The organism is Vibrio sp. 1-2 (7-a) (assembly GCF_013048515.1).
Classification (GTDB): domain Bacteria; phylum Pseudomonadota; class Gammaproteobacteria; order Enterobacterales; family Vibrionaceae; genus Vibrio; species Vibrio diabolicus.
Map to the genome: position 1 here is coordinate 230,687 of NZ_VHSQ01000002.1, position 230,686 is coordinate 461,372.

Genomic DNA, 230,686 nt, shown 5'->3' on the forward strand with positions numbered 1-230,686 from the left:
GTTGAGCAGGGAACGTACGCAATGACATCATTAGTGGCAGGATTAGTCACCTCAACCCAATCCGAAGTTTGAGATTCACGAAACTCTCCACCAATAAACAAGGGAACTAAACGAGTCATCATTTACTCCTTTCTGATTTCAATTAAAGCGGTATTTCAATGCCTATCGCCGTTGCCTCTCCACCACCGATACAAAGTGACGCAACGCCTCGCATCACTTTTTTGGCGTCTAGATCACCGTCGGTACCTAAAGCTTGTAGCTGACGCAAACTATGAATCAATGTCACCAGAATTCGTGCGCCACTTGCGCCTATCGGATGCCCGAGTGCACACGCTCCGCCTTTAATATTAACTTTGCTCATATCAAGCCCAAGTTCTGCTACCGCGATTTGTGTCACGACAGCAAAGGCTTCATTGATTTCCCACAGATCCACTTCGTCAATTGACCAATCCAACTGGGACAACAACTGTTCAATCGCATAAACGGGAGCCAAAGTATATTCAGCAGGTTTTCTGGCGTGTGTGGCGTGAGACTTGATAACGGCGAGTGGCTCAAGACCTTGGTGGATCGCAGTCTCTTCATCCATTAGAACAAGCGCTGCAGCGCCATCGGAAATCGCACTCGAATTCGCAGCGGTCACCGTGCCTTTTTTATCAAATGCAGGTTTGAGTTGAGGGATTTTATCCAGATCAATCGAGCGCGGGTGCTCATCGTAATCCAGCGTTCCTTGTTCAGACTTGGTGTTGAGTTCAATCGGTGAGAGCTCGTCGGCAAATAAGCCTCGCTCTTGAGCTTCCAACGCACGTTTTGCCGACATCACTGCCCATTCGTCCATTTGCTCTCTGGTGAACTTAAGCCTGTCTGCGACGTGCTGAGCATAAACACCCATTAAGTGCCCTTCGTACGCATCTTGCAATCCATCGAGAAACATGTGGTCATACGTCGACTGGTGGCCCATGCGCATTCCATTTCTCGCCTCTTTCAATAAATACGGCGCATTGGTCATACTCTCCATACCACCAGCAATGGCAGTTCGAATCGTTCCAGCTTTGATAAGATCGTGCGCCAACATGACGCTCTTCATGCCGGAACCACACACTTTATTGATAGTCGTGCAACCTACATTCATGGGTAAATCCGCACCAATTGCCGCTTGTCTCGCCGGGGCTTGCCCACAACCCGCAGGGAGCACACATCCCATGAAAACTTCATCTACAGATGTCACATTCACTTCATGCATCGCAGCCTTTATCGCTTGTGCACCTAATTGGGGAGCGGAGTAAGTTTGCAACTTCCCTTGAAAGCGCCCGATCGGCGTTCTCTTCGCGCTGACAATCCAGATGTCTTTTTCCATGATTCGCATTCCCTTGAGGTATATGTGAACACTAGACTGACTGATGACGCCCCTGCATGACATTGCTCACCAAGTGCTACGCCAGTCTTTGTCGCCCTTTCTCACTGACAAACTTTCATACTGCGATTTCTTGACGTTTACGTAAGCATAGCACTAGCCTTTACAATGAGATGAAAAAACACACCAAGTAGGCGTTTATCTTTCAAAATTTGCGTTCGGCCTTTCCGTTGAAGGTTCGATTTCCAGAAACTGGATTTTTATTCGAGGTAAGTATGTTATGGAAAAATACAAAATCAGTGACCTCGCCAAGGAGTTTGATATTACCACTCGCAGTATCCGGTTTTATGAGGACGTAGGTCTGATTGAACCAGAGCGAAAAGGCAACATGCGCGTTTATCAACGCAGAGATAAAATTCGTCTCAAACTGATTTTAAGAGGGAAACGGCTCGGTTTTTCACTGGCAGAAATTCGTGAACTTTTCGAGCTCTATGACATGCAACAAACCGAAGGACAGTTATTGAAAATGCTCAATATCATTGAAGAGAAACAAGCCGTCCTACAACAGCAACTCAATGACATCAGCGTCGTAATGGCAGAGTTGAATGCCGCTAAAGAACGCTGTATTCAAACACTCAAAAGCAAAGAGACATAACCGCTATACTCAAATAGCGACACTGCAATCGGCTTTTCCACCTTACCTCTGATATCGGGAGACGTTATGAAAAGCACCTACGCCCCACTGAATTTCGGACTTGGTGATACCATCGATATGCTCCGGGACCACGTTAATGCCTTTGCTACGGAGCATATTGCTCCCATCGCCGCAGATATAGACCGCGATAACCAGTTTCCGAAGCATTTGTGGCCTTTGTTTGGAGATATGGGGTTGCTCGGTGTCACCGTCGATGAAGAACTTGGTGGTGCAGGCATGGGATACCTTGCTCACGTTGTAGCGATGGAAGAGATCAGCCGAGCCTCTGCCTCCGTCGCTTTAAGCTACGGCGCTCATTCTAATCTGTGCGTCAATCAGATCTTTCGCAATGGCACGCCTTCTCAACGCAAGAAATACCTTCCCAGACTCATCGATGGTACGCACGTTGGCGCCCTAGCTATGAGTGAGCCCAATGCCGGTTCAGACGTGATAAGCATGCAACTGAAAGCGGAGAACAAGGGCGACCATTTTGTACTGAATGGCAACAAAATGTGGATCACCAACGGTCCCGACGCTGACATAGTAGTGCTTTACGCTAAAACGGATGTCAGCGCAGGTTCACGAGGTATTACCGCATTCATTGTTGAACGCAACGTAGAAGGTTTCAGCCATGCTCAAAAGCTGGACAAACTAGGTATGAGAGGCTCGAACACTTGCGAACTTGTATTTAACAATTGCGTAGTGCCGAAAGAGAATATTCTTGGCGAGCTGAATCAAGGCGTCGAGGTGTTAATGAGTGGGCTGGATTACGAGCGCGTCGTCCTCGCTGCCGGACCACTCGGGATAATGCAAGCTTGCATGGACATTGTGGTCCCGTACGTACATGAACGAGAGCAGTTTGGAAAATCCATTGGCGAGTTTCAGTTAGTTCAGGGCAAGATCGCCGATATGTACTCTCGAATGAGTGCAGCAAAAGCGTATGTATATACCGTCGCAGCGGCTTGTGATCGAGGTAACGCAACACGCAAAGATGCCGCAGGAGCGATTCTGTACAGTGCAGAACTCGCCACACAAATGGCACTTGATGCAATACAGTTGCTCGGTGGGAATGGCTACATCAATGAATACCCTGCTGGTCGTTTGCTACGTGATGCAAAGCTTTATGAAATCGGCGCGGGTACCTCAGAGATTCGCCGCATGTTAATAGGCCGAGAACTGTTCGAAGAATCTCGCTAAGGGAACATACGACAAGGAAGTCATTATGGCCATTATCAAAAGTAAAACTAAGCCAACTGACGAGTTATTTCTTTCCAATAAAGCTGCGATGGAAACGTTGGTCACTCAACTGAATCAACACATCGAGACCATCAAACAGGGAGGCGGTGAAAAAGCCATTCAGCACCAGAGGCAAAAAGGAAAACTCCCCGCCCGAGAACGCATCGCGCGCTTGCTTGATGACAACACTGACTTTCTTGAAATCAGCCAGTTTGCCGCCTGGCAAGTGTATGACGAATCCATCCCCTGCGCTGGCGTTATCGCCGGCATTGGTTTCATAGCGGGGATTCAATGTATGGTCATCGCCAACGATGCTTCGGTAAAAGGCGGAACCTACTACCCACTCACGGTAAAAAAACACCTTAGAGCGCAAGAGATAGCCCAACGTTGCCAACTCCCCTGCGTATACTTGGTGGACTCCGGTGGCGCAAATCTCCCTCATCAGTCCGACGTCTTCCCCGACAAAGAACACTTTGGTCGCATTTTCTTTAACCAAGCGAGGATGTCAGCAAAAGGCATCCCTCAGGTTGCTGTTGTGATGGGGCTTTGCACTGCTGGGGGCGCATATGTTCCTGCCATGGCGGATGTGTCCATTATGGTCAAAGAGCAAGGCACCATATTTTTGGCGGGACCGCCTCTAGTTAAAGCGGCCACTGGCGAAGTCGTGACGGGTGAAGAGCTCGGCGGTGCAGACGTGCATTGTCGTAAATCTGGTGTTGCTGATTATTACGCTGAAAATGATGAGCATGCCCTAATGCTTGCCCGAGAAGCCATTGCCAATGCCAATAGAGCAAAACCGATTAAGCCGGAAAACACCGTGCTACCTCCCCGCTACGATGCTGAAGAAATCTACGGAATCGTGAATGCCAACTTACGACTATCATTCGACGTCCGAGAAATCATCGCCCGTATCGTCGATGATTCTGATTTCGACGAATTCAAAGTCTTGTACGGCAGAACGTTAGTGTGTGGCTTTGCTCGCGTTCACGGACACTTGATCGGCATTGTGGCAAACAACGGCATCTTGTTTTCTGAATCGGCACAAAAAGGCGCGCACTTTATTGAACTTTGCGCCAAACGGAAAACACCGCTTCTCTTTCTCCAAAATATTACCGGATTTATGGTTGGGAAAAAGGTGGAAGAAGAAGGCATCGCAAAACATGGCGCCAAGCTGGTGATGGCCGTCGCTTGTGCTGACGTACCGAAGTTTACCGTAATCATCGGTGGGTCGTACGGCGCTGGCAATTATGGCATGTGCGGCCGAGCTTATGATCCAACCATGATGTGGATGTGGCCGAACGCTCGTATTTCTGTGATGGGCGGAGAACAAGCGGCAGGCGTCTTAACACAAGTTCGAAAAGACGCGAAGGAACGCCAGGGGGAAGCGTGGTCAGAGCAAGAAGAACACACTTTTAGAGAATCAATCATAGACTTGTATGAAACACAAGGACATCCCTATTTTGCGAGCGCTCGGCTATGGGATGACGGAATTATTGACCCCAAACAAACGCGTCAGGTGTTGAGTCAAGCGCTAACGGCAGCATTAAATGCCCCCATTCCTGATAGCGAGTTTGGCGTCTTCAGAATGTAAATATCCAGAGATAAATTAAGGAAGTAAGTATGCAGGAAATGCAACCAAGCATTATTCCCAACGCCCAAAGACAAGATGATGTTCTTTGGCATGTCGATGACAATGGCGTAGCGACCATCACTCTAAACAGAACAGCCAAGCACAATGCTTTTGATGCTTGTACGATCGACTTGCTGATCCACCGCCTAGATTATCTCGCTTTACGAACGGATGTGCGATGCTTGGTATTAAAAAGTAACGGCAAGCACTTTTCATCCGGGGCCGACCTGAATTGGATGCAGTCGATGGCCGACAGCACGAGGCAAGATAATTTCGTTGATGCCCAAAACTTGGCAAGACTCATGGAAACACTAGATTCGTTCCCTCAACCCACCATCGCGGTTGTACAAGGCTCCGCTTATGGCGGCGCGCTGGGATTGATTTGTTGCAGTGATATCGCCATCGCGAGCCAATGTGCCAACTTTTGCTTAAGTGAAGTTAAGCTTGGTTTAGTTCCGGCAACCATTGCACCCTACGTCATGCGCGCGATGGGGAATCGACAAGCTAGACGTTATATTTTAAGTGGTGAAGTCATTTCAGCCGAGGATGCCGAACGGTTTGGTATTGTGCACGAAGTGAAAGAAGCCAAACAACTTGAAAATGCGGTCGATAGCGTGATCAAGACGTTACTACTTAATAGCCCAGATGCGATGCGTAAAGCGAAAACGCTCTGTCACCAATGTCATCAAAACCCCATCGATCAACAACTGATTCGCTATACTAGCAAGCTCATTGCGGACATTAGGGTATCGCCACAAGGCCAAGATGGCTTGCAAGCGTTTCTTGAAAAACGAAGCCCAAGTTGGGTAACCAAATCACAGGACAAGTAATGCTGCCTTCCAAAGTAAATATTGTCGAAGTAGGTCCACGAGATGGATTGCAAAATGAATCTCCTGTTGCGACCCAGACTAAAATCCGGTTGATCAACTTACTCTCTGATACTGGGCTAACGCATATTGAGGCGGGCTCTTTTGTTTCGCCCAAATGGGTGCCACAAATGGCGGACTCAACAGAGGTCATGAAAGCAATAACAAGGCGAAATCATGTTACTTATTCTGCCCTGACACCAAACCTAAAAGGCTTCGAACAAGCCTTGGAGGCTGGTGCCAATCAGGTCGCACTTTTCACTTCATCATCAGAAGGATTCTGCCAACACAATATCAATTGCTCGATTGCAGAAAGTTTAACTCGCTTCGAGCCTGTAATGCGATTAGCCACCAAACACGGCATCCCTGTTCGAGGTTATCTATCCTGCGTTGCCGATTGCCCTTACGACGGTCCGACAGACCCTAAACAGGTAGCGAGCGTGGTCAAGTCACTCATCGATTTAGGGTGCTATGAAGTATCCCTAGGCGATACCATCGGCACAGGCACGCCAAATCGAATTGCTGCTATGCTGGAAGCCGTCATGTTGGTTGCACCTCTTCCCCAGCTTGCTGTCCATTTCCACGATACATGGGGACAAGCGCTCGCCAATATTCATCAAGCATTGAGTATGGGCATCAATACCATCGACAGCAGTGTAGCTGGGCTGGGAGGATGTCCATACGCTCATGGTGCCTCGGGGAATGTCGCGACGGAGGATGTACTGTATTTATGCCAAGGATTAGGGATCGAAACGGGGATCGACTTGGAGCTGTTAGCAAAAGCTGGCTGGATGATCAGCGAAGAGCTTAATCGAGAACCCACGTCAAAAGTATCGCTAGCTTTGCGTAACCGTATGACATCTCTAACGTAAGACGTTTATTAAACCTCGTAGTTTGCTTTGATACCGATATCAAAATGAAGTGGCATCCGCCACTTTGATATAGACAGGAAGCCCATAATTAAGCCAGACAACCCTGTCGCAATAGTCGCTACCGTCAGTATTTCGAAACAAAACGCAAAGGTTGCGATGGCAAGTAGCACTGGCATCGCTTTCAAGCCTGGAACTTTAAAACAAAAGGACTCTTTCAGCGCCACACCGGAAAAAGTGACAAAGACAAAACCAAGAGAAAGCCATACGCGGGATAAGTCTGGATCGCTCACCATGAAGAGCAGTCCCACCCAAGTTGACCAGCTGATGACAGTACGCACAGTTTTACTGTAGACATGGATATTGGCTGCAGTTAATACACCTGCAATGGCGATGAGCAGCAACACATTTCGATCATAAAATGCCGAACCTTCAATAAGGTGCAAACCCGATATCGTCATCGCGATAAGTCCAAAGGCAAATACGCTAATTCCTAAACGGTATAAACAGACACTTAAAATATCTAAAAAGTCTAGTGATTCCTGATGCTCAGTATTGGCCATGCTTCACTCCTAAATTGTTCCCTACCCACATTTCTTGAAGCTACCTAGGGATAGACAAACGAAATCGCCCGCCAGTACGATAAATAATAAGAGAGAATAAGATAAGCACACAGCCTACTAGCTTATTTGCCGTTAGCACTTCGCCATACCACAGCACGCTCAGAATGACGGTCCAAACTGGCTCTAATATCATGATCAAGGCAGCATTACCTGCCTGAACAAATTTTTGCCCCATGGTTTGCATTACGTAACGCAAGCTCGTCGCTAATAAGGTACTCAACGCAAACCACCACCAAATAGAGGAGTCCACCTCAGCCGGGAAAGATTCCATAAAAAATGAAACCAACAAACCTAAACAACCTGCTGAAAAAAGTTGCACGCAAGTAAGCAGCAGCACAGGTAGTTTTTGAGAGTATTTGCTGTTCACATTAAAATGAAGCGCCAAAACCAGTGCTGCACCAAGAAACCACAATTGACTGGCCGATTGTTTCCAGCCACCAACTAAAGAAAGACAAGCAAGACCTAATACAGCGATAGGCAAAGAAAGCCAGAAAATTCGTTGTGGTCGTTGACGAAACATAACCCATGCAACAATCGGCACAAACAGCATGGAAAGGCTCATGATAAATGCGCCTTCCCCGAGAGTATTACTGATAGAAATGGCGTAAATCCATGTCATAACGGCACTGCCTAACAGGAGTCCGACACCACTAGCAGATAACACATCTTTTAAGTTTGCTTTCAGCAAAGGTCGGTAACATAGAGGCAGCAAGCAGAGCGAAGCGATAGTAAATCGCGCCCCGATAAAGCCGAAAGGTGGTAAACCCTGTATTGTTTCCTTAGAAAAGATCCAACCAAGTGCCGCGATCATCGTTGTCGCAACCAGAATAACCGTCGCTTTGCGTTCTGAGTTAAACATAAGTACTCACAAAATATGGAACACAGTATCGCAGCAAGGGAAGTTTGCTGCGCTGTTGTATCAATTTGAAAGGAGTTTCTGTCGAGCGGAAGTGAAAGCCCAATTCTCTCCTGTGTTGTTAAGCAGATTGAAGTTCTGCGGTCGGATACATTAAAGGCAGGTAAAGTCTTAAGGCAAGCGTTTTCGTATACTAAATTGCCTAAGCATCTTATGCACTAAACAAACTGGCTAAAACTTGGACCGGATGTCGAACGACCTCCCCTTCAAAACGCTTAACTTGACTGCGGCAGGAATATCCCGTGGCTAACACACGCTCGGTGGGCAGGTTCTTTATATTCGGTTTCCAACTCAGCTGATAAATAGCTTCAGACGTACTTTTCTTATCCACTTCATGGCCGAATGTCCCTGCCATGCCACAACATCCCGCAGGTATCACTTGCAGCTTTAAACCAAAGTGATGAAAAATAGACTGCCAAGACTTCTCAGTCTCCGGTACTTTGGTCTTTTCTGTGCAATGCGCCATCAAATACCAAGGCTCTTCGTCTGATAAACTTACTGGCGGCCATTCATTGAGTGTATCCACCAGCCATTCATGAGCCGTATAAACTGTAAACTCGCCCCGCTTTTCTTTTAGAACCTGATGGTATTCATCACGATAACAAAGCACTAAGGCAGCATCGATACCGATCATAGGAATTTCAAGCTCAGCAACTTGGTTGAGAAAATCCGAAGTGTTTTGTGCATTTCTGGCGAATGCCTTAAGGAAACCTTTTACATGTTGAGCTTTCCCATTAGGTTTGAAAGGCAGAACAACAGGGTGTTTCCCTAACCGCTGCAATAACTGAATAAAGTCCGCAACCAACTCGGCTTCATAAAAGCTGGTAAATGGATCTTGAACAATCAAGACGTAATTTTGCTTCACTTCTGGGGAAAGCGATTCTAGATACGCAAAGTCAAACGGGCTCACGCCAAGTGCCTGACATCGACTTTGCAACGTAGGGATAGATAGCACTGGCGAATCAATAAAACCGATGGATGTCTCTAATACTTGCGTAACGGGCCTACTAGATGCAATTTGATTAACCAGCTTGGGAGCTTTTGCCATAATCGGCAGCAGTTGCTCAATATTCGACACCAGATAGTCGCGCAGAGGTCTGCGATAACGCGAGTGATAAACGTGTAAAAAACGTGCTCTAAAATCAGGCACATCAACTTTAACAGGACACTGACTCGCACACGCTTTGCACGCTAGACAGCCATTCATCACCTCATAAACTTCATGCGATAGGTCATCAGATGTGGGTCGAGATATCAGTTGACTCAGCTTCTGAGCCAAAAGCTTAACCGATAACGTTTGATTGAGAAGCTGTTGTTCGTTAGCGAGCAAGTCGAAACCACTGTCATTCAGGCGACGCAGCCATTCACGCATTATCCCAGCCCTCCCTTTCGGAGAGTGGCGACGATCGGCTGTTACTTTAAATGATGGACACATTGGGCTATCAGCATCGTAATTAAAACACAGCCCATTGCCATTGCAAGACAGCACGGGCTTAAGCGACTCTCGGACTGCTACGGGGATCTGACGATCATAGTAGCCACGCTTGGTCGCTGTGACTTTTACCATTTCAGCGTCGCTATTCAGTGGTGTGCAAATCTTCCCCGGATTCATTTTATTGTCTGGGTCAAACGCCGCTTTAATGCGCCTTAATTCAGTAAAGAGCTCATCACCAAAGAAGGCAGGTCCATATTCTGAGCGATATCCTTTACCGTGCTCTCCCCACATTAAGCCATTGTATTTTGCCACCAGCGCGACCACATCATCGGACAGTTGATGCATCAACGCTTCCTGCTCAGGGTCACACATATCGAGCGCCGGACGCACGTGAAGGACGCCAGCATCCACATGACCAAACATGCCATAATGCAGGTTATTGCGGTCTAGCAACGTACGAAATTCCTCGATAAAGTCCGCCAAATTTTCAGGCGGCACACAGGTATCTTCCGCGAATGCAATCGGCTTTGCCTGACCTTTGGTCGCGCCAAGCAGCCCGACCGCTTTCTTGCGCATGCCATAAATGGCCAGGATGTCTTGGGGTTCACGACAGACTTGATAACCGATGATACCACTGCGTCGGTGAGCCATTTCGTTATCGAGAATTGAAAGTAAGCGTTCAACTTTATCTTCAATATCATCGCTATGACTGCCTGCGAACTCGACAAAGTTAATCCCTTGCATCTCTTTGCCCTGCACATCTGAGATCGCGTGTTTTACCGAGTGCCAGACTATGTCTTCTCTTGCAAGATTAAGCACCTTTGCATCAACCGTCTCTACCGATAGCGCCTCTGCTTCGACCATCAAGGGAGCATTTCGCAATGCAGAATCAAAGCTATCGTATTTAACGTTCACTAACCGTCGCGTGGTAGGTATTCGCGTAAGATTGAGCTTGGCTTCAGTGATAAAAGCTAACGTGCCTTCAGAGCCACATAATATTCTCGTGACGTCAAACTCTTCACTCTTGTCGTTGATGGCGTTTTTTAGGTCATAACCAGTAAGAAAGCGATTCAGAGGAGGAAACTTATCCAAAATCTGTTGACGCTTGTCTCGACAAACTTTCTCTGTAATTTTTAACGCTCGCGATACTACATCACTGTTTAACCATTTGTTTTGTTGAATAGCTTCGGTATCGAGCACCGAACCATCCGCCAATACCGCTTTGAGCGCCAACACATGATCCGAGGTTTTACCATATTGCAAAGAGCCTTGGCCTGATGCATCGGTATTAATCATCCCACCTAATGTTGCGCGGTTGCTGGTCGACAGATCTGGCGAGAAGAAATAACCATAAGGGCGAACGATGTCATTGAGTTGGTCTTTGACTATCCCAGTTTCCACTCTCACCCAGCCTTCCTGCTCGTTAATCTCTAACACTCGATTCATGTAGCGAGACAGGTCAACCACGACCCCCGAGTTCAATGATTGTCCGTTGGTGCCCGTTCCGCCTCCTCTGGGCGAAAAGGTCAGGTGCTTAAATTCATCACGTGCACTGACCTTGCCAAGTATTACCACATCATGATGGTTGGCAGGAAAGACGACCGACAAAGGAAGTTGCTGGTAGACGCTGTTGTCAGTCGCCATACTCAATCGAGTGGTATAACGAGCATCAGTATCCCCCTTGAAACCAAGTTGTTTAAGGGTGTTAAAGAACTTGATAACCACAGGATCAGAGGAAACCTGTAGCGGAAGTGCAGGAAGCATAATTTGAATCGGTGCCTTACGGTTGTCTTTTTAGGTTCATAACATGAATGTGGAGTTAAAAGCGGTAGAGGCGCTTGGGGTTATCGACCAGAATCTTGCTAAACAGTGTCGTATCTTGCGTCCAGTGCCACAAGGTATCTAACAACTGGCCATCATTTGGCATCTCAGCAGCAAAACATGGGTGAGGCCAATCCGAACCCCAGACACATTGCTCTTCATTCGCTTCTAACAAAGCTTGAGCAAATGGAGAAACGTCATCATAAGGCGGCGATTGAGGCGACAAACGATACGGAGCCGACAGTTTTGTCCACACTTTCCCTTCGGCCTTAAGCTTCAATAAGGTTTGAAAACCAGGATGAGAAATAAGCTTGTTTGTTGGCATATGTCCAAGATGATCAATCACTACGGGCACGGGTAAAGCCCTTAATCGCTGATATAAGTCATCAAACTGCGAAACATCAATTAAGCATTGAAGGTGCCAGTGTCGCTCTGCAAGGCGAGCCGCTAAACGTTCAACATCACGCCACTCAATACCACCTTTAAACAGTAGATTCATCCGCACCCCACAAAATCCCGCTTCTTGTAGCTCATCCAGCGTTTGCTCGGACACATCCGCATCCACGACCGCGACGCCTTTGTAGTCGTAACCTTGCTGGCGTAAATACCGTAATGTATCAAGATGCAACTGGTTGTCATTGCCATACACACTCGGCTGAACCAGCACGCCATGACGAATGCCTAATTGCTGATGCAAATGCAGGTACGCGCCGACGCTGGCATCGGGTGGCGTGTAGGTTCGCGTTTCACAGTACGGATAACGTGAAGAAAAAACGTGGGCGTGACAATCAACCGCGCCTGCAGGAATCGCGATTGTTGGTTTATTTACAAATGGGTCAGCCGCTTCACAAAATGGAATTATGCTCATCGAAAATCATCCTGTCAGAAAGGTAGAGGTGCCATCAACGAAAGCACCTCTTGAAGACTTAACTGAAGTTCTCACTCAACCAGTTTGCGATCACGCCAGAGAACTGAATAAACTTAGGATCGTCGTCCAACATCCACTCGGTGTGACCACCTTCCGGCAGTAAGAATAGAGATTTCGGCCCAGGGTATTTCGCGTACAGCGACTTTGCTTCGGTCACTGGGTGAAGGTCGTTTTCTGCACCGTGCGCAATCAAGATTGGCGCGTCTGCAAATCGCTCGTCCAGTAGAGCTTCCGGTTTGAAATTGATGAGAGAATCCGCAAAATCCAGATCAGATGTCACGCCATAGCCCGGCGCTTTGACCAGTTCAGTGAATACATATTCGCGGCTTACTGGATCAAGCGGGTAGATTTCAAATGGATCAATCCCCTGCTTTTCTCCACCAAGAGCAAGACGTGTACGCTCTTCTAACATAAATTGACGGAACGCTTTCCAACCGTGTTCACCACGTTGAGCAACCTGAACACGTACCGCATCATAAAAGCCGTTCATGGAGATAAGGCCATCAATCGCATCTTGGCAAACTCGGTAAGCATCAAGAATTAATCCCCCTGCCATGCCCCAGCCAGCCAGTACGACTTTGCGGCATTCCTCGTTAGCGCGCTTTTTCACAACCGCAACCGCATTAGCGATGTCGCGTACTTGTTCATCCAGAATAACTCGCTCACGAATGCCTTCAGATTCACCAAAGCCACGGTAGTCAAATCCGAATACCGTAAAGCCCTTCGCAGTTAAGGCTCTCGCGTAACGCTCTGGGTGAATATTTTTTTGCCCAGTAAAGCCTGAGCAGACAATGACGATCGGTAAGTCTGGGTTGTTAACGTTCTCGTCAGTAAAGAAAGCGCCATCAAGGCGTAGACCATCACTAATTACTGGGGCTTTTTGTTCAATCATAATTATCTCGTCCAAATGAATGTGTATGCTCGACAAAGAAGTCCTTGTCTTAAGTCACATCATGTTCGAATTTTGATAGCAATAATTTAACAATTGCGACATTCTTATCCAGAAATACGACATAGATGAACTGCCCACTTGGTGACCACAGAGAATGAAAACGACACACACGTATCGCATTGGTTTTTTCCTTATTCCTGATTTTTCGATGCTCTCTTTTTCGGCGGTTATCGAACCTCTTCGAATGGCCAACCGCCTCGCTGGTTGCGATTTGTATCAGTGGGATATTTATGGATTCGAAAATAAAGAAGTGTCGGCCAGTAATGGCGTTTCATTCTCGCCAACACAGTCAGTCAACAACATTGCTCATTTAGACTTGCTTCTAGTTGTGGCAGGTATTGGCGCCCATGTTGCTGCTGCGAGTGGCTCGGTGAATCAGTGGTTAAAGCAAGCGCTTCGTCAAGGCATCGCCGTGGGCTCGACTTCGACAGGCAGCGTATTGTTAGCAAAAGCTGGCCTATTAAAAAATAAAACGTGCACCGTGCATTGGGAGTCCGCCAATAGCCTGGCAGAGGAGTTTCCAAACATTAACGTGACCAGTGAGTTGTACGAATTCGACCCACGCACACCAACTTGTTCGGGCGGCTTAGCCGGTTTGGATATGATGCTTCATTTAATTACAAACCAACATGGGAGTGACTTGGCGAATCAAGTGGCAGAGCAATGCATTCACCCTGCGATTCGACCAGCGCATGATAAACAGCGGATGTCGTTAATCCGTAAGCACAACATCCGCCACCCGCGCCTGCTCGACGCTGTAGAGATCATGGAAGCCAACATGGAAGAGCCGCTAAAGTGCTATGAAATTGGCGAACAAGTAGGGTTATCGGTCAGGCAGATGGAAAGGTTATTTTTGCAATACTTGCAAGACAAACCAGGTAATTACTACCTTCAATTGCGCTTAGAACGTGCTCAACATTTGTTGTTGCAAACCATGCTGTCCATCACCCAAATCAGCACCGCTTGTGGGTTCAGTTCTACATCGTATTTTGCGCGCTGCTACAAAAAACGCTATGAAAAAACGCCGCGTGAAGAGCGACGTTTAGCTTAAGATTAAGTAAGAGAAAAGAAGTTCGATCTCATCGTGATGTGTCAGGCGACGTGTCAGACGGCTTATCAGACAACGTGCCTTGGTAAAGCAATGATAGCCAAGCAAGTACCCGCTCTTTACTGGCTTTATCAAGTTGCAAACAGCCCTCTTCTATCGCTGAAACGCGTGAAGCGGGCAGTTCTTTCTCTGCCAAAGTACGAAACTTACCTCGCATCTCGTCTCGACTGAGAGGATTTTCAGGATTACCTCGCGCAATACAGGGAGGCGAAGTCAGTTTGTCGCCATTTTTCAACGTCACCACGACATGCGCCCAGCGTTCGGCTGGAAACTCATCATTGTATGCAGGCTCTTCAATTAACTTCATCCGTTCCGTAAGTGCCAAGCGAGCAGGATCTTTCAGTCCTTTGGTGACGGCTTCTACCGTGACCGTATTATCTATAACCACACTCGCTACTGAAAATGGCAAACTGTACTGAGCCTGCTCGGTTGTCTCAGGGCGCTTGGTATGCAGGCACACCGCCTGGTGAAAGCTGTGAACTTCGATAAGTTCAATCTCATCAGGTTCTAGTTTATTTTCTTGTTGCAGCGCTCTCACCGCTTCAACCGCAGGTTGAGCCCAACGACAAACCGGATACGGTTTAAAGTATTGCTCCAGGATATACCAGCGCTGCCCTAAATCTGCCCACAAAGCGTGAGTTTGTTGGTCCAGCAAAGTCACGGCTGGCGCGCCAGTAAAGCCCTCTTCTGCCAGTTCTGCACTGGCAAAGCCCGCCATCGCTCCCCAGCCAGAGCCGTCTTTGAGCATGGTCGGATGTTCAATACAACGCATCATTTGGCTGCGTGGACCATAAAACTCAGCAATGCCGAGCGCATGCTCTGTTTGTGCATCCGTCAAGCCTTTTCTTCTTGCAGAAACCGCGGCGACGCCCAACGCATTCCAAGCACCAGAAGTATGGTAATCACAAGCGGTTTGATGCAGCGCGATTCCGGCGCGAGTTGCTATTTCGTAGCCAATGACGAGGGACGTTAATAACTCTTCTCCCGTAACTGCTGACCCATGCATACTGGCGAGCAGCCCCGGCAAAACAGCGACGCCAACATGGCCTTTCGTCAGGACTTGGCCGTCGTGCGCGTCCATACTGTCAATCAACATTCCGCCATATAGAGTTGCCCCACAACCACTAGCCGTGTGATCAGAAAACAGCATCGGCGTATCACCGGCAAACTGCTTCTGCGCGAGTTTGGCTACCATGTTTTGCAGCTGCGTCGCTTTACCAGCTGCGGCGACACCTAACAAATCCAAGACGCAATATTTCGCTTGTTCAATAACGTCAGCGGGAAGCTGTTCAAAGGTTAATTCGTGAATAAATCGATGAATAGATTGCATCATCTACTGCTCCAGTTTTAGCGTTTTGCCTTCGACAATAGCGTTGTGATCAATGGTGTATTGCTGTCTCGCATGGTAGGCAGCTCGAATCTGGCTTTATCAATATCGTCCAATAACAAAGTCGCAGTTATCAAGGTTTCACCGTCTTCTGCCTGCGCCAATAGCTCACCCGTTGCAGACAAAATACAGCTTCCTCCCCAAAACCACGCTTCGCCCTCTGGCCCGTAACGGTTGGCCATCAAAACTGGAGTTCCGTAGAGCACCGCATAAAATTTAACGTTAACTAACCAGTTGTCTTCATTGGAAAAATCTTTACTGACAATACTGCTGGCCGAATTGATCGGCGCGAGCAAGATTTCAGGCTTATCGAGTAGCGCGCAATGAACCAAAGGTGGATTCCATAAATCGGCACAAATTAAAACCGAGCCTCGCCAATTATCATCAAGAGAAACGCTGGTGGTTGCGTCTCCCGAATGAAACCACTTGCCCTCTTCAAGCCCACCATAGGTTGGTAAATTGATTTTGCGATGCACAGCAACCACCGTACCACCGAGCAACCAAGCCATCGCGTTGTAGTATTCTCCCGGAGCGGCCTGTTCCACAAAGCCGACAATCACGGACATGTGCGGTGCAAGTTGCGCAAGCTCTTTAAGCCGAGCATCATCACGCTTCATGGCAACTTCACGCACAGAAGATTGGAGCTGGTATCCGGTCAAGGAGAGTTCAGGAAACAGCAATAGCTGCGACCCCAAGGCCGCAGCTTGCTTTATGTAATCCTGATGAGTATTCAGATTGGCATTCACATCGCCTAACTGGGCGTTGATTTGGGCCACACTGACTTGCAGGATAGTCATGGTATTACCCCAAGTTATGCTCAGATAGGAACTGGCTTGCGACTTCTGAGATCGAACGTCGCTCCACATCAACTTGTTGATTCAAAGTCGACATCGTATCGCCATCGATCGCCGCAGAAAGCGCGTTCATTTGCTCGGCAAGCTCTGGGTTCGCATCTAGCGTTTCTTGGCGAACCACAGGAGTGATCGCGTAATCAGGGAAGAACTGTTTGTCATCCGTTAAAACGGTAAAACCAAATGCTTTGATACGACCATCTGTTGCAAATACGAGCGCAGCATCGACTTCTTTCCCTTTCAGCGCATCATAAGTTAACCCCGTATCCATGCGTTTCACTTGGTCTCGTGAAGCTTTGAATTTGTAGGTTTTCTGTAAAGGTCGGAAGCCATCTTTTCGTGCATAGAATTCCGCATTCAAAGCAATGGTCATTGGCGGGTCTTTACGCATTTGCTCGGCGAAGTCGGATAAGGTTGAGATGCCACGTTGTTTCGCATCGTCACTGCGCATAGCGAGCGCGTAGGTGTTGTTCGCTTTTGAAGGGTTAAGCCAAACTAGGCCTTTCTTCGCATCGAGTTCCTTAACGCGTTGATACACTTGATCTGCTGGGAGCTTGTCTTTGACTTTGTTGTAAATGATCAGTGATGTGCCCGTGTATTCCCAATAAAGATCGATCTGGCCGTTTTCTTGCGCTTTTCGCAAAACCGCGCTGCCCATGCCCGAACGTTTATCAACGTCGTAGCCTTTTTTGGTTAAATATTGAGACGTAATTTCCGTTAAAAGCTGTTGTTCTGTAAAGTTTTTACCACCTACGACGATTTCCGCAGATGCGTGAAAACTTGAAAGCAGTACACCAACGGCCAGCAAGCGGCGAGTAATTTGCTTCAACATGTTTGACTCCTGTCTGTGTTCAATTTTTAGGATTGTTATTGTCTAGCTCTAATAGGGTTACAGCCTTTAGGTACAGTGACATAGGAAACGGCTCCTACCACACTGTCGATAGCGATAGCCAACATCGCTGTAGGAATAGCACCTGCCAGCATCATGATGGGTTCATCCAGATCAATACCGGTAAAAATGAGCTCCCCTAACCCACCGCCACCAATTAAGAAGGCCAGTGGAGCGGTGCCCACGTTGACAGCTAACGCCGTGCGGATACCAGCAAAAATGACGAACAGCGCATTAGGAATTTCAACCTGAAACAACATTTGTAACTCGGTCATACCAATGCCTGACGCCGCTTCTTTTAAATGAGCGGGTACTTCTTTCAGTCCAATGTAGGTGTTTCTGACAATCGGCAACAACGAGGCAATCGTCAGCCCAAATACCGCAGGCACGGTGCCAATGCCAAGAAAGCTCATTGCCAGCGCGAGAATGGCTAAAGTAGGAATCGTGGTCCCCACATTCAAAACCTGCATCGCCGATTCTGCGACTTTCTGAAAACGGGGACGGCTGAGCAATACGCCGACGGGAATCGCGATTAGGATCGCCAATCCACCAGACAGCAGCACCAGTTCAATGTGCTGAAACGTCAGATAAACAATGTCTTCTTGATAGTAGAGGAAATCATCGATCGTACCCGCGCCTTGTAAATAAATACCCAACGCAAAGACACACGCCAATAAAACGAAATAGTAGGTTTGTTTAAGCTGATTGGTCACGATGCCTCCTTAGCCTGATGCAATGGCTGCGGCTGACTAGGAGAGGTATCGCGCTGATAAGTTGCGCCTAGATAATGGGTAATGCCGCGCTGTGTGACTTCGCCCACTAAGCGGCCATTCTCGTCAACACACGGCATCCAAACAATGTCGTGCGTGAACATCTTCGATGCGACTTTACGCAGATCATCCGTGGTTCGGGCGATTGTTTTCAGGCCGACATAATGTTCGCCGCAGTACCCCTTCATATTGATTGCGGTAGCTTTTGGCACATAACCGATAGGTTGGTGTTGGTCATTCACTAATATCACGGCGTCGCGATACCCATACGCGTCAATTTTGGTTAGAGCGTCGGCAAGCGTATCATTAGGTTTCACGTACGCAAAAGTGGTCTGCATGACGGACTCAGCCGTAACTAAGCGTAGACGTTTAAGTGCGCGATCATCTCCGACAAAGTTTTTCACGAAATCATCTTTCGGGTGTGCGAGCAAATCGTCAGGCGTATCGTACTGAACCAGATGACCATCACGGAAAATCGCGATTCTATCGGCCATTTTGACCGCTTCATCAATGTCATGACTGACAAACATGATGGTCTTGTTGAGCTCTTGCTGCATTTTAAGGAACTCATCCTGGATTACTTCACGGTTGATCGGGTCAATCGCACCAAAAGGTTCATCCATCAGCATAACGGGAGGATCCGCAGCTAGAGCTCGAGCAACTCCAATTCGTTGCTGCTGTCCGCCAGACAACTCATTTGGATAACGATTAAGGAAGACACTAGGATCAAGAGCCACCATCTCCAATAGCTCTTTTGCACGCGTCATGTACCTTGCCTTATCCCACCCTAATAACTTGGGAACCACCGCGATGTTTTCGCCGATCGTCATGTTGGGAAATAAGCCAATTTGCTGAATAACATAGCCAATGTTGCGGCGCAGAGTGACCGTATCCATCCCAGAAGTATCTTCACCACCAAGATAGATCTTGCCCGATGTCGCGGGAATAATTCGGTTGACCATTTTCAGCGTGGTGGTTTTGCCACAACCGGACGGGCCAAGTAACACACATATTTCACCACTGGGAACTTCCATCTCAATGTGATCTGCGGCAGTCACCGGGCCATTAGGCGTTTCAAAAATTTTGGTTAGCTTGTCAATTTTGATCATTTGAATGTCCCTATTATTTGTCCTTTATCGAGCTGCAGTCAGGCCCGGTGGCGTTAATCTTTTTTGTAGTCGAATCAATCCATAATCCGCGATGATAGCCAGAAGGCTGACGGCGATGGCACCAACGATCAGTTGTCGAGGATCACTTTGCGAGATGCCGCGGCTGATAAACACGCCTAGCCCTCCTGCTCCGATATACGCGGCGATCGCCATAACGCCAATATTCATTACTACTGCCGTTCTCACACCCGCCATAATCACCGGAATCGCCAATGGAATTTCCACCATTTTCAAACGCTGAAAAGGCGTCATCCCGATGCCGCGAGCTGCCTCTCGGAGTGACGGTTCTACGTTGTGAATGGCGGTATAAGTGTTGCGAATAATAGGCAGCTGAGAATAAAGCAGTACGGTAATCACGGCGGGCACGTAGCCAATCCCATGACCAATGGTCGATAAGAGAGGAATCATCAAACCAAACAGTGCGATTGAAGGAATGGTGATAATGATGGACGCTACGTAAAGCACCACTTTCGCAACGCGCTCATTTTGTGTGATAAGAATGCCGATAGGTACGCCAGTTAGGATGGCAAGCCCAACAGCCAGAGCGACCAAAGAGATGTGCTCCATGGTAAGCGTACCTAGCAGCGCTAAGTTATCTATGGTGAAATTTAGTAAGTCCAAGTAGGTCTCCCCCAACTGTGATTCGCAACCAAGTTAACAGGAGATTAAATTACGCTACTTTTTATTAACAGTGTTGTAAAATAGCGACACGTTAAGATAGAAATACGAAATATTAAGGAGGGAAATAATTAGCTTTCTCATCACCAAAAAAAGCGCTTTATTGGCGATGAGCAGCAGTAGTAAACAAGTTGATTATATCGGAACTGAAAAAAGCCATTGATAGCATGAAGAACCCACTACAATGAGCGGTTAAATTGCTCCACAGCCTCTACGACACGGCTAGCGCCATCTTGTATTTCGTTCATCACATTCCCCGCTTTTTCTGAAAGTTCTAGCGTATCTAGTGCTTCTTTTTGACATTTGGCGATCAGTTGGACAGCATTATCGGTTCGCTCTAAGTTTTCAGTTACCATTGTGACAATTTCATCAGTGGTCGCATTGGTTCTTGTGGCAAGCTGTCTGACCTCGTCAGCAACAACGGCAAAGCCTCTACCATGCTCACCCGCGCGAGCTGCTTCTATCGCCGCATTTAACGCCAGTAAGTTAGTTTGGTCTGCAATACCACTGATGCTATTAACCAGTTCACTAATGCGTGATGAGTGCGCTTTGAGCTCGTCAATGGCCGTATTCGCTTGCTGCATCTGGTCAGACAGTGTTTGCACCTTTTCTAGCGTCGAACCTATCACTTGCTGACCTTGCAGTGTTTGTGTTCCGGTCTCTTGAGAAACTTCATTAGCCAATTGCGCAGCCTGAGCCATTTGCTGCTCTTGCATCACCTGCTGGGTGATGTCGGTCGCGAACTTGACGACCTTGTAGAGCTCTCCTCTATCGTTATGGATAGGGTTATAGGAGGCTTCTAACCATACCTCTTCACCGTAACGGTTAACTCGCTTATACCGGTCTGAAGCAAACTGTCCTTTTGCCAAACGTTGCCAGAACTCGCGATAAGCTTCAGAACCAGCCTCTTCCTGATCGCAGAACATACGATGATGCTTCCCTTTAATTTGATCCAGTGTATAACCCATCGTACTAAGGAAATTACCATTGGCTTTTAATACATTACCATCTAACGTGAACTCAATAACCGCCATAGAACGGCTCAACGCATTAAGCATGTCCTCTTGCTCACGCGATGTTTTGATCGTTCGCGTAAGCTCAGAAGCAAACACAAAAAAGCTTTCGACTTCTTGATGTTCGTTTAAAACAGGCTGGATAACCGTTCGTAACCACGCTTCTTCGCCGTTGCCTTTAAGTACTTGCATCGCGCCATTCCAAAATACTTTGTCTTGAACGGCTCTCTTCATTCGATGAAAGTGCTCTGTATTGCGCGAATTTGATGGCACCAACTCGGTAATCGGTTTCGCTAAAATATCCGCATCAGTGAAAAAGAGTTGTTGCTGAAGTTTTGTATTTACAGAGGTAATGCAGCCTTTCTTATCCAGCGTTAAGCGAAGCATTTCTTCATCTAAACTGTGTTGGATTTGCTGCAAGCGTTGCAGATCCTGCTTTAATCGTTGGTTTTCTTGCTGAAGCGACTTATTAAAAAACATGACTTTCTCTCATTTGACTAATCTTCGAACTAGTCAACGGTTTATTATTTATATGCCCAATAGCCTGCAAAGATACGATTTCGTTTGATCGTTCTTCAAACGCAATTCCTGTCTCCGAGCTGAGATACCTACATGACATAAGGCTATTTTTCTTTGGTATGACTTAAGCGCAGTATACTGAAATTTCTTCACCGCCCAAGTTGTTTATATATTTATCAATATTAAGGCAATTTGCAGCGATTAGAGATCCGTATTAATGCGGATAGTTGTATGGAGAAAGGATGTATTTGGATCAAAAAAAGCCCTTTCCATAAAGGAAAGGGCTTTGACTTAGTTCCCAAAATTTTTGCCGTTTTACAGCAGTTCCACCGACTGTTGAGCAATTACCCACTCTTCATTGGTAGGAATAACTAGTGCTTTCGCACCGAGCAACTCAGATGTTGCAATAACACCTGCGTTGCCAAATCTTGCATCTTCGTTGCCTTTCTCATCTTCAACAAAACCTAGCAGTTTCAGGTTTTTCAAGATTTCACGACGAATTGGTAGTGAGTTTTCACCAATACCACCAGTGAAGATGATGCCGTCTAATGAATCCAGAGCAGCTAAGTAAGAAGTAATGTATTTCGCAACACGGTAAGTGAAAATTTCAAATGCCAACTTCGCACGTGTGTTACCCGCTTCCATGGCTTCTAGTACACCACGTGCGTCACTTGTTACACCGGATACACCTAAGAAGCCTGACTTCTTGTTCATCATCTCGAACACTTCGTCTTTTTCCCAACCTTTACGGAAAAGGAACTCGATAACACTTGGGTCGAGGTCACCACAACGAGTGCCCATCATTAGGCCTGCTAGCGGCGTCAAACCCATACTTGTATCAACACATTCGCCATTTTTAACCGCACTCACTGATGCACCGTTACCTAAGTGCACGGTGATAAAGCTGCTTTCTTCAACCGGTTTATCTAGCATTTTCGCTGCTTCACGGCTTACGTAGTAGTGGCTTGTGCCGTGAGCACCGTAACGACGCACTTTATGCTCTTCGTAAAGCTCGTAAGGAAGCGCGTACATAAACGCTTTTGCAGGCATTGTTTGGTGGAAAGCAGTATCAAACACAGCGAATTGAGGCAGTGAAGGGAATGCTGCCATTGCTGCTCGCATGCCTTCTGCATTCGCTTTGTTATGAAGTGGCGCTAGCTCAGCAAGACGCTCAACTTCTTGAATAACTTTTTCATCGACTTTTACTGTGCCTTTAAAGGTTTCGCCACCAGCAACAATGCGGTGACCTACAGCTACAAATTTTGAGCTCAAACCCAAAGTCTCGAGTAGTTTTACCACTCGCTCAACAGCGTACTGATGATGGTTACCGCCAGCAGGAATTGCTTCAACGGTTTTTTCTCCCTGATATTTCCAACTGATTTCAGCTTCAGGTAGGCCAAAACACTCACCAATACCTGATACCAAAGCTTCACCGGTTTCAGAATCAATAACAGCAAATTTTAATGAAGAGCTACCAGAGTTGATCACCAGTACAAACGAATTAGACATGAAATAGTTATCCTGTTGTAGAGCAGAGGTTGTAATAGCGCTTGTGCGCTGCGTACTTCTTGTTTGCCCCTCTATTATTCAATAATTTTTTAATCTTTCAACAATCTTTTAGTAAAAGCGATTTGATTGAACAAATTTTGTTGATCTGTAGCAAGTTTTGATTTTATTTGAAGACTAAAAAATATGACTTGTTAAACATAATTTATGAATAGGTCAATTTGTACAAATTCAGAGATATGAGCTACGTTGTTTATTGGGTGAACAAAAATAATAAACCAATCAATAAATCGGGGTAATAATGTGCCCACTATTGCATTTCTATTAGTGATCTTAGGTTTGATTTTGCTCTGCTGGGGATGGCAGATGACAAAAAACATCTGCTCGAGAACTGATGTACCCGGGTGGACTTTCCTATTGTTGTTAATCAGCTGTTTCATTTTTGCGTATGCCGCTTTTTTACACGCTATAATGCAAAAACCTATCGCTTCCCTCTTGGAAACCGGAGTTTCTCTCATTTTATTCGGTGGCAGCATTTTTGTGGTGCTGGTTATCAAATGGAGCAACGACTCCATACTAGAACTTCATACCGTTGCTGAAAAAGAGAAGCGTAATGCCGTTCACGACGCACTTACTGGACTCCCTAACCGTAAATACTGCTTTGAGTTAATCGAAGATAGAATACAGTCTGGAGACCCTTTCTCTGTGATCCTTTTCGATGTCGTTAACTTTAAACAAGTCAACGATGCTATGGGACACTTTTGTGGAGACCAACTACTGATTCAAATTGGGCAACGTCTCCAAGAGAAACTTAAAGGCAGTGACAAAATTTTCCGCGTTGGTGGCGATGAATTTGTCATCCTCACCTCGTCAGCGTGCGAGGAAACAGGCAAAAGTCTCATCAAAGAGTTAGATTCAGCACTGTCTAATCGCTTCCATTTAGATGAGTTTCAAGTCTCTTCCCGCGTTGTTTTCGGTGTCAGTACCTACCCTTATGACGCTCTGTCCAATGATCTATTGATAAAGCACGCGGACATTGCCATGTATCACGCCAAACGAAATGGCAACCTCTTTGCATTTTATAATGAGGACATGAACGTCGGGGCCAAGTACCAGCTCGAAATCTCTTCTCGTATTCAATGTGCGCTGGAAAAAGAGGAGTTCCAGCTGTACTACCAACCGTTGATTGACGCACATACTAACTTAGCTGTCGGCTTTGAAGCCGTGATCCGTTGGCATGACGAAAATGGTAAAACGATTTCGCCTAACGACTTCATCCCCATCGCGGAGCGAAGTAATCAAGTGCACAACATCACCATGTGGGTCCTCAACCAAGTTGAAAAAGACCTCCAGACCTTTATAGAAAAAGACATCAAGCTTCCTGTCCACGTTAACTTATCTGCAAAAGATCTCTCGTCTAATTTATTGTTCAACCGCTTGGAAACACTGCTCAAAGTAAACCCTCAATTTGCTGACCTTATAAGCTTAGAGATTACTGAAACGATGGCGATTGATAGAGTTGTTGAGCTCAACCCCCTAATTCACCAAATCAAAGGATTGGGTATTAAGATCAGCTTGGACGACTTTGGCACCGGGTATTCATCTCTGTCGCTTTTGAGAGATCTCCCAGTTGATCAAATTAAAATCGACCGATCATTTCTTTGTACCGCAAGCCGGACAGAGGGCACCCGCTCTATCGTTGAGAACACAATAGCGTTAGCGCATGGTCTAGGGTATTCAGTCGTCGCAGAAGGCGTTCAAGACATGGATACACTGCATTTTTTACGCAGTCGTGGCTGCGACATCATTCAGGGCTACTTGTTCTGCCCAGCCCTACCCTTAAACGAAGTAATAACCTGGGTAAATGAGCACGATGAAAAACAAAGCCGTATTCGACGCGCATAAAAAAGCCGAGCATTTCGCTCGGCTTTCAATTCTTACGGCAATTTAATCAATTGCTCTAATCACTGATTCGTGATTATGCTTCTTGAGTGCGACGACCACGGCCGTGACCACGCTCACCACGGTGGTTACCACGGTGATCACCACCACGGTTACGATCGAAGCGACGTTCGCCACCCTCACGGTTACCATCGCGGTTGCCGTCACGGTTACCACGGAAGCCACCTTCGCGACGACCGCCTTCACGACGATCACCACCACGGTTGCCGCCTTCGCGGTTGCCACGGTAACCGCCGCCATCACGACGACCGCCATCGCGACGACCACCGTCACGGCGACCACCACGAGACTCTCGGAAGTCATCGAAGTCACATACTACAGCACCAACATCTTGTTGACGGATGCGTAGTTTGCTTAGCTTGCCCGCAGCTTCAGAAGTCATTGCTTTTGGTAGCTGAACGAATGTGTGGCCTTGTGCTAGCTTGATCGCACCGATAGAGCCTTTACCTAGACCTAGTTCGTTCGCTAGAGCACCAACGATGTCTTTAACTTGAACACCTTGCTCGCGACCAACTTGAAGCTGGTAAGTATCCCAATCTTGGTTGTTGAAGTTACGACCGCCGTCACGACCACCTTCACGGCGCTCTTTGCGACGTTGCTTATCGCGCTCAATCGCTTCAACCATTGGGTCTTCGCCAATGTAGAACAGAGGACGTTTACCTTGCTGACGCTTAAGAAGCATAGCAGCAAGCGTTGCTGGGTCGATTTCTAGAGAAGTTTGTAGTTTCTCTACTAGCTCAGCAAATTTGTCTAGAGCTTTGTGCTCTTTCTCTGCTTCAAGCTCAGCGCCTAGCTTAGCTAGACGAGCTTCAGCAACTTGGTCACGTAGAGGAAGTTGAATCTCTTCCATAGATGACTTAGTTACGCGCTCGATAGTGCGAAGCATACGGATTTGGTTAGTGCGAACAAGAAGGATCGCTTTACCTTTACGTCCAGCACGGCCAGTACGACCGATACGGTGGATGTAAGACTCAACATCGAATGGAATGTCGTAGTTGAATACGTGCGTAATACGTGGAACATCAAGACCACGTGCAACAACGTCAGTTGCAACTAGGATGTCGATAACACCTTGTTTGATGTGATCAACAGTACGCTCACGTAGAGACTGAGGAATGTCACCGTGCAGAGCTGCCGCTTTAAAGCCACGTGCAGATAGCCAATCAGCTAGACGCTCAGTGTCTTGACGAGTACGTACGAAGACGATTGACGCATCAGTTTCTTCCGTTTCAAGAAGACGAGACATCGCTTCATCTTTCTCTACACCCTTCACTACCCAGAACTGCTGTTGAACTTTGTCTACAGTGTGGTTCTTACCAGCAACGTCAACCATTACAGGCTCACGTAGGAAACGCTCAACGATTTTCTTAAGCATCGGAGGCATTGTTGCAGAGAATAGAACGCGTTGAGCAGACTCTGGTGCATGTTCCATGATCGCAGTAACGTCATCAACGAAACCCATGTTTAGCATTTCGTCAGCTTCGTCTAGTACAAACGTGTTTACTTCATCTAGGTGTAGACGTTCACGGTTGATAAGGTCTTGTACACGACCTGGAGTACCAACAATAACTTGTGCACCACTCTTAAGAGCACGCATCTGATCTACGATAGAAGCACCACCGTAAATCTCTAAAACTTTAAGACCCTTGATGTTCTTACCAAGGTTTTTCATTTCAGCCGCAACCTGAATCGCTAACTCACGCGTTGGCGCAAGAACGATAGCTTGTGGTTTACGTTGGTTGAGATCGATCTTATTTAGAAGAGGCAGAGAGAACGCTGCCGTTTTACCTGTACCTGTTTGAGCTTTACCCAGCGCGTCAGCACCTTCCAACAGGTGTGGGATTGCCGCAGCCTGAATTGGAGTTGGTGACACGAAACCCATTCCGTCTAGAGCAGAAAGGATAGAATCATTCAGAGATAAATCGCTGAATTGAATAACAGAATCTTGCATTGGGATCCTACTTAATTAAACAAAAAAACAGTCCCATATGCTCTTCCAATTCGATACTGATTCATCCAGTTACTGATTCCATTCAGACAGGAACACAGCACAGTACACAACCGCGATAAGCCATTAGGGACGACTAAGGGAGGCGGATTATTCCTTAAAAGCATAAAAAAATCCAGAAAAAATTGAATTACATCACAATTTATTCTCAATAATGGCATTTTTAGCATATTTTTCCACCAGCCCCACCATTCCCCGTAGATTTGCGCAGCTCGCAGATGAGTTTTTCATCAATATTTAAGCCGATTTCCTGCAATTCGATCAGCAAAATTCACGGCGAAATTGCGCTCCACAGGTAGTAATAATAGCTCGCAATGATTATAGTGTGCCCAACTCCATAGGTAATTTAAGAAAAGATGTTTCAAGATAACCCACTACTCGCTCAGCTTAAGCAGCAAATCCAAGAAAACCTGCCGAAAAAAGAAGGCTCAATAAAAGCCACAGATAAAGGCTTTGGCTTTTTGGAAGTGGACAGCAAGACTAGCTTCTTCATCCCACCTGCGTACATGAAAAAGTGCATGCACGGTGACAAAGTCGTCGCCATTATCCGCACAGAAAATGAACGCGAAGTTGCAGAGCCACAAGAGCTGTTAGAACAATCCGTGACTCGCTTTATTGGTCGAGTCAAAATGTTCAAAGGCAAGCTAAACGTAGCACCTGATCACCCACAGCTTAAAAAGCTTTCTCTTAAAGCGAAACTAAAGAAAGGTCTAAAACCTGACGAGTTCGCTGAGGGAGATTGGGTTGTCGCACATCTTATTCGCCACCCTCTAAAAGGCGATAACTCTTTCTTCGTAGAAATTTCTGAAAAAATCACAGATGCGAACGACAAAATTGCACCTTGGTGGGTAACGCTTGCTCAAAACGATCTACCAAACTCTGAGCCAGCAGGCATCGAGAACTGGGAACTAAAAGACGACGCCGATCTAGAACGCGTAGACATGACACACGTTCCTTTCGTGACTATCGATGGTGAATCAACCAAAGATATGGACGATGCGCTGTACGCGAAGAAAACCGAATCTGGCGATTTCGAACTGACTATCGCTATCGCAGATCCAACCGCCTACATCACACCAGAAGATGAAATGGATAAAGTAGCACGTGAGCGTGGCTATACTATTTATCTTCCGGGCCGCAATATTCCAATGCTGCCTCGCGATCTAGCAGACAACCTATGCTCTCTGATTGAAGGCGAAATCCGCCCTGCTATTTGCTGTACCGTAACCGTAAATAAAGACGGCGTAATTGGCGACGATATCAAGTTCTTTGCAGCAAACATCAAGTCACACGCACGCCTAGCATACGATCATGTGTCTGATTGGCTAGAAAACGGCAGCTCAGAAGCATGGCAACCATCTGAAGAGATCGCGACGATCGTTCGTGACCTTTACGACTTTTCCCTTGCTCGCGCAGAATGGCGTGAGAAAAACGCAGTGGTCTTCCCAGACCGCCCTGACTACCGTTTTGAGCTGAGTGAAGACAACGATGTGGTTGCTATCCATGCAGATATGCGCCGCAGTGCAAATCGCTTGGTTGAAGAGTCAATGATTACCGCAAACATCTGTGCTGGTCGTACACTGCGCGATAAATTTGAAACAGGTGTTTTCAATACTCACGCTGGCATTAAGACTGAGAAGATTGAAGAAGTGGTTCAACTTGTCAATCCAGAAGGTGAACTGGAATTCACAGCAGAGTCAATTACCACTCTAGAAGGCTTTGCTGCATTGCGTCGTTGGTTGGCTGCGCAAGAAACCTCTTACCTTGATAATCGTATTCGTAAGTTCCAAGCCTACAGTGAAGTAGGTAATCAGCCTCTTCCTCATTACGCTATGGGGCTGGATATCTATGCGACTTGGACATCACCAATTCGTAAGTACGGCGATATGATCAACCATCGCATGTTGAAGGCCGTCATCCTAGGCAAAGAGCCAGTGCAAAAACCTGATGATCAAGTCGGTGAAGAACTAGCTCTGCACCGTAAACATCATAAAATTGCTGAGCGAAATGTCTCAGATTGGTTATATGCACGTACGCTTGCTGATGAGCCGAACAAGAAAACTTGTTTCACAGGTGAGATTTTCGATATTAATCGTGCTGGTGCACGTGTCCGACTTCTCGAAAATGGCGCAGCAGCCTTTATTCCTGGTGCACTAATTCTTGATAATAAAGAAAGAATTGAGTGCAATGGCGACAACGGTACCATCTCTATCGATAAAGAGGTCGTATACAAACTTGGTGATACATTGGAAATTGTCCTTGCGGACGTAAACCAAGAGAACCGAAGTTTAGTTGCAAAGCCAACCCAGGTATTTGCTGAACAACCAGCAGCACAAGCAGAACAGACTGTAAGTGAATAATACCGAATGAAGTTAAAAGGCGCTCTATTGAGCGCCTTTTTTATTTGTTATGTAAAAATGATAAGAACGAATATGCCGAACATTGAGATCATTCGCTTTAATCACTTCACTGCGCGCAAAAGTGAGCGTTACACCGCAACACATAATGGCTTATATGTTGTTGAAGAAGGTGCCCTATTAGTTCATCAACCAAATGGTGAACAGTTTGAACTTAAAGCAGGAGATTTTACTCTCTACAACTCTGCTGATTTGAGCAGCGCAGAAGCCATCCCTAGTGAAAATGGCTTTAAAGCACTGGCTCTAGTCTTCAACCCAAATCTATTCTGTGACTTTAAAAAAGCCCACCCAATGCTACGCTCCAAGACGGAAGAAAGGCGCTTCTATCCTTTTTCAGCGCAAGCCAGCAGCGAAGTAGCACAACTAAAAGACACATTGGTCAACTTAGCGAGTCGCAATGCTCCAGACTACACACAAGGTCATATCGCAATGGCACTGCTGTCGTTAATGGTGGAGGTAGAGCCAAACATCCTATCAATCATAGATGATGCAAGCAGCCTAAGCGACTCTCAAAAGGCCATCAAGTATATTGAGAACAATATCGAGAAAGATATCACTCTGGAAGGCTTAGCGGCTCATATGAGCATGTCTATCGCGACCTTAAAACGCCGCCTCGCCGCAGAGGAGCTTTCATTTTCACAGATATTAAAAGTGAAGCGGATCAACTTCGCCGCAACCCAGCTGCGCATGTCAGAAAAATCTATAACAGAAATAGCGTTTGAATCCGGATTTAAAAGTGCTGCGCATTTCAGTACCGCATTTAAATCGGTTTACAACATGACACCGAAAGACTTTAGAAACCAAGTCGTTAAATCCAAAGCATAAATTATGGCGACATTGGCAGCTGTTAGAATTGGAGCGTTCCCTATTCCCAAAAACACGCTTGAGGATCGCTTTCCAATTCGGTGAGTAGTTCTTCAAGCGTTTGGCTGTATGGAAGTGGCTTATAAGGTATCCACCTTAATAATTCGTTGCGATACGTTGGGACGTAGAAATACCAAAGCTGATTGCCCTCATCAAACACGATCTTCGCGACGGGAGAGGTATATTCGCTGTGCTGTGAATCAAGAAGAAAATGCGCTCTATGAAGCTCGACACCATTCTCCACTGGCTCATATAGGCACTTACCCTGCTCGACAGGCAGGTTAGCATTACGCGCAGAGCAGAGCGATTGAACTGATTTGTATAAACGACTTGTCGCCATTTGGGACACTGACATCAACGTTCTCCCGATGGATGATAGTTAGAGCTGTCGATCCTAGTATATAACCTTTACACCACCATCGATGGTGATTATCTGCCTACCTCAAACAAAAGGTGGCTATATTCTCATTTACTCAGATTACCATCTCACTTTGCTTGGAAACGCTACCTACATCACCTCTTCGTTAGAAAGAATTCCCTTGTTTAGACCTGACAGTTCACAAAAGTGTAACCTGTACGCAATATCATAAACGCTGCTTTATACCGTATATGGAGTTTAATATGTTACGTTTTACTGTGGCGACGTTATTGGCCATAGCAGTCTCCCTCCCCGCCATTGCAAAAGAAATTAATATCTCTGGGTCAACCTCGGTTGCTCGCGTAATGGATGTACTTGCAGAGGAATACAACAAAACACACCCGGACGATTACATTGCAGTTCAAGGTATTGGTTCTAGTGCGGGTATTACAATGGTTAATAAAGGCGTAGCCGAGATTGGGATGAGCTCTCGCTATCTGACAGAAAGCGAAAAAGGTGAAGATCTCAACGTATATCCTATCGCTTATGATGGCCTAGCTGTTGTTGTAAACCGTACAAACTCTGTAAAAAACCTTTCTCAACAACAACTGTTTGATATCTACAAAGGTAAAATCAAGAATTGGAAAGAGGTTGGTGGTGCAGATCAACCTATCGCTGTTGTCACTAGAGAGGCGTCTTCAGGCTCACGCTACAGTTTTGAAAGTCTGCTAGGACTAACCAAAATCGTAAATGATCGCCTCGTCTCAGATATCAGCCCGAACAACTTGGTTGTAAATAGCAACAGCATGGTAAAAACCATCGTGAACCATAATACTCGTGCAATTGGGTTTATTTCTGTGGGATCAGTAGATCGCTCAATAAAAGCGATTCAATTAGATGGTATTGACCCAACTTCGGCAAACATTAGCAATCACAAGTATAAATTGGCGCGGCCATTCCTAGTACTCTACAAAGTCAATAAGATTAGCGAACCAGGTAAAGGGTTCGTCACCTTCCTTCGCTCAGAACAAGGACAAAAAGCGATTGCTGATTACGGTTACACTCCAGTAAAAAGCTTTAATCAATAAAACCAAAAAGAGAGCATATTAATGCTCTCTTTTTATATGTTTTCTATCTGGCTCTGGAATTAGAAATGCAGTTGAATAACAGAAACGACAACAGCACCAGGTCGACGAATACCTTCGATTTCCACTTTAATTTCACGCTCAATCTCCAAACCTTTTTTGATCGGCGTTACTTTTGTTAACTTGCTGACAGCACGAACGTTGTTTCCTGCTTTAACAGGGTAAGGGAAACGAACTTGGTTTAAGCCTAAGTTAACGACCATTTTGGCTGTTGGGAACATTGGCTTATCAGGGTCCACTGAGTCAGTCAATTTAGGCAACAATGCTAATGTTAAAAAGCCATGAGCGATGGTTGTCTTAAATGGAGATTCAACTGACGCACGTTCTGGATCTGTGTGAATCCACTGCATGTCTTCCGTTACCGCACCAAATTGATTGATACGTTCTTGAGATACATGCACCCAGTCACCAGTGTGAATCACTTCACCAATTTTTTCACTTAACTCGTCATACAGCTTTTGAGCCTCAGGTGCCATTACGATTGGTGCAGGTTGAGGCGCAACCTCTTCGTTAACAGCTGGCTGTTGGTGATCACGAACTTTCGAGAAAAGAAAGCTATTCTGAGCTTTTCCCAAAAAGTCACTCCAATAATCGCGTAACGTTGGAGACATCCAATTCATAAACTCGGATTGATGAGCAGAAATCGCATCAACTTTGTCTTTAAATAGATTTGTGACCTTCATAAACACCCTTAAAAAATTTAAGCACAACTGGCTATACCAGTTAATTTTGAATTAGTTCACAAAGTCTTGCAAATACTTTCGGGCGAACACCTGTACCCTAAAAGAAAGTTATTTCTTAAATATCATAAAGATAACAATAAAACACCATTTTATTGACTTGCGCCAAGATAAAGTAAAAACTCTATAAATTGCTACTATTTGTCTCTTTTTCACCCCATTTTCAAACTGTTTAACATCACATCAGCGACTATAAAACGAGCAAACAGTACTTCTATTATAATTCAGCACTTTACAAGTCGGACTATGCTCCCTATTATACGTTCCGCAACGGAGAGATGGCTGAGTGGTTGAAAGCACCGGTCTTGAAAACCGGCATACGTTAATAGCGTATCTAGGGTTCAAATCCCTATCTCTCCGCCATATAGTGTCGATTACGGGAACCGAGAAATCGGTTCCCGTTTTTGCGTGCGATGCAAGAAACACTAATGTCATATTAAACCCTAGTATTGAGATTTTTTTTTGAGGTGTAATTTCAACCTCCTTTAGTAAAATCAAAAGGATCTGTTTAACTCGCGCTTCATCACCCGTTAAAACAATCTCTTTCAAGTTTTTTACCAGTTGAGCTACCTGCGTTTGCCCAAACTGCTTTATCGGTAATTTTGTGCCTTTAAGAGCTGTTACTAACTCTCTATCAAGGCTTTCAAGTTCATTGCGCTTATCTGTTATGTATTGATTGATTTGAGTGTTAGGCTCTAACTGTCTACTAGCAATTTTCTCGATGATATTATTAACTTTAAAGTTATTATTATTTATTCTTCTATTAATAGAAGCGACATTTCTGGCTGATTTTTCAACTAAAGTACGAATCCTAGATTTTAAATCCTTATAAATATAATTTATGTTTTCCTCAGTGATCACACGATCAGACAATAACCTCCTGACAGCATTATCTATTAGCGGTTTAGGCAGCATTTTTGAAGAGCAGCTTTTTACATCCTGCCTGATTTTTCTACTACATTCATAATATTTATATTTTCCACCTTTACCTGTTACCACTAGCATATTTGAATTGCAAATACTACATTTAAGTATTCCCACCAATAATGATTCAGATCGGTAACATTTATTTTTGTTATTTTTAAGTCCTCGATATTCTAACCCGTCCTGAACGTTAAAAAATTGCTCTTTGCTAATAATGGCAGGAACATTTACAATTATTGGTTCAAGCCCTTTTCTGGGGTCTCGATTTTTTCCATGAATATGCTCACCGAAATAGTCTCTCCTTGTTAAAACTCTGTCAATGGAATTACGATTCCATTGTTTCCCTCTATTGAGAGCCCCTTTATTATTCATATAGATAGATATTGCTTTAACTCCCATAGGTTTTCCATCTATCCCTTTTTCGGCCAGAGAAAATATTTCTTTTACTATAGGAGCTTCATCATCATTCACTGCTAAAACTTTTCTTTTCTTCGACGTATCTCCTTCAATTTCAACAGATATATACCCAAGAGGAATGGGGCCACCGCAAAAGTAGCCTTTCCTAGCAGTATCTTGAAGTCTATCAGTGACTACAGCCGAATTTTGACGGCTATAGTGTTCATTCAAGATGCCTAAAAAAGATGTGTGTAATCTAGCGGTGTTGTGATCATCAGGGATTCCCTCACTGGCTGAGATTAATCTGACATTATATGTTTCTAACAAGTTCTGAGCAGTAAGCTGATTTACTAGATTTCGAGAAAATCTTGAAAGACTATATACAACAATTGCTTCTATTTCAGAGTTTGGGTTTTTAATATCTTGTAGCATTAAATTAAAATTATATCGCCTCAAATCTCTGAAAGCGCTCGCACTTTCATCAATATACCATTTGATTATTTCGTTCCCTGTCAAATTGGCCCAGTTTTTTATGTACTCTTTTTGACCACTAATAGAATCACCAGTTTGTTTTTGATTGTAAGAAGAGACTCTTACATACGCAGCAACCTTCATAATAACCTCCAAAAATAATTGGAATACGGGAATAGATAGAAAACTATTTAAATAATTTTCTCTAATTCATTGTCGGGTATTGACTCGATTAACTTTTTTAAACATTTATTGATATTTGACGTCAAGTAGACTTGTATTTTTAGTTGTTCATTTTCATATTCAATTAAATTCATTATCACACCTATATAATGATGATTGTAGGAACCTATTACCATTGATAAATTCAAATAACACAAACAATTTATATTTTCTTTATCGTATATATGTTAATTAATATTAAATCTAATAATCAACATGGATATAATCAAGTTTTAAATTTAGAAGAGTAGCATTATAACTCCATGATTTAATTTAAATAATGTGGCATTATGACAAAAGCCAATAGTTACAATTTGTTAGCTTTATGTTTTATTCCCAAATAAAACCAATAAAAAATATTATATGACAAAATATTATAACTATTCTTGACTTTAGTTATTTAACTTGAGATTTATTATGGGAATGTTATTAATAATCAATCCTATAGATATATAATGCTACGTAACTTAAATATATTTAAATTAAAATTTAACCATTAAAATCAAAGGCTAAGGGCAGGTAACATCTGGCCTATTTATTTCATAAGGCGGACCAGAAAGTTGTCAAAAAAGGGCGTATATAGTAATAGATGAGCTTAGCTCAGTAAGCTGCTTTTTTCATTTTGAGGTAGACATCTTTGGCAAGATATATTCGATTTGCTTTTATCTTATTCAAGTATGTGCGTACGACACGTTAGAAGTCAAAGACATTTGGGGACTTGGAGATAGCTGACACTCATATGAGTTCAAGTACCATCAACTGAATGTCGGTACCGTTGCTCTAAATCGGCCTTTTTCGGAGTAACAGTCGTATTACGGCAAGTGCAACGGAAGTTACATTTGCCGTGTAAAACCTCTAATCTAGTGGCTAAATTTACTCATCCACCATAATCAGATTTCTTTCCCTCAAATAGACTGAACAAGGGTTCTCAAGTTGTCATAGAGTCGAGCCTTTGTCGTTGCAGTATCCTTTTCCCAAAGTTTTGCTAATTGATCTTCAACTACCTCAACATCCCAAGGCATTAAAGCACTTCGGTGTAGACGAGCAAAAGGGCCATCGGTTTCAGTTAGAATACGATTCTTTGGAATCATCGTAACTAGTTCAACAGATCGCTTTGACATGAGCATTGCAGGACCTATGCTGAACCAACATCCTAAATCGATGGCTGTTTGGAGCTGGCTTTTCGTCCCAGTAAACCAATGCAAGACGGGTATACCAGCATCCGCGTAGTACCGTAGTTTAGATAAGACCTCAGAAGCAGCTCCTCGGCTGTGAACAGAGAGTATTTTTCCTCCAGAGCGAGTACAGCTCTCTAGTATTTTATCCAATACTATATGTTGCGGTTCGAAATAAGAACGAAACTCTTTTGAGCCATCAAGACCTATTTCTCCGATATACTTCGTTTCATTGACTAACTCCTCAAACAGTCCTAGCTCACTAATCCGCTCGTGTGCCAACTGAGGGTGTAGCCCAAGAGCGGTACGTATTCGAGTACCATCACCTTCCAGCTGACGGGTTCCGTCAAATGCACTGGGCGTAGTCGTCACCGAAAGTAAGTATATTCCTCTTTTACGCACTTCCTCTGCTACTTCATGACAGTTTGAGTATAGGTCGAGGTGGCAATGAAAATCGATCATTTAGCACCATATCTATTCAATAGAGCTTCTACTTCTTCAAGCCCTCTTTCAATCATGTGCGCAATTTTGTCTTTTTGCTGGATTCTAGGATAGCTCAATGCAGAACTCAGCCAACGCTTAGTACCTAATTTATGACATTCTTGAATCGCCATCAGTGCAGACCGTACATCATCATAACCAGCATGCTCATCATTTTTGATTCCAAGATTAGTGTATTTATACGTCGTACTATCGTCTTTATTCCAAACCAAAAATGCTGCCCGCCTAACCAAACACGGCACACAACGACCGCAGTGTTGGTGACCATGGATCAAGTACCTGCCACAGCTTGTTGTCTGTGACGCCAATTCCGTTAACTTTTCTTGGTTTTGACAATCTCGGAGCATTTCTCCTTTTGTCTTGTGCTGATAAGGGTTAGTTATATCAACTCTTAGGCCAGCAGCATTAAGAATGTCTTGGAATATAGAAAAGACCACGGGGTGTGTCGTTCGGGTGCTAAGGCTTCCTAAACGAATGGGGGTCAAAGGGGGATTGATGGAGATAAATCCATTCTCACAAACAAACAGAGGTACACGATGCTCCTGTTGGTATCGTTTCAATGTGGTTGCAACCAAAACACCGTATGTAAGAAAAATAATGGAGCGTGCCCGTTGTGAGGACGGAGTCTCGGGGTTAGGAACTCTCGCATTGTGGTTGACCTTGAACTGGCTCAATCCATTACCTATCGACTCTGCAAATGTTGTTTGTTGGTAACCATCTCCTCGAACTGTTTGGGTTACGGCATAAGGAATATAGCCTTGCTCCACTAGGTCGATGTTACCAACTAAACTGTCAAGTCCGCCAGATAGAAGTGACACACAATCTTCATCTGGTTGCTGGCAGTTTTCAATAGAGGGGAGTGATATGCCTTCATCTACAAATCGAAACTGCCATATGTCAGTTGTCAAAAATGCTAATAGTCGTCCCAATGTATCTGCTTGCTCATTCCAAAATGAACTGTCTTGAACCGCTATGGTCAATTCAAAGGTGCGAGTCCAACCATCAGCACTTGCTTTTCGATGCCCGGCCAAATCAGCACAGATAACTGAAAGGGCGATAGATAACAAATCTAGCGCCTTACCACTAGGCACTAGTCGGCTTCGGCGGATCTCATCCATGATTGCGGCGCCAACTGTCGCAAAATGAGTTGATTCTGTCCGACCATAGAGCAAGACATTTAAAGTATCGCTATCAGTACTGAAACTCGAGGTTTTCGTTGTGCAGTTCAGCTTCATAATCCGTATGCCTCAAATATCTCAAATGTGTCCTTGATGGTATTGGTTACCATTGATTTTACGGTGCTAGTCGACACCACTTGTCCGCTTGCCTTCAAGCGGCGAAAAGATGCAAAGATCGTCTGTTTTACGTAGTCTTTGACTTCTTTCAATCGTTTCATTCCAATCGAAGCATTAGGCGCATTGTCTCGAATATCTTTTCCCAAATCTAAATCGATACGGCGAAATATATCTCCAGCCATAAAGTGCATGATTGCCATTTCTCTTTGTTCCTGAGTCAACATCAGCAGATCTGCGTTCGGGGATTCATCGAGAACCTCTGATAACGCTTCTTTAACCGATGCCCGACTAGCCTCCGCGTCTAGCGTACCATCAACAGGGCTGACTACTTCTACAATGGCGTCCATTACTTCTTCGGCAGAGCGGCCGTTCAGCAAAACCGGGTCTAAGGGCTCCCCCGTTCCGCTGAATGGGTTGTCAGATCCTGAAAGTAAAGCTGAGTAAAGAGTTCCCGCTTTGCTCGTTGAGCCCGACATCCTTTTAACTGCATTTTGGCTGCCGCCATACCCTCGTTTAATATAGTGCTTGAGTCCGCCACGATAGTGGTCGCTTCCTCCCTCGCTAGCAAATTTGTTTAGCTTAGATCGAGCAGGGCCAAATCGGCCCGGAGGTGCTATCACTGGGACATCGACAGGTGGATTCGGCTGATGGCTATCTTGCTCTTGTTGGGGGTTCTCGTTAGGAGTTTCTCCACCTGTTGTATCTTGACCTGAATCCGGCTGAGGCACCCAAGGTGGTACCATTGGCACACCTGATGGTGACCCGTTGCTTGATTGAGATGTACCCATGTTAGGCTCCTATTAGTTTTTTTACTGCCGCTCGAACTGGCGGACTGAGTTCTGCATCATCACTCCAATAATCAAATACTAGGTGTGACCAAGGCTCATCTGAAATTTTGGGTATGAGGCTGGGTGTAATCTGCGAACCCGGACGGTCTTTCAAAAAGCCAGCTACCTTTTCTCCTTGTGTAGAGTCGATTTGAGCCAACACGAGACAAGCGTCGAGAATGTCGGGTGTACCCCACTCTTGTTCTTGCCTTGCTTTGTCGAGAACTTTGTCCATCATTACAGCTACCTCATGTCGCTGTATCATGGCCAACTGTTGTTTATAGCTACTTGCCATTTCAGGTAAACCGAGTATCGCTCGCAATAAGTCCGCCGCTTGCATTGATAATTGGTCTTCAGGCAGAATCAATGGTGCGTGCTCACGGCTGACATAAAGAGCACCGCGTAAGTCGATCTCCCCCAGTAGAGGAGGCAGTATCAACCAGTCAGTGGTAAATTTCTGATCCCATGACTTCGGTAGCTCTAACGGTTCTCCCGTCTCCAACTGAGACTCAAGGGTGGCAATCAACGTTGATTTTCCGCTCTCACTTTCAGTCACAGACTTGACGAGTTCGCTATACGCAATCGAGCTACTACATCGTTCAAATAATAGAATTTTGGCTAATACAGACTCATCAACACCGACCCCTTGGGCCTTCGACATCGCCATACGAATCGACAACGCATTCAGAAACCGTTTAATCAACCGAGGATTACCGGAGATACCAGTTGCAGTGGTCATCAAAGGCGCAAGTCTATCTGCCGTACCCAATTGAGTATTTAAATCCCCCGGTAAGTGTCTATCCGTTTCCCTAATGAAGCTCAGGTCCACCCGACATCCCTGCCAACTTTTACTTAGCTGCTTGCATATAGCGTGGCGCAAAACTTCTTTACGTTCGGTCTCAAGCGTACTATTTTGGATATAGAGCAACATCATATAGGAGCGCACTTCTTGAGTTCCAAGAGGTGGAACTCGGATAGGGACTTGGATTAATTTATCAAAATAACTGGTAACCAAATCATCTTCCACATCTTGAAAGTGCTTTTTCACCGCATGTTTTATCATCTGGTCATCTGCAGCGATAACAAACGCTGTTTTTTCAAGAAACAAGAGAAGCCGAATGGCCTCCAGTGTTGAAATAGTTGTCTCTGGCAAACACCGATCAAGGTCGTCGATTAACACCACCAAAGTGATTCCCATTTCTTCTAGCACTGACTCAAACCCAGCTCGCAGCTCTTCAATTTCTTTGGGAGGAGTCTTATGTGCTTGTTTAGTTAAACCTGAAGCAACTTCTGACACTTTGCCACCCACGGATCCAGCGTGCTCGATATCTGTTTGAGTAATATCGCCATCCGTAAAACGTTTTACGGCACCATACATTTCTGCAATTACCCCTGTGGGCGGTAATCCTAATGCCATTGAAGCTGCTGACGAAGCAGTTAGCTTAAGTGCGCGAAACCAGTTAACCTTTTCCACAAGAGATCTGACTTTATCAACGCATGTTTCCCGCTTTTCTGCCTCAGATGCCAAAGTCGAGGCAACGACTTCTATTAATGCAGCCCGGGCATCGTCATACCCTTGATACAGCCAAGCATTGAACTTAACAAATACATACTTATTACTTTCTGAATCATCCCTGCTTCTTAGATCATTCTCGATGAGCTTAATCATTGAGGACTTACCCACCCCCCAAGCACCAGAGACACCTATAGAAATTGGTCTAGACTCTGCTTGAACAATAATTTCAGATACTGTTTTAGCGACACTGTCAAAGTTCAGGTAATCTTTTTCTGCTTCGTTGTCTGTCCACATACCCCCTCCCAACAAATAAGCAACTAACTGTACAGCAATTGGTGAGACTTTTACTTGATGTATATCTCGCTATCTATCTGATATACAAAAGCCATCTAGCACTGACGAGTACGCAGAGAGACTCCCTATGCTCTGTTCCAAAGGTTAAAGGCTATTAAAAGCAAACTTTCATAATGGTTAATTATCTGAAAAATAAAGGTATGACAGGCATAAACTCCGCTAAAGGTAGGGATATTTACATGCGTTCCTAAAAAAAAGGAAAACCTTATCAAGTAAACATTCCTGATTTATTTTGGGATCCACTTGTGGTTGCTGTTTCTTGCAAAAGAATAATATTGAGTTGAACGAAACTCCGATCAACTACCCAATAGTTTCTCGGTTTAAGGTAGTAATATTCACGTCAGTTTCTAAATAACTTCTCAGAGGCTAATCAGGAATATCCTGATTTAAGAGCTGCATATTTACGGCTTCTCGTTGGTCGCGACTCCAATCTGTTATTCAGCTAGAAGGTAAGTAAGGTCTAGTGCAACTAGACTCATTGTTAATGATAGGACTCATTAAAGCACTTGAAGCAGAGATAAGTCAGCTAAGCTCTGTGTTAAATGCCCTCATGATTCGAAAAAGTACATATTCGCATCATGATATGATTCGAATAACAAAACTTAACAAATTCCTTAGCAAATCATTAATGACTTTCTATGATGAGAACCTAGCTCATTTAACTTTGCCTTTATCACTTCCACAAAAATAAAGTTTAGTCATCCTACTGATGACTAAACTATTCATAGCTTTCTTAGATACTCATCTGCCTTGTAGGCACCCATCATCTAGATTGAACTAATCAAAAACATTGTAAGTTGGCCATTAGCATCATAGCGTGTTCGCATATTGGTCTCCTCTAAAATCCATTGATTATTTATAGCTAACAGCAACTCTAAGCGAACTAAAAAACATATTAAGCTATTGAATGTTAGATACTATTTCCCAGTTCCCATAATCGTCCCATGTAGCCCGCCACTTATTTAGAAAGCTCGCATTTATTGCGAGCTTTCGTCGTTTTAGTGCTTGTAAAATGACGTAGGTTCGAACCCCTAGTCGTATACGGCCCCAGAACTTCACCACATTCCAATAAAGAGCCCGCTAAAAATTAGCGGGCTCTTTATTTCTATTTTCTAGTGTTTAAGCAAACTTCTTAATCATTTCAGATAGGTCATTGGTACAACTTTGCACTTTAGAGTTCATCTGATTCGTTTCTGTCATCAGATCATACGATTCACTGTACTTTAAGTTAAGCGACTGGATGTTTTCGTTAATCTCATCCGTTACGTAAACCTGTTCTTCTATCGCTACCGCAATTTGTTGATTTCGCTCGACTACATCCTGAACGAGAGATTGCAGCTGTTGGATGCTCTCTAAAGCCGTGCCTAATAATGTTACCGTTCCGGTCGACATGTCATTGCCTTTCTCTAGCGCAGAAACCGCTGATTTACTGCCCTTTTGAATCCCCTCAATGGCCGCTTTAATTTCTGTTGTCGATTCCTGTGTTCTTTTAGCAAGGGTTCTCACTTCATCCGCAACGACTGCAAACCCTCTTCCTTGTTCGCCTGCCCTCGCCGCTTCAATTGCTGCATTCAACGCTAATAAGTTGGTTTGTTCAGCAATATCATTGATCACTTCAACAACAGTTCCTATTTGCTCGGTTTGTTGGTTCAAACGCATGACAACTTTAGAGATTTCGCCGAGCTCACCCACCAGCTCTAGCACCGAGTGGTTAACATTATCGATAACGCTACGGCTATCTGTCATCGTGTTCTGCGCTTCTAGCGTAGCATCAGCAGTCGCTTGAGCATTATTTGATATCTCAGATGATGAGGCTTGCATCTCATTGACCGCTGTAGCGACCGAGTCGATCTCTACTTTCTGTGCACTCAAGTTTTCCGTCACTTGCTGGCTATTAGTCGCAGCACTGTTGGCACTTGCACGCGTTTCTTCGCAAGAGTCTTTTACAGACACCCCGACTCGCCCTAATAGCGCATCTGCAAATTGCTTACGCATCTTCATACCCAGCTCAATTTCAGCCAGATCGTTAATTTTTCCGCAATAAATATATTCCATTAGCGGATTGTTGAAGTCTTGCCTAGCCTGTCTAGCAAGCTTTTCAACTGGCCTTGTTAATACATAAATTGAGAAAACGGAAAGTAATGCAGCGATGCCAAAGGCCACCGCTGGTGATTGATTCATTTGTAGAGTTAGCAAGCCAAGAAGGTTGGAAATGAAAAGAAAGAAGGCTGATCTCATCCACAAACGCGTACGGGGAAGATACATTTGCAATGGTTTACCGTTATTCCGAAGTTTTGAATACGCTTTTTCCGCTCGTTGAACGTGTATACGCTCAGGTTTAAATCGAACCGATTGGTACTCAACAACTTCACCATTGGATTTGATAGGAGAAGCAAACGCATCAACCCAATAATACCCTCCGTTTTTACGTCGGTTTTTCACCATTCCCATCCAGTGTTTTCCGGCTTTTAGGTGCGTCCATAAATCTTTAAAAGCCTGTTTCGGCATGTCGGGGTGGCGTACAACATTGTGAGGCTTACCGATAAGTTCACCATCATCAAACCCCGCGACTTCATTAAAGTTTTCACTGGCATATTTGATATAGCTGGACGTATCGGTGATAGAAACTAGGCTGTAACTCGAAGGGTAATCATATTCCGTTTCACTCATAAACATGTGTCCTTACATTGATTAATTAAATAAACGGCAAGTATGAGTGTAGCAGCATAACATTTATGCACATAATGATAAGCTCATTGTAAAATTCAATGAAATTACTGATAGGTCAATTTATTACCTGCAAGCGTAGTGGCTGTTTCACTCTCAAATAGCACTACCCTTGAGTGCTCACAAGATGCTGCATTGATTAAAATTAATACACAAAAGCGCTTCCTTACTGAGTTCGTAAATTGTTATAAATAAACGATTACAACGAAAACAAGGAAGACAAACATATGACTATTCGTTTTAGTCAACTTGCCGCTCAAGGGAACACGGCTCACCTATTTATTGACGATTGGAAAATAGATACTCAGCAATCTTGGGGAGTATTCAGCGCGGATGGGGATATTGGTTCTCTACTTGGAGACCTTATTTGTGGTGAACTTTTACCAATAAGCGGGAAACTTGAGCTTGATGGGCTGTCCGTTGCTCAAGTGTCGTTATCAGAGCAACAGCGATTACTGGAAAGAGAATTAGAAAAGGACGATACAGACTTTCTTGATCGTATCGATCAAGGCAGTACCGTTTACTCACTCATTCAGGAGCGCAGCCAAGACGCTAATTTAATAGATCAGCTGATTACCGATCTCGACCTAACTCACCTTAAACACAGTGGCTTTCGTGTTCTCTCTACAGGGGAAACAAGACGAGTGATGTTAGCTCGCGCTTTAGCAACACAGCCTGATTTGTTACTGCTAGATAACCCATTTACTGGTTTAGATATTGCCCATCGAGCAGCTCTCGCTCACTATTTACACTCGCTTTCTCAAACCGTACAGCTACTGGTCACCTTCTCTCGCGAGTCTGATATGCCTGAGTGGATTGATCGCGTTGCGCTTTTCAGTGCAGGAAAGCTGGACAGTACAATGGATAAATCCAGTTGGGATAATCATCCAATCATTGGACAGCTTAAATCTCAGTCCGAGCAACAGAGTGAAGAAATGATGAACTTGATACGTCAGCATCAGCACTCGACACACTTCGACAACCCAATATTTAAACTAACAAATGGGTCTGTTGAATACACTGATAAGAAGATCTTTACTGACTTAAACTGGCGAATAGACAAAGGTCAGCATTGGCAGATCAAAGGCCCAAATGGCTGTGGGAAGAGCACCTTGCTTGGGTTAATCTTTGGTGATCATCCTCAGTGCTACAGCAATGACATTGATATCTTTGGTAAAAAGCGAGGGTCTGGCGAGACAATCTGGGAAATTAAGCAGCACATAGGCATGGTATCTTCAGCGTTACACCTTCAATACCGCGTTAACTGCAGTGCGCTAGACGTGATTTTGTCCGGTTTTTACGACTCCATAGGGTTGTATAACCAACCCACTCGTAAAGAAGTGGACATCGCAAACGAATGGCTCGACATCCTACATATGAGCCAATACCGAAAAACCTCATTCAAGCAATTAGAGTACGGTCAGCAGCGCCTGTTGTTGATTGCAAGAGCCATCGTTAAACAGCCTACATTACTGATTTTGGACGAGCCATATCAAGGGTTGGATTTTCTTGGCAGGCGTTTAGTTAAGAATACTCTTGAGCTCATCGCCCGAGAGAATTTAAGCCAGCTATTGTATGTATCTCATTACCAAGAAGACCGCTTGGATAGCATCAAGAATGAGCTAGAGTTTGTTTTTGATGACAATGACCAATGTTACCGGGCTAACGTTTACCAATCATAATGACTTCGCTGAGCAAGTTGATCATAAGGTAAAGGCTTGGAGTAAAAGTATCCTTGATGATATCGCACTCCCATCTTTTTCAAATGGTCGGCTTGCGCCGTTGTTTCTACACCTTCGGCGATGAGTTGTACTTTTAGCTCTTCCGCAAAGTGAACAATAGCTTTTAAAACAGAAGCACTAAGGCTAGGTATACCAATAGTTTCGACAAAACATTTATCGATTTTTAGGTAATCTATACGCATGTGCTGCAGGAACGACAGCGAGGTTTGACCGGTACCAAAATCGTCGATTAACACATCAATGCCATGTACTCGCAGCGCTGCGATGCACTTTCTGGCTTCAGCATCAATGAGTTGACGTTCTGTTATCTCTATGCCTAATGAGACGTTATTTCGACTTAACTTCCTATCAATGAGTTGAATCTTTCTAATCGCGTTTGGCCCAACTAAGTAACCGGGCGGCACATTAATACCAAGGTGAACAGACTGATTAAAGTCTAATTTACTAAAGTCTTCTGCCGCTTTATCGAGAACGTAATCCGTGAGCAAAAAGACCAATCCACTTTGCTCCGCCGCTGGCACAAACTCATCAGGAGAAATGAACCCTTTATTCTGATGCTCCCATCGCACTAGGGCTTCAAAACCAAATAGTTGACCAGTATCGACGTTAATCTGGGGCTGGTAATACAGAGTCAACTCACCTTTCTTTATGGCTTTCTTTAAATCCAGAACCAAGCTTCGATGAGGATCGATAAATTTATTTAACGCATATAAGCAAAGATAGATAACAAAAATGATTGGAATTGAATACAAAAAATAGGAAAGTGTTCTCTGTTTGACGAATAGATCGCTAGCTTCACTCAAAGCTTCATACTCAAACATTTGCGACGATTTGATGCCAATAGGATTACTTCCCGTTCTCAACGCTTCTTCAGGTGCAACTTGGTCATGAATAAATAAGGCAGAGCGTTTTAAGCGTAAATCGTTATTAAATCCTATCTTCGCATTAAAGTAGTCATGATCAATAATCGTCACCGCTTGATAACCTCGCTCTCCTTCGGTCACGACGAGCAAAAATTGGTCATATACGCTATCCACGTTTCCCAGTGCTAACGCTTGTCCCTCAGGAAATGTAATGTGCTCGGCTAACGGCTTAGAAATTACGCCCAGTTTAGAAGAACACGTAATGATCCCATTTTTTACAATCAGCATTTCTTCGATATCTCGTTCAAACATCAAGTTTTGCTGAAGCTCTTCACATCGTCTAGGATGCAACAAAGCCGTGCGGTTTTCGGTCTCTATTTGGAATAAAATTTCGTCTGCGATTTGAACGTTTTTTTCTAATAGATGATTGAGGTTATTTTGCACGCTTTCACGAGCTAAATACAAGACCTCGCCAACAATCAAAGGAATGGGCAACAAAAAAATGATGGCTTTTTTAAAAAGCGCCTTATTCAGCATATAAAAGTAACCTTTTATAAAACCGATTTACTGAGATGGTATCTGGAATCTGATACCCACTAGCAACTCTCGTTTATAATATTATTTAGATTAACTCAGTATGCGAAACACTTAGTAATACCGCAAACTAAACAATGCCTTAATTCCTCTTGTTCCAATTTAGCATCAAACGACTCAAACCTGAGACGTCAATACGACATCACTTTTGAGCCCATCGGTACCAAGGTAAGCCCTCAGCCATCAAATTCTCACCCTGCGAGAATTACCCATTAAAATTATTTTTCTTTTCTCAGTGATTAAGAATTATATTTGTCGTAATTCATATAACACGTTACAACACTCTCATGACGACAAACAAAGCTAATGCGAATCAGGTAAACGAAAAAGCACTGCAGTTGTTAATGCAAGTTGCAGTTAGTCCATTCCCAGTCTCTGCGAAAACGCTAAGCGAGCAATTGAACGTTCCTTTGAGCAGTCTCTACCGACACTTGAAGCTGCTCAAAGAGTGGAACTTGATTGAAGAAAGCGTACACGACAAGACATTTGTCGTTGGCCCGGCAGCATTGCTGCTCATGCATAGCTATGAGACCGCACAGCATGGGTTAGATATGGTCGAAACCATACTGGCTCGGTTGGTACAACAAACAGGAGAAATGGCCGCTTATATGGTACCTGCAGGGTATCGCGCGCTTTGTGTCAGACAAAAAGAAAGTATGCAGGCGCTGCGTTGCAGCTTCGTCCAGGGTCAAAGTCAACCTCTGCTACGTGGTGCCTCATCTAAAGTGATGCTCGCTTTTATGCCTCAAAGTCGATGCGAGAAAATCTTGAGATACTTTAATCAAGATCACCGACGAGACGAATGGGAACAAGAGCTCACAACCATCCGTAAACACGGATATGCCGTCAGTACTTCAGAAATTGACCCGGGTGTTTCTGGCATCAGTGCACCAGTGATGAAAGGAAGCAAACTGATCGGCGCGGTCTCGGTGATGGCTCCGGCCCACCGAGTCGAAAAGGATAAGCAGCGCATTATTTTGCATGTGTTGCAAGCGGCAAGGGCACTACCACCAGAAAGGTAATTCATCATGTTAAGCTTTTTCAAACGCTATAAACTCCACCACACCGTGAAACAGCCGCAGCATTACCCTTTTTCTTTTATGACAGTGTGTGAGTATTTGCCTCCCATGTCTAAGGGAGCGTTTGAATTAGCTGATCAAAGTTTGGAAAATGCTAGCGATTGGCTATACCAACAGCATGATCATGAAACCGCTGAAAACTTTGGTCACTTCAACCACGACAAGCTGGAAAATGGCGAGTTTCAGGAAGCGTTAAGTCTTTCGCTTTCTCGTCATTCTATTCCCGTTTTAGTGACCAACTGTACCGAGGCAATCTTGTCCATGTTACCTGTGGTCGTGTCTTATCGAGACGAAGTGGGTGTGGTAAATATTGGACATGACATGAACTTGAAGCCGACACTTGAACCACGTTTAGGCTCCGCATTCCATTTTGCTCTTTCTCGCTATCAAAACGTGCGATTATTTTTTGCTGGTGTTAGCGAACAAGATACAAAGCAAGAAACGTGGGAATACGCGGAGGATCAAGGTTGTGACTGGGTAACCGATAAAGAGTTTTCTTTTCGTCATCGCAATAATGTAAAGCAGTTGATCGGCAATTACCTCGACCATTGCGACCAAATAATCCTCAGTATCGACCTTGGCTCCTTAAAAACCAAAAACAGCCTTGATGGTACCTCAGAAATTGATATCCAAATGGTTCTACGCACCATTAGGCAATGCCTGGTTGCAGGTAAAGTCAGAGCCATTCAACTCGTTGGCGATCGCGATCGTCTGGTCTATTCGAGACATACGAAAGCCATACTAGAAGAGTTATATCAAATGGCCCCACTCATTGTTCACGCAGCCTAGGATTAAGTTCGGTTCAGAATCAGGACGCTCAAGCTACTGATTCTGAATCAATATGGTCAATTATTATCTTTTACCAACAAATAGTTACATGAATAAAGCGACTCATGTCACACTTAGCTATTGAACTAATCTCATACTTACGCTCTAATAACGCCACTAAGCTTTGGTATGACATACGAAATAAAAATAGCCAAAGTTCAATAAGTAAGCGGATTAAAAACCAAAAACACCGCCGACATTTCAACTTTTGTGAGCATTTTCTCACGCTCGCTTGATGCCATCTTGTTCCACTTTTTTAGGACATTTGATGATGCGTCTTTGCAGTATTTTCGCTGCGGTTCTTGTTTTACCGCTAGCCTCACACGCCACCACTTATGACGTCAAAGATCTATCTGAGTTAGGTCAACTTTGCTCACACAAGAGCTTTAGTATCGGAAGTGATGGTACGACTTATCACTGTACAGGGAAACTCGTCCTACCCGCAGGTGACAAAATTGTCTCCTCATTACCGGAAAAAGAGATAACGCTAGAAGCAGCTCATGGCATTGTGTTAGAGGGGAACAATACGATTGGTGAACCCAATAAGCGTATCTCTCTACACGCACTCGCTACCGGATTAACGGTTAACAATGAGAAAGCTTCAAGCATTGACGATTACCAAAACAAGCACACGGTTATCTATGGTGATCTTCTATCGGCTTACCCAACAAAGCTGAATAACGTTCTCATCGATGGGGATATAGAGCTAACAGGTGAGGCCCTTCATATTGATGGTGAGTACAACACCATTATTGGTGACATTTTGACTCACAGTACGACCGATATATTCAATGCAAACATCTGCGGTAAGATCGAATCACAAGGCGACACACTACACCTAAAAACAAACCATCCTTTACAAGATCATTTTGTCGTTGGTGACATTGTGGCGCACAGTTCTCTGCTTATTGATGACATGGAGATCTACGGCACTACTGAGACTAAAGGAGCATCTGCCGCATTGAACGGTTCGTTCTACGACTCTACTACAGCAATTAAATACTTCCAAACATTGAACTTCAACAACGCTCCAAATCAGCCAAGTCAAGTTTGTGGTGAAATCCAACAAACGCCAGGAAGTGCACAAACGAAAGCACAAGACAACAAATACACGCAATACTGTGGATTGGGCGACACTGATTGTCACTACTCTTCTCAGCTCTGTCCGATTACCCCTCAAGATGTTCCGAATTGCAGCATGCAACCTCCATCGGAGAACGACTTCGACCTAAGCGTCACACCATCGGACGACATGGCACTGATGTGCGGCGACGATCTTCCGCAATTTACAGCAACAACAACCAATAATGGAGAAGTTGTAAGCGCAGAAGTCAGTGCAGCCCTATCACACCCTGACTTGTTCACTTTAGAGGTGATCAAAGGTCAGCAGACATTAAAAGCAAACCAATTTATGTCTGACGACAATGGTGAGCTCGTTGTTCGAGTGATCCCGAACGATATTGATACCATCGCGTTAGGTACTAACTACACGCTGACTTTCACTATGGCAGAAGACACCAGCAAGCATCAAACGGTTAGCTTTATGTTTACGCCATTTATGTTTGAGGCCTACTCAAAGACGAAAAGCGCAACTTTAAATGAAATACGCGTTATTGCAGGTAAACCAGAAAACGTGCATACGCGATTGCTTGCTTGTGCCCCCACCGGCGAACCTGTAGTCGCAAGCAACTACAATGGTACTCCTAAGATTTTTCATCCATTGGTTCAACCATTAGGAGGAAGTGAAGGAAACTTTAGCTATTCAGCGGAATTTAAAGACGGCTTGTCTGAACATGGTCTTATCACGAACGAGTCCGGCATATTTGAAGTGACATTGTCCGATCATTTTGAATGTGAGGGATTTGAAGAGTGCCCTGAAGAAGGCAAAGTGGAAGTGAAAGGAACATTTAATGTGTACTCGCGACCATGGACACTGGCTATCTGTGACAACCAACGTGCTTTGCCTTCTGGCACCTCTGAACAAGGAGATGGGTTTATTGCCGCCGGAGAACTTTTCTCTCTAACAGTGAAGCCGATCATTTGGCAAACTGACGGCTCTGTAAGTGGTTCTGTTGAATCAGCACGTTATTGTGATGCCTCTATCACCCGTAATTTTATGCTTGATGACGCTCCAGCAGCATCCGTTGTCTTGTCGAGTGAGCAACATACGCCATCAGAGACAGCGAACCAAACCTCGAAATTGCTAAAAAGTAGTGACTCACTGGCTCAAGCGCATAATTCAGCCAAGAATGATCAATTCGTCTTTAATGGATTATATTGGGAAGAAGTCGGGAGCTTGAGAGTAAAAACAAACCTAGAAAGTAAATATCTAGGTATGACTGTTAACGAAGGCTATCGTTACATCGGTCGTTTTTACCCAAAATATTTTCAAGTGCAAGACCAAGAATGGCACTACCCACATGGCCAAACTTTTGCTTACATGAATCAACCTTTTGAAAAAGTCACTTACGATGTTGTCGCACTCAATGCGAATAAAGAAAACGTGAAGAACTACGTCCACTTTTCATCTAACCTTCAACAACATTTCGATTTAGGCGAGCTAAGCTCATACTCCGAACGTTTTTTGCCGCCTAAGCCTAAGAAGGTAGACTGGAAACTACTGGGTAGCGCGAGTGTTGGAACGTTTGTTATCGAGAAGCCCTCAACCAACGCGACTTGTAACAATAGCCCATGTTGGAAAAAGAACACAACCGATAAACAATACCCTGATGGTCCATTTAATAATGGGACTAACAGTGACAGCAGCAAAATAGGTATAGTCACGACTAAAGCCGTTGATGAGGTAAATTTCTTTGATAACAGCGAAGTGCTCACTCAACAACCGGACATTCGATTCGGTCGTTTGAACTTTCAAGATGTAGGTGGCAACCAAGGCATGGTGATCAAAGTGCCACTTGATGTGGAAATTTGGCAAAACGGTCGATTTACGACTAACTTCGATGACAGCTCAACAACGGCGAATGGTGAATATTACTTCAGCACGCCAATTTGGTCTCATGCGCCAGCAAACAACGCCCTGCTTTCTGGCGTTGGAACGATGAGTATTGGCAGAATGACCGATATCGTTGCAAGCCAAATTGACTCAGCGCGCGAGCAAATACAATTCCACCTAGATTTAGACAGCTCAGGCAATCGCATCCCTTGGCTGAAATACGACTGGGATAGCTCTACAAGTGAAGAGGAAAACCCACCCGTCATTGTTACGTTTGGTATTCACCGAGGAAACGATCGCATTATTTATCGTGGTGAACCCAATATGCTTGGCCTAAATTAACGCGAAACGGCAAACAAAAAGAGCCCCTCAATTGAGGGGCTCTTTTCATCACAAACTGATGTAATTTACTTTGCGCCACGACGCGCTTTCAGGCGCTTCACCATAGCAAGACGACGCTCTGCCGACCCTTGGTCTGTTGCCGACTGGTTCGGATTATTACGACGACCTTGACGATTCTTGAATGCTGGTTTTGAGTGCAGCTTTTCAATGTAAGATTCACGCTGTTTTGGTTCATAGCCTGCAAGCTCAATACGGCGAATGCGTTGCTGGATTAGATTTTCAACCTGAACCACCGTGAGCTCTTCATCTCGGTTTACAAATGAAACAGCATGACCTTGTTTACCTGCACGACCCGTACGACCAATTCGGTGAACGTAATCTTCCGCTAGGAAAGGCATGTCATAGTTCACAACGTGAGGTAAGTCTTCAATATCTAGACCTCGAGCAGCGACATCGGTAGCCACCATGACACGTGCTTTGCCAGACTTGAACTCTTCTAGCGCACGACGACGAGCGCTTTGAGCACGGTCACCATGACAAACCACCGCTTTGATACCATCAAGTTTCAGCTCTTTTACCACTTCGTTTGCGGTCTCTTTATAGTTCACAAATACCAACACTTGTTTCCAGTTTTTGCGACCAATTAGCTCTGAAAGCAGTTCCGTTTTTCGCTCTTGATCAACTGGATATAGCACGTGAGCAACTGTTTGTGCCGTAGTATTTGCACGCTCTACTTCGATACGTTTTGGTTTACGCAGAATGTCTTTCGCTAACAGATTTAGCTGGCTTGAAGTCGTTGCCGAAAACATCATGATTTGTGGGTCTGTATCCACATCCAGCATGATCTTACGAACTGCATGAATAAAGCCCATATCCAAGATACGGTCTGCTTCATCAAACACCAAAAACTCTACGTGTGCCACCGAGACATTACCTTGTTCGATGTGCTCTTCCAATCGACCAGGTGTAGCCACAAGGATATCAACACCATTTTCCAGTGCCGCAACCTGAGAAGACATTTTACGGCCACCGAAAATCGCCGCCACCGACAGATTGGTGTACTTCGTATAAGCTTTGATGTTGTCAGCAATTTGTTCAGCAAGCTCGCGAGTTGGAGCCAAGATAAGTGCACGAGCAGTCTTACGAGAAGCGCTACGGTTACTGTCTAACAACTGCTGAATCATAGGCAGAGAAAACGCAGCCGTTTTACCAGTACCTGTTTGTGCTGTAGCGAAAATATCATGGCCTTTGCGAGCCATTGGAATCGCCTTCTGTTGAATTGGCGTTAACTTTTCATAACCGCATTCTGCCAGTGCTTTAACCACTTCTGGCGCAAAACCTTGAGATGAAAATGACATTGAGCGTATTCCTTAAACAAACCACTAAAAATAGCTTTAAAAATTTAGCCGTGCACTATACCCGAATTTGAGTGATTTATCTCACTTTTCTCATTGAAACGCTACAAAAGCAAAAACGGCGAACGCAGACAGATTGCTGGTTCACCGTTTCCGTTTAACATTTGTTCGATTTAACGCTTGATGCCAGACAACTGAAGGAGAATTTGCTCAAGTTCATCCCATGGCAACAGCTGAGAATCTATCACTTCTAATCGTGATTCAAACCCTTCTAAGCTGATTTCATTCACCGACACGACTCGGTTTGCAACATTAAACGCGTAGCACCCCTGATCCGTGTTGACCACCGCTTTAACACGTTCCGCCGTTAAGTCCGAAAGCATTGAGAAAAGTTTATCAAAATCAAACGTGTACTCTGCCCCAAACAACCACCCGCAACTAAAATACCCTTGCCCTTTGTTCTCTTTACGCACAAAGGCTTCACCTGGCGGCAACTGGAATTGAGGCTCTTGGTGAGCATGGTCATGATGATGTGACTCGATATGGGAAGAAGCGCTGCCGTAAACCCGTTCGATATCCAAGACTTCTATCGGTAACTCACCGTCATGAATAAGCTTACTGAATACTTTTGAGGGAGATTGGTCCGTCACCCAGTCATTAAACACATCAATGTCGTGACTGGTACAAAGGTCAACCTTACTGCCTATAACCACGTCTGCGCTGTCTAACTGGTCCACGAAATTTTGGTTAGAAAGATATTTTTCATCACTTAAGTTACGCGGATCAACCAGAGCGATCGTCGCTTTTAGATCAACGTAAGGTTCATACTGTTCTGAGGTAAGCGTCGCGATAACCTGTTTTGGATGACCAAGGCCTGTCGGCTCAATCAATAAACGGTCCGGTTTTTGGCGCAGTAACGCGGTAATACCGACCGACATCGGCACACCCGCCGTGCAACACATACAGCCACCCGGCACTTCTTTAATCAGCGCACCTTGGTCGGTCATCAATGCACCGTCGATGCCAATCTCACCAAATTCATTGACCAAAACCGCCCAGTTTTCGTTTTCCGGTTTGTTCTTCAGTAGATTTAAAATCGTGGTCGTTTTACCGACACCCAAAAATCCGGTCAGTATGTTGGTTGGTACTCGATTTGACATGCTTATCTCCGACACGTTAGTGCATTAATGCTCCAGCAAAGTATACGGAGAATGTGACTCGCTTCAACGCTTTTTATCGCGCTCATCAAGCTCATTGCGTGATGCGTGGGTACACATTTTTTGAGAATGATCAGAGTGACTTATCAACTCTGAACGCTTCATATCAGAAAGATACATACTGGTGTAAATGACGCAGGTAAAAAACGCGATAATAGCGACTACGATGGGAAGAACTCCGAGCGTGTTTTCGAATTTAAGCGCAGCGATAGCCAATGCGAAAACAACGACAGAGATAAGTGCGATTGACTTACTTTTGTTGCTTTTCATGATAACTCGCCTTTCGTAAGGGTAGCCCCTAACACCTCCTGTACTAGGGGAATGCCAGTTTGAACAACATCCAACCTGACTATTCAATGCTACTCCTTTCGCTACTTGTGAAATTTGACAAAGCTAACATTTATTGCAACATCAAACGATGAACTTATTACTAGCTTTCAGACACTTAGTGGACTGTAAAACACTTACTAGCAAATCGACCCGCCGCTGACCAATATGTCGTTTTCATTGGCAATACAAACTTGAGCCACCAGCCTTAGCCCTTCGACTATCATCTCCAGAGACATGGAAGGCTGACTGCCATCTACTGCTTGTTCTGGCAATAATGGGATATGAACAAACCCATGACGAACAGGTTTGTCTTTTAGATAATGTTGGATGCCATAAAAAAGGTGGTTACATACAAATGTTCCGGCACTGTTAGAAATCTGGCTAGGTATCCCCTGCTTTTGCAGCGTTTGAACAATACGCTTTATCGGCAGTGTCGAGAAGTAAGCATCTGGGCCGTCCGCCACTACGGGTTCATCAATCGGCTGATGACCAGCGTTATCTGGAATACGAAAATCATCCACATTAATTGCGACACGCTCTGGGGTGATCGCGCCACGTCCAGCCGCTTGCCCAACGGTAATCACACAATCTGGCTGGTGCGCTTCTATTGCATCAATAACGGTATTCAGTGACTCATACCGAATCACAGGAACTGGGCAAGTAACGATCATGGCATCTTCTATTGCCGCAGCCTCTAATCGCTTGACCGCTTCTAAGGCGGGGTTAATGGTGTCACCACCAAAAGGTTCAAAACCGGTAATCAGGACTTTCTTCATAACAGCCTTTAGGAAAAGAGTTTCACAAATTATTGCACTCCCCTTCACCCCATCCAATAGCAAAAGTATTGTTGACATAAGCCAGACAACATTATGTGACTCATGTCTAACCAGCGAGGGTTTTCACTTTATTGAATCTAGACAAGTTCCGGACTATCGAGACTAACTATCGATGATTAGTGGCAGGGCTAGGCTCTCTCATTACATGACTCACGCAGAAACTTGGTTTCCACGCTTAACTTAGGTAGAGTACGCGACCGCAATGCAATTCGAAGAGATTGAATACAATGAATATTGATAACCATGTAATCGAAACGATTGAAGAGTTAGAGGCATTTCTGCATTTAGTAGAAAGCGGCGCTCTGGGTCTTGAAGGTGTCACTGGCGTTGCGCTAGCCACCTCTAATACCGATGGCCGTCCATTTGTTGCCGTATTAGGAGAAAAGCACCAATTGCTCCTTGGCCGCTGGGTTTCGCAGCACGTATATGACAATGGTAAAGACATCGTTCGTAACGGCTCAACCAGAAAACACTAAGCGCTCAGCACCATCTATAACACCATACCGTCTTATACACCAAGCGTATGCTTTGAAAGCAATGCGCTTGGTGTACTTAAAAAATAAAAAAAGAAAAGGCTAGCCTTTATTAATTTTGTCGGTATACTGCACATCAGCTCTTACGGAAAGAGCTATTAATGTAATTAAAGATCAAAGTTTCTCTCAGTTCCACATCGAATTCCTCGTTTACGTTCCTGCGACAAAATAGTTATCTCTAAAATCATATAGTAGCACTTGATATTAGCTAAAAATTCAATATTTAAAACAATCAAATATAGAGGTATCTATGTCTAATAAATTAACTGGTTCAGTAAAATGGTTCAACGAAACTAAAGGTTTTGGTTTTATTTCTCAAGACAATGGCGGTGATGACGTATTCGTTCACTTCCGTTCTATTGTTTCTGAAGGCTTCAAAACTCTTACTGAAGGCCAAAAAGTATCGTTCGTTGTTGAACAAGGTAACAAAGGTTTACAAGCTGCTGAAGTAACTGCACTGTAATTCTTTGTGTGGCATCAACGTTGTTGGTGCCACAATCCCCTTCCACTTATTGCCGCCCTTACTATTCTCTATCTAAGTTTATATACCCAAATCACTTACCTCTCCCACACCGTCATTAATAACTTTCAATAAAGTCACTTTGGTATACATCTTTAGGTAATCACACTACCTATCTTGCAATTCCAGTTTGGAATTAAATTAATCTGATTCATATCTGAATCACTTCGCCTCATGCTTTGCTCATATAAATAAAGTTTATAAAATAAAAGCGATTGGCGAATATAAGAGAAAAAAATGAAATTAAATATATCCGCACAATCAATAAATTCTAATAATTACGAGCACATTATCCCTAGCCGAGACGTTATCCTTAGCCTATTCGATAAAGTTAAAAATCACTTAAGTCACGAGCAAATTTCTCGCTCTACTGGCTTAGATGAGAAACCACAAAAAGACGCTTTAAAAAAACGTTTACGCGCTATGGAGCGCGATGGCCAGTTGATTTTCACGCATCGCCGTGGTTATAAGAAAGTCGATCAAACCGCTTTGGTTTCTGGAAAGGTCAGCATTCACGCAGACGGCTTTGGTTTTGTCACTTACGACAGTAATGAAAAAGACCTTTTCTTACCTAAACACCAACTTACTCATGTGTTTGATGGCGATATCGTACTGGTTCTGAAAGGCAATGCTCAGCATCAAGGACGCTCAAATCATCGTTTCATCAAAATAGTGGAACGAAAAACAACCCACATCGTAGGCTTGTTAAAGAGAAAAGGTTCGAACTTCTATCTAGTGCCAGAAAGCGCGAAACTGACTCAAACCATTCATGTCACACCAAATGATCTTATCACCAAAAGTGCCGGTAAACTCGTTCATTGTAAAGTCACTGCCTACCCAGATCACAGACAATCAACAACGGTTGAAGTGGCGGAAGTATTAGGGCGTCCGGGAGAAGCAGGGATTGAAGTTAAATTGGCGTTACGTCGACATGGCATCAATGACCATTGGGATGATGAAGTTCTTCACGCTGCTTCCGCATTTGGCAATCACGTAGAAGAAAAAGACAAAACGTCACGAGTGGATTATCGAGATTTACCGTTCGTCACTATCGATGGGGACGACGCGAAAGACTTTGATGATGCCGTTTACGCATACCAAATGGACAATGGGCATTGGAAGTTATTCGTCGCGATTGCAGACGTATCTCACTACGTTCAGCCAAACGACCATTTAGATCTTGAGGCGCAATCTCGTGCAACGTCCGTTTACTTCCCCGGATACGTTGTACCAATGCTACCAGAAACATTATCTAACGGTTTGTGCTCGCTTAACCCGAATGAAGACAGATTGGTTATGGTATGTGAGATGACCTTTGACGACGAAGGTAACATGCTAGATTCAGAGTTTTCTGAAGGGATCATTCACTCGCATGCTCGTTTAACTTATAACGAAGCTTACCGCATTGTTTCCCAATCAGCGGAAGCAAAAAAATACCAAGGTAAGAACCCAAAACAAAACATTAAACAGCATCTGGTGAATCTCCATCGCTTGTATTTGAACCTATCTGGTCAACGTCAAGTCCGTGGTGCCATTGATTTTGACACGCAAGAGCTTTCATTCACGTTAAACAATAAAAAGAAAATCGCGTCCATCGTTCCTGTAGTTCGAAATGATGCCCACCGAATGATCGAAGAATTCATGCTGTGTGCCAACGTTGCCACCGCTCAATTTTTGCAGCAACAAAAAATACCGAGCTTATACCGCGTGCACTCTGGTCCTCAGATGAAAAAACTGTCCTCATTAAGAATGATGCTTGCAGACAAAGGGCTAACGCTTGCGGGTGGTGATAAACCAACTTCTCATGACTACAACGCATTACTGGAACAAGTGCAAGATTTGGATGAGTGTGATGTGATTCGTACCCTACTGCTACGTTCTCAGAGTCAAGCCGAGTATTCGCCGAAGAATATGGGTCACTTCGGTTTAGCCTATGACGCATACGCACACTTTACTTCGCCAATTCGTCGTTACCCAGACTTACTCGTTCACCGCGCCATTCGCGCTAAACTTCGAGAGCAAAAAACAGGCAAGCTACGCAGTCTGCTCATGAAACTAAAACCTATTCGTCAATTGACAGGTGCTGCGAACAACTACCCTTACGATGCAAAAGTAATCGAGCAACTGAGTGTGCACTGTTCGCATCAATCTCGTCAGGCAGATGAAGTGAGCCGAGAGGTTGAGTCAGCACTGAAATGTCATTACATGAAGCCATTTATTGGGCAACACTTCACGGGGACAGTGTCTGGGGTCACACACTTCGGGGTATTTGTTGAGTTAGAGGAAAACCGAATCGAAGGTCTCATTCCTTTATCAAGTTTCCAAAATGGTGAGTTCGAATTTGATGCAGTCAAACAAAAAATTTCTAGCCAGAGCACCACGTTTACTTTAGGGACTAAAGTGCACGTGTTGGTTAAAGACGTCGATTCGAAACAAAGAAAGATCATGTTCAATTTAAAAGATGCAGAACACACGGTAGGTTAGTCTGTCGTAGTCTATTTTCTAACCCATTGTTCAAAAATAAAAAATAAGCTTTAGATACCGCGATTAACTTGTGACATTTCGCTGACATCAGCTCATTCTAAAACCCTAATATCTGGCAAAGGAAACGAATCTAACTTTTGTTTCCAGACACCATCGCAGAGTGTATTTCCAGCACTCTGTTTGCCTCGAGAGGTTCTTATGACAGCCTAGGATCTCTCGGGGCTTTTTTGCGCCTCTTAAACCCCACCTTATGTTGTATCCAACCCGTTAAAAACCACACAAATTGTACTTTTTAACTAGTTCACTAGATCGCGAATTCTGATTTAAGCAACTGATCACACAACCTCTTCCAAATTTTGGGTATAAAAGTATCAATACTTTCGTTAACTAGGATGTAAATAATGAAAAACTCGTTTGATCTCACCATGCCAAATGAAGAAGGATACTTTGGTGAATACGGTGGTAGCTTCGTGCCGCCGGAGCTTGAACAAATCATGCGTGACATCAACGCAGCTTATGAGGAATGCAGCAAAGATCCTGAATTTAAAGCGGAGCTCGCTCGCCTGTATAAGCACTTTGTTGGACGACCTAGCCCAATCTTCCATGCGGAAAACTTGTCTAAAAAATACGGAGCAGACATCTACCTAAAGCGTGAAGACTTAAATCATACAGGCGCACATAAAATTAACCACTGCTTAGGAGAAGCCATTCTCGCTAAAAAGATGGGTAAGAAGAAACTGATTGCAGAAACTGGCGCAGGACAACACGGTGTTGCGCTTGCTACAGCCGCGGCATTGGTTGGCTTGAAATGCGATATTTACATGGGTGAAGTTGATATCGCCAAAGAGCATCCGAATGTCGTCCGTATGAGAATCCTTGGTGCCAATGTCATCCCTGCTACTCACGGGCGCAAAACTCTCAAAGAAGCGGTTGATTCTGCCTTCGAAGCCTACCTAAAAGATCCTGACACACAACTTTATGCGATAGGCTCTGTCGTTGGCCCTCACCCATTCCCTAAAATGGTACGAGATTTCCAATCAATTATCGGTAACGAAGCACGAGTTCAATTCAAAGAAATGACAGGTAAGCTACCCAATAATCTCGTTGCATGTGTTGGGGGTGGATCTAATGCGATGGGGCTATTTACTGCTTTCTTAAACGATGAACAAGTCGCCATTCACGGCGTCGAGCCCGCGGGCCGCTCTTTGCAAAAGGTTGGCGAGCACGCTGCAACACTCACACTCGGTGAGCCAGGTATTATGCACGGATTTAAGTCTTACATGCTTAAAGATGAGCAAGGCGAACCACAGGAAGTCTATTCTGTAGCAAGTGGCTTAGATTACCCATCGGTTGGGCCTCAGCATAGTTACTTAAAAGACATTGGCCGTGTCAATTACGGCTCAATCACTGATGACGAAGCAATTGATGCATTCTTTGAACTGTCTCGCGAAGAGGGGATTATTCCAGCGATTGAATCCGCACACGCTGTCGCTTACGCGATTAAACTCGCGAAGCAAGGAGAAACTGGCTCAATTCTGATCAACTTATCCGGTCGCGGTGACAAAGACATTGATTTTGTCGTTGAACACTACGGCGCAAAATATGGCATTGAATCAATTATTTAGTCACGACTTCGTAGGCTAAATGTCTATACAAAAAGCTACCTATTACTAGGTAGCTTTTTGTTTGAGCCTTGCTTTCCCTACATGCGCTTTGAAGGCTTAACTACACAGTCCAAACCTTTTACTTTTGAGAAATAGGCATAGCTTGAGAAAGCCCTCTTACTTACCACTCCAACTAGTCCTTTAGAACATAATTCGATTAACCGATCAGAGCAGGAATACCCGGAAGCTGACCAACGACAGCAAGCGAACCTGCACAAACGATAAATGCAGTGCCAGGAATCAGGTATTTATCTTTTCTCGAGAGTTCGTTGGCACGCTCATGGTCGCCGATAAGTCCAAGGTTATCCAGCAGCATCGTGATTGCCCAGCCAAAGACTGGATTAACGAATGCACAGGCAAAAATACAGATACCGGCACTGAGTGAATCTTTATGCTTGTGGATCATCTGCATACCCGCTTCTAAAAGCGGTAAGAATACACCGACAATCAAAGCAACACGCAGAACAGGCTCCCACATCGCTAGATCCATAGGGTAACCAATTACCGCGGCGGCAATACACATGAAACCCGTTAACAGTGCGCCACCTGGAATAGGACGTTTGGCAATTGCGGCTGGAATCATGTACGTTCCCCAAGAAGAAGCTAGGTTTCCGCCCCCTAAGAGTGAGCCAACCCCCTGACGAACAGACGCTCCGACCATTGTGTCGTCGACATCCATGAGTACGCCTTTCGCTTCTTTTGGGTAGTTCAGTTCTTGAAACACACGATGGCCGAGATAATCAGGGGACCACATAGCGACTGCCAGTAGAGCAAATGGAGTCACGGCAATAAAGTGCTCTAAGGTTGGCCAACCTAGTTGCCAGCCTGTATCTTCACCCCACCAGTAGAATGGACTGAAATTAGGCAGGCCCGGTTCTGTGGTAAAAGCAAACTCAGCGCCCATCAAATAAGCAACAATACCCGCGAGTGCAGAACACAGTGGAATTGCCAACCAACGCTTGTTGATCTTAGCTAGATAGGCATAAACCATAACGGTTAGGCCTATGACCACAAACGAGATGTAACCTTGATCCGTACTAGCAGCCCACGCCTCAGTCTTATTAATCTGTCCGAGCAACCCAACAGCGCCTAGGTAGATCAATAACCCTCCTCGAACCCCAATGCCAGTCAAGGTCATGAGTTTAGAACCGCCTTTAGTCAAAGCGAGAATTAAGCCAAAAGCACATACCATCAAGCCAAGCGCCAGAGGATGCCCTCCTGCGGCAGCAATCATGGGAATCAGCGGTATCATTGGGCCGTGGGTACCGGCTAAGTTTGCGTTCGGGTTTAGGATGGCAGAAAACAAAATAACGAACAAAGCACCCGCGATAAGCAATTCGTAACGCACGTTTTCTGCAACGAACTCCGGAGATAAACCGAACTGAGCAGCAAATGCAGCAACCATGGCGGTGACCATCACCACTTTACCAATGGTTGCGGCTAATGCAGGCACCCAGTCTTCGATTTCAATACTGTAATCACGTGATGGCAAATGAATACCCCAGCGACGAAAGCTCATGATGGTTAAATCATGGTTTAGAAAGTCTTCACGACTTTCAAATTCATGCGGTTTTTTGCGCACATCCCTGTAAAAGGTCTTACTTGAGTCAGACATTGAGCTATCCTTTGTTATATTTCAACGTTGAACTATGCCAACTAGAGTTTCGCTTGGTATACAGACCAATACGAGACAACACCCACATCAAACATCGAGGCCACACCAAGAAAGTAGTATGGCTAATTTTTGATTTGAACCTATTAAGCATGTATTGCTATCGGTAGGAATATTAGACATTAGTAAAAGAACAACAAAAATCTCACTTATTACACAAAGATTTAACATTACATTAGAATACGCTGATCTTTAGTGAGAGTTTTTGAACAGCAATTCAAGAAGAGGAACAGCCGCAACTCCACCTGTGCTTTTCAAGGTAGAAAAAACATATCCGTATTCACACAGGTAATTGGTTAATTTTGCTCATGCAAGTACGCACTAACAACATCAAATCGAGTTGCAACCCAAACCATCGCTGCCTAACTATAGATATCTCTGTAATGTATACTTTGCTAAACTCCACCCTTTGATGAGTAAGGCCCCTAAAATGATGACTGACGAAGAAAGAATCGAACTGCAACGAAACAACCCACTGCACGGGTTAAAGCTAGAAACTATGTTGCAAGAGTTGGTGGATTTTTATGGCTGGGACATTCTAGATACAGCAATGCGCTTTAATTGCTTTAACACTAAGCCTTCGATTGCAAGTAGTGTGAAGTATTTAAAGAAGACCGAATGGGCGAGAGAAAAATTAGAAAACTTTTACCTTTATCGCTTTAAGCGCATGCCACGCGCAAGTGAAGAAGAATATGATTTACCACCGAGAGCTCGTACTTTCCCTCATGGTCTTGAACCTAAAGAGCCAATGCCGCTAACCGTTGACTCTATCCTCAAGTCACAAGCTAAAGCTGCATCCGCATTTAAAAAACGTTCACCTCGTGGACGTCCGACGCGTCGATAGTACATAACCTTGAAAAGCAATTGAGCCCTACTGGTAGCTCCAGCAAGGCTCTATTGTTCTTTAAAGAAATGGCTAGAAGCGAATACTCAAGCTAGTGCGCCCCCTTCTCCAGCGCCTCCCATAAGTAAACTCACATGTAGTTTACGTTTTCTATTGATTACGCTTTTTCTTCTTTTTCCCTGTACCTGCTGGCTTTGCACGCGGCTTCATCGGTAAAAAGTAGGCTTCACTTTGGTCGTCTTCCACTTCAAAGCCCTCTACCTGCTCACGTTCAAGTTGGAACTTATTTTTCTTTTCTATCACTTTGAAATGGTGATAGTCATCGTAATCGATAAGGGATAGCCCTAGACCCACTTCACCAGCACGACCACTACGACCGATTCGATGCATATAGTCAGCAGGACTACGCGGGAGATCGAAGTTAATCACCACTGGCAGCTTTTCAATATCAAGGCCACGTGCTGCGATATCGGTGGCAATAAGAACTTGAATCTCGCCAGACTTAAAACCGTCAAGTACACGAGTACGAGCACCCTGCCCTTTATCACCATGGAAAACTTCAGCAGTAATACCGCGTTTTGACAGCTTTTGAGCTAAATGGTTACAGGCATTCTTAGCATTCACAAAAATCAAAGTCTGTCGCCACTGATGCTGTTTGATTATGTGCGCGAGTACCGCCGTTTTCTCACCTTTATTTACACTAAACACGCGTTGCACCAAAGTGCTGGCTTCTGCGCTCTGCAACTGAACTTCAACAGGGGCGCGGAGCAAGTGCTGAGACAGCGTCGTGACTTTATCAGGGAAAGTAGCAGAAAATAGCAGCGTCTGTTTCTTCTCTGGCAGTAACGCAAGAATCTTATTGAGTTCTTCGGTAAATCCGAGGCTCAACATACGGTCAGCTTCATCGAGCACGAGCGTTTTTACTTGGTCCAACTTAATCGCGTTACTGGATACCAGATCAAGTAATCGACCCGGCGTAGCTACGATAATGTCACAGCCACCGCGAAGCGCCAGCATTTGTGGGTTCACCGATACACCACCAAATACGGCAACCGTTTTGATCTTATCTCTAAGGTGGTATGAGTAAGATTTGACGTTGTATGCCACCTGTGATGCCAGCTCACGAGTTGGAACTAAAATCAGGTGAGAAACGAAGTTACCACGGCGATGATTTGTTTCGTCTTGCTGAACAATTTTTTGCAGAATTGGCAGCGAAAAAGCAGCGGTTTTACCAGAGCCCGTATTGGCACCGCCAACAATATCTTTCCCTTCAAGGATATAAGGAATGGTATGAGATTGAATGGGCGTCGGTTGGCTGTATTCTAACGCTTCTAGTCGCTCGACTAAGGTTGGAATCAGACCAAGATCGGCAAATGTCGCTTGCTGTGTTTTATCTGTCATTACGATGAGTGGCTCAGTGCTAGTAAAGGCCGTGTATCTTATGCTATTTCGCGTCTGGATGTTAGCGATAATGGCCCAAACAGAATATTGGTGAGAGAAGCACTGTAGAGAGCAGGAATCTCCTTTCACTAACATGAGTTAATGGTTTCTATAACCCTCACGATGGTAGCGTTCGCGACGAACACTGGGAAAAAGGAGCCAGGCCAGTCTGACTCCTGTAAAGCCAAAACACATTGTATCTTGGAAAAATTAAGGTTGCAGAGACAGACCAACTCCGCTTGAAAGGCTTAATCATACTATCTAACCCTTCGGTTTTGAGAGCTCAATACAGCTTGAGAAAACTCCAGGTCACTAATGTCCATCGTTATCTATTTAGCTAATGTTGTGGACTCGGTTGTATAGATTACTTTAGCCCGATACCAGGTTCTTCTCAGTGTACGTTTGACTGCTGTAGCCACAATCGTTGCTGATGTCGTATATGGAAATACCTGTTGTCAGAAAGGTAACGCGCCAAGATGAGTAATGTTGCATATCATCCTCGTAAGCCCAATTCCTTCACGAGGTAGTAATGGAACAAATTAATTTGCCCCGATATCTGATATGTAGCTTCGCCTTTGTGTTGCTTTATCCTACGGCAATAGATCTCTACTTGGTTGCTTTACCACAAATCGCCAATGACTTGTCTGCGAGCGAATCACAACTTCATATTGCCTTTTCTATTTACCTCGCTGGTCTAGCATCGACGATGGTTTTTGTTGGGCGGGCTGCTGATTGTTTTGGACGCAAACCTGTTGCCATTTGCGGTGCAGTGATTTTTACCCTTGCATCAATGTTCGCGGGCTCTGCTGAGACCAGTAATAGCTTCCTAATAATGCGCTTTTTCCAAGGCGTAGGTGCCGCATGTTGCTATGTAGTGGCCTTTGCCATTTTGCGTGACACTTTAGGGGACCCAAAGCGAGCTAAGGTTCTATCGATGCTCAATGGAATTATCTGCTCTATTCCAGTACTTGCCCCCGTGATCGGCAATCTGATTATGATCAAGTTTCCGTGGCCAGTGTTATTCACTGCCATGGCGATGATGGGTATTGCGATAGGCTTAATTGCTTTCTTTGTCTTAAAAGAAACCTTGCCTAAAACCAAGCGCACACTTTTAGATGTGAGTGAAGATTCGAACGAATCACTATATAACCGTTTTTTTATATCGCGCGTTATTTACACATCTTTAGGAGTCACAGCGATTCTCTCTTATGTAAATACGTCACCAATGATAATAATGGATTCGATTGGCTTTACTCGAGGCGATTACTCAACAACGATGGCACTACTCGCAATGGTAGGTATGGCAACATCGTTTTCAGTACCATTTGCTCTGTCTTACTTCAAACAAACCACATTGATGTTCGCTGCACAAATGACCAATTTCCTGTCGGCTATCGTTATTCTCGCGGCTCACTTGAATAGCGATAGTCCGACACTTTATATGGTAGGATTCACTCTGCTCAGCATGAGTTTCCCTATGGGGTTTGGTGTGGCGATGAGTCAAGCGTTAAGCCAATTCTCACGCAAAGCTGGACTTGCAAGCTCTATGCTTGGCATAGGTCAGATTTCTTGGTCTGCACTTTACATTTGGTTGATGGCGACGTTAGGTGTGCCAGCTGTGATGATGTTAATGATAGCGTTGGTTGCTAGTAGCGTTATTGGACTCTCCATAATATTATTATTTCCAAATCAGAACGTTAGTAAGCATCATGAAGAAATCTCTTGCCCGACTTGATCTTAATTTACTGCTCACTCTGCAATTGCTACTGCAAGAGCAGAGTGTTACTAAAACGGCGAAAAAACTTAATGTAACTCCCTCAACCGTGAGTAAGTCTTTAGGCAAATTGCGCGCTTGGTTTGATGACCCGCTTTTTGTGAATACGCCGCAAGGCCTAAAGCCAACAAATCTCGCAACAAACGTGCAAGTGCTTTTGTCAGACTGGATGCAGATCGGTAACCAAATTGTTTCACACCGAGGTGATGATGCGCCAAGCGGGGTTAAATTTCATCTTGGAGTAGAGTCGCCATTGTCACTCATCATGGCGGATGAACTGACCAAACGAATCCATGATTTTTATCCAGACTCGACGGTAAAGTTCCATAACTGGGATTACGACTCGTTAGACGCCATTACCAGCGGTGAAGTGGATATTGGTTTTACTGGCCGTGAAAGCCATCCTCGCTCCAAAGAGTCGTTAGAACTGCTCCCGTATTTTATTAATTTCGAAGTGCTGTTCTCGGATTTACCTATGGTGTATGTCCGCAAGGATCATCCTGCACTCAAGCAAGAGTGGAATTTAGATACTTTCTTAAGCTATGCCCACATCAATGTAGCATGGGAGAAAAATGACAGTTGGGCATTGGATGAGATCTTGGCTGAGCAGGGACACACTCGAAACGTTAGCCTAACGATGGCGAGTTTCGAGCAAGCTTTATTTGTTGCAGAAAAGCCCGATCATCAAATGTTAACCACAGCACCAAAATATTGTCAGCGATACTGCGAACAGCTTCACCCCAACTTAATAGCGTTGCCTATCCCCATTGCGGAAGATTATCAGCACAAGCTACTGATTCCATTTACTATGATTTGGCACAAACGCAATAACAAGAACCCTAAAATCGTGTGGTTGAGGGAGACGATAAAGAGCCTGTATGGCACAAGTTGAACGGGTAATTTTGAAGTACATTTAAAGCAAAGAAATGAACATTCTCCCCCCTTTATGTTGTCAATAACCGTAGGAGTGTGGTCTTGCCTTCCATTAGATTAAATATTTTAAAATCTTAAAATCTTGAACTCTATTATCCACTTCGAAATTGATTTCAGCTCATTTGGGCAGAAAGAAGCTAGAAGCACTTGCTTATGTTGGGTGAGTAAATGTATGTAAAACCTCAGTACATAAAAACGAACCTAATTTAGGTAAGCTCTTGGCAACTATATGCCACGACTCGAAAAGTAACGCGTGGGTGAATCACCATAGACCCGACGAAACATAGCGATAAAGTTACTGGGTGTCGAATAACCCAAAGCATGTGCAACCGCTCCTACTGATTCTCCGCGAGCCATCATTTCTAACGAATGTATTAGCAGTGCTTGTTGCCGCCATTCACTAAACTCATGTTTAACTCACTTCGAATCAATCGTCTTAACGTCCGAGATGAGACTGCCCCGATCTTTGCCCAATGCTCCACAGAATATTTGCTGTTTGGGTCTATTAAAATCGCTTGAGTAACTTTTTGCAGTCTCGGATCTCTGGGCAGTGGGATGTGGAGTGACTCATGAGGGCTATTGACGATTTCATCGGATATTACGGCAAGAATACGTAAAGACTGTATGGATAGATCGTCTGTTTTGCTCCATATCGATGCCCTAACCGATAGGGCTTTCAACACATCGCTCATTTGGATCACACAAGGTCTCATTGGAAACCGCTCACAGCTCTCTGGAGTAAACAGTAATGAACGACCTTTCAGAGAACCACAAAAATAAACACTGTGCATCGCACCCGGGGGGATCCAACCAGCTCGGTGAGGTGGTAGTATCCACGCTCCTTCATCGGTTTTTACCTGTATTAGCCCTTCATCTATACACAGTAGCTGGCCTCGATGATGACTGTGCCAATTATGTGGCCGTTGCTCCAAATGGTTGAAGTCGCTCCTTTCATGCTGCCACTCCTTAGCGATCAGTGCGGCTCCATTTTTCCATTCGCTGTAGTCAGAGTTTGTCACTTTATTTACTCAATTCCATGTTGGCCATTATTCATTATTTTCTGTCCTCTTAACGTTACCATAGCAAGTTAGCGTTCGAGTAACATTTTAGCAACGACCATTTTATCGAAGGCAGAACCATCATGAACGAACCTATCTTTATTATCTATTACATTACAGCAGGCTTGGGCATTGGCTTTCTCGCTGGACTCGTTGGTGTGGGTGGTGGTGGAATGGCCGTCCCGATTTTTGCGTTTCTGTTTTCACTACAGGGAATAGCTGATACAGAAGTGGTCCATCTTGCGTTAGGGACATCAATGGCTTCGATGATTATTACAACATTGGGCAGCATGCGCGCTCACTACAAAAAAGAGAATGTAGACTCGACAATGGTAGTAAAAATGTTGAGCGGAGTTCTAGTCGGAACATTTTGCGCCACATTCGTAGCATCGTATCTACAGGGGATCTATCTGGCAGGTTTTTTCAGCGTATTCATGTTGTATGTTGCTTATAAGATGTTTCTCAACACTGAAAATGAGTACAACCCTAACCCACATGGGGCTATCGGTAATATCACTGTAGGCTCGGTGATTGGCTCTGTATCAGCACTTGTCTCTATAAGCGGTGCGGGGTTGATCATCCCCTATCTTGTCCAGCAAAATTTTGAGGTAAAACGTGCTATTGGTACCTCTGCTGCGATAGGTTTCTCTATCGCGCTGTCAGGAAGCCTCGGTTACATGTTAAACGGATGGGGAAACACAGATTGGAACAACTTAGTATTAGGATACATATACCTTCCTGCAATGCTCAGCTTCTCCATTAGTAGCTACTTAACTACTAGCCTCGGCGTGCGTTGTGCAGAGTATTTCCCAAATAAAGTTCTTAAGAAAATCGTTGGTATTTTGTGTGTTCTTCTGAGTTTTAAAATGCTGGTACAAGTACTTAATTAGGGCAAGTAATACAGTCATCAGTATGTCTTGCAATATGTTGTGGGGACAAGCCTGAAAAACTTACTTCTCGCTTTGCAGGTCCAAGCACACAATGTGTAAGAAAGCTCCGCATTGTTGCACTCTTATGACTTTGTTAAGCCAGCCAGAATTACATCCAACATTTGTTGGTGATTATCCTTTCTGGAAACCTCGTCACGCTCCTGGCAAAGTGCTTCCTCCCCTTCTGATGCGAGAATTTTAATGCCACGCTCAGTACATTCTGCGAACGCACTAAACTGACTCGCACTGGGAATCTCTTGAAATGTCACATTGGGAAGAGCAACAAGTGATTCGGCTGGTGTCAGTGCGGGATGTAGCCGATCAGAAAGCGTCACCACGGTGATAGCATTGTTCATCAAGGCCAGAGTTTCATGGACAAAAGTTTTCGTTAGCTCAGGGTTGATAACGACGACCGATTTCAGTTTGCTTTCAGACTGAAATCGGGGGAATTTTTGATCCGGGATGTTGGTAATATCAACGTTATTTTCACGTAACCAATGACAGTCTACATTGGTGACGTTGTGGCACGATGTTCGATATTTTTCCGGGCTTATTTGCGCTCCGGAGAGCATCAGCATAGATGTCCCGCCCAGAAAAAAGCCGACACCCTGCACTGCATCAGTATCTACGCCTCCGGACAGTATCCCGACCGAACTTAATTCGTTCAGCCCAAGCACCAAATCACTGGTTCTGAATGTGATTTCATCAACAGCCATTTCTGCATTGATTTCGTTCGGTGCAGGAGGCTTTGGTACAACAACGACATAACCTTGTTGCGCCAGGCTCGAGGCTATCCAACCACTATGGGAAAATGCTGACCGTGTTCCGCCCTGCGACAAAAGCACAACGGGAAATTTTCCACTTGCTAAAGGGGCATCTAACTGCGTTTCGACTGACTTAAAAATGTTACCCCTACCAAACGTGAAGTTGGTTTTTCCGTTCGTTGTGGGATACCAGTAGTAGACTTCCACAGGCTTGTCTCTGTCTTCACTGAATACCGTTTTGACTGTTAGCGCAGAATGGTATTTCGGCTCATTCGTACTGGCGCTAACACTGACACACAATGAAGTGAGTAGAAACGACATTATTATTTTGGTTTTCATTTTTACCCAGCCGATCAATACATTACTCTGCACGGCATCTAGAAAAATAACGCGCAGGAGATTCTCCATATATTTTGCGAAACATAGCAATAAAGTTACTCGGAGTCGAGTAACCCAAAGCAAGTGTCTGCTTTGAACTACGCCAGCAAGCTTTTGGACAAAAGTTACTTAGAGTAATCACTTAAATTACGAAAATGCGCATAACTTTAGGTATGAGAAAGTCGCTTAGTGAAATGTCCAGTTTCGTAGGTGCGGATCACAATCCGATGCACTACTCGTTGCGCCAACACTGCATTACTCATTGACTGATGCGAGTGGAGACAGACTCATCATTGAGCATGACAAAGATGGTGTGAAACTCTATCGAGGAGAAGCTAACGCTGTGATGACCAACCAGCCATCTGTTGCCAAGCATCAAGAGAACTGGAGACCCAATGTTAATTTGGACTTTTCTACTGTAGATAGCCAAACCCAATACGGAAACAGGGGAAGAATCAACCCTGAAGACCGATATCTTCATGCTAATTATTTCCTAAACCAATTAGAGGCGCCTACGTCCGCTATAAATGGGATGCTAAAATTAGCCTCTGTCGCATACAACATACCGCATGATGCTAATAACAGAGTAATTGATGGAGAAATGACCGGCTATGCCACTGAATATCAAGTCACCATTGATGTAACCAATGGTGATACTGTATTCCAGTATAAGTGGGGAGACAATTGGTCTCATCAGGAGTGGAATATGTATGAGATCTTAGAAAAAGGCGAAAAGATAAAAGTCGACTTAGACAAGTAAATATAGTGGCAAGTCATAACAACTTGCCGCTAGACACTTATTTACCTGAGAGTTGCTTTGCTGCTTCTCTTAAGTAACCCGGGGCGTGATCATCACGGTCGTTCGGCGAGGTCGCAAAAACGATAGCAACGAAGTCTCGGGCTGGGTCAACGTAAATGCCTTGGTGCATATTACCGTGCTTAAACATAGCGCCATCAGCAAACACTGCATCCCATTGCGCTGAGTTACGCTCTGCCTTCTCACCGAACCAATCAGCTGAGTAGCCTTGCTCAGTCGTGCCTTGATATGCTTCTGGTTGACCTAGCGTCTGAATATTTTTCAGCAGTTCATCACTAATAACCTTAGAGTCTGATACCTTATTCCAGCTTGGGGTATAGATCATCGCATACTTAAGCATGTCTTCTGGTGTTGTACTGTTAAAGCCACCCGCTACCGCAGTACCATTTGCCGCAAGACCCACTGAGTACGGGCCGGCTACACCAACCTTCGACCAAACTTTCTCATTAAACAAATCTACCCATTTTTTGTTGGTCGCTTGCTCAACGGCTAACACTAAAGCTTGAGTAACAGCTGTGGAGTATTGGAATTTATCTCCTGGATTCAGTCCCTCAACCGGCTTAACGGTTTTTAACTTTTCAATCCAAGTATCACCTACAGGGGTAAACAATGAAGAAAAAAACTTTTCAATCCAACTAGTTGGATCGGAGAAGGCGGCCGTAGTTTCTTCCAGATCAAGAGCTGTAGACATGTTCAGTGCGTTGCGAACACTCACTTTCTCCCATTCAGTACCCTTTAGCTCTGCCACGTAAGAAGTGATTGGCTTATCTAGGTCCAACACACCTTCTTGTGCAAGCATCATTGCGACTGTACCCACTGTCGTCTTCGAAGTAGACATCCAAATATGCTGATCATTAGGGTTCATACCAGGATACGCTTCATAAACGACTTTACCTTTATGAGCCATCATTACCGCTTGCACACGGCTTTGGTCGCTGTGAACAAACTCATCAAGTGTTTTGGAGGTAGAGCCATCTTTGTATTGGTATGTCAAATTAGAAAGCTGAGGTTTAATATCACGCTCTAAATCTCGTACAGGATGCGTTGGAAGCACGGTATCCACTGGGAAGAAAGAAGAAAAATGCATATTAATATACACGCCATCGTCACCAGCAGCCTGCCAATTTGGCACACTAAAACGATTACGGATTGTTTGAGCTTCTTGAAATGAAAGTGGCTCTTTTGCCTTGGAAATTGGCGTCGTTTGCTCTGTGATACCACTGATATAAAGGTCGCTTGTTGCAAGCGCAGACATTGATGGCAATGCGGCAAAAGCCGTACACAAGGCAATCACTAAAGGTGTTTCTGACATTTTCATTATTTAAAGGTTCCTAGTTTCTATTCATGGTGGCTTTGATCACTACTCCAAAGAATAAAAAAGCATAAGAGGCGAGTATTGTTTCTACTTTACCAATAGCAATAGCAATAGAGTGTGAGTCTATGGTTAATCCTAAGTATTAAGGAACAATATCCCAACTCGTATTCAGAGGACTTGATCATTCAAAAACGGCTTTGTTGCGTAATTAAGTTTAGAGACAGAGCTGCCCCATTTCGTGTATTTCTTAGTCAAGACGATAAGTTTCAGGCATACCTAACCCTGTAAGCTTGTTCAACGCTTTTATCATCGCGTAAGTTTCACCCACCTGTGCATTGTAATTTCTTAAGCTCAGTTGCCCTCCTAGCAACTGTTTAACTCGATACATCAATGTTTCAGAGAGTGAACGTTTGTGATATCTATACCGCTTTTATGAAATTTATCAGCATATTGTGTCGGAGTTAATTCAGGCAGAGAGATGAAGAACCCGTATTGCTATTTGATCGCAAACTCTCCTCGACGATACACATTTTTGTTGCACTGACTGGTGTTCAAGATACCAACACTGGAGCCGTACTAATGAGCCAGCTGTTTCAGCGAGTCTAGACAACGCTGATAGTCTCGATAAAACTGTCCCATCGCTATGTGAATATTCTTCATATCTTCACGATAGTGCAGCGTGTTCAAGTCAAAAGCATAGTCATTCAACGAAACTAGCTCCTCTGCGATCTCTATGGGGTTGGCGTCGCGTGGATAGATCGACTCAATGATATCGATAGATGGAATGTCGCTGTCACTCTTGCGCAACTCAATACGCTGTTTCTGTGCTCTCAACAAGTTGGGGTTGCGCTCAAGCAACTGAATATAGGTCGATAGCTTCGAGAGAGTTTGCCGTTTGATGGCATTTAGCTGTTGCGAAATGTAGGCATCATCTAAAGGTGCGTGATTAAGCACTGTGCTTCTCACCTTGCGTCAATCACTGCTGTGCTTTTCTAACAACTCCATTCTCTCCCATATGACCTGCTGCAATTTAGATGCTTTTAATCTAGCAGTATTGAGTGAACGAGTGGATAGCGATTTCTTTATTTCACGCCCATTTGGGAAAAAAGATCGAAATCGGGCGGGAATTTGATAACGGAAGTACCAGATACCTGAAGAAGAACGTTGAGTAAGATAGCGCATGTTTAGTACCACTATTTAGTACCAATCGCTTTCTGAGCTATATTTGTAGGGTAATTACTTGATAAGTAGGGGTAAAGCAGGAGCTGTGATGCTTGCAAGATAAGTCTTCATAGTGTGAACCAACTATCAACGAGTTAAAGGACTACTTGCGACATAAGTTCGCATAACATTGCATCAAAAGTCTGCAAACTTTAACAATAACCCAAATCCAACGTTGTAAAATTACCACACCCCAATTAATCCTCTAGAAGACATAGCGGACAACATAGCGGACATATGTGTAACAAAATTTTGGACATTTCCGTGTCAGTGACATTACTTATTTAGCAAACCATGAATAACCATGGGTATGAAAAATAGGTATGAGAGCCAACGCAAGCAGTAAACTTGCGCTAGCTAAAGACTCTGTCTGATTAAGTAAAACTTAGAAGATTATTATAGGCTCTCAACACTATATTTTTCATATTCCTCCCTATAGAGGCCTTCGGATTCATCTTTAAACTGTTGACGTTTTTCAAATAAATCTAACAACTTTTCGCTTACACTTTTATAAATAATCGCATGAGCCTGATTTCTAATTTTGGCCTCATCGTAATCTTCAATTGAAAAATCATCTTCCAAGGATAGGTTTACCAAATGAAGCAAGGCTGTCTTATCAAGCTTGTCAATAACTTCATAAGTATCGTCATCTTTTAAGAAGTAACCTTGGTTATTATCAATTTTTAATGCTTGCATATCCGCCTCTTCGTTCATTATAAGAATTCTCGCCAGCTTCTAGAGAATTCATTGTTATGTCAAAATTGTCTATTGATTTCCCATCAACAGAACTTAGGTGGACATTTGATGGATGCCCAGAATACCTGCGGTATATGATTTTTCCATCTTCAATTTCCTTAGATGTATAAACTATATAATCAGGTTTTATAGAGGCTCCTACAGTATTGTTGTGGGTTACGACAACAACAGGCATTGTCTTAGAAAGATCTTTAAGAATCTGATTTACCTCACCTTTTAAGAATAGGTTATCAAAAGATGATTCGGGTTCATCTATCAGCAAATAGTCGAAATTCTGTGCATCTTTAATTTCTTGAAGTAATCTAAATTCAGACCTTTCACCTCCAGAAACCGCAAAGCCATCTTTGTTTAGGATTTCATACTCTATACACGTAAAATATTTATATAATTCAGATGGAGTCAAAGCCTCGTTATTTCTCAACTCAACTAAATAGTTATATGGTGATAGATATTGGTCAAACGCATCTTTAAAAGCGGTTTTCACTCCACTAACGTTTTTTACTTCACCAGCACCATTAAAAGGACGTTGCTTACAAATAACTGTAAAATTTTGCACATACTCTTTTTGAATTACTTTATCTTCTTGCAAGAGCTTTGTGATCTCATTAAATCTTTTAACCTTTTGGTGTTCCGAAATTACTTTGTATAAATCAACATCTTTAATTTGTGTTGATGATGAGCGAAGTTGAAGTTTATTCTTTACATCTCTCACTATATCGTTGACTACGCCTTTCTTTTTCCTATCAAGACTCTTGCTTCGGAATATTTTTATAAGCTCACAAATAAGTGCTTTTAGCCCATTTAAGTTAACATGTTTATCAATGACAGCTCTGTACTCTGTATTATCAATGAGCAGTCGAGTAGAGTTGATAAGATCACTGAGACCTTTATCATCAGTGATATCAAAAAGGCTTTCATTAAACAGAGAGGATTTTGAAAATGCATCACGTTTTCCTGCATCGTCAGCTAGTTTCATCAAGCTGTCGAGGTAGTCAGATACCTTACGTCTGTTTTGCTCGATGTCGATGTCGATTACATCATCCAGCACGCCCTTAAAGGCGCTCAGATACTTGTCCGAAAAATTACTTTTTTCTCTAGCAAGTCCCTGATTAAACTCTCTATCATAACTAGCATCATCCCGCTGAACGAGAGAAAATTGAGGTATATATTTTACATTCTCACACTCTTGGTGAATTCGGTTAAGCGTAACAGTCTTACCCGAAGAACGCATTCCAAGAATGATATTAAGACCAGTAGACAAATGCAGACCATCGTCAAAGACTTGAAAAAGTCGGTTACCATCAGATTCTGACAGTGCAACTTTTGTTCTGTCCCTCAAACTCGATTTAATTGACTTTAAGGTAACCTCCCCACAATCGATATAAGTTTGACGTGGAGGAAATGTACGCAACCCTTCTTTGATCCTTACGTCACTGAATAAAACAGGTGTTAATTCAGAGTCGTCTTTACAAAGACGAATAAACTTTTTAGGGCTATCAACCTCTCCAACTGAAATGTAATCGCTTAGCTCACTAAGGCTACGCTTTGATAGAGATGGCTTTTTATCGTAGTGAGGAATAATCAAATATTTATTAAGATCGCCAAAGATTTCATGCAGGTCACTTGTAGATATAGAATCACCAATATTTCTGATTCTTTTAGTAACCTCCATAGTCTTGAGCTGAAAGTCTTCTAGGTCTTGATTTTCTGAGATAAGAAGAACGTGACCATTGTCGAGATTAATTTCTATTCCTGGAAACACTACGCAATCGACAGCACTATCAATTTGATAAAATTGTTCTAAATCGAACATATCATGATTTGTGATAGCTATTGCGTCCAGTTTTGCCGTCGAAATATACTCACACAACTTAGATAATGAAAATGTAAAATCAGCATCGCTAATTGTTGAAACTGTGTGCAAGTGGAGATCAATTTTTTTCAAGTTTAACTCCGCATATTAATGAAAAGATAACCCCAACACTGATAGCTATCTATGTTGATTTAGTTATGAAATTGAGTATGCTGAACGGCCCTTCCATGCTCAAAAAACGACATAACGCTCTGTACATTGGCTAACATTGAACCACCATCCACATTATCAGTAATTTAAACTAATTGCATAATAACTTTATTGCATTAGCTGTGGCTTGCTTTGTATCAAACCCTATAACCATGCTGAGATTTACCCCCGTAGGGTTAGCAGTGAACAGCGCTATAAGAATGGATAAGTTTTGGTAAAGCAAACACACATTAACAGCATGTGAATGAGTAAAAGGTCTAGCGTACAAAGGGGCAAAGACGTGCTAGCGGTGATCGTGCTGCACTGCTTGCTGACTAATGAAGTAAGCAAGTCAAAGTAGCAAAATGAGACTTCGTAAACGCCGTAAAGTAATAAGTTAGGCTAACCTTACGGTTTGTTTTTCTCAGCGTTTTTAGGTCGCAACGGAGTTCTTTCATGAGCAATGGTCCAATCATCGTATCCCCCGAAAGCAGCGTTCAGAGGCTTCAACGAGTCGAGTTGCAGGCAACAGGTACCTACGATGAGAAGTGGTTACAGCAACTTATCTTTGCCAACGCTGACCTATTACCCTTTTATGAGATTGATGCGGACTATACCGGTGCGGTACCAGTGTGTATGGAGCTTGCCACTAAGTCGGGTCGAGTGGACTGCATCTATGTGACGCCATCGGGCCGATTGGTCATCGCGGAAACCAAACTCTATCGGAATCCTCAATCTCGTAGAGAAGTGATTGGACAGATACTCGATTACGCTAAAGACTTGATGAATTGGAGCTACGACGAACTTGATACTAAGGTTTGTGCAATTAATGGTGGTCTGTCGCTTTTTGAATTGGTTAAGGCGGATGGCCATGAAGTATTAGAAGCCTCATTCATTGATACAGTCCAGCGAAACCTCTCAAAAGGCCGCTTCTTATTATTGGTCGTGGGTGATGGTATTCGAGAGGGGGCTTTTGAGATAAAGGACTTTCTTAATACCTATGCATCAATGGAGTTTTCTTTTGCCATGGTTGAAGTGCAGATCTTCCACATGCCAGGCGAACAACTACTCGTGAATCCTCAAGTGATGCGCAAAACTGAAATTACTGAGCGCCGAGTGATTTTGATTAATCAAGTAAGTAGTGAAGTTACTGAGAAACTTGAATCCAACAACGAGCAAAATGAATCAGCCACAAACAAAGGTTCTGGTCAATCCTATGAGTATTGGAGTGCATTGCTTGATTATCTTGAGCTTGATGACACTAGTGTAAGGTTACCAACCCCTTCGACTAAGGGGCACTTATGGTTCGAGTTACCACCAAGGGCACACAATAGTTGGATAACAACTTACCGATCTAAACCCAATGAGGTGGGTGTCTTTGTGAGATTCAGAAATGACGCACTTGGACAATACTTGTTTGAGTACCTGTATGCTAGGCGAGAGTCATTGATGCCACTATTGCCGGAGGACTCTGAATTTGTCCCAGAGAAGCTAAAAATCTCGCTACCTGTAATAACTCTTGACTGGCAGAACGAGGAGTCTTGGAAAGAAGCGTTTGATTTCTACCAGTTGCGTTTAAATCAAATTTACCCCATCGTTAAACCTTTGCTGCTGCAAGCGCTAAATGCGTATGAAAATTAACGACGTTTAAAAGCATAAGATGATAGTCCTCCGACTTACCAGACACTACACAGATAAGTGAAAGTAGGTCAAACCACCTCACTGTGATTTGTGAGGTTGAGCGTCACTGGCACGGAATGGGGAAAAGGTGTGTTGCAGTTCTTAAATGGGGAAGTGTTTTTCCTCATATTCCTCAACCAATGCAGCTAGCCTTTCAAGTTTACAAATTAGTCTTATATTTGCTCTATCGAAAGGTATTGAGGTTACTTACCTTGGCGAGATTTTTTAAAGTGCTCAATACCGTGTTGTATACGACATTCAACACTTGTGCTGTTTCCCTAACTCCAGAGCTATTCATTGACATATCGACAATTTTTTCTTTTACATCTGGCTTGCGGGCTTCGTAAACTTAATCGAGTTCAAAGCCCTTTCGACACTCGATACAGCTGAAACGAGGAAAGCCAGAATGCCCTTTTCCATGTTCACGGACGGGCTCTGTTTTATTACAGAAACGACATTGAACTTGGATAGTAGCCATGAGTTAAAAAACATTAGAAATCAGGTGGCTATATTAACATCTATCAACCAATTTGAGTCATGACCAATGAAAGGATAGTTAGGTTTTTATTGCGTAAATTATCGGTAAGAATAGTGCATATAACAGGCAATAAGCCAGGTGTGTAGAATTATTCTATTTTAGGGACTTTGCTCTAAATCTAAATGAATCTTTGCATTTCAATTTCAATAAAGCTTAGTTATTGATCATGTTTCTGAGTATGCGAATTATTATCAATTATGCATATGATTACTCATTGTCTAGTTTGATTTGTGTAACGTCACTGCAGCACGTATTGAGCGTACTACGCTGATTGTCTGTGTTTTCGTGTTGACAGTTTGGTACTAGGTAAAATCAACAAGACTATGATTTCAAGGAACATTTTATGTTAAAGAAACTACTAAGTTGTTGTATCACCTCCGCGCTCTGTTTTCATTCTTCTCTCGCTTTTTCGCAACCCAATGAGATTGCGGACAGTGCAGAGTTACAACAAGCTCCCGACACATTGCCTGCCACTTTGATGCTTGCACCGGACGACATCGCCATTGCAGATCGATATATAGTGGTATTTCAACAACCGCAAATGATGGCGAGCAGCTCACCGGAATTCGAGCAATTCACGCAGCAGTCTGTAGACCGCATGTCCGGTTTGTATTCGATACAAGTGGAGTCGGTTTTTGACCACTCGATCAGCGGATTTGTCGCTAACTTGAGTCCTGAGCAGCTACAAGATCTACGTTCTGATCCTCGTGTGGACTACATTGAGCAAGACAGAATCCTATCGCTTGACCCAATAGTCTCGGTAGATGCAAATCAAACCAATGCCATTTGGGGACTAGATCGAATCGACCAACGTAACTTGCCACTCGATAACAACTACAGTGCCAACTTTGATGGGACTGGGGTAACGGCTTATGTTATCGATACTGGTGTGAACAATGCACACGTTGAGTTTAGTGGGCGCTCGGTTTCTGGGTATGACTTTGTCGATAATGATGCAGATGCAAGTGACTGTAATGGACACGGTACACACGTTGCGGGCACCATTGGCGGCAGCTTGTATGGTGTTGCGAAAAACGTCAACCTTGTCGGCGTGAGAGTATTGAGCTGTAGCGGATCGGGGTCTACGTCTGGTGTTATCGCCGGTGTGGATTGGGTGGCTGCGAACGCTTCCGGACCTTCAGTCGCCAACATGAGTTTAGGTGGCGGTCAATCTGTTGCTCTAGATAGCGCAGTGCAAAGTGCGGTTCAATCAGGTGTGAGCTTTATGCTAGCAGCAGGTAACTCGAATGCTGATGCTTGTAACTACTCTCCAGCGCGCGTTGCTACTGGTGTGACTGTCGGCTCAACTACTAGCACGGATGCACGCTCGAGTTTTTCAAACTGGGGCAGTTGTGTGGACGTGTTTGCACCAGGCTCACAAATCAAATCTGCATGGTTTGACGGTGGTTACAAAACCATCAGTGGTACTTCGATGGCGACGCCACATGTGGCAGGTGTAGCAGCATTATATCTTCAAGAAAACAGTTCGTTATCTCCAAGCCAAGTAGAGGCCTTGATCGTTAGTCGCGCAACTAGCGGAAAGGTGACGGATACAAGAGGCAGCGTGAACAAGCTACTTTATAGCTTAACGGATGCTGATTGTGGCCAAGACTGTGGTGGCCCAGATCCAACACCGGATCCAGAAGGTAAGTTAACCTCGGGTGTGCCAGTGAGCGGTTTAAGTGGCTCAACCGGTCAAGTCGCGTATTACTATGTTGATGTAGAAGCTGGGCAGCGCTTAACCGTACAAATGTATGGTGGCAGCGGTGATGCGGACCTGTATCTCCGTTTTGGTGCAAAACCAGCACTGAACGCATGGGACTGCCGACCTTTCAAATACGGTAACAATGAGACATGTACGGTCAGCGCGACACAAAGTGGACGTTATCACGTCATGATTCAAGGTTACTCAAACTATAGCGGTGTCAGCATTCAAGCTAACTACTACTAGTTGTTATTCTCGTTACTAAAAGAGAACAAAGCCCGCTTTTGGTGGGCTTTGCTTTTGGGTATACTGTGCTTTAGGGAATGCAGTGTTTGAGAGGAGACGCTCGACGCTATTCAAACGCACCGGCCTTTTTCTTCAAGAACTCAACTCGAAGCGGCATCGAAGCTTTCTATTAGTAGTACCCGCATAAGTCGGGTTCTCCAAGTCGTGTACATCAAATAGGATGCGAACTTAATCTCTTCGGGCTAACTCTTTCTCCATCATAAATCTTGGCATGATGGCAAACCCAAGATGATACAAAACAAATTCTTTACTGTGACCGCGGTTCTCACTTGCACTTTTGGGCTGTGAGACAAACGCGTGACCTGACCTTGGCTGTTGGTCATCGTGAACGATATGGTGGCTAACCCGAGAAGATTGTATCCACTCAAAACTCAGACCCTATACTGCACATGTTGATGGGCGGCAACGGTAACATTGGATGAAATGGGCCTTGCACCACGCAAGATCATTATAAATGGGAACTATTAGGCAAAGAGACGATCAAACGAGCTAAATTGGAATGGGGCAAAGACGTTACAAACCATACAGACACGCCTCTGGATATAAATGTTCGAGTCCTTTTCTATTAAATCATTAATAACCAAGGATATTGCAAAGAGAGTTGTGGACTGCTAACTCGAGCTGTAAGCTTGTGCTAGCCAGGGCGCCTGACATTGGGAGAGCACTAAACATGAGCCTTGGATTCTGCTACCGTAAAGCCCATATTTAATTTGAGAGAGATGGATAATGAACGACAGTTGGGCTAACTTCTTTCCGTACTTTGCAGGAGCTTTTAAGCTTATTGTATTAGGTATTGGAGCTTACTTAGCTATTAAATGGCATTTTGATGAAGAGCGAAGAGTAAGGGAGGCCGAAGGCGTGGTATTCGATAAACCAAGCTTCAAGAAAAAGTTCGCAATGATGCTAACCTTCCCATTCCTTCTAGGTCTTCTAGTCCTTCTCGTTATTTATGCAACTAACTGGTTTCTCTACTGACGGAATTTATTGATACGATCAATGTTTAAGCTCTCAACGGGTTTGGAGCAAAAAAGAGTCAGCCTAACGGTCTGGCTCTTTTGATGAAAACACATGGTATCGTGGAAGAACTAGGGAGGCTGTGGCAGGTTGCACTCGCTTACTCCTTAGGCAGGTGACCAGTTTCCTTCGCAAGCTTTTGCATCGCCTCAGCAAACGTTGTTGTCCCGCCTTTAGCTTTCACCTGTATTACCTTATACCCCATTTTTTCCAACGCTTGGCGCTCTGCCAAAACAGCTTTGTCATCTTGCTGGCTACCTTGAGCTGGCTGATGAATGTAACATCCCTCTAATTTACCATCTTCGACCAATTGGTGGTGTTTCAGTGCATCGATATCAAAATTCATAATAAGTCTTTTCATTAAAAGTGGGAGTTTCTGTGGCAGGTTACATACGCTTCAAAGGCTTCACGACACTATCTAAGCCTTCAATTTTGAGCGCTAAACACAGCTTGAGCAAATCCCCTAGTTCGCCGCTTGGCCAGCCCTTTTTATCGAACCACAGTAAGTATTCTTCAGGTAGGTCGATTAACACTCGCCCTACATATTTTCCAAATGGCATTTGCGTTCTAGCGAGTTTAATGAGGTTTTCTTTTTCTAACATAAGTGACAAAGATTTGAGGTAACTCGTCCAAGAATATCACTGCCGCCCTCTCCTCACCAGTAAATAGCACTCACGTTTATTTTGGCGGCCTTGACTCGCTTTGTGCTAGAGTACGCGGCATAAAAAATGGAACGAGAAAGCAATGAAGTCACCTTGTCGAGCAGCATGTAAAAATAACGCCGGAATATGCTCTGGTTGTCACCGAACGATGGATGAAATCATCCAATGGAAAGACAAAACCGATCTCCAACGAGATACGATTATCGAACAAATCGCAGGGAAAGATTCAACGCACAATTGTCCTGAGTGCGGGACTCAAGCCCATTGTGATATCGCCGCAGGCAAAGAAACCTGTTGGTGCTTTACTATTGAAACCCGTGATTTACCCAAGCCAAGCGCCAACCAGTTGTGTTTGTGCCGAAAATGTCTAGAAAAAAAGCCAGTCGCATAATACGACTGGCTTACTGTTCTGCGTTTTCTGCCTGGTGTTTATTTAGCGGTTAAAGCGGGTGCTTCAAACTTAATGCCTTCCCAACCTGTCACCATAAAATTACGAATATTCTGGTGATCGTTATTCTCTGGATGCTGCAATACATCTTCACGATAAAAGCGACCAAAGCAGGCTAGCGTCGCTTCTTTGTCTAGGTTGTTTAGCAAACCGAAAGCGAAGATCTTACACGAACCGTTGTTCTCGCCTGCATTGTTTTGTGTCTCACCATTTACAAAAGCGGTTGGCTCAAACGTATAGTTTTCTTCGATCACCGCCATCGTTGCTTCAAATTCGACCTGCTCTGGTGAAGCTGCCAACAAATCTAAAAACGATTTTAATTCCATTATTCCTCTATCCCTACTTCATCACTTTGATGACACATTAGTTTCATAAAAAGCCAATATAAGAGTCATCAATCATACATATATTCAGAGCCTTACCAAATCACACGTCATTCAGCGTTCCATCATTCCAATTGCGGAAATGGACAGAAGCATAAACCCCATGCTGATTGACAACCTATCGGATTGATAAGGAGATATCATGATCACCCCTTTAAAGGCAATCGGTGTACTCGCATTGTCATCACTTGCCATCGCGTGTTCATCACAACCCGAAGATACCGTGGCTTCATTCGCTACACAATGCAAACCTACCACTGCACCCGTTGCCGGGGAAAGGTCAATTCAAGGTTTAACGTTTATCGGGACATCCGTTGCCGATGCCCCATTCGACACATCGGCAGCTGAAATCGTCAGTTATGACGCTTGTACGGATAAGCTCTATGTGGTCAATGCTGAAGCAAAACGTGTCGATGTACTTTCTATGGATGACAACGGCGTACCAACGCAAACCGCATTCATTAATCTCAACAGCGCTGGCGAAGCAGCGGGCATTGAAATTGGCGCAGCAAACAGTGTCGCCGTATTTAATGGTTTGATCGCGGTTGCGATTGAAAACCGTAACAAACAAGCAAAAGGTATTGTTGGTTTGTACCGCTCCGACGATTTGTCATTAGTCATGACGTTTCCAACAGGCGCATTGCCAGACATGGTAGGCTTCTCGAAAGATGGCCGATATATCGCAACCGCTAATGAGGGCGAACCAAACAGCGATTACAGCGTCGATCCTGAAGGTAGCGTCACTTTGATCGATCTGAACCTTGGCGTTTCTCAAGCAGAAGTGACACAAATTGGCTTTAACGAGTTTGATGGTTCACGAAAAGCAGAGCTTCCAATGAATGTGCGTATTTCGGGGCCAAACGCCACCATCGCACAAGATCTAGAGCCTGAATACCTCACTTTTGCAGATAACGGTAAAATCTATGTCGCGCTACAAGAAAATAACGCCATGGCAATCGTCAATCCAGAGAGCAAATCAGTAGAGCGAATTGTTGGCTTAGGTGAGAAGTCTTGGTCGGACGCTAAACTCGATGCGTCTAACAAAGACAAAATCATTGGGAACTTGAAAAGCTACCCACAACTGGTTGGCTTATTTATGCCTGACACCATCGACAACTACTCAGTGAATGGGAGTACTTACATCGTATCGGCAAATGAAGGCGACGGGCGTGAGTACGGATTCAAAACCACTCAAGAACTGTGCGACAAAGCTGGCTTTATGTGGGATGAAGACGATTACCTTGGTACAGATCAATACACATCTGAGCAAGGGAGCTGTTTAAGCCATATTGATGAAGTGCGCGGTAAGAAGCTGAAAGTAGCAGCAGAACACCCATTGGCAGAGGCACTAAAAGACAACAAACAACTCGCGCGTTTAAAAGTGATTAAGCCGGAACAAACGCTTTCTGCACAAGAGAATGTTCAATCATTTGGCGCGCGTTCATTCTCGATTTGGGATGAAAACGGCAAGTTGGTCTTCGATAGTGGTGACGATTTCGCGACTATCGCGCTGCTGAATGAAGGCAAGAACTTCAACAGCACCAACGATAACAATAATAGTGGCGATGACCGTAGTGATGATAAAGGTATTGAGCCAGAGGCGATTGAAGTAGCACAAATTAACGGTCGTCATTACGCGTTTATCGGCTTGGAGCGTCAAGGCGGTATCATGATTTATGACATCACAGACCCGAAACAAGCGCAGTTTATGCATTACGTAAACCGCCGTGATTACAATCAGCCAGTATGTACAGAAGTCGAAGATGGCGAATGCATGAACGACACATACAATCCAAAAGCAGGCGATTTAGGTCCAGAGTCCATTAATTACTTTACCCGTAACGGTGGTCATTTTATCGTCGTTGGCAATGAGGTATCGGGCACGACATCCGTCTTCCGAATCAATCTATAAAGTAATGTAAAAGTCATTTAGAACCAAAACGCCCGACGTAAGCCGGGCGTTTTTTGTATGAGGTAATGTCCTACTCTGCCGATGCTAGTGCGTCACACTTTGATGCGCAGATAAAATCGTTTTTATGCAGACCTTTGATCGAGTGACTCCACCACGTTACGGTGACCTTACCCCACTCCAACAAAATAGAAGGATGGTGGAACTCATCTTCTGCCAGTTCCGCGATTTTGTTACTGAAAGCCCATGCTTGTTTGAAGTTCTTAAATTTATACACCTTTTCTAGTTGAGGTATGTCTTCTCTTTCAATGATCTGCCAATCAGACAATTGCAGCAGCAGAGATTGTTGTTCTTCTTTGCTTAGTGCAATGGCATCGATACTACAAGCTTCGCATTTTTGTTCATTCAACATGAGCAGGTTCCTTTGGTTCAAAAAGTGGAGGAAGCAGTCCAGCTTCAATCGCTAGATCGGCTTGTTTCAATAAATTTAACTGACTGATTTTAAAGAGCTGAGAAAAGTCATCAATCACGTAGTACTTCGGTTGCATGATGTCGATACGATAAGGCGTTCTCAGCACAGTTTGTAATTCAAATGGGTCGCGAATTGCTACATCACTCTCTAATGCGTAGAGGGTTTCGCCAGGAGATGAGAGAATACCACCACCGTAAATTTTGGTTTTGTCCCCTTCTTTCACCAAGCCAAATTCTACGGTAAACCAGTAGAGACGAGCGAGATACGCTCTTTGTTTTGGTGTAGCGGCTTGCCCTAGTTGACCATAATGTTCGGTAAATGCAGCAAAATCTGGGTTGGTTAACATCGCACAATGACCAAATATTTCATGGAAGAAATCCGGCTCTTGCAAGTAATCGAACTCTTCTCTGGTACGCAAGAATGTGGCGACTGGAAAGCGCTTATTACCGAGTAGATTAAAAAATCGGTCGAAATCAATAAGCGCGGGAACGGGCTCCACTTGCCAACCTGTTGTCTCCATCAAGACACGATTAATTTCTGGCAATTGAGGAACGCGGTCTTGAGGTAAATCAAGCAGCGTTAAACCGTGTAAGTAAGCCTTACAAGCTCTGTTTTGGATCACACCCATTTGTCGTGTTACCAAATCTCGCCAAATGGCGTCTTCTTCACGGCTCCATTCAACCCTGCCTTCCTGGTTTACGGGTTTAGAACGATACTGAGTCATGGCACATCTCCATTAACAAATCCTTTACATTAAGCCTATCTTCAGTCTTAAGAGCTTCCAATCCCTACACGATTTTCTCAGTATCGACTCGATGTAACATATTGTTTACAACGCATCGTAACTGCATGATTTTTATGACACGATATAATATCTGGCTTGTTTGACTTTATCGTGTATTCCTCTCACACTAAAACCTGTTATCACTTTGTTATAGAGGGACCTATGCGCGAGAGCAGCAAAGTATGGCAACCGAGCGAAAGTCGTATCGAAGAAGCCAACATTACACAGTTTATTGAACACATTAATCGACAAGGAAATACCCTTGAAAGCTTCGCTGATCTGCATCAATGGTCACTCGATCATGTAGAAAAATTTTGGCAGGAAGTTTGGCTATTCTGCGACGTCATTGGCACTCAGGGAGAGACCAAAAAAGAGCGAGCAGAAAGTCGCTGGCAGCAACCTGTTGAAAATAGGGATATAAAATGGTTCCCAAACGCGCAAATTAACTACGCCGAAAATTTGCTAACCTACGCGTGTCACCAACCCGATGATCTCGCGATTTGGTTTGAAAATGAACGTGAAGAAAAACAGACCTACACCTGGAAACAATTGTGCGAAGAAGTTTCGAGTGTGCAGCAATGGTTGAAAGAATGTGGAATTAAGCAAGGTGATGTCGTCGCTGGTTATTTGCCTCACCTACCTCAAACGGTGATAGCTATGCTAGCAACCACCAGTTTAGGGGCGACCTGGACTTCCACCTCACCTGATTTTGGCGTCGAAAGCGTTTTGGAGCGCTTTGGTCAAGTGAAACCCAAAATCCTGTTTACTTGTGATGGCTATACATTCAATGGCAAAACTTTCGATATGTCTGAGAAAAACCAGCATATTGCGGATCATCTTGATGGTCTTAAACAAGTTTGCCAAATTAGCTACCTTAAACCACACATTTTTGAATGCGATGTCTGCACCCAAGATTGGCAAAATGTCCTGAATCAATACACCCCCGAAGCGCTGACTTTTACTCGTGTGAATTTTAACGATCCGCTATTTGTGCTCTATTCTTCAGGCACAACAGGCAAACCGAAATGCATCGTTCATTCCGTCGGCGGAACGGTGCTTAATCACTTGAAAGAGCATCAACTGCATTGCGATATTCAACCGAACGACCGAGTGTTTTACTACACAACCTGCGGCTGGATGATGTGGAACTGGCACGTTTCTTCACTCGCGAGCGGTGCATGTTTGGTGATTTTTGATGGTAGCCCTGTTTACCCCACTCATAATGTGCTCTGGGACCTCGCAGAACAAGCCGAAGTGACACTATTTGGAACCTCAGCAAAATACCTAGAGGCGCTGGAAAAAGCATCTTTTTCTCCGCAGAAAAGTGATGCATTTTCAAGTCTGAAAACCATTTGTTCGACTGGCTCTGTTCTGTATCCAGAACAGTTTGATTATGTCTATCAGCACATTAAAGAAGATGTACACCTCGCCTCGATTTCTGGCGGAACAGACATTTGTGGCTGCTTTGTATTAGGCAACCCTATTTCTCCCGTTTATCGGGGAGAGTGCCAATCAGCAGGGTTAGGGGTCGATGTCCGAGTCTTTAACCCACAAGGTAATAGCGTAATGGGAGAGCGCGGTGAGTTGGTTTGTGCCAATTCATTACCCAACTTCCCTGCTGGCTTTTGGAACGACACCGGTGAGAGATATCATCGCGCTTATTGGGATAAATTCGACAATATTTGGCACCACGGCGATGATGTTGAACAGACCAGCGTTGGGGGATACGTGTTTTATGGTCGAAGTGATACCACGTTGAATCCCGGTGGCGTAAGAATCGGCACGGCCGAAATCTATCAGCAAGTGAACTGTATAGACGGTATTCTAGATTCGATCGCAGTAGGAAAAGAAGTCGATCGCAACGAACAAATATGGCTGTTTGTCCAATTAGTCAAAGGGGTAGAGCTCAATGACGAGATGATCGCTTCCATCAAAGCACAGCTAAAGTCTGCATGTTCTCCAAGGCATGTACCTAGTGCGATTTACGCAATAAGCGATATACCTAAGACCCGTTCGGGTAAACTGGTTGAGTTAGCCGTTAAGCAAGTCGTTAACAATCGGAGTGTAGAAAATTTAGGCGCAATAGCCAATCCTGAAGTATTGGAGGAGATCCGCAGGATAGTCGCCCCAAAATAACCTCAAAACACTTGGTTGTTAGAGAACCACTTTGCGTACACCCGCAGCGACAGGTTGAAGAACAAGTGAGGTTAACTTGGGTACATACCCTCAACCGATAAGAAAAAAGCGAGCTAGGTAGCTCGCTTTTATCATGTGGTGTTCTTTATTCAGTATTAACGGCGACCAAGCCCCATTAATACCGACATCGTTTTACCGTCAGATGTAATGTCAAAAACGTGTTGCGATTCCACCTCAGTAAAACCTGCATCTTTCAAAGCACGTTTAGACTTCGCCAGGGTAAAACCGTCTTGTTCAGATTCTGCAATCCAATCAAAATGAACAAAGTAACCGCCGTGGTTAAGTAAAGAATGCGAGATTTTTAATGACGCGTCTAAGTCTTCCACAAACGCTAAAACTGACGATGCAACTACTAGGTCAAACTGTCCACGAAACGCTGGATGCTGAGCGACCAAGCCGCGAGACAATGCATCTACGACAGGTTCTACATTGGCAAGCTCTTTTTTATCGAGTTCTTCAATCATGGCTTCCGATGCGTCTAATGCTACGATGTCTTTAACCATCGGTGACAATCGTTGACTTAACTGCCCTGTTCCGCATCCAAAATCTAGTACTTTAATGCCATCAAGCTGAGTTAGCTGTTGTAACTGCTCAAACACCGACTGCGCAAATTGCTCTGTTGCTGGATTTGATTCCCAGTTTTTTGCTAAGCCGTCCCAATCTTGTGCCATCGTGGCCTCCATGTTCACTTTTTGTAACCCACATAGATTACCGCAAAACCGTTAAAAGACCATAGACTTATCTGGCGGATTCGCGTTTTTTTCGATAATCTTTCACGGCTTTGGGAGCACATCTGCATAATACCCAAATTATTTGAATTCATTTATTGGTTGTGTCAAATCATGAACTTAACTCAAGTAGAAGCCTTCTGCACCATCGCTGAGTGTGGTTCTGTTTCTGAAGCAGCGAGGCAACTCGATTGTAATCGCACCAAACTCAGTATGTCGATTAAGGCTTTAGAGAAAGATCTCAACGTTGAGTTGTTTACCCGAACTGGCAACCAGCTCACTCTCTCTGAAGCTGGGAAAGCCATTTACAAAGATTGCGAACACCTACTTATCATCGCACAGCGGATAAGAAAAACCTGTGCTCAAATCTCGGAAGGTTTTAACGCGGAAGTTTGGGTTGCACGTGACGACTCCTTGCCTGATGATCTCTGGCAGGAGCTTTCTCATACACTGAATAACCGCTTCCCTTCCACAACCTTCAACTTAATCTTGGCATCCAGTGGCGACTTAGCCAACTTAGTCAGTACCCACCAAGTGGATTTTGCCTTTGGTGTTGATTATGAGCGCGTCGACGATCCTCGTATCGTGTATAACCCACTAGGCAAGATACGTATGATGTCAGTATGCAGTGCAGAACACCGCCTAAGTAAGATGCGCCGAGTCTCAGACGAAGATCTGCGCAGCCAGATGCAAGCGTTGATGGTGTACCTAAATGAGAAAGACAACCCTGAACTGCAGCCTTTCTCGACTCGATACATTGGCTTTTCGAGTTTTGACTACATGCTCAACACCATCTTAGAAGAAGACGCTTGGGGTGTACTGCCAGAACCATTAATCCGCCATTACCTTCGCCAGCAAAAGCTCGCCGTTATCAAGCATACATACGGATTGACACAAGAAGACTACTGTATGTTTTCACCTAACGGTCAAACTGAGCACCCAGCAATGACATGGTTAGCGGATAAATTGAGCGAGTATTTATTTGACTTCTAAACATTTTATCAGTGAGCGCCAATTTTATTGGCACCAAGATCATGCGGCAAGTTATTGTTTTATAAGAACATAAACAAAAACGCAACTTTTTAGATTAGAACCTGCTCACTTAGTGGTTGCCTAAATTACCTTATGCGAGAAGAATAGTAAGGTATTAAAATTTAAAGGCATCTTTTATGTGTGACAGGACAAGCAAAAACGAAAACCGTATTCTAACCATTTCAGCCCTTTTAGCATCTGGGTTCGCTGCTGGTGGTATGGTACTTGGCTTGCTTGTAGGATCAATTGTCATCGTTTTTGACGGTGTTTACTCTTTGGTCAGCTTACTGTTAACTTTATTGTCACTGGCCGCTTCCTACTATATTAACAAGCCCTCAAAATCTGTATTCCCATTTGGAAAAGCGGTCTTAGAGCCAATCGTTATTGCGATAAAAGCGGCTGTTATTTTAGTGGTTGTAAGCTTTTCTCTTTACTCTGCAATTTCAGCATTGATGTCCGGAGGCCGTGAAGTCGATGCTTCTATTGCCACTCTATTCGGCATCGTAAACGTCATCGGTTGTGGTTACGCTTGGTGGTTTATGGCTAAACGCAGCCGTCGCTTCTCATCAGGCTTGATTGAAGCAGAGAAAAAACAGTGGCAGATGGATACGCTATTAAGTGTGGCAGTGACGGTTGGATTTGTTGCTGCTTGGGCTGTATCACTAACGCCATTCGCTGAATATGCGGTTTATGCCGATCCTATGATGATGGTGCTAATGGGCTTCTACTTTCTGAAAGTTCCTTTTGATATGTTGGTTGGTGCACTACGTGAGCTACTAATGATGACACCAAGCAAAGAGCTATGTCAGGTCGTTGGCAATGATGTACTAGAGATAGAAAAAACATCTGACCACCAGCTAAAGTTAGCGGGTATCACTAAAGTGGGCCAAGAGCTTCGTATTAACATCGATTTGCACGTCGATGACGACACCATTGCATTGGATAAGTTGGAACAAACTCGCACTCAGTTAACGAAACGTCTGTCGAAGCACAGATTCAAACTGCAACTCCATTTAAACGTCGCAAACTGTTAGAACACGAAAGAAAAAAGCTCCCTCGGTCGGGAGCTTTTTTCTTTCTGTCATTTGAGCATACAGCGCAAAGATAAAATCAGATAATTTTGGTTTAACCTGCAGCTTCACGCTTCTCCTTGGTGACAACCCAGCAAAGCAAAGAGCCCACCGTAACCATCACAACCCCCTGCCAAAAACTCGGACTCAACGTCACACCAAGAATAATGGAAGAAAATAGCGCAGAGAAAATGGGCGTAAAGTAAGAAAGTGTCGCGAGAAAGACCATGTTTCCGCCAACAATCGCGATGTTCCACAAACCATAACCACCAGCCATCAACGCCGCAGAAGCAAAAAGGTAGCCCATTGCTTCCCATGAAAAAGTCATCTCTGGCTCATCAGCAAACGCATATTTCACCCATAACGAAACAGCAGTAGCAATGAAAAACAACGTAATCGCGTTATGTTTGGATTGCTGCCTCTGGGTTAAATTACAATAAAAAGCCCATATAACTGCTCCTGCGAAAGCCATAAAGTAAACCAAAGGGTTACTACTGACATTGGACATAATCTGAGTAACGGATAAGCCATTTTCACCACTCACCGTCCACGCGACTCCGATAAACGCCAGCGCAACCGCTGGATAAAGCAGCCAGTTTGTTTTTTTGTTACTGCCTAAGACCGCAAACAAAACGGTGAGAGCTGGCCAAAGATAATTGACAATCGACACCTCAATAGCCTGCGCACGCGAGTTGGAATATCCCAGAGATAAAGCGAGAAATATTTCATAACAAACGAACATCGCGCCACCAAGCACGAGATACTTTGGAGAAAAGTACGATAACTTCGGAATACCAACTACGATAAGAAGGAAAATAGAACTGAGAGAGTACAACATGGCCGCCCCGCCCACGGGACCTAAGCTCTCGGTAACCAATCTGGCAATGCCAAGTAAGCAACTCCAAGAGAGGATGGCAATACAACCATAAAGTGTGAAACGAAATTGCACTGATTTCATGTGACCTACCACTCACGAATGCCAAAGGAAACATCAGCTTAACTCAAAAATGATCAGGTTCAACGTACTGTTTTATAAAAATCAGTATAAAAATCACTCCATTACGCAGTTGGAGTCGATATGAAACATTTTCTGCCCTCGAGTGTTATGCTTACACCTTTTGTTGTGCGCTACTATGATGAAGAAGACGACGATAGCGAAATCGCCGAAACTGATTCGAGCACTCAGCATCTAAAAGAAACAGAGCAACAAACGGAAACCTCAGACTAAAGGAATTCTCAAATGAAAAAAGTCGCAGTTATCTTCAGTGGTTCAGGTGTTTACGATGGCACAGAACTGCATGAAGCCGTATTAGCACTCCATGCCATTGAAAAAGAAGGTGCATCATGGCATTGCTTTGCTCCTAACATCGATCAATTACACGTGATTAATCATCTAACTGGCGAAGAGATGGACGAAACACGAAATGTGTTGGTGGAATCTGCACGCCTTGCACGTGGCAATATTGATGATGTTGCAAGATTGAATCCAGATGAGTTTGATGCCCTACTCTTACCTGGCGGTTTTGGTGCCGCTAAAAATCTCACTGACTTCGCAGTATCAGGGGCTGAGTGCTCGATTAATACACACGTAGCTCAAGCATGTCGCGCATTCGCTCATGCGAAAAAGCCAGCAGGTTATCTGTGTATTTCTCCTGTCATTATTCCGATGATTTATGAGCATGGCGTGAAAGGCACCGTAGGCAACGATGAAGCGATCTCGATAGCATTTAATCAAATGGGCGGTGAACACATCACTTGCTCTGTCGAGGATATCGTTTTTGATGAAACACACCTCGTTCTATCAACCCCTGCTTATATGTTGGCAGAGAATATCTCTCAAGCGGCATCAGGTATCGAAAAGTTAGTATCAAAGCTGATTGATATTGCCTAATTATTGATAGATAACTTATAAACCTACCTCCCATCCCCATTGATAGTTAAGTTATTAATGGGGATTTTTTATACTTTAGTCTAATTTAGAGATATATCCGTATTAGATATCAATTTTTGCCAATCGATTGCGTCACTGGTTTCATATTTGTTCTACTTTATATCTGTGTTGCACCTATACGCTGTGCAACAAGATCACTGTCACAGTTTTTCTCTTGCAAATACCTCTAAATAGGTAAACTTGCTTCAGATCAACTTCAATCTGGAAACGAGTGTGCGACAGTAAATGGCAAATTAGGAAAGATTATTAAAAATAACGACGGAGCTATCCAATATGACAAGTGCATTTTTTATCCCTACGGTAAACCTAATGGGCGCTGGTTGTTTAAAAGACGCAGCAGACAGCATCCAATCTCAAGGCTTTAAAAAAGGTTTAATCGTTACGGATAAGATCCTTAACCAAATCGGTGTAGTCAAACAAGTTCAAGACCTTCTCACTGAACGCGACGTAGCAAGCGTTGTGTACGATGGCACTCAACCAAACCCTACTATCACCAACGTTAATGATGGCTTAGCTTTACTAAAAGAAAACGAATGTGACTTCGTTATCTCACTCGGAGGCGGCTCACCGCACGATTGTGCAAAAGGTATCGCTTTAGTGGCGTCAAACGGCGGCAAGATCGGCGATTACGAAGGCGTTGACCAATCCGCAAAACCAATGCTGCCTCTCGTATCAATCAACACAACGGCTGGTACTGCTTCTGAAATGACGCGTTTCTGCATCATCACAGATGAAGAGCGCCACATTAAGATGGCGATTGTGGACAAACACACAACACCATTGATGTCAGTGAATGATCCTGAATTGATGCTTGCTAAACCTGCGTCTCTTACTGCCGCAACAGGTATGGATGCGCTAACACACGCGATTGAAGCTTACGTATCTATCGCTGCGACACCAATCACTGACGCGGTAGCAATCAAAGCAATTGAACTGATTCAAGCTCACCTTCGCACAGCAGTGAAAAACGGTGAAAACCTTGAAGCTCGCGAGCAAATGGCATACGCACAGTTCATGGCAGGTATGGCATTCAACAACGCATCTCTTGGTTACGTTCACGCAATGGCGCACCAACTAGGCGGCTTCTACGACCTGCCACACGGTGTATGTAACGCGATTCTTCTACCTCACGTACAACGTTACAATGCGCAAGTATGTCCAGAGCGTTTACGTGACGTTGCTAAAGCAATGGGTGTTGATGTTGAAGGTATGTCAGCAGAGCAAGGTGCTGCGGCGGCCATTGATGCTATCGTTGAGCTCGCTAAAGATGTCGGCATCCCATCAGGCATTAAAGAGCTTGGTGCGAAGCTAGAAGATATCCCAACCTTAGCGGACAACGCGCTAAAAGACGCTTGTGGTTTCACTAACCCGAAACAAGCAACGCACGAAGAGATCTCTAAGATCTTCGAAGAAGCGATGTAGGCTCGCTAAGTAAACAATTCTCTAGTCTTAATTCAATCCCCGATCTTGTATTGGGGATTTTTTATGTTCGCATACCCTGCCAAACGTCCTCTTTTAGTGTTAGTTTTTAAGTATCTTGGACTCATATTGGAAGGAACCATGAGAACGATCACTGCGACCCTACTCGCTTGCCTAGCTTTTTCTATTGATGCTGCGGACTATCGTGCCAATGAGGTTGCCAATGGGTTTCAAATCCCATGGGGAATTGAATTTCTCGATAAGCAACAAATGATCGTGAATGAAAAAAAAGGCACCGTTTCATTACTTAATATTGCTTCGGGAAAACAGCAAACCCTCTTCAAAGTACCGAATGTGAACACCAGTGGGCAAGCTGGTTTATTAGATGTAGCTCTAGTGCCGAATACCGCTCCACAAAATCCACAGCTTTTCTTTACTTACAGCAAACGTATCGATAAAGGAAATACTGTAGCCTTAGCGACCGCACAATTGAAAAACAATCAACTTGTGGGTTGGAAAGACGTCTTTGTCGCCGACGCCATCACAGACACCAGCCGTCATTACGGCAGCCGTATTGCGTTTGTCGATGACAAGGTTTACTTCTCAATTGGGGACCGTGGCGAACGTGATAATGGGCAAGACACTCAAACCCATGCAGGCACTATTCTTCGCCTCAACCTTGATGGCTCGGTGCCACAAGATAATCCATTCAAGACTTCTGAGGCTCGCCCTGAAATATGGAGTTACGGGCACCGTAACCCACAAGGCATGTTTTACGACGAAGCAACAAAACTACTTTGGTCGATTGAGCATGGCCCTCGTGGTGGTGATGAAATCAACCTGATTAGGAAAGGTGCAAACTACGGCTGGGCAAAAGTCTCTCAGGGTAAAGAGTATTGGGGACCGTTAGACGTTGGAGAAGCGAAAAGCTTACCGAATATGGAAGACCCAAAGTTGGTTTATATTCCGTCTATAGCGCCAAGCAATATGGTGGTGTATCGTGGTGATAAGTACCCAGAGTTGGATGGAAAAATCCTCGCCGGTGCCTTGAAGCTGGCGCACATCAACGTGGTTTCTATTGAGAATGGCAAGCTCACCGAATCAAAAAGATTGATGGAGAATCTTGGCGAGCGAGTAAGAGATATCACCGTCAGTCCGGATGGCTATGTCTATTTTTCAACAGATACAGGCAAAATTTTCCGTCTTGAAGAGAAGTAATCAAACACCAACATCATTGAGACTATTTAATTTGTGACGTATCAGTGATTTATTTTCGTACAAGGAAAACGTTTGAATCTAAAATTAACAATAACCTTTTGTTTTTAGAAAGATAGCTTGGTTTAAGTCGTACGAGGTCATCATGGTTCCTTTTCCATTAAAACTTGAAAGAGTCAAAGCCGTTATTTTCGACTTAGACAATACACTCGTCAGCTCCGATATGAACTTTAAAGATCTTCGTCAGCAACTAGGCTGTCCACAAAACGAAGATTTATTGGATTTTGTTGATAAGCTTGACCATCCACATCAGAGAGAGCATGCCCATAATGTCATCTTTGATCATGAAATTTCTGATGCCGAGCAGTCATCTCCGATGTTGGGTTGCCACGAGCTTTTGGCATACTTACATCAGCATAAAGTTAAAACCGCGATAGTAACGCGCAACTGTTTGATCGCTACGCAGCGTAAGTTGGAACATAACCGAATTAATGTTGAACATGTCCTCACTCGTGAATGCTACCCAGCCAAACCTGATCCTTTATCACTCCAAGTCCTAGCCAAAGAGTGGCGATTAATGCCAGATGAAGTACTTTATGTGGGCGATTTCCTTTATGACCTACAAGCCGCATACAACGCCCAAATGCCATCCTGTCTTGTTCATCACAATACGACTGCGCAATTCCACGACTCCGCCTCTCTTGCTGTAACAGAACTGACCGATTTACTCGAACATTTTCAGTCTTTTAAGCACATTCACGACTAACTAGGTACTTTCATAAACAAAGGAGCACTCGCGTGCTCCTTTGACTTATTCCCGACTTATTTATGCCTTCCCAAGTGAGTGCTTGGGCGATGCGTCGCTTAGCCTTGTAGGTAAGCGTTAAGCATCCACATTAATTTTTCTTGCTCACGGATGTAGTCACCCATCAATGCCGCGGTACCTTCATCGCCTGCTTCACCCGCGTTTTGTAGAATCTCACGCTGTTTTAGAAGTAGAACGCTAAAGCCTTGAACCAGACCTTGTACACACTCCTTACCAGAAGTCGCGTTTTGATGTTCTTTAATTTCACTTGCTTCCAAGTAGTGGCTGAATGCGTGCGCTGGTGTATGACCCAAGGTAAGAATACGCTCTGCAAGCTCATCGATTTTGGTTTGTAGATCCGTATAGATCTCTTCAAATTTTACGTGCAGTTCGAAGAATTGCTGACCTTTGATGTTCCAGTGGTAACCGCGAGAGTTCATGTACAACACTTGGTAATGTGCTAGCAGTTGATTTAACTGTTGAGCTAGTTGTGCTGATTGTTCGCTGTCTAGACCAATTAGGTTTACTTGTTTGTTCATAATCTTGCTCCTAGAAGGATGATACCAATCGTAGTAACGAACGATTCTCTTACCGGGATTGGTATAAAGTTTAAAAATTCTTTTGCAGTATTTGCTGCCGATGGAGCCATATTACGACTCCACCTCGGTGAAGAGAATTTGGTTTTAGCTATGATTTAAATAGCTAAATCCAATGAGCAAGTAGACGAATATCGGCGTATCATCCAACAAAAAGCCCCAACCCTTTTTGTGTGAAAAGGATTGGGGCTTTTTTACGATTTGGTTAACGCTCAAAATTCGATGAACAGATGTAAACCTCATCTACGCCGTTTTGAAAGTTGCCATCTGTTGATTAAGCTCGGTAACTTGCTCTTTTACTTGCAATGATGTCTCTGATGCACGTTGGCTGTTATTCGAAACCTCATCCACTGATTGAGTAATATCGGACATCAATCCAGTGATCGAACTAGTCGCATGAGATTGCTGCTCTGCCGCTGCCGCAAGCTCTGCCATTTGTTCATTCAAAGAACCAATTTGCTCGGTCGTGACGAGCAAACGAGTTACCGCTTTTTCAATGTGCTCAGCGCCCTGCTCCGCAAGTGATTGACTGTGTTCAATCTCCTCTACCACCGAATTGGTCGAGCGTTGAATCGCATTGATGATACCGTTGATTTCTGTCGTCGATTGAGTAGTGCGAGTCGCTAACATACGTACTTCATCCGCCACAACCGCAAAGCCTCGTCCTTGGTCACCCGCACGCGCTGCTTCTATCGCGGCATTCAATGCCAGTAAGTTAGTTTGTTCTGCTAAGCCTTCAATCACCTCTGTAACTCGACCAATGGCTTCGCTCTCTTTGCTTAACTGCGTCACTTGCGTGCTCGCGGTTTCAATGCTGCCATGTAAGCTTTCCATGGTGACTTTGTTTTGCTCTAGTGCATCGCGACCTTGTTCAATCTCGCCTTTTGAATCAGAAAGCTTCTGCACCGATTGATTGGCTTGATCTAGGGTGTTACGCGCGGCTAAAGCGATTTCATCCAATTGGCTTCCCATTTCAACAATGCTGGTCTGTTGCTGTTCAACATTCGATGAAGTGACTTGCGCCGATTCCAATAAAGCCCCCATGCTGGTATCCACTTGGTGCGCTTTCTCACTCACCCCTGCCACGATGCTCGCTAACGATTGGTTCATGCGGTTAATCGAATCGGTAAGGTCTGCCAATTCATCTTTCCCAACAACAGTTAACGGAGGCTGAGAAACATCTCCTGAAGCGATCGTCTTGGCTCGCTCCGATAAGTTTTTCACTCGGCGACCAATGGTGTTGCCCATGTATTTTGAAATCGCTACTGCGGCAAACAAAACCAACGCTGCCGCAATCAGCATGGTGGTGAGTACGTTCTTGATGGACTGATTGATACCCTGTCCACTTTGATCAGCACGACTTTGCTGCGCCAATACGATCGCCTCTAAGCTTTGGTCTAGGGCATCTGCTGCTGGCAACAGTTCGTTCGCCATCAGCAAGTTTGATTCGTTCCACTCTGGCGACTGACGTAATGCAATCACCTGCTCTGCTAAAGGAAAGTACAGTTGCTGCATTTCTTTAAACAGTGACCACAGTGATTGGTCGTTATCAGTCAGTCTGTCGAGTTTGCTGTCGATTTCCGCCACAGACTGATTGTGGTACTTAATCAAGTCGTGGTATTTGTCCAGATGATCTTGCTGCCCGTACAACAGGAAATCTCGCAGAGCAGACAGAGCATTGGCGAGCGAGGTATAACTGTCGGCGTAGACTTTAAACAGACGTTTTCTGTCTCCACCAAATGGGTTTCCTGACTCTTCATTGATTAAGCTTTGAAGCTGATCAAGTGCCACTTCTGCAATGGGTGCCGCTTCGTTAATAAAGAGGTTGTGCGCGGGTAAGTTCTCATCACTGTGGCTGAGCTCAATCAGCTTGTTCAAAGAGACTTTGACCGCATCCCACTGGCTTTGGATCGCTTGAAAATCCTGTTCAGAGATCAAAGCCTGCAACGTCGGAAGCGACTCGTCTGTTGACACCATGATATTACGCACGTCCTCACTCAGACGTGCGCTAGCCTCTTCATCGCCGCCTAGCAACATGTAGGCTCGAATAGAAGACAACGACGCTTGAACGGACTGTTGGATACCGCGACTGGTGTCTACGGTCGGTAAATCGGATTTAAGTAGCGAAGAGGCGTATTGCTCTACGGTGGTGACGTTGCGATACGTGAATACCGCTGATGCCATAAAAAGTACGGCTAGCAGCACAAAACTGAGCTGCAACTTCCCTGATATCGTAAGGTTCATCCATAAACTCCTGACAACGATGAGCCTTAAATATAACTATGTTTACAAAAATGTTAAATGCTTGTATCAAAAACAACTTCAGAACAAGGCATTATTTGTGATTGATTGCATTATTTAGGGATAGCAGCTAAATGAAAGGCGTCTCTAGTAACTATACCGGATATTAGCAAACACCAAAGTTGCAGGTGTTTCTCCAAATAAGCTGCCGTCCGTACCGTTAAAATGTTGAACTACAGTTAGCAGTTGCCAATTATTACTGAGTGAATAGCTGCTGGATAATCCAGCAAAGTAAGAGCCATCATCATAGTAACTAGCCGATAAGGTGACGCGGTTGAGCGCCGTTAAGTCGAAGCTAGCATCGGCATAAACAGTATGCTCCGTGAAGCTCAAGGTTTTCGCAGAGAGAGGGAGGTTTAGGTAAGTTAATGCGCTGCTCGCTGGCTTTGGTTCAGAAATAAACAACCAAGCACCTCTCACCATCCAGTTACGCACACCACCAAAACTGTAGTCTGATTCCAAACTAGCGACTGTCGTATCCTCAGTAGGCTGACCTTGATGCTTTGTATCAATAGGATCAAACCAGCTTAACTCGCCTCGAAACCCAGCTTGATAGATATCAGTCGCGAACCCTGCTCCAAGAACATAGTCTTGCCGAGATCGACCCGCAATGATTTGATAGTCCCAACCAGAAACGTTGGAGAAATATCGTAGTGACGTGCTGTTTTCTTTAGACTGCTTTGACGGAGAGAAAACGAGATCTAACCCAGCGGCAAACCCAAGTTTTTTACTCACCATGACAGCGTCGGTGCCCGCCCGCTCTTCGTAATCAAAGTCGTAAATAGAATAGGCGTTGTAGATGTCGTTTGGGTTCCAAATGGTGTTCATTGACCAGTTGACCCGGAACCGCCCTAACCTTGCACTCCAATCTTGGTCACTCCAAGAGACGTAGAGTCGATCCAGTTGGGTATTGAGGATTGCATTATCTTCTCGCCAGTTTTTGCTTAGATCAAAATACCCATTATCAAGCGCCACGAGTTCCGCATATCGAGGGATCTCAAGCGCATCGCCCCACAATGCTCTATTCCTTATACCGAGATTTATTCGCCATTCAGGAGAAAAGCGATATTCAACGTTAATCCGGTTATGGAGTAGATGGTCAAGGGTATTACCCTGCTCGTCAGGCATACTATAGGTCGCCATGTACTTCACATAGCCATTGATATCCCATGCTTTTTCAGGCTCCAAACCCGGTACGCTGGCATTAGTTTTAATGCAAATTACCGCAGGACTTAATGCAAAAATAAGCCGCAATAACTTGGATAGTAAGCTCACGCCTTCTACTCTACCACGCATGACTCTTCTCTATGGTGTTATCAATGTTGGCAAAATCTCGTGCCAAACGCCCGTCCTCAAATACTATTATTCTATGCGCACGCTTAATAACTCTTGGATCATGGGTAGAAAAGATAAATGTGGTGCCTTCTTTTTCGCTGAGTTGTTCCATTATATCAAGCAGCTCGGCTGTACTTTTTGCATCTAAGTTGGCGGTAGGCTCATCTGCCATTACAAACCTTGGTTTTGGTGCCAATGCTCTTGCAACCGCAACTCTCTGTTGTTGGCCTCCAGACATTTTACTCGGACGTTTATGCATCTGCTGTGATAATCCAACCTGTTGCAGTAGCGCGCTGGCGCGTTCACGACATTCCCTTTCTGTTTTCCCTTGCAATTGCATAACAAACTCGACGTTTTCAAGAGCTGTCAGTACGGGGAGCAGGCTATAATCTTGGAAGATAAAGCCAATGTTATCGCGCCGATAAGCGATCAACTCTTTTTCTGACATATCAGAGATTAAGCATCCATCAATTTCCACGCGTCCTGATGTAGGCGAATCGATCCCGCCCAACATGTTTAGTAGCGTCGTTTTCCCTGAACCAGAAGGTCCCATAATAGCGACAAACTCACCTTGCTTGATCTCCAAATCTACGCTCTGAACCGCATGTACCGGAAAATCACTCTTTGGGTTGTACGTCTTGGATAAGCCTTCCAATTTAATCGTCATTACGTTTTCTCCGCCATGGCATCCGCAGGTCGATGTTTGAGAATTTGCCTTGCTGGATACAAAGCCGCAAATAAGCTCGCGACAAAAATAGCCACAATAATCAATTGATACTCGTAAAACGATACTCTTGGATAAAGCAAGGTATCGACGCCATAAGCACCTAATCCATCAGCAAGTGCGCCAAGCGATAAGCCAGTAATACTCAGTATTTTCAGCATGACTGCGCTTCCTAATAACCCTAACGCGCAACCACTCAAACCAAGGAATAGCGTTTCCAAAATAATCAGTGTGCGAATTTTATGCTGCTGCATGCCAACCGCCATTAACACACCAAACTCTCTCGTTCTTTCAAAAACTGACATCAGCATGATGTTGATGATTCCGAGAGTCATGGCAAGTACGAAAACGACCAACATAATTTGGTTAGAGATATCCATTGAGCTCATCATTGTTGCGAGTAAAGGCTGTATTTCTTGCCATTTTCTCACGACCAATTGTTCACGGTTGGCTTGTGGCAATATTGATAACGTAAATGCCTCTGCACTTTCTAGCTGTTCAGTCTCGTTGGAGTTCAACAAAACGCCAATTTCATGCGCACCCGACAAGCCTGCGATTGTTTCGAGATCGACTTTACGGACGTAGACATTACCGTCATCAAACGTGGTGGATGGCGTTTTAAAAATACCTCGAACGCGAAAAGCTGCGCCAGATACATCACCCTTGATGTCAGATAATGTTAAAACCACTTTCGATCCAACACGCAGCTTCAACCGATTTGCGGTTTTTTGCGAAACAAGAATGGGGTTTCTTCCCACTTCGTTTAACCATTCTCCGTCTATCACATGGCTTTTAAGCGGTGTGATACTTTGCTCTTGTTCAATATTGATGCCATTGATCCGAACGCCTCTCGTACTACGCGCAGAAGCAATCATGCCATCAGCAAGAAATCGCGCCGATACCGCTTTAACATCTTGATGTGCAGCCAAAGCGGCCGTTATCGTTTGATAATTCGTTATTGTGTCACTAAGGTCAGGATTATTAAGGTAGGATTTCTGATGCACTTGTAGATGACTGGTTTGCCACGCAATCGCGTTTTTGATCATGCTGTCGACCAAACCGTTCATGAATCCAATCATGGCAACAACGCCCATTAAGCCGAACACCATCGCTCCCAGCATAATGGAAGTTCTGAGCTTGTTCCGCCATAAATTACGCCACGCCAATTTAATCAACATGCGCGCCTCCTTTTAGCCCACTAGCAATGGGCAAGCGAAGAAGTCTAGCCATCGGATACATCAGACATAACGATAAAATAACGAGAACGACAAGAATTTGATCCATTAACAAATAAGGGTCTAGCGAAACAGGTACGATTGGTTCAAAGCCACTCTCCAGCATCACTTGTGCAGCATCGCCTGTAATCTCAATCGGATTGATATAGAAATACGCAAGCACAGGCGCGCTGATCAAGACACCGAGCACAAGACCAATAACGGAGATAAACATCGATTCAATGGCGACGAGCCCCATAAGCTTGCTGCGCAACATACCCGTCGCGAGCATCACCGCAAATTCACGCTGGCGCTCTAACGTCATCATCAAAATCGTGGCAAACAGGCCAAAACCAACAATGCCGTACAAGATATAGATCAAAAAGATCCCACCCGCTTTGTCCAAGGCGATCTGTTGAGAAAGTTCTGGCGACAGCTCCTGCCAGCTTTTTACTGCGACGCCATTCCCGTACTGGCGCTTTAGTTGTTTAACAATGTCAGGCAACACGCGTAAACTTTGAGTGTTAAGGATCCATGCGGTGATTTGGTTATCAAGTGAATACAGCGCTTGTGCGGTATCAAGAGGCATGTAGACCAACTGAGAATCTAACTGCTGCAAAGGAAAGTGCAAAATACCGGACACCTGATACAGTCCAGCCGCCGTTTGACCACGATAACCCGAACCATACAACACCAGTTCATCACCAACGTTCAAATGAAGGTAGTTTGCCAAGCCCTCACCAACAAGCACCGAGTTTTGTCCAGATGCAATAAAGCGCCCTTGTACGATTTTGTCACTAATGCTGGAGTAGCTATCTTCAGCGTCAGGCTCAACGCCGAGCACCATCACGCCTTTGGATCGTTCGTCTTTGGCGGCAAGCGCAAATGACTCAATTCTCGGCAGAACGATGTCGATATCAGGATTATTTTTGGCAAATGCAATGAACGCAGGCGTTTGTGGAAGGACATCATCAATGCTAGAGGAGTCCCCAAAATCGGGATGTTGTAGCTGAATTAATCCCGTATAGAACTTCGCAGCGTTTTTAATATTTGAGGAGTAACTTCCTTCTTGGAACGCTCGAGTCAGTAAGGAGAGAAACAGAACAAGAGCTAACGCAGAAGCGGTTAACAATGTCCGCCGTTTTTGCCGCCATAGATTTCGCCATGCGAGCTTGATGAGCATCCGATTCTCACCTCTTATCTAAACCAAAATCCACCCTAATCTCGCAGAGCCTTCATTTGCTGCTGGGAGAAAAAGTCATCATCGATATCAAAATCAAATTGCGCTTCGTGCGTAATCAAAACCGTTTTATTTCCTGGTTTATCTATCGGCTGCATCTCCATGCGAGTCGCAACGTCTCGCCCACCCAACGTTTTCACATCGTAAGTCGTCAAAACATTTACCAGTTCATCAAATTCATCGTAAAACTCGACTTTGCGCTGTAAAAAGCTCGTTTGAGAGATCCACAGTCTGACTTTGCTCCAAACCACTGGGGCGTCAGGCTTGGCAAGTGCATCAATTACCCAAACTTTGTCACCATCAAAGGTTTCACTTTGAAGCAGTTGATGTTGATAATCGACAACAATAGAAGATTGGTTAATTAAATCATCATTCGTGAAGTCTGATCCCATCCAAGACTGACTGAGCATGGATGGCGCAATTTTAATCACTCGCTCGATACTCGGCACCCAATTCCACATTTCTCTATGACGTTTTAACGAGGCGCTACCTTTATCTTTCGCCGGAGCAGTCACCAAGACCAAAGATAATTCCGTACCTTTCGTCCAACTCTTCATGGTCATTGAGCGTGACCAGTCAGGGCGAACAATTTTCATGGTGGCTTCGCTATAACTGGATTTTCCGCGCATCGCTTGATCAGACTTTTGGACTATATCGAAAGCGCTCTCAGCGTAAGAAAAAGAAGAGAGAAGTACACAAGCGAGAACACAAAACGTTTTATACATACCTTCCCTTTGTACCGACACGACCTAGAATTTGAATCGAAACGAAACGAAACGGGTATAATAATTTTAAATTCAATTGAGTATAGCAAGTGAGGATTTAGAAATAGCGATTGGTGACTCAAAAACGCTAAGGGACTTGACGAAGCTCAGGTTGAACCTGGCTGTCTGTTATGACTTGAAACACAGCGCGATTTTTACCTTCAGACTTACCTTGATACATCAGTTGATCAGCGTCTTGTAAATTCACGATGTGAGTAAATTCAGGGTAGTATGCGCAGCCTAAGCTAATGCTCAAATGAATCGCTTGCCCACCAAGGATAATAGGTTGTTCGTACACGGCTTTGCAGAGCATTTGAGCAAAGTTACGCGCTTCTCGCTCAGAGAGCGATGCCGTCACGAGTGCGAACTCTTCTCCGCCAATTCTCGCCAATGTCATACGTTCATCAGTCATTGATTTTGCTGTTTCAGCCACGGCCACTATCGCTCTATCTCCGACAAGATGACCGTATTGGTCATTAATTGATTTAAAATCATCAATATCAAATACCATTACCGTCAAGCTTCGCTGCAAGTGATTCAAGAGTGCCAATTGTTCAATCAAGTGTCTACGGTTGTAGAGTTTTGTTAGAGAATCCGTTAACGTCATCTCCAGCAATTGCTGGTTGGCAATCGTCAATTGTCTTGTGCGCAGCGCAACCATGCGTTTGAGTGCGAAGATATGATACAGCGTCGCGACCGCCATAACGAAAATCGCAATAGGTAGGAGATAAAGAGGATAGACAGTTTTCACCACACTCCAGCGATTGAGGATCCTTTCTCGATCTGTATCGATAACTTTTTCAAACGCTCGAGAGACATCCAAAATGGAAGCAGAACTATGCAACCCTGCTGCAATCCGAAGGTCTTTACTATATAAATTTATTACAGGAACAAACATGCCTGCTCCCGGCATAGTTGCCATATAAAAGTTAGCAACTTGAAGGTCCGCGACAAAATACAGCACCTTCTTATCGACAGCAGCCTGTATCATCGTGTCGTTATTGATGTACTCTGCGATAGGCGCATTAGGATAATTCGTCTTAATAAACTCAGACTCGTAACTTCCTTTAACGACACCAATTGGCAACGTCATTTCACCAGCTAAAACACTTTTGACATCAATCGAAAGCACGTCTTGATTGACATATAATTTAGTTTGAATGGGCATGATAACTGCGCCAAAATCCAAGTAATCGGCTCTTTCCGATGAGTAAACCAATCCCGCGTGAAAGTCAGCACGCCCCTCTTTTACGGCCTGTAAAGAAGCCTCCCAATCAAGAAGCAGAAACTGAACATCAATTTGGTTGTCCGCCGCATACGCTTTCCAGAAGTCGATCAAAATGCCTTTGGGTTCACCGTCAGGGCTAAGGTAAGAGAATGGCTTCCAAGCTTTGGAGTTAGCAACAATTAAAGAATGAGACTCTGACTTGTGCGCATACGTCATCGGGCAAATAGACAGCCATAGTAGTAACAAAGAAGCACACGCTTTTGTACACTTGCAACCATAAGTACCATAACTCGTCGATGACATACCTACTTCTCACCAGTCTTTTTAAACCATAATCTCGGCTGTTTTGTCTGATCTAAAGATATAGCAGAGCGGTGTCGGACAGGAAGCGGCTCCTATTGATATGAATCTAACTTAGTAGGTTTTAGTACTTATTTGGTACTTTTCAGCGTCTAGTTTAAGAAGAAAGCTAGCCAGTATAAGGTGAGATAAGAGTGATTTAACTAACACTAAACCATTGAATTTGAATAGTTTGATAAAAACCAGCTTCAATAAAAAAGCCCTATTCAAAATCCACATCGGGGAGAACTTTGAATAGGGCTCTTTGCCTCTATGCTTCATTTTCCGACTGAAGCTGCCTTTACCTTTTTTCGCTTTTACTACTCGTGTTCTGAACAATTGACTGGTGACAACCGCTTTTAACGCATTGTCCTTGATTTCACCTCTGCCGAAATCGGTCTCGTGTTGTAACTCATTCGGCTGAGGACTGGTTTTAGGTTTTGCCATAAATCCTCCTTAATGGTCGAACCAGATTGGACAATAATTATATAAATAAGTCAAATTTATAGATTTAGTTGAATTTTATGCTGAAAAACTTCACATCACCGTCATTTATTTGAAATTTAATCAAAAACATGCTGGTTAAATAGTGACTAAATACAAATATTTGTCCATAAAGCACTAATATATGTTGACTCTTCGTGGAATTAACCTAGACTCAAACACGGCTAGAAAGAAAGTTCTTTGTTTTCACATTTCGTTGGATTACTTGTAACCCGTCGTCCTGTGGTACGCAATAGCAATTTATTTTTCCACGCTATAAGCGCCGTTGAGGCGAAAGATTACATTATTTAGATATTTAGGAAATAGACATGTCTAACACAGCTACTGGCACAGTTAAGTGGTTCAACGAAACTAAAGGCTTCGGTTTTATTCAACAAGAAAACGGTCCTGACGTATTTGCTCACTTCTCTGCAATCACTGGTGACGGCTTCCGTACTCTAGTTGAAGGCCAGAAAGTAGAATTTGTTATCTCTCAAGGTCAAAAAGGCCCTCAAGCAGAGCAAATCAAAGTACTTTAATTCTTAAAGAATTTGATACGATAGCCAGCTTCTAAAGCTGGCTATTTTTTTGTCTATAACTTATTTTTGCCAACAAAAACGATATAAATCCATGGCTCTTAAACCGACTATTTATAAATTTCGTATCGCCATTTCCGATATGAATAACGACTATTACGATTCTAAAAATCTAACTATCGCCCTTCACCCTTCAGAAAAACCTCAACGAATGCTGGCTCGTGTTTTAGCTTACTGCTTAAACGCTCAAAGTAATTTAGAGTTTACGAAAGGGCTTTCTACAATTGAAGAGCCTGATTTATGGCATGTTGGCGATGATCAAAGCATTACTCACTGGATTGAAATTGGCGAACCAGAACCAGAAAGAATCAAGAAAGCCTCTCGCCTAGCAAAGCATGTGAAAGTTTACACTTATAACACTAAAGCGACGGTATGGTGGGATAAAATGTCAGGAAAGTTCTCAATGCTTCCCGTCAACGTAGAAAGCTTTGACTACGACGCTATCGACTTGATTTGTCAGCACCTTGACCGAGGCACTAGCCTTTCTGTTATGATAACCGGCAGCTCTATTTTTGTTGATATCAACGATCAACACGTCGAAGTAACGGTGAAGGAACTAAAAAGCCATGACGTCTCTTAGTGAACTGAGTCAAGAGATGGGATTCAAAGAAATTCCCTTCGTTAAAGAACATAAAGCGGCAAAGCGACGTTGGTTAAAAGAACAGTCACAACTGTTTACAAAAGTTTGTGAGAACAAACCCGCCACGGCTCCTACTCTTCACCTGCTTGGTCTTTTGACTAAGTCGCATATTGAAGCCAGCGCTAACTATGAGCAACATGCGCATTCTGCCCAGCAAATGCAGCAAGTGCTGACTGACTCCTTGGGTGATGAGCACGCGGATAAGTTCACTAACCAGTCCGCAGAAGACCTTATCTTGATAACCCACCTTTGGCTTTATACTCAAGGCTATTTGAATATGGACTTTAGCTTGGCGCACGATCATGCCGAGCAAACTCAGAATACATTGCAACACGAGCTTGTTGTAAAACGCATGGATGTTGATGCATTCAGAACCGAACTGATGCAAAGCTTTTATCTAGGTAGAGAAGCCAGTCCAGCTTCGACTAGTGGTTTTTGGGGCAGGTTAAAACGCTTATTTTCCGCATAAAATACATGGTTTTATCCATTTCAAACAACTGATAGACTTCACGCTCAATGCAACAAGCATCATGATTGCATTCTTAAAGGACAGTTACCCAATGAACATCAAGGGATCATTATGAAGTTTATCCGTTGGATTTTAGGCAAGGTTATCTTATTGCTGAACGCCGTGTTCTCACCTCGTGGTATTAAACGCAGTGCAGAAGAACAACAACGTATTGATGAAAAAGCAAAACAATACGCACTTTACCAATTTGAAGCTTGCCCTTTTTGCGTAAAAGTCCGCCGTGCAATGAAGCGTCAATCGGTGAACATTGAGCTACGTGATGCAAAAAATAACCCGACTCATCGAGCTGAACTAGAGCAAGGTGGTGGACGAATTAAAGTCCCTTGCCTGCGTATCGAAAAAGATGGCGAAACACAGTGGCTATACGAGTCATCTGACATCGTCGCTTACGTTGAAAAAGAATTTGCCTAAGTTCCCCCTATGAACATTGGCGGATGTAAAAGAGGCACCATACAGGTGCCTCTTTTCTATTCAGTCTAGCTGCTCGTTGCTATGCCTAGCCTTTGGGTTCACTCTTCTTGCTCATTCCCAGACGGAAACGCCAGTAAACACATAAGGGCTCAGTGAAAACAACACGACGTAGTTTATCGACCAACCATCGCCTTACTCATCAACGATCAGCGTTAGCTCTACGCGTCGATTACAAGCTTTGCCACTGGCTGTCGAATTACTGCACTGCGGCACATACTCGCCAAAACCTCTAGAAAATACGCGTTGACGAGGAATACTCGTCGCCAGTAGTTGCTTTTCCACTTCACGAGCTCGCTTTTCTGACAACGTGTCATTAAAGCTGGCAGCTCCCGTGCTATCGGCATGGCCATCGATCACGACATCCACATCCGTTCTTCCTGCTAGATAGTGACCAATGTTTCGAATCCAGTCTTGAGATTGCGCTGATAGCTGAGCAGAGCCAGTTTGAAAATGCACTTGCTCTTTCAAACGTATCATTAAGTGACCACCACTGAGTGTCTCATGAGGAATATTGTGCCTGTTCAGAAACATTTCCAGAGAGGTCACATTTTGCGACTTTTTTACTGATGCCCTCTCAGTCTGATACGTGCGAGGTGAAGAAGCCACACTGGAGGCGCTCGGATAGCCCCACTCAGGATGTCTCAGCTCGGTGTTTGTTTTAGGAGCTGTATCTAAAATGTTCCCGCCAGGAACCATGTCTTGATCAAGGCTACTGCACCCAGTCAGAATGCCGCAAACAATTAAAAACCACTGCTTCATACCATTACCAACGTAGAAAAACTCTTGTCCATTGTGTCGACAAAACACGCCGAATCTTTAGCGCTTTTATCCACCGATTGGTTTGTATATGCAGCGTTCATGCCACTGGAATCAATATCAAGTCTCTCTCAAATAAAAAGCGATGCCAAAATACCTCCCTGCAGCCTACACATCAAGAAAAGTCTGTTACCAATCGTCTCACTTTATTGTTATCGTTAACCGATAAACTAACGCAAATTTCTTACTTAGAGCATTATTATGTTAAAAACCATATCGAAAGGCTTTGCTGTGATTGCCGCCATGATGGCCTTGTCGGCATGCGATAGCGGCAACACTCAGCCTCAACAAGGCAAACAATACGAAGTTTTGCCTGTATCCCTTGAAGAATATGATTTGGCGCCATTGACAGAAGCTTTTGCCCTAACTTGCGGCCACTGCCGTTCAATGGAAGAGTTTGTCCCTCAAATTGAATCATTGACCGAGCAAAGCGTTGAAAAAATGCATGTAACTTTCAATGAAAGTGCACAAGTAAGCGCCATCATCTTCTACACTGCAGTCATGCAACTAGAGTCGACACCTGACAAAGCATTTATGGCGGATCTTTTTGCTGCCGTACAAATGGGTCCTGATGCGACTGCTGAGGAACGTCAAATCGCCGTAGAGAAAGCCTTTGAGTCTCGCAACCTTATCAGCCCTTACCATTTAGATGAAGCACAGCAAAAAACGCTGTTTGAGTACATCACTAAGGCAGAAGCGATCACGACTCGCGGCCAAATTAACTCCGTTCCAGCCTTTATCGTTAATGGAAAATACCAAGTCATTACTAGTGGTCATGACAGCGTCGAAGCCATGGCAGAAACCATTAACTATTTGCTAAAACAACCTAAATAGACAAGGAGCTTACGTGTCTAAATTTTTGTTTCCTCTCATTATTTTCATTCTGGCGGGCTTTTTCATTTACCGAACTTGGACAAACCATAAAGTAGCGGATGAAAACTTTGCGAAAGGCCAAGCATTCTTGCTCGAGAATGCGAAGAAAGAAGGCGTCATTACAACAGAAAGTGGTCTTCAATATATTGTTCTTGAAAAAGGCGAAGGTGAGGTTCACCCAACCGCGACAAGCAAAGTCAAAGTGCACTACCACGGTACGCTGATTGATGGCACTGTGTTTGATAGCTCCGTTAATCGCGGTGAGCCAATTTCGTTTGGTCTTAACCAAGTCATTAAAGGCTGGCAAGAAGGCCTACAATACATGGTCGAAGGTGAAAAAATCCGCCTTTTCGTACCAAGCACGCTCGGTTATGGCAAAAGTGGCTCAGGCCCAATTCCACCAGCAAGTGTTTTGATCTTTGATGTTGAATTGTTAGAGATTCAATAATTCTAGAAACTTTGCATTAAAGCCAAACTATCAAAACCAAAAACGCCGCGAACCACGCGGCGTTTTCTGTTTAAAGAGAGGCTACAAGCCAATATAGTGATCCGAAAGCAATGCAATGAATAACGCAAAAAGGTGATAGATAGAAAATTTAAACGTCTCCATCGCGGTATTGAGCTCTGGCGCGTATTTTAGCTTCCATGCATGGTACATAAAGCCAGCGTTAAGTAGTAACGAGGCAAAAAGATAAACTACGCCGACCATTCCAACCAACACCGGCAGCACACAAACCAACGTCAACAACACCGTATACAACAGAATAGAAGTTTTGGCGTACTCGATACCATGTGTCACAGGCAACATTGGAATATCCACCTTACGATAGTCCTCTACGCGATGAATTGCGAGTGCCCAAAAGTGTGGTGGCGTCCAGATAAAAATGATCATCACAAGCAGCCAAGCATTCGCATGCAACTGCCCTGTTACGGCAGTCCAACCGAGAAGAGGCGGCATCGCACCCGCAATACCTGCAATTACGATATTTTGCGGAGTAGCGCGTTTGAGGTACATGGTGTACACCATCGCATAGCCGAGTAAACTCATCAAAGTCAGCCATGCCGTCAGTGGGTTAACCAGCGCATACAAAAGAACAAACCCTATGACGCCTAAAGCCGTCGCAAAGGCTATCACCGATAACGGCTTAGCTTCACCCGATGGCAACGGACGTTTGTGTGTGCGAGCCATTCCTGCATCAATGCGGCGGTCAATCAGGTGATTAAACGCCGCCGCGGAGCCTGCCATCAAACCAATGCCTGTTAGGCCAACCGCCGCCTGCAACCAAGGAAACTCAGTAACAGGCGCTAAACTCATCCCGACAACGGCCGTCACCAGCATTAATGCGACTACTTTAGGCTTCGTTAACTTCAAATAAACGGAACTTAGTCGCTTTCGCTCATTTAACGACAGTGCGATTTCTTTACTCATAGCGAACTCCTTTCGCGGTGTAACTCCAAGCTTTTTTGCCCTGCCACAAATAAAACTGACTCACACAAACAAGACTCAACATAATGGCGGCACCCAAGTTATGTGCCACGGCGACATAAATAGGAAGTTGGAATACGACGTTGCTCACGCCCAACATAATTTGACACGCTAAAGTGAGTAGTAACCATCCTCCAATGCGCTGTGAATGATGGGAATCTTGCCTCATGAGCATAATGCTATAAGCCAATACGACGGTAGCGGTGACCATCGCACCAAGGCGATGCGTAACATGTATGGTCATTCTTGCCGGATACTCCAATACACCAAACTCGTAATTCTCGAATCCGGTTTGCCAGAAAGAAAACGCCTCTTTCCATGAGAGATGATTCATCCAATCTCCCTCACAAATAGGCAGTGAGGTGCACATGAGCGCGGCATAGTTTGACGAAGTCCACCCTCCGAGCAGCACCTGCATAAAAACAACCAGAAAAACCAATAATGAGAAGCCTCGTAGCGAGCTGGAAGATGGAGAAAAATAGAGATTATTTTGCGCTTTTAACTGGCAGTAAAAAATCGCCTGCAGAACCAGTAAAGTAAATCCACCAAGCAGATGAAGCATTACGATGACTGGCATTAATTTGAGCGTCACGGTCCACATCCCCAAAAGTGCTTGCCCGACCACCAGTACACTGAGAAGCATCGGAATAGTAGGATTCACGCGCTCAGATCTCGTTGATATCACTGTCATAGCAAAAATGACCAGACCCAGCGTTCCTGCAAAATAGCGATGAATCATTTCAAGCCATGCTTTCTCATGCTCGACAGCCCGTTCAGGGAAATTAAGATTGGCACGTATTACGTCTTCTTCTTGATGAGGCACACCAAGGTGCCCATAGCAGCCGGGCCAATCAGGGCAACCTAACCCTGCATCAGAAAGGCGAGTATACGCGCCTAACATGATCACCACGAAAGTTAGGAGCAAACTGAACTTAACCAACTGAATTAACTTCATATACGCCCCTTTCTAACCAACTCGTGACAATTTTAAGAGCTTGCGTAAATCCGCCAACATACCTTTGTTGAACGAGACTAAATCTTCATTCGGTTTTGGCGAGTAAGACATCACCAATTGCCCCAGAGGATCAACGATTAACATTTGTCCAGGTTTCACTTTGGCGGTAACCGATTGATTCATTTGCATTGTCGTCATCGATACATCTACGGTACCGGACAACTCTGTCTGCCAAAGCACCGGCACCACACGCTCTTGATGTTTTCCTAAAGCGACATGGCTTTGCTGAAGCAGGTAAAGCTGCTGCCTGCATTGTTCTGTGCACTCATTAGGTAAAACATAAGCGAGTTGCCACCTGTGCTCCTTGAGTGGGGACTCTTGACCAAGTAGCTCTAACGTTGTGTATGGTTCCACTAACACACCTCTATTGGTCACACCGCTTTGATACCACCCTTGGGTGAGAATGACCTTAGCGATGACGGCAGGAAGCGCAAACGTACACACCAACGCAATCAACATTAGCCGCCCTTTGGTTACTTTAGATGTCATGCTTCACCTCCATGTGACGCAACTTTCTTTGCCAACGAACAAAAACAATTAAGGTCAATAATAAGAAAACGCCCGCCATCGAAAACCACTGAATCGAATAACCGAAATGCTTGGCGCTGTTGAGCGGCAATGGGTTCCAAGGAAAGTCGTAAGGCCAATTTTTTAGATTGTCTGGCTGCAAGACTGCGGGCATAAGTTCAATATTAAGTAGCTGATTCAGTTGCACGATATTCAGGTTCTGCACACGAATGGCATCGCCAACTTCTGGCATTAATTCAGAGCTCAACGGGTTAGCAGATTTTCGGTACAGACGTCCCGAGATAAAGGTCGAGACTTCGAGTGTTGTGACGGTTGGTAATATTGAACGATCTGCTATTCCCTCCACAAAACCAAGCTCTAATAATGCATAGGTTCCTGATTCATCACTCATAGAGACAATCTGAAATGCTAAATAGCCCACATTGCCCTGATGCGTTTGGTTATCCAGTAAAATCACGGGAAACGCCTGAGGAACAACATTAGCTTCCACTTTTTTCCCGAGAATGCTGCCTTCTCTCCAATCGTTTTCTTCAAGAACTTCGCCTAATGCTTGGTACGCACTATCCGCTCGCGCAAGAATGGCTTGTTCCAAAGCCTGTTTTTCTTGCCCTCTCTCAAGCTGCCAAAAACCCAGTTTGACCAAAAGAGAAAACACAACCACAGTTAAACCAACTGCAACCCAAAACCGTTTCGATAGCCATAATTGTCTCGATAACAACAACGATGAAACCGGAGGTGCTATGTCCACCGTATTTCTATTCAAACTGACGCTTGTCCTTTTGCTGCTTTTCATTATCTTCAACCTCGCAAAAGCGCTTATCGAAATGGTTCGTGAAGACCCAGATAATCCCGAAAAAAGAGACAAACCTATGAGTCATTACTTAGGCCGTCGAGTCATGTTCTCCGCTTTAGTAGTTATCCTTCTACTTATTGCGCTCAGTTCAGGCTGGCTGGCTCCGAATCCCCGTCCTTACTAATCGCCCAATGCACCTACAACACGTACACAAACACAAACAGACACAACCAAACCACATCCACAAAGTGCCAATACCAACTACCTGCTTGGAAGGCAAAATGGTTGTTAGACGAAAAATGATCTTTAGCGATTCGGAGCAATAATACGATTAAGAAAATCGTCCCAAGACAAACGTGCAAACCGTGAAAACCCGTCAGCATAAAGAAGGTGTTTCCGTAGATACCAGATTGCAACGTGAGCCCCATTTCTTGATAAGCATGAGCATACTCAACCGCTTGGTAATATAGGAAAAAGCCCGCAAGCACGATGGTGATTTCCAACCAAACAATCAGTGCCGTTCTTTTGTCTTTTTCAAGGCTTATGTGCGCCATATGCAGTGTAATCGACGACAATAACAGCAAAATAGTATTAGTAAGGGGAATGCCCTGCCACGGCATAGCTTGCGTTGTGTCTCCACCCGGAGTCAGTGTGAGTGGCCACATCGCTTCGAAGGTTGGCCACAAAACCTCGTTGGTCATGAAGTTGTTATCTGCCCCACCTAACCAAGGCACAGAAATCATCCTGGCGTAGAATAACGCACCAAAAAAGGCACCAAAAAACATCACTTCAGAGAAGATGAACCAGCTCATCCCTTGGCGAAAAGAACGAGTAATTTGCGAGCTGTACTTTCCACTCAGTGACTCAGTAATCACATTACTAAACCAGCCCGCCAACATGTAAAGCAAGAACAGAAAACCTACCGCTAGCACAATGCTACCAATGGTTCCCACAGCCCCTTCACTTTGTGTCCCCTGAACGGTCATTCCTGCACCAACGGCAACTAAAAATAGAGCAAATGCACCGATGATCGGCCAGCTACTTTGAGCGGGAACATAATATGTTCCTGGCTTGTTACTCATAATTTCTCTCCTTACTGACCAGCCTTGGTCTGTATCTCTCTCCTTGAGTGGCTAAGAACCTGTAGGAGGGGGAAGTTTATAGAGTGTGTAAGACAGCGTTAACGTGTGTATCGACTTCGGTAAGTCCGGTTCGATATAAAAAATCAACGGCATTTGAGCTTGTTGTTTGCCATCCAAAGGCTGTTGGTTAAAACAAAAGCACTCAATCTTATTGAAATAAGCGGCACCATTCCCGGGAGAAACAGAGGGAACTGCTTGCCCTACCAACTTCTGCCCGCTTTCATTAAATGCAAGGTATTCGGTTTGCACGACTTCTCCGGGATGAACGTCCATCGAAATCACTTTGGGTTTAAACTCCCAAGGCATATCGGGGCTTACATGCGCCATAAACTCCACGCGAATGGTTCGGCTCATATCTGGCTGCATACCAGTTGGTTGAATGGCGGCCACTTCACTTGTTTTTCCATTGATACCCAGTGCGTCGCACATTACGTCATACAATGGGACAAGTGCGTAGCCAAACCCGAACATCAAAAGGGTCGCTAAAAGCAACTTCACTGTGAGCTTTTTGTTTGATGGATTCGGTTTCATCTCACTCACCCTATTCGTTTCTAATCGACTTTAGGCGGCGTAGTAAACGTATGATGGGGCGCCGGGCTTGGCACTGTCCACTCTAAGCCTTCCGCACGTTCCCACGGTTTTGCAGCGGCCTTTTCACCGCCACGAATACACTTAATCACCACCCATAAAAAGATCAATTGTGACAACCCAAACGCAAATCCACCAATGGAGACGATTTGATTGACATCAGCAAACTGAATAGCGTAATCCGGGATACGTCTTGGCATACCCGCTAAACCTAGAAAGTGCATCGGGAAAAACAAAACATTAACTGAAATAATCGAGCACCAGAAATGCCACAAACTCAGCTTGTGGTCGTACATATTGCCTGTCCACTTAGGTAGCCAATAGTACGCTGCCGCCATAATCGAGAATACAGCACCAGATACCAACACATAGTGGAAATGCGCAACCACGAAGTAAGTGTCATGATATTGGAAATCCGCCGGCACAATCGCCAGCATCAACCCTGAGAAACCGCCAATCGTAAAGAGCACAATAAAGGCAATGGCAAACAACATTGGCGTTTCAAATGTCAGAGCCCCACGCCACATGGTGGCGACCCAGTTAAAGACTTTCACCCCGGTTGGTACCGCAATCAGCATGGTGCAATACATAAAGAAAAGCTCTGCAAAAACTGGCATCCCCGTTGTAAACATGTGATGCGCCCACACAAGGAAAGACAACAACGCAATGCTGCACGTCGCGTAAACCATCGAATGATAACCAAACAGCTTCTTGCCACTGAAAGCAGGAAGGATGGCAGAAATGATGCCAAACGACGGTAAAATCATGATGTACACTTCTGGGTGACCAAAGAACCAAAAGATGTGTTGGAACATCACTGGGTCACCGCCACCAGCAGCATCAAAGAAGCTAGTCCCGAAGTATTTGTCGGTAAGAACCATCGTCACCGCACCCGCTAATACCGGCATAACCGCGATCAACAAGAAAGCGGTGATTAACCAAGTCCAAACAAACATTGGTAACTTGAACCAAGTCATTCCCGGAGCTCGCATATTTACTATCGTCACGATAACGTTTATCGCGCCCATAATGGAGCTGATCCCCATGATGTGAACAGAGAATACAAACAGCGCGGTGCTATCTGGGCCATAAGTCGTGGACAGCGGAGCATAGAACGTCCAGCCAAAATCGGGGCCGCCGCCAGGTAAAAACAACGAGCTCAATAAAATAAGAAATGCAAAAGGTAGAATCCAAAAGCTCAAGTTGTTCATGCGAGGTAGCGCCATATCTGGAGCACCGATCATCATTGGAATCATCCAGTTAGCAAGGCCCGTAAATGCTGGCATCACAGCACCAAACACCATCACCAAACCGTGTACCGTAGTCATTTGATTAAAAAACTGTGGATCAACCAGCTGAAGTCCAGGCTGGAATAATTCGGCACGAATGACCATCGCCATCGCACCACCAGTCAGAAACATCGCAAAACTAAACCAAAGGTACAGTGTGCCAATATCTTTATGGTTTGTGGAATACAGCCAACGAGCAATACCTTGGGGAGCATGATGATCATGGCCATCATCAATCGCAATGGTACTGTTTGCACTGGCTTCCGCTGGAGCAGACTTCACTGCCTTATCTATTGGCTTACTCATATTTCCTCCTTAGCACTGCCTTGTGCCTTAAAGGCATTCACATCGGATGCTTGCACCGTATCGCCAGTGTCGTTGCCCCATGCATTTCGCTGATATGTAATGACAGCGGCAATTTCTTTGTCACTTAACTGGTTCGAAAAAGACTGCATTGCAGTGCCCGGACGGCCATTCACAATCACATCAATGTGCTCTGAAATTGGGCCTGTTGCGATAGGGCTGCCCTTAATCGCGGGAAATGCACCTGGAATCCCCTCACCATTAGCCTGATGGCACACAGCACAACGCGCCGTGTATATAGATTCGCCCTGCGACATCAACTCATCCATGGATAAGTCTTGAGAGAGCGCCTCTTGTGCCGCCGCTTTTTGAAGTGCGATTTCTTCCTTCTTACTCGCTAACCATTCATCAAACTTTTCTTCTTCCATCGCATGCACCACCACCGGCATGAACCCGTGTGCACGACCACATAGCTCCGCACATTGGCCGCGATATACGCCTGGCTCATCAATTCTTGTCCATGCTTCATTAATAAAACCAGGGATGGTGTCTTTCTTGACAGCAAAATCTGGCACCCACCATGAGTGAATGACATCATCAGAAGTCATCAAAAAACGCACTTTGCGATTCACAGGCAACACCAAAGGGTTGTCTACTTCCAATAGATAATGCGCGCCTTTTGTCTCGATACCATCAATTTGCTTTTGGCTGGTGGCAAGCAAACTGAAGAACTCAACATCTTCACCAAAATAGCTGTAATGCCATTTCCATTGCGAGCCTGTTATCTTGACCGTGATATCTGATTGGCTTGTGTCTTCCATTGCGACTAAAGTTTTCGTTGCGGGAATCGCCATGGCGACAAGAATGATGATAGGTATGACCGTCCAAATAATTTCCACTTTTGTACTTTCGTGGAAATGTGCGGCAACTGCTCCTTTTGACTTGCGATGACGAAAGATGGAATAGAACATGACACCAAATACAATCAAAGCAATTACGCAGCAGATATAGAAAATCAGCATATGTAATTCATACACTTGCCCACTTATCGCTGTGACCCCTTTGGTCATGTTGTAGTCACTTTCCTTTGACCAACTGAAAGAGGAGAATGTGATTAAAATCACATTCAGTGATAAGGCTAGAGTAGTCGTTAATCTTTTCAAAAGATCTCTCCTCTGCTCAGCCGCTACGCTTGCGCGAGCTTCCTTGCGTCCCGATGCAAATATCGAACAACTTTACGAAAAATCACAAAAACTACGATTTCGACACGGTTTGTTATATTTATGTTAAAAGGCTAGTTATAGTTCCAAGGTTCTTCAAGAAATTAAATATGATTAAATTTTGTTCGGATAAGAAAAATTAATTCGGTTTATCGATTGCCCTCTTTGAAATGTAATTGAGAACCATTTACATTAATTTAAAAGAAAACATTGAGATACTTACAAAACGAAGTGTCCAAGAAAGTAGGCGCCCCCTACTAAGGAATGATTGATATGACAGCACTAATTACTCAATGGCTAGAACGAGACCCTGATCCTAAGACTCGCGAAGAGCTACAACACCTCGTCGATACAAATAATGAACAAGAGCTTACTGATCGCTTTGGATCGCGCCTTGCCTTTGGTACAGCAGGGTTACGCGGCAAAGTGGGCGCAGGTCCAAACCGAATGAACCGTTTGGTGATCCAAGAGACAGCCACTGGCCTAGGAAACTATTTGCTAGAGCAAGTCAAAGATGCCGCAAATCGTGGTGTCGTTATTGGCTACGACGGTCGTCCTGATTCAAAACAATTCGCGCATGATACCGCTTCCGTACTGACTGCCCTTGGCATCAAGGTGTACTTGACGTACGACGTCGCAGCAACCCCAATTGTTGCGTTTGGTGTCCGTACATTGAATGCTGCGGCCGCTGTTGTTGTTACCGCTAGCCACAATCCACCAGAGTACAATGGCTTTAAAGTATATTGGGAGAATGGCGCACAAATCATTCCTCCACACGACTCTGGAATCGCAGCGAAAATTGATGCCGCAACAACGAAGCCATTACCTTTAATGTCTCTCGATGATGCAAAACAGCACGGTTTGTTAGTTTGGTTGGAAGACGACTACTACCAAACTTACCGTAAAACGATGAACGAAAACGCGCTGCTTACTCCTGACAACAACACCGATATTTCTATCGCTTACACTGCGATGCATGGCGTTGGGGCGAATATGGCGGAAACGCTACTTGCCGACGCAGGCTTCCAAAAAGTGGCAAGTGTTAAGGAACAGCGCGAACCTGATGGCAGCTTCCCAACCGTCAACTTCCCAAACCCTGAAGAAGCGGGAGCAATGGATATGGTGATGGCGTTGGGTAAATCTGTAGATGCTGATATCGCTTGTGCCAACGATCCAGATGCCGACCGTTTTGCAGTGGCGGTAAAACGCCCAGATGGCGAATACCAAATGTTAACCGGTGACCAAGTGGGGTCACTGTTTGGCGATTACTTGCTAGAACAGCAACCTAACGCTCTGGTTGGCAACACCATCGTATCATCAAGAATGCTGAGTAGCATTGCCAAAGCGCATGGCGCCCAATACTACCAAACGTTAACAGGCTTCAAATGGCTCACTAACGTTGCCATGGAGCAAGAGACAGAAGCCAATCCATTCTTGTTTGCTTATGAAGAAGCGCTCGGTTATACCGTGGGTAACAAGGTGTGGGATAAAGATGGTTTATCTGCAATCGTCGCATTTGCCCAGCTAACAGGAAAACTTAAAGCTCAAGGCAAAACACTATGGGATAAATTGGAAGAACTGTACCGCGAGCACGGTTTCTACTTTAACGCGCAGCGCAGTATCGCTCTCGACCCGAACTCTCCACCAATCGGCGACAAACTCCGTGCAAACCCACCAACAGAGATTGCTGGTAAAAAAGTCGCAGTAACTGAAGATCTAAAAACATCGGTTCGCATGTTTGATGACGGCTCAGAAGAATCCATTGACTTACCAGCAAGTGACGTATTGATTTATCACCTAGAAGATCAATCTCGCGTGATTGTTCGCCCTTCGGGTACTGAGCCAAAACTAAAATGTTACTACGAAGTCATCAACCTCTTCCCAGCGGATATGAGCTATGCACAAGCACAGCAAGCGGCAGAGGCGAAGATGAACGAACTTATCGACGCGCATCAGACAAGTTTGTAAGTCAAAGAGAAGCAGAGACATCTGATACGATAAGAGGCGCAAATTCGCGCCTCTTTTTTTGATTTTGACTAGAACAAGTCAAGCTAACCAGTGCTTTTCCCTAGCTTACAATTTCCTTTTGTAGAAAGTACTTGTGGATGCCCTCTGCAGGATAGCCTGAGTACTGCCCTACTTTTTCAAAACCCAATTTGAGATAGAATTCGAGAGCTTGGAAGCTGTAGGTATCCAAATAAACATGGGTAACCCCGTGAGGCTTTACTTTTTCTTCTAACGTTGACATTAACTGGCTACCGATACCAGATGTCCGACTTTCAGCATCTACCCACAAAAACTCAACAAACACCGTGTTTTTAAACATTTCGCCAGTCAGACCACCCATGATCTTGCCATTCTCATCTTTAGCAAAACATCCCACAGCATGCACTTCCCCTTCAGGCAAATGCAGTCGGTTATAAGATCGAATACCTTCACGAACAGAATCAAGGTCTGTTTGATCTGGATTTAAACAAAATTCAAGCTTCATACATCCTCTCCTTAGGAAACATCAATATCCTAAAACAAAAAGCCAGCAATTGCTGGCTTTCTGGTGGAATATAATAACTTTACAAGGCGAAACTGCTCAGCATCCACAACGCGAGAATAACGAACACTAAACCCATTAGTTTATGTTGATACGTGCGGAATTTTTCGTTCTCGAGCAGCCCCTTACCCAATGTGCCTGCCAGCCCAACAAGTAATAAATTGAATGACAAGCCAAGGACGTTTAACAATAACCCTAGTGCTAGCATCTGCTCACCAGAAGACGCTGTAATATTGCTTGAGACAAACTGCGGCAAAAACATCACAAAAAATACCAACGCTTTAGGGTTAAGCAAATTACTCATCAAAGCACGTTGATAATAAGTTGACGCCATTTTGTTTTGACCATTAAGCTCTGGAGCCGAAGATGCCTCAGCTCGTAAGCAGTCCCAACCCATTTTTAACAAGTAAGCGCCACCTAAGAGATGAAGGACTTTAAGGGCGATTGGGCTCATTGCAATCAGGGTAGATACTCCCATTGCAGCAAGCAAAGTAAGAATAACACCAGACGTCGCATTGCCTAAGCTAGCAAACAGACCGACCTTCTTACCGTAACTCATACTAGAGCTCGCGATAAGCAACATATCGGGCCCTGGTAACAGCAACAAAGCCACTACTGCGGTGAGATAAACAGGAAGTACAGATAAATCAATCATGATGGAACCGCTTTTTCTACAACAAAGCGGCGAATGTTATACCAACAAAATAACAACAGCCAGCCCAAAATCACCAAGATGATTCAGAAAATAAAAATCATAGTTCGCTAGATTGCAAAATAACAATCAATTCGCCTATTTATAAAAATCGAATAGCAATTTTGTACAAAAATAAGCACGATGGATCCGTTACACTTCTAAGATGACTTTCTTGAGCAGACCGGATAAAGATGAAAGAAAAGAATAAGGAAATCGCTACCTTCAAGATAGCTCAAGAGCTCGGCGGTTTAGAACTTCTCGATGCAAAGTACGAGAAGCAGAATTTTTCACGCCATAGCCACGAAGGTTACACTATTGGTGTCATCGAAAAAGGGGCACAACAATTTTTTAGGACGGGCGGGAATCATATCGCGCCACAGGACAGCATCATCCTTGTTAATGCCGATGAAGTACACAACGGGCATTCAGCCTCGGAAGGCGGCTGGGAATACAAAGCAATGTACCCCGTACCTCAGCAGTTTCAAACTTTAGGACAAGATCTTGGTTCACCAAATGTAGCGCTGCCCTATTTTCCTCAACCTGTGGTTTACGATCCTGAGCTGGCTAGTCAGTTACGATTGGTGTTTGAAACACTAGAAAAATCAGACAACCGTTTATTGAGAGAAACTTTGGTTTACGGCACGTTGATCAAGTTAGCCAGTAAACACAGCACCCACCGGGCACCACTGAAAGAATCAACCAGAGCTCAGCGACAAATACAGCTGGTCAAAGAGTTTTTGGAAGACTTCCCGCAAACGGACGTCTCGCTAGAAGAGCTCGCAAAACTGGCTGGGTTAAGCCCTTTTCATTTGCTAAGAAAGTTTCAAAAACAGTTTGGCTTCCCTCCCCATGCTTATCAAATTCAACAACGTTTACGAATGGCAAAGAAGTTGCTCAAACTCGGACAAAAAATTTCAGATGTAGCGCAAGAATGTGGCTTCCATGATCAGAGCCACCTGCATCGACACTTTAAAAAAGCCATGGGCGTCACGCCCGGTCAATACATTCGTCACAGCTAAAGAGCAATATTGTACAAGGCGTTATGCCGCTATCTCGTTACCTTGATAGCCTGATTTTGGAACAACTAAGAATAAACTATGGACCACACTTTGCCGCTAAAAGAAGAATCAAAAGCTGCGTTATTTTGGCAAGGCACACTTGCGATGATGCCACTGAGTATCGCGGTGTTACCTTGGGGTTTGCTCGCAGGCTCATTCGCGATTGATACTGGGCTTCACCCTTTGGAAGGACAAGCACTATCCGCCATTCTGTTCGCAGGTTCCGCGCAGCTCGTCGCGATGGGGATGATTAAATCGGGGGCAGGCCTAGTAACCATGTTACTAACAACGTTTTTTATCACCTCTCGACACTTCCTCTACAGTGTATCGATGCGCAGTAAAATTGCACCACTTCCTCTTAAATGGCGGTTATCACTCGGATTCTTACTCACTGATGAGCTGTTTGCGATTGTAGGTCATCATTCCGATAAACAATTTAATCGCTGGTATGCGCTTGGGGCTGGTTTGAGTTTTTACCTGTTTTGGAATATCGCGACATTGACGGGCATTATTGCGGGAAGCCTGATCCCTGAACTGAACGAAATGGGATTGGAATTTGCTGTGGCCGCGACTTTTATCGCAATTGTAGTTCCGACTATTAAAAATATGGCGGTGCTCGCGAGTGTTGTCGTGGCATTAGTGAGCTCGGTCGCCCTAACCTATTACCAAGTGGAAGGAAGTTTGATGATTTCGAGCATTTTAGCCATGCTTACAGGCTACTTTGTGGAACAAGTACAGGAGAAAAACTAATGATCATGTTGTCTATTTTACTGATGACGGGACTTGTTTTCACCAGCCGCTACTTGTTTTTAGAACCCAAGCTACCACTGCGATTAGGGACACGTACACAAAAAGTCCTCAACTACGCCAGCCCTGCGGTACTCACTGCGATCTGGGCGCCTATCGTTTTCATTCCCGATGGAGCACTCAGCGTGAATGTGCACAACCCATTTTTATTGGCTGCCTTGCTGGCTGCGTTAATCGCGTACTTTACTAAAAATGTTCTTTTAACGACGGTGATCAGCATGGTGGTATTTCTCGTTCTGCGAATTTGGCTTTAATTCGCCACCCACTCAATCTCCAACAGGGTGACATCACCACACTTTAATCGTCCAAGGAAGATGTCACCTTGATGCACCTCACCAACTCCTTTTGGTGTGCCGGTCATTACCACATCGCCATCTTGAAGTGTTGTGTAACTCGTTAATTCATCCAAAATGGTTAGCGGCGGATAGAGCATCTGGTTAACGTGACCTTTTTGTACACGAACGCAGTTAATCAAGAGCTCTAGGTTAAGATCATTAATATCAATGTTATCCAAAGAGACAAATCGACTAAACACTGCGGAGCCATCAAACGCTTTAGCACGCTCCCAGGGCAACCCTTGTTGTTTAAGTGAAGACTGCAAACCGCGCTTGGTCAGATCCAATCCCAAACCGACCGCTGAATAGTGTCCATCTCTGATCAGAAAACAGATTTCAGCCTCGTAATGAAGAGGCTCTTGATGAAATGAACGCAGAGTCGTCGATACGGAAGTCGCGGGTTTATTAAATACCACCATTTGCTCAGGTATCGCATTATCAAGCTCATGAATATGTTCAACGTAATTTCGCCCAACACAAAGCACTTTACCCACTTCTACTTTCTTTTCTTCAACTTGAATAACGCTCATCGCTCTTCCCTGCAAAACAAAAACCTCATCATAATCTAACCTATTGACTTAACGACACTAAATCCCATCCTCTAGTGTGAAAAATAAGACATTCACCCCGTTTTGAGTTTTGTATCATCTAATTGAAACATCACGGTATTTGCAAAACAAATAGACAAAAAAGCCAGCACGAGGCTGGCTTTAAATCAATAAGGGTGAATGATTGTTCTCGCTAAATCCTATTATAGGTAGTAACGAGCACCTATCGCCCATTTGTCATCAGTTTCACGAGCATGGTCATCATTTAGGTCAAACTGGTAACCCGCGTAACCAACAAATTTAGGCGTGAAGTTGTACTCTGCCTGCAGTGCCATTTCCTCACGAGCGGTTTCTGTTTTAGAGTTTTTGAACTCTTTACCTTCAACCATCTCGTAGTTAACGCTCAAGTTTAAGCTGTTCGCTAGAGCGTATGCGATGATCGCTTCGTACGCATCACTTTCCGCCAAACGGTCGCCATTTACACTGAAGTTCATATTTTCATTTGAACCATATACCGCGGCAAGGAACAGACCTTGGCCGTAAGCGCCGTAAGATGCAGACACAACATGTGATTCCGCGGTGTGTTTACCTGTGTAAGCAGGGTGTTGGAAGTCACCACCGTTGTATGAGTAGCCAATTTTCGCGCCCATGATTGCGTAAGAAAGCGCAACTTGCATGCGGTCATCGTATTTAAGACCACCAGTGATAGTACCTGCGTCGTTACGCGTGTATTCATCATTTGCGCCTTGCCATCCAAGACCAACGTTAATCGCACCTGCTTCGCCTAAATCAAAGCCATTTCGATAAGACAGCATTTTATCCGCACGACCTGTGCCTAGGTTTCCGTGATCGTCGTAAATGAAGTCATTCGCAAACGCAATTGGCATATCCGCGATGCCTGCTACATCATAGTAAGGTGACCATTGCGTACCACCTACTGCACGACCGTAAACCTCATGTGTTAAACCTAAGTAACCTAGACGAGTTTTAAACGACTCTTCACCGCCATCTAAGTAGTTTAGAGCCCATTCACCACGTGCGTCTGCGGTGAAGCCATTGCCTAAATCTTGTGTCGCAGAGATATTGATACGAGGAGAGTTAGTACCAACATCCGTGTCACCTTGCTCTGAACCATTTAAGTTAACAGAAACGTGGCCGCCCATCGAAAATGTTGTGCCATCGTTATTATAAAGTTCCACTGCCACTGCTTGAGTGCCGAAAGTTGCTGCTGCGATTGCCGCTGCTAATAATTTTTTATTCATTTCTAAATCCATTACTTATTAGTTGGTTAGTCAGTTTTAGACCCAGCTCTGATTCACTTTCGTAAAACGAAATGATGAACACAGAAAGGAATACAAAGGCCCTCTGGGGCATCTTTTCCGCCAGAATGGATTTACCTTTGTGTAACAACTGCCGACACTTTATTTGATTAGTTCCTGATAACCGAGTGAAAAATTCTCAGCAAAAAACTAAAAAGCAAACGTTTACTTATCCGAAAAAAAATCCAGGCGTAAAAACCTTACAAAAAGAAATGCTTTAACGAGATAGTGCTCACAAATACTTGATGAACCCCAACTTTTGAAAATAACTTTCCCGTCAAAATGAAATATTTACTTACATTTTGGAACAAAAATAGGTTCAGGAACTTTTTGAAAAAAGCACGGTCCCCAATAGAAGGCAGAAAAACCTCAAAAAAGATAAAACCTTTCTTTTTATAAGAGATATAAGAAGGGGCACTTATTCTCGCCAGCAATAAAAGTGCAATCAAATCATAACTTAACAGAAATCTATCTTTCATTTTCAGGGTTTACCTTAGCGTCATCAACACATCGGGCAAGAAAGCCCATCGATTACAACTAGGGTAATAAGAAAATGAAAAAGGCAGCACTAACTACTGCAATTCTTACAGCATTGGTATCAGCACCATCATTCGCAGCAACAGTATACAAAAACGACGGTACTGAATTAAAAGTTGGCGGCCGCGTTGAGTTCCGTGGTGACTTCATCGGTTCAGGTGGTGCTGAAGTTGAAGGCTCAATGGAAGATAAAAGCCGCGCTCGTCTTAATCTAAAAGGTAAAACGGACATCGGCAATGGCCTTTCTGCATTCGGTGTTTACGAAGCCGAGCAAAAAACGGGCAAGAGTGAATTCAAAAACCGCTACATGTATGCAGGTGTCGACTCTGATATCGGTGCTTTCTCTGTAGGTCGTCAAGACATGGCTGCAGTCATCATCTCTGACATGACGGATATCACTGAGTTCTCTGGTGTTCAGCAAGTTATCGATTCGTCTTCTGATAAGCAAGACAGCGTTTTCGCATACCGTGGTGCGTTTGATGCGCTACAACTGCAAGCAACCTACCAAGCAAACTCTAGCGATAACGAAGATAAATACGGCATCTCTGGAATGTACTCACTACCAATGGGCCTCGACTTTGGTCTTGCATATTCTGGTGGCGACGTAAATAAAGACAACTCTGAAGATCAAATTCTAGGTGGTATCGCCTACTCGATGGATAACCTATACCTAGCAGGTACTTATTCTCAAGGTTCCCTGACTGACGCTGAAGACTTTACGGCTTACGAGCTAGTCGCAAGCTACAAAGTAGCAAGCAAAGTGACACTTGCTGCGCTATACACAGCTCAAGAGAATGATCCAGACAACAGTTCAAAGTACGACACCGTTGAAGGTATCGAGCTTGTTGGTTACTACAAACTAAACAGTAACTTCCGTACTTACCTGTCTTACTACATCAACCAACTCGATGAAAAGAAGGATGTAGTAGATGGTAAAGTGAAAGTGGTTCAAGGTGAAGACACACTACGTCTAGGCGTACGTTACGATTTCTAATTCACTCTTGTCCTAAGAGCGAGTCCAATTGGCCAGCATGCTTGCTGGCCATTTTTTTGTGTAACCCAAGATAACTCGATAAATTTTCACACTATCCAAACGTCGCTCAGCAATGAAAAACGAGCGTAGTGACTCCTGCCTCTGCCCTCTTTTAATGCGATTTGTCACTAAGTTAGTGCATTTCTCCTAATAGCCAACCGAACTAAAATAAAAAGACAATTAAAATCAAATAGATAAAAATTGGCACGCGTTCTGCAATATTATTTATGCAAATGCATGGCAGCGTTTGTGCTTCTCGTTCTTTGTACCTGTTATAACAGGCACGTCCTTTGAATTGGTAATGTCGCCTCCCTCTGGGAGGCATTTTTTTATTGGCGCGAAAAACAATAGGACGTATGATCCCGCCACCTCTATCAAACTGGAATTTTTCAATTGAATCATCATCCTGTTCAAGGTGCGTCCTGGATGCTAACAGCTGGCTTGGCATTCGCCATAGTGAACAGCTTCGCCCAAATTGCTAGCATCAACTTTGGTGTCTCTTCCACCACATTCGCATTATTCCAATACGCTATTGCCTTATTTGTCATTCTGCCCTATCTGCGTACACTTGGAATTAGACGCTCACTAAGAACCCAACACTTTGGTTGGCATGCCTTCCGTATTTTTCTCTCTGTTATCGGGATTCAGCTTTGGCTTTGGGCACTCGCTTATCCAGTTCCGATTTGGCAAGGCATTGCGCTTCTGATGACCTCTCCATTATTTGCAACGGTTGGATCTGGCTTGTTACTCAAAGAGAAAGTAGGTACTGCACGCTGGTTAGCAACATTAACAGGGTTTGTTGGTGCTATGATCATTCTTGAGCCGTGGGCAGATTCATTTACATGGGCGACCCTGCTTCCTGTTGGCGCCGCATTTTTCTGGGCAGCGTATTCTCTGATGGTAAAGAAAATGTCGGTCAACGATCCGCCCTCAACCATGGTTGTCTATTTATTACTGCTGATAACGCCGTTTAATATCTTATTGGCAATACCGACATTTACGATGCCAAATACCTGGACGATATGGGGCGTACTTTTAGCCGCAGGCGCGCTTACAGCACTCGCTCAATGGGCTATCGTTAAAGCGTACGCAGTTGCAGACGCCTCGTTTGTGCAACCATTTGATCACGCAAAACTGCCTTTGAATGTCGTTGCTGGCTGGTTGGTGTTTGGCTGGGTACCACCTGGTCGTTTATGGCTAGGCGCCGCGATTATTATTGCCTCCATTGCGTTTATTACGCACTGGGAATCGAAAAAGACAAAGCTAGTTGAAAGAAAAGTCTAATTTCAAGGTTCTATATTTTCAGGAAAGGAAATGAGGAACACCATATGAGTCAACCAATCAAAATTACACTGTACCGCTGGGCTGGTAGTTGGGGTCCATTCAAAGTCAATATTCCTTGTGGTGAATGTACGTTAACTAAAGATATTTTGACGGATACTTTTAAAAACGAACTCGCTGATGTCCCCGTTGAACTGGAAGTAAAAGATTGGTTATCACATTGGTGGGAACCATTAAAAGCAGGGGCCTGGCATGCACCGATTCTTATTGTCGAAGGAAAAGTGGTCAGCCAAGGAGAAGCGCTAAACCGGGGCGTGCTTGTGCAATCAGTTATCGCTGAATGGGTCAAACGCGATGAGCTAAAAGGCAACATTGTTTATGGTAAAGCCACCTGCCCTTACTGTGTCAAAGCGAAACAACTACTTGACGATGCTGGTGTTCAATACGAGTATCATGACGTGGTTAAAGACAGCGCCGCTTTGTATCGCATGATCCCCGAAGTAAAAGCCATCATTGGAGAAAAAACGCCGGTAACAGTGCCGCAGATCTGGTTGGATGGAAAGTATGTTGGAGGCGCTGACGATTTAGAAAAGTGGTTAGCAGCAAAGGGGCTAGATAAAGTGCCTAATAATGTCGTGGAGATACCAAGCCAATCCGCTTAGCGTTTGATTCAAATGCCATCCGTCTTTGAGTAGTGGTTTACCAATGTTGTTCAATATGTAGGCTGCCACTAAAAACAAGACAGATAAAAGCAAAAAGCCCTGATTCTTCAATCAGGGCTTTTTAAATTATTTCGCCAGTTTTTTCATAACACGAGCAAAAACAGAAGCTTTTTTCTTCTTCGCTTTACCGTAAAGCGCTTTGTGCATCGCGTCTTTTGCAATCATCTGGCCAATATAAGCACCACCAAGTTCGTTACCCATGACCTTCTCCTGAATGTATTGACTTAACTATGTTGTAATTTTACACCACAATTAGATAAAAACAAGACTGTCGTCACATTTATTTTGTAATTAACTTTCAGGTTAGTTCTGATTACTTTTTCGAAACGGGCGCCTATCGCTTAGGTTGCTGGTATGTTTTACCCGCTGCGACGTACGTATCTTTCTGTTTGATTTCAAAGAATGTTTCAAAGAACCACGCAGCAAATTTGATCAAGTGATCGCCTTCATTCATGACGTGCTCCACGTATTCTTGCTCTTCTCCGGACTCGTCTTCTTGAGTGGTAATATGGTAAATACGTTTCTCGCCATCAACTTCTGCAAGACCAAACTGACCCGTTAGGGATTGTGCCGCTTGTGCAACTTCTTCTTCCTCACACGCCTTCAAGACTTCGAGTGCCTTTGGCATGCTTTCTTGCTGAGTAATTTCTTTTACCAGTGTTTCAAATTCGTTTTGTTGCATTCTTTCACCTAACGATTAGAGATCGGATAGTCATTTGGGCAGAAAGGTATCCCCAAGCTGAGAGGAGCATCAGGCATTGCCCTCTTCCTCTCAAACTGAGTCATTCAATATACACAATGATCCTGACTTAATTTAGCAGCGCATTTTAGAAAGCTGCCTCTTTCGTTGCAAGTATATTCAGGTGGAAGTTTCTGCTTGAATCGTCCCTTTGGGTACTTTACGAAATTGACTCAATGCAAGCACACAGCAAGAAAGTAACGCAATAAACAAATAAAACACCCCAAGCTGGTTTTGATTCGTGACCCAAGAATCTACCAAGTATCCGCCAAACAACCCGGCTAAACACATTTGAATTGCTCCAGATAGCGCAGAAACCGCTCCGGCCTGTTGCTTATGTGGCGACAGCAACAAACTAATTGATACCGGAAACGACATGCCTTGGGCAAAACTTAAACACGTAAATGCCACTAGTAATGAAAATACACTGAAGGGTGTAACCAACAACATGAAGCCAGCAATAGCAACAATCGCGAAACTCATCAGCAAGATTTGCTGAGCTTTGTAACGAGCGTTGATCAAATTAAGCACCAAGCTACCCGTCAGCAAACCAACTGACGGTATGATCATCAAAGAACCGTAATCTGCCGCCGTTAAGCCTAACTCTTGTTGCATTAAAAATGGATACAAGGAGAGCGTGACCAGAGCCGATAAATAACTAAGCCAGTTGTAGCTCGCACTACCAATCACTTGAGTATTCGTTAACAGACGCAAATAGTTCGCGCTTACTTGGCCTACTTTAAATTTTCGCTTCGGGTAAGGCAGCGTTTCTGGCAGCACCAATAAACCAAGCGTAAAAATAGCCATTAAGTAAATCAGCACAAACACAAAGACAGCATGCCAACTCAGGTGAAAAGCAATCCAGCCACCAAACAGTGGAGCAATAATTGGCATCACAGAAGCAGTTACTGAAATATAAGATAGCGCTTTGGTTAATTGCATACCGTCATAACTGTCACGCAATACGGAGCGACCAAGCACCGAGGCACTGCCCGCTCCCAAACCTTGAAGTAACCGCCCCGCTTCAAGAGCAATAATGTTGTCCGAAAACGCGATACACATAACCGTACCAACTAGGTACACACTTTGGCCCAGAATAAACACTGGTCGACGACCAATCGCATCAGACAATGGGCCATAAAACAGCTGAGAGATACCGAAGCCAACGAGAAATAGTGTGACGAGATTCTGAATCGAATGTTGCGGCAAATTCAAGTCATGACCAATCAATGGCAAAGAGGGAAGATAAATACTAACGCCAACTTGGCCTGTGGCAATGATCATCATCGCTAATAACAATGGTGTTTTACGCAAACGTTCCTCCTACTTTGTGACAGATTGATGGCAAACAGTGTATATTTGATACTCAAAGATGATAATCAGCTAAGTTGGAAAGGAATTAATTCCCAAGGAGACACAATGGACTGGATTCAAAGCGTGAAGAGTTATATTCGTGTGGTCGAAGAAGGTAGCTTTAATGCCGCAGCGCGAAAACTCAATACCACCAGCTCAGCTATCAGTAAGCGAGTTCAATGGCTAGAAGATAAAATTGGCGTTCAGCTACTTAAACGCACGACCCGCTCTATTAGCCAAACCGAAGCTGGTGCGCTGTTTTATCAACGAGCAAAAAATCAGTTGGATTCATGGCAATCAGTATTAGATGAAACTCGCTCAGTCAATCAATCACCAGCGGGGTTATTGAAAATTGGCGCGACACTGGCGGTTGGTTCTAAGTTTTTGGTGCATTACCTAGATGATTTCCTTGAGAAATATCCAGACATCACGCTTCAATTAACGACAACGCTACCAGGCCAATTGCCAGAGCTAAGCTTAGACCTGTTTATTAGCCGGGAATTAGAGCAACTGAACTCTCTGAGTTTCAAAGCCACTGCGCTTTTCGAACATAAAGCCCAGTTTTACGCTGCGCCTAGTTACCTAAAAAAATATGGCACCCCACAATGCGTTGAGGATCTGACAGAGCATAATGTCCTGATTTGGGGTGAAAAGCCCTCACGAGAAATCAAAACCAATCGAGGCAAACGTATCAGCTTGTCCGGTAACTTTGCCACGACCAACCCAGAAGCGCTGTTTCATGGTGCCAAAAGAGGCATGGGTATTCTGATGACGAATAACGTCATGATCAAAGATGATCTCAAATCCGGAGCTTTAGTGCCTATCTTGCCCGATATCACAGCGGATAAAGCCACTGTATATGCCTACTATCCAAAGCTGGATTATCAGCATACCCGAACTAAGCTGTTCCTCGATTATCTCAAATCGCGATTAGAAGAGGAGAAGCGCGCCTAGCTTAGCGTTTTTATCGCTATACCTTTAAAAGGTTCAAGCATAAAAACATGAAAATAATGATTTGTTCGTTCACAAAATTTGAAAAATTCGCCTTAGTAACCGATAGTTTATTTGATGCATATCAAATAATAACTCTTCGTGTCTCACACGATATGGTAATCACAACGCTAGGTGAAATGCTCAATGGGTCAGGTACAAATCAGTTTCCACAAAATTGATGAAATATTGAAGCTAAACGGCACGGCTCAGCTAAACCGAGTCACGTTAGATATTCATCAACAATTGCAGAGCCATTGCACTTGCGTTGTAGAAGTTGCGCATCTTCAACATGCGGCTCATACCATCTCCTTCGCTAGCAATGGAAAAATTACAGACAATCTAAGCTACCACCTTTCAGGCACCCCCTGTGAAAAAGTGGCAAAAGACATTGGCGAACATATTTTCTATCAGGACCAAGTTTACAAACGCTTTCCTGAAGATCAGATGTTTCAAGAGGATGGTATTCAAGCTTACATTGGTCTGCCATTAAAGACACAAAATGGCGAGGTTCTGGGAATTTTATTGTCCACCTTTACCCGAAGCATCCACGCTAAGGAAGCGCAAGATATCCTCGACTTCCACCGCTTTTATGCCAATGTCATTATTCACAGCTTACGTGAAAAGTGGGTCAGTGAACGTTCAGATAAGCTTCTTAATCAGCTTAGCTATGAAGTATCGCATGATAACCTAACTGGGCTGCTCAACCGTAGCTGCTTAGCTGATACCTTGGAGACATTGACGCAACAGGCCACTCGTCCATTCAGTTTGGCTTACCTAGACATCGATAACTTTAAATCGATCAATGATATCAACGGAAACTACATCGGCGACCAAATCATTAAGTTTACGGCGAACGCCATTCAACAAAGCTTGTCATCGCCAAACAACGCTTTTCGTGTCGCAGGAGATGAATTCGCCTTCATTACTTACGACGAAGATCCTGTCGCCGTGTGTCAGGAAGTACTCGACAAAATTGAAAGCGGCTACAGCGACAAATCTAACCGAATTTCTTTCACTGTTAGTATTGGTATCGCGCGCGCACCAGTACATATGTTGAACAGTGATGAGCTGATTTTGAATGCTAGCCTCGCTCTCAAAGACTGTAAAAAACATCGCGATACACGAATTCAGCATTACGACACACATCTTAGCGCCCTTTATCACCGTAGAACGCAGCTTATTGAAGCCATGCGCATTCAACTAAGCGCTGACATACATGATAGCGAAGAGTTGTATGTCGTTGTTCAGCCAATCGTAGATATCACAAGCGATCGCTGGAATTACTTTGAAATCCTAGCCCGCTGGAACAGCAATGTTTACGGAAACATCTCCCCTGCGGAATTCATTGAAGCTGCCGAACAATCAGGCCTGATTATCGAGTTGGGTGAACGTATTATTGAACTCGCATGTATCGCAAAACAAGAGCTAGAAGCCAACTTAGGATACAAAGTTAAACTCTCTATCAATTGCTCTGCGTATGAGCTGGTCGACTCTAACCGCTATATTAACCACCTAACTAACATGGTTGAAAAGTATCGGCATGAAGCAAAAGACTTTGTTATAGAGCTCACCGAGACCGTTTTACTCTCGCAAAGTGGCCGTGAACAGATGGTACTTAACTCATTGCGGTACTTAGGTTTTAAAGTCGCGTTGGATGATTTTGGTACGGGATACTCAAGCTTGAACTACATACACAATTATCCGATTGATAGCATTAAAATCGATGCAACCTTCGTTCAAAACATGCTCTCAAATACAACCTCTGAACAAGTGGTGTTTTTGATAGCGCAATTGGCAGAACTGCTTGATGTGGATTTGATTGCCGAAGGCGTAGAAGACGATAGAGCACTACAAAAGTTAATTGAAATGGGCTGCCACTACATTCAAGGCTATTTCTACTCTCGCCCGCACAGTGTTGATGAAATCGTACACCTGATAAATGAACGTGAAGTGCGGAGCGCCTAAGAGCTCTAAACAAGCGACGGTCATGGAATGTAAATCTAGTTAATGCACAAAGTAAAAGAGACCAAGCTATGCTTAGTCTCTTGTTATTTTTTGAGCGAAGTACTTTGTTACAGCACTGCTTTCTCTTTATCGCGTAATAGCTTATCCATTTCATCTCTGTTCGCGACAAAGGTTGCCATCTCTTTCTTAGGAACAGAGCTCGCCATTGGGATGTTTGCTCGCATAGCGTTAACTGGACGGCCGTATTCAATCAATTCATAGTGAAGGTGTGGCCCTGTCACTCGACCTGTTTTACCGGAAAGACCGATACGCTGGCCTCGAGAAACCTTTTGCCCTTTCTTAACCAGGATCTTACTTAGGTGTAAGTAACGGGTTTTGTATTTGCTGCCGTGCTCAACAACCACGTAGTTACCCGCATAAGGGTGTTTACGAGTCATGATTACTGTACCGTCACCAGTAGAAACGACTGGTGTACCGGTTGGCACGGCAAAGTCAGTACCGTTGTGCGGTGCGACACGCCCCGTTACTGGATGTAAACGATTGGGATTGAAGCCAGAACTGATACGCCAACGGCTACTTACAGGATAACGCTGGAATGCGCGCTGCAAGCTTTCGCCTTTGGCATTGTAGAATTGACCATCGGTATGAAGGTAAGCTGTGATTTCACGTCCGCGATTGTAGATCTTAATCGCCTCAATTTCGTTCTTGCCCGTTGGCACACCATTGATGCTTTGCGAACGACGAACGACTTCAAATCGATCACCTGCACGAAGATCACGCCCAAAGTTGAGTTGCTCTTTGAGTAAGCTCACAACTTGACTCACTTCTGCCGACGTTAGACCTAATCGACTTGCAGAAGAAGAGAAACTGCCTTGAATAACACCAACCAATGGTTCTTGGCGCCACACGCCAGGAATCGAGATATCGGTAAAGTCATAGCTACCATCACTATTTAGTTGGTAGACCACTTTATCTGCAATAGAAAATTGCAGTTCCATTTTCTCTAACTCGCCTGTCGCATCATCACGCCAAAAACGGAGCGTATTGCCCGGCTTTAGTGTATCAAGTGCAAGGTAGTTCAAATCCGTTTCCATTACTTTCATTAACGAGCTGTAACCGAAACCGAGCTGGCTAAAAATAGTGCTTAGGTTGTCACCAGCTTGGATTTGATATTCGAAGTTCGGGGGAGTGACAACTTCGGCAGTTGTCGCATCAAGAATTTTTTCAACGACCTGAGATTCAGGCAGGTTCAATGCGATGGTTTTGGTTAAAGATGACTCTTTGAGAGAGTGAGAAACACCAATCGCAACTAAAACTGGCAAGGAGTATAACAGCAGCGCTCTACGACTTGTCAGATTCGGCAACCGTCTTGTAATTTCATTTGTAGACACGGGAATTACTATCTCCTTTCAAACAAGGCTCATAGCTTATGCATTCCCGTATAAGAAATCACTATGAAATTTCGAGATCTAGCGCAGAAAACACTGAATTTTTACAGAACTCAAAAAAATGCATCACTGTTGCATATGTAAGTTATTCCCTACACGCTTTAATGTGGATGAATTTAATTGATTTGGCGTATCTGCCATTGCTTGATCGTCACCATGCGCTAAATATGAAAGCGCGATAATGGCATCACTTTCCCATGTAATTTGGGTAAATTTAACGCGGTCACCGACAAAAATACTGTCTAAAAGGACAACTCGGCTCGGCACGGGGTCAAACTTAAACAAGCCAACATAGTTAAACGAACCGCTACCTTGTGTCGTTACAATCATCGGTGCAGCAATCCATGAAACACTCTCAATCTCACGTTGACTAATAAACGCAGTTGGAACAAGTACCTGACCTTTTGTCGCACCTGCATCATAATCGCCTATCAAATAGCCGTTTTCTTTATCCCACTCATCAAGAAAAGTGACCGCTCCCTGCTCTGGTACTTGAATCGTCCATGGGTTGCGTGAAGTAATTCCCAGCGTCTCTTGCACAATAACATTGGTTTCTGCTTCCGTTTGAGGGAACTTAGCCATGATCTCTTCATCAGACAAACTAAAGCGATAAACACCCGCGATCACAACCACGACCAATAATACGATCGGAATAAGAAGAATAAGTGGTATCGGCAGGATTCTTTTGTGAGCCATGAAGACTTCCTTGTTTAAAGGTATAAATGAAAAGCGAGTATAGCATTGTATACCCAAATGATTTCATCCCTTCAAGTGTTTCAAAATTAAACTAAACTGACTGTATCCAAATGATTTTCAAGCCCAGATTTCATAACTGGCCACTGACACTGCTCTCAGTGTTCCAAATTCATTGGTGTATTGGGAAGAATAGGTAATCACGATGACAACAACCATTCATACATGCGAATGCGCCTGCGGTTTAGTTGAGCTCCGTTGTAAGGGAGAACCCATCCGTACGTCTGTCTGCCATTGTTTTGAATGCCAAAAGCGGACAGGCAGTGTGTTTGGGGTACAGGCTCGCTTTGATAAAGAGCACGTAACTTTAAACGGTGAGGTCACCTGCTATACGCGAATGGGGGATGATGGCAGCGAGGTTCAGTATGAGTTTTGCCCTTCTTGCGGCACGACAATGCGCTTATTGGTCTCTACATTTCCTGAAATCATGATCATTCCCGTCGGTCTTTTTACTGATAAAGAGTTCCACCAACCAACGGTTTCAATCTATGAACAGAGGAAACATGGATGGGTGAGTTTCGAATGTACAATGGAACACATCAGGTAGGGGAAATCCCCCTCTATGTCGTTATCACGGTCAACGCAAAAGCTCTATAAATGAGATTTTTTTGAGAATGATCAACCGAGTTTTACTGTAAGGGGTTTCGTAACGCGGTGTGAGCGTTATAATCGGCTCCTAACATTTGGTGGGGTTTTATTGTGATTTCCAGACTTCCTCGTTGGGTGGAATATGGCGCGTTTCTACTTGCCCTTCTCGCGGGCTGCGTCAATGCCGTTGGTCTTCTCGGCTTTCAACATCAAGCGATAACACATCTTTCGGGAACCGTAACTCAGCTAGGGAACAGCTTGCTAACAGGTGTGGATAGCTCCATTCACCTGCTCTTCATCGTATTTAGCTTTTTGATCGGTGCTGCCTTTAGCGGCTTTTTTATTGAGAGCAGTGCGTTAAAACTAGGGCGAAGATATGGTGTTGCACTGTGCATAGAAGGGAGCTTGCTCCTACTCAGTTTGGGCTTTTTGGTGCAAGGGGATTTGTACGGCCAATATCTAGCGTCAGCAGCATGTGGATTACAAAACGCAATGATCACTACATTCAGCGGCGCAGTAGTCAGAACCACACATATGACTGGAATCATCACCGATCTGGGGATTATGATTGGAGAAAGCTTAAGAGGTCGTCAATTTGATCGACGTAAAGCAAAGCTATTCCTATTCATTTTCTTCGGATTCTTGCTTGGCGGTGTCGCAGGAGCCGCACTATTCGTGGTATATGGATTATATACGCTCGTCTTCCCTGCAATATTGGCTTTCGCTACGGCTCTGATCTACTGGAGTTACCTTTACGTGCTTAGTCGCCAACAAAAAGCATAAAATCTCGAACCGATTGAGGCCGAATGCTTCAATCGGTTATAGCTCAACTATCTCACCACTGCACATCATAATAAACGTTTTATCGTGTTGTAACGCAGCTAAAAACCTTATAACAGCTAGGGCTAACAGGGCTTCAGGTAAAAAGTTAGTTAGATCAAAGTCACATTTGTTTACCGTTTTATTATTCCAGTCACAATGCGCCCCATAATTCTCTGCGCTGCTCGCGCTCCATGCTACAATTTTCTAACACAAGCAACATATTCGTATACACTTATACGTTATTTGACCAATTACCCGACAAATCGGCTGAATAACTAGATGTATTTAATGAATAGTATTGCAATGGATGCAGTTTGCGGGTACCCTCCGCAAAACTGTGATTAAATACGGATGTTTAGTGAATATTTATGTCATGGAAATGGCAAGTATTGACTAGTAGTAACACGAGACAACTATGCATAACACCACTAATGCTACTGAAGCTCCTAAGGGCAACTTTTGGATGTTTTTCATCCCTTCCCTAATCGGTCTTCTACTCTTTATGGCTCCGATCTCATACGATGGCGGCCTAACTATCCCTGTTGCGGTTATGGCAAAAGTCATCCCGGCAGTATTAGGCGATACCTTGATCGCTATCGTCACCAGTATCATCGCTTTCATGGCAGTAGCTTCTGTTCTTTGCAAAATTTTCAAGCCTGCAGCGATTTTACGTAATGGATTTTTAAACGGTCTTTTCAATCCATCGCCGCTTTGGCTTATTGTTCGCTTAATCGGCGGTGCAGCCGTATTAATGACATTCTTCCAAGTGGGTCCAAAAGCGATTTGGGAAGAAAACACAGGTGGCCTTGTTCTTACCGGTCTTCTACCAACTTTGTTTGCGGTGTTCATTTTTGCGGGCCTACTCCTTCCGCTTCTTCTGAACTTTGGTCTTCTTGAGCTGTTTGGCGCATTACTGAGTAAAATAATGCGCCCGGTATTCAACCTGCCTGGACGTAGCGCAATTGACTGTATGGCGTCTTGGTTAGGCGACGGCAGTGTTGGTATCTTGCTAACCAGCAAACAGTACGAAAATAAATTCTATACTCAGCGTGAAGCCGCTGTTGTCGGGACAACGTTCTCAGCAGTATCGATCACGTTTAGCTTAGTGGTTATCGCTCAGGTACAGTTAGAGCATCTGTTCCTACCTTTCTACGGCGCAATCTGTTTAGCAGGTATTGTCGCTGCGGTTATCATTCCTCGCTTACCGCCGCTAAGCCTGAAGAAAGATCGTTACATTGATGGCAGCAACCCAGATAAAGATGCTGACGCCGTACCAGAAGGCCACACCACATTCTCATGGGGTATGGATCTAGCACTTAAGCGCGCGGGTCAGGTAACATCTGTTCAGTCTGTATTTAAAGAAGGCGTACATAACGCAATCGACATGGTGTTTGGTGTACTGCCTGTGGTTATGGGTCTAGGTACCGTGGCATTAGTGATTGCAGAGTACACTCCTGTATTTGAAATTCTAGGTCAGCCATTCATTCCATACCTAGAGCTACTGCAAATCCCAGAAGCTGTCGCCGCATCACAGACTATTGTTGTTGGCTTTGCGGATATGTTTATCCCGGCAATTTTAGCGGCATCAATTGATAATGAAATGACACGTTTTGTTATTGCAGCAATGTCAGTAACTCAGCTTATCTACATGTCAGAAGTTGGCGCCCTACTACTAGGCAGCAAAATTCCAGTAAACATTGTAGAACTGTTCGTTATTTTCATTCTGCGTACGCTAATCACATTACCTGTGATTGCTGGTGTTGCTCATCTGATTTTCTAAAATCAAAGCATCAATCAACAAAGGCTCCGCATTGTCGGGGCCTTTTTTATGTCTAAAACTCTATCTACAGCTCTATTCAGATCACTTAATTAGCAAACGCTCATAACTTACAACGAACAGCTCCAATCACGCCCCCTTTTACGACAGTTAAGTCGCTCTCATCTCACCAATAACGCCAACCTGAAACACTATGCTTTACACAATTCTTTTCATTATGACGCTTTCATTAACAGAGCGCACAAACCTGATCAAACTCACGGTTTTTGTCGTAACTTACCGTTTTGTTTAAATTTGGTTAAAAAAGACAACAAATAGACTCATGTTTTTGACAAAGATGTCGATAAAAAAGATAACCAAACACAATAGGTTTCTCTTGATGCCGAATTCACCCGTTTAAAAAGAGGTGAAGCATAGTGAAGCCAACCGGGAGAATCAGAGGAAAGCTCATGAAATTTAGACATAAGGTTGTCACAGCCTCGTCATTTTTGCTGCTAATTACCGTGTCACTGCTGTCGACGCAACAAGTTATGACGATCCGCTCCCAAACGCAGGAGCACATTGACTCGAGTGTGAACGAGATATTGACCAGTGTTGGAAATACCGTGCAATCAGAAATGAATGCTAAAAAGGATCTCGCTCGTTCTATTACTGAAGTTATCGAACTTAATCCAAGTTCACACAACTACGTTCAGAACATTCTTGAGCGACCAACACCAAAAGCCAGCTTTCTTGCGATTGGCTTTGGTTATGAAAGCAATGGCTTCGTGATTGAAAATGACGACGGCTGGGAAGCAGGACCAGACTACGATCCGCGTCAACGTCCTTGGTTCATCGCAGCTAAAAACAAAGGCGATTTGGTCGTAACAGACCCATACGTCGATGCGTCTTCAAAAAACGTCATCATCTCTGTTGGTACACCAGTAAAAGAAAACGGCCAGTTCTTAGCTGGTATGTTTTATGACCTTGAGCTCACTACCCTTTCTGACCTCGTCAACCAAGTGAATCTGTTTGACGCTGGTTACTTATTTTTGGTCACCGCTGATGGAACAACCATTGCTCACCCTCAAAGCAAATACAACGGTGAAAAAGTTGGTAGCTACCTACCACAGGTCGATCTTACACAATCAACGCAACACATTGAGATCGATGGCGATCGTTATATGATTAACTTGACTCACATCCCGGGCGAGAACTGGTACGTGGGTTCAGTTATTGATGAAGCTATCGCCTACTCTGCCGTAGGAGAGCTTCGCAACAGCGCTATTATTTATTCAATCATTGCCGTGATTGCTTCTGTTATTGCACTGACTCTGCTCATTCGCACACTCATGCGTCCGCTAGACACATTAAACAACGCGATTAAAGGTGTTGCGTCTGGGAAAGGCGATCTTACACAGCGCCTTGAAACTGATACTGACCAAGAATTCTCAGAGCTTGCTACAAACTTCAATACGTTCATGGAAAACTTGCAACAGCAAATTATTGAGTCGAAGAGTATTTCTGATCAAATTTTGAATGGCACTCAAATCACCGCTGAGGGTGCAAAAGATTCGGCTGGTGCTATTCAAACTCAGCTACAAGAGCTAGAACAATTAGCCACCGCGATGCACGAAATGTCTGTTACCGCGACTGAAGTTGCCAATAATGCGCAAGGCGCAGCAAGTGCAGCCAAAGAAGCTGATCAAGCAACGGTTGAGGGCTCTTCTGTGGTCGGTGAATCGACACAAACGATCAACATGCTTTCCGATAGCATTGACCTTGCTGTCGAAGAAGTGCAAGTGCTTGAATCTGCAACCGCCAACATCGAAACGATTCTAAAAGTCATCAACGATATTGCGGACCAAACGAACTTACTCGCGTTGAATGCCGCAATTGAGGCTGCACGTGCGGGAGAATCTGGCCGAGGCTTCGCCGTCGTTGCTGATGAAGTTCGTACACTGGCGCAACGAACTCAAGAATCAACAACAGAAATTCGTACTATGATTGAGCAGCTGCAATCTGGCGCATCATCTGTGGCAAATGCTATGCATCAAAGCAAGGGTAGCGCTGTAGAAGCCGTAGAAAAAGCAGACTTGGCAAACAACGCGCTACAACGTATTCGTGATGCGATTCAGCGTATTTCTGATATGAACTTACAAATCGCCTCAGCGGCGGAAGAACAAAGCTTAGTTGCGGAAGAGATCAACAACAATACGGTGAATATTAAAGACCTATCGACTCAAGTCGCCGAATCTGCAAATCGAACTAACGATGCTATGCAGGCACAGCAAGAAGATGTACATAAACAAGATCAAATATTAAACCGATTTACAGTCTAGTCTTCACCTAAACAAAAACAGCGAGCCAATGCTCGCTGTTTTTGTTTTTAGACCTCTATCGCAGTGGTATCTAGACTTAGAACGCCTAGTTTTTAGTGTTGTTGCCACTCGGCTCAAAACTGTTATCACGCTTGCTATGCTGCCTTTCCCACTCTAGTTGAATTCAACATGGATATAGCGGTCATTGGAGCGACGATAATAACGATCATCCACTTTTAAATAGGTGAAATCTCCAATCTTTATGTAGGTACTATTACGAGGAATTCGGTCGTGGTAGTAGTAACTGCGTCTTGGTCGTCGAGACTCCACATAAATAACGTCACGATGTTTATACTTATGTTTATGCTTGTGCTTGCGTTTATGATGATGGTGATCATATCGATGACCATGCCTATGTTTCGGGTCAGCCATCACTTCTGTACTGAACACACCTAAAGACAATATAACGCCAACCATGGCAAAAGATAATTGCTTTGACACAACAGAGCCTCTTATTAATATCAATAGCAACATAATAGGTAAGTGAATCACTGCACATGTCAGTCTTTCGCCAAGGAGTTTTACTACAAGGTCAAAGCTTATCGTGATTATCAGAGAAAGGTAAAGTATCACTGATATTGATAACTTTTTAAGTCCTCTGTGTTTGGGTTATAAACACAAAAAAGCCGCCCGTTATACAACGGGCGGCTCAGTTTTTAAATAAGCTAGCGTGATTTTATACTGCTTGGGCAAACAGCAAGAAACAGCCGAACAGGAAGATCATGCTCATTCCCATTACGCCGCCACCAGCTTCATAAATATTGTCATCTTCTACTGGCACTTGACGCACTTTCATTGTCATTGATAATGGGACAAAGACCGCGAGAAACACAAGAATAATCCCCGCGTAGCTAAGAATAGCCAAGAAGTGTTCTGGCGCAAATACAGCACCTAGTAGTGGTAGCACAAACGTGGTAACAAAAATCACCGGCTTGCTTGCTTTCAGTAGGTCTGCATTTTGATCGTATAGCGCCATTGCCACACCTAAGAACGACGTTAACAGTGCTAACCCAGTGAACATGGATAGGATAAACTCCAAACCCTCGTATTGCTGACCTAATACCGAGATCAACTCCGTTACGTTGGAGTATTGAACAAGCTCATGAGGTGGTAGGTTACCGACAACTGCTAACAACCATAATAAGTAACAAACAAGCGGAATAGTTGAACCCACGATAATCATATTACGCAGTTGTGTTTTGCTCGCTTCTTTGTTGTAAGTTACAAGCGATGGGATCACGACCATAAAACCGAAACTGGTGAAAAGCACCGAGCTTGTCTTAATTAGCGCCATCTTATCGTCACTCACGACTTCATCAAGTCCTTCAAACGAGACGCTTGGTGCAAGCGCAAAAAGTGTCAGGATCAACGCCACGATCATGCCTAAGAACAAACCGCGATTAAGCTTATCTACAACCCCTGTACCTGCCGAAACAATGATACCGACTAAAAGAGTAAAACCGACTTGGCTTGCGATCGTAGATGTTGGCAGCCCAATTGAGGCTGTTACTTTTTGTACGAGATCACCCGCACCAATGATATAAGCCATCAATAGACAAACTAACAGGGCGTAAAGCAAGCTGTTGGTTACCAACTGGCCACCTTTACCTAGCGTTTCGCGAGCAATTGCATTCATGCTCACGCCGCCGCCTACTTTGCAACTGGCCTCAAGAAGGAGCAGCGCAGCGTAAGTCGTCCCAGCCCAGATGAACAACATAAGAAGAGTGCCCCAGAGGAGGCCAAATTGAGCAAGCACCATTGGTATAGCAAGCATACCAGCGCCAAGAGCAGTACCTGCAACGATCAGGGAGCTGCCGACAAGTTTTAGGTTCACGGTTAATACCTCTAAATTCAATCCGTTTATTTCTCGCCAGTTGTGCTACATCCAAAGCACACCCAACAAAACGCTCTACTCAACCAAAATTTGGTTACAAGAACCCTATATGGCTAAGAAAACATGCAGCAAAAGGTGGTTAATTCAATTGCACATGAACACTTGAGAGTCGTTTTGGGCGATGTCATCGTTGATGAAATGCGCACAACTTTGGGTTCGAAGCAAAATTGTTCATCTTAATTCATCAACCCCATTCGTTGTGAATGGATTTGGTTCGAAAAGATTGTAAGGCATAAGCAGGACGATTGAAAAGCAAAAGGTCAATCTTATAGCGATATATTTTAACAACTCTCCTCATTCACCTAAGATGTGTCGTTATTTTCATCACTAATCAGTCTTTTATCGCCTAATGAGAGTAAGAACGTGCTCAACCGCTCAATTTTGGATGGGTGTACAAATTAATTTACAGTTCAAGTAAAGGTGTTAGATTCCAGGGGCGTAGCCTAGATCGGACAATATCGCTATTATTCGCTGCGTACCGAGACTGTTCGGTTCACATACCTCTAAACACTGATTTACGGTTCGAAACTATAGGTAAATGAGTGTCCGAATGCTGGGTGTGGTTCCCCAGCATTTGCATCCTTTCTTTTTGGTGTTATCCAAGCTGTCTAAATCTAAGCTAGCTTGCCCATTCTATTAATACGCTTTATCTAACGCTCCGATGATATAAGTTAATGCTGAAACGCCCATATCCGCGACCTGCTTCTCAGTCACACTCATATTTTCATACGCAATCTGCAACTCTACCTCACCTATCGATTCTTTATGAAGATAAAGCTCTTTGTAGTTCATCAACCTCTGTTGAGACTGTCGAGTCAGAGCGACAACATTGTCTTTAGTGACACGATGCTGCTCATTAAGCTCGCTAAATAATTGATCTAAAATGCGTTGCATTTTGCGAATTGAAGATTTTGTCTCGATTGATTTGTATGATTGATACTTTTCCATTGAGTTTATAACTGACTAAAATATGTACATTTTTATTAGATAGCTATTCTTATACTGATTGCAAAACAGGTAAATATGAGATGGTTAAACTGGTCCACTTCTTGCTTTATTTAGGTCAAAACTGTCCTTTCAGGAGAGCACATGCAGGTCGACCCTATTATTGAAGCACTGATTGCGAGAAGAAAAGCGAGTGGCCTCTCCCGTGAACAAATGGCAAACATCGCAGGGATGAGCGTGAAAACGTATCAACGGATAGAGCGTGGAGAATCCGACCTGAAACTTTCCCAATATCGCTCCATACTGCGCTCTCTGCATTTGACCGATCTCGACATCGCATTGGATATAAGAGACGTTCAACACGTAACAGCGGATGATCTAATGGCCGTTGCACGCTTGCTGTCTCCTGAAGCTCAGTCCCTACTTGTTCGCCTGTTATCGCTCGTTATTGAACAGCGGAACACAAAAAGCGGCTCATAACCTTATGACTGATTAAGAGCAATAAAATTCCCGCTCGGCCTATAATATTCTCGAATTATGGCCTTCGTTCCCTTTTTCATTGATTCCTCTTTTCACGCTTTATATGACAGTCGCGTTGTCTGTTCTACGCCTCCCCAAAACGAATAAAACCCGCAGCTTGGCGGGTTTTAGGGCTGTATAAGAAAATACTTCGTTTAATGTGTTTGGGATTTTACTTAGTAAAAATCCTTAAACTCTGGAATCCTCGCCTTACCTCTCAGCAATAAGAAGTTCAAGAATCGGCTCGTCGACGTAGTGAGTATCTTCTCTTCTTCCACACCGTGTTTTTCCAGCAAAGCAATCGCCAAATCTAACTTAGAGATCTCTTCACAGAAGTGCGCATCAGATCCGGTACTGAAGTAAACGCCAACCTCTTTGCCCAGCTCGACAATGCGATCACAACGGGAATCACTACCCTTACGGCTTTTGCCTGTCAAAGATGTATTGTTAACTTCAACCGCAACATTGTGCTCTTTAGCACAGCGCAGCACCTGTTCCATATCGAATGGGTAATTTGGGTTGCCTAAGTGACCGAGAACATCCACCCTGCCGCTTTTAATCGCATTTATCAGAGCGGCAGTATGCTCAGCTTCGGTTGCGGGCTTGAATACGGGTTCATGGAAACTCGCAATCACCCAGTCAAGATGTTGGTCAGAAGACGATGGTAAGTCTATCTCCCCTTTCACATTCAGCGTGTTGGCTTCGACACCACGGAGAATACCTACATCGTGTAAAAAGCGGGGCAAAATTCTTTGATTATTGAAATGCCAGTAGTGAGGGGCTCCTGGCATCTCGGGAGCATGATCGGTGATACAAAGAAGTTTTAGCCCCTTATTCTTGGCAGACAATGCGTTCTCTAAAATGGTGCTGTAGGCATGTCCACTGGCAATAGTATGGGTGTGGCTATCAACGACGATATCCATGGTGACCTCCTAAGTTGTGGACGAATTATCGAATGTCGAACGAACCGTTTTGATTGAGAAACAGCGTGAGATCCGCTGGAATTGAGTGATTTAAAACCTTATCTACATTTACGGCATCTGAGTTCAAATAAAACTCCAATGCAGCTTCTGGATCTGTACCACCACGAATCTTACGGTTTACTAAGCGTTCTTGCAGAAACTCAGGCTGTGTATCGACGAAGACGCTAAAATCTGCCAAACGATGCAGTTCATTCCACACTGGTTCATTAAGCAGTAACCAATTCCCCTCAACGACAACCACATTCCGATTTACCAAAATGGCGTCGTCGACTGGATCATGCAAATTGCGGTCGTAGTATGGCCATTTTGTATCTTTCATTTTGAGCTGTTTGAGCTTGTCGATAAGCTCCGTCAGATTAAATGTTTGATAGGACCCCTTAATACTGCGCAGAGGCACGAGCTCGCCATCTCGTTCAATCGTATTGTTGTCGAGGATCTCATTTGGATAGTGGAAACCATCAAACGGCAGCACTTGTAAAGGCTCTTGGCTTTCATCATGTTCAGAGAGATATTCCCAGAACGCAGCAAGGGTTGACTTACCGCTGCCCGGAGGGGCACACAAGAACACCACAATGCGTTCCTGCTTCTCATGATAAAGACGGGTAAATTTTTCGATAAGAGGTTGATGGATTCGCTTTACGTCGGCATCAGGAAAGGTAGCTTCGGTTTCAAAACCACTGACGTTTAAATTCACTTTCATGGTGAACCCTTATTGATTGATCTCCCCTTCGATTCTTTCTATCAACATTTCACACGACAGCTTCAACACTGTTTTGATGAGAGATTCGTATCTCATTTGCGAAAAGGACTCAAACGAAGAGAACTTAAGCTGATTGATCGACTCAAGATAAAAGCTGTCTTGCTGAGAAGAGAGTACCGCTTGGTTTTTGATGAAGTCATAAATCACGTCATCCGCGAATTCGACTTTCTCCGGTTGGCTAACCACATACTCCAACACCTGATCGTACAACCCGATATCGGCGTAAGTTTCCAAAGAGATTTTGCCCATCGCAAACATCAGCTTCGATACCACATCGGTTGTTGCTAACGGACCATCTTCTTTCAATAAAGGATCCACAGCATACTCCTTCACAAGGTCGTCTTGAACGAACACTTTCGGAAGCAGTGCTTTTAACTTGAGGTTAATTATTTTGTTAGAAACCTGAAGAAACGAAGTGGCATTTTCGCACTCGTCCAGTTTCTCCAGTAATTCATCTTCACGTGACAACGTATTATGACCTCTCCATTGTGTGGCAGCGCAAAGGCTACCACACAAATTCGTTGCAACTAAACCGTTAAGCTCACGTCATAAAACTCAAGTAACGCTTTTTCTGCATGCGCGTTCCACACATAGTTGTTCGCGCACAAAATCGCATCGAGTTCCGCAAAGAACGGGTCTTGGTCTGCCAGCGATAAGAAATCATCAATCGCGGTCAATGGCAGGTCAATATGCGGGTAAATCAACTTCTTACCGCCCGGAATATCCAGCTGATTCAAAATCGTATGGGGTGCAGCTTGTAAGCCACCAACATGGGTGATCATGAACGATGGATTGATCTTACCTTGTGAGGAAAGCTCGATAGATTCCACCATGTCACCCTTTGAACCACCGGACGTTCCCACAATGTGCGTTGATTCGTAATGCACGTTGTAGAAGTTAAACGGCACTTTGAAATTCTTATCGGTAGGGCCTGCGAAGAAGTTTAGGCAGCCATCGTTACCCAACAGCTCATCGGCTTGTTCTAGCACTTGAGCAACAGCCGCGTAGACCATTACATCGTCATAACCATTGCCACCGTTGAGTGCTTTGAGATACGCGACCGGATCGTCGATTTGAGCGGTATTCACGTAATGTAGCTCAACGCCCTGCTCTTTGGCTTTTGCAACGGGAATGAGGCTTTCAGCTCGGTCTAAACGCGCGGCGTCGATGTCCGTCACCACGATCAGTTTTGGCTTTACAGGGCCGTTGATCGCATAGTCAATCGCACCAATGCCCATTGGGCCAGCACACGCCAAAAGCGCTAACGCACCACCTTCTTTAATGCCCATATCGTGCTCGTACACGTATTGCGTGGTGTGGTAGCTCGCATGGTACGCACCGATAATGCAAGACATTGGCTCAGCCAGCGACGCATCAGCAAAGTAATCGCCGTGGTAAGGCAGCACGCAGCCTAGGTCGATAGCGATTTTAGGAATAATGGAATACGTCGCGTTGCCGCCAAATGTCTCATAGCTGTAGCCCGCCGAGTAGCCTGTTGGCAAGCCCATGGCAGGTTGCAGAACAAAGTAATCGCCAGCTTTGAATCGGTCTTTTAGATTCTCACCGACTTCAACAATCACACCTGCGTATTCATGACCTGTCATCACTGGCACTTCGTCAATGTTTTCAGGAACGCGTTTGTGTTTGCTACCTAACAATGCTGCTTTGTAAGTGGATAGACAAATGCTGTTTGAAATGTTTTTAACCAGAAGTTCATCGGCTGAAATGCTTGGCAAATCAAAAGTTCTTAGTTGAACGTTTTTCTCACCACAGATAACCGCTGCCGTTGTTTGTACCATGATTTATCTCCTAAATGGGGCGATACCTGCCGCCCCAAACTGCATTGTTAGGCTGGTTGCTCAGTCGCGACCGCTTGTTGCTTAATCTTGTCCATCAGCTCGTCAAGCGCTGGGTCGTTGAGGAAGTTCTTGATCGTTACGACTGGTAAACCTGTCGCGTTGACTGCGCGGCTTTCTAAGCTCTCGTGCGTCACGACGATGTCGGCTTCACTCGGGACTTTCTCGATGGCAAAGTTCTTCACTTCAATCTCTATCCCAGCTTGTACTAGCTTGCGTTTGAAGGTCGAAGCGCCCATTGCACTAGAGCCCATACCTGCATCACAAGCGAATGCGACGAATGAAATTGGTTTGCTTAGTTCTTGCGTCGTAGCAGCTGCAACTGGCTTAACTGCGCCTTCCGCTTTCATCTCTTTCATGTCAGAAACTGACTTCTCAAACTCGCTTTCTTTTTCTTCTGATTTGCTCACTTTCAGAATCGCACTTGCTACCAAGAAAGAGACAATCGTTGCACTTGTCACACCTGCGATGGTCGCGATGAAGCTACCTTTCGGAGTAAGAGCAAGGTAAGAGAAGATAGAGCCTGGACTTGGACCCGCGACCAAACCTGCATCGAATAGGTTGAAGGTTGCGATGCCTGTCGCCGCACCAGCAATCATTGCCACAATCATGATTGGTTTCATGAGTACATATGGGAAGTACAGCTCATGAATGCCACCAAAGAAGTGAATGATGATGGCACTTGGCGCAGAGCGTTTAGATAAACCCTGACCAAACTTTGCGTAAGCCAGCAGCATACCAAGACCTGGGCCTGGGTTAGACGCCACCATAAAGAAAATGGACTTGCCCGTTTCTGCGGCCGCTTGCAGGCCTAGTGGGTAATAAATACCTTGGTCAATGGCGTTGTTCAGGAACAACACTTTTGCTGGTTCGTTAATGATCGCTAACAGAGGCAGGAAACCCGTCGCAACCAACGCTTCGATGCCTGATTTCACAAACAAGTTTGCTGCGGTGACTGAAGGGCCAACAATCTCGTAGGCGAACAAACACAACAACATACCGACGATACCCAACGAGAAGTTGTTGACCACCATCTCAAAACCAGAAGGGATGCGGTGTTGAATACGTTTATCCACTTGCACCACAACCCAAGCACTCAGTGGGCCCATGATCATTGCGCCAACAAACATCGGTATGTCAGCCCCGACAATCACGCCCATCGTACCGATAGCCCCCGCTACCGCGCCGCGTTTTTCACCAACAATCTGACCACCAGTGTAACCAATTAAAAGTGGCAGCAAGTAAGTGATCATTGGCCCCACGAGTTCGCCAAAGGCTTCGTTTGGCATCCAGCCCGTAGGAATAAAGAGTGCAGTAATAAAGCCCCAAGCGATAAAGGCTCCGATATTTGGCAGCACCATGGCGGTCAAATGACCTCCGAAGGCTTGCACATTGGCTCGCATGTTTGCTTTCACGTTATGTTCCTTTTAGTATGCTTTTATTATGTCTAGCACTTGTTCTTTGGAAGAGGCTTGTGCCAGTTTTGCAATGTTCTCTTCATCCACAAACATCTCGCTCAACGCTTGAATCACCTCAATGTGGGTATCAGAGTCTTTCGCAGCTAAGGTAATAAGAATATTGGCCGGACCGAGATCCGATCCAAAATCAACAGGTGATGGGAAAATATGAATGCCTAAGCCTGTTTTTAAAACACCAGTTTCAGGTCGGGCATGAGGCATTGCCAATCCAGGGCATAACACATAGTAAGGACCGTTTTCTTCCGTTGAACGGATGATTGCATCAGCATAATGCTGGGAGACGTAACCTTTATTTTCTAGGTATTGAGTGGTCTTTTTAACCGCATCTTGCCATTGGTAAGCGCGATCATTAATTACATCTACTAGTTCGTGGTCGATTAACTCGTACAACATATTTAACCCTATCAACAGTTCGTCATCTGATGGGTTAATTATCAATAACAGAGTCCCAACCGCGCAACCGAGCTACTTTTGCGCTTCGAGTCACACTTTAAAGCCTGTCAATTTGTTTAAATGGACAGAGCTCAAAAATCCCACACGTAAAAAATCTACAAATTTTATTTGAGCAACAAGTCAATAGACGAATTTTGAATACAATCACCTTCTCGAAAATATTCTTAAAGTTACATTATTTAAATCAGATCACATTAGACCTATTGACTCGATATAATTCGTGATTAATTTCAAAGTTCATTTCGGACCGTTTCTTGATCACTCGCGCTCAAACGTAGATAAGCATCACACTTGTTGGCTAGAAAAAATAAAAACGTCACTGGCTTTCACCAAATTGCAGACACAAAAAACCGCCATTCAGGCGGTTTTGATCAGTCCGCAGACCAAACGGATCGTATGTCTGGCCATCCCCAGTTTGTGAGTGCGACATCTTCCAAGACCCCTTGAAAACGTAGCGTCTGAGTATGGTGGAACATCGGTGCAATCCAATACTCGCTAATCAAAGTGGACGCAATCGGCTCTAACGCGCTCAGGTAATCTTCAAGCGGTGAGAATGCACGGACATTCTCCATTTGAGCATCCAACCACGCCGCATTTTGCACCCCCAAGGTGTGGTAAAGCACGGCATTGCTAAAGAAGTTGCTAAACGCAGACGCATGACGGTTATCGTCCAAGTTGATATTGGTGACAACCAGAGTCTCATCTAGCGTGCCGTTTTTGGCTTTCTCGCTCAGTTCACGGTAGGAGTACATAACGATCTCCACTCGGCTGCCCGCACGCTCTAAACGCGAAGAAATCGCTCGTGCGCACCGGCGTAGCGCCGTGTAATTGTACCCTGCGATGGTGATCAGCTTTGGCAACTTGACCGCATCTCCAAAGGGGCGCAACACTGGCTTCCAGTTAGGCAATAAGTTATAAGCAGGTATGCTCCCAAATATAATGTTTTCATTACGCATCACGTCAGCTAGCAGTTCAGGTTGAATCAATTCACTGATGTATCGGCGCTGGGCCTGAGACAAAGCGTGCTTTGCATGATGGTTAAACAGTGCGAACAAACAACCGTCTTCCGTTCGACTGCGTTTACTCGCTGGTGATACTTCACTGTTTGGCGTCGACATATAGTGGCTGCACATGTCATCAGCAGAATCAGGTTCTGGTTGCAATGTGTTTGCGGCAAGCGATGGATTTTCCATCTGTTCATCGTTGACGATCCATATCGTCACAAAATCCGTTAATACTCGACACGCGTAATAGCCATCAAACGCTTGCAGTTTCAAACGGTTTTCACTGTGCTCAACGACGGAAAATGGACCACTCCCCACCACCAACTTGTTGTTAGCAACGTTCACCTGACTCACGGGCTGAATGCCATATTTCACGCCAGAAATAAGTCCAGCAAAACCCAAGTCAGGTCGGTTAAGCTTAAAAACAACCTTCAATGGATTAAGTGCCGTAATGTTGGCAACATGCGCCAGCTCTTTTTCGTAGTATTCCAAAGAGCTTAATTTGGCGAACAAACTGACAACCGTTTCAGCATCAATTGGGTTGCCATTATGAAAAGTCAGACCCGGACGAAGATAAAATGTCCATTCGTACAAGCTGTCATCATAACGCCAATGATGAGCCAGCTCTGGCTGCACCTGCCCGTTGTAATCGCTCGAAACCAAACAACAATAAATTTGGCGAAGCAAAAAACGTTCACTACTTCGCTGCAGTTGATGCGGAACCACACGCTCGAACATGCGTTTGTAGGTCAGCTGAATATTGAGCCGCCCCTCTTTTACCGATGCGCCCGACGTTGTTTTGAGGAGTCGCCCAAATGCAGCTTCATCTTCATCCAGAATCGACAGCGCTTTCTCGTACTTACCAAGCTTGATTCGCTCTAGTGCAAGGCTTTCTTTTAGCGCGCTGAGTTCAACGTTTAACAACAATGTTGAACGCTGGTTCCGTCCCGGTTTTGGTCGCCAACTTAACCACGCTATCTCTTGCATCTGCGCCAGCAAACTGCGCGCATGACGAGGCGAAGTAAACAACAAATCGGCGATTTCTTGCAGCGTGGTTTTTGCTTCATTACCAACACCAAAAGAGAGCAAGCGTTGGTAATAACGAAATAAGTTGAGATCAGACACCGCACGCACCTTAACTCTAGGAGGCCATTCAATAGGCGTATTTTACTGAACTTGGCGGCAATAAAATAAGAAAACTTCCAAACACTTTGTTCCCCTTTTACTAACATTTCGTGCCTATATTGTAGGAAAACCCCACCAATTCGGTTTTATCAGGAATAAAGCGAAGAAATCTACTCTCTTTTTCGCCTCCCCTTTTTTCACCATACTAATTTAGCGAGCAGGAAATATAGAGAATTGCTCATGACCTAACCCCCAAGCAGAACTTAGCTCCTGATACCACACCCCCAATTCGTCGTATCTTTAAGTTCTGCTTTTTTACTGCCAACAGTTGCGCCTTAGAAAAAGCACACGTACACTTAATCGCAATTCGACGATTAACTATAAAGGTTTGCTCATGAGCAACAAATGCAGCGAAACGTGCCAAATTGCTTTTGAAGCCACGCAAAAACAACTCGATAAAGAGCAAGCACTCGCCGCTCAAGCGAAAGCGCTGTCTCATCCTGCTCGCTTACGCATTCTGCATATTCTTCACACTTTAGACACCATGGGCGGCTGCTTAAATAGCGATTTAGTCTCTGAGTTAGGTTTAGCGCAATCGACCGTATCAGAACACTTACGTATTCTAAAACAGGCCGGGTTTATCAGTGCAGAACCTAACCCGCCAAAGGTTTGTTACCGCATTCAACGTGAAAAACTGAACGCGTTTAACGCTCAATTTTCCGGTTTATTTAGTTAGCTAAGACACATTGCGCGCTTTCCATGCGCGCAAAGATAAACTATAACCTTATATATCGCCTTTCGACGATAAACGAATAGAGATCACTATGACGACTGAAGTTTTAAATAGTGCCAGCGAAAAAATGAGCTTTCTTGACCGCTACTTAACGGTTTGGATCTTTGTCGCAATGGCCATCGGCGTGGGGATAGGCGCAGCCTACCCGCAAGTAGCAGAATGGAACGAAGCAATGTCCGTTGGTAGTACGAACGTACCACTCGCCATTGGTTTGATTTTGATGATGTACCCACCACTCGCCAAGGTGAACTACGGTCTATTAGGAACGGTAACGAGAGATAAAAAAGCCATCACGCTGTCTCTGGTTATGAACTGGATCATCGGCCCAATCCTGATGTTCGTTCTTGCTTTAACCTTTCTTGGTGATCATCCAGGTTACATGGTCGGTATTATTTTGATTGGCCTTGCACGCTGCATCGCTATGGTTTTAGTGTGGAATGATATTGGCGGCGGCAACAAAGAATATGGCGCGGCCTTGGTGGCATTAAATAGCGCATTTCAAATTCTGACTTACAGCGTTATGGCTTGGCTATTCATCACCGTACTTCCACCGTTCTTTGGCTATGAAGGTTTTGTGGTTGATATTTCCATGGGAGACATTGCGGAAAGCGTATTGATTTACTTAGGCATTCCGTTCCTCGCTGGTTTTCTCAGTCGTAAATGGTTAGTAGCTGCAAAGGGTGAGAAGTGGTACAACGATGTGTTTATTCCTCGAATTTCACCCATTACTTTGATCGCTTTGCTCGCCACCATCGTGCTGATGTTCAGCCTCAAAGGAGAGATGATTTTACAGCTACCAATGGATGTGTTCCGCGTGGCAGTCCCACTAGCGATCTACTTCGTATTGATGTTTTTTACCAGCTTCTTTATCGGGAAGAGAATGGGCATCCCCTACGATAAAAATGCCTCCATCGCTTTTACGGCGACGGGCAACAACTTCGAGCTGGCGATCGCGGTTTCCATTGCTGTATTTGGCCTGAACTCCGATCAAGCATTCGCTGGCGTGATTGGTCCGCTAATCGAGGTTCCCGTTCTGATTGCTTTGGTTAACGTCGCACTGAGGATGAAAACCAAATACCAGAGCTAAAATTGGAAACATAAAGATCGAGCCAAACAGCAATATTAAGTACTAACTGACGACAGTTTTTATGTACTCGCTGGGCGTTAAACCAAACTTGCCTTTAAATCGTTGGCTAAAACGCCCTTCCGATTGATAGCCACACAACTGCGCGAGTAACGCAACGTTGTATGAACCATTTTGCATCAGGTAGAGTGCGTGATTTAAGCGCACTTCTGCCAGCACTTCGCGATACTGAGTTCCCTCTTGTTTGAGTTTGCGTATCAACGTTGCTCGGCTCATAGCAAAGCGCTCAGCAACAAATTCCAAAGGATGGTCATCGCCCGGAGAGCGTGACAGATAGCGGCTGAGTTTCTGACTGAACGAGGTATTGGAACTCGAGAAAAGCCGATGCAATAGTCCTCGCTCTGCTAACTGCTGATACAACCCCATCATCCAATAACGTTGCGTCGCTTCACTTAAACTTTCCCGTTCAAAAGAAAACAAGGCATTTAATGTCGCTTGCAGTGCTTTGTCTGTCTCCACCGCTGGGACATAATTTCCCAATGCATTACTCATACTCAGCTCTAACATTTCAACGCTAGGTACACAGTGAAAACTGAACATTCGTGAGAGAAAACGCCCTTGTTGAGGAAGGTTTTCAAAATTCAGCGAAGCGTTTGCTTCACAAAGCATGATGTTAGGATGAAGAATATCAAACGCTTCGTCTTTCCAAAACAGACGCTTACTCCCTTTAATGATCTGGATAATACTCGGGGAGTGAATCCTGACGTTACGCAGCTTTTGCTGCTGCTCCGCACGAAACAGCGTCACTTGATATTGATGCCCCATCTTCTCCCCTTAAGTATTTGTTTATCGCGTGTAAGTCGCGGTTAACTGCGCGTTGTCCAATGCGACACTATTCAACGTAAATCCCACAACCGCCGCTGGCGTGTTCTCATCCAAGTTCAACTTATCACTCGGCAGCGCCCAAACGGTAAACTGGTAGCGGTGCATACCATCTTTTTCTGGCGGACATGCGCCGCCAAAACCAGTAGTACCGTAATCAATACGAGACTCCTTACCGCCTAGCTTACTGATATCAACGCCACGAGGCAGCTCGTTAACTGAGGCTGGAATATCAAACGCTATCCAATGCCAAAAACCACTGCCTGTTGGTGCATCAGGATCGTACGCGGTAATCGCAAAACTTTTTGTACCCTTTGGAACGTCTTTCCACATCAGTTGTGGAGACTGGTTCGCACCATCACATCCCCAACCTGAATATTCAAATGTCTTCGCCATTGGATGACCTTCTTGAATATCTTTGCTCGTTAGTTCAAAAGCATGGGCAGAGCCGATAACTAAAACGCTAAGGGCCAAAACAGACTTGTGAATCGCTTTCATGTGTTTATTCCTTTCAATGAGTTCAATTCAAGTCTATTCATCAACCCAAGCCAAGATACATCAATAAGTATCACAAAATATAAAACCATCGTCTATTTTGATACTTTAAGATTCAAACATAAATTTCTTATTCTCTGAGTTGCATCTGGTTTATGCTAACCAACCGCTCAGAGAACAAGGAAGACAAAATGGAACTGGATATCTACGTCGTTGACGCATTTACAGACACGCAATTTAAAGGCAACTCAGCCGCAGTCGTACCCTTGCAAGAATGGTTAGAACCAGAGCGAATGCAAAACATTGCAGCGGAAAACAACCTCTCTGAAACCGCGTTTGTTAAAGCGATTGGTACGAATCAATATGAAGTACGCTGGTTTTCGCCACTCACAGAAATCGACTTTTGTGGACACGCAACGCTCGCCGCTTCCATGGTGTTGTTCGACCAACTCGGCGTTACAGGAAGTATTGAGTTTCACACATTAAAAGTGGGCACCTTAACCGTAATTAAGAACGCACTTGGCAAGATTGAAATGACATTTCCGACAAGAGCACCACACCCCGTCAACGCCGTTCCTACGCAATTAATTGAGGGATTAAACTGCGAAGTAACACACGTACTGCTTAGCCCGCAAGCTTACTTCGTCATCGTGGAAGATGAGCAAACCGTTTTCGATGTTCAATATCGATCCGACCAACTGAAACAACTCGCCCCTTACGATGTCGTCGTCACATCAAAAGGCAGTCAATACGACTTTGTATCTCGCTACTTTTGGCCAGCAAACGGCGGAGATGAAGACCCTGTCACAGGATCAATCCACGCAGGCTTAGCACCATATTGGGCGCAAGAGCTCGGCAAAGCATCTTTAGTGGCGTATCAAGCATCAGCACGTGGTGGCATTCTGTACTGCGAAGTCAAGGAGGATTGCGTCAATGTATCTGGTGATGGTGTGTTGTATATGAAAGGCAAAATTTACGTCTAACTGTACGTTGAAGATTGGCGTTAACTGTTTTTATCCTGAAAGCCTAGCCGCCCGCTAGGCTTTTCTATTTCCTGTTGTTTCAGCGTTAATCGTTACAAAGGTTGTTCGACAATACACACAGGAGAGCCTATCTCACAGTCATAACCCGTTGGGGTAATTTCACCCGTTTGAGGATTGCGACGAAAGCTCACCACATTGTTGGAATGTTGATTGGCAACCAGCAACCACTTTTGATCACGAGACAACACAAAATCTCGTGGAAAAGCCCCTTCACAGTGAATGGCTGCTCGCCTTTTTGGCGTATCGCCAGACACATCAAACACACTGATTTTGTTCTGAGCTCGGCAAGAGACATACAAAAACGTTTCATCTTGCGAAAGACGAATCGCCGCCGCCGCTTGCAGATTCTCTTCCCCTTCTAATAATTCTGTTTGATTCGAGATAAGCCACTTATCTTGGTGCTTAACCAGAACAATCAAGGTTTCTGACAGTTCGCAAACCACATACGCTGTCGACTCTTGTTGGTTAAACACCACATGGCGCGGTCCCGAACCTGCGGGCAAATGAATCACTTGCGACAGTGAAAAATCCGGCGGCTGGGCATCGTAATCATAAATAAGGACGCTATCGCTGCCTAAGTCTACGACAACCAATTGATCACTGTGCTTTAAAAACGTGACTTGATGAGCATGAGGAGAAGTTTGGCGTTCTAAATTCGGCCCGCATCCATCAACGTATAAATCCGCCAATAAACCTAGCGGTTTACCATCGCGATCCAATTGAAATACGCTAACATTTCCAGAGCCATAATTAGCGACCGCCAACAACGGTTTTTTGATATCCAAATGACACGGATAATCGCCATTAATCGGCAAAGAGACGGATTCACTACCGCGAAAAAACGCGAGCTCTGCACCTTCATTTCTATCCATTTCGCTAAACGTATACAGCCCGTGTTCGGTGGTCGTGAGATAGGACGGATTACGTTGAACTACAACATCGTCAAGCCGAGTCAGTTCACCCGTTTCAGTGTTCAGCGATACACGCGCAATGCCCGTGCTCGTACTCGGTGGGTTGGTGTAAGTGCCAATATAAAAATGCACGTGACCAGTTGTTGTCATGGATGGCCTTATATGAGTGATTCGTATTATTCAACACCTTGCCTATTGTCATGGCCGACCGCAATCCATTTTACGAATCAACCACTTAAAATGTGAAGTGATTTCTAATTCAGAATCAATTGACAACTTGCAGCCTCAACTAGCCTAGTGTTTATCGCTGGGCATTTAATTTTACTTATCAGGAAAAACCTGACCTCGTTCAAGGTTTTTTCATTCCACCTCGCGACAAGCTTGTTCCAACGCTAAGCCTCTCTATTTAAAAAGAATCGCTTGTAGATAAAATGCTAAGCTCTAAAAAGAAATCGTTATGGATGGCGGTTAGCGACGGGTTGGCGGGCTCAATCAACACGCTCCCGTTCGCAAGTTATCTATTCATGCATTACTTCTTCAAAGGAAGCACCGCACTATGAAGCGAATCATTTTTGGCACATTGATTATTGCCCTTTTAAGCGCCTGTTCAAAAGATAACACGCACCAAGCGCTTGGCACCTTAGAGCGTGACCGCGTAACGTTTACCGCCACATCTAATGAGATAATTAGAGCCCTTCCTGTCAAAGAAGGCAGCTTGGTCAATGAGGGGGAAGTGTTGGTTCAGCTCGATACTAAGAATCAACAAGCAGTTCTTGCACACGCCGTTGCAGAGCAAGCCAAAGCGGGAGCGTATTTGCTTAAATTGACCAATGGTGAACGCCCAGAAGACATTGCTGCTGCATCGGCTCGCGTAGCCCGAGCGGAAGCGCAGCTCACCGAAGCGCAGAAAAACTATCAACGCAAAGCAGAACTGGTGCGTAAAAAACTCATCAGCCAATCCGAAAAAGATTCCGCTCTTGCGGCAAGGGACTCGGCGAGAGCCGAATTAGACTCAGCAAAAGAAGAGTTCAGTAAGCTCACCGCAGGTTCTCGCCTCGAAGACATCGAACAAGCTAAAGCCGCTTTAATGGCGGCAAAAGCCGAAGTGGCGTTGCAAGAGCAAAAACTGGCAGAACTCACCATCACGGCCACGCGTGACGGTACGCTCGATAATTTGCCTTACAATCTTGGCGAACGCGTACCAGTGAACGGTGTGGTTGCCGTGATTCAAGCCAACCGCGTGCCGTATGCGCGAGTGTATGTTCCTGCCGATTATCGAATCGGGTTTATTCCTGGGAAAACCGTGACGGTAAATGTCGATGGCCTTGAGAGTCCATTACAAGGCACCGTTCGTTGGGTGGCTAGTGAGCCGTCATTCACGCCCTACTTCGCACTAACCGAAGAAGAACGTTCACGATTGATGTATCTAGCAGAAGTTGATTTACCTGAGTCTGCAAAAACGTTGCCGTCCGGTGTGCCTGCCCAAGTAGATTTGGTGGAGTAAGCCAATGACCGAGTATGCAATTCAAGCTCAAAATGTAGTCAAAAAGTTCGGCGACTTTACTGCTATCAATAACATCACACTCAACGTGCCCAAAGGCAGCATTTACGGATTTTTGGGGCCAAATGGTTGCGGTAAGTCGACCACCATTCGTGTGCTCACCGGCCTTCTCAGTCCAAGCGAAGGCAGTGTGGATGTGCTTGGATTAGAAATCCCAAAACAATCCGAACAACTGCGGCTCAAAATTGGTTACATGACACAAAAGTTCTCGTTGTACGATGACCTATCCGTTCAAGAGAACCTCGAATTTATTGGGCAAATTTTTGGTTTAAGCAGCAAGTCGCTGAAAGAGCGGATAGAAGAGCAGCTCACCACTTACGGGTTGGATCAATTGCGCAAACAGCGCGTAAGCGGCATGAGTGGCGGACAAAAGCAGCGTCTTTCACTCGCCGCCGCGACCATGCATAAACCCGAACTGCTATTTTTGGATGAGCCGACATCCGCCGTTGACCCCGAAAATCGACGCGATTTTTGGGAGCAGTTGTTCGACTTGTGCGATCAAGGTACGACGATTTTGGTCACCACGCATTACATGGACGAAGCGGAACGCTGCCACCGTCTGGCGATCATGGAATCGGGCGAAATTCGTGCCGATGGCGAGCCCGAACAGTTAATGGAACAGATGGGCGTTAATATCATTGAGGTGAAAGCCGACAAACTTCGTGAACTCAAAGAAAAGCTGATTCAACGTGACGAAGTTCGCTCTGCGGCGCAGTTGGGGATTCGTTTACGCATCCTTATCCACCAGCATGTCGAGCAACCGATTGAATGGTTAAAGCAGACGTTTCCCGAACTTCAAAACACTGAAATGAACCACGCTCGCCCAAGCTTAGAAGATGTTTTTGTCAGCGTGACAGGGAAAGGCCGCCAATGATGAAACCTATCGCCCGCATGAAAGCCGTCATGATCAAAGAGATTCGCCAACTTTCCCGTGACCGAATCACATTTGGCATGGTGGTGATGATCCCGCTTATCCAGCTTTTGTTGTTCGGCTTTGCAATCAATACGGACATTCGCAACATTCCGGTAGGTGTTGTCGACCAAAGTGGCAGCACCGCCGGACGGATCATTACCCAGTCAGTCAAAGTCACTCAAGTGGTGGATATCAAAGAAACCTATGCCACCGCGCAAGAGGCTGAACAAGCGATTCAAGATGGTATTGTGCGCGCCGTGCTGATTTTGCCAAGCGATCTCACACAACGCATGATGCAAGGTCTGGAGCTTGGGCAGTGGATTGTGGATGGGTCAGATACCATGATCAGCTCGGCAATATTGTCGTTGCAAACCATGCCATTGACCGATTTTGATTTCGAGATTCGCCCAGCGCCAAGCAAAACATTCGAAGTCGCACTCTACTACAACCCAAGTCGGCGTTCTGCGGTCAACATCGTACCCGGCTTACTCGGTGTGATTCTCACCATGACGATGATTTTGTTCACCAGTGCCGCGATTGTACGAGAACGTGAACGGGGAAATTTGGAGCTATTGATCACCACGCCCATCCACTCGATAGAGCTAATGGTGGCGAAAATCGTGCCGTATATCTTTGTCGGCTTAATTCAGGTTTTCATCATTCTAGGGTTGGGACATTGGATTTTCGGCGTGCCGATTAACGGTGCAATCAGCCAAATTCTGTTTGGAACCTTGTTGTTTATCGTCGCCAGCTTAACTTTAGGATTGGTCATATCCACCATCGCCACAACTCAGCTTCAAGCCATGCAAATGACGGTGTTCATTCTTCTGCCTTCAATTCTGCTGTCTGGATTTATGTTCCCTTACGAGGGCATGCCAGTCGCAGCACAGTGGATTTCAGAAGCCCTGCCCGCCACTCACTTTATGCGCATGATTCGAGGCATAGTGTTGCGAGGAGCGGATCTGATGGACTTATGGCGAGATACCCTTTGGTTGCTCGGGTTTACCGTATTTGGATTGGTCGTTGCGTCACTGAGGTTTAAGAAATCGCTCGATTAAACTTGCCAATTTTTCTCTTTCGCAGAAACAAAAATAGCCTCGACAATGAGGCTATTTTTGTTTGGATATTCAAATTTAGTTTTACCGGACTTAACTAAGCAACTCACCTTAATAATATTCGCCGTACGAGCAGTCTCGTAAGTCTGAAATACTGTAGTTTTTCAAAGAGTTGATTTTAAAGTTAAACACCACCTGTTTACAGACGACACCTTCACGATCGGTATAGGTAATAAAGCCTTCACTGTAAGCACGTTTGCCATCAGAAGACGTAACATCGGCCACGAGTTCTAAATGCCCTTTGTGCGCCTCTACGCGATTCATCATCTCAAACACATCCATCCACTCTTCGCGATTTGCCATTTGTATCAACATGGATTTGGCCTGTGTTTCCAACTGCTGCGGATACACGTAATAACGGTTGTAACCAAAGTATGCGCACATCAGTAATAAAACGAGTGCAAATGAGGTTGTTCTTGTCATGCAAGCTGCCTCTTGTTGTTATAAAAATCCTGCTTCGTTAGTTCAGTATAGGAAGCAAGCAAAGTTTAGGTCATGGAACTTGCTCAAATAACAGAGAACAGTCAGAGAGAGTCAATTCTATGACAAGCTCAGCACAGGTTTAACTTATGCAACACAACAAATTCTAAGGGCTTTAACTATGGAATATGCACACCGATCTGGGTTGTCACCATGCGGTGATCTGAGCCTTGTGGTAAAGCAGAGGATTCACGAGAGCAGATGATTCGCTGTCCTTGCTCAGATTTTAGCCACAAATGATCAATGCCTATCATTATCGGCTCTGGCACGTTGATGCCTTTGATGTTCGTTGGCCAGCTCGTCACTGGCGCGGTTTGAAAACTCGGGAACAGCGCAGAAAAACGAGGGCTAACCGAAGAGAGATTGAAATCCCCCACAACCAACACCTCTGGCTCAGGATAAAGCGTAGTCAGCGTTTCTATGGTTCGCACCAGCGCATTTCTTTGATGCCAAAGCTCGCTGGTTCTTGGTGACGGTGGATGAGCCGCAAACAAAGTGATCGGTGCTTGACCTTTAGGCAACCAAACCGCTCTGATGACTTCTTGTCCATTTGGCGCACGATAAACCGAAACCTCCGTGATGGGGTGTCGGCTAAGAATCATCAAATTTGATGGATACCCCACGTCACGTTGGCCACCATAATAATGCGGATAGACATCATCCAACATGTGCAAAAGGCTGCCAACACGCGGCGTCAGCTCTTGCATCACCACCAAATCAGCAGGATGCCTCAATAGATAGTTGATGAACTGATTGATGTCTGAGTTTTCGTAAAAAAGATTGAATTGAATGACGCTCAAAGACTGCAAGCAAGACGCCACATGGCTGCGCTGCGGCGGAACAAGTAACGAGACAAACAAAATAGCGACAAAGGCAGAAAATGCACTTTGCAACCATCGACGAGTGATGAAAAACGCCGAGGCTAAAGCAACGTAAGTGAACACAATGAGGGCGGGAATCGAGGTAAGATTCTCCGCCCACCAAATATGTTCAATTTGCCTGACCGCCAGCCAAATAAGAGCGGGTAGAAGCAATATGATCCACTTAAAAACGCTCGGCACACGCACTGCTCGTTTCGCTATTACATATCATAAGCTTAAATGCAATTTCTCAACTCGCCAGTGCGTGAAGCGTTGATGTTAGACGTGGTGTACCGCTTCCTCGACAGGCTCTGGTTGAGCAGCCGTTTCACTGATTTCAATCTTCACCGCTGCGACTTTGAATTCAGGAATTTTCGCATGCGGGTCCGTTGCCGTAGTCGTCAAGCGGTTGACCGGCGATTCAACGAAATGAAACGGGATAAACACGACGCCTTTTTGCACTCGCTTGGTCACAAACGCATCAATTTCGATGCTGCCACGACGAGTCGACACTTTTAGGCGCTGACCATTATGGATACCAATTGCTTCGGCATCTTCAACACTGATCATCGCTCTTGGCCCAGCAAGGTTATCCAACCCTTTCGTTTTGCGTGTCATCGTACCGGTGTGGAACTGTTCTAGCACACGCCCTGTTGTAAGCACCAAAGGATACTCTTCATCAGGCAACTCAGCTGCATAGCGGAACGGCACGCCCACCATTTGCCCTTTCCCTCGGGTAAATTGGGTTTGGTGCATAATACGAGTACCGTTTGGATTGTTCTTGTTACTTGGCCATTGAACACCGTTCGGCGTGATCGCGTCCCAGCGCAACCCTGCATATTGCGGCGTTACACGCGCGATCTCGCTAGTGATTTCAGAAACGCACTGGTAATGCCAATCGCTACCCATCGCGTTTGCGATCGCTTGAATGATCCACCAATCTTCTTTCGCCTCACCCGGCGCTTTCACTGCCGCATTAACGCGCTGCACGCGTCGCTCAGTATTGGTGAAGTGACCGGATTTTTCCGCAAATGAACAAGAAGGCAATACCACATCGGCGTACTGCGCCGTCTCGGTGAGGAAGATGTCTTGCACGACCAAGAAGTCGAGTGCTTCCAACCCTTCAATCACGTGTGCTTGGTTTGGATCGCTCAGTACTGGGTTTTCGCCCATGATGTACATCCCGCGAACTTCTCGTTTGCACGCCGCATCGATGATTTCCGTTAGGGTAAGCCCTTGCTCAGAAGGTAAGTTCGGCGCATCCCACTCAATCGCGAATTTCTGACGAACAATCGGGTTATACACTTTTTGGTATCCCGGATAACAGTTCGGCAATGCGCCCATATCACACGCACCTTGTACGTTTGATTGACCGCGCAGTGGGTTAATACCACCACCCTCAATACCGATGTTGCCACACAACAATTGCAGGTTTGCAATCGAACGAACGTTGTCGTGCCCTGTTGTATGCTGGGTAATACCCATTGAGTAATACACCGCAGTGCGTTTTGCCGTACCAATCATTCGCGCCATCGCGAAAATATCGTCCGCTTTTACGCCCGTCACTAACTCAACTTTGTCGAGGTTGTACGCTGGCGACATCACCTCTTGAAGCAAGGTATCAAAGCCGTCGACGCGCTCTTCGATGTATTCTTGATCGTACCAACCATTTTTGATGATTTGCTGCATCACGCCGTTGAGCAACATAACATCCGTGCCCGGACGATGCGCTAAGTACAGCTCTGCATGTTCGGCCATGTCTACTCGTTTCGGGTCTGCCACAATCAAGCGTGCCCCGTAATGACGAATCGCCTGTTTGATATGCGAAGCGATGATCGGGTGCGCAGATGTGGTGTCAGAACCGATAATAAAGATCACATCGGAATGCTTAATGCTCGGAATGTCGTTGGTCATCGCACCACTCCCCAACGATGCTTCAAGTCCTGTCACACTTGATGCGTGACACAAACGTGCGCAGTGATCAACGTTGTTCGTACCAAGTTCACGACGGATGAATTTTTGAAACGCGTAGTTATCTTCGTTAGTGGTTTTCGCTGAAGAGAATCCGGCCAGTGCGTTGCTACCAAGATCTTGCTTGATCGTCGAAAGCTTCGAAGCCACTAGCTGAATCGCTTCGTCCCAACTTGCTGGCTGCAACCAACCATCTTTACGAATCAGTGGTGTGGTTAAACGCTCTTCGCTGCTAATGAAATCAAAACCAAAACGGCCTTTCACGCACAGCATACCTTGGTTAACCGGCGAATCCGCCCCTTTTACATAGCGGATTTTGTTTTGTTGCTCATCGACAAACATGGTCAACTTACAACCCACACCGCAGTAGGTACAAATGGTATCGACGGCTTTTAGATGTTCGGTTCTGCCTTGAGAGCGGTCACGGCTGTCCACCATCGCGCCCGTTGGACATGCCTGAACACACGCCCCACATTGCACGCATTTTGAATCGCCCATGAGCGTCAAACCGTTGCAACTTGCGCCTTTTTCATCGGAGCGGAATCGTGGACGATCATCTGGTCGTAAAGCTGGTCGGCCATTTTTATCGGACACAAAACTCAACACACCATGTACCGCTTGCTCACGGCATGCTTGAATACACTGACCACAACTAATGCAGCGGTTAGCATCAAATTCAATGAACTCAGAACTGCGGTCTACTTCGTATTTGTGACGAAGATCTTTCGCTCGCAAATCGAGCCAATCTTGATGACCAATCACGCTAGCAGAGGAAACGTCCACGGAAACATCGAAATGTTGCTCGGCATGATATTCCGTTGAGTAATCTCGCAAGGCACAGTCGGTATTCGCTTGGCAACCACACTCTAAGCAGCGCGCCGCTTCTTTCATGGCCTCTTCGTTATCAAAGCCCAGTTCCACTTCAGCAAAACTCTGCTCACGCTGTGCTGGCGTCAATTCCGGCATGATTGAACGAGCAACTTTTTGGATATTTTCAAAATGAAGTGGGTCAACCTGCGCCAGTTTTTTCTCTTTACGAGAGTTGAACGCAGGTTTCGGCATGTCTGCCATATCGCCATTGAGGAACAAATCAATCGCTTTTGCCGCAACTCGCCCATCTCCCACTGCTTCAACCGCTGTCGCAGGACCACGACGAAAATCACCGATACTGAAGATATTGCCCGTCCCCGTGTGCATGGTTTGCGAGTCGGACTCAGATGTGTTCCAACGCGTTAGTGGAATAGACAAATCATCGTTTTCTAAGAAGCTGAGATCCGGCTTTTGCGATACCGCTGCAATCACGGTATCAAATACTTCAGTAAAGAACTCACCCGTTGGTTTCGGGCTACGACGACCAGACGCATCTGGCTCACCTAACGCCATTCTTTCTAATCGAATTGCCTTCACGCGGCCGTTTTCATCCGCGATGTTTTCCGCCGGATTCGTTAAGAAATGGAACTTCACACCCTCATGTTCAGCTTCGACGATTTCGTAGTCTTCGGCTGGCATTTCGTCGCGAGTTCGACGATAGATCAAAGTGGTATCGGCACCCGCACGACGCGCCGTACGCGCACAGTCGATCGCAGTGTTACCACCACCAATCACGGCAACTTTTTTGCCCGTAACGTAGTTTTGTCCTGTAACGTAATCTTTCAGGTAATCAACACCGAGATAACAGCCGTCCAAGTCGCTACCAGGATAATTCATTTCTACCGCTTGAGACGCCCCCACAGCCAAACAGACGGCATCGTAGTCTTCACTCAATTGAGACAGGGTGAAATCAACACCAAGCTTTTTGTTGGTTTCAACTTGCATGCCGTTGCGGCACATCAGTTCGATTTCTTTGTCTAGAATGTCTTTGGGTAGGCGATATTCAGGAATGCCGTAGCGTAGCCAACCGCCTGCTTTGGGCATGGACTCAAATACGGTGACGTCATAACCTTCATTCGACAAGTAATAACCTGCCGTTAAGCCACCGGGGCCACTACCAACAACGGCGATCTTGCGATGCTTCGCTGGTTTTTTCTCTGGGACATACGCTTCATGCGCCGCTAAATCTGCGTCTGCGGCATGGCGTTTGAGTTGGCGAATGGCAATCGGCTCATCCACCAAAGAACGGCGACACTCACTTTCGCAGAATGCCGGACACACACGCCCAATCGATAACGGCATTGGTAGTGTGCGTTTAATAACTTCAATCGCTTTTTGATGATCGTTTTGCGAGATATGGTAGAGATAAGATTGGATGTCTACCCCAGCAGGACACGCCGTTTTGCATGGAGCTTCACAGTCTGCGTAGTGGTCCGTCATGATTCGGTTGAGCGCTTTTCTGCGGTGCTCACTCAGTTGTTCTGATTGTGTGACGACATTGAGACCGCGGTACACTTTGAGATCACAGGCGCGCTTAGTTCCGCCACTTTCCACTTCGACCACACACAAATCACACGGAATTTTCTCGTTACTTTTGTTCATTCCGCACAGTGAAGGGATTTCGACCCCGCACACTTTGGCTGCTTCCAGAAGGGTTAGCCCCTCTTCTACAATTCTATATTTTCCATCGATGACAATTTCTATCATACAACCCCCGAAGCAGGCACACTAAACCTTACATTCTATAAGGATAAACCCTACCATGGAAAGTTCGTGTGACAAAAAACTCACTAGCGAGATATTTCTTAGCGATTAATATGTCCAATTGACTTTAAGATGTAGAACTCATTATCTCGAAGTGGGTTCGGTATAATCCTTGACTTTACCCCTAGGGTAACCTTTATTATTTAAGGGTTACTCGATATATAAGCTCATTTTGACTGGAAACCGTATGCGTCTGAAATCATTGCATACAATTTGGCTAACGTTATGTACAACGCTGATACTGCTGGTATCTAGCGTTGTAAATAGTGCGCCTTTAATGAGCCTAAAAATGATGTCGAGTGATGCCATGATGTCTGCTCATATGACGGAAATGGCAAGCGAGAACGATCACTGCGGATCCCCGAGTATGAGCATGGAGATGGCCTCATCCTTGAGCTCCGACTCTGCAGAGATGACCATGAGCTGTGTTGATGGCTCCGGTATGATCCACAATTGCTGCACAGCATCTTGCTCATTCGTTTTTGTCCCATTACCAGTCACCGACAGCCAGCTCTTCCCATTGGCTTGTCGCGCATCCATTGCCTCAGAAATTACCGCACCAGTGGTACAAGTCACCCATGATTTGTATCGGCCTCCGATAGTTTAATCCATACAAAGCATTCGACCCTGCATCGCTTTGCAGGCAGTTTCTTTGCGCCCAACTGATAGCGTGCTTACCTCAGCTATTCGCTCGTAACTCCATTTGTTACCGGCTATTTAGCGATAAAAAAGTGCGTCATCCGTTTGGCAAATACCAACGCTCTCCCGCTCGGTTCAATCGTTCCCGAAACGCCAAAGAGCTTGGTATCAATTTGGATGTAAATTATGGAATTCAACCCAAATCGCTTAGTGGCACCAGTATGCTCACTGGCTCTGGTTGCCCTACCTGCTTTCAATGTGGTGGCGCAATCGCCAGCCAATACGAAAGCACAACAAGAAGCGCAAGCCCAATCAATCCAAGCTCAGTCAACCAATGAGCTAGCAAACCTCATTAGCATTGCGTTGAGCAACGATGGCAACCGTAAGCAGTTCTATGCTCAATCGGAAGCGATGCGTGAAACAGGCGTAGCCAGCGCAACCTTGATGGACCCGAAATTGAAAGTCGGTTTTGGTGGTTTGCCTGTCGATAGCTTCAAATTTGACGAGGATCCGATGACCAATATCTCCGTCGGTTTGATGCAACAGTTCGAACGTGGTTCGACGCTCGACCTTCAACAAAAGAAAGCCAATCAACAAGCCGATGGTTTGTCGCTACAAGTTCACGCACGGGAACTTGAAGTGGCAAACAGCATGACTCAGCTTTGGTTGGAGCTGGGCTATCAGCAGAAAGCAGAGCAAATTTTGCTAGAAAACCGTCGGCTCATGACGGAAATGGAAAACTTCATTCAAACCAATTACTCAATCGGCAAAAGCGAAGCGCAAGATTTACTGAATGCACAGCTTCAAGTGAGTAAGTTGGATGAAAAGCTACAAGCCAACGCACAAATGCAGCGCCGTTTGGTCTCGCAACTCTCAGAATGGTTGGGCTCTGACTGGCTCAATACCTATCCCCAAAACGGACGCTCAACACTTCAAGCCAGCAACACACTGACTTGGGCGTCATTGAACCAAAAGTTGTCTGCAAATAGCGAAACGACCAAGCACTACCAACAGTTGAGTGAGCACCCGATGGTAAAAATGGCAGACGTAAGTATTTCTGCCAATGAAACTCAAGTGGACATTGCAGAGCAAGCTTACACACCTCAATTTGGTGTAGAAGTGATGTACGCCTATCGTCAAGCCAACAATATGAAAGGCGAACCAGCATCGGATTTGGTGAGCGCGTATCTAACGATGGACATTCCCCTGTTCACTGGCAATCGCCAAGACCGCAACTTAGCCGCCGCTCAGTATCAAGTGGGTGCCGCTCGCTCACAAAAAGATACGTTACTGACTCAGATGAACGCAAAGGTCAACACATTGCTGGTTGATCGCGCCAACTTGAGTCAGCGTTTAGAGCGTTATCAATCCACCTTACTTCCCCAAGTTCAAGCTCGTATTCACGCGGTAGAAAGGGGTTATCAAAACAACACCGCACAGTTTAACGACGTGATCATGGCAAGCACAGACGAGCTGGCGCTAAAGCTCGAACAGCAACGTCTTATTACCGATTTAAACATCGTAAACAGCAACTTAGCGGCTTTATTGGGTGGTTTCGAATATCAAGTATCCACACCCAACATCACGCCTGAAGCAAGCGCGAACTAAAACAAAAACATGAGAGAACCCAAGTTTGGGGACGATGGCTAATGCACACCAATAAACAATCAACATCGCTGTCATGCCTCATGGGGAAAATAAGGAATTAGGAATGAGTTCAAATTCAATCAAGATAGCAACCATCGCTCTGCTTGTTGGCGGGGCACTAGGGTTTGGCGTTAATCAGTACCTATCTGGTGCAAACCACGACATGAGCGGCACAAGCGGTAGCGCTGCGAGCAGCTCAAACGAGCCACTCTATTGGGTTGCGCCAATGGATCCAAATTATAAGCGCGACAAACCGGGCAAATCGCCAATGGGTATGGACTTGATCCCAGTGTACGCCGAAGATCTCGCAGGTGAACAAGACAAACCCGGCACGGTAAAAATTGACCCATCAGTTGAAAACAACTTAGGTGTAAAAACCGCTCAAGTCTCTTTAGAGCAACTTTCACCTCGGATTGAAACTGTCGGCTATATCGCGTTTGACGAAAGCCATTTGTGGCAAACCAACGTTCGCGTGGCCGGCTGGGTTGAAAAGCTTTACATCAATGCCGTGGGTGAAAAGGTCAACAAAGGCGATGTACTGTTCACGCTGTATTCGCCTGAGCTAGTCAAAGCACAAGAAGAGCTGCTGAACGCCTACCGAACTGGGCGTAATGGCCTGGTGAAAGGCGCGACAGAACGTTTAGTGACACTGGGTGTTGATCGTTCTCAAATCAAAGCCATCACTCAACGCGGGAAAGCATCGCAAACTATTGAAATTAAAGCTCCGGAAGATGGCGTCATCGCGAGTTTGAACGTTCGTGAAGGTGGTTACCTATCCCCTGCTCAAGCGGTGATCAGCGCGGGCCCACTTGAAAACGTATGGGTGGATGCCGAAGTGTTTGAGCGCCAAGCTCACTGGATGAAAGCAGGCAGCGACGCCACTATGACGTTGGATGCGATTCCGGGTAAAGAGTGGCAAGGCAGCGTAGATTATGTGTATCCAATTTTGGATCCTAAAACGCGCACGCTTCGTGTTCGTCTTAAATTCTCTAATCCCAATGGCGATCTTAAACCGAACATGTTTGCCAACATTGCCCTTCAACCAGTCACTGATAACGCGGTTATGACTATTCCTAAGTCTTCCGTTATTCGATCCGGCGGTATGACCCGAGTCGTGTTGTCTGAAGGCGATGGTAAATACCGTTCAACGCGCATCAAAGTCGGGCGTGAAGCCGACGACAAAATCGAGGTGCTGCAAGGTCTGTCTCAAGATGATCGCATCGTAACCTCTGCGCACTTTATGTTGGATTCGGAATCGAGCCAAACGGCTGATCTATCCCGTATTTCATCACCTACTGAAGCCAAAGTAGAAACAGTTTGGGCTAAGGGTGAAATCACCGATGTGATGAAAGATCACCGTATGTTGACCATTAATCATCAGCCCGTAGCAGAGTGGGATTGGCCGGGTATGGTCATGAACTTTACCCTCGCAGATGACGTTGATGTGGGCACTCTGCAAAAAGGCCAAGCTATCGAGTTTGAAATTCAGAAAACAGAGTCCGGTCAATATGAAGTCGTTGACTACAAAGCCGATGACAGCGTTGTCGTGACTGACGTATGGATTACCGGAGATATCAGCATGTTGATGGCGGATTTTGGGATGATAACTCTCAACCACCTCCCAGTTGCAGAATGGAACTGGGAGGCAGGAGAGATGAACTTCTCTGTAGGTGATGAAGTGGATCTATCCGGATTCAAAGAAGGTCAGAAAGTACGGTTTTTAGTTGAAAAACAAGGAGCTGACTACGTCTTGAAGCAACTTGAAGCGGTTGAGGGCTAACTATGATTGGAGCAATAATCCGCTGGTCGATCAAAAACCGTTTCATGGTTTTGATCGCTACCTTAGCGCTTGTTTTAACCGGACTTTACAGTGTAAAGAATACACCTGTAGACGCCATTCCGGATCTTTCTGATGTTCAAGTGATCATCAAAACAAGCTACCCAGGCCAAGCACCTCAAGTAGTTGAAGATCAAGTTACTTACCCGCTAACAACCGCCATGCTCGCCGTACCAGGAGCGGAAACCGTTCGTGGTTATTCATTTTTTGGTGACTCATATGTTTATATCATTTTTAACGATGATACCGACATGTATTGGGCACGTTCGCGCGTTTTAGAGTACCTAAGCCAAGTAGCACCTAAATTACCACCGAGTGCAAAACCGACATTAGGACCAGATGCGACGGGAGTGGGTTGGGTCTACAGCTATGTACTGCAAGATAAAACTGGCAACCATGATCTTGCTGATCTGCGTAGTATGCAAGACTGGTTCTTGAAATATGAGCTGCAAACCGTCGATGGCGTCTCTGAAGTCGCAACCGTTGGCGGTATGGTGAAGCAATATCAAGTTCAGATTGACCCAGCAAAGCTACGTGCTTACAACCTGACACTGCAACAAGTGAACATGGCGATCCAAAACGGCAATCAGGAAACGGGCGCCTCTGTTGTTGAAGTAGCAGAAGCGGAACATATGGTTCGCACTACAGGTTACCTAACGAGTATTGAGGATATTGAATCACTCCCGCTCAAAGTGACAGAGAAAGGTACACCGCTCTTATTGGGCGACATTGCTGACATCAACTTAGGTCCGCAAATGCGTCGCGGCATCTCTGAGCTTAACGGCGAAGGTGAAGCGGTGGGTGGCGTGATCGTGATGCGCTATGGCGAAAACGCGAGTGAAGTCATCAGCAAAGTTAAAGACAAACTGGAAGATTTACAGCGCAGCTTACCGGATGGTGTAGAAATCGTGCCTACTTACGATCGCTCCACGCTGATTAACGCTGCCGTAGAAAACTTGTGGAAGAAATTGGCGGAAGAATTCATCGTCGTGGCGATTGTTTGTGCCCTCTTCCTATTTCACATCCGTTCGTCTTTGGTTATCGCGCTGAGCTTGCCCGTCGGTATTTTATCCGCGTTTATCGTCATGCATTCTCAAGGCATTAACGCCAACATCATGTCGCTCGGGGGGATTGCCATCGCCATCGGTGCTATGGTGGATGGTGCCATCGTAATGATAGAAAACGTCCACAAGCATATTGAACGAACGCCTCTCACGGATAAGAACCGCTGGCAAGTGATTGGCAAAGCCGCTGAAGAAGTAGGCGCGCCCCTGTTCTTCTCACTGCTTATCATCACGTTAAGCTTTGTGCCAGTATTTGCACTGGAAGGTCAAGAGGGCAAGATGTTCTCCCCTCTCGCCTTTACTAAAACTTATGCCATGGCCGCAGCAGCAGGTTTGGCAATTACCCTCGTACCTGTGCTCATGGGTTATTTCATCCGTGGCAACGTATTACCAGAGCATAAGAATCCAGTAAATAGAGGCTTAATTGCGCTGTATCGCCCGTTGCTGAATACCAGCCTCAAGTACCCTAAGAGTATGATCGTTATCGCTTTAGGCCTAATGGCGTCAGCTTACTATCCAACCAGTCAACTGGGTAGCGAGTTCATCCCACCATTGGATGAAGGCGACTTGATGTACATGCCGACTACGTATCCGGGAATCTCGATTGGTAAAGCACGTGAACTAGTTCAGCAAACCAACAAGCTGATCAAAACCGTACCGGAAGTCAAAACGGTTTGGGGCAAGATTGGCCGTGCGGAAACGGCCACCGATCCTGCACCACTTACCATGATTGAAACAGTTATTCAGCTAAAACCTCACGATCAATGGCGTGAAGGCGTGACGACAGAGTCGTTACGCAAAGAGTTCGATGAACTGATTCAGTTTCCGGGACTCACCAACGCTTGGGTAATGCCAATCAAAACGCGTATCGACATGCTGGCGACCGGTATTAAAACGCCAATTGGGATCAAGATTGCAGGCCCAGACCTGAAAGAGATCGAAAAAATTGGTGCTCAGCTGGAACCTATTCTTAATAGCGTTCACGGCACCTCATCTGTATATGCGGAGCGTGTCGCGGGTGGCCGTTACGTAACGATTGATATCAAACGCCGCGCAGCTGCGAGATATGGATTGAGCATCAAAGACGTTCAGCAAGTCATCTCAACCGCGGTCGGTGGTATGAATGTTGGAGAAACCATTGAAGGGCTAGAGCGCTACCCGATTAACGTTCGCTACCCGCAAGACTACCGTGACTCGGTTGTTAAACTGCAAAACCTACCACTGGTAACCCCCAACGGCGCACGCATCGCACTCGCAGACGTGGCAGATATTCGTTATGAAGATGGTCCACCGATGATCAAAACCGAAAACGCGCGTCCAAACGGTTGGGTTTTCGTGGATATCGAAGGTCGTGACCTGGGCTCATACGTCGTGGAAGCACAACAAGTAGTAGCAGATCAACTTGAATTACCTGCGGGTTATTCGCTGGCTTGGTCAGGTCAGTACGAATACATGGAACGCGCCAAAGACCGCTTAAGTGTCGTAGTACCAATCACTATTGCGATCATCATGATGCTACTTTACTTCAGCTTCCGGCGTGTAGGTGAGGTGCTGATCATCATGCTGACGCTGCCTTTAGCAATGGTTGGTGGCTTATGGCTGATGCATTATCTGAACTACAACTTCTCTATTGCCGTGGGGGTTGGGTTTATCGCCCTCGCCGGCGTTGCGGTGGAGATAGGCGTCATCATGCTGGTGTATCTCAACCAAGCGTGGCACCACCGAAAACTGGATGCAGAAGAGAAACAACGACCGCTTCAAGCACGGGATCTTACAGACGCAATTCGCGAAGGCGCTGGCTTGCGTGTGCGGCCTGTCATGATGACCGTATTAACGGTAATCATTGGTCTTATTCCAATCATGTACGGCGAGGGGACAGGCTCTGAAGTGATGCAACGCATCGCTGCACCGATGATTGGTGGCATGGCCTCTGCCCTGCTGTTAACGCTGCTTGTGTTACCTGCCATCTTCAAGCTGTGGAAACAGCGTGAAGTGAAATCAACTCAACACCAAGATAAATAACAACGAGCGCCATTATTCAGAAGAATAATGGCGCGATATCTAATTGATAGTAAAGGAAATCAACATGAAAAAGACTCTTATCACTCTTGCTCTAACCATGGTATCGAGTGGCGTATTTGCTCAAATGGATAACTCAAACATGAACCACGAAAATATGGAGCATGGTCAAATGGATCACGGTTCCATGAACATGGATAAAATGCCGATGGATCATGGAAAAATGGACCACGGTAAAATGGATCATTCTGGTATGAGCGGCATGCCAGGCATGTCAGCGGTTGGTATGCCTGCAAATGGCGCAAAACCAGACAAAGTCGTTCATGTACTCTTAACGGATGATATGAAAATTACATTCAAAAAAGACGTGACAATAGAACCGGATGATGTGGTTCAATTTGTGGTAATGAATACAGGCAAAATCAATCACGAATTTACCATTGGCTCAGCAGAAGAACAGCTTAAACACCGTGAAATGATGAAAACCATGTCTGGCGATCACATGCATGACTCCGGCAATGCTGTCACTGTTGAACCAGGCAAAGCGAAACAACTCCTGTGGCACTTCCATGGCGATAAAAATGTAGAGTTCGCGTGTAATATCCCCGGACATGCAGAAGCCGGCATGGTCAAAAAAGTGGAACTGTAGTGAGACCGGATTAACGCATTCATACGGTTCATAGACGTTAAATGTAAATACAAAAGGAGCTAATATCAGCTCCTTTTTATTTCGCCCCAAATACTAGATTATCGCATCACAAACAGCTCTTCATGATAGTGATGTTCTGTATCAAAACGATATGCCTCTAACTCTTTTTTCAGGGTTCGAGAAAATACCTCCGGTCCACAGAAATAAAACTCATAACGCGATAAATCGCCGCATTCCTTCGCAATTTGTTCAACATTAAGTCGAGGTGAAATCGCAGTATCTATCACGTTCAGTTTCACTTGTGCCTGACGCGCAGCATTCCACAGTTCATCCACTAAATGACTATCTAAGCCACGTATGCAATAAAACAAATGTACTGGCGGATGTCTTTTTAGCGTTTTCAATGAAGATAAGATGGCAAAGAACGACGCTATTCCGACACCACCAGCAATCCAAACTTGCGGCTTGTTGACATCAAACTCTAAACGTCCATACGGCCCTTCAACAACAACCTCATTACCCGCTTTCACGCGCTGGTACAAATTGGTTGTGAAATCGCCTAGCTCTTTGATCAAAAAACGGACCTCTGGATCGTGCTCACCTGAAACAATCGTAAACGGATGTGGATCTTCATTACCAAAACGAACGTAAGCAAACTGTCCTGCTTTGTGCCCTTGCCAAGGTTTTCCTTGACCGTTATTGCTTGGCGCCAAAACCAGCTCCATCACGCGCGCTTGAGGGAAGTAGCGAGTCGACACCACTTTGGCAGGATGGCGGTTTGCTCGCCCGACAAAACCGAACAAGCTGTAAGTGGCAGCCGCAGAGCCCATCAATGCAAAACCTAAAGCGACAAAATGAATGGGATCGCCCCAGTATGCATGCTTTATCAATAAGACCGAATGCAAGGCAACCATCAAATACACCACAGCCATTAAACGATGGGATAACTTAAACGGTTTGTATTTAACAACAGTCCAGAGTGACACTGCCAGCAATACCAATAGCAAATAAAAGCCCCACTCACCTAAATCCAAGCCTATATCACGCAGTTCTTTAACCCATAACTCAAAACCAACGAAGTTATTGCCTGATGGCCCCGCTCCAGTGTGTTTTACTGGTTTTTCCAACCAACCAGCAGCAACGAGCCACTTCGGCACTTTATACATAAGCCAATGGATCACACCCAAACTGACGCCTGTTATACCTAACCACTTATGTACTCGATATGCCTTGTCCATGCCATGAACCCATTGCTCTATCACAGGTAAGCGCAGCGCCAGCACCATCGCAATAGACATCAAAGCTAACGACAAAACACCAGAATATTGAATAAGCGCGGAGCGCCATTGGAAGAATTGGGTCGAGGACAGCAGTTGCGGTTCACTCATCCACCACAACACAGACACGGCGGCAACTATCATCCATACAAAATTTCGTACAGTTTTCATGAACATCACTCTCAAATTGACGACAACTCTAGTTTAGTTTTTCTAGCGTAATGCAACGTCAATATTCGTAAAGTTGAGTAAACCCACAATATACTTAAGGTCAATAACAAACTTGGAGGTATTGCGCAGAATCCTACAAAAAATCGACATGGATTTAACAGTGGTTAGAGTATTCGCTCGTTATAGTTTGCGTAACATCGCCACAGTGCGAACCAAAACCAAAATGAAGAACACGACGCATGAAAAAGTTATTTTTGTTGGCTGGGCTAATGGTTTGCTCAACCCTAAGTTACGCTTCCCAACTGAATGAAGACATTTCTCTCATCGAACAACAAACCTCAAGCAGAGTTGGGGTCTCGGTTTGGGATACGCAAACCGATGAGCGCTGGGATTACCGCGGCGATGAACGCTTCCCACTCATGAGCACATTCAAAACCTTGGCTTGCGCCACAATGCTAAGTGATATGGACAGCGGTAAGCTAAGTAAAAATGCGACCGCGAAAGTCGATGAGCGCAGCATCGTTGTGTGGTCTCCAGTGATGGACAAACTCGCAGGCCAAAACACACGCGTAGAACACGCTTGTGAAGCCGCGATGTTGATGAGTGATAATACTGCTGCCAACTTAGTATTGAATGAAATCGGCGGTCCTAAGGCCGTGACAATGTTTTTGCGATCAATTGGTGATAAAGCGACGCGCCTAGATAGATTAGAACCACGTTTGAACGAAGCGACACCGGGAGACAACCGCGACACAACCACACCTAACGCCATGGTAAACACTCTGCGAACCTTGATTGAAGGAGAAACGTTGTCTTACGAGTCTCGCGTGCAATTAAAAATCTGGATGCAGGACAACAAGGTTTCAGACTCGTTAATGCGTTCAGTATTACCAACAGGTTGGTCTATCGCCGACCGCTCTGGTGCGGGTGGTCACGGTTCGCGCGGTATTAACGCAATCATATGGAAGGAAAACCATCGTCCTGTTTACATTAGTATCTATGTCACAGAAACCGAGCTATCACTGCAAGCCAGAGACCAGCTCATCGCGCAAATCAGTCAGTTGATTTTACAGAAATACAAAGATAATTAATTCACTGCTTACGTATTTACTTTCCTAAGTTCACCCTCTTTGCCCTTCTCTTCCCTGAAGGGCTTTCCTATTCTTTGGTTCTACCTCAAAAACACCCCTTATTGAGTAATGACTTACTTATAAATAGGTATAACATTTATTCATTTAGGCGTGAGTTAACGCCCACATTAAGCAATTGAACACACATAGATGGCGATAAATAAACCATAATCTTACGTAGAAACGCATTTTTCTTGAAAATAGCTTCGTGTAACTTATTGTTGGTATTTGCAACATCGCAAGGAGATGTCTATTGAGACTTGAAAGAACTTTTAACCCTGATGACTTATCGATGCAGAATATGGAAAGTCCGATCTGTATGCCGATAGGGTTTGTTCACTTTTTAGCTCAATCGGAAACATTGCAGCAGGTGCTTGATACGGTCGCAGAATGGATAAATCGTATATTCAATTCCGACCGCGCGAGTATCACGCTTTATGAAAATGATGATCATCTAAAGGTCTACTCTTTCTCTGGTAATAAAGCGATTCCGGCTGAATTCTTGGTACCTATTCACCGAGCTTTTGTTGGCCGAGTGTTCAAAAAACAACAACTGATGATCTGTGACGATGTCACTCAATCTGATGAGGTCGATTGTGTGATGCTGGCATCCAATGGCATGGGGACGTGTATGGATGCGCCTTTAATGCACGGTAAAGTCTGTTTGGGCACGCTTAATGTTGCACATCATCAAACGCACACTTATACAAACGAACAAGCGGCACAGCTTCAGTGCATCGCTAACTGGATTGCTTTAAACATTGCTCTTCATATACAAATTATGAAAATGGAGCATCTTGCCACAACGGATGACCTGACTGGCATTCCAAACCGCAGAGAATTCATGCGACAAATCGAAAGCCGCTTGACTGAATACCGCACCCAAGGCATTGACTTCCATGTTGCTATTCTAGATTTAGACAACTTTAAGAGCCTTAATGATCGGTTTGGTCATGATGCTGGCGATAAATCGCTGATCCATGCAGTCAACACCATTCAAAGTCATCTACTTGACTGTGACTTACTTGCCAGAGTTGGCGGTGAAGAGTTTGCCATCGTACTAAGAAGCCGGTCATCGCAAGAAGCCCTAAACACATTAGAAACGATTCGCAATGCGCTAGAAACTACGACGATTCAACACTCAGGTCGTGATATGAGCTTTACCGCTAGTATTGGTGTAACTCAAGTCTGTAGCTTGGATGACTCGTTTGAACCACTCGTAAAACGCGCCGACTTAGCCCTTTACAAAGCCAAAGAAACCGGTAGAAACCGTGTTGAGGTTCATAAAACAGAAGAAAACTAGAAAAGAGAGTGATAAAAAAGGTAGCGACTTGTTGCGCTACCTTTTATAAATTCTAACCCGCCTAAAATAAGTAATACGAACTTTAAGCCAGTTTAGAAATAAGAGTGAGCAAATTTAATTATGCTTTCTTAAGATCTTTAGCTGGGTAAGTTAGCGTTTTCTCGCCTGCTTTTACGTGTGTGTAAAAACCGCCACTGCTTAAACCTGTAACAACCATTTCGCCAAGATCGATACCTTTAGTCGCTACTACTACGTCACCGATTGAAAACATATTGAATACCTTGTTTATTTAGATTAAGACACTAAGTCGTTGCGCGGTATTTAATATGATATTAGGCAAACCACCTAATCGAATTTTTTATCGTAAAGATTAATTTTTATTTGGCGTGAACTCTAAGTTTCCATATTGAAAAAAACACAATATTTCCCAAAAACAGATGCGCAATTCTTGTTTAATACGTTAAGATTTTCTAGCATCAATTGCGGAGGTTTACTTCGCCTCATTGGAGATAAATGATGAAGAAAGGCCTAAAAATGCGTGCACTAGAACGCTCTGATTTGCGCTTTATTCACGAACTAAATAACAACCGAAATATCATGGCCTACTGGTTCGAAGAGCCCTATGAATCTTATGATGAGCTCGAAGAACTGTACCGAAAACATATACATGATGACGCAGAAAGACGCTTTGTGGTTGAAGATGAAGACGGCATAGTGATTGGATTGGTCGAACTTATTGAGATCAACTACATTCACCGAAGCGCTGAGTTTCAGATAATCATCGCCCCAGAGCATCAAGGACGAGGTTATGCGACAGAGATGATTAATCGTGCATTGGATTACTCCTTCTCGATTCTTAATCTACGTAAAATATACTTATTGGTCGCAGTGGATAATGAAGTCGCTATTCATTTATATAAGAAATGTGGTTTTATTGAAGAAGGCCATTTAGTAGAAGAATACTTTATTAACGGAGCCTATAGCGATGTTAAGCGTATGTATATATTAAAACACCAATATCAGAAAAAGATCGAAGAAAAGAACGCGATTCACTAATTTATTCCATCAAAGTAAAAACGCAGCCATCGTTGCTGCGTTTTCAATTTACTCAAATTGATATTGGTAAGATAATGCGACGCGCCTATCTGCCTCATCTAAATAGGTGTTGTTGTCCATGACAAACGTCATTACGTTAAACGAGTGACGTTTATTCACGAGATAACCAAGGCCGATACCACCAAAGAAGCCTTTGTAGTTCTCTCCTTCACTGTTTTCTGAGCCGTAAGTGCCTGCTGCGAAGCTGATTAACGTCAGCTCTTTGGTAAACGATTTCAGCGCAAATGCACCAACGTAACCGCTGCTGCCTGAAGAGCTCATCATATTGAAGCCATTCTCTGCACTTGGAGTGCCCGTAAAGTTAGGCTCGCTACAGTTGCTGCCTGCTGCACCGTCACAAACAGGAACATCACCAGTGTTGTACGTATAGCCTGCCATTGGGAAAATTTGGAAGCCTGCTGGCTCAATCCCGAAATAACTTAGCGGCATAAAGGTACCAACGCTGTAGTTGGTTTGATCCGCGCCGTTTACGTATTCATTTTTACCGAAGTTGAAGTTCACGATACCGACCGGAAACAACCACGAGCCACCAATACGCCACTCGCTCGCATCATCATTGATACGCAGGTTAATTTTGCGCGCTTGGTCAAGCGCAAGTGAGCCCGAGAATGAGATGTTTTGATCATCAAAATCGTAGTTGTTTGCGTACGACGCGCCAAATTTCGTAATGACTTTTGTTGGGTCATCCGCCAACTTGTTTTTATTGTCTTTTACTCGGTGCTCGGCACCATGAGCCAGCGTACTGACCAACAAAGTCGTACTCACTAACGCTAGTTTATTTTTCATTTTTAGTCCTTTGAGATGTTGAATACCCGCACTTAGCCGCGCAGATACTTTTTAAATCATCACTCACTGGGTGTGACAGAAGCGCCCTAACTACCTTAGATAGCGTGACAGCATCCAGTGCAGGTAGTTAGGGTAGAATGGCCTGTAAGGAAGGCGTTTTAGCGATTAGGAATGATTAGTTTTTCCAGTTGTAGCTCATACTCATGAAGTACAGAGCAGGCTCATCAAAGCCAGCTTGTAAGCTTGGCGTTTCTGACGATTCCATCAAGATCGCTTCAAACGCGAAACCAATTGAGTTTTCTGAATCCAATTTGTAATCAATGCCTGTACCAATGCGGTACGCCTTGCCAGTAGGAACGGTAATGTCACCATTTGATTGGCTTTCATACATGCTAGTATCGAATGCAAAGCCTGCGTTCCACGTCATTTTTTCATTCAGTTGATATTGAGTACCAAATGCAACTTGATAAGTGTCTTGTGTCTCTACGTTTAGCGTGGTGGTGTATTCACTCCAGTCTTGCCAGTTCGCGTTCCACATCACAGCGAGATCATCATTCACTACGTGATAAGCACTAAAGATCAGTTGCTGAGGTGCAATGGAATTACCACTATCGAACTCAAATTCGGTTTCAGAAGAGTAAGACAAACCAAGTCGAGTCCCTGCCGTCGCCTCATAAAGCACACCAACTCGACCATTGAACTGAGTATCTTGGTCTTCATCACTAATGTTCAAGATTCCCTTCGTTTCCACTTCATACATACCGTACTGAATACCAAGCGCCGCACCCACAGACCAGTGATCATTGATGCGGTAAGAAGCGGAAGGTTGAATGGTCAAGGCTTGCGTCGTTGCTGTAGGAATATCTAAATGATTATTCAAAAGACCTTCGTACTCGAGGCCAAGACCGTAGTTGCCATACAGACCAATACCCAGCGTCCATTTGTCGTTCACTTGTTGGCTGTAAAATGCCGACGCCATAGGAACAAAACCAATCACGTTGCCCGCATCACCAGTCATCGTGTCTAGTTGCGCGTCACCGTAAAGACCAATCAGGTTACCAGAGAAAGATTTACCAGAAACATTCGCCAGACCAGCCGGGTTTGCTGCCATTACTGAGGCATCTTGCGCACGAGCCGCCATACCAGCGGATGCCAAACCAATATCCGATGCTGTTGTTTCGTAAAGGTATAACCCACCCGCTTGCGCAGCAGCACACGTCAGTAGAGAGCTCGCTACGACGATTTTTGAAAGATTTTTCATGTTAAAACCTATTATTGTTAGGGGAACCCACGCTGCGACGGTGGTTGTATATCAATGGAAGGCATTGGCCAATCGCACACAGCGTGGGGGTGTTGTGGAGTCAGTTGAAATCAGCGTTGTTGCTCACTCACCTCAAGTTCAGTGGGTTTCTTTCGCTTAAACTTCTCGCGCAGAGATTGCATCATCACGAAGAACACTGGCGTCAGTAACGTGCCTACAAACGTAGAGAGAATCATGCCGCCGAATACTGCGAAGCCCAGTGAGTGACGAGATGCCGCACCAGCACCCGATGCAATCACCAACGGGAATACCCCCCAGATGAAGGCGAACGCAGTCATCTGTACTGCACGGAAACGGATTCGAGCAGCTTCTTTGGCAGCATCAATGATGGATAAGCCCTTTTCTTCTCGCAGAACTTTGGCAAATTCCACGATAAGAATCGCCACTTTGGCGGACATACCGATCAAGATGACCACACCAATCTGCACGTACAAATCGAACGGTTGTCCCACCAGCAGTAGCGTGCCCATTGCGCCGAGAATCGCGACTGGAACCGCCATCATTACCGCTGCAGGAATGGTCCAACTTTCGTACTGAGCCACCAAGAACAAGTAGGTGAACAGCAAAGACAATGCGAACGCGATTGGTGCCATGTTGCCTGCTTTCATCTCTTGGTAAGTCATGCCTGACCACTCGTACGAGTAACCACTTGGCAAACATTCTGCAGCCAGTTTTTCAATGGCTTTTACAACATCACCCGAGCTGTAACCTGGCGCTGGCGCACCGTTCACGGTTGCAGAACTAAACATGTTGTAGTTCGATAAGGTATCAGGGCCGAAGATCGGCTTCACTTTCACTAGCGTTGCCAATGACACCATTTTTCCAGAGCTTGAACGAACAAACAGATGGTCGATGTCGTCGATGTTGTCACGATATTGCTCTTCTGCTTGCACTTTCACTTGGTACGAACGCCCAAACAAGTTGAAGTCAGAAATGTAGGCGCCGCCCAACTGTGCTTGCAGTGTGCTGAAGATTTCATTCAACGGTACGCCCATCGAAATCGCTTTATCGCGGTCAATATCGATGTAACGTTGCGGAATGTTCGCACGGAAAATCGAGAACGCACGCGCCACTTCAGGCAGTTGATTGATTTGGGCAACAAAATCAGCGGTTGTTTTTGCCAACTCTTGTGGAGAACGACCCAAGTTGTCTTGCAACACAAGGTTGAAACCATCCACCGCACCCATGCCCTTGATTGCCGGCGTCGCGAAAACGAACGAAGCGGCATCTGGCGTTGAGTTCAGCATTTGGTTAACTTTATTCATCAACGCGCGTTGGTGTAGCTCAGGGTCTTTACGTTTGCTCCAGTTATCCAGTTTGATGATCAACATGCCCGAGTTTGGAATCGACGCCATGTTAATTACCGAGAAACCCGCAACCGAAACCACGTTCTCCACACCTTCCATCTGTTTTAGCTCATCAACGTACTTCTTCATTAATGGTGCCGTACGCTGCAATGCAGCTGCGTCTGGCAAACGCATTTCGACCATGAACACGCCTTTATCTTCGTTCGGTACGAAAGAAGAAGGTACGGTCATGAACGCAAATGCCAGCCCCGCAATAAGCACGCCATAAACACCGACACTCAGCACAATGCGGCGGCTCAAGAAACCAACTAAACCTTGGTATTTGCGCGTTATTGCTTCAAAACCTCGGTTAAACGCACGCAAAGGCGCAATAGGTTGTGAGTGAGTTGATTTCAACATCAACGCACAAAGCGCTGGCGTTAACGTTAATGCGTTGATCGCAGAGATCAGCACCGACACACAGATGGTGACCGCGAACTGGTTGAACATTCGACCAGAAATACCCGGCAATAGCGCAACCGGTACGAACACCGCCAACAAAATAAGCGTTGTTGCCAATACAGGACCCGTCACTTCTTTCATGGCTTGGATCGTGGCCGGAATCGGGTCTAAATGCTCTTCATGGATAACCCGCTCCACGTTCTCTACCACGATGATCGCATCGTCCACCACGATACCGATGGCGAGGATCAAGCCAAACAACGAGATGGTGTTAATGGTCATGCCCATCACGCCCATGATTGCGAACGTCGCAATGATGGAAACCGGAATCGCTAAGGTTGGAATGATGGTCGCTCGCCAGTTCTGCAAGAAAACATACACAACGAAGGTGACAAGAAGTACCGCAATCACCAGCGTCTCATACACTTCATCAATCGACGTCTCTACGTATTCGGTAGAGTCATACGCGATGTCGTAGACCAAATCATCTGGGAACGATTTCTCGTACTCTTTCATGGCCTCTTTCACGCGTTCCATCACGTCTAGCGCGTTCGCTGTCGGCAACTGGTACAAGGCCAGAACGGCGGCTGGTTCGTTATTCATACGACCATCAGCTTCGTAACCTTGTGCGCCAACTTCCACACGAGCCACATCTTTCAAGCGAATCAAAGAACCTTTCTTGCTCGCACGGATGATGATGTTCTCGAACTCTTCCGCAGAAGTAAGGCGGCCTTTGGTTTGCAAAACATATTGATATTGCTGGTCACCCGGAGCTGGCATACCACCGATCTTACCCGCCGCCACTTGGATGTTTTGCGTTTTAATTGCGCCAATAACATCACTAGCGGAAAGCTTCAAGGTGGCCAGTTTATTTGGGTTCAACCAAATACGCATTGAGTAGTCTTTCTTACCCAGCAGCGTAATGTCACTCATACCTTCGATACGTTTTAGACGCTCAACAATATTGAGATCCGCATAGTTGGAGAGGTAGATACTATCGTGAGACTGTTTCGGAGAACGCAGTGTAATAACGCCCAGCATGTCGGAAGATTTCTTCTTAACCGTCACACCGATTTGGTTTACTTCTTGTGGTAGAGACGACGTCGCTTGCGCCACCAAGTTGTTCACACGAACCTGCGCCATATCGCCATCTGCGCCCACTCGAAAATAGATACGTAGTGTGTATGAACCATCGTTACCAATCACAGAAGACATGTAAATCATGTCTTCAACGCCGTTGACTTTGGCTTCTATCGGCTGTGCAACCGTCTTTTTAACCACGTTCGCGTTTGCACCCGGATACATGGTGCTCACCGTAATTACCGTCGGAGAGATTTGAGGATACTCAGAAATTGGCAAGACTTTCAGGGCGATCATACCCATCAATGTCATCGCCAATGAGATCACCAAAGCAAACTTCGGCCGGTGAATGAAAAATTTACTTAACATCAGTTCTCACTCAGCCTTGTTCACTCTGTAGTTCAACGTCTTTCACCGTTGCACCCGGACGCACTTTTTGTAGACCATTGACGATGACTTTTTCGTTAGCCGCCAAGCCAGTCAGCACAGCACGTTTCACACCGTAGGTCTGACCGAGTTCAACGTTACGACGAGACACCACGTGATCATCACCAACCACCATGACGTAGTCACCTGCTTGGTCTTGCTGAACAGCCGCCGATGGGATAAGCAAACCATCAATGGTTTTGTTGCGCAGCTTGATGGTCAAGTTGCCATATTCACCCGGCATAAGCGCGTAAGTTGGGTTATCGAATTGTGCTTCTGCTCGAATTGAGCCTGTTTCTAAATCGATCTTGTTGCCAACGGCGTAGATCTTGCCATCAAGCGGATACAATGAACCGTCTGAAAGCGTCAGTGTTAAATCAACATCCAGTTTGTCATCGTTACGATGAGCCACATCAATGGCACTTCTTACGCGGCGGTAGAGCTTCTCATCCACATCAAAGCCAAAGCGAATTGGGTCGATTTGAGTGATCGAAACAAGAGGAACGAGTTGAATTTTCGAAATACGGTCACCCACTCGGAAGTTGCTGAAACCCACGCGGCCAGAGAAAGGAGCACGTACAGAGCTAAATTCAAGATCGAGCCTTGCTGAAACCAGCGTCGCTTTCGCCTCTTCTACCGAAGCAATCGCTGCAGCGTGCGCAGCAATGGCGTCATCGTATTGCTGCTCACTGATGCTTTTATCTTTGATGAGTTTCTTCACACGTTCTGCATCACGCGTAGTTTGAACGAGTTGTGCTTTTGCTTTTTGCAACGACGCTTTTGCATACGCCAGTGCCGCTTTGTAAGGACGGTCGTCGATTTCAAACAGCAATTGGCCTTTTTCGACCATATCGCCATCTTTAAAATGAATCGCGGTTAATTCGCCACCGACTCGAGGCATAATATCAACGTCATTTACCGCTTCAGTTCGACCGATAAAAGTATGATAAGGAGTGATTTTTGTTTCGGTTAGGGTAACGGTTTCAACAGAGGGTGCTTGGGCAGTTTTCGTTGCGATATCGCCAGTTTTGCATCCTGATAGTAATGCAGAAGATATAGCAATAGATACCAACGCAAATTTATATTTGGCTTTCATGATAAACCTACTTTATGTAGAAAGTGCCCTAGCCTAAATATTTAAATATATGGATAAACACACTTTCTATTCTGGAAATAAACGAGGAAGTTAGAATTGGTAGTTAAATTCGATACGGTGATCACCATCACCGAAATTAACGTGCTCATTCCAGTTTGCAAAGTAACGAATATTAGCGCGAGGATTAATTTGATAAGACAACGCAAACTCATGAGTTAAGATATTATCTTCACCCGCGTAATAAGTATCTTTATATTGACTAGACCCTGACAATGTATGCATATACATTGGGTTGTAGTTAATCCAGATTTTATCGGTTAATTCAATTTTTGAGTACATACCGACAACGGTGAAAGTACCTGGAATTTCATAACCTTTGCCATCACCACTAAAATCATTAGCAATAGTGACACCTGCACCAGCCAAAGGAAATAACTGCAATATGCCAAACTTAGGTAGGCCTTGAATAAAGCTATAAGATGCATCTAATTTATCGTTATCAACGTCGTAATTTACATCTAATTGACGGCCTAGACCTTTTGCGACTTCTACTTGGAAATTACGTAGTCGGAAAGAGTCAATGCTGTCATCAACATTGGCATACATTGGATCGTCATTGTCGCGAATGCCAAATAGCTCACCACCAATGCCTTTCATTTCGATGATGTTCATCGCCATGGTGCCAGGCTGGCTAGATTGGTAAGTTTGACCGATTTTGATGTTCGCGCCTTTGTCAGTAATACCAAAGCCCGCTTGGGTGTAAACCGCAAGTGGGTCAGACATATCTTGTAGTTCTTCGTCATTATTTGTCTGAGCATAAGCAGAAGACGCGAGTTGAAGGGCTGCTGCCATGATAACAACAGACGGTTTCACTAAATTCATAAAACTGTATCCATTTTAATGATTATAAAATTATTCACGTCATGAGGTCATCATAAATAGCAAGCAACACAACTCGCTTTGGATAATATAAATTATCAAAGCAAATTTAATAATGACGAAACATTAGACGTTTTAATTAAAATAAAATAAAGCGTCGTAAAAGTTCAATCACTGCTACTTATATCTTATATAACTTGAAATTTGGTAAGCTTTACAAAGAAGGGAATATTAAAGCTTATGAAAATTCAATTATCATTAGAACAAATGATTAATTAAATTTACCATATAAATAAGGAGTGCAATGGTGTTAAGTGATCGCGATCAAGTTTTATTTGTATCGCATATTACTCTTAAGGTAAAGAAGAGAGTTGTAATAAATTGCAAATACCTTAATTTAATTAGCCTTGCGGTCAATTTAGAATAGTTACTCCACAATAAATTGAAAGGAAATCACACTCTGTGATTCCCTTTTATTATCGAGTGCAAAAGCACCAATGCATTTCGTTAACTAAAAACGCAAACGATTCGCACTATTGCAGTTTCTCTATCCCCATATTGAACAGTGCAAAGCTATAAATATCTGCATTTGTCTCAATTATTTTACGCGTTGGTGTGCCAGCACCATGTCCTGCATTGGTTTCGATGCGAATCAAGGTCGGATTTGAACCCGCCTGTTTTGACTGCAACTCAGCAGCAAATTTGTAAGAGTGAGCAGGAACAACACGATCATCATGATCACCGGTTGTAATCAATGTTGCTGGGTATTCCACCCCTGCTTTTACATTGTGCACTGGCGAATAACCTTTCAGATATTGGAACATCTCTTTACTTTGCTCTGCCGTGCCGTAGTCATACGCCCAACCAGCACCTGCGGTAAAAGTATGATAACGCAGCATATCCAGTACGCCGACTGCTGGCAGCGCCACTTTAAACAGCTCTGGACGTTGCGTCATAACAGCCCCCACTAACAAGCCACCATTCGATCCACCGTTAATGGCTAACTTGTTTGATGACGTTACCTTTTCATCAATTAGGTATTCAGCCGCCGCAATAAAGTCATCAAACACATTTTGCTTTTGCATTTGAATGCCAGCGTTGTGCCACTCTTTACCATACTCCCCACCGCCACGAATGTTCGCTACCGCGTAAACACCACCAAGCTCCAACCAAGCCGCACGTGTCGGGCTAAAAGATGGTGTGAGGTTAATGTTGAAGCCGCCATAACCATATAGGATGGTTGGTGCACTGCCGTCCATCGGTGTCCCTTTTTTATAGGTGATGATCATCGGCACTTTTGTTCCGTCTTTTGAGGTGTAAAACACCTGGCGAGATTCATACAAAGCAGGGTCAAATGGCGCTTTAGATTTGTAGTACACCTCGCTATCACCATCTTTGATGTTCAGACGATACGTAGTGCTTGGCATCTTGTAGTTGGTGAAAGAATAGTAGACTTCGGTTTCTTCTTTTTTACCCGTGAAACCGTATGCGCTGCCAATATCAGGCAATTTGATTTCTCGGATGAGTTTGCCGTTCATGTCGTATTGCTTCACCATCGAGATCGCATCAACAATATAGCTCGCAAACAAGTTGCCACCCGCGGTAGAAACACGTAACACGTTCTTTGTCTCAGGTATCAAATCTTTCCAGTTTTTGGGCTGCGGCTGACTCGCATCCACCGTCACGACGCGTTTGTTCGGCGCATTAAGGTTCGTAACCAAGTACAGTTTCGTGCCTTGGTTGTCTATCACCCAAGTATCAGAACTGGTGTTATCTAAAATGGTTTTCAGCGGGCTGTTTGGCTTGCTCAGATCTTTGAAGAACAGTTTGTTACCCGATGTCGATACGCTGGCTGAGATAAACAAGTAGCGTTCATCTTCCGACGTATAGCCGCCAACATAACGGTATTTCTCTTCCTCAAAGCCGCCGAAAATCAGCTGGTCTTCACTTTGTTTCGTCCCAAGCTTATGAAAGTAGAGCTTGTGTTGATCTGTCTTCGCGGAGAGTTCACTCCCCTGTGGCTTGTCATAACTTGAGTAATAGAAGCCTTGATTGCCGAGCCAACTGATGCCGCTGAACTTAATATCCACCAGCGTTTCGCCGACGGGCTTTTTGGTTTCTGTCTCTAGAACTATGACTTTTCGCCAATCGCTACCGCCTTCCGAAATGCTGTATGCAACCAAAGATCCATCTCGTGAAAAGCTCACTCCCGCTAACGATGTGGTGCCATCTTCACTAAAAGTATTTGGATCGAGGAAAATTTCTGCTTCACCATCACCTAGCTGCCGATAAAGCACGTCTTGGTTTTGTAACCCGTCATTTTTGTAGAAGTAAGTGAACTTACCCTCTTTGAACGGTTGGCTTTGTTTTTCGTAATCCATGAGCTTAGTAATGCGCTCTTCAATCTGCTTGCGATAAGGGATTTTCGACAGATAATCAAACGTCACTGCATTTTGTGCCTTCACCCATTCTGCGGTTTCTGGGCTGAGATCGTCTTCCAACCAGCGATAAGGATCACTCACTTTTGTACCAAAGTAGTCATCGACAACATCCACTTTTTGTGTGGTTGGGTACGTGACGGCTTTCGGATTTACCTGTTCAGCCGACGACTGCGCCGCTTCATTTGCATGCGCCACAGACAACACACTTCCGAGTGCGAGAGCCGTTGCTAATGCTAGGGTGTTCTTTTTCATGAAATTCCTTTTTATTTTTCTGTTGTCTTTTTGTGCAATACATCAGAACTCTACTATATATCGACAAAATGAATCTAATTTCATTAAACGAGTTGTGAAAGCCATCCTAACTCCCTCATTTCCTGCGAATTCTACATATCGGTAAGTGGAAGTGTAGAGCTTAGGAACAACGCTGAAGAGCTACGATGGCGTTTGCTCTCTTTCGTTTAATTCAGTTCGATTTGACGCAAAACCCCAGACTCAGAAGCGAAATCTTGGTCGTGACTAATCAGAACAAATCCACCTTTGTATGCATTTAACGCCTGACTAAGCATTATTTTTGAATCGAGATCGAGATGGTTATCTGGCTCATCAAGCAGCAGCAAAGGCTGGGAGTTTTGATGGCTGACGATCAGCATCGCGAGCTTCATCTTCTCGCCACCGCTCAGTACGCGCCCCAACCGAAACACAGCGTCTCGACGAAAACCGATCCCCGCCAATAAGGTTCTCGCTTCACTTTCCGTCATCTCTTGGCAGGTCTCCATTACGTTCTCAAGTAACGAAAGATTTGGATTCACTGCGCCAAAGTGTTGGTCGAGATAATACAAGGGTGTATTCACTTGCAGCTCACCACTCAGCAACGATAACTCGCCAAGCAACGTCTTTAACAAGGTTGACTTTCCGCAGCCATTTTTCCCTTTGAGATGGACTTTATCGTTCGCAAAAATCTGCAACGTGATAGGAGTAGAATCCCCAAAAGGCAATGTACCTTCTTGTATCGACAACACTTTTCGCGAACGGTTCGGATTATCTGCAAGATAAAGCTTTTGCGCTTTGAGCTGCTCATGTCGCGATTGCAACGCCCGCTCTTTGGCTTGTAAATGCACTTGTCTGAGTTGCTCATTCTTATTGCGATTTGAGGCGCTGGCGGTCGCGCTATCCTTTTTGCCATCAAGCAAAATTTTGGGCTGACTGCCGTCTTTGCGCAGTTTGTTCCCTTGCGCGGCGCGTTGGTCTGCTTTTTCGCGATTTTTCTGGGCTTGCTCAGCTAACCGTTTTTTGTGTTTATCGACCTGCACTAACTGCCTTTCGACCGCTTGCAGCTCAGTGCGTTTTTGCTCGGCATACACATCGTAATTTCCACCAAAAACCTGTAAGCCTAGGCCCGATAGTTCCCAAATTTCCTCCATTGCTCGCAGCAGCTCACGATCGTGACTGATGAGTAAAATCGCGCCACCGAAATGCCTCATAGACTCTATCAGCCATTGTTTCGCCTCGGTATCGAGGTGATTGGATGGCTCATCGAGAATCAAAAGCTCCGTTTCGTTTTCAAACAACTGCCATAACTGCAAACGCACCAACTGACCACCACTGAGCCGAGCACAAGAGAAATCAGGGTCTTGCGGTAATCCCATCGCAGCGAGCTGCTGTTTGAGTTTCAATTCAATATCCCACTGCTCGCCAACCAGTTCGAACCAATGTTCAGAAACATCACCTTGTTCAATCTGCTTCAAAGCATGCAAAACCGCATCTTTGCCCAGAAACTGGGCGATCGATTGCTGACCTGAAAGCAAATCAGACGGCTGCTGGCGATACATCATGAAAGAAGAGGGAGAAGTCACAACACCGCTGGCAGGCTGAGTTTCTCCCGCCAAAATGGAAGCCAAAAGCGACTTACCGATGCCATTGCGCCCAACCAAACCAACACGTCGTTTAGTCATGGAACAAGAAATAGACTGGAATAGCGTATCGCCATTATCAAACTGATGGCTAACATTAAAAGCTTGTAAAACTGGCATAATTTGCCTCCTGTATGACAGGGACAACAGCCGTAGCTATGATTTGAGATTGCAACAAAACGCGTGCACAAACGCATTAAGCGCTATGTAAAGCTCGACGATAAACGTCAAATCAAAAAGTCGTCTTGTTGCAAAGAAATATCGGAAAGTGAGCTACGCCTACTAACCCTGCAGATCCAAAAAATAAGTAAAAAATATGGATGACAGGTTTAGTTCTTCATGTTGGCGTAATCTCCTAGAGAAATGATTTGCGAAGTTTAGCGGGTTTTCTGACTAAAAAGCAAGCAGCATTATTTATCAAAACTTTGAACGATTTCGAGATCTTATCTACACAAATTTTGCCCAAGCCATACTATGCTTACAGTAAAGCTAATCCACAAAAGGGCGTGGTAATGAAATACAAACATATCCTTGTTGCACTCGAACTGTCCGATGAAAGCACAGTTCTGATCGACAGAGCCGTAGCGATGGCTAACTATCTCGACTCCGATATTTCATTCATCCATATTGATGGAACTCACGGGGAAATTTATCGTGAGCTCGTAGACATTAAAGAGAACCCAGACCAAAGGCCGCTGAATGAGCACTCTATGGAATGTTTGAGAACATTCAGTGAGTACATGGATTATCCACTCAAACACTTCTTCGTGGGTACTGGTGATTTAGCCGATAAGCTCGAAATTACCATCAAAGAGCAAGAAGTGGACTTGCTGATTTGTGGCCATCACCAAGATTTCTGGAGCAAAATCATTTCCTACTCAAGACATCTTATCAACAAGTCACCAGTCGATATTTTAGTCGTTCCTATTCATGATTAATTAGAATTTGACGCTTGCCAAAACCACCAACTTATTTGGTGGTTTTTTATTGATATTGAAACAGCTTAAGCACTTTTCCAAGCTAGCTTGACGGCCATTTATGAGTTACATTTTCTAACCAACCTGCGCTCCTACCGGGCATGGTTATTTAGATAGCAAGGATCCTTATGGCGAATAAAAAAGTATTAATTCTCTTTGCTCATCCTTCCCAGCATCGTTCAGAAGTGAATACTCCACTTTTCAAAGAAGCTCAAAAAATTGAAGGCGTGACATGTGTTGATCTCTATGGTGAATACCCTCGTTTCGATATCAATATCGACCGTGAACAACAACGCTTGCGTGAGCATGATGTAGTGGTTTTTCAATTCCCACTATATTGGTATTCAACCCCAGCAATTTTAAAAGAGTGGCAAGATCTGGTTTTGGAGTATGGCTTTGCTTACGGCACTGAAGGAACCGAACTACAAGGTAAAACCATGCTGTGCGTACTTTCGGCCGGTGGCAAGGAAGAAGCCTATAAAGCCGAAGGCTACAACCATTTTACGATTCGGGAACTGCTCGCTCCTATCGAGCAAATGTCAGCGCTCACGGGTATGCACTATATTGCGCCTCTTGCTTTGTTCGGCGCACGTACAGCCGAAGAGGAAGGACGAATTCCCCGTCATGTCGAACGGTACAAAAGCCTGCTAACAGCATTAGTCGAAGATAGACTAGATGTTGAAGCAGCTGCGTCATTAATCAAACTCAACAGCGCACTTCCGAAGCTCATCAAGGAGGCTTCATGACAGGGATATTCTTACAAGCCTTCGTGTATTTGATTGCCGCTGTGATTGCGGTACCACTTGCCAAGCGTTTAGGGCTCGGTTCCGTTTTAGGTTACCTCATCGCTGGTGTGGTAATTGGTCCAATTATCGGTTTAGTCGGTGAGGAAACAACGACAATTCAGCATTTTGCCGAATTTGGCGTGGTGATGATGCTATTCCTAGTGGGATTAGAGCTAGAGCCTAAAATGCTCTGGTCAATGCGAAATCGTTTAATGGGCTTAGGCGGTCTTCAAGTTGGCGGTACCATCGCGGCGATTATGGGTATTGCCCTGTACTTTGAGCAGCCTTGGACCATTGCCTTAGCCATCGGTTTGATTTTCGCCCTCTCTTCTACCGCGATTGTTTTGCAAACTTTTAGCGAAAAAGGGTTAACGAAGACAGAAGGCGGACAAAACGCGTTCTCTGTTTTGCTTTTCCAAGATATCGCTGTTATCCCGATGTTGGCCTTTATTCCATTGTTGGCACTGCCGGAGTTAGTCGAACAAGCACAAAATGCTGTTCAAACGGCCGCGCAGCATCATGACGATTTAAACCTCGTGGCAGATTTACCGGGCTGGGCGTACGGAATAGTCATCACAGCATCGATTGCGATTGTTGTCGTTGGTGGTCACTTTTTAAGTCGACCTCTGCTGAGCTATGTTGCTAGCTCTGGGCTGCGTGAGATTTTTACCGCCACCGCATTGATGCTGGTGATCGGCATCGCAGCACTGATGAGTTTAGTTGGCTTGTCTCCAGCTTTGGGAACCTTCTTGGCTGGCGTTGTATTGGCGAACAGCGAATTCCGTCACGAGTTAGAATCCAATATCGAACCATTTAAAGGGTTGTTGCTGGGTCTGTTCTTCATCACCGTCGGCGCAGGGATCAATTTCTCGGTTCTATTTGGTGACTTCTGGTTGATCATGGCACTGACCATTAGCGTGATGGTATTGAAAGCCTTGGTGCTGTTTATTCTCGCGCTGATATTTAGAGTGAAAGGCAGCAACCGCTGGCTGTTTACCTTAAGCTTGGCTCAAGCGGGTGAATTTGGTTTTGTGTTGCTAAGCTTCTCTGTGCAAAACCACGTCATTCCGTTTGAACTCTCGCAAACTCTTGCGCTGGTTGTTGCTATCTCAATGTTCTTAACGCCAGGCTTGTTCATTCTATTTGACAAATTAATACTGCCGCGTTTTGAAACTCAATCAAACGAAAGGGAAAGCGATACGATTGAAGAAAAAGGCACAGTAATCATCGCTGGTATCGGCCGTTTTGGTCAGATTGTTAACCGCTTGCTTGTTTCTAATGGTGTAACAACAGTGGTGCTCGATCACCAAGCCAACCAAGTTGATAACATGCGCCAGATTGGCACTCGTGCTTATTTTGGCGATGCGACTCGACCAGATATGCTGCACACTGCAGGCATCGAGCATGCGGCTGCGTTGGTCGTCGCAATTGATAACCAAGAATCGAGTGTGGAACTGGTGAAGTACGTCAAACACACGTACCCCAAAGTAACGGTGATCGCACGCGCCTTTGACCGTGGTCACGGCTATCTTTTGCGTCAAGCTGGGGCTGATATTATTGAATCGGAAACCTACCATTCCGCATTGGAGATGGGTGGTCACACGATGAAAGCACTTGGTATTCATCCCTTCTTTGTTGAGCAGCAAAAAGCGACATACAAGCGTGTTGAAGCACGCAAGTCCGAGCTACTCTACAAAGCTTGGGAAGATGATTCTGAAGGCGAACGTTATGACAACAATTTCCGACAACTGTTTATTCAGTTAGAGGAAAAAATGGCGGAAGAGATGCAAAAAGATCGCCATGACAAACTCTCGCGCTCAGAACGTGGTTGGACGCCACCTCCGAAAGGTTACGCCGATGACTTCAATGAAGATAACGTTCAAGAACTAACACCGCCGAGAGAAGAGCCGCTCTGACGGTAACTTGCTCAATATTAAAAACCTCCCGCTTGGGAGGTTTTTCTTTTTCAGTACAGAGCCACATGCCGTGCAGGATAAAATGATCTTCTCACGAGATTACATAAGATCATTCATTAAAATCTCATACTCTTCGTTTGCTTCTTCCACTAAGTGAGAAAGCTCTAACGCATCAGTAACTGCAAGATTGAACTGCCACGGAGTTGTGTCTTCTTTACCACAGATTCGAGTTTCACACCCACGGCTCTCAAAAGACAAATCATCAAACTCTGTGGTATGGCGCTCTTGAAGTTCTACAATCTCAACTTCTAATTTACCGACAGGGTTAACTTTAACGTGAGCATGTAAATCTGAACTGTTAGACAAACAATAATCTCTATGAACCGCAATCATGGCCGCCTCCTTGGTCTGCCAACTGACAACTCACCCATGAGTGTAGATGAGGGAGTTTGAACGTGGGGTGAAATAATAATGAAGATTGATCTGTCTCATTGGAGTAGACAATTATTGTTGTGCTGGTATGAGCCGGTATGAATCTCATCTGATTTAAATCGTTCCTAGATCACAAGAGTTGGCATTTACCGAGACTTTCCCTATTATCGAAACAAATTTACTGTAGTCATTCTTTAGAGGTCAGTATGGAGCTTGAAGCCGTCGCTAAAGCACTAAAAGAGTTAGGTCATCCTACTCGTTTAAGTATTTACAAAGAAGTTGTCAAAGCGGGATACAAAGGTATCGCGGTAGGCGGCGTACAAGAAAAGCTTGGCATTCCTGCATCCACTCTCTCTCATCATATTTCTAGTCTAGCCTCAGCCGGGCTTATCACCCAACGTCGTGAGGGGCGAACCCTTTTTTGCGTTGCAGAGTACCAATGTTTAGATGATGTGATCGGCTTTTTAAAGGCTGAATGTTGCGTTAATGAGTGCTCATAACCTCATAGCAGACGCGAAAGACTTCGGTTTTACATTAGACTTTACCCGTTCTTGAATGACCGCCGACAAAAATAAAACACCGAGCTCGCTAAGCTCGGTGTTTTATTTTTTAGTTTTCGACGAGCAACATTGAGGCTTTAGGTGGCACAATTAACTTACCGTCAGATGGAACGTCCTGATCCGTCATCAAATCCACCCAGTCACCATCCATTTTCAATGTCAAAGACTGCTGACGCTGCGATTTATTAAGCACGACAATGCCTTTGCTCCCTCGCTTAAATACCAGCATATCATCGTTACCTTCAAGAACACTCATCGACTCGCCATGCGTCATATTATGGAATTGGATCATTTTCGCCATTCGCGGATCGTTCCATGCGCCTTGCCATCTTGGCTTGCCATTTTTATCTGTAATACCGCTAGTGTTTAAGTCGGTATAAACCAATGGCACACCACCATCGCGGCCTAGAATGTAGGCATAAGCTAACCATTCATTTTCCTCATCCATGATCAGATCAAGAAAAACGTCATTGTTAGGAATGTCATGCGTGACAACAAATGTAATGGCGCGACCAGGCGAAAGGGCCTGACCGAAACAGTATGGGTCAATCAACGACTTGAAACTGCCCTTTTTAGCGAACGCCTTAAAAATGGTCGAGAACAACGGGAAATCATAAGCGCCTAAGCGAGTTTCCTGTAGATACGGCTCAAGAAACAACTGATACTCTTCCTCTGTCGCACCGCCATCGGTAATAATTTCGCCAAATATATGCACATCGCGCGTGATGTCGTCTGTCCAAACACGTTTAAGGTGCTCTAGCGTCATGTGTTTCGCGGCATCAATACGAAAACCTTTCACACCAATGGCTTTCAGTGCTTTTAGGTAAGCGCGTTGCTGCTCAACGACATGGTCACAAACACGGAGGGTTGGCAAGCCAGGATCGGTTGGTCCACCTGTGATACGTCCATTTTGTACCTGCCATTTATCTTTCCAGTCTTTAATACCGAACGCTTCAACAAAGTCCTCTTCATCAAAAAGCGGTTGAGATAAGTCGCCAAATAACGTTAGCGACTGATATTTCTGTTTGTTTTGTTGGTATTCCTCCAGGACCTCTTGCCTTGGGTATTGGAGGTCTCGGCGAAGGTGGGCCTCATTTGCCATATGGTTAAACACCACGTCAGCGTAAACCCACACGCCAACTTGCTCCAGTTCACGAACCATACGGATAAAGTCTTTGGTATCACCCAACGCATTGTCGATGACACGGTAATCTTGAGGTTGATAGCGCTGCCACCAGCGATCATCGTGGGCGCTTTTCATTGGTGGCGAAACCAACACGGAGCCGTAACCTAGCTCGTGGATTTCTTTTGCTCGTTGGGCAATGTCAGCATACTTCCAATCAAACGCATGTAAGATAACATTCGCACCGAATGATTGTATTTCCTGTGAGCCACTCATGTTGTTCTCCTACTCGTTTTCACTCACGATTACTTGTTTGCATTTTTTTGTGAGTGAATTCAATAGTCAAAATTATAAGAGCTATTCATCAGACGCCCTCACCCTTTTCGCCCTAACTCAAGGCTGAAAATGAAGGCGTAGTGACTCCTCCATTGCATAAGTAGAAACGGTTCTGAACGTAAACGAGTAGATGACATTCAAGTACACCGCACATAAAACACACTAAACCATTGTTTTGTATTGAAAAAAATGCATTTAAAATATATGAAAGAAAATGCCCGGGTACGCCCTAAAGGAGGCCAAAGACTAAAAACAGCCAAACCACTCTATTGAGTAACTAATTTTTAATAAAGTGAAACTGGCAGGTGGATCACGTTTGGCGCGTATTAAAAATAGCCTCCTTCTGCGTATCCCACCTTAAAACATGGAAGATTACCGTTTGTATCTATCCCGAAATGACTTCAAAATGCGGAACTTAGCTTATGCCTATTGGTATGAATTACCTTGGAGAGTAATCATGAATATCAAAGAGTTTTCTAGCCTCGTCGGCTTGTCTGCTCATACACTTCGATACTATGAAAAAATTGGCTTACTTAAACATGTCCATAGAAACGCGAGTGGGCATCGAGTGTATAGTGCGAAAGATCTAAGCTGGATTAGCTTCGTAAAGCGATTAAAAGAAACTGCAATGCCACTTGAAGAGATTCTGGAATATGCAAAATTAAGGGAAGTCGGCTCAGAGTCTGTACGACAACGCCAAGCCTTGCTAGAGCAACATCAAGAAAACCTCAAGCTCCACATTGAACAGCAGCAAAAGCACTTAACGGCTCTAGAAGAAAAAATTGCCTTGTATAAAAGCGGAAAAGTTCGTTGACTTAGAGTTAACTCTAACGATTAAGGTATGTTTGCATTTATTCACTAGGAACATATCAATGGAACAATCACGCTTTAACAAAGGATTAGAACTACTCTCTCACATTGATGGCGACGCTGGTCATAACGTCATCGAAACCTTACAAGATATTTGCCCAGATTTAGCTCAGTACACCATTGAGTATCCGTTTGGCGATATTTATGCTCGCCCAGGCTTAGACCTAAAATCGAGAGAAATCGCAACTGTCGCCGCGCTAACGGCAATGGGGAATTGTTCGCCACAACTGAAAGTACATCTCAATGCGGCACTGAATGTAGGCTGCAGCGAGGCTGAAATTAAAGAAGTCATCTTACAGATGTCCGTCTACGCAGGGTTTCCAGCGGCATTAAACGGCATGTTTGCCTTCAAAGAAGTGCTAGCGGAGAGAGCAAAGTAATCACGACGTTGAAATCAATTTAAAGGCAATTAAAAACGGCCCTTGGGGATCGGGCCGTGATTTAAACAACGAGTGAATTAGCGCTCAGGGGTTTCAAGCAGTTTAACCGCGCAATCTACCGCGTTGTTAATGCCTTGACTACTCTCCAACTTGCCTGAACTTGCAGGACCAAGAGCACAAGAATACAAAGCCAGCTGCTTATCGAACGGCAGATCCAACTGTTCATATAGATTTTGTCGGATTCTTGCATGTTGTTCTGGTTCTTGGTTAGCAAGGCTAATCAACGTTTCATAAATAAGCGTTTTCATGTCTTTCCCTTTTCACTTTATTGCACGGGGTGCATATATATTGTATCCGTTTGGAAAGCACAAATCAGAAGCTAGGTCACAGAACGCGTCGCTAAAAAAGTTTATGTGCGCGGTAAATTGTAATACAAACCTAAAGCCGTTTAGAAAAAGAGCAAAGGATAACTCGATAAATCAGCCGATTAACTGGCATTCAACGCTGTTTGATCACAATGGCATCCGATACAAACAAAAACGCCGCTCTATGAGCGACGTTTTTTATCTCGATTTCAGCTAATCGAGCATGTTTTAGTTGAAGTGCACTAACATTTCAACGTCATCACCTTGTTCTGGTGCTTGAAGAGAGAAGTGCACATAGCCCGCTTCAGTAACAGGAATCGCAAAGTATTCGTTGCTACCTGCATAGTTGGACACGTACTCGTGTTGCTCAACCGTAGGCCAATGCTCTCTGCTGGCATATAGATCGACATTACCAGTTTGAGAGTGGGCCGTTAGCCATACACGAATCTCTTCAACACCTTCAGGTACATACACTGCCGCATAACGCTGCTTGTGCACAGTGAGCATTTTTGCTTCACCAGACTCTAGTACCACAGGTGCTAAATCATCTTGCACTTGGGTTGGCGGTGTTTGCGCTTCCACTTCTAACGCAGCCACAAGATTCACTGAGTCATAGCTATCACGGCCAGTTAAACTGATGTAGTAACGACCTGCTTTCACGTAACCATCCTGCTCTGGCTCAAATACAATCTCTTCATTGCTGCCATCGCCATACTGGCTCATTTCAAAGTCGTAGTAATGCGCAACTTTGTTGTAGCTCATGTAAAGATCCGCATCCCCCGCACCTTCAATAGATACATTAAAGCGCACGGTGTTGGCTGGTACGTCAACGTAGAACAGTTTTTCGCTGTACGCTTCGCCACTGAGTTGAAGGCTTTGGTTCGCCGTCAATTCAGTCACTTGTGCTTCAGGTTCTGTTGGCTCTTCTGGGTCAGTACCTGGTTGCTCTGGCTCCACTTCTAACGTATCCAACCAGCGCTCAAACTCTGCGTCATATTGTTGACCTAATGTCGTCACCTGTTGCGCCCACTGTTCAAACTGACCAGTGCGCGACAACGCCAACAAGCTTTCTACGTCTTGCGGATGATTTTCTAGCATGAATCGAACGGCCAAGTAACCCCAACGATAGATACGATTAGTGTCGTGAGAATATGTGGTATCAAACACAGTTGAAAGGCTCAGTTTACCGCCTGCAATCAGTTCGATCGCCGCTTGGTAGCCTTGTTTGTAATGCATGTATTCCGCAAAACCTTCTAGCCACCAAACAATATGACCATGAGCCAAGTTATCACTGAACGAGCCGTACTGGTTAAATCGCGCGTCCAAATAGTGCGTGTACTCATGCTCTAGATTCAAGATCGATAAATCTTCGCCATTCGCATAGCGATAAGCCACGAAACGGGCGGTATTGTCCGCTTTTGATGGATTCCCTTCAAGGTACTGACCACCGTTGTCCGTTGTATTACCAAACAGGAACGAAGAATAATCAACGTAGCTGTCGTTACTAGCAAACACCGCCACCTCAACACGATCATTCAAGTCATCAGCGACAGGTTGATTGCCCGTATTCGCCACTTGATGGAAGTCGGCTTCTTTCGCAGCCAGTACTTCACACGCTTTCGCAGCTTGAGCATCGGTTAGATCTTCAGAGCGAATGATGGCAGGCCCCTGACACTCAAAACGATTTGGCATCACGCGCGCTGCTAGATCTTGCTTCGCTTGATCTAGGTCCAGACCGTTTAAACCTTCAGGTGCGTAGTAGCTCATCATCTCTACGGCAGCAAGCCACAGTTTGTCATGCTCACTGCCCAATGGGTAACGCTGCATCACTTGTTGCATCACAGCCAAGGCTTTGCGTTTGGTCTCCTGATCTGGGCTCGCAAGCAAACGACCAGTTTCACGTAATGCATTGAAAACAATAAAGCTCGCATCCGTATCCAATGCCCAAGCGTTATCAGATGCGAATCTCGCTAATGCATCAATATGGTGAGTATTGTTTGCCATGTAGCGGTAGAACTCATCGTTTGCTACATGACCTGCCATAGAACGGAACAGGTTGTTTAAACCATCAACCCATTGCGTGTCCTGCGCGGTTTCACGGTTAAAGTGCATCAACGCGGCCATCATGCTATCCATGGTCAGCGGCAACTGCTTCACGTTATCAACCATCAACGTCAGGCTCTTCATTGCGCCAACTTGTTCACGGCCTTGATCCAAAGCATGAGGGTTGTTAAGGAATAGGTTCGTCGACTGAGCAAAACGCTGACTCAACGCTTCTGAAAACTCAGGTGTACCTGTGCCAGCATTGTAACGAACGTAGTATGCTGCACGAATAAACTCGCCCAGATTTTCTATAACACGAGCTTGCTCTGCTTCTCCACGATAGCGGGCAATTTCTTGATCCAACGCGACTTGGATACGGCTTAAGCTCGCTTCGCTGTAAATATCGTTCAGCGTTGCGGAAGGAGCTGAAAACCAAGCGTGGTAGCAATCATACTCTGCACCAGAAACGGCAGCAGCCAAGTCTCTCGATTGTTGTAAATCAGCAACAGCGCACTGGTTTTGTGCAAAAGAGAAGCTAGACACACTCGCTAGCATACAAGCAAGCGCCAAACGATGGCGCGGGAAAAAACGGATATGAGACATAACAACACTCATTGATTATTAACATACATTGAGTGGGGGTTTATATTCTTTACAGCTCAAACAGTGAAATCAGTGTCATAAAATTTATGAAATTGCTCCCAAAAATAGGCTTTTTACTCTAAATTTATGGGATCAATCCCAACCCAAGATTTCTCACAATTATCAATAAAAACATTAATTTACCTTTTTCTAAATAACGACTTCATGAGGGAAATTGCCCTTAAACGCCACCCTTAACTCTTCCAGATAGAGTTCACGACAATCAAAGGTTCTAAATTAAATTTTGATGCTTGATACCATCTATTTTTATTTGTGACTCATTCCCAATAAGTTATCGAGTGCATATCAAAAGGCTGGCATTAATGGTAAATTCTCCGCCAAATCAAACACATTTATTCCTCGAGTCATTGATGAGTGAATAAAGCAGATATTTGGCTAGGGATAATACATGTCACTTTGGGGATTTTTGGGAGCGGGGCTTGCCTACTTCATGACAACGTTTGCCTTTGTTTTTGGCGGCATTTTTTGGTTATGTGCTGAAGGTAATACATTAAGAGAAACAAAGCGCCAGTCATCAATAATGTCCGGGATTATTGCTTGTACTATTGGAACTTGGGTGATTGCTTTTGGTGTTTACGTTTACGGTTACTTTTGGGATAACTCTTCTCACTATTATTTTTATTTGCTCGCTCCATGGGGACTTGCCATTTTTGGGGTAAAACTTCGTAACCGCTGGGTTAAGCAATACGCTCGTGTAAAACACGCAAAAGAAGAACAGTGGCAAAAGCGCTGGCGAGAATTATTAGGGGAAAATACTGAAGCTCTTCCACCATATCCACATGATTACGAGCTCTACTCGGGCATTTGGCAAGCCAATGAAGCGCTCCGAGAACAGTGTTTTGCAGCCCTTCCTCACGGGAAAGCAGTCCACGAGAGAGTGAAAGCCTTCCAAACGATGGCCTCCCACGCTGGTGACATAAACAATCAAGTTTTGCTGAGTAAACTCGATCAACTAGAGGATGAAATCATTCAAGTTCTTGAGCAACACTCGCAAAAGAAAGTAAGCATTGAAACTGGCGCAGGTACTTTACGCAAAGAGTCAAAACGCAATGTTTATCACCATGAGAATAGCCCAACAAAAGAGCAACTGTACGACTCAATCAACCTCCAACATGATTTGGATCGAGAGCTACGCAACATTATCTATGATCGGCTCGGTTACGATGGCGAAGATGAGTACTTTTTCCTCCAAGCGCCACTCGAAGAGCTTACCGAGAATGAAACCGCAATCAACTGGATGCTCTGGGGTTTAGTAAGCGACCATTTTGCTGTTGACCCATACCAAACGGCGTTGGATCTCAGCCTAATGAATGCGGAACCAAGATGGGGGCAAAATGAACGGTTTGTAATGATTACGGCTCAATAAACGCAAGTACTAAGCCTAACTTTAATATCACCTATTCTGAAACCACCCTCGCGTTGGTTAACTTAGACAATAAGCCGCCAACGCGATCACGCATTTCACGTCTGTCCACAATCATATCTAATGCGCCATGTGCCAATAAAAACTCACTTCTTTGAAACTCGTCTGGTAGCTTTTCACGTACCGTTTGTTCAATAACACGCCTTCCCGCAAAGCCGATGCTTGCTTTAGGCTCACCAATATTGATGTCTCCCAACATGGCTAAACTCGCCGAGACGCCACCATAAGTTTGGTCCGTCAATACTGAGATATAGGGTAATCTGTGCTCAGATAAGTGGTTTAACGCAGCGCTGGTTTTTGACATTTGCATTAGTGCTACCAAAGACTCTTGCATGCGCGCCCCTCCACAAGCAGAAAAACACACTAGCCCAGATTTTATATTAATCGCAGTTTCAACGGCGCGGACAAATTTCTCGCCAACCACCGCCCCCATCGAGCCAGCCATGAAAGAGAATTCAAACGCACAAGCTACAACAGGCAAGCCTAGTAACTTCCCCTGCATCACAACCAAGGCATCTTTTTCTCCAGTCGTTTTCTGCGCGATGGAGATTCGCTCTTTATATCGTTTTAAATCTTTAAAACCCAAAATATCCTGCGGTTCCAACTCACTTGCCAACTCTTGCTGTGTTCCATGATCCAGAAAAGTGTTCAACCTTTGACGTGCAGCCATTCTCATGTGATGAGAGCACCTAGGACATACTTCCAAATTCTCTTTTAATGCCGCGCGATAAAGTATTTGTTCACATTCAGGGCATTTTGTCCAAACGCCCTCTGGAATAGACGCTTTGCGCGAACCTATTATATTCTTATTCTCAAATAACCTTTCTAGCCAACTCATGAGTACCTCATTATTGATCACCTCGTAGCACGACATCTGCATCGTTTGCCCGCTCTGACTGTTAAATAAAATTGTATGCAACTCAGTCTGAGGATAAAGTGCAATATGCTGGCTTGATAATCCAACAAAGTGGGACAATAGAATGTTTGATAACGTCGACCAAATCTGGTTAAAAAGTTTTCACTGTGTGTATGAAAACAACAGCTTTAAGCGAGCCGCTGAGTGTTTGAATATACCAACATCGAATGTCAGCCGACATATTGCCCTGCTTGAAGAAAAGTTAAACATCAGGTTGTTCAATAGAACGACAAGGCGAATGACGCCTACCGAGGCTGGAGAAGAGCTCTATAGCAGCACTCGTCCACTATTAGAACAACTCAACAACGCGCTAGAAACCGTGACTCGCCACTCGCACACCGTAACGGGAGAGCTACGTATTCTTATGCCAGACACACCTGTACTGGCCAAAGCGGTTGTCACCTTTTGCACGCAATACCCGTCAATCTCTTTGTCTTGCGATACAACGCTAAACCCTAAAGATGATGTTATTGATAGCTTTGATGTCATTTTGAGTTTTCATAGAGGGACTTTGTCTGACAGCAATTGGGTAGCAAGGGAAATCAAACGCTGGCCCAGTGCTATTTTAGCTGCGCCTCAACTGCTTAATAAGTACGCCAGCCCTTACAAAATTACGGATTTAAATCATGTTCCCTGTATCACGACACTTACTGCAGTAAATGGCGCTCCCTGGGTATTTAAAAATCCCGACGGAGGTCATATTACGCAAACAGTACAATCATCGTTCAAAGTAAACAGTGGCCATCTCGCTAAATCTGGCGCGTTATCAGGGCTTGGATACGCAATACTTCCAATAGAATCATGCAAAGGTGAGATCGAGAGCGGCAAGCTTGAAGTCATCCCTCTAGAATACGAACCTGAAGATTTAGTGCTTTATGCGTTTTACTCTTCTAGAAAGCACTTAGCCAAGAAAATCTCTATGTTTGTTGAGCACTTAAAACAACACGCGAAGCTTAATGCCTAGTTAAGCACTAATCATTTATCCCAATAACTATAAAAACTGGCATAGTAGAGCAAATCGACATTCGATTTTCTCAAATAAAAAAGCCAGCAATCGAGATTTACTGGCTTTTGCAAAAGGATTTCCGTTGGCGTTTAAATTCTAAACGCTCCTACGTGGCGATCGAGAGTTCTCGATAATTCCGCAAGTTGTTGACTTGATTCTTCCAATTGCTCACTCGCCGTTAGCGCGTTTTTCACGGAGTGACTGACGGTATCCATATTCATGTTAATTTCATTTGCTACCGTCGATTGCTGTTCTGTTGCCGTTGCCACCTGAGTATTGATATCCAAAATGGTGGTCACTTGATCTGCAATAGCCTCTAGTGCTTGTCGAGCGAGCTCCGTTTCTGCAGTGCCTTCTTCAATTAGGGTTCTACTATTACTCATTGAATTAACCGCACTTTGGGCTTCGGTTTGCAACTGATGGATCATGTTGTCAATTTCATCAGTGGACTGAGCCGTTTTAGTTGCAAGATTACGAACCTCGTCTGCCACTACGGCGAAACCTCGTCCGGCATCACCGGCGCGCGCTGCTTCAATAGCGGCATTTAACGCTAGTAGGTTAGTTTGCTCAGAGATCCCTCTAATGACTTCGAGAATACTACCAATCGACTGAGTGTTGTCCGCAAGGCTTACGATAATATTGGAAGTACTGTTCATCTCGTTTTCAAGATTCGTCATCGCCGTCTTGGTGCGTTCTAGCGTCTTGTAGCCATCTTGAGTCTCATTACTTGCCGTGCTCGCAGCACTTGCTGCACCAGCAGCATTTGACGCGATTTCGTTGACGGTCGCGATCATTTCGTTCATAGACGTGACAACCAGCATGGTTTGCTCATTCTGCTCCTGCCCTCTTGCAAGCGCTTGTTGAGATTGTCCACGCAGCGCGACAGCGGAACCATTCAGATCCACACCAGTATTTACAACTTGTGTAATGATTTCATGTACCTTGCCAACAAACACGTTGAACGCCGAAGAAATTTGTGCGACTTCGTCATTACCTTTTGCTGGCAAACGAACCGTTAAGTCTCCGTCACCTTTCGAGATGTCTTGCAACGCCTCCTTAAGCGCAGAGAGCGGTCGCATCAGTTTGTTGAGTAGCAGCGATAGAGCCAAAACACACAGAACGAAGATCACCACCATGGAAATCAGTTGGGAAGTAATAATTCCATTCGTCGCTTGGCTTACTTCTGTAATAGGAATACCAATATCAAACGTGCCGTACAACTGACCATTCACGTAGATCGGCGCCATGATATCAAACACCCACACTTTCTGGACATCGGCATACCACTTTGAATACTGTTGTACCCCCTTGGTTGCACCTTCAACGGTGTAGTTATCATTGTAGGTTTTATTTAGCTTTTGCTTATCACTGTGAGCAACCGCCGTCACATTGCGATCAATTACGACTGCATAGCTTACGTCTGAACGTTGTTTCAAACCCTCAACGAGCGATTGTAAGTCTTGCATTGGGTTGGCTGAGTTCTCCAAAATATAACTTGCATTTCCTGCTAAAAACTCAGCTTGAACTTGGGATTTGTTTAAGATGATGTCATCGATTTTCTGACTCGAAATTAGGTACGTTGATGCCATACTTGCCACGACAGCAATACCAAACATGGCGCAAACGGCTAATAAGATGATTCTTTTCATTTTAATTGTCTCGGTACAATTCAATGTGATGCTCACGACAGAGCGTTAAGCCTTTCGCCTCTTATAACCAACACAAACTGTATTTTTAGCCTGTCTGGCAAAGCTAGACGTAACTTTGTAGCCACTGTATCTGCCTGATTACCGATAACTTTAGAATGAAGGAAGAAAAGTCTTCAAAACGTCACATTTCTACGAGGTTTGGCTGAAAGACAAGAGAGCAATCGCTAACTTCAAGTAAGCGGCCACACTAGCATCGAGAGTTAAAAAAAGAGTTCTAGTTAGAGCCTTGAAAATATAAATAAGCGAGCGCTTCGACCTATATTCTTACAATTCTCCTTTGCTCAATTAAGTTAATTCTATTCCAAACTCTTTAATAACGATGGTCACAATGAAGAAACAAACGATTGAAATAATGGCGCAAATTCCCAACGAGAACCAAAACGAATATCGGCTCAGTAAGAAAGGAAAAACTAGAAACATCGGCAATGTAGGCAGTACATACCAAAAAGTATAAAACGCGTGGTTCGCGAGCTTTTCCTGACCTTGCCCTTCAATATACATCCAAATCAAAGCTAAAATAGTGACCGTCGGGAGCGCGGCAATCAGCGCTCCCGCTTTATCACTTCTCTTGGCAACTTCAGATATCAGCACCACTATTCCTGCGGTTAACGCGTACTTAGTAATCATCCACAACATGAAAGAGCTACCTTTAATAAACAAAAAGCGACGTAATAATTACAACAGAGCTTAGCTCATTAACGTCGTAAACCCGTGCAAGCCCATATATACACCAACGGCACTAATCAAGATCCCCGATAAATAAGGTGCACGACGAGCCACATCGTTCAAACCACTCCACTTCGATGTTGCTTTTTGAACGCCCACTGCCGCGACAACACCAACCGCAACTAAAGTTAACGCTAGACCAATACTGAACGACACCACCAAGGTTGCACCAAGTGTCATGGCCTTAAGTTGCAAACAAATGAGTAAAACAGTGACCGCCGCCGGGCATGGTATTAACCCACCAGTCAAACCAAACAGAAGTATTTGTCCATTGGTAACATCTCGATCGCCAAAGCGCTTTTGAATATCTAGAGCGTGAGCACGCTCATGAGCATCTTGGTACTCTTTATTCTCACCTTCCGAATGGGAATCCGCATGAAAATGCACCTCAAAATCGTGGGTATGATCATGGTGCCCGACCATCAACGTGACGAAAAAATCATCAGAGGCTTCAATACAGGAGGCGGATTCCAAATAGCCATCGCGCTCAATAAAGTGATAAATATCAGAAGGCTGTCTGATTGCGTTGGGTAGCACTAGTTTAACGTTTTCAGCCGTTAAAGGCTTACCGTTAAGTGTGCGTAACTGAAAACGGCAGTGATGCCCTTCTTCTACGATAGAAAGCGATAGATGCCCATGACCAGTATCGACAATTTGCGTTCTCCAGTCTCGAGCTTGCTTATGAGCTTTGTGCCAAGCTCGCTCATCGCTCCACGTTCTCCAGAACATCCATAAACCCGTCGAGACGATAATTACCCCAGAGATAAGCTGCATCCATGGCTCCGCAGCTTCTGCATTAAATCTTTGGCTTATATACATCCCACCCGCAGCAATTATCCATACGATCGCCGTATGGGAAAGCGTTGCAGCCAGCCCCAACATCACCGCCTGCTTCACTGTTCCTTTTACGGCCACAATAAACGCCGCCATCATCGTTTTTGAATGTCCTGGCTCTAATCCATGTAACGCTCCTAATAAAATGGCGCTGGGTATAAAAAACCATCCATTACCTTGTTGTAATAATGCGACAAAATCCATTGTTATTCTCAATATGCTCTTCTAAAGTTGCCCCAAACTATACTCCCCCCCAGTATTTAATACTACCCCCCAGTATAAGATGAGTGCTACATTATCAGTTAGAATCTCGCAGTCAGTAACTTAAAGAAGATAAGTCATGTCCCATACAACCAGAGATCAAAAGAAGCTCAATACCCGTGTCAGCAAAATACAGGGTCAGGTGAATGGTCTTAAAAAAATGCTGGAAGAAGAACATGAGTGCCAAGATGTGTTGCAACAAATCGCTGCAATTCGAGGGGCTGTAAATGGCTTAATGAAAGAGGTGATCAAAGGCCATCTCATCGAACACGTCGTATTGGAGGAAGAATTAGAAAAGCGTGAAGCTGATATGGAAGTTGTACTGAAAGTGTTGGACTCCTATATCAAATAACACGATTTCATTAATTTTTTGAAGTGCCATTATCGAATTTCATTAAAATAGATAACGCACGTCCTAAGGCGATAATTTGCAAATGCCTCGCTCGATATCCAACATATAAACATTTATTTTTTATAAGACTCGAGTCGCAACGAACATATTGCCTGCATAGTAAACTCCATGCATTTAAACTGTACATGGAGGTTACTATGCCTGGTGCTTTCGCACATATCACAGCGGTAAATGAAGCTTCTGCTAATAATGCATTGATGAAGTTAAACATACCTCAAGAAGCAAAAAAGGCTTTAGCTCAAAATAAACGGTATTTAGAGCTCGGTTGTGTGAGCCCCGACTATCCTTACCTTGCTCTAATGAATTCTGCGCAAAATAAATGGGCAGATAAAATGCATTACAACCACGTTGGTAAGCTAATTGATTCTCTTATTCAGCAGGTAAAAGCCGCAGATAACGAACACTTTGAAAAAACCTTCTCATGGTTATGTGGCTTTGTAGCACATGTAGCAACCGATATTACTCTTCATCCTGTTGTTGAATTAAAAGTGGGCCCTTACGCAGAAAACGCCCAGCAACACAGAATTTGTGAAATGCACCAAGATGCTTATATTTGGCCGTCCAGGATGCAACTCGGAAGTATTGGCCTTGCAGATAGAGTCAGAGAAAACATCGGCAATTGTGTGGACCAGAGTAACAACAACCTAATAGATCCAGTTATTCGTACTATTTGGTCTAGTGCCCTTTCAGCCACTTACCCTGAATATGCTAAAGAATGCGAGCCTGACGTAAACGTCTGGCACGAAGGATTTCAATCCATTGTAGATAATGCTGAGGAGTCGCATCGCTTATTTCCTTGGGCGAGGCATGTGGCTTCCAAGCTAGGGTTAACTTACCCGCTTCCAAACGAAGTTGACTCTACTTATATTCAGGATTTAGAAACGCCAGATGGTATTAAGCACTACGATGAAATTTTTAATAAGGCGATTAAGACAATCCAAATATTTTGGGAAAAGCTGGCAGCTACCATTTATGAAAACCAAGATACTGGCTTTTTTGAAAATTGGAATTTAGACACTGGCCGAAATGAAAGCGGACAGCTTAGTGCTTGGAGAAATCTATGAAGCTAATCATCGTTATCACCCTTCTTCTCTCATTGACTTCTTGCGCTAACAGCTCTCAATATCCTGAAGAGGTCATGTTTGATATGGCCTCGATTTTAAAAGATGTAGCCCAAGCTGTTGACGGTGAGCTCAAGTTTGGAGACACAGCAGGACTAACAGAGAAAGAAATATTCGAAAATGCGATGTCAGCTAATCCAGCTCAAATCACCAAACTCTCACAGTTAGCTATCGATGGAAACATTTCTAATTATCGAATTCTTTCAGAGTTTCAAGGTAATAATGCAGTTATGTTGATATGTGACGGGGATACAGCACTAATGGAAGATGCAGGTTGCAACTCAGAATTTGATAAGATCTATTGGGACTCCCCAAAACCTTACTCATGCCAAATCAAACTTGATGCGGCAGCTCTTTGTACTGATTAACAGTAGGGAAAATAGAGGAAATTTATGAGTAATACATGGCTTTAACTTATGCCTGTCATGTATTACTCACAATATGCAGAAACAGGTAATATTTAAAAAGCTCAAGCTTACCTGTAAGAAATCACTACGTTCTGTAAAGCACTTTTACAACATGCCAGCCGAACTTGGTTTTGACTAGATGTGGCGTCAGAACCTCGCCAGAAAAGCACACTTTGTCGAACTGAGGTACCATTTGACCACGGCGAAACTCACCAAGATCACCACCGCGCTTGCCTGACGGGCAAGTGGAATACTTCTTCGCTAGTGTCTGAAACTTTGCGCCTTTTTTCAGTTGCTTGATAATGTCTTCTGCTTGCTCTTTGTGCTTCACAAGAATATGTAATGCGGCTGCTGTATTTGCCATTGATCTATCTCTCACTATTCTGGTCGCGCAAGTGTACCCAATCCCTTTTAACACGCCAAACATTTCTTGTTCATACCTAGGCGGCTTCAAGGCTCAAATACATGGGACTATAAAACTTTGGGCATAACAAGATTAAAATACAACCAAGTTTTGCTCAGTTAATAACTATTCTTTAAGAGATTGTCTAAAAAGCTCACATTTGTCTCTCCGATGGTTGAAGCCTTCGTCTGATAAGATTAGATTAGACACAATTCGGTGGTATTTATAAGGTTATTTCATGGCAAAAGTCGTTAGTAAAGCGAATCAATCTCAGGGCATGTTGATGTTCAAACTCACCCTGCAACAGAGTTTCGCGATAGGCACGCTAAAAGTCCGTGAAATCGTTCCGTATATGCCAACCACGAAAATCCCTTACTCGCATCATCACGTTATTGGCACCGTCACAATACGTAACTTAACAGTGCCTGTGATCGACATGTCAGCGGCTGTCGGCTTTCGTCCTATCTGTGAAGAAGAATACAAAAATTGCTACTTGATCGTGACAGACTGTTTGCGAACCGTGGTCGCCTTTATGGTTCGTAGTATCGAGAAGATCATTGAATGCGATTGGAAAGCCATTGAAACCCCACCAGCGAGTGCCGGGAAAAATATTTTCGTAACGGGTATTACTCGCTACGAAGACAAAACGGTTCAGATGCTGGATGTAGAACTGCTGCTTTCCAAAATTTATCCGCAATACGAAAACTCAAAGATCCCGATGCTGACAGATGTTGAACGTGAGCGCCTTAAAGCATTAAGCATTCTTTTGGTGGATGACTCTTCCATCGCTCGTAAACAGCTGTGTGATGCTCTTGATAGTATCAATATCGGATACCAAATTTGTAAAAATGGTTTAGACGCATTAGAGCTGATGAAAAGCGAGGCAGAGGCTCATCGACCAATCGATATTTTGGTCAGTGATATTGAGATGCCAGGGCTTGACGGCTACGAGCTAGCATTCAAAGTACAAAATGACTCCGCTCTTAATCACTCATACCGCATTTTGCATACGTCGTTATCGAGCGAAATCTGTGTAGACAGAGCTCACCAAGTTGGCGCACACGAGGCGCTTGAGAAGTTCAATGCTGGTGAGCTGATTGAAGCCATGCTGCGCGGTGCAAAAGAACTAGAAGCCAAAGCTATGGCTTCTTAACTCTTAACTAAACAGCCAAGAAGCAAATTGTCGAATATGGTGTTTTGCGGCCATTTTTTCGCGCAGAAGCTTTGATGTTCGCAGCTGCTAGTTTCTCAGGTCACTTCTTTGGCATCGAGTAACTACGAGATACAAACTCTGTCTCTTCGACTTGATTGATGTGATTAATATAAGAAGCCAAGCTATAAAGTACATTCGCCAATAAGTTCGCGTAACGAAATAGAATGGGGGCAGGTTGCTTCTTACCTGCATGTTCGATGGCAACTAATGCTCGTACCGTTTTTTTAGCTTGGCAACGGCACAAATGCAATTGACTGGATGCTGGGAGCCCTCCAGGTAGAACGAAACCTTTGAATCCACCATCAATGCGTTGCTTAAGTAATTCATAATCTGCCTTTAGCTCTTCAACTTCCGCTTCTGTAATCGCTAGCTTTCCGCGAACCGAACCATTTAGGTGATAAACATTAGGCTGCATTCTTGTCAGTATATCGCGGCTAAACTCGTCCAGATCCATCGCGAGGACTAAACCAATACGACTACAAAGTTCATCTGCCGTGATTTCAAAGTCACAAACCGGACTGTCCTCGTAAATAAACGGATAGCAAATCTCGCTCAATTCCTTGCTCACAGGCTTCATGCTTTTGTTCCAATATAAAAAAGGGAGCCAGTATAACCTAACTCCCCTTATGCGTTCATTATTCCGAATGCTCGATATTTACATGACCGGTTTACAATCAAGCACTTTCGATTTTCTTGTGACCTTCTTGAAGGTGAACAAAGTCCACTAAATCGTCGCCAGAGACTTGATACGCTTGACCAAAGCCTTTAACAAACAGTCCCGATTCTGGCTTTAAGTTAAACAACACGAAATCCTCTAGTTGGCTGAGACCATCAATAATCTCACCAAAACGCTCTTTCATTTGTCCAACAACTTGTTGCCACATCTCTGTGTCTCGCTCAACCACATTTGCTACCGCATCAAAAGTTAAGCGCTTACGAGCAAACAACTGCTTTGAAGATTCTTCATCTTCGATCATCATCAAAGAAACGTTTGGATTTTCTAGAAGGTTACGAGCATGACGAGCGATTTTAGAAATGAGTACGAAGTAGCCTTCCTGATTTTGGACATAAGGCGCGTAGCTTACATTAGGGCGACCTTCTGCATCGACAGTTGCAAGCTGAAGCGTACGACGCTCCTGACGAAACTCTTTGATCTCTGGCCCTAAACGACCTTGCAAACGCTCTTGTTTAACTTGTTGATCCATATTGATACCTGACTTTACTAATTAGTATTCGAGTTGAGCCTCGATTATGTTTGTGATTACTTTTTCAATTCGGCTTGTAGGGCGCGGAATGCGGTGACTTGATCTTCAAGTAGCTCGCGCTTTTCGTTACGGCCTAAATAAACTTTGAAAATATTGCTTCCGCACTCAGAGAAAAAGCCAAAATAGTGACTCTCTCTACCCATAAACGGTTTGCTGACCAACGCTACATTTTTAACATTATCTAGCTTCAAGTGACCGTGTAGCTCACCTTCTCTGCCCATTAAATTGTAATAGCCACGCGCCACTTTTCCTTTTGGGAATGGTGCTTTGACTTCAAAAATAGAGCCAAAAGAGTGAACAATAGTCGTCACCGGGCCGAAACCAACCAAACCTTCTAGAATGTTTTGTGCTTGCGCTCCTGGAGCGATGGCCACCATTTCCTGCGGCAAAGCCGCAACAACCTCAAATTCAGAAATGCCGAGACGTTCTGCCATCGCTGCTGGCAATAATTGCGGTTCTTGCTCTAGTAATGCTTCAACTTGTTGTTTGATTGATTCCATATGTTTTCCGTCTTTGTTCAACTTTTTCATTAATTATTGGATACTTTCGGTACGGTTTCATTCGTCTCTGACGTAAGTACCTGAATACAACCTTGAGCCAACGAAACGGCCCAGAAACTACCAGCAAGAGTAAGAACTAGGCTGCGTTCATGCAGTTCCACTAAACCTTTTTGCTGCCACACTTTAAATAGAGGCATTAAAAATCCGAACGTGTCCTCCCCCATAAACGATGGCAGTTGGTTTGCCTGAACGATACCGCGATCAAACCCGGATTTGAGTGCAGCAAATAGTGGCTCTAGAGGGCTTTGCTTCATCATCATAGCGATGGTGCTTTGCCCTTCTTTGATGGCTTTAATATAGGTCGCCAATGTGCGATGTTGCATCATTCCGTAACCACCGATATTACCTCCAGCGCCACAGCCAATTGGCAGTACCTCTGCATATGTCTTGGCTAAACTGTTGTATAAACTACGTTCACGGTTATCAATTGCCCAATGGTTCACACTCAGTTGCTTCATATGGTGTTTGGCCATAAAGTTCACACCGAGCTCATACATGCCTGCTTTTTCTGGCGTGGTAGCTGGTGGGGGGATTTTTCCTTTTTCTACAAGGTTAAGCATGGGTGCTGAACCACCGACGACCAACTGATATAAGTCCAACCCGTGTGCGCCAGTCGAGAGAAAATCATTTAAATCTTGCTCTAACACTTCTTTGGTTTGATAAGGCAAGCCGTAGAGTAAATCGATAATGACAGGAATTTTGTCTTCGTTGGCAATCTCGCTAACTCGCTTGAGCACATCTTCTCTATCATCTAATCGTTTCGCGCTGCGACGCACTTGTGTATTAAAACTTTGCACACCAAAAGAGAAACGATTAAATCCACCGTCTAGAGCGCCTTGGTATAGCTCATCAGAAAAACGGTTGATGCGACCTTCTAAGGTGATTTCACAATCCGCAGCCAAAGGAAAGTGCTCATGAATCGCCTGACCTAACACGCGAACCTGTGCTGGAGACAGATCCGTTGGCGTTCCACCACCGATATACACAGCATGGAAAATACCGTTTTGTGTCCAAGGCAATGCAGCTTTCTCCTTGAGCTCCTGCATCAGTGCGTCAAAGTACTCATCAACCAGTGCGCGGCTCGCAGCATTTTGAAAGAAGTTACAAAAGGTGCAACGTACGCGACAAAATGGAACGTGAATATAAAGACAACGTTTATTGGTCGCTTTAACCGAGTTAGCGGTAACGCTTGAAAAAATTGCCTGTTGCTGAGGTGGAGGTACAGGCACGCTCGCTCCGCCAGCGTGTGCCGAATGTTTCTTAACAAAGGCAAATCGCAATGGGTCAGGGCTATCGCTTCCCAACACTGATTCGTCAAATTTATCGATATCGACGCTCATATATACTCGCTTAGCTCCCACCATATAAGGGGTAGAGGCTGGTCTTTAAAAATCTGCAAGAATCATAATTTGAGCGTAATGATAATGCAATTGATAATTGATCTTATTTCGGTTGTGAGTAATAATCTGCTCAAGTTTTCATAGTTTCCCGAGATATTCCGTGAACGTACAAAGATATGTCATTGCAGGAGGTGCTTCCCTTGCCATCCATGCCGCACTTCTTTTTGTTTCTCAAGAAACGAAAGTGTTCGCGATGCCTGTTGGAAATCCAGCAAGTTCGGTAAGTTTAAACCTTGTATCGGCACCACCACCTACCGTCGAAAAATCCACGCCAGAAAATGTGGCGCCACCAAAAGAGCCGCAGCCTCAGGAGCAGCCTGAGCCAGAAAAGAAGATCGTAAAGAAACAGGTCGTTAAGAAAGACGCTGTTAAGAAAAAGGTAGTGAAGAAAAAAACAGAGCCGATTAAACAATCTAAGCCTAAGACGGTGGAACCAGCCAAAGCCGTAACAAAACAAGAGAATCAGCCCGAAGCCAAACCGAAGAAAAAAACGGAACCGGCGAAGAAAGAGATGGTCGCTCAGCAAACCGCGCCAGCGAGCCAATCCAAAGGGGCAACGTCTCAACCTATTTTGGTCGACAAACCAACGTTTGTGAATCAACCAACTCAGCCTCGCTACCCAAGATCTGCACAAAGACGCGGTATCGAAGGCGTAGCCTTATATGAAATATGGCTCGATGAAAATGGCAATCAAATTAAACAGGTTTTGATTGAGTCTTCCGGCACAGAATCGCTGGACGCCTCAGCGCTTCGTGCCATCAAACAGTGGCAATTTACACCACATATTTCGGGCGGGCTAAAAGTGGCTCACCGAGTACAAGTACCTGTTCGTTTTAAGTTGGATGGATAATGGAACAACTACAAGAATTACAAACTCAACTTGGCCTAATGACATGGCCTTTGATCATTTGCTCAGCCCTCACCGTCATGATCATTACCGAGCGGTTATTCCACGTTTTGATTAGCCTTGGCGTCGGGAAACGAGCCATTCGCCAAAAACTCATTGGGTTAGACCCAACGAATGGAAACGATCTTGAGACGCTTGCAGAAGAATTGTCGCATAAGCGACCGCTCCTTTATCGTGGCGTTGCCATGTTGCTTGCCCATCACTCTTTCTCAAAGTCTCTAAGAGAAGATGCCGCAGGCATTTGGCTACAAGAAAAACGTCATCAGCTGCATTCTGGCCTTCGCTTACTGACGTTGATTGGCGTCATTAGCCCTTTGATTGGTTTGCTTGGTACGGTACTTGGCTTAATTGAGATGTTCAAAGGCATCGCTGTCTCAACGGGGAATATCACCCCGAATGATTTGGCAGACGGTCTAGGTTTGGCCATGCGCACTACTGCAGCAGGTCTTATTATCGCCCTTCCTGCGATTTCAGGAGCACAAATCATTGGTTTGTGGGCGGATCGTGTGATCGCCAAACTCGAACACACATTAAACTATGTCAACTTATGGCTTGAAGGTATCTCTCTGCAACACGTGTCGCCAGACAATTCAACATTAGCAGTGCGCTCTTCTGCAAAGGTCGAGGCAGAAGCACAATGATTAAAACGCCAAAAGACAACACTCGTAACGACTTAACTCCAGATTTAACACCGCTGTTGGACATCATTTTTATCGTAATGGTTTTCCTGATGTTAACTGCAGCGGTCAAGCTCGATTCATTAGATGTCAATTTACCGAGTACAGAATCTCAGGCCGTTGCAGATGTCGATAAGCAATCCATCACGGTAAACATTCTTAAAGACGAGCCTTACTGGGCCATTAACGGCAAGACATACATCGATTGGGACAACTTTACCCTCGCGCTGCTAGAAGAGAGTAAATCAAACGATAAACCGATTGTGATTGGAGCAGAAAAAACCGCGAACATTCAGTCGCTAGTTCAACTTCTCAGCTTTTTACAAGAAAACGGAATTCAGGCAACTCAGTTACTCACTGAAGAGCCATCATAAAAATAAGTAAGATAGAGATCCTTTCAAAATGAAGAACACACGTGCCACCATTCATGCTGTTGTTACGGCAGCCATTTCCCTACTTGCGAGTAGCCAACTTTTTGCCAATGAAACACCATCATCAGAGCGTGTTGTTAGTGCAGGCAGTGCCGTCACTGAACTGTTGCTTGAACTCAACGCCAAAGATAGCTTGGTTGCTATCGACGTAACCAGTCAGTTACCAAAAGGCATGGAGCTGCCTAAAGTAGGCTACCATCGCCGCCTTTCAGCAGAAGGGTTGCTCGCCTTACGTCCGACAAAAGTCATTGGCTCTGATGAGATGGGACCGAAAACAGCATTGAACCAATTAAAAGCGGCGGGTGTAGATGTAGAAATCGTCAATACCGATGCCAACGTTGACGGTCTTTACCAACGTATCGATCAAATTGCGAACCTTATGAATCGCCAGGCTAAAGCGGAAGATTTAAAGCAAGATGTGAAAGCGCAAGTGCAAGCACTCAATGCAAATCAACCTGCTCAAGCTCAGAAAAAGAAAGTACTGTTTCTACTCATCCATGAAGGTCGACCTGCGAACGTTGCAGGATCAGAAACCACACCCGATGCAATTATCCAGCTTGCAGGCGGACTAAACCCAGCTGCTGACCAGCTGTCTTCTTACAAGCCTTTATCCACAGAAGCCATGGTAGAGATGCAGCCTGACGTTATTCTCGTTAGCGGTCGCAGCTATGAAACGCTGGGCGGTGCCGATGCGATTTTAAAAGCAATGCCACTGCTCGCCGCAACACCTGCGGGAATGAATAAAAATATCATCAAGATTGACGGTCACGCCCTTGTTGGTGGTTTGGGTCTTAAAAGCCTTGCAGAAGCCGAGCGTTTGAATGCGCTGCTTTACCCATAGAGACATGACATGTTGTTAAGACGTATCTCCCTTTCAACGACGTTATCCGTACTTAGTGGCTTTTTAGCATTTGTTGCTATCGCCTCTATTACAGTAGGTCCAATGAGCATTAGTTTCACTGACAGTTTGCGTAGCCTAACGGGAGGCAGTTCTGATCTCGCTCCTCACATTCAGTTGGTGATTAACGAGATCCGATTACCTCGCACCATTTTATGTATGTTCATCGGCGCCATTTTGGCAATTTGTGGTGTGGTTATGCAGGGCTTATTCCGTAACCCGCTGGCCGAGCCCGGCATCATTGGTGTGTCTGCTGGTGCTGCACTTGGCGGTGCGTTCGCTATTGTTGTATTTGCAGAGTTTAGCCAAAACTATCCTCAATTGATGAACTTAGCTGCGCTGCCTCTTTTTGCTTTCCTAGGTGGTGCGTTGACGACCATTCTCGTTTATAAGCTCGGCACAAGTAAATTTGGTACCTCAGTTACGATTATGTTGTTAGCTGGTGTTGCCATCAGCGCGCTTTCAGGAGCGGCGATCGGTTACATGAACTTTATTGCTGATGATCAGATGCTACGAGATCTAACACTTTGGTCGATGGGCTCATTAGCTGGCGCAAATTGGTCGGGGATTGGCCTATCCGCTGTCACGCTGGTCGTCCTATTATTCTGGTTCCAGAAAAAATCGATGGCGCTGAATGCTCTTCTGCTAGGGGAATCAGAAGCAAGACACTTGGGAGTTCCGGTCCAAAAACTCAAACGACAGCTTATTTTGCTCTCTGCATTGGGGGTTGGTATTACGGTTAGTATTAGTGGTGCAATTGGTTTTATCGGGCTCGTGATTCCTCACTTAGGACGCATGCTAGCAGGCCCCGACCATCGAACGCTACTGCCAATCTCTGCACTAATGGGAGCGCTGCTTCTTACCGCTGCTGATATGTTTGCTCGTATTGCCGTGGCACCAGCAGAATTACCCGTCGGTATCGTGACCGCCTTGATCGGTGCACCCTTCTTCATCTACTTATTGTTCCAGCAGAAAGGGAAGATTTTGTAATGAACCAGATCGTTTTATCGGGTAAAAACATTTCGATGAAATATGGCAAGCGCATTGTTCTCGATGACATCAATATTGATATCCGAGCTGGTGAAGTGACCGCCCTACTCGGCCCCAACGGTGCGGGCAAAAGTACTTTGCTCAAGCTTCTGTGTGGTGAAATCTCTTCAAATCATGACATCGCCTACTTCGGTAAACAAAAGCATGATTGGGAGCCAGAAAAAAGCGCAAAACACATTGCGATGCTTCCACAGCACAGTACGTTGACCTTCCCATTTTTAGCCAGAGAAGTGGTCGAATTAGGCGCGATTCCGCTATCGCTGTCCAATAAAGAAACCACTAAGTTAGCTTTACATTACATGGAACAAACCGATGTAATGCATTTGGCAGAAAGCCTCTACCCATCTTTATCTGGTGGCGAAAAGCAACGATTACATCTAGCACGCGTGATGACACAGCTACACCAATCTGGCGAGGAACGAATCTTGATGCTTGATGAGCCAACCTCTGCGTTAGATCTCGCCCACCAACACAACACGTTAAAGATTGCTCGTGAGGCTGCGAAAACACAGAACGCCGCGGTCGTTGTCGTGTTGCATGACTTGAATTTGGCCTCCCAGTACGCAGACCGACTTGTACTTTTGCATAACGGAAAACTGGTTTGTGATGACACACCATGGAATGCACTGACGCCAGAGCGCATTGAGCACGTTTATGGCTACCGCTCCATCGTGACAAAACATCCAACTTTAGACTTTCCTCAGGTACACGCCGCCGCTTAGCGTGTATCTCTTCTGAGCCGTTTCTTCTGCTTTCCAAACGACAAAGGCCCGCAATAATCATATTGCGGGCCTTTGCTTTGATATTTAATCGAATCTTGGGCTCAAAAGAGCGGCGAGAAAATTACTGTGTTCTGCCTTGGCTTTACAACCAAAGCAGCAAACAAGTGTTCATCTAGCGCTCTCAATTGCTATTACTTACTCATTTGGATCAATGAACGGCCAATCAACCACTCGAGCTCTTTGTCACCACCTGCTCCAAACTGGCTTTCAACCATTTTGTATAAACGGTCAATACCGTTAGCAGCAAATTCTTGCGCATTTTCGGCCGTGACAATGTGATGGAATAGCAGTCGTAAAATCGCGAGGAACTCAGCATCTTCCAGTGCTTTAATCCAACTTTGTGAAAATGCACTTAGCCCTTTATCAAACTCTAGGTGTTCAATAAACATTTTAAAGATACGGCCATCCAGTGCGGCGGTGAAGTCCGTTTTCTTAGGGAAGTGATGGCTAATACCGGTACGAGATATACCTGTCTGCTGACTTAGAGTCGTGTACGACATTTTGTCGTAACCTAGTCTTAGTAGCTGATCAACAACGGCATCCATGATCTTTTGGATAGTGATTTCGGTATCTTCTTTACTACGCTTTGGCATATTTTAAGCTCTTCTCTTTGTAAATCCATCTAACTCACTATTAAATGAGGCCAGAATGAAATCATTCTTAGCATTATACCCAAGTTGCCCAAGACACTTCGTTAAGCGAAACCTAAAAATTGAACCGCTAACACCTGCGCATTAAGGCCATTTGGATATATGTACTGCGACTACTTAATATAAAGTTAAGTTCCAAATCATAACGTCTTTACAGTGCGTAATGTGCAATTTGCAGTTATGTTTTTGTCAATACATGCTACTCAAAATAAGGCGAAAAGTTAGTCTCATCAAAACCTTGCGCCAATTATTCATCGAAACTATTCAAAGACCAAGAATGATAATTATTAAAAATAATCAATCAAGAAATAGTCTTATAAATTGTCCATTAGTTCAACTGGGCTGAGCGAAATCTCGTCACTATGTTCGTTAATTGATTTTAAATGTTGATATATATCACATTAACGTTCTTGATGATTTAGTAATCCAATCTTTAACCCTTACTTAACAAGCGCCTATTCTGTTCTTTTTTTATTCAAAACTCGTCATTTTTGTAGATACAGATCAAATACCTGATAGAATACCCTTAGTATTTACAAGAGGATTCGTTATGAGTGTCGAATTAGAAAAAAACCAAGTATGTGAAGCTTGCGGCTGCGCAGGCGAGATTGGCTTCATCATCAAAGAAGGTGACGAAGTTGCCGACGTAACGGTTTTCGCACAGACAAAAACAGAGCTAGAGTCTGAACTACAAAAATACATTGAGCTCGCTAAATCAGTATGTGCTGATGTTGAATACAATGTTTCTGAAATAACAGAAGAGTCAAACCAAGCGACGGCTCGATTCAAATTTGAAGTAAGTGCTGAAAAGCTTATCTTTGAATTAAAAACTCGCTCACTCGCGCGTTAATGGAAAAAGCGAGCTCTGTGCTCGCTTTTTTATTTTTCCGTTATCCTAATATTAAACAGACCGTTTTTGGCGTTTATTTATCTTTTTTGAATACCACCCACTTTAACGAACCATTCGTTTCAAAATCGTTCTCAGCTGTACACATCAGTAATACACCCTCAACATTAATCACGGCTCCGGTGGTGTAGGCTTTATCATCGTAGTAACAGATACGCTGACCTACCTTGCCGTCAGCGACCACCAGCGCTTTGCTTTCTGGCGTACTGTATGATTTAGCAAAAGCGGCCCCAGATAGTACTACTACAGCACCAGCGGCAAAAATAGACACTCTTTTTAACTTCATGAAAATCTCCCTCAGACGCTCATGATACTAACAAGGACGCTTGTTCAGTTCTTGGCAGAACCTCATATTCTTCATATCTCTACTGATGTTTTTCTCACATTTACTTTTAAATAAACTATATAATCAATCACTTAATCATTCCCTAACTTGCACACTGAAGCAACTCGGCATCGTGAGAGCGTGTATGCTTTCAGATAAAGCCCTAATTTGAACTTCTTGGGCTAAAAATCAAAAACTGTTAACAAAGTATGCATAATGAGTCTATTTAAGTATAAGATGAGCACTTAAGATCTCTATGTTTAACTAAGTCTCTGGCTATGCGTTTTGTTTCCCTTTTCCTTACCTTGATGCTGCTCTGCTTCCCATCTTTCGCATATGAGCTAGATTACTACTCTAAGTTTGGTCACACCGATAATTACGGTAATCTTGATCTACGAAACAAACCATACACCCAATTACCTTCTGGGTTAGTGGTCAAAGGCAACTTAAATATCTCGCAAACCCCGATCAAAAAGCTGCCTAAGGGGCTTGATGTTGGAGGCAGTTTGGAAGCAACCAACAGCGCACTCAAAACCATTCGCTCAGGTACAAAGATAAAAGGTTATGCGAATCTACTGGGTAGTAAGATCGAAAGCTGGCCTAGGGGCATCAAACTCGGCGGTTATCTGAACTTGACGGATACACCATTAAAAACGCTCCCAGCTAAACTTCGAGTCAAAGGCGATTTAAGTGTTATTCGCACTCCTATCTCTGCTCTTCCTGAAGGATTGGTGGTTGATGGTAACCTTTATATAGGAGGATCAGCGCTACAAGTATTTCCAGACACGATGACGGTGAAAGGGAATATCTTTTTAGGTGGTAACAAGATCACCAAGTGGCCTAGCAATTTAACCCTTGGCGGGGCTGTTGCTCCTTAAAAAGTAGACGAAAAAAAGCCTCGGAAAACCGAGGCTTTAAGGCGTTCATAATCCATCAAGTTCAGTGATGAATATTACTCTTGATTGTTCACTGGGTTGGCATAGCTCGCCACCAAATAAGGTCTTGCACCTTCAGGTAACTGCTCCAATTTATCCGCGAGGTGACGCTTCACCGCCTCTGTGATGATGCTCGAATCTTCGCGTCCAGCAGCTAACAAGTTGATTGGGTACAACTTGTAGTTATTATGAATTTGGCGGTCGATTTCACCGGCAAGAGATTCTGGCGTTTCAAACTCTTGATCAATCACATCACCAAACGCGACATGCACACGACCTTTATAACCAATGATGCCCTGAATGATGCTTTCGATATCTTCAAATTCACCTTTTTCATAACGGCCATTTTCTGCTTTTTCGTACAGCTCTTTTGCTTTGGCAATGTCACATGGATCATTTTCATAGGCAATCGAGACAGGAACGATTTTCAAAGAACGCGTGTATTCACCAAAGCTGATCTTCTGCTTGCGGCCTTCAACATGGAACATTTTTAAAATCGCAGGATCAGTAAAGTCGTTTCCATCTTTGGCACGACCTTCCTTTTGGGCAATCCAAATTGAATTACCGGTATCAAGCGAGTGTTTAATGTAGCTCGACAGTTGTCCTAATGCTTTCATCATTTCTCTAGGCGCCTTAGCAGAGCGCTTAACGATGAAGCTTTTATTGAGTCGCATCAATTCAGTCGCACATGGCTTCTTCAGCAGGTTGTCACCAATCGCAATACGAACCGTACGGTGCCCACTTTGGTACAAGCCATAGTTTACTAGCGCAGGGTCCATCGCAATATCACGGTGGTTAGAAACGAATAAGTACGACGTGTTTTTATCCAGCTTATCCAAACCAGAAAAAGTGACGCCATCCGTTGTCTTATTCAATGTATCTTTCAGATACTTCTTCACTTCAATCTGAATCGCTTCTACTGAATCAAGCTTGCTCCATTTAGCTTTCAGATAGATGCGCAGGATCGGGCTCATTAGCGTTTTAAACCACGCTGCTTTATTAGCAAATCGATGATCGAGAATAGCAGTGATAAATTCATCATCTTGGATTAGACGATCCAGCGCGGCTGGAATTTCTTCGTCATTGTAAGGACGAATTTCAATATAAGGATCGGTATTGGCAGTCATTGTTCATTACATATCAAAAAAAGCTGGCACATTTTACGCATAGTTTTGCTGACAAGCAGCATTTCAACCCATACTTTTAACATGGTCATACCAGTTAGGCTACAATTTCTCATGCTAAAAAATTCTCTCAGCTGGTTGGAATCGTATAGGTTTAACGTTACCCTTAGCGCCAAAAAACACTGGTACTCATAATGAACTACGCAATTGAATTTCACGACGCTAAATACCCCTTTCTTGAAGTAGCTGCGCGCAAAAAAGCACTGAAGCACAGTCTGCTGTCTGTCGTCGAAGGGTTAGCCGTCATTAAATTGGGTAAGCAGGAGTATGCCATTGAACCAGGCCAATATTTTTGGATTCCTCAAGGATGTTTGAGCTCCCTCACCTTTTTACCTAATTCTCGTGTATATCGTTGTGATTTTTCTGTGCGTTTAAATGATGACTTCTCACAACAAGCAGGTTTTGTGAAACCTTCACCGCTGCTAAAAGCCCTCGTCGAGAAACTAGCAACAACAGCCGAGCGCTCAGATCTGCAAACCGATCTGCTGACGGTAGTAAGACATGAAGTATTGACTCTCTCTCCTAAACTAGCGCACTCAACGTTAACAAAAACCATCAATCAGTGGACGCCTGGTTGTGACATGGACATATCTAAAGAGCTGTGCTTGGTACTCACACTCCGTGAAGCAAGAAAAATGAAGCTGTCGGGAAAGAAAGAAGAGCAGATTGTCGATACGCTTTTTGCGGGTAACACAGAAGAATATGAGCAACTTTGCTTTTTGGTCTTTGGAGAAGCGCTATAAGTCGCACTCTAACGAGCCATCTTTTCAGTATTAAGCAGAGTGATGAGCGCAGAGAATAGAGACTCAAATAAAAATAAAAAGGGCGTACATGGATGATGTACGCCCTTTTTATGTACGCTCAAGGTGACTAGAAGGGAACTTCAATCTGCATCATCCAGTCAGCGTCGTAATATTCGTGCCAACGATAATCAAATCGCATTCTTGGCTGTCCGTCGGATTTATCACCAAAACCCACGCTGAACATCAGGCCATGACTACGGAGCCACTCTTCTGTGTCCATTTTGCTCTCTTCGTCTCGGAGCTCTTCCGGCATCCAAAAACCAAGCCCAAAATAATTCTTTTCTAGATTTTGGGTTAGGAGTGGTGTGTCTTCCGGCTTAATCGCCCACTCTTCCCAATAGTTTTCTGTTGGCCCTTCGAATTTCGCTTCCGCAGCATACCAAATCAACGCATCCGTACTTAATACGCCAATGGAATCTAAAATTTCTTCACAGATAGGAAGGGTGTTATCTTCAAACACAACAGAACGATCAGAAAAATAGTTACACGCAGAATGAGCTTGTGTGACCACAAGCAGCGCACATGCACTAAATACGGCTAATCTGACCATGAAAATCTGACCTCTCAGTTCCCAGATAATGTTTCTTTGTATAAGCCTTCGTTAAGCAACAATTCACAGACGGACGGGGTTGTGTAGGCGTTTATGTCTTCACCCGTAACCAATGCGTTACGTATATCCGTGCTTCTGACTTTTACTTTTTCAGGGCACGCCATAACAGTCCAACGTTCCATAATCTCGACTGCTCTACTAAATTTAGCAAATTTGAAGAAATTATCAGGACCTATGACAAAAGTTATATCGGCTGTTGGGTAGATTTCTTGAATTTTTTCTAACAGCGCATAGGTTGTCACACTTTGTCCGGGTTGGTACAAAGCTTGCTCTGCATCAGAACGCTGAACATTAGAAAGCCCCATATCTTTGATGAATGCATCAACCATTTTGCACCGAGTTGGGTAATCGAGCATATTCTTGCCCCAAGCGTGTGCAATGCTAGGTTCAAGTAGCACAAGGTCAAAGTGGCTCAATGACTCAATAACACTTTTGTGCCCTAAACTAGGTGGGTTAAATGCACTACCAAAAATGGCGATTTTTTTCATATCCGGTGATTACCTGGTTGAAGAGAGTTTTCTAATCTGATGATTTCGGTATGATACTACTAATCTTTACAGCTTTTGACCCTAAAGTCGTGTTTATCAGTCTCAATTGCATGGTTTATCACCATTTGAGCAAGCGGGCTTTGGTGTCTGAAATATTTGCAGGAAAAGGAACCCTAAATGGAACAATCCATCCGTGATGAAATGCGTGTACTCCCTTCAATTGATCCGCATTTTGAAATTGAACGCCGTATTGCTTTTATTAAGCGTAAGCTACAAGAAGCAGGTTGTAAGTCACTGGTGCTTGGCATTAGTGGCGGTGTTGACTCAACCACGTTAGGTCGCCTTGCCCAGCTTGCAGTAGAACAATTGAATGCGGAATCTGGTACTGACAAATATCAGTTTATCGCAGTACGTCTGCCTTACGGTGAGCAAAAAGATGAAGATGAAGCGCAACTGGCACTCTCTTTCATCAAGCCAACACACTCTGTGTCTGTGAACATTAAAGATGGTGTTGACGGTTTGCATGCGGCGACTGATACCGCATTGCAAGGGACGGGCCTGCTTCCGACTGAAGCCGACAAAATTGATTTCGTAAAAGGTAACGTAAAAGCGCGAGCTCGTATGATTGCACAATATGAAATCGCTGGTTACGTTGGCGGCTTAGTATTGGGAACAGACCACTCAGCAGAGAACATCACCGGTTTTTACACTAAGTTTGGTGACGGCGCGTGCGACCTTGCCCCTCTATTTGGTTTAAGCAAACGTCAAGTCCGCGAGTTGGCTGCAACATTAGGCGCACCAGAACTACTTGTTAAGAAAGTACCAACGGCAGATCTAGAAGAACTAGAGCCGCAAAAAGCAGATGAAGATGCTCTGAACTTAACTTATGAACAGATCGATGACTTCTTAGAAGGCAAACCCGTTCCGCAGCAAGTGAGTGATCGTCTGGTAGCGATTTACAAAGCAACGCAGCACAAACGTCAGCCAATCCCGACGATTTACGACTAAGCGATATTTTCCGTTCACTTTTAAACTCAAAACGCTGCTAAAGTTAGCAGCGTTTTTATTGAGAACCGGGGAGCCTTCTCGCTTAGTTTGTTACCGTCACGTCCGTCTCTGGAACAGCACAACACGCCAATACGGTTCCCATCGCACGTTCCTCATCTGTCAACGCAGGCACGTCCGGATGATGTACTTGACCCGACGTAAGCTGAACCTTACACGCTCCGCATAAGCCAGCACGGCAGCTATTGCTAACAACCTTCCCTGCGTCTTCAAGCTGATCTAACAACGTTTTCTGATTATTCCCTACAACTTTCGTCCCATTAAAATCGATCGCTATGCTCTTCTCTGGTCTTGAAGTGACTGAAGATACGCCAAACGCTTCTTGATGGTAGTTTTCTTCTGGCAGCCCTTTTCTTAGTAGGAGATTTTTCGCTTTCTCCATAAAACCATCAGGACCACACACAAACACTTGGCGCTGTTCAATATCTTTGATTTGCTTAATGTGTGACAAACTTAAACGCCCTTTTAACCCAAACCAATCAACGGCAGGCTGCGTCAAGCAGATTTTCACTTCTAAGCCCGGGTGCTTACGCTTTAACTGCTCCAACTCAGAGCGACAAGGAATATCATTTTCGGTACGACATTGATGGTAGAAAACCACGTTCTCCAACTGATTGTGATCCGCTAAGTAACGTACCATCGATAGCATTGGTGTTACTCCACTGCCTGCAGAGAGTAACAATAGAGGCTGCGCTTCATGAGTTTTTAGGTGGAACTGGCCATCAGGTTGTTCTGCCTCTAAAACATCACCGACTTGTAAATTGTCTAAGAGCGAATTAGAGACTCTTCCACCTGCAATACGCTTAACAGAAATAGCATAGCGACCCGGACGAGACGGACTGGATGATAGCGTATAGCGTCGGCCCACTTTCTTACCATCAATATTCACCTCTATTGGCAGGTGTTGTCCTGGCAAGTAATTAGGTAAAGAACCTTTGTTTGGTTCTAACCATAAGGTCAAGAAGTCTTGGGCGATTTCTTCACGCTCAACACATGTTAACGTCATGCGCACTGGCGAGTTATCTGCGTAAAACTCCGGTTCTTTGTACTCCAATACTTCAACTTTATCGCCTTGACGAATAATGCCTTCATTTCGCGCGACAAGATTTTGCCCGAAGAACACACCACCGACATCGTTTGCACGGAACTGTTGTAAGGTTTTAAGTGGCTCCTTGCTCTCTCGGAACGTGCCTCTTTGAGTATTCACCGTAGTCAGGATACAGCGCTCGCAAGGTTTGAGAGACTCAAACTCTACCTCACCGATTCGTATGCGCTTCCATGAATCTTCTTCAAACGGCTTGGTATCAGAGACCACTAAGTTAGTACGGAACTGATCCATAGAGTGTTGCTCAGAGCTTCTTCGGTTCAGTTCATCAAGGGAAGCCTGGCTAATCACTAACACCGGATAACCATCGGCAAAGCTAACGTTTTGTCCTAGCTTTTCGCAAACACGATTCGATTGCTCACCACTAAACAACAACTCAACACGTTGACCCAATACACGACTAAACCAATCATCTGCATCATCTGTGGTGGTATATGCAGTAAAGGTGTCTTTCCAAACTGTTGCTGGCGTTTCCTGCATTTTAAAGTCTTGATAACGGATTTTAAGCGGCTCCATCCCCAAACTGCTAAACACAACCCCATCGGATAATAAGGCAGACTTAATGGTTACCATTTGCGGATACTTTCGCGCAGTGATCA

At 44.6% G+C, this 230,686-nt stretch carries 208 protein-coding genes, 1 tRNA gene and 3 pseudogenes (2 of these 212 cut by a window edge); 94 read left to right on the plus strand and 118 right to left on the minus strand.

The annotated features are described in order from the left end of the window. Both FKN08_RS08670 and FKN08_RS08675 read right to left on the minus strand, forming a co-directional pair. On the minus strand, positions 1-119 hold the beginning of the coding sequence (locus FKN08_RS08670) for a CoA-acylating methylmalonate-semialdehyde dehydrogenase (RefSeq protein WP_124008052.1). The gene continues 1,375 nt to the left of window position 1, outside the view; the window shows 119 of its 1,494 coding nt (coding positions 1-119); it begins with the start codon at positions 117-119; the stop codon falls past the left edge of the window. Positions 120-142: 23 nt separating this feature from the next. Beyond that, positions 143-1,354 (minus strand): thiolase family protein, encoded by a 1,212-nt coding sequence (locus FKN08_RS08675; protein ID WP_170891843.1) that lies wholly within the window; start codon positions 1,352-1,354, stop codon positions 143-145. A gap of 277 nt (positions 1,355-1,631) precedes the next feature. Between FKN08_RS08675 and FKN08_RS08680 the strand changes: the two genes are divergently transcribed. From FKN08_RS08680 to FKN08_RS08700, 5 genes are all read left to right on the plus strand, one after another. Then, positions 1,632-2,006: a MerR family DNA-binding transcriptional regulator gene (locus FKN08_RS08680; protein WP_012842485.1), complete on the plus strand. Its 375-nt coding sequence runs from the start codon at positions 1,632-1,634 to the stop codon at positions 2,004-2,006. 66 nt (positions 2,007-2,072) lie between these two features. Further along, positions 2,073-3,242: an isovaleryl-CoA dehydrogenase gene (locus tag FKN08_RS08685; RefSeq protein WP_170891845.1), complete on the plus strand. Its 1,170-nt coding sequence runs from the start codon at positions 2,073-2,075 to the stop codon at positions 3,240-3,242. 25 nt (positions 3,243-3,267) lie between these two features. Further along, complete coding sequence (locus tag FKN08_RS08690; protein ID WP_170891846.1) at positions 3,268-4,872, plus strand: carboxyl transferase domain-containing protein; 1,605 nt, start codon at positions 3,268-3,270, stop codon at positions 4,870-4,872. Between the two features lie 29 nt (positions 4,873-4,901). Then, on the plus strand, positions 4,902-5,741 hold the full coding sequence (locus FKN08_RS08695) for an enoyl-CoA hydratase-related protein (RefSeq protein WP_170891848.1): 840 nt from the start codon (positions 4,902-4,904) through the stop codon (positions 5,739-5,741). Beyond that, complete coding sequence (locus tag FKN08_RS08700) at positions 5,741-6,649, plus strand: hydroxymethylglutaryl-CoA lyase (protein ID WP_170892046.1); 909 nt, start codon at positions 5,741-5,743, stop codon at positions 6,647-6,649. Before FKN08_RS08695 ends, FKN08_RS08700 begins: the two co-directional genes overlap by 1 nt. A gap of 8 nt (positions 6,650-6,657) precedes the next feature. Here the strand turns inward: FKN08_RS08700 and FKN08_RS08705 are convergent, their stop codons facing one another. The 5 genes from FKN08_RS08705 to FKN08_RS08725 form a co-directional block, all read right to left on the minus strand. Further along, a complete protein-coding gene (locus FKN08_RS08705; protein WP_170891850.1) occupies positions 6,658-7,209 on the minus strand; it encodes a DUF2301 domain-containing membrane protein in 552 nt (183 codons plus the stop codon). Between the two features lie 40 nt (positions 7,210-7,249). Next, complete coding sequence (locus tag FKN08_RS08710) at positions 7,250-8,128, minus strand: DMT family transporter (protein WP_170891852.1); 879 nt, start codon at positions 8,126-8,128, stop codon at positions 7,250-7,252. Between the two features lie 208 nt (positions 8,129-8,336). After that, positions 8,337-11,384 carry an FAD-binding and (Fe-S)-binding domain-containing protein gene (locus FKN08_RS08715; RefSeq protein ID WP_170891854.1) on the minus strand — a complete coding sequence of 1,016 codons (3,048 nt, stop codon included), beginning with the start codon at positions 11,382-11,384 and terminating at the stop codon, positions 8,337-8,339. Positions 11,385-11,439: 55 nt separating this feature from the next. Beyond that, complete coding sequence (locus FKN08_RS08720) at positions 11,440-12,309, minus strand: amidohydrolase family protein (protein ID WP_170891856.1); 870 nt, start codon at positions 12,307-12,309, stop codon at positions 11,440-11,442. Between the two features lie 58 nt (positions 12,310-12,367). After that, positions 12,368-13,261, minus strand: coding sequence for an alpha/beta hydrolase (locus FKN08_RS08725; protein WP_170891857.1), 894 nt, complete (start codon positions 13,259-13,261; stop codon positions 12,368-12,370). A gap of 154 nt (positions 13,262-13,415) precedes the next feature. Between FKN08_RS08725 and FKN08_RS08730 the strand changes: the two genes are divergently transcribed. Further along, positions 13,416-14,372, plus strand: a complete 957-nt coding sequence (locus tag FKN08_RS08730) for a GlxA family transcriptional regulator (RefSeq protein WP_170891859.1) — start codon at positions 13,416-13,418, stop codon at positions 14,370-14,372. Between the two features lie 28 nt (positions 14,373-14,400). Here the strand turns inward: FKN08_RS08730 and FKN08_RS08735 are convergent, their stop codons facing one another. The 8 genes from FKN08_RS08735 to FKN08_RS08770 all read right to left on the minus strand — a co-directional run bounded on the left by FKN08_RS08735 (position 14,401) and on the right by FKN08_RS08770 (position 23,214). Next, entirely contained in the window at positions 14,401-15,762 is a 1,362-nt protein-coding gene (locus tag FKN08_RS08735; protein WP_170891860.1) for an MmgE/PrpD family protein, read from the minus strand. A 14-nt stretch (positions 15,763-15,776) separates the two neighbouring features. Then, positions 15,777-16,613 carry a nitrilase-related carbon-nitrogen hydrolase gene (locus tag FKN08_RS08740; RefSeq protein ID WP_170891862.1) on the minus strand — a complete coding sequence of 279 codons (837 nt, stop codon included), beginning with the start codon at positions 16,611-16,613 and terminating at the stop codon, positions 15,777-15,779. A gap of 4 nt (positions 16,614-16,617) precedes the next feature. Continuing rightward, complete coding sequence (locus tag FKN08_RS08745; protein WP_170891865.1) at positions 16,618-17,499, minus strand: glycine betaine ABC transporter substrate-binding protein; 882 nt, start codon at positions 17,497-17,499, stop codon at positions 16,618-16,620. 35 nt (positions 17,500-17,534) lie between these two features. Then, the gene (locus FKN08_RS08750; RefSeq protein WP_170891867.1) at positions 17,535-18,269 is read right to left on the minus strand and encodes an ABC transporter permease; all 735 of its coding nucleotides are present in this window, start codon (positions 18,267-18,269) and stop codon (positions 17,535-17,537) included. After that, positions 18,266-19,435 (minus strand): ABC transporter ATP-binding protein, encoded by a 1,170-nt coding sequence (locus tag FKN08_RS08755; RefSeq protein ID WP_046873661.1) that lies wholly within the window; start codon positions 19,433-19,435, stop codon positions 18,266-18,268. Before FKN08_RS08755 ends, FKN08_RS08750 begins: the two co-directional genes overlap by 4 nt. Before the next feature lie 24 nt (positions 19,436-19,459). After that, the gene (locus FKN08_RS08760; RefSeq protein WP_031780180.1) at positions 19,460-20,116 is read right to left on the minus strand and encodes an ABC transporter permease; all 657 of its coding nucleotides are present in this window, start codon (positions 20,114-20,116) and stop codon (positions 19,460-19,462) included. A gap of 236 nt (positions 20,117-20,352) precedes the next feature. Beyond that, positions 20,353-21,666 (minus strand): methyl-accepting chemotaxis protein, encoded by a 1,314-nt coding sequence (locus FKN08_RS08765; RefSeq protein ID WP_170891869.1) that lies wholly within the window; start codon positions 21,664-21,666, stop codon positions 20,353-20,355. Between the two features lie 354 nt (positions 21,667-22,020). Further along, positions 22,021-23,214: an acetate/propionate family kinase gene (locus FKN08_RS08770; protein WP_104970111.1), complete on the minus strand. Its 1,194-nt coding sequence runs from the start codon at positions 23,212-23,214 to the stop codon at positions 22,021-22,023. 363 nt (positions 23,215-23,577) lie between these two features. Here FKN08_RS08770 and FKN08_RS08775 point away from each other — a divergent pair, with 363 nt between their 5' ends. Continuing rightward, complete coding sequence (locus tag FKN08_RS08775; protein ID WP_170891871.1) at positions 23,578-25,116, plus strand: bifunctional diguanylate cyclase/phosphodiesterase; 1,539 nt, start codon at positions 23,578-23,580, stop codon at positions 25,114-25,116. A gap of 73 nt (positions 25,117-25,189) precedes the next feature. Here FKN08_RS08775 and FKN08_RS08780 read toward each other — a convergent pair whose 3' ends face one another. Beyond that, positions 25,190-27,124, minus strand: a complete 1,935-nt coding sequence (locus FKN08_RS08780; protein ID WP_047009310.1) for a DEAD/DEAH box helicase — start codon at positions 27,122-27,124, stop codon at positions 25,190-25,192. A gap of 413 nt (positions 27,125-27,537) precedes the next feature. Here FKN08_RS08780 and rnb point away from each other — a divergent pair, with 413 nt between their 5' ends. After that, on the plus strand, positions 27,538-29,541 hold the full coding sequence (gene rnb, locus FKN08_RS08785) for an exoribonuclease II (protein WP_170891873.1): 2,004 nt from the start codon (positions 27,538-27,540) through the stop codon (positions 29,539-29,541). A 72-nt stretch (positions 29,542-29,613) separates the two neighbouring features. Then, positions 29,614-30,423, plus strand: a complete 810-nt coding sequence (locus FKN08_RS08790; RefSeq protein WP_170891875.1) for an AraC family transcriptional regulator — start codon at positions 29,614-29,616, stop codon at positions 30,421-30,423. A 40-nt stretch (positions 30,424-30,463) separates the two neighbouring features. Here FKN08_RS08790 and FKN08_RS08795 read toward each other — a convergent pair whose 3' ends face one another. Beyond that, complete coding sequence (locus FKN08_RS08795; RefSeq protein WP_012842479.1) at positions 30,464-30,817, minus strand: DUF3024 domain-containing protein; 354 nt, start codon at positions 30,815-30,817, stop codon at positions 30,464-30,466. Between the two features lie 266 nt (positions 30,818-31,083). Between FKN08_RS08795 and FKN08_RS08800 the strand changes: the two genes are divergently transcribed. Further along, positions 31,084-31,908, plus strand: a complete 825-nt coding sequence (locus FKN08_RS08800; RefSeq protein WP_005391035.1) for a phosphate ABC transporter substrate-binding protein — start codon at positions 31,084-31,086, stop codon at positions 31,906-31,908. 59 nt (positions 31,909-31,967) lie between these two features. Here the strand turns inward: FKN08_RS08800 and FKN08_RS08805 are convergent, their stop codons facing one another. Beyond that, entirely contained in the window at positions 31,968-32,648 is a 681-nt protein-coding gene (locus tag FKN08_RS08805; protein WP_054868278.1) for a MaoC family dehydratase, read from the minus strand. A gap of 329 nt (positions 32,649-32,977) precedes the next feature. Here FKN08_RS08805 and FKN08_RS08810 point away from each other — a divergent pair. Continuing rightward, positions 32,978-33,068, plus strand: a tRNA-Ser gene (locus tag FKN08_RS08810). Between the two features lie 2,555 nt (positions 33,069-35,623). Here the strand turns inward: FKN08_RS08810 and qatD are convergent. The 5 genes from qatD to FKN08_RS08845 form a co-directional block, all read right to left on the minus strand. Further along, a complete protein-coding gene (gene qatD, locus FKN08_RS08825) occupies positions 35,624-36,355 on the minus strand; it encodes a Qat anti-phage system TatD family nuclease QatD (RefSeq protein ID WP_069535514.1) in 732 nt (243 codons plus the stop codon). After that, the gene (gene qatC, locus FKN08_RS08830) at positions 36,352-37,629 is read right to left on the minus strand and encodes a Qat anti-phage system QueC-like protein QatC (protein WP_069535513.1); all 1,278 of its coding nucleotides are present in this window, start codon (positions 37,627-37,629) and stop codon (positions 36,352-36,354) included. The genes qatD and qatC overlap by 4 nt, the downstream gene beginning before the upstream one ends. Continuing rightward, entirely contained in the window at positions 37,626-38,477 is an 852-nt protein-coding gene (gene qatB / locus FKN08_RS23680; RefSeq protein WP_212762663.1) for a Qat anti-phage system associated protein QatB, read from the minus strand. Before qatB ends, qatC begins: the two co-directional genes overlap by 4 nt. A 1-nt stretch (position 38,478) precedes the next feature. After that, entirely contained in the window at positions 38,479-40,326 is a 1,848-nt protein-coding gene (locus FKN08_RS08840) for a P-loop NTPase fold protein (RefSeq protein WP_170891877.1), read from the minus strand. 1,179 nt (positions 40,327-41,505) lie between these two features. Next, positions 41,506-43,056: a PAS domain-containing methyl-accepting chemotaxis protein gene (locus FKN08_RS08845; protein ID WP_170891879.1), complete on the minus strand. Its 1,551-nt coding sequence runs from the start codon at positions 43,054-43,056 to the stop codon at positions 41,506-41,508. A 284-nt stretch (positions 43,057-43,340) separates the two neighbouring features. Between FKN08_RS08845 and modF the strand changes: the two genes are divergently transcribed. Further along, positions 43,341-44,795 carry a molybdate ABC transporter ATP-binding protein ModF gene (gene modF, locus FKN08_RS08850; RefSeq protein WP_170891880.1) on the plus strand — a complete coding sequence of 485 codons (1,455 nt, stop codon included), beginning with the start codon at positions 43,341-43,343 and terminating at the stop codon, positions 44,793-44,795. On the opposite strand, the gene FKN08_RS08855 is transcribed toward modF, so the two are convergent. After that, complete coding sequence (locus FKN08_RS08855) at positions 44,783-46,255, minus strand: EAL domain-containing protein (protein WP_170891882.1); 1,473 nt, start codon at positions 46,253-46,255, stop codon at positions 44,783-44,785. The genes modF and FKN08_RS08855 overlap by 13 nt on opposite strands. Before the next feature lie 344 nt (positions 46,256-46,599). Here FKN08_RS08855 and FKN08_RS08860 point away from each other — a divergent pair, with 344 nt between their 5' ends. From FKN08_RS08860 to FKN08_RS08870, 3 genes are all read left to right on the plus strand, one after another. Continuing rightward, positions 46,600-47,334 (plus strand): IclR family transcriptional regulator, encoded by a 735-nt coding sequence (locus FKN08_RS08860; RefSeq protein WP_005391048.1) that lies wholly within the window; start codon positions 46,600-46,602, stop codon positions 47,332-47,334. Positions 47,335-47,340: 6 nt separating this feature from the next. After that, positions 47,341-48,180, plus strand: a complete 840-nt coding sequence (locus FKN08_RS08865; RefSeq protein WP_170891884.1) for an arginase family protein — start codon at positions 47,341-47,343, stop codon at positions 48,178-48,180. Positions 48,181-48,487: 307 nt separating this feature from the next. Continuing rightward, positions 48,488-51,514, plus strand: coding sequence for a DUF6701 domain-containing protein (locus FKN08_RS08870; RefSeq protein ID WP_170891886.1), 3,027 nt, complete (start codon positions 48,488-48,490; stop codon positions 51,512-51,514). 65 nt (positions 51,515-51,579) lie between these two features. On the opposite strand, the gene FKN08_RS08875 is transcribed toward FKN08_RS08870, so the two are convergent. The 4 genes from FKN08_RS08875 to pcp form a co-directional block, all read right to left on the minus strand. Further along, complete coding sequence (locus FKN08_RS08875) at positions 51,580-52,872, minus strand: DEAD/DEAH box helicase (protein WP_053808958.1); 1,293 nt, start codon at positions 52,870-52,872, stop codon at positions 51,580-51,582. A 170-nt stretch (positions 52,873-53,042) separates the two neighbouring features. Continuing rightward, positions 53,043-54,029 carry a GTP-binding protein gene (locus FKN08_RS08880; protein WP_017635758.1) on the minus strand — a complete coding sequence of 329 codons (987 nt, stop codon included), beginning with the start codon at positions 54,027-54,029 and terminating at the stop codon, positions 53,043-53,045. Between the two features lie 63 nt (positions 54,030-54,092). Further along, entirely contained in the window at positions 54,093-54,356 is a 264-nt protein-coding gene (locus tag FKN08_RS08885; RefSeq protein ID WP_005391057.1) for a hypothetical protein, read from the minus strand. A 197-nt stretch (positions 54,357-54,553) separates the two neighbouring features. Beyond that, complete coding sequence (gene pcp, locus FKN08_RS08890; protein ID WP_170891888.1) at positions 54,554-55,192, minus strand: pyroglutamyl-peptidase I; 639 nt, start codon at positions 55,190-55,192, stop codon at positions 54,554-54,556. Positions 55,193-55,479: 287 nt separating this feature from the next. Between pcp and FKN08_RS08895 the strand changes: the two genes are divergently transcribed. From FKN08_RS08895 to trpB, 4 genes are all read left to right on the plus strand, one after another. After that, positions 55,480-55,728 carry a hypothetical protein gene (locus FKN08_RS08895; protein ID WP_005391061.1) on the plus strand — a complete coding sequence of 83 codons (249 nt, stop codon included), beginning with the start codon at positions 55,480-55,482 and terminating at the stop codon, positions 55,726-55,728. Between the two features lie 307 nt (positions 55,729-56,035). Next, a complete protein-coding gene (locus tag FKN08_RS08900; RefSeq protein ID WP_005375644.1) occupies positions 56,036-56,248 on the plus strand; it encodes a cold-shock protein in 213 nt (70 codons plus the stop codon). Positions 56,249-56,542: 294 nt separating this feature from the next. After that, positions 56,543-58,789: a ribonuclease R gene (gene rnr / locus FKN08_RS08905; RefSeq protein ID WP_170891890.1), complete on the plus strand. Its 2,247-nt coding sequence runs from the start codon at positions 56,543-56,545 to the stop codon at positions 58,787-58,789. Positions 58,790-59,190: 401 nt separating this feature from the next. Beyond that, positions 59,191-60,414 (plus strand): tryptophan synthase subunit beta, encoded by a 1,224-nt coding sequence (gene trpB, locus FKN08_RS08910; protein ID WP_170891892.1) that lies wholly within the window; start codon positions 59,191-59,193, stop codon positions 60,412-60,414. 196 nt (positions 60,415-60,610) lie between these two features. Here the strand turns inward: trpB and FKN08_RS08915 are convergent, their stop codons facing one another. Beyond that, positions 60,611-62,068: a DUF3360 domain-containing protein gene (locus FKN08_RS08915; RefSeq protein WP_005391067.1), complete on the minus strand. Its 1,458-nt coding sequence runs from the start codon at positions 62,066-62,068 to the stop codon at positions 60,611-60,613. Positions 62,069-62,555: 487 nt separating this feature from the next. Between FKN08_RS08915 and FKN08_RS08920 the strand changes: the two genes are divergently transcribed. Beyond that, positions 62,556-62,969 (plus strand): VF530 family DNA-binding protein, encoded by a 414-nt coding sequence (locus tag FKN08_RS08920; RefSeq protein ID WP_005391068.1) that lies wholly within the window; start codon positions 62,556-62,558, stop codon positions 62,967-62,969. Between the two features lie 150 nt (positions 62,970-63,119). On the opposite strand, the gene FKN08_RS08925 is transcribed toward FKN08_RS08920, so the two are convergent. Together FKN08_RS08925 and FKN08_RS23900 are read right to left on the minus strand one after the other, a co-directional pair. Next, positions 63,120-64,370, minus strand: coding sequence for a DEAD/DEAH box helicase (locus FKN08_RS08925; RefSeq protein WP_170891894.1), 1,251 nt, complete (start codon positions 64,368-64,370; stop codon positions 63,120-63,122). A 408-nt stretch (positions 64,371-64,778) separates the two neighbouring features. Continuing rightward, entirely contained in the window at positions 64,779-64,901 is a 123-nt protein-coding gene (locus FKN08_RS23900) for a hypothetical protein (protein ID WP_272870789.1), read from the minus strand. A gap of 37 nt (positions 64,902-64,938) precedes the next feature. Between FKN08_RS23900 and FKN08_RS08930 the strand changes: the two genes are divergently transcribed. Together FKN08_RS08930 and yidZ are read left to right on the plus strand one after the other, a co-directional pair. Beyond that, positions 64,939-66,144, plus strand: a complete 1,206-nt coding sequence (locus FKN08_RS08930; protein WP_272870790.1) for an MFS transporter — start codon at positions 64,939-64,941, stop codon at positions 66,142-66,144. Further along, a complete protein-coding gene (yidZ, locus tag FKN08_RS08935; protein WP_109169090.1) occupies positions 66,119-67,075 on the plus strand; it encodes an HTH-type transcriptional regulator YidZ in 957 nt (318 codons plus the stop codon). The genes FKN08_RS08930 and yidZ overlap by 26 nt, the downstream gene beginning before the upstream one ends. Before the next feature lie 266 nt (positions 67,076-67,341). Here yidZ and FKN08_RS23800 read toward each other — a convergent pair whose 3' ends face one another. Continuing rightward, on the minus strand, positions 67,342-67,476 hold the full coding sequence (locus tag FKN08_RS23800) for a helix-turn-helix domain-containing protein (RefSeq protein WP_345739912.1): 135 nt from the start codon (positions 67,474-67,476) through the stop codon (positions 67,342-67,344). Positions 67,477-67,490: 14 nt separating this feature from the next. After that, complete coding sequence (locus FKN08_RS08940; RefSeq protein ID WP_282136963.1) at positions 67,491-68,135, minus strand: AraC family ligand binding domain-containing protein; 645 nt, start codon at positions 68,133-68,135, stop codon at positions 67,491-67,493. A gap of 122 nt (positions 68,136-68,257) precedes the next feature. Between FKN08_RS08940 and FKN08_RS08945 the strand changes: the two genes are divergently transcribed. Next, positions 68,258-69,064 (plus strand): sulfite exporter TauE/SafE family protein, encoded by an 807-nt coding sequence (locus FKN08_RS08945; protein ID WP_170891896.1) that lies wholly within the window; start codon positions 68,258-68,260, stop codon positions 69,062-69,064. A 122-nt stretch (positions 69,065-69,186) separates the two neighbouring features. On the opposite strand, the gene FKN08_RS08950 is transcribed toward FKN08_RS08945, so the two are convergent. Then, the gene (locus FKN08_RS08950; RefSeq protein ID WP_249373397.1) at positions 69,187-70,188 is read right to left on the minus strand and encodes a hypothetical protein; all 1,002 of its coding nucleotides are present in this window, start codon (positions 70,186-70,188) and stop codon (positions 69,187-69,189) included. Positions 70,189-70,489: 301 nt separating this feature from the next. Between FKN08_RS08950 and FKN08_RS08955 the strand changes: the two are divergent. Then, positions 70,490-71,005, plus strand: a pseudogene (locus FKN08_RS08955) (linear amide C-N hydrolase); the annotation flags it as partial. A 37-nt stretch (positions 71,006-71,042) separates the two neighbouring features. On the opposite strand, the gene FKN08_RS08960 reads toward FKN08_RS08955, so the two are convergent. From FKN08_RS08960 to FKN08_RS08980, 5 genes and pseudogenes are all read right to left on the minus strand, one after another. Then, positions 71,043-72,380: a serine hydrolase domain-containing protein gene (locus FKN08_RS08960; RefSeq protein WP_170891900.1), complete on the minus strand. Its 1,338-nt coding sequence runs from the start codon at positions 72,378-72,380 to the stop codon at positions 71,043-71,045. Positions 72,381-72,624: 244 nt separating this feature from the next. Continuing rightward, positions 72,625-72,807: pseudogene (locus tag FKN08_RS08965) on the minus strand (IS5/IS1182 family transposase); the annotation flags it as partial. A 146-nt stretch (positions 72,808-72,953) separates the two neighbouring features. Next, positions 72,954-73,331, minus strand: coding sequence for a hypothetical protein (locus FKN08_RS08970; protein ID WP_053808948.1), 378 nt, complete (start codon positions 73,329-73,331; stop codon positions 72,954-72,956). Positions 73,332-73,994: 663 nt separating this feature from the next. Further along, positions 73,995-74,294: a hypothetical protein gene (locus tag FKN08_RS08975; protein ID WP_053313657.1), complete on the minus strand. Its 300-nt coding sequence runs from the start codon at positions 74,292-74,294 to the stop codon at positions 73,995-73,997. Next, positions 74,275-76,299 carry a PHP domain-containing protein gene (locus FKN08_RS08980; RefSeq protein ID WP_170891902.1) on the minus strand — a complete coding sequence of 675 codons (2,025 nt, stop codon included), beginning with the start codon at positions 76,297-76,299 and terminating at the stop codon, positions 74,275-74,277. The genes FKN08_RS08975 and FKN08_RS08980 overlap by 20 nt, the downstream gene beginning before the upstream one ends. Before the next feature lie 513 nt (positions 76,300-76,812). Between FKN08_RS08980 and FKN08_RS08985 the strand changes: the two genes are divergently transcribed. After that, positions 76,813-77,997 carry a hypothetical protein gene (locus tag FKN08_RS08985; RefSeq protein WP_170891904.1) on the plus strand — a complete coding sequence of 395 codons (1,185 nt, stop codon included), beginning with the start codon at positions 76,813-76,815 and terminating at the stop codon, positions 77,995-77,997. A 249-nt stretch (positions 77,998-78,246) separates the two neighbouring features. Here the strand turns inward: FKN08_RS08985 and FKN08_RS23805 are convergent. Then, positions 78,247-78,514, minus strand: a pseudogene (locus FKN08_RS23805) (IS1-like element transposase); the annotation flags it as partial. Between the two features lie 403 nt (positions 78,515-78,917). Between FKN08_RS23805 and FKN08_RS09000 the strand changes: the two are divergent. Beyond that, the gene (locus FKN08_RS09000) at positions 78,918-80,525 is read left to right on the plus strand and encodes a S8 family peptidase (RefSeq protein WP_170891907.1); all 1,608 of its coding nucleotides are present in this window, start codon (positions 78,918-78,920) and stop codon (positions 80,523-80,525) included. A gap of 786 nt (positions 80,526-81,311) precedes the next feature. After that, positions 81,312-81,560 (plus strand): hypothetical protein, encoded by a 249-nt coding sequence (locus FKN08_RS09005; protein ID WP_046873682.1) that lies wholly within the window; start codon positions 81,312-81,314, stop codon positions 81,558-81,560. A 139-nt stretch (positions 81,561-81,699) separates the two neighbouring features. Here the strand turns inward: FKN08_RS09005 and FKN08_RS09010 are convergent, their stop codons facing one another. Then, positions 81,700-81,945, minus strand: a complete 246-nt coding sequence (locus FKN08_RS09010; RefSeq protein ID WP_046873683.1) for a hypothetical protein — start codon at positions 81,943-81,945, stop codon at positions 81,700-81,702. Between the two features lie 40 nt (positions 81,946-81,985). Then, complete coding sequence (locus FKN08_RS09015; RefSeq protein ID WP_170891909.1) at positions 81,986-82,201, minus strand: DUF3820 family protein; 216 nt, start codon at positions 82,199-82,201, stop codon at positions 81,986-81,988. Positions 82,202-82,343: 142 nt separating this feature from the next. Between FKN08_RS09015 and FKN08_RS09020 the strand changes: the two genes are divergently transcribed. Beyond that, positions 82,344-82,652 carry a cysteine-rich CWC family protein gene (locus tag FKN08_RS09020; protein WP_080955956.1) on the plus strand — a complete coding sequence of 103 codons (309 nt, stop codon included), beginning with the start codon at positions 82,344-82,346 and terminating at the stop codon, positions 82,650-82,652. 38 nt (positions 82,653-82,690) lie between these two features. Here the strand turns inward: FKN08_RS09020 and FKN08_RS09025 are convergent, their stop codons facing one another. Continuing rightward, positions 82,691-83,035 carry a HopJ type III effector protein gene (locus FKN08_RS09025; protein WP_170891911.1) on the minus strand — a complete coding sequence of 115 codons (345 nt, stop codon included), beginning with the start codon at positions 83,033-83,035 and terminating at the stop codon, positions 82,691-82,693. A 199-nt stretch (positions 83,036-83,234) separates the two neighbouring features. Between FKN08_RS09025 and FKN08_RS09030 the strand changes: the two genes are divergently transcribed. Beyond that, positions 83,235-85,004 (plus strand): choice-of-anchor I family protein, encoded by a 1,770-nt coding sequence (locus FKN08_RS09030; RefSeq protein ID WP_170891913.1) that lies wholly within the window; start codon positions 83,235-83,237, stop codon positions 85,002-85,004. Positions 85,005-85,074: 70 nt separating this feature from the next. On the opposite strand, the gene FKN08_RS09035 is transcribed toward FKN08_RS09030, so the two are convergent. Further along, positions 85,075-85,413 (minus strand): 4a-hydroxytetrahydrobiopterin dehydratase, encoded by a 339-nt coding sequence (locus FKN08_RS09035; RefSeq protein ID WP_005375563.1) that lies wholly within the window; start codon positions 85,411-85,413, stop codon positions 85,075-85,077. Further along, the gene (gene phhA / locus FKN08_RS09040; protein ID WP_005391119.1) at positions 85,403-86,197 is read right to left on the minus strand and encodes a phenylalanine 4-monooxygenase; all 795 of its coding nucleotides are present in this window, start codon (positions 86,195-86,197) and stop codon (positions 85,403-85,405) included. Before phhA ends, FKN08_RS09035 begins: the two co-directional genes overlap by 11 nt. A 222-nt stretch (positions 86,198-86,419) precedes the next feature. On the opposite strand from phhA, the gene FKN08_RS09045 reads away from it, so the two are divergent. Next, the gene (locus FKN08_RS09045) at positions 86,420-88,393 is read left to right on the plus strand and encodes an acetoacetate--CoA ligase (protein ID WP_170891914.1); all 1,974 of its coding nucleotides are present in this window, start codon (positions 86,420-86,422) and stop codon (positions 88,391-88,393) included. 155 nt (positions 88,394-88,548) lie between these two features. On the opposite strand, the gene FKN08_RS09050 is transcribed toward FKN08_RS09045, so the two are convergent. After that, a complete protein-coding gene (locus FKN08_RS09050; protein ID WP_006742039.1) occupies positions 88,549-89,124 on the minus strand; it encodes a class I SAM-dependent methyltransferase in 576 nt (191 codons plus the stop codon). Between the two features lie 171 nt (positions 89,125-89,295). On the opposite strand from FKN08_RS09050, the gene FKN08_RS09055 reads away from it, so the two are divergent. Then, positions 89,296-90,174 (plus strand): LysR family transcriptional regulator, encoded by an 879-nt coding sequence (locus FKN08_RS09055; RefSeq protein ID WP_006742040.1) that lies wholly within the window; start codon positions 89,296-89,298, stop codon positions 90,172-90,174. Positions 90,175-90,350: 176 nt separating this feature from the next. Further along, on the plus strand, positions 90,351-91,247 hold the full coding sequence (locus tag FKN08_RS09060; protein ID WP_046873689.1) for a cation diffusion facilitator family transporter: 897 nt from the start codon (positions 90,351-90,353) through the stop codon (positions 91,245-91,247). A 91-nt stretch (positions 91,248-91,338) separates the two neighbouring features. On the opposite strand, the gene yddG is transcribed toward FKN08_RS09060, so the two are convergent. Next, positions 91,339-92,241, minus strand: coding sequence for an aromatic amino acid DMT transporter YddG (gene yddG / locus FKN08_RS09065; protein WP_048625236.1), 903 nt, complete (start codon positions 92,239-92,241; stop codon positions 91,339-91,341). A 120-nt stretch (positions 92,242-92,361) separates the two neighbouring features. Between yddG and FKN08_RS09070 the strand changes: the two genes are divergently transcribed. The 5 genes from FKN08_RS09070 to FKN08_RS09090 all read left to right on the plus strand — a co-directional run bounded on the left by FKN08_RS09070 (position 92,362) and on the right by FKN08_RS09090 (position 96,634). Beyond that, the gene (locus FKN08_RS09070; protein WP_006742043.1) at positions 92,362-92,511 is read left to right on the plus strand and encodes a hypothetical protein; all 150 of its coding nucleotides are present in this window, start codon (positions 92,362-92,364) and stop codon (positions 92,509-92,511) included. 12 nt (positions 92,512-92,523) lie between these two features. Then, entirely contained in the window at positions 92,524-93,174 is a 651-nt protein-coding gene (gene elbB, locus FKN08_RS09075) for an isoprenoid biosynthesis glyoxalase ElbB (RefSeq protein ID WP_048625237.1), read from the plus strand. Positions 93,175-93,507: 333 nt separating this feature from the next. Then, positions 93,508-94,656 (plus strand): L-threonine dehydrogenase, encoded by a 1,149-nt coding sequence (gene yiaY / locus FKN08_RS09080; RefSeq protein ID WP_170891916.1) that lies wholly within the window; start codon positions 93,508-93,510, stop codon positions 94,654-94,656. Between the two features lie 138 nt (positions 94,657-94,794). Next, a complete protein-coding gene (locus FKN08_RS09085; RefSeq protein ID WP_170891918.1) occupies positions 94,795-95,871 on the plus strand; it encodes a PQQ-dependent sugar dehydrogenase in 1,077 nt (358 codons plus the stop codon). A gap of 142 nt (positions 95,872-96,013) precedes the next feature. Then, on the plus strand, positions 96,014-96,634 hold the full coding sequence (locus FKN08_RS09090; protein WP_074189932.1) for an HAD-IA family hydrolase: 621 nt from the start codon (positions 96,014-96,016) through the stop codon (positions 96,632-96,634). 98 nt (positions 96,635-96,732) lie between these two features. Here FKN08_RS09090 and FKN08_RS09095 read toward each other — a convergent pair whose 3' ends face one another. The 9 genes from FKN08_RS09095 to FKN08_RS23905 all read right to left on the minus strand — a co-directional run bounded on the left by FKN08_RS09095 (position 96,733) and on the right by FKN08_RS23905 (position 106,861). Continuing rightward, the gene (locus FKN08_RS09095) at positions 96,733-97,212 is read right to left on the minus strand and encodes a Dps family protein (protein WP_170891920.1); all 480 of its coding nucleotides are present in this window, start codon (positions 97,210-97,212) and stop codon (positions 96,733-96,735) included. A 300-nt stretch (positions 97,213-97,512) separates the two neighbouring features. Then, positions 97,513-99,513, minus strand: a complete 2,001-nt coding sequence (locus FKN08_RS09100) for a methyl-accepting chemotaxis protein (RefSeq protein WP_170891922.1) — start codon at positions 99,511-99,513, stop codon at positions 97,513-97,515. A 144-nt stretch (positions 99,514-99,657) separates the two neighbouring features. Next, positions 99,658-100,866 carry a hypothetical protein gene (locus tag FKN08_RS09105; RefSeq protein ID WP_170891924.1) on the minus strand — a complete coding sequence of 403 codons (1,209 nt, stop codon included), beginning with the start codon at positions 100,864-100,866 and terminating at the stop codon, positions 99,658-99,660. Next, positions 100,856-101,572 (minus strand): ABC transporter ATP-binding protein, encoded by a 717-nt coding sequence (locus FKN08_RS09110; protein ID WP_005391145.1) that lies wholly within the window; start codon positions 101,570-101,572, stop codon positions 100,856-100,858. The genes FKN08_RS09105 and FKN08_RS09110 overlap by 11 nt, the downstream gene beginning before the upstream one ends. Further along, positions 101,572-102,807 (minus strand): FtsX-like permease family protein, encoded by a 1,236-nt coding sequence (locus FKN08_RS09115; protein WP_109169106.1) that lies wholly within the window; start codon positions 102,805-102,807, stop codon positions 101,572-101,574. Before FKN08_RS09115 ends, FKN08_RS09110 begins: the two co-directional genes overlap by 1 nt. After that, positions 102,797-104,026 (minus strand): FtsX-like permease family protein, encoded by a 1,230-nt coding sequence (locus FKN08_RS09120; RefSeq protein ID WP_124007602.1) that lies wholly within the window; start codon positions 104,024-104,026, stop codon positions 102,797-102,799. The genes FKN08_RS09115 and FKN08_RS09120 overlap by 11 nt, the downstream gene beginning before the upstream one ends. A gap of 35 nt (positions 104,027-104,061) precedes the next feature. Next, on the minus strand, positions 104,062-104,808 hold the full coding sequence (locus tag FKN08_RS09125) for an outer membrane lipoprotein-sorting protein (RefSeq protein WP_134645868.1): 747 nt from the start codon (positions 104,806-104,808) through the stop codon (positions 104,062-104,064). 127 nt (positions 104,809-104,935) lie between these two features. Further along, the gene (locus FKN08_RS09130) at positions 104,936-106,378 is read right to left on the minus strand and encodes a sensor domain-containing diguanylate cyclase (RefSeq protein WP_046873699.1); all 1,443 of its coding nucleotides are present in this window, start codon (positions 106,376-106,378) and stop codon (positions 104,936-104,938) included. Between the two features lie 111 nt (positions 106,379-106,489). Continuing rightward, on the minus strand, positions 106,490-106,861 hold the full coding sequence (locus FKN08_RS23905) for a ribosome alternative rescue factor ArfA (protein ID WP_170891926.1): 372 nt from the start codon (positions 106,859-106,861) through the stop codon (positions 106,490-106,492). A gap of 365 nt (positions 106,862-107,226) precedes the next feature. Here FKN08_RS23905 and FKN08_RS09140 point away from each other — a divergent pair, with 365 nt between their 5' ends. The 4 genes from FKN08_RS09140 to FKN08_RS09155 all read left to right on the plus strand — a co-directional run bounded on the left by FKN08_RS09140 (position 107,227) and on the right by FKN08_RS09155 (position 109,073). Next, complete coding sequence (locus tag FKN08_RS09140) at positions 107,227-107,436, plus strand: cold-shock protein (RefSeq protein ID WP_005375625.1); 210 nt, start codon at positions 107,227-107,229, stop codon at positions 107,434-107,436. A 91-nt stretch (positions 107,437-107,527) separates the two neighbouring features. After that, positions 107,528-108,073 (plus strand): YaeQ family protein, encoded by a 546-nt coding sequence (locus tag FKN08_RS09145; RefSeq protein ID WP_005391156.1) that lies wholly within the window; start codon positions 107,528-107,530, stop codon positions 108,071-108,073. After that, positions 108,060-108,602, plus strand: a complete 543-nt coding sequence (locus FKN08_RS09150) for a hypothetical protein (RefSeq protein WP_124007598.1) — start codon at positions 108,060-108,062, stop codon at positions 108,600-108,602. Before FKN08_RS09145 ends, FKN08_RS09150 begins: the two co-directional genes overlap by 14 nt. A 111-nt stretch (positions 108,603-108,713) precedes the next feature. Next, positions 108,714-109,073, plus strand: coding sequence for a glutaredoxin (locus FKN08_RS09155; RefSeq protein ID WP_053809555.1), 360 nt, complete (start codon positions 108,714-108,716; stop codon positions 109,071-109,073). 192 nt (positions 109,074-109,265) lie between these two features. On the opposite strand, the gene FKN08_RS09160 is transcribed toward FKN08_RS09155, so the two are convergent. Beyond that, positions 109,266-109,892, minus strand: a complete 627-nt coding sequence (locus FKN08_RS09160; RefSeq protein ID WP_048625248.1) for an OmpA family protein — start codon at positions 109,890-109,892, stop codon at positions 109,266-109,268. Between the two features lie 258 nt (positions 109,893-110,150). On the opposite strand from FKN08_RS09160, the gene FKN08_RS09165 reads away from it, so the two are divergent. Further along, positions 110,151-110,783: a thiol:disulfide interchange protein DsbA/DsbL gene (locus tag FKN08_RS09165; RefSeq protein ID WP_085344319.1), complete on the plus strand. Its 633-nt coding sequence runs from the start codon at positions 110,151-110,153 to the stop codon at positions 110,781-110,783. Between the two features lie 13 nt (positions 110,784-110,796). After that, on the plus strand, positions 110,797-111,270 hold the full coding sequence (locus tag FKN08_RS09170; RefSeq protein ID WP_005391162.1) for an FKBP-type peptidyl-prolyl cis-trans isomerase: 474 nt from the start codon (positions 110,797-110,799) through the stop codon (positions 111,268-111,270). An 81-nt stretch (positions 111,271-111,351) separates the two neighbouring features. On the opposite strand, the gene cyoE is transcribed toward FKN08_RS09170, so the two are convergent. From cyoE to FKN08_RS09190, 4 genes are read right to left on the minus strand one after another with little or no spacing between them, the layout of a single operon-like run. Further along, positions 111,352-112,251: a heme o synthase gene (cyoE, locus tag FKN08_RS09175; protein WP_170891927.1), complete on the minus strand. Its 900-nt coding sequence runs from the start codon at positions 112,249-112,251 to the stop codon at positions 111,352-111,354. Continuing rightward, complete coding sequence (locus FKN08_RS09180; RefSeq protein ID WP_170891929.1) at positions 112,244-113,263, minus strand: COX15/CtaA family protein; 1,020 nt, start codon at positions 113,261-113,263, stop codon at positions 112,244-112,246. Before FKN08_RS09180 ends, cyoE begins: the two co-directional genes overlap by 8 nt. Before the next feature lie 12 nt (positions 113,264-113,275). Beyond that, complete coding sequence (locus tag FKN08_RS09185) at positions 113,276-113,812, minus strand: cytochrome oxidase biogenesis cluster protein (RefSeq protein WP_170891930.1); 537 nt, start codon at positions 113,810-113,812, stop codon at positions 113,276-113,278. Then, a complete protein-coding gene (locus tag FKN08_RS09190; protein WP_170891933.1) occupies positions 113,802-114,644 on the minus strand; it encodes an SURF1 family protein in 843 nt (280 codons plus the stop codon). Before FKN08_RS09190 ends, FKN08_RS09185 begins: the two co-directional genes overlap by 11 nt. Between FKN08_RS09190 and FKN08_RS09195 the strand changes: the two genes are divergently transcribed. After that, on the plus strand, positions 114,592-114,828 hold the full coding sequence (locus tag FKN08_RS09195) for a DUF2909 family protein (protein WP_005391169.1): 237 nt from the start codon (positions 114,592-114,594) through the stop codon (positions 114,826-114,828). The genes FKN08_RS09190 and FKN08_RS09195 overlap by 53 nt on opposite strands. A 13-nt stretch (positions 114,829-114,841) precedes the next feature. Here FKN08_RS09195 and FKN08_RS09200 read toward each other — a convergent pair whose 3' ends face one another. The 4 genes from FKN08_RS09200 to coxB are packed head-to-tail and all read right to left on the minus strand — an operon-like array spanning position 114,842 to position 119,129. Further along, positions 114,842-115,726, minus strand: a complete 885-nt coding sequence (locus FKN08_RS09200) for a cytochrome c oxidase subunit 3 (protein WP_161444679.1) — start codon at positions 115,724-115,726, stop codon at positions 114,842-114,844. A gap of 51 nt (positions 115,727-115,777) precedes the next feature. After that, on the minus strand, positions 115,778-116,317 hold the full coding sequence (locus FKN08_RS09205; protein ID WP_053809563.1) for a cytochrome c oxidase assembly protein: 540 nt from the start codon (positions 116,315-116,317) through the stop codon (positions 115,778-115,780). A gap of 20 nt (positions 116,318-116,337) precedes the next feature. Next, positions 116,338-117,969: a cytochrome c oxidase subunit I gene (gene ctaD / locus FKN08_RS09210; protein ID WP_048625255.1), complete on the minus strand. Its 1,632-nt coding sequence runs from the start codon at positions 117,967-117,969 to the stop codon at positions 116,338-116,340. Continuing rightward, positions 117,966-119,129, minus strand: coding sequence for a cytochrome c oxidase subunit II (coxB, locus tag FKN08_RS09215; protein ID WP_053809564.1), 1,164 nt, complete (start codon positions 119,127-119,129; stop codon positions 117,966-117,968). The genes ctaD and coxB overlap by 4 nt, the downstream gene beginning before the upstream one ends. Before the next feature lie 330 nt (positions 119,130-119,459). Here coxB and FKN08_RS09220 point away from each other — a divergent pair, with 330 nt between their 5' ends. After that, positions 119,460-121,154 carry a phospho-sugar mutase gene (locus FKN08_RS09220; protein ID WP_170891935.1) on the plus strand — a complete coding sequence of 565 codons (1,695 nt, stop codon included), beginning with the start codon at positions 119,460-119,462 and terminating at the stop codon, positions 121,152-121,154. 100 nt (positions 121,155-121,254) lie between these two features. Here the strand turns inward: FKN08_RS09220 and FKN08_RS09225 are convergent, their stop codons facing one another. After that, positions 121,255-121,677 carry a GNAT family N-acetyltransferase gene (locus FKN08_RS09225; protein ID WP_170891937.1) on the minus strand — a complete coding sequence of 141 codons (423 nt, stop codon included), beginning with the start codon at positions 121,675-121,677 and terminating at the stop codon, positions 121,255-121,257. 79 nt (positions 121,678-121,756) lie between these two features. After that, complete coding sequence (locus FKN08_RS09230; RefSeq protein ID WP_170891938.1) at positions 121,757-122,389, minus strand: LysE family translocator; 633 nt, start codon at positions 122,387-122,389, stop codon at positions 121,757-121,759. A 230-nt stretch (positions 122,390-122,619) separates the two neighbouring features. Between FKN08_RS09230 and FKN08_RS09235 the strand changes: the two genes are divergently transcribed. From FKN08_RS09235 to FKN08_RS09245, 3 genes are all read left to right on the plus strand, one after another. Further along, the gene (locus FKN08_RS09235) at positions 122,620-123,447 is read left to right on the plus strand and encodes an AraC family transcriptional regulator (protein WP_170891940.1); all 828 of its coding nucleotides are present in this window, start codon (positions 122,620-122,622) and stop codon (positions 123,445-123,447) included. Between the two features lie 78 nt (positions 123,448-123,525). Next, positions 123,526-124,236: an AzlC family ABC transporter permease gene (locus FKN08_RS09240; RefSeq protein ID WP_170891942.1), complete on the plus strand. Its 711-nt coding sequence runs from the start codon at positions 123,526-123,528 to the stop codon at positions 124,234-124,236. Then, entirely contained in the window at positions 124,236-124,547 is a 312-nt protein-coding gene (locus FKN08_RS09245) for an AzlD domain-containing protein (protein ID WP_006742072.1), read from the plus strand. The genes FKN08_RS09240 and FKN08_RS09245 overlap by 1 nt, the downstream gene beginning before the upstream one ends. On the opposite strand, the gene FKN08_RS09250 is transcribed toward FKN08_RS09245, so the two are convergent. Together FKN08_RS09250 and FKN08_RS09255 are read right to left on the minus strand one after the other, a co-directional pair. Then, complete coding sequence (locus FKN08_RS09250; protein WP_170891944.1) at positions 124,544-125,158, minus strand: fumarylacetoacetate hydrolase family protein; 615 nt, start codon at positions 125,156-125,158, stop codon at positions 124,544-124,546. The genes FKN08_RS09245 and FKN08_RS09250 overlap by 4 nt on opposite strands. Before the next feature lie 221 nt (positions 125,159-125,379). Then, entirely contained in the window at positions 125,380-126,438 is a 1,059-nt protein-coding gene (locus FKN08_RS09255) for a porin (protein ID WP_170891946.1), read from the minus strand. A gap of 610 nt (positions 126,439-127,048) precedes the next feature. Here FKN08_RS09255 and FKN08_RS09260 point away from each other — a divergent pair. From FKN08_RS09260 to FKN08_RS09270, 3 genes are all read left to right on the plus strand, one after another. Then, complete coding sequence (locus FKN08_RS09260; RefSeq protein WP_046873714.1) at positions 127,049-128,026, plus strand: porin; 978 nt, start codon at positions 127,049-127,051, stop codon at positions 128,024-128,026. 465 nt (positions 128,027-128,491) lie between these two features. Beyond that, positions 128,492-129,349: a DMT family transporter gene (locus tag FKN08_RS09265; protein WP_053809570.1), complete on the plus strand. Its 858-nt coding sequence runs from the start codon at positions 128,492-128,494 to the stop codon at positions 129,347-129,349. A gap of 44 nt (positions 129,350-129,393) precedes the next feature. Next, positions 129,394-130,008: a glutaredoxin gene (locus tag FKN08_RS09270; protein WP_053809571.1), complete on the plus strand. Its 615-nt coding sequence runs from the start codon at positions 129,394-129,396 to the stop codon at positions 130,006-130,008. A 126-nt stretch (positions 130,009-130,134) separates the two neighbouring features. Here FKN08_RS09270 and FKN08_RS23910 read toward each other — a convergent pair whose 3' ends face one another. The 3 genes from FKN08_RS23910 to FKN08_RS09280 all read right to left on the minus strand — a co-directional run bounded on the left by FKN08_RS23910 (position 130,135) and on the right by FKN08_RS09280 (position 132,121). After that, entirely contained in the window at positions 130,135-130,269 is a 135-nt protein-coding gene (locus FKN08_RS23910) for a hypothetical protein (RefSeq protein ID WP_005391196.1), read from the minus strand. Between the two features lie 133 nt (positions 130,270-130,402). Continuing rightward, positions 130,403-130,750 (minus strand): hypothetical protein, encoded by a 348-nt coding sequence (locus FKN08_RS09275; protein WP_005391198.1) that lies wholly within the window; start codon positions 130,748-130,750, stop codon positions 130,403-130,405. 177 nt (positions 130,751-130,927) lie between these two features. Then, positions 130,928-132,121, minus strand: coding sequence for a multidrug effflux MFS transporter (locus FKN08_RS09280; protein ID WP_170891948.1), 1,194 nt, complete (start codon positions 132,119-132,121; stop codon positions 130,928-130,930). A gap of 105 nt (positions 132,122-132,226) precedes the next feature. On the opposite strand from FKN08_RS09280, the gene FKN08_RS09285 reads away from it, so the two are divergent. Both FKN08_RS09285 and FKN08_RS09290 read left to right on the plus strand, forming a co-directional pair. Then, on the plus strand, positions 132,227-133,114 hold the full coding sequence (locus tag FKN08_RS09285) for a LysR family transcriptional regulator (protein WP_005391202.1): 888 nt from the start codon (positions 132,227-132,229) through the stop codon (positions 133,112-133,114). A 183-nt stretch (positions 133,115-133,297) separates the two neighbouring features. Further along, on the plus strand, positions 133,298-135,118 hold the full coding sequence (locus tag FKN08_RS09290; RefSeq protein ID WP_170891950.1) for a GGDEF domain-containing phosphodiesterase: 1,821 nt from the start codon (positions 133,298-133,300) through the stop codon (positions 135,116-135,118). A gap of 107 nt (positions 135,119-135,225) precedes the next feature. Here FKN08_RS09290 and FKN08_RS09295 read toward each other — a convergent pair whose 3' ends face one another. After that, positions 135,226-136,509 (minus strand): peptidoglycan DD-metalloendopeptidase family protein, encoded by a 1,284-nt coding sequence (locus FKN08_RS09295; protein WP_074189911.1) that lies wholly within the window; start codon positions 136,507-136,509, stop codon positions 135,226-135,228. Between the two features lie 123 nt (positions 136,510-136,632). Next, positions 136,633-137,262: a hypothetical protein gene (locus FKN08_RS09300; protein WP_150917873.1), complete on the minus strand. Its 630-nt coding sequence runs from the start codon at positions 137,260-137,262 to the stop codon at positions 136,633-136,635. Positions 137,263-137,464: 202 nt separating this feature from the next. Between FKN08_RS09300 and FKN08_RS09305 the strand changes: the two genes are divergently transcribed. From FKN08_RS09305 to FKN08_RS09320, 4 genes are all read left to right on the plus strand, one after another. Further along, positions 137,465-137,866 carry a GFA family protein gene (locus FKN08_RS09305; protein ID WP_012842460.1) on the plus strand — a complete coding sequence of 134 codons (402 nt, stop codon included), beginning with the start codon at positions 137,465-137,467 and terminating at the stop codon, positions 137,864-137,866. A gap of 152 nt (positions 137,867-138,018) precedes the next feature. Further along, positions 138,019-138,690, plus strand: coding sequence for a YoaK family protein (locus tag FKN08_RS09310; protein WP_005391213.1), 672 nt, complete (start codon positions 138,019-138,021; stop codon positions 138,688-138,690). Positions 138,691-139,144: 454 nt separating this feature from the next. Continuing rightward, entirely contained in the window at positions 139,145-140,509 is a 1,365-nt protein-coding gene (locus FKN08_RS09315) for a YjiH family protein (protein ID WP_031780191.1), read from the plus strand. Positions 140,510-140,955: 446 nt separating this feature from the next. Continuing rightward, complete coding sequence (locus FKN08_RS09320) at positions 140,956-142,827, plus strand: methyl-accepting chemotaxis protein (protein WP_048625268.1); 1,872 nt, start codon at positions 140,956-140,958, stop codon at positions 142,825-142,827. Between the two features lie 153 nt (positions 142,828-142,980). Here FKN08_RS09320 and FKN08_RS09325 read toward each other — a convergent pair whose 3' ends face one another. The 3 genes from FKN08_RS09325 to FKN08_RS09335 form a co-directional block, all read right to left on the minus strand. Beyond that, positions 142,981-143,307: a hypothetical protein gene (locus FKN08_RS09325; RefSeq protein WP_170891951.1), complete on the minus strand. Its 327-nt coding sequence runs from the start codon at positions 143,305-143,307 to the stop codon at positions 142,981-142,983. Positions 143,308-143,542: 235 nt separating this feature from the next. Beyond that, on the minus strand, positions 143,543-144,700 hold the full coding sequence (locus FKN08_RS09330) for an aromatic amino acid transport family protein (RefSeq protein WP_170891953.1): 1,158 nt from the start codon (positions 144,698-144,700) through the stop codon (positions 143,543-143,545). 696 nt (positions 144,701-145,396) lie between these two features. Beyond that, positions 145,397-145,708, minus strand: coding sequence for a hypothetical protein (locus FKN08_RS09335; RefSeq protein WP_167427648.1), 312 nt, complete (start codon positions 145,706-145,708; stop codon positions 145,397-145,399). A gap of 141 nt (positions 145,709-145,849) precedes the next feature. Between FKN08_RS09335 and FKN08_RS09340 the strand changes: the two genes are divergently transcribed. Beyond that, complete coding sequence (locus FKN08_RS09340) at positions 145,850-146,185, plus strand: helix-turn-helix transcriptional regulator (RefSeq protein ID WP_005391220.1); 336 nt, start codon at positions 145,850-145,852, stop codon at positions 146,183-146,185. A gap of 215 nt (positions 146,186-146,400) precedes the next feature. Here FKN08_RS09340 and FKN08_RS09345 read toward each other — a convergent pair whose 3' ends face one another. From FKN08_RS09345 to FKN08_RS09375, 7 genes are all read right to left on the minus strand, one after another. Next, positions 146,401-147,147, minus strand: a complete 747-nt coding sequence (locus tag FKN08_RS09345; protein ID WP_170891954.1) for a phosphatase — start codon at positions 147,145-147,147, stop codon at positions 146,401-146,403. A gap of 25 nt (positions 147,148-147,172) precedes the next feature. After that, positions 147,173-147,907, minus strand: a complete 735-nt coding sequence (locus FKN08_RS09350; protein WP_170891955.1) for a nucleoside/nucleotide kinase family protein — start codon at positions 147,905-147,907, stop codon at positions 147,173-147,175. 9 nt (positions 147,908-147,916) lie between these two features. Beyond that, positions 147,917-148,435 carry an MltR family transcriptional regulator gene (locus tag FKN08_RS09355; RefSeq protein ID WP_053809580.1) on the minus strand — a complete coding sequence of 173 codons (519 nt, stop codon included), beginning with the start codon at positions 148,433-148,435 and terminating at the stop codon, positions 147,917-147,919. A gap of 59 nt (positions 148,436-148,494) precedes the next feature. Continuing rightward, positions 148,495-149,766, minus strand: coding sequence for a zinc-binding dehydrogenase (locus FKN08_RS09360; RefSeq protein ID WP_170891956.1), 1,272 nt, complete (start codon positions 149,764-149,766; stop codon positions 148,495-148,497). 47 nt (positions 149,767-149,813) lie between these two features. Then, positions 149,814-151,238: a PTS mannitol transporter subunit IICB gene (locus tag FKN08_RS09365; protein WP_081442488.1), complete on the minus strand. Its 1,425-nt coding sequence runs from the start codon at positions 151,236-151,238 to the stop codon at positions 149,814-149,816. Positions 151,239-151,250: 12 nt separating this feature from the next. Continuing rightward, positions 151,251-151,694, minus strand: a complete 444-nt coding sequence (locus FKN08_RS09370) for a PTS sugar transporter subunit IIA (protein WP_005391226.1) — start codon at positions 151,692-151,694, stop codon at positions 151,251-151,253. 431 nt (positions 151,695-152,125) lie between these two features. After that, a complete protein-coding gene (locus FKN08_RS09375; RefSeq protein WP_170891957.1) occupies positions 152,126-153,883 on the minus strand; it encodes an SgrR family transcriptional regulator in 1,758 nt (585 codons plus the stop codon). A 394-nt stretch (positions 153,884-154,277) separates the two neighbouring features. Here FKN08_RS09375 and FKN08_RS09380 point away from each other — a divergent pair, with 394 nt between their 5' ends. Together FKN08_RS09380 and arsB are read left to right on the plus strand one after the other, a co-directional pair. Further along, positions 154,278-154,619: a winged helix-turn-helix domain-containing protein gene (locus tag FKN08_RS09380; protein WP_006742094.1), complete on the plus strand. Its 342-nt coding sequence runs from the start codon at positions 154,278-154,280 to the stop codon at positions 154,617-154,619. Positions 154,620-154,707: 88 nt separating this feature from the next. Then, positions 154,708-155,763, plus strand: coding sequence for an ACR3 family arsenite efflux transporter (gene arsB / locus FKN08_RS09385; RefSeq protein ID WP_005391233.1), 1,056 nt, complete (start codon positions 154,708-154,710; stop codon positions 155,761-155,763). Positions 155,764-155,805: 42 nt separating this feature from the next. Here arsB and FKN08_RS09390 read toward each other — a convergent pair whose 3' ends face one another. Both FKN08_RS09390 and FKN08_RS09395 read right to left on the minus strand, forming a co-directional pair. Continuing rightward, the gene (locus FKN08_RS09390) at positions 155,806-156,585 is read right to left on the minus strand and encodes an AraC family transcriptional regulator (RefSeq protein ID WP_114322868.1); all 780 of its coding nucleotides are present in this window, start codon (positions 156,583-156,585) and stop codon (positions 155,806-155,808) included. Between the two features lie 21 nt (positions 156,586-156,606). Continuing rightward, the gene (locus tag FKN08_RS09395) at positions 156,607-157,140 is read right to left on the minus strand and encodes a YbhB/YbcL family Raf kinase inhibitor-like protein (protein WP_025557905.1); all 534 of its coding nucleotides are present in this window, start codon (positions 157,138-157,140) and stop codon (positions 156,607-156,609) included. A 188-nt stretch (positions 157,141-157,328) separates the two neighbouring features. Here FKN08_RS09395 and FKN08_RS09400 point away from each other — a divergent pair, with 188 nt between their 5' ends. Then, complete coding sequence (locus FKN08_RS09400) at positions 157,329-158,120, plus strand: PhzF family phenazine biosynthesis protein (RefSeq protein WP_170891958.1); 792 nt, start codon at positions 157,329-157,331, stop codon at positions 158,118-158,120. Positions 158,121-158,212: 92 nt separating this feature from the next. Here FKN08_RS09400 and FKN08_RS09405 read toward each other — a convergent pair whose 3' ends face one another. Next, positions 158,213-159,241 (minus strand): lactonase family protein, encoded by a 1,029-nt coding sequence (locus FKN08_RS09405; protein WP_170891959.1) that lies wholly within the window; start codon positions 159,239-159,241, stop codon positions 158,213-158,215. 406 nt (positions 159,242-159,647) lie between these two features. Here FKN08_RS09405 and FKN08_RS09410 point away from each other — a divergent pair, with 406 nt between their 5' ends. The 3 genes from FKN08_RS09410 to FKN08_RS09420 are packed head-to-tail and all read left to right on the plus strand — an operon-like array spanning position 159,648 to position 162,623. Next, positions 159,648-160,595, plus strand: a complete 948-nt coding sequence (locus FKN08_RS09410; RefSeq protein ID WP_029809518.1) for an HlyD family efflux transporter periplasmic adaptor subunit — start codon at positions 159,648-159,650, stop codon at positions 160,593-160,595. A gap of 4 nt (positions 160,596-160,599) precedes the next feature. Continuing rightward, entirely contained in the window at positions 160,600-161,526 is a 927-nt protein-coding gene (locus tag FKN08_RS09415; RefSeq protein ID WP_047725664.1) for an ABC transporter ATP-binding protein, read from the plus strand. Then, positions 161,526-162,623 carry an ABC transporter permease gene (locus FKN08_RS09420; protein ID WP_170892050.1) on the plus strand — a complete coding sequence of 366 codons (1,098 nt, stop codon included), beginning with the start codon at positions 161,526-161,528 and terminating at the stop codon, positions 162,621-162,623. The genes FKN08_RS09415 and FKN08_RS09420 overlap by 1 nt, the downstream gene beginning before the upstream one ends. Positions 162,624-162,731: 108 nt before the next feature. Here FKN08_RS09420 and FKN08_RS09425 read toward each other — a convergent pair whose 3' ends face one another. From FKN08_RS09425 to fdhF, 3 genes are all read right to left on the minus strand, one after another. Continuing rightward, the gene (locus FKN08_RS09425; RefSeq protein WP_005391248.1) at positions 162,732-163,103 is read right to left on the minus strand and encodes a hypothetical protein; all 372 of its coding nucleotides are present in this window, start codon (positions 163,101-163,103) and stop codon (positions 162,732-162,734) included. A gap of 176 nt (positions 163,104-163,279) precedes the next feature. Beyond that, positions 163,280-164,221: an endonuclease/exonuclease/phosphatase family protein gene (locus FKN08_RS09430; RefSeq protein WP_170891960.1), complete on the minus strand. Its 942-nt coding sequence runs from the start codon at positions 164,219-164,221 to the stop codon at positions 163,280-163,282. 78 nt (positions 164,222-164,299) lie between these two features. Beyond that, entirely contained in the window at positions 164,300-168,568 is a 4,269-nt protein-coding gene (fdhF, locus tag FKN08_RS09435; protein ID WP_170891961.1) for a formate dehydrogenase subunit alpha, read from the minus strand. 244 nt (positions 168,569-168,812) lie between these two features. On the opposite strand from fdhF, the gene FKN08_RS09440 reads away from it, so the two are divergent. The 5 genes from FKN08_RS09440 to FKN08_RS09460 all read left to right on the plus strand — a co-directional run bounded on the left by FKN08_RS09440 (position 168,813) and on the right by FKN08_RS09460 (position 176,480). Beyond that, the gene (locus tag FKN08_RS09440) at positions 168,813-169,232 is read left to right on the plus strand and encodes a hypothetical protein (protein ID WP_170891962.1); all 420 of its coding nucleotides are present in this window, start codon (positions 168,813-168,815) and stop codon (positions 169,230-169,232) included. A 218-nt stretch (positions 169,233-169,450) separates the two neighbouring features. After that, positions 169,451-170,872 (plus strand): TolC family protein, encoded by a 1,422-nt coding sequence (locus FKN08_RS09445; protein WP_170891963.1) that lies wholly within the window; start codon positions 169,451-169,453, stop codon positions 170,870-170,872. Between the two features lie 103 nt (positions 170,873-170,975). Continuing rightward, positions 170,976-172,691: an efflux RND transporter periplasmic adaptor subunit gene (locus FKN08_RS09450; RefSeq protein WP_170891964.1), complete on the plus strand. Its 1,716-nt coding sequence runs from the start codon at positions 170,976-170,978 to the stop codon at positions 172,689-172,691. Between the two features lie 2 nt (positions 172,692-172,693). Further along, positions 172,694-175,834: an efflux RND transporter permease subunit gene (locus tag FKN08_RS09455; RefSeq protein ID WP_170891965.1), complete on the plus strand. Its 3,141-nt coding sequence runs from the start codon at positions 172,694-172,696 to the stop codon at positions 175,832-175,834. A 64-nt stretch (positions 175,835-175,898) separates the two neighbouring features. Beyond that, a complete protein-coding gene (locus FKN08_RS09460; RefSeq protein WP_053313544.1) occupies positions 175,899-176,480 on the plus strand; it encodes a cupredoxin family protein in 582 nt (193 codons plus the stop codon). 98 nt (positions 176,481-176,578) lie between these two features. On the opposite strand, the gene FKN08_RS09465 is transcribed toward FKN08_RS09460, so the two are convergent. Beyond that, positions 176,579-177,928, minus strand: a complete 1,350-nt coding sequence (locus FKN08_RS09465) for a ferric reductase-like transmembrane domain-containing protein (RefSeq protein ID WP_170891966.1) — start codon at positions 177,926-177,928, stop codon at positions 176,579-176,581. Between the two features lie 239 nt (positions 177,929-178,167). Here FKN08_RS09465 and blaCARB point away from each other — a divergent pair, with 239 nt between their 5' ends. Both blaCARB and FKN08_RS09475 read left to right on the plus strand, forming a co-directional pair. Further along, a complete protein-coding gene (blaCARB, locus tag FKN08_RS09470) occupies positions 178,168-179,019 on the plus strand; it encodes a CARB family carbenicillin-hydrolyzing class A beta-lactamase (protein WP_170891967.1) in 852 nt (283 codons plus the stop codon). 340 nt (positions 179,020-179,359) lie between these two features. Next, complete coding sequence (locus FKN08_RS09475) at positions 179,360-180,361, plus strand: sensor domain-containing diguanylate cyclase (RefSeq protein WP_226977544.1); 1,002 nt, start codon at positions 179,360-179,362, stop codon at positions 180,359-180,361. Positions 180,362-180,479: 118 nt separating this feature from the next. Here FKN08_RS09475 and FKN08_RS09480 read toward each other — a convergent pair whose 3' ends face one another. Further along, on the minus strand, positions 180,480-180,632 hold the full coding sequence (locus FKN08_RS09480) for a hypothetical protein (protein ID WP_005375418.1): 153 nt from the start codon (positions 180,630-180,632) through the stop codon (positions 180,480-180,482). 245 nt (positions 180,633-180,877) lie between these two features. Between FKN08_RS09480 and speG the strand changes: the two genes are divergently transcribed. Next, positions 180,878-181,417 carry a spermidine N1-acetyltransferase gene (speG, locus tag FKN08_RS09485; protein WP_041853120.1) on the plus strand — a complete coding sequence of 180 codons (540 nt, stop codon included), beginning with the start codon at positions 180,878-180,880 and terminating at the stop codon, positions 181,415-181,417. A gap of 48 nt (positions 181,418-181,465) precedes the next feature. Here the strand turns inward: speG and FKN08_RS09490 are convergent, their stop codons facing one another. From FKN08_RS09490 to FKN08_RS09520, 7 genes are all read right to left on the minus strand, one after another. Continuing rightward, on the minus strand, positions 181,466-182,263 hold the full coding sequence (locus FKN08_RS09490) for a hypothetical protein (RefSeq protein ID WP_170891968.1): 798 nt from the start codon (positions 182,261-182,263) through the stop codon (positions 181,466-181,468). A gap of 175 nt (positions 182,264-182,438) precedes the next feature. Then, positions 182,439-183,524: an outer membrane protein transport protein gene (locus tag FKN08_RS09495; protein WP_170891969.1), complete on the minus strand. Its 1,086-nt coding sequence runs from the start codon at positions 183,522-183,524 to the stop codon at positions 182,439-182,441. Positions 183,525-183,634: 110 nt separating this feature from the next. Then, positions 183,635-186,781, minus strand: coding sequence for an efflux RND transporter permease subunit VmeQ (gene vmeQ, locus FKN08_RS09500; protein WP_170891970.1), 3,147 nt, complete (start codon positions 186,779-186,781; stop codon positions 183,635-183,637). 10 nt (positions 186,782-186,791) lie between these two features. Further along, positions 186,792-187,934, minus strand: coding sequence for an efflux RND transporter periplasmic adaptor subunit VmeP (gene vmeP, locus FKN08_RS09505; protein WP_005391278.1), 1,143 nt, complete (start codon positions 187,932-187,934; stop codon positions 186,792-186,794). Between the two features lie 90 nt (positions 187,935-188,024). Beyond that, positions 188,025-188,816: a hypothetical protein gene (locus FKN08_RS09510; protein ID WP_170891971.1), complete on the minus strand. Its 792-nt coding sequence runs from the start codon at positions 188,814-188,816 to the stop codon at positions 188,025-188,027. A 530-nt stretch (positions 188,817-189,346) separates the two neighbouring features. Further along, complete coding sequence (locus FKN08_RS09515) at positions 189,347-191,506, minus strand: prolyl oligopeptidase family serine peptidase (RefSeq protein WP_170891972.1); 2,160 nt, start codon at positions 191,504-191,506, stop codon at positions 189,347-189,349. A gap of 206 nt (positions 191,507-191,712) precedes the next feature. Beyond that, complete coding sequence (locus tag FKN08_RS09520; RefSeq protein ID WP_170891973.1) at positions 191,713-193,284, minus strand: ATP-binding cassette domain-containing protein; 1,572 nt, start codon at positions 193,282-193,284, stop codon at positions 191,713-191,715. 392 nt (positions 193,285-193,676) lie between these two features. Here FKN08_RS09520 and FKN08_RS09525 point away from each other — a divergent pair, with 392 nt between their 5' ends. The 3 genes from FKN08_RS09525 to FKN08_RS09535 all read left to right on the plus strand — a co-directional run bounded on the left by FKN08_RS09525 (position 193,677) and on the right by FKN08_RS09535 (position 196,842). After that, positions 193,677-194,102 (plus strand): universal stress protein, encoded by a 426-nt coding sequence (locus FKN08_RS09525; RefSeq protein ID WP_005392539.1) that lies wholly within the window; start codon positions 193,677-193,679, stop codon positions 194,100-194,102. A gap of 167 nt (positions 194,103-194,269) precedes the next feature. Next, on the plus strand, positions 194,270-194,887 hold the full coding sequence (locus tag FKN08_RS09530; protein ID WP_005392538.1) for an NAD(P)H-dependent oxidoreductase: 618 nt from the start codon (positions 194,270-194,272) through the stop codon (positions 194,885-194,887). Next, positions 194,884-196,842, plus strand: a complete 1,959-nt coding sequence (locus tag FKN08_RS09535) for a monovalent cation:proton antiporter-2 (CPA2) family protein (protein WP_047008414.1) — start codon at positions 194,884-194,886, stop codon at positions 196,840-196,842. Before FKN08_RS09530 ends, FKN08_RS09535 begins: the two co-directional genes overlap by 4 nt. A gap of 99 nt (positions 196,843-196,941) precedes the next feature. Here the strand turns inward: FKN08_RS09535 and FKN08_RS09540 are convergent, their stop codons facing one another. Further along, complete coding sequence (locus tag FKN08_RS09540) at positions 196,942-197,235, minus strand: hypothetical protein (protein ID WP_005392536.1); 294 nt, start codon at positions 197,233-197,235, stop codon at positions 196,942-196,944. 245 nt (positions 197,236-197,480) lie between these two features. Here FKN08_RS09540 and FKN08_RS09545 point away from each other — a divergent pair, with 245 nt between their 5' ends. Next, positions 197,481-197,774 (plus strand): metalloregulator ArsR/SmtB family transcription factor, encoded by a 294-nt coding sequence (locus FKN08_RS09545; RefSeq protein ID WP_047008415.1) that lies wholly within the window; start codon positions 197,481-197,483, stop codon positions 197,772-197,774. Between the two features lie 109 nt (positions 197,775-197,883). On the opposite strand, the gene FKN08_RS09550 is transcribed toward FKN08_RS09545, so the two are convergent. Beyond that, positions 197,884-199,233: an alpha-amylase family protein gene (locus tag FKN08_RS09550; RefSeq protein ID WP_047008416.1), complete on the minus strand. Its 1,350-nt coding sequence runs from the start codon at positions 199,231-199,233 to the stop codon at positions 197,884-197,886. A 517-nt stretch (positions 199,234-199,750) separates the two neighbouring features. Between FKN08_RS09550 and FKN08_RS09555 the strand changes: the two genes are divergently transcribed. Beyond that, positions 199,751-200,107, plus strand: a complete 357-nt coding sequence (locus tag FKN08_RS09555) for a MerR family transcriptional regulator (RefSeq protein WP_005392533.1) — start codon at positions 199,751-199,753, stop codon at positions 200,105-200,107. Positions 200,108-200,165: 58 nt separating this feature from the next. After that, the gene (locus FKN08_RS09560) at positions 200,166-200,543 is read left to right on the plus strand and encodes a carboxymuconolactone decarboxylase family protein (protein WP_047008417.1); all 378 of its coding nucleotides are present in this window, start codon (positions 200,166-200,168) and stop codon (positions 200,541-200,543) included. Positions 200,544-200,620: 77 nt separating this feature from the next. Here FKN08_RS09560 and FKN08_RS09565 read toward each other — a convergent pair whose 3' ends face one another. Then, entirely contained in the window at positions 200,621-200,851 is a 231-nt protein-coding gene (locus FKN08_RS09565) for a PAS factor family protein (protein ID WP_005375384.1), read from the minus strand. 285 nt (positions 200,852-201,136) lie between these two features. Further along, positions 201,137-203,554: a M9 family metallopeptidase gene (locus tag FKN08_RS09570; protein WP_170891974.1), complete on the minus strand. Its 2,418-nt coding sequence runs from the start codon at positions 203,552-203,554 to the stop codon at positions 201,137-201,139. Positions 203,555-204,002: 448 nt separating this feature from the next. Between FKN08_RS09570 and FKN08_RS09575 the strand changes: the two genes are divergently transcribed. After that, a complete protein-coding gene (locus tag FKN08_RS09575) occupies positions 204,003-204,980 on the plus strand; it encodes a hypothetical protein (RefSeq protein WP_170891975.1) in 978 nt (325 codons plus the stop codon). 31 nt (positions 204,981-205,011) lie between these two features. Here FKN08_RS09575 and accD read toward each other — a convergent pair whose 3' ends face one another. Further along, a complete protein-coding gene (accD, locus tag FKN08_RS09580) occupies positions 205,012-205,875 on the minus strand; it encodes an acetyl-CoA carboxylase, carboxyltransferase subunit beta (RefSeq protein WP_170891976.1) in 864 nt (287 codons plus the stop codon). Between the two features lie 142 nt (positions 205,876-206,017). Between accD and FKN08_RS09585 the strand changes: the two genes are divergently transcribed. Next, positions 206,018-206,917: a LysR family transcriptional regulator gene (locus FKN08_RS09585; protein ID WP_170891977.1), complete on the plus strand. Its 900-nt coding sequence runs from the start codon at positions 206,018-206,020 to the stop codon at positions 206,915-206,917. Positions 206,918-207,048: 131 nt separating this feature from the next. Here FKN08_RS09585 and FKN08_RS09590 read toward each other — a convergent pair whose 3' ends face one another. The 3 genes from FKN08_RS09590 to FKN08_RS09600 all read right to left on the minus strand — a co-directional run bounded on the left by FKN08_RS09590 (position 207,049) and on the right by FKN08_RS09600 (position 210,432). Further along, positions 207,049-208,608: a methyl-accepting chemotaxis protein gene (locus FKN08_RS09590; RefSeq protein ID WP_047008423.1), complete on the minus strand. Its 1,560-nt coding sequence runs from the start codon at positions 208,606-208,608 to the stop codon at positions 207,049-207,051. A 345-nt stretch (positions 208,609-208,953) separates the two neighbouring features. Then, positions 208,954-209,304: a DUF3147 family protein gene (locus FKN08_RS09595; RefSeq protein WP_005392525.1), complete on the minus strand. Its 351-nt coding sequence runs from the start codon at positions 209,302-209,304 to the stop codon at positions 208,954-208,956. A 51-nt stretch (positions 209,305-209,355) separates the two neighbouring features. Next, positions 209,356-210,432, minus strand: a complete 1,077-nt coding sequence (locus tag FKN08_RS09600; RefSeq protein ID WP_170891978.1) for a nickel/cobalt efflux protein RcnA — start codon at positions 210,430-210,432, stop codon at positions 209,356-209,358. Between the two features lie 136 nt (positions 210,433-210,568). Between FKN08_RS09600 and rcnR the strand changes: the two genes are divergently transcribed. The 3 genes from rcnR to FKN08_RS09615 all read left to right on the plus strand — a co-directional run bounded on the left by rcnR (position 210,569) and on the right by FKN08_RS09615 (position 212,390). Next, positions 210,569-210,841, plus strand: coding sequence for a Ni(II)/Co(II)-binding transcriptional repressor RcnR (gene rcnR / locus FKN08_RS09605; protein ID WP_046873754.1), 273 nt, complete (start codon positions 210,569-210,571; stop codon positions 210,839-210,841). A 197-nt stretch (positions 210,842-211,038) separates the two neighbouring features. Continuing rightward, on the plus strand, positions 211,039-211,965 hold the full coding sequence (locus FKN08_RS09610; RefSeq protein WP_170891979.1) for a zinc dependent phospholipase C family protein: 927 nt from the start codon (positions 211,039-211,041) through the stop codon (positions 211,963-211,965). Beyond that, on the plus strand, positions 211,962-212,390 hold the full coding sequence (locus FKN08_RS09615) for a hypothetical protein (protein ID WP_145472132.1): 429 nt from the start codon (positions 211,962-211,964) through the stop codon (positions 212,388-212,390). The genes FKN08_RS09610 and FKN08_RS09615 overlap by 4 nt, the downstream gene beginning before the upstream one ends. A 124-nt stretch (positions 212,391-212,514) precedes the next feature. On the opposite strand, the gene ppiC is transcribed toward FKN08_RS09615, so the two are convergent. Beyond that, on the minus strand, positions 212,515-212,856 hold the full coding sequence (ppiC, locus tag FKN08_RS09620; RefSeq protein WP_074189873.1) for a peptidylprolyl isomerase PpiC: 342 nt from the start codon (positions 212,854-212,856) through the stop codon (positions 212,515-212,517). Between the two features lie 214 nt (positions 212,857-213,070). Between ppiC and FKN08_RS09625 the strand changes: the two genes are divergently transcribed. Then, a complete protein-coding gene (locus tag FKN08_RS09625; protein WP_170891980.1) occupies positions 213,071-213,985 on the plus strand; it encodes a chemotaxis protein in 915 nt (304 codons plus the stop codon). 100 nt (positions 213,986-214,085) lie between these two features. Here FKN08_RS09625 and FKN08_RS09630 read toward each other — a convergent pair whose 3' ends face one another. From FKN08_RS09630 to hutW, 4 genes are all read right to left on the minus strand, one after another. After that, on the minus strand, positions 214,086-214,622 hold the full coding sequence (locus tag FKN08_RS09630; protein WP_170891981.1) for an ATP:cob(I)alamin adenosyltransferase: 537 nt from the start codon (positions 214,620-214,622) through the stop codon (positions 214,086-214,088). Positions 214,623-214,719: 97 nt separating this feature from the next. Then, complete coding sequence (hutZ, locus tag FKN08_RS09635; protein ID WP_046873758.1) at positions 214,720-215,250, minus strand: heme utilization protein HutZ; 531 nt, start codon at positions 215,248-215,250, stop codon at positions 214,720-214,722. Positions 215,251-215,306: 56 nt separating this feature from the next. After that, positions 215,307-215,810, minus strand: coding sequence for a heme utilization cystosolic carrier protein HutX (gene hutX, locus FKN08_RS09640; RefSeq protein WP_046873925.1), 504 nt, complete (start codon positions 215,808-215,810; stop codon positions 215,307-215,309). 29 nt (positions 215,811-215,839) lie between these two features. After that, complete coding sequence (gene hutW / locus FKN08_RS09645) at positions 215,840-217,210, minus strand: heme anaerobic degradation radical SAM methyltransferase ChuW/HutW (protein WP_170891982.1); 1,371 nt, start codon at positions 217,208-217,210, stop codon at positions 215,840-215,842. Positions 217,211-217,370: 160 nt separating this feature from the next. Here hutW and FKN08_RS09650 point away from each other — a divergent pair, with 160 nt between their 5' ends. The 6 genes from FKN08_RS09650 to FKN08_RS09675 are packed head-to-tail and all read left to right on the plus strand — an operon-like array spanning position 217,371 to position 221,955. Further along, positions 217,371-218,120, plus strand: a complete 750-nt coding sequence (locus tag FKN08_RS09650) for an energy transducer TonB (RefSeq protein WP_170891983.1) — start codon at positions 217,371-217,373, stop codon at positions 218,118-218,120. Further along, complete coding sequence (locus FKN08_RS09655) at positions 218,120-218,818, plus strand: MotA/TolQ/ExbB proton channel family protein (RefSeq protein ID WP_005392513.1); 699 nt, start codon at positions 218,120-218,122, stop codon at positions 218,816-218,818. The genes FKN08_RS09650 and FKN08_RS09655 overlap by 1 nt, the downstream gene beginning before the upstream one ends. After that, complete coding sequence (locus FKN08_RS09660; RefSeq protein WP_170891984.1) at positions 218,815-219,228, plus strand: biopolymer transporter ExbD; 414 nt, start codon at positions 218,815-218,817, stop codon at positions 219,226-219,228. Before FKN08_RS09655 ends, FKN08_RS09660 begins: the two co-directional genes overlap by 4 nt. Before the next feature lie 28 nt (positions 219,229-219,256). Then, positions 219,257-220,126 (plus strand): ABC transporter substrate-binding protein, encoded by an 870-nt coding sequence (locus FKN08_RS09665; protein WP_170891985.1) that lies wholly within the window; start codon positions 219,257-219,259, stop codon positions 220,124-220,126. 9 nt (positions 220,127-220,135) lie between these two features. Then, entirely contained in the window at positions 220,136-221,173 is a 1,038-nt protein-coding gene (locus tag FKN08_RS09670) for an iron ABC transporter permease (RefSeq protein ID WP_170891986.1), read from the plus strand. Further along, entirely contained in the window at positions 221,173-221,955 is a 783-nt protein-coding gene (locus tag FKN08_RS09675; RefSeq protein WP_170891987.1) for a heme ABC transporter ATP-binding protein, read from the plus strand. Before FKN08_RS09670 ends, FKN08_RS09675 begins: the two co-directional genes overlap by 1 nt. A 191-nt stretch (positions 221,956-222,146) precedes the next feature. Here the strand turns inward: FKN08_RS09675 and FKN08_RS09680 are convergent, their stop codons facing one another. Then, positions 222,147-222,608 (minus strand): TetR/AcrR family transcriptional regulator, encoded by a 462-nt coding sequence (locus FKN08_RS09680; protein ID WP_005392508.1) that lies wholly within the window; start codon positions 222,606-222,608, stop codon positions 222,147-222,149. Between the two features lie 607 nt (positions 222,609-223,215). On the opposite strand from FKN08_RS09680, the gene FKN08_RS09685 reads away from it, so the two are divergent. Further along, the gene (locus FKN08_RS09685; protein WP_005375307.1) at positions 223,216-223,515 is read left to right on the plus strand and encodes a YfcZ/YiiS family protein; all 300 of its coding nucleotides are present in this window, start codon (positions 223,216-223,218) and stop codon (positions 223,513-223,515) included. A 73-nt stretch (positions 223,516-223,588) separates the two neighbouring features. Here the strand turns inward: FKN08_RS09685 and FKN08_RS09690 are convergent, their stop codons facing one another. Continuing rightward, positions 223,589-223,858: a YnjH family protein gene (locus FKN08_RS09690; protein ID WP_170891988.1), complete on the minus strand. Its 270-nt coding sequence runs from the start codon at positions 223,856-223,858 to the stop codon at positions 223,589-223,591. A gap of 317 nt (positions 223,859-224,175) precedes the next feature. On the opposite strand from FKN08_RS09690, the gene FKN08_RS09695 reads away from it, so the two are divergent. Beyond that, complete coding sequence (locus FKN08_RS09695) at positions 224,176-224,775, plus strand: hypothetical protein (RefSeq protein WP_031780261.1); 600 nt, start codon at positions 224,176-224,178, stop codon at positions 224,773-224,775. A 74-nt stretch (positions 224,776-224,849) separates the two neighbouring features. On the opposite strand, the gene FKN08_RS09700 is transcribed toward FKN08_RS09695, so the two are convergent. Continuing rightward, positions 224,850-225,959, minus strand: a complete 1,110-nt coding sequence (locus tag FKN08_RS09700) for a 1-acyl-sn-glycerol-3-phosphate acyltransferase (RefSeq protein WP_006742201.1) — start codon at positions 225,957-225,959, stop codon at positions 224,850-224,852. Between the two features lie 191 nt (positions 225,960-226,150). On the opposite strand from FKN08_RS09700, the gene FKN08_RS09705 reads away from it, so the two are divergent. Then, positions 226,151-226,759, plus strand: a complete 609-nt coding sequence (locus FKN08_RS09705; protein WP_047008435.1) for a hypothetical protein — start codon at positions 226,151-226,153, stop codon at positions 226,757-226,759. A gap of 127 nt (positions 226,760-226,886) precedes the next feature. On the opposite strand, the gene FKN08_RS09710 is transcribed toward FKN08_RS09705, so the two are convergent. Together FKN08_RS09710 and FKN08_RS09715 are read right to left on the minus strand one after the other, a co-directional pair. Then, a complete protein-coding gene (locus FKN08_RS09710) occupies positions 226,887-227,369 on the minus strand; it encodes a hypothetical protein (RefSeq protein WP_006742203.1) in 483 nt (160 codons plus the stop codon). Between the two features lie 14 nt (positions 227,370-227,383). After that, a complete protein-coding gene (locus FKN08_RS09715) occupies positions 227,384-227,917 on the minus strand; it encodes a nicotinate-nicotinamide nucleotide adenylyltransferase (protein WP_065645725.1) in 534 nt (177 codons plus the stop codon). Positions 227,918-228,094: 177 nt separating this feature from the next. On the opposite strand from FKN08_RS09715, the gene nadE reads away from it, so the two are divergent. Beyond that, a complete protein-coding gene (gene nadE / locus FKN08_RS09720; protein WP_006742205.1) occupies positions 228,095-228,925 on the plus strand; it encodes an ammonia-dependent NAD(+) synthetase in 831 nt (276 codons plus the stop codon). A gap of 82 nt (positions 228,926-229,007) precedes the next feature. Here the strand turns inward: nadE and FKN08_RS09725 are convergent, their stop codons facing one another. Continuing rightward, positions 229,008-230,686: the 3' portion of a hybrid-cluster NAD(P)-dependent oxidoreductase gene (locus FKN08_RS09725; RefSeq protein ID WP_170891989.1), read on the minus strand. Its footprint extends 139 nt past the window's final position; the window shows 1,679 of its 1,818 coding nt (coding positions 140-1,818); its start codon lies off the right edge, out of view — the gene reads right to left on this strand; it ends in the stop codon at positions 229,008-229,010.

What these genes read in the sequence shown, in the direction of transcription:
- FKN08_RS09515 (WP_170891972.1), bottom strand. Translation starts at nt 191,506, where the DNA reads ATGAAAAAGAACACCCTAGCATTAGCAACGGCTCTCGCACTCGGAAGT.
- qatB (WP_212762663.1), bottom strand. Translation starts at nt 38,477, where the DNA reads ATGGGTACATCTCAATCAAGCAACGGGTCACCATCAGGTGTGCCAATG.
- FKN08_RS23800 (WP_345739912.1), bottom strand. Translation starts at nt 67,476, where the DNA reads ATGATGGCTCGCGGAGAATCAGTAGGAGCGGTTGCACATGCTTTGGGT.
- FKN08_RS09185 (WP_170891930.1), bottom strand. Translation starts at nt 113,812, where the DNA reads ATGACATCTAAAGTAACCAAAGGGCGGCTAATGTTGATTGCGTTGGTG.
- qatC (WP_069535513.1), bottom strand. Translation starts at nt 37,629, where the DNA reads ATGAAGCTGAACTGCACAACGAAAACCTCGAGTTTCAGTACTGATAGC.
- FKN08_RS09315 (WP_031780191.1), top strand. Translation starts at nt 139,145, where the DNA reads ATGCATAACACCACTAATGCTACTGAAGCTCCTAAGGGCAACTTTTGG.
- FKN08_RS09600 (WP_170891978.1), bottom strand. Translation starts at nt 210,432, where the DNA reads ATGGATTTTGTCGCATTATTACAACAAGGTAATGGATGGTTTTTTATA.
- FKN08_RS09250 (WP_170891944.1), bottom strand. Translation starts at nt 125,158, where the DNA reads ATGAGCGTTATTCAAGTTGAAGAAAAGAAAGTAGAAGTGGGTAAAGTG.
- FKN08_RS09420 (WP_170892050.1), top strand. Translation starts at nt 161,526, where the DNA reads ATGAAACCTATCGCCCGCATGAAAGCCGTCATGATCAAAGAGATTCGC.
- FKN08_RS09130 (WP_046873699.1), bottom strand. Translation starts at nt 106,378, where the DNA reads ATGTCATCGACGAGTTATGGTACTTATGGTTGCAAGTGTACAAAAGCG.
- FKN08_RS08895 (WP_005391061.1), top strand. Translation starts at nt 55,480, where the DNA reads ATGAATATTGATAACCATGTAATCGAAACGATTGAAGAGTTAGAGGCA.
- FKN08_RS08735 (WP_170891860.1), bottom strand. Translation starts at nt 15,762, where the DNA reads ATGATGCAATCTATTCATCGATTTATTCACGAATTAACCTTTGAACAG.
- FKN08_RS08700 (WP_170892046.1), top strand. Translation starts at nt 5,741, where the DNA reads ATGCTGCCTTCCAAAGTAAATATTGTCGAAGTAGGTCCACGAGATGGA.
- FKN08_RS08740 (WP_170891862.1), bottom strand. Translation starts at nt 16,613, where the DNA reads ATGACTATCCTGCAAGTCAGTGTGGCCCAAATCAACGCCCAGTTAGGC.
- FKN08_RS09095 (WP_170891920.1), bottom strand. Translation starts at nt 97,212, where the DNA reads ATGAACAAACAAGTAAACCTAATTGGTCTAGACAGCGAACAATCAGCA.
- FKN08_RS09440 (WP_170891962.1), top strand. Translation starts at nt 168,813, where the DNA reads ATGCGTCTGAAATCATTGCATACAATTTGGCTAACGTTATGTACAACG.
- FKN08_RS08915 (WP_005391067.1), bottom strand. Translation starts at nt 62,068, where the DNA reads ATGTCTGACTCAAGTAAGACCTTTTACAGGGATGTGCGCAAAAAACCG.
- FKN08_RS08730 (WP_170891859.1), top strand. Translation starts at nt 13,416, where the DNA reads ATGAAAACGACACACACGTATCGCATTGGTTTTTTCCTTATTCCTGAT.
- FKN08_RS09160 (WP_048625248.1), bottom strand. Translation starts at nt 109,892, where the DNA reads ATGAAGCAGTGGTTTTTAATTGTTTGCGGCATTCTGACTGGGTGCAGT.
- FKN08_RS09680 (WP_005392508.1), bottom strand. Translation starts at nt 222,608, where the DNA reads ATGCCAAAGCGTAGTAAAGAAGATACCGAAATCACTATCCAAAAGATC.
- FKN08_RS09475 (WP_226977544.1), top strand. Translation starts at nt 179,360, where the DNA reads ATGGAAAGTCCGATCTGTATGCCGATAGGGTTTGTTCACTTTTTAGCT.
- FKN08_RS08775 (WP_170891871.1), top strand. Translation starts at nt 23,578, where the DNA reads ATGACAAAAAACATCTGCTCGAGAACTGATGTACCCGGGTGGACTTTC.
- FKN08_RS09550 (WP_047008416.1), bottom strand. Translation starts at nt 199,233, where the DNA reads ATGAGTGGCTCACAGGAAATACAATCATTCGGTGCGAATGTTATCTTA.
- FKN08_RS09340 (WP_005391220.1), top strand. Translation starts at nt 145,850, where the DNA reads ATGCAGGTCGACCCTATTATTGAAGCACTGATTGCGAGAAGAAAAGCG.
- vmeQ (WP_170891970.1), bottom strand. Translation starts at nt 186,781, where the DNA reads ATGTTAAGTAAATTTTTCATTCACCGGCCGAAGTTTGCTTTGGTGATC.
- FKN08_RS09285 (WP_005391202.1), top strand. Translation starts at nt 132,227, where the DNA reads ATGGACTGGATTCAAAGCGTGAAGAGTTATATTCGTGTGGTCGAAGAA.
- FKN08_RS09305 (WP_012842460.1), top strand. Translation starts at nt 137,465, where the DNA reads ATGACAACAACCATTCATACATGCGAATGCGCCTGCGGTTTAGTTGAG.
- FKN08_RS09120 (WP_124007602.1), bottom strand. Translation starts at nt 104,026, where the DNA reads ATGCTCATCAAGCTCGCATGGCGAAATCTATGGCGGCAAAAACGGCGG.
- FKN08_RS09230 (WP_170891938.1), bottom strand. Translation starts at nt 122,389, where the DNA reads ATGATTGATTTATCTGTACTTCCTGTTTATCTCACCGCAGTAGTGGCT.
- FKN08_RS08795 (WP_012842479.1), bottom strand. Translation starts at nt 30,817, where the DNA reads ATGTCAGTGTCCCAAATGGCGACAAGTCGTTTATACAAATCAGTTCAA.
- FKN08_RS08985 (WP_170891904.1), top strand. Translation starts at nt 76,813, where the DNA reads ATGAGCAATGGTCCAATCATCGTATCCCCCGAAAGCAGCGTTCAGAGG.
- FKN08_RS08880 (WP_017635758.1), bottom strand. Translation starts at nt 54,029, where the DNA reads ATGTCAAATCGAGTACCAACCAACATACTGACCGGATTTTTGGGTGTC.
- FKN08_RS08780 (WP_047009310.1), bottom strand. Translation starts at nt 27,124, where the DNA reads ATGCAAGATTCTGTTATTCAATTCAGCGATTTATCTCTGAATGATTCT.
- FKN08_RS09460 (WP_053313544.1), top strand. Translation starts at nt 175,899, where the DNA reads ATGAAAAAGACTCTTATCACTCTTGCTCTAACCATGGTATCGAGTGGC.
- FKN08_RS09535 (WP_047008414.1), top strand. Translation starts at nt 194,884, where the DNA reads ATGACAGGGATATTCTTACAAGCCTTCGTGTATTTGATTGCCGCTGTG.
- FKN08_RS08865 (WP_170891884.1), top strand. Translation starts at nt 47,341, where the DNA reads ATGTTAAGCTTTTTCAAACGCTATAAACTCCACCACACCGTGAAACAG.
- FKN08_RS09560 (WP_047008417.1), top strand. Translation starts at nt 200,166, where the DNA reads ATGGAACAATCACGCTTTAACAAAGGATTAGAACTACTCTCTCACATT.
- FKN08_RS09155 (WP_053809555.1), top strand. Translation starts at nt 108,714, where the DNA reads ATGAAGTTTATCCGTTGGATTTTAGGCAAGGTTATCTTATTGCTGAAC.
- FKN08_RS09615 (WP_145472132.1), top strand. Translation starts at nt 211,962, where the DNA reads ATGAAGCTAATCATCGTTATCACCCTTCTTCTCTCATTGACTTCTTGC.
- FKN08_RS09370 (WP_005391226.1), bottom strand. Translation starts at nt 151,694, where the DNA reads ATGTTGTACGAGTTAATCGACCACGAACTAGTAGATGTAATTAATGAT.
- FKN08_RS09020 (WP_080955956.1), top strand. Translation starts at nt 82,344, where the DNA reads ATGAAGTCACCTTGTCGAGCAGCATGTAAAAATAACGCCGGAATATGC.
- FKN08_RS09255 (WP_170891946.1), bottom strand. Translation starts at nt 126,438, where the DNA reads ATGAATAAAAAATTATTAGCAGCGGCAATCGCAGCAGCAACTTTCGGC.
- FKN08_RS09630 (WP_170891981.1), bottom strand. Translation starts at nt 214,622, where the DNA reads ATGAAGCCTGTGAGCAAGGAATTGAGCGAGATTTGCTATCCGTTTATT.
- speG (WP_041853120.1), top strand. Translation starts at nt 180,878, where the DNA reads ATGAAGAAAGGCCTAAAAATGCGTGCACTAGAACGCTCTGATTTGCGC.
- FKN08_RS08705 (WP_170891850.1), bottom strand. Translation starts at nt 7,209, where the DNA reads ATGGCCAATACTGAGCATCAGGAATCACTAGACTTTTTAGATATTTTA.
- FKN08_RS08885 (WP_005391057.1), bottom strand. Translation starts at nt 54,356, where the DNA reads ATGAAAAGCAACAAAAGTAAGTCAATCGCACTTATCTCTGTCGTTGTT.
- FKN08_RS09060 (WP_046873689.1), top strand. Translation starts at nt 90,351, where the DNA reads ATGTGTGACAGGACAAGCAAAAACGAAAACCGTATTCTAACCATTTCA.
- FKN08_RS09270 (WP_053809571.1), top strand. Translation starts at nt 129,394, where the DNA reads ATGAGTCAACCAATCAAAATTACACTGTACCGCTGGGCTGGTAGTTGG.
- FKN08_RS09150 (WP_124007598.1), top strand. Translation starts at nt 108,060, where the DNA reads ATGACGTCTCTTAGTGAACTGAGTCAAGAGATGGGATTCAAAGAAATT.
- FKN08_RS08950 (WP_249373397.1), bottom strand. Translation starts at nt 70,188, where the DNA reads ATGTCGTTTCTACTCACTTCATTGTGTGTCAGTGTTAGCGCCAGTACG.
- FKN08_RS09265 (WP_053809570.1), top strand. Translation starts at nt 128,492, where the DNA reads ATGCTAACAGCTGGCTTGGCATTCGCCATAGTGAACAGCTTCGCCCAA.
- modF (WP_170891880.1), top strand. Translation starts at nt 43,341, where the DNA reads ATGACTATTCGTTTTAGTCAACTTGCCGCTCAAGGGAACACGGCTCAC.
- FKN08_RS09050 (WP_006742039.1), bottom strand. Translation starts at nt 89,124, where the DNA reads ATGGCACAAGATTGGGACGGCTTAGCAAAAAACTGGGAATCAAATCCA.
- FKN08_RS09010 (WP_046873683.1), bottom strand. Translation starts at nt 81,945, where the DNA reads ATGAATTTTGATATCGATGCACTGAAACACCACCAATTGGTCGAAGAT.
- pcp (WP_170891888.1), bottom strand. Translation starts at nt 55,192, where the DNA reads ATGAAGAAAGTCCTGATTACCGGTTTTGAACCTTTTGGTGGTGACACC.
- FKN08_RS09035 (WP_005375563.1), bottom strand. Translation starts at nt 85,413, where the DNA reads ATGTTGAATGAACAAAAATGCGAAGCTTGTAGTATCGATGCCATTGCA.
- vmeP (WP_005391278.1), bottom strand. Translation starts at nt 187,934, where the DNA reads ATGAAAGCCAAATATAAATTTGCGTTGGTATCTATTGCTATATCTTCT.
- FKN08_RS09675 (WP_170891987.1), top strand. Translation starts at nt 221,173, where the DNA reads ATGAACCAGATCGTTTTATCGGGTAAAAACATTTCGATGAAATATGGC.
- FKN08_RS08690 (WP_170891846.1), top strand. Translation starts at nt 3,268, where the DNA reads ATGGCCATTATCAAAAGTAAAACTAAGCCAACTGACGAGTTATTTCTT.
- FKN08_RS09220 (WP_170891935.1), top strand. Translation starts at nt 119,460, where the DNA reads ATGACAGCACTAATTACTCAATGGCTAGAACGAGACCCTGATCCTAAG.
- accD (WP_170891976.1), bottom strand. Translation starts at nt 205,875, where the DNA reads ATGAGTTGGCTAGAAAGGTTATTTGAGAATAAGAATATAATAGGTTCG.
- FKN08_RS09335 (WP_167427648.1), bottom strand. Translation starts at nt 145,708, where the DNA reads ATGGAAAAGTATCAATCATACAAATCAATCGAGACAAAATCTTCAATT.
- FKN08_RS09235 (WP_170891940.1), top strand. Translation starts at nt 122,620, where the DNA reads ATGAAAGAAAAGAATAAGGAAATCGCTACCTTCAAGATAGCTCAAGAG.
- cyoE (WP_170891927.1), bottom strand. Translation starts at nt 112,251, where the DNA reads ATGAGTAAAGAAATCGCACTGTCGTTAAATGAGCGAAAGCGACTAAGT.
- arsB (WP_005391233.1), top strand. Translation starts at nt 154,708, where the DNA reads ATGACGACTGAAGTTTTAAATAGTGCCAGCGAAAAAATGAGCTTTCTT.
- FKN08_RS09655 (WP_005392513.1), top strand. Translation starts at nt 218,120, where the DNA reads ATGGAACAACTACAAGAATTACAAACTCAACTTGGCCTAATGACATGG.
- FKN08_RS09695 (WP_031780261.1), top strand. Translation starts at nt 224,176, where the DNA reads ATGCGTTTTGTTTCCCTTTTCCTTACCTTGATGCTGCTCTGCTTCCCA.
- FKN08_RS09240 (WP_170891942.1), top strand. Translation starts at nt 123,526, where the DNA reads ATGGACCACACTTTGCCGCTAAAAGAAGAATCAAAAGCTGCGTTATTT.
- FKN08_RS09665 (WP_170891985.1), top strand. Translation starts at nt 219,257, where the DNA reads ATGAAGAACACACGTGCCACCATTCATGCTGTTGTTACGGCAGCCATT.
- FKN08_RS08870 (WP_170891886.1), top strand. Translation starts at nt 48,488, where the DNA reads ATGATGCGTCTTTGCAGTATTTTCGCTGCGGTTCTTGTTTTACCGCTA.
- yddG (WP_048625236.1), bottom strand. Translation starts at nt 92,241, where the DNA reads ATGAAATCAGTGCAATTTCGTTTCACACTTTATGGTTGTATTGCCATC.
- rnr (WP_170891890.1), top strand. Translation starts at nt 56,543, where the DNA reads ATGAAATTAAATATATCCGCACAATCAATAAATTCTAATAATTACGAG.
- FKN08_RS09565 (WP_005375384.1), bottom strand. Translation starts at nt 200,851, where the DNA reads ATGAAAACGCTTATTTATGAAACGTTGATTAGCCTTGCTAACCAAGAA.
- FKN08_RS08805 (WP_054868278.1), bottom strand. Translation starts at nt 32,648, where the DNA reads ATGAAGGTCACAAATCTATTTAAAGACAAAGTTGATGCGATTTCTGCT.
- hutX (WP_046873925.1), bottom strand. Translation starts at nt 215,810, where the DNA reads ATGGAATCAATCAAACAACAAGTTGAAGCATTACTAGAGCAAGAACCG.
- FKN08_RS23900 (WP_272870789.1), bottom strand. Translation starts at nt 64,901, where the DNA reads ATGCAACATTACTCATCTTGGCGCGTTACCTTTCTGACAACAGGTATT.
- yiaY (WP_170891916.1), top strand. Translation starts at nt 93,508, where the DNA reads ATGACAAGTGCATTTTTTATCCCTACGGTAAACCTAATGGGCGCTGGT.
- FKN08_RS08800 (WP_005391035.1), top strand. Translation starts at nt 31,084, where the DNA reads ATGTTACGTTTTACTGTGGCGACGTTATTGGCCATAGCAGTCTCCCTC.
- FKN08_RS09425 (WP_005391248.1), bottom strand. Translation starts at nt 163,103, where the DNA reads ATGACAAGAACAACCTCATTTGCACTCGTTTTATTACTGATGTGCGCA.
- FKN08_RS09165 (WP_085344319.1), top strand. Translation starts at nt 110,151, where the DNA reads ATGTTAAAAACCATATCGAAAGGCTTTGCTGTGATTGCCGCCATGATG.
- FKN08_RS09625 (WP_170891980.1), top strand. Translation starts at nt 213,071, where the DNA reads ATGGCAAAAGTCGTTAGTAAAGCGAATCAATCTCAGGGCATGTTGATG.
- FKN08_RS09520 (WP_170891973.1), bottom strand. Translation starts at nt 193,284, where the DNA reads ATGCCAGTTTTACAAGCTTTTAATGTTAGCCATCAGTTTGATAATGGC.
- FKN08_RS23905 (WP_170891926.1), bottom strand. Translation starts at nt 106,861, where the DNA reads ATGGCAAAACCTAAAACCAGTCCTCAGCCGAATGAGTTACAACACGAG.
- FKN08_RS08945 (WP_170891896.1), top strand. Translation starts at nt 68,258, where the DNA reads ATGAACGAACCTATCTTTATTATCTATTACATTACAGCAGGCTTGGGC.
- hutW (WP_170891982.1), bottom strand. Translation starts at nt 217,210, where the DNA reads ATGAGCGTCGATATCGATAAATTTGACGAATCAGTGTTGGGAAGCGAT.
- FKN08_RS09200 (WP_161444679.1), bottom strand. Translation starts at nt 115,726, where the DNA reads ATGAGTAACAAGCCAGGAACATATTATGTTCCCGCTCAAAGTAGCTGG.
- FKN08_RS08855 (WP_170891882.1), bottom strand. Translation starts at nt 46,255, where the DNA reads ATGCTGAATAAGGCGCTTTTTAAAAAAGCCATCATTTTTTTGTTGCCC.
- FKN08_RS09345 (WP_170891954.1), bottom strand. Translation starts at nt 147,147, where the DNA reads ATGGATATCGTCGTTGATAGCCACACCCATACTATTGCCAGTGGACAT.
- FKN08_RS08925 (WP_170891894.1), bottom strand. Translation starts at nt 64,370, where the DNA reads ATGACAGATAAAACACAGCAAGCGACATTTGCCGATCTTGGTCTGATT.
- FKN08_RS09715 (WP_065645725.1), bottom strand. Translation starts at nt 227,917, where the DNA reads ATGAAAAAAATCGCCATTTTTGGTAGTGCATTTAACCCACCTAGTTTA.
- FKN08_RS09100 (WP_170891922.1), bottom strand. Translation starts at nt 99,513, where the DNA reads ATGAACCTTACGATATCAGGGAAGTTGCAGCTCAGTTTTGTGCTGCTA.
- FKN08_RS09380 (WP_006742094.1), top strand. Translation starts at nt 154,278, where the DNA reads ATGAGCAACAAATGCAGCGAAACGTGCCAAATTGCTTTTGAAGCCACG.
- elbB (WP_048625237.1), top strand. Translation starts at nt 92,524, where the DNA reads ATGAAAAAAGTCGCAGTTATCTTCAGTGGTTCAGGTGTTTACGATGGC.
- FKN08_RS09530 (WP_005392538.1), top strand. Translation starts at nt 194,270, where the DNA reads ATGGCGAATAAAAAAGTATTAATTCTCTTTGCTCATCCTTCCCAGCAT.
- FKN08_RS08875 (WP_053808958.1), bottom strand. Translation starts at nt 52,872, where the DNA reads ATGTCATTTTCATCTCAAGGTTTTGCGCCAGAAGTGGTTAAAGCACTG.
- FKN08_RS09555 (WP_005392533.1), top strand. Translation starts at nt 199,751, where the DNA reads ATGAATATCAAAGAGTTTTCTAGCCTCGTCGGCTTGTCTGCTCATACA.
- FKN08_RS09670 (WP_170891986.1), top strand. Translation starts at nt 220,136, where the DNA reads ATGTTGTTAAGACGTATCTCCCTTTCAACGACGTTATCCGTACTTAGT.
- FKN08_RS08790 (WP_170891875.1), top strand. Translation starts at nt 29,614, where the DNA reads ATGCCGAACATTGAGATCATTCGCTTTAATCACTTCACTGCGCGCAAA.
- FKN08_RS09405 (WP_170891959.1), bottom strand. Translation starts at nt 159,241, where the DNA reads ATGACAACAACTGGTCACGTGCATTTTTATATTGGCACTTACACCAAC.
- FKN08_RS08860 (WP_005391048.1), top strand. Translation starts at nt 46,600, where the DNA reads ATGACGACAAACAAAGCTAATGCGAATCAGGTAAACGAAAAAGCACTG.
- FKN08_RS08930 (WP_272870790.1), top strand. Translation starts at nt 64,939, where the DNA reads ATGGAACAAATTAATTTGCCCCGATATCTGATATGTAGCTTCGCCTTT.
- FKN08_RS08845 (WP_170891879.1), bottom strand. Translation starts at nt 43,056, where the DNA reads ATGAGTGAAACGGAATATGATTACCCTTCGAGTTACAGCCTAGTTTCT.
- FKN08_RS09030 (WP_170891913.1), top strand. Translation starts at nt 83,235, where the DNA reads ATGATCACCCCTTTAAAGGCAATCGGTGTACTCGCATTGTCATCACTT.
- FKN08_RS08695 (WP_170891848.1), top strand. Translation starts at nt 4,902, where the DNA reads ATGCAGGAAATGCAACCAAGCATTATTCCCAACGCCCAAAGACAAGAT.
- trpB (WP_170891892.1), top strand. Translation starts at nt 59,191, where the DNA reads ATGAAAAACTCGTTTGATCTCACCATGCCAAATGAAGAAGGATACTTT.
- FKN08_RS09495 (WP_170891969.1), bottom strand. Translation starts at nt 183,524, where the DNA reads ATGAAAAATCTTTCAAAAATCGTCGTAGCGAGCTCTCTACTGACGTGT.
- FKN08_RS09570 (WP_170891974.1), bottom strand. Translation starts at nt 203,554, where the DNA reads ATGTCTCATATCCGTTTTTTCCCGCGCCATCGTTTGGCGCTTGCTTGT.
- FKN08_RS08900 (WP_005375644.1), top strand. Translation starts at nt 56,036, where the DNA reads ATGTCTAATAAATTAACTGGTTCAGTAAAATGGTTCAACGAAACTAAA.
- FKN08_RS09490 (WP_170891968.1), bottom strand. Translation starts at nt 182,263, where the DNA reads ATGAAAAATAAACTAGCGTTAGTGAGTACGACTTTGTTGGTCAGTACG.
- FKN08_RS08755 (WP_046873661.1), bottom strand. Translation starts at nt 19,435, where the DNA reads ATGATCAAAATTGACAAGCTAACCAAAATTTTTGAAACGCCTAATGGC.
- ctaD (WP_048625255.1), bottom strand. Translation starts at nt 117,969, where the DNA reads ATGAGTAAGCCAATAGATAAGGCAGTGAAGTCTGCTCCAGCGGAAGCC.
- FKN08_RS09660 (WP_170891984.1), top strand. Translation starts at nt 218,815, where the DNA reads ATGATTAAAACGCCAAAAGACAACACTCGTAACGACTTAACTCCAGAT.
- FKN08_RS09290 (WP_170891950.1), top strand. Translation starts at nt 133,298, where the DNA reads ATGGGTCAGGTACAAATCAGTTTCCACAAAATTGATGAAATATTGAAG.
- FKN08_RS09360 (WP_170891956.1), bottom strand. Translation starts at nt 149,766, where the DNA reads ATGGTACAAACAACGGCAGCGGTTATCTGTGGTGAGAAAAACGTTCAA.
- FKN08_RS09085 (WP_170891918.1), top strand. Translation starts at nt 94,795, where the DNA reads ATGAGAACGATCACTGCGACCCTACTCGCTTGCCTAGCTTTTTCTATT.
- FKN08_RS09000 (WP_170891907.1), top strand. Translation starts at nt 78,918, where the DNA reads ATGTTAAAGAAACTACTAAGTTGTTGTATCACCTCCGCGCTCTGTTTT.
- FKN08_RS09575 (WP_170891975.1), top strand. Translation starts at nt 204,003, where the DNA reads ATGTCACTTTGGGGATTTTTGGGAGCGGGGCTTGCCTACTTCATGACA.
- FKN08_RS09025 (WP_170891911.1), bottom strand. Translation starts at nt 83,035, where the DNA reads ATGGAATTAAAATCGTTTTTAGATTTGTTGGCAGCTTCACCAGAGCAG.
- FKN08_RS09300 (WP_150917873.1), bottom strand. Translation starts at nt 137,262, where the DNA reads ATGGCTCACAAAAGAATCCTGCCGATACCACTTATTCTTCTTATTCCG.
- FKN08_RS09510 (WP_170891971.1), bottom strand. Translation starts at nt 188,816, where the DNA reads ATGAATTTAGTGAAACCGTCTGTTGTTATCATGGCAGCAGCCCTTCAA.
- FKN08_RS09410 (WP_029809518.1), top strand. Translation starts at nt 159,648, where the DNA reads ATGAAGCGAATCATTTTTGGCACATTGATTATTGCCCTTTTAAGCGCC.
- FKN08_RS09545 (WP_047008415.1), top strand. Translation starts at nt 197,481, where the DNA reads ATGGAGCTTGAAGCCGTCGCTAAAGCACTAAAAGAGTTAGGTCATCCT.
- FKN08_RS23910 (WP_005391196.1), bottom strand. Translation starts at nt 130,269, where the DNA reads ATGGGTAACGAACTTGGTGGTGCTTATATTGGCCAGATGATTGCAAAA.
- FKN08_RS08680 (WP_012842485.1), top strand. Translation starts at nt 1,632, where the DNA reads ATGGAAAAATACAAAATCAGTGACCTCGCCAAGGAGTTTGATATTACC.
- FKN08_RS09195 (WP_005391169.1), top strand. Translation starts at nt 114,592, where the DNA reads ATGTCCACCGTATTTCTATTCAAACTGACGCTTGTCCTTTTGCTGCTT.
- FKN08_RS09015 (WP_170891909.1), bottom strand. Translation starts at nt 82,201, where the DNA reads ATGTTAGAAAAAGAAAACCTCATTAAACTCGCTAGAACGCAAATGCCA.
- FKN08_RS09685 (WP_005375307.1), top strand. Translation starts at nt 223,216, where the DNA reads ATGAGTGTCGAATTAGAAAAAAACCAAGTATGTGAAGCTTGCGGCTGC.
- fdhF (WP_170891961.1), bottom strand. Translation starts at nt 168,568, where the DNA reads ATGATAGAAATTGTCATCGATGGAAAATATAGAATTGTAGAAGAGGGG.
- FKN08_RS09090 (WP_074189932.1), top strand. Translation starts at nt 96,014, where the DNA reads ATGGTTCCTTTTCCATTAAAACTTGAAAGAGTCAAAGCCGTTATTTTC.
- FKN08_RS09180 (WP_170891929.1), bottom strand. Translation starts at nt 113,263, where the DNA reads ATGAAGTTAATTCAGTTGGTTAAGTTCAGTTTGCTCCTAACTTTCGTG.
- hutZ (WP_046873758.1), bottom strand. Translation starts at nt 215,250, where the DNA reads ATGGATCAACAAGTTAAACAAGAGCGTTTGCAAGGTCGTTTAGGGCCA.
- FKN08_RS09190 (WP_170891933.1), bottom strand. Translation starts at nt 114,644, where the DNA reads ATGAAAAGCAGCAAAAGGACAAGCGTCAGTTTGAATAGAAATACGGTG.
- FKN08_RS09540 (WP_005392536.1), bottom strand. Translation starts at nt 197,235, where the DNA reads ATGATTGCGGTTCATAGAGATTATTGTTTGTCTAACAGTTCAGATTTA.
- FKN08_RS08720 (WP_170891856.1), bottom strand. Translation starts at nt 12,309, where the DNA reads ATGAGCATAATTCCATTTTGTGAAGCGGCTGACCCATTTGTAAATAAA.
- FKN08_RS09225 (WP_170891937.1), bottom strand. Translation starts at nt 121,677, where the DNA reads ATGAAGCTTGAATTTTGTTTAAATCCAGATCAAACAGACCTTGATTCT.
- FKN08_RS09590 (WP_047008423.1), bottom strand. Translation starts at nt 208,608, where the DNA reads ATGAAAAGAATCATCTTATTAGCCGTTTGCGCCATGTTTGGTATTGCT.
- FKN08_RS08725 (WP_170891857.1), bottom strand. Translation starts at nt 13,261, where the DNA reads ATGATTGAACAAAAAGCCCCAGTAATTAGTGATGGTCTACGCCTTGAT.
- FKN08_RS09455 (WP_170891965.1), top strand. Translation starts at nt 172,694, where the DNA reads ATGATTGGAGCAATAATCCGCTGGTCGATCAAAAACCGTTTCATGGTT.
- rnb (WP_170891873.1), top strand. Translation starts at nt 27,538, where the DNA reads ATGTTTCAAGATAACCCACTACTCGCTCAGCTTAAGCAGCAAATCCAA.
- FKN08_RS08710 (WP_170891852.1), bottom strand. Translation starts at nt 8,128, where the DNA reads ATGTTTAACTCAGAACGCAAAGCGACGGTTATTCTGGTTGCGACAACG.
- phhA (WP_005391119.1), bottom strand. Translation starts at nt 86,197, where the DNA reads ATGACTCAGTATCGTTCTAAACCCGTAAACCAGGAAGGCAGGGTTGAA.
- FKN08_RS09245 (WP_006742072.1), top strand. Translation starts at nt 124,236, where the DNA reads ATGATCATGTTGTCTATTTTACTGATGACGGGACTTGTTTTCACCAGC.
- rcnR (WP_046873754.1), top strand. Translation starts at nt 210,569, where the DNA reads ATGTCCCATACAACCAGAGATCAAAAGAAGCTCAATACCCGTGTCAGC.
- FKN08_RS08770 (WP_104970111.1), bottom strand. Translation starts at nt 23,214, where the DNA reads ATGTCTAATTCGTTTGTACTGGTGATCAACTCTGGTAGCTCTTCATTA.
- qatD (WP_069535514.1), bottom strand. Translation starts at nt 36,355, where the DNA reads ATGATCGATTTTCATTGCCACCTCGACCTATACTCAAACTGTCATGAA.
- FKN08_RS09690 (WP_170891988.1), bottom strand. Translation starts at nt 223,858, where the DNA reads ATGAAGTTAAAAAGAGTGTCTATTTTTGCCGCTGGTGCTGTAGTAGTA.
- FKN08_RS09595 (WP_005392525.1), bottom strand. Translation starts at nt 209,304, where the DNA reads ATGTTGTGGATGATTACTAAGTACGCGTTAACCGCAGGAATAGTGGTG.
- FKN08_RS09400 (WP_170891958.1), top strand. Translation starts at nt 157,329, where the DNA reads ATGGAACTGGATATCTACGTCGTTGACGCATTTACAGACACGCAATTT.
- FKN08_RS09710 (WP_006742203.1), bottom strand. Translation starts at nt 227,369, where the DNA reads ATGGTCAGATTAGCCGTATTTAGTGCATGTGCGCTGCTTGTGGTCACA.
- FKN08_RS09145 (WP_005391156.1), top strand. Translation starts at nt 107,528, where the DNA reads ATGGCTCTTAAACCGACTATTTATAAATTTCGTATCGCCATTTCCGAT.
- FKN08_RS09055 (WP_006742040.1), top strand. Translation starts at nt 89,296, where the DNA reads ATGAACTTAACTCAAGTAGAAGCCTTCTGCACCATCGCTGAGTGTGGT.
- FKN08_RS08920 (WP_005391068.1), top strand. Translation starts at nt 62,556, where the DNA reads ATGATGACTGACGAAGAAAGAATCGAACTGCAACGAAACAACCCACTG.
- FKN08_RS09390 (WP_114322868.1), bottom strand. Translation starts at nt 156,585, where the DNA reads ATGGGGCATCAATATCAAGTGACGCTGTTTCGTGCGGAGCAGCAGCAA.
- FKN08_RS09350 (WP_170891955.1), bottom strand. Translation starts at nt 147,907, where the DNA reads ATGAAAGTGAATTTAAACGTCAGTGGTTTTGAAACCGAAGCTACCTTT.
- FKN08_RS08840 (WP_170891877.1), bottom strand. Translation starts at nt 40,326, where the DNA reads ATGTGGACAGACAACGAAGCAGAAAAAGATTACCTGAACTTTGACAGT.
- FKN08_RS09070 (WP_006742043.1), top strand. Translation starts at nt 92,362, where the DNA reads ATGAAACATTTTCTGCCCTCGAGTGTTATGCTTACACCTTTTGTTGTG.
- FKN08_RS09395 (WP_025557905.1), bottom strand. Translation starts at nt 157,140, where the DNA reads ATGAAAGCGATTCACAAGTCTGTTTTGGCCCTTAGCGTTTTAGTTATC.
- FKN08_RS09115 (WP_109169106.1), bottom strand. Translation starts at nt 102,807, where the DNA reads ATGTTGATTAAATTGGCGTGGCGTAATTTATGGCGGAACAAGCTCAGA.
- FKN08_RS09610 (WP_170891979.1), top strand. Translation starts at nt 211,039, where the DNA reads ATGCCTGGTGCTTTCGCACATATCACAGCGGTAAATGAAGCTTCTGCT.
- FKN08_RS08975 (WP_053313657.1), bottom strand. Translation starts at nt 74,294, where the DNA reads ATGCAAGCATTAAAAATTGATAATAACCAAGGTTACTTCTTAAAAGAT.
- FKN08_RS09125 (WP_134645868.1), bottom strand. Translation starts at nt 104,808, where the DNA reads ATGTATAAAACGTTTTGTGTTCTCGCTTGTGTACTTCTCTCTTCTTTT.
- FKN08_RS09585 (WP_170891977.1), top strand. Translation starts at nt 206,018, where the DNA reads ATGTTTGATAACGTCGACCAAATCTGGTTAAAAAGTTTTCACTGTGTG.
- FKN08_RS08685 (WP_170891845.1), top strand. Translation starts at nt 2,073, where the DNA reads ATGAAAAGCACCTACGCCCCACTGAATTTCGGACTTGGTGATACCATC.
- FKN08_RS09260 (WP_046873714.1), top strand. Translation starts at nt 127,049, where the DNA reads ATGAAAAAGGCAGCACTAACTACTGCAATTCTTACAGCATTGGTATCA.
- FKN08_RS08960 (WP_170891900.1), bottom strand. Translation starts at nt 72,380, where the DNA reads ATGAAAATGTCAGAAACACCTTTAGTGATTGCCTTGTGTACGGCTTTT.
- FKN08_RS09465 (WP_170891966.1), bottom strand. Translation starts at nt 177,928, where the DNA reads ATGAAAACTGTACGAAATTTTGTATGGATGATAGTTGCCGCCGTGTCT.
- blaCARB (WP_170891967.1), top strand. Translation starts at nt 178,168, where the DNA reads ATGAAAAAGTTATTTTTGTTGGCTGGGCTAATGGTTTGCTCAACCCTA.
- FKN08_RS09525 (WP_005392539.1), top strand. Translation starts at nt 193,677, where the DNA reads ATGAAATACAAACATATCCTTGTTGCACTCGAACTGTCCGATGAAAGC.
- ppiC (WP_074189873.1), bottom strand. Translation starts at nt 212,856, where the DNA reads ATGTTTGGCGTGTTAAAAGGGATTGGGTACACTTGCGCGACCAGAATA.
- FKN08_RS09005 (WP_046873682.1), top strand. Translation starts at nt 81,312, where the DNA reads ATGAACGACAGTTGGGCTAACTTCTTTCCGTACTTTGCAGGAGCTTTT.
- FKN08_RS08675 (WP_170891843.1), bottom strand. Translation starts at nt 1,354, where the DNA reads ATGGAAAAAGACATCTGGATTGTCAGCGCGAAGAGAACGCCGATCGGG.
- FKN08_RS09110 (WP_005391145.1), bottom strand. Translation starts at nt 101,572, where the DNA reads ATGACGATTAAATTGGAAGGCTTATCCAAGACGTACAACCCAAAGAGT.
- FKN08_RS09275 (WP_005391198.1), bottom strand. Translation starts at nt 130,750, where the DNA reads ATGCAACAAAACGAATTTGAAACACTGGTAAAAGAAATTACTCAGCAA.
- FKN08_RS09445 (WP_170891963.1), top strand. Translation starts at nt 169,451, where the DNA reads ATGGAATTCAACCCAAATCGCTTAGTGGCACCAGTATGCTCACTGGCT.
- FKN08_RS09205 (WP_053809563.1), bottom strand. Translation starts at nt 116,317, where the DNA reads ATGAAACCGAATCCATCAAACAAAAAGCTCACAGTGAAGTTGCTTTTA.
- FKN08_RS09320 (WP_048625268.1), top strand. Translation starts at nt 140,956, where the DNA reads ATGAAATTTAGACATAAGGTTGTCACAGCCTCGTCATTTTTGCTGCTA.
- nadE (WP_006742205.1), top strand. Translation starts at nt 228,095, where the DNA reads ATGGAACAATCCATCCGTGATGAAATGCGTGTACTCCCTTCAATTGAT.
- FKN08_RS09705 (WP_047008435.1), top strand. Translation starts at nt 226,151, where the DNA reads ATGAACTACGCAATTGAATTTCACGACGCTAAATACCCCTTTCTTGAA.
- FKN08_RS09415 (WP_047725664.1), top strand. Translation starts at nt 160,600, where the DNA reads ATGACCGAGTATGCAATTCAAGCTCAAAATGTAGTCAAAAAGTTCGGC.
- yidZ (WP_109169090.1), top strand. Translation starts at nt 66,119, where the DNA reads ATGAAGAAATCTCTTGCCCGACTTGATCTTAATTTACTGCTCACTCTG.
- FKN08_RS08715 (WP_170891854.1), bottom strand. Translation starts at nt 11,384, where the DNA reads ATGCTTCCTGCACTTCCGCTACAGGTTTCCTCTGATCCTGTGGTTATC.
- FKN08_RS09700 (WP_006742201.1), bottom strand. Translation starts at nt 225,959, where the DNA reads ATGACTGCCAATACCGATCCTTATATTGAAATTCGTCCTTACAATGAC.
- FKN08_RS09450 (WP_170891964.1), top strand. Translation starts at nt 170,976, where the DNA reads ATGAGTTCAAATTCAATCAAGATAGCAACCATCGCTCTGCTTGTTGGC.
- FKN08_RS08745 (WP_170891865.1), bottom strand. Translation starts at nt 17,499, where the DNA reads ATGTTGAAGCAAATTACTCGCCGCTTGCTGGCCGTTGGTGTACTGCTT.
- FKN08_RS09045 (WP_170891914.1), top strand. Translation starts at nt 86,420, where the DNA reads ATGCGCGAGAGCAGCAAAGTATGGCAACCGAGCGAAAGTCGTATCGAA.
- FKN08_RS09140 (WP_005375625.1), top strand. Translation starts at nt 107,227, where the DNA reads ATGTCTAACACAGCTACTGGCACAGTTAAGTGGTTCAACGAAACTAAA.
- FKN08_RS09480 (WP_005375418.1), bottom strand. Translation starts at nt 180,632, where the DNA reads ATGTTTTCAATCGGTGACGTAGTAGTAGCGACTAAAGGTATCGATCTT.
- FKN08_RS08765 (WP_170891869.1), bottom strand. Translation starts at nt 21,666, where the DNA reads ATGTTTTTTAATAAGTCGCTTCAGCAAGAAAACCAACGATTAAAGCAG.
- FKN08_RS09105 (WP_170891924.1), bottom strand. Translation starts at nt 100,866, where the DNA reads ATGCGTGGTAGAGTAGAAGGCGTGAGCTTACTATCCAAGTTATTGCGG.